This window comes from Azospirillum lipoferum 4B (assembly GCF_000283655.1).
Taxonomy (GTDB): domain Bacteria; phylum Pseudomonadota; class Alphaproteobacteria; order Azospirillales; family Azospirillaceae; genus Azospirillum; species Azospirillum lipoferum_C.
The window spans coordinates 241,609-469,776 of the sequence record NC_016586.1 but is presented as its reverse complement, the minus strand read 5'-3'; the positions used below and the strand labels follow the sequence as shown (position 1 = coordinate 469,776).

At 67.9% G+C, this 228,168-nt stretch carries 197 protein-coding genes and 2 pseudogenes (1 of these 199 only partly in view); 89 read left to right on the top strand and 110 right to left on the bottom strand.

Features of this window, described 5'->3' with window-relative positions; all coding sequences use genetic code 11:
* The 4 genes from AZOLI_RS20360 to AZOLI_RS20345 all read right to left on the bottom strand — a co-directional run.
* On the bottom strand, positions 1-90 hold the start of the coding sequence (locus AZOLI_RS20360; RefSeq protein WP_014189025.1) for a Fe2+-dependent dioxygenase. The gene continues 597 nt to the left of window position 1, outside the view; only the first 90 of its 687 coding nucleotides appear in the window; its start codon is at positions 88-90; its stop codon lies beyond the left edge, outside the window.
* A gap of 92 nt (positions 91-182) precedes the next feature.
* Positions 183-2,480, bottom strand: coding sequence for a TonB-dependent receptor (locus tag AZOLI_RS20355; protein ID WP_014189024.1), 2,298 nt, complete (start codon positions 2,478-2,480; stop codon positions 183-185).
* 359 nt (positions 2,481-2,839) lie between these two features.
* Positions 2,840-4,267 (bottom strand): glycosyl transferase family protein, encoded by a 1,428-nt coding sequence (locus AZOLI_RS20350; RefSeq protein ID WP_244442598.1) that lies wholly within the window; start codon positions 4,265-4,267, stop codon positions 2,840-2,842.
* A gap of 172 nt (positions 4,268-4,439) precedes the next feature.
* Entirely contained in the window at positions 4,440-4,877 is a 438-nt protein-coding gene (locus AZOLI_RS20345) for an EamA family transporter (protein ID WP_014189022.1), read from the bottom strand.
* 328 nt (positions 4,878-5,205) lie between these two features.
* Between AZOLI_RS20345 and AZOLI_RS20340 the strand changes: the two genes are divergently transcribed.
* The 5 genes from AZOLI_RS20340 to AZOLI_RS20320 all read left to right on the top strand — a co-directional run bounded on the left by AZOLI_RS20340 (position 5,206) and on the right by AZOLI_RS20320 (position 9,912).
* Positions 5,206-6,159 (top strand): siderophore ABC transporter substrate-binding protein, encoded by a 954-nt coding sequence (locus tag AZOLI_RS20340; RefSeq protein ID WP_014189021.1) that lies wholly within the window; start codon positions 5,206-5,208, stop codon positions 6,157-6,159.
* A 43-nt stretch (positions 6,160-6,202) separates the two neighbouring features.
* Entirely contained in the window at positions 6,203-7,162 is a 960-nt protein-coding gene (locus tag AZOLI_RS20335; protein WP_014189020.1) for an ABC transporter permease, read from the top strand.
* The gene (locus AZOLI_RS20330) at positions 7,152-8,120 is read left to right on the top strand and encodes an iron chelate uptake ABC transporter family permease subunit (protein ID WP_014189019.1); all 969 of its coding nucleotides are present in this window, start codon (positions 7,152-7,154) and stop codon (positions 8,118-8,120) included. Before AZOLI_RS20335 ends, AZOLI_RS20330 begins: the two co-directional genes overlap by 11 nt.
* Entirely contained in the window at positions 8,117-8,875 is a 759-nt protein-coding gene (locus tag AZOLI_RS20325; protein WP_014189018.1) for an iron ABC transporter ATP-binding protein, read from the top strand. Before AZOLI_RS20330 ends, AZOLI_RS20325 begins: the two co-directional genes overlap by 4 nt.
* Positions 8,876-8,976: 101 nt before the next feature.
* Positions 8,977-9,912 carry an alpha/beta hydrolase gene (locus tag AZOLI_RS20320; RefSeq protein WP_244442597.1) on the top strand — a complete coding sequence of 312 codons (936 nt, stop codon included), beginning with the start codon at positions 8,977-8,979 and terminating at the stop codon, positions 9,910-9,912.
* Between the two features lie 9 nt (positions 9,913-9,921).
* Here AZOLI_RS20320 and AZOLI_RS20315 read toward each other — a convergent pair whose 3' ends face one another.
* Both AZOLI_RS20315 and AZOLI_RS20310 read right to left on the bottom strand, forming a co-directional pair.
* Entirely contained in the window at positions 9,922-10,473 is a 552-nt protein-coding gene (locus AZOLI_RS20315; protein WP_014189016.1) for a histidine phosphatase family protein, read from the bottom strand.
* 138 nt (positions 10,474-10,611) lie between these two features.
* Entirely contained in the window at positions 10,612-11,664 is a 1,053-nt protein-coding gene (locus AZOLI_RS20310; protein WP_429725909.1) for a type II asparaginase, read from the bottom strand.
* A 363-nt stretch (positions 11,665-12,027) separates the two neighbouring features.
* On the opposite strand from AZOLI_RS20310, the gene AZOLI_RS20305 reads away from it, so the two are divergent.
* The 4 genes from AZOLI_RS20305 (at position 12,028) to AZOLI_RS20290 (ending at position 17,663) form a co-directional block, all read left to right on the top strand.
* Positions 12,028-13,572 carry a caspase family protein gene (locus AZOLI_RS20305; RefSeq protein WP_244442596.1) on the top strand — a complete coding sequence of 515 codons (1,545 nt, stop codon included), beginning with the start codon at positions 12,028-12,030 and terminating at the stop codon, positions 13,570-13,572.
* 252 nt (positions 13,573-13,824) lie between these two features.
* A complete protein-coding gene (locus AZOLI_RS20300) occupies positions 13,825-14,634 on the top strand; it encodes a gluconate 2-dehydrogenase subunit 3 family protein (RefSeq protein WP_014189013.1) in 810 nt (269 codons plus the stop codon).
* Between the two features lie 3 nt (positions 14,635-14,637).
* Positions 14,638-16,410, top strand: a complete 1,773-nt coding sequence (locus AZOLI_RS20295; protein ID WP_014189012.1) for a GMC family oxidoreductase — start codon at positions 14,638-14,640, stop codon at positions 16,408-16,410.
* Between the two features lie 11 nt (positions 16,411-16,421).
* Positions 16,422-17,663: a cytochrome c gene (locus tag AZOLI_RS20290; protein WP_044552244.1), complete on the top strand. Its 1,242-nt coding sequence runs from the start codon at positions 16,422-16,424 to the stop codon at positions 17,661-17,663.
* A gap of 78 nt (positions 17,664-17,741) precedes the next feature.
* Here AZOLI_RS20290 and AZOLI_RS20285 read toward each other — a convergent pair whose 3' ends face one another.
* The 8 genes from AZOLI_RS20285 to AZOLI_RS20250 all read right to left on the bottom strand — a co-directional run bounded on the left by AZOLI_RS20285 (position 17,742) and on the right by AZOLI_RS20250 (position 26,442).
* Positions 17,742-17,987: a hypothetical protein gene (locus tag AZOLI_RS20285; RefSeq protein WP_014189010.1), complete on the bottom strand. Its 246-nt coding sequence runs from the start codon at positions 17,985-17,987 to the stop codon at positions 17,742-17,744.
* A gap of 46 nt (positions 17,988-18,033) precedes the next feature.
* Positions 18,034-19,056 (bottom strand): type I glyceraldehyde-3-phosphate dehydrogenase, encoded by a 1,023-nt coding sequence (gene gap, locus AZOLI_RS20280; RefSeq protein WP_014189009.1) that lies wholly within the window; start codon positions 19,054-19,056, stop codon positions 18,034-18,036.
* Positions 19,057-19,173: 117 nt separating this feature from the next.
* On the bottom strand, positions 19,174-19,911 hold the full coding sequence (gene pgk, locus AZOLI_RS20275; protein ID WP_052315470.1) for a phosphoglycerate kinase: 738 nt from the start codon (positions 19,909-19,911) through the stop codon (positions 19,174-19,176).
* A 41-nt stretch (positions 19,912-19,952) separates the two neighbouring features.
* Positions 19,953-20,915, bottom strand: a complete 963-nt coding sequence (locus AZOLI_RS20270) for a DMT family transporter (RefSeq protein ID WP_014189008.1) — start codon at positions 20,913-20,915, stop codon at positions 19,953-19,955.
* A gap of 73 nt (positions 20,916-20,988) precedes the next feature.
* The gene (locus AZOLI_RS20265) at positions 20,989-22,215 is read right to left on the bottom strand and encodes an acetate/propionate family kinase (RefSeq protein WP_014189007.1); all 1,227 of its coding nucleotides are present in this window, start codon (positions 22,213-22,215) and stop codon (positions 20,989-20,991) included.
* A gap of 12 nt (positions 22,216-22,227) precedes the next feature.
* Complete coding sequence (locus AZOLI_RS20260) at positions 22,228-23,670, bottom strand: bifunctional enoyl-CoA hydratase/phosphate acetyltransferase (RefSeq protein ID WP_014189006.1); 1,443 nt, start codon at positions 23,668-23,670, stop codon at positions 22,228-22,230.
* 419 nt (positions 23,671-24,089) lie between these two features.
* Positions 24,090-25,367: a phosphopyruvate hydratase gene (gene eno / locus AZOLI_RS20255; protein WP_014189005.1), complete on the bottom strand. Its 1,278-nt coding sequence runs from the start codon at positions 25,365-25,367 to the stop codon at positions 24,090-24,092.
* Positions 25,368-25,560: 193 nt separating this feature from the next.
* Positions 25,561-26,442 (bottom strand): formate/nitrite transporter family protein, encoded by an 882-nt coding sequence (locus AZOLI_RS20250; RefSeq protein WP_014189004.1) that lies wholly within the window; start codon positions 26,440-26,442, stop codon positions 25,561-25,563.
* A 414-nt stretch (positions 26,443-26,856) separates the two neighbouring features.
* Here AZOLI_RS20250 and AZOLI_RS20245 point away from each other — a divergent pair, with 414 nt between their 5' ends.
* On the top strand, positions 26,857-27,783 hold the full coding sequence (locus AZOLI_RS20245; protein ID WP_014189003.1) for an ABC transporter ATP-binding protein: 927 nt from the start codon (positions 26,857-26,859) through the stop codon (positions 27,781-27,783).
* Positions 27,780-28,541, top strand: coding sequence for an ABC transporter permease (locus AZOLI_RS20240; RefSeq protein WP_014189002.1), 762 nt, complete (start codon positions 27,780-27,782; stop codon positions 28,539-28,541). The genes AZOLI_RS20245 and AZOLI_RS20240 overlap by 4 nt, the downstream gene beginning before the upstream one ends.
* 48 nt (positions 28,542-28,589) lie before the next feature.
* Here the strand turns inward: AZOLI_RS20240 and AZOLI_RS20235 are convergent, their stop codons facing one another.
* The 7 genes from AZOLI_RS20235 to AZOLI_RS20205 form a co-directional block, all read right to left on the bottom strand.
* The gene (locus AZOLI_RS20235; RefSeq protein ID WP_014189001.1) at positions 28,590-29,174 is read right to left on the bottom strand and encodes a gamma carbonic anhydrase family protein; all 585 of its coding nucleotides are present in this window, start codon (positions 29,172-29,174) and stop codon (positions 28,590-28,592) included.
* 24 nt (positions 29,175-29,198) lie between these two features.
* Positions 29,199-30,431, bottom strand: a complete 1,233-nt coding sequence (locus tag AZOLI_RS20230) for a CaiB/BaiF CoA transferase family protein (RefSeq protein ID WP_014189000.1) — start codon at positions 30,429-30,431, stop codon at positions 29,199-29,201.
* Positions 30,424-31,371, bottom strand: coding sequence for a hydroxymethylglutaryl-CoA lyase (locus AZOLI_RS20225; protein ID WP_014188999.1), 948 nt, complete (start codon positions 31,369-31,371; stop codon positions 30,424-30,426). Before AZOLI_RS20225 ends, AZOLI_RS20230 begins: the two co-directional genes overlap by 8 nt.
* Before the next feature lie 87 nt (positions 31,372-31,458).
* Entirely contained in the window at positions 31,459-32,742 is a 1,284-nt protein-coding gene (locus AZOLI_RS20220) for a TRAP transporter large permease (protein ID WP_014188998.1), read from the bottom strand.
* Positions 32,739-33,317, bottom strand: a complete 579-nt coding sequence (locus AZOLI_RS20215) for a TRAP transporter small permease (RefSeq protein WP_014188997.1) — start codon at positions 33,315-33,317, stop codon at positions 32,739-32,741. Before AZOLI_RS20215 ends, AZOLI_RS20220 begins: the two co-directional genes overlap by 4 nt.
* Before the next feature lie 14 nt (positions 33,318-33,331).
* On the bottom strand, positions 33,332-34,369 hold the full coding sequence (gene dctP / locus AZOLI_RS20210) for a TRAP transporter substrate-binding protein DctP (protein WP_014188996.1): 1,038 nt from the start codon (positions 34,367-34,369) through the stop codon (positions 33,332-33,334).
* Between the two features lie 159 nt (positions 34,370-34,528).
* A complete protein-coding gene (locus tag AZOLI_RS20205) occupies positions 34,529-35,482 on the bottom strand; it encodes a LysR family transcriptional regulator (protein ID WP_014188995.1) in 954 nt (317 codons plus the stop codon).
* A 202-nt stretch (positions 35,483-35,684) separates the two neighbouring features.
* Between AZOLI_RS20205 and AZOLI_RS20200 the strand changes: the two genes are divergently transcribed.
* Positions 35,685-36,227, top strand: a complete 543-nt coding sequence (locus AZOLI_RS20200; RefSeq protein ID WP_014188994.1) for a hypothetical protein — start codon at positions 35,685-35,687, stop codon at positions 36,225-36,227.
* 152 nt (positions 36,228-36,379) lie between these two features.
* Positions 36,380-37,074: pseudogene (locus tag AZOLI_RS20195) on the top strand (AMP-binding enzyme); the annotation flags it as partial.
* 269 nt (positions 37,075-37,343) lie between these two features.
* Here AZOLI_RS20195 and AZOLI_RS20190 read toward each other — a convergent pair.
* Complete coding sequence (locus AZOLI_RS20190; RefSeq protein WP_014188992.1) at positions 37,344-38,573, bottom strand: MFS transporter; 1,230 nt, start codon at positions 38,571-38,573, stop codon at positions 37,344-37,346.
* A gap of 98 nt (positions 38,574-38,671) precedes the next feature.
* Between AZOLI_RS20190 and AZOLI_RS20185 the strand changes: the two genes are divergently transcribed.
* Complete coding sequence (locus AZOLI_RS20185) at positions 38,672-39,610, top strand: LysR family transcriptional regulator (protein WP_044552236.1); 939 nt, start codon at positions 38,672-38,674, stop codon at positions 39,608-39,610.
* Between the two features lie 15 nt (positions 39,611-39,625).
* On the opposite strand, the gene AZOLI_RS20180 is transcribed toward AZOLI_RS20185, so the two are convergent.
* The 6 genes from AZOLI_RS20180 to AZOLI_RS20155 all read right to left on the bottom strand — a co-directional run bounded on the left by AZOLI_RS20180 (position 39,626) and on the right by AZOLI_RS20155 (position 46,551).
* On the bottom strand, positions 39,626-41,308 hold the full coding sequence (locus AZOLI_RS20180) for a methyl-accepting chemotaxis protein (RefSeq protein WP_014188990.1): 1,683 nt from the start codon (positions 41,306-41,308) through the stop codon (positions 39,626-39,628).
* A 175-nt stretch (positions 41,309-41,483) separates the two neighbouring features.
* Entirely contained in the window at positions 41,484-42,809 is a 1,326-nt protein-coding gene (locus tag AZOLI_RS20175; protein ID WP_014188989.1) for an MFS transporter, read from the bottom strand.
* Between the two features lie 342 nt (positions 42,810-43,151).
* Entirely contained in the window at positions 43,152-43,784 is a 633-nt protein-coding gene (locus AZOLI_RS20170) for an N-carbamoylsarcosine amidohydrolase (RefSeq protein ID WP_014188988.1), read from the bottom strand.
* A 12-nt stretch (positions 43,785-43,796) separates the two neighbouring features.
* The gene (locus tag AZOLI_RS20165; protein ID WP_014188987.1) at positions 43,797-44,549 is read right to left on the bottom strand and encodes a maleate cis-trans isomerase family protein; all 753 of its coding nucleotides are present in this window, start codon (positions 44,547-44,549) and stop codon (positions 43,797-43,799) included.
* A gap of 29 nt (positions 44,550-44,578) precedes the next feature.
* Positions 44,579-45,406 (bottom strand): alpha/beta fold hydrolase, encoded by an 828-nt coding sequence (locus AZOLI_RS20160; RefSeq protein ID WP_014188986.1) that lies wholly within the window; start codon positions 45,404-45,406, stop codon positions 44,579-44,581.
* Positions 45,403-46,551 (bottom strand): FAD-dependent monooxygenase, encoded by a 1,149-nt coding sequence (locus AZOLI_RS20155; protein ID WP_014188985.1) that lies wholly within the window; start codon positions 46,549-46,551, stop codon positions 45,403-45,405. Before AZOLI_RS20155 ends, AZOLI_RS20160 begins: the two co-directional genes overlap by 4 nt.
* A 467-nt stretch (positions 46,552-47,018) precedes the next feature.
* Between AZOLI_RS20155 and AZOLI_RS20150 the strand changes: the two genes are divergently transcribed.
* The 4 genes and pseudogenes from AZOLI_RS20150 (at position 47,019) to AZOLI_RS20135 (ending at position 52,972) form a co-directional block, all read left to right on the top strand.
* Positions 47,019-48,068 carry a 2,5-dihydroxypyridine 5,6-dioxygenase gene (locus AZOLI_RS20150; RefSeq protein ID WP_014188984.1) on the top strand — a complete coding sequence of 350 codons (1,050 nt, stop codon included), beginning with the start codon at positions 47,019-47,021 and terminating at the stop codon, positions 48,066-48,068.
* Between the two features lie 243 nt (positions 48,069-48,311).
* On the top strand, positions 48,312-48,794 hold the full coding sequence (locus tag AZOLI_RS20145; protein WP_162488334.1) for a MarR family winged helix-turn-helix transcriptional regulator: 483 nt from the start codon (positions 48,312-48,314) through the stop codon (positions 48,792-48,794).
* An 85-nt stretch (positions 48,795-48,879) separates the two neighbouring features.
* Positions 48,880-49,344, top strand: a pseudogene (locus AZOLI_RS20140) ((2Fe-2S)-binding protein); the annotation flags it as partial.
* A 16-nt stretch (positions 49,345-49,360) separates the two neighbouring features.
* Positions 49,361-52,972: a molybdopterin cofactor-binding domain-containing protein gene (locus AZOLI_RS20135; RefSeq protein ID WP_014188981.1), complete on the top strand. Its 3,612-nt coding sequence runs from the start codon at positions 49,361-49,363 to the stop codon at positions 52,970-52,972.
* 87 nt (positions 52,973-53,059) lie between these two features.
* On the opposite strand, the gene AZOLI_RS20130 is transcribed toward AZOLI_RS20135, so the two are convergent.
* Positions 53,060-54,454 (bottom strand): PLP-dependent aminotransferase family protein, encoded by a 1,395-nt coding sequence (locus tag AZOLI_RS20130; RefSeq protein ID WP_014188980.1) that lies wholly within the window; start codon positions 54,452-54,454, stop codon positions 53,060-53,062.
* Between the two features lie 144 nt (positions 54,455-54,598).
* Between AZOLI_RS20130 and AZOLI_RS20125 the strand changes: the two genes are divergently transcribed.
* Together AZOLI_RS20125 and AZOLI_RS32660 are read left to right on the top strand one after the other, a co-directional pair.
* Positions 54,599-55,459 carry a DMT family transporter gene (locus tag AZOLI_RS20125; RefSeq protein ID WP_044552232.1) on the top strand — a complete coding sequence of 287 codons (861 nt, stop codon included), beginning with the start codon at positions 54,599-54,601 and terminating at the stop codon, positions 55,457-55,459.
* A gap of 72 nt (positions 55,460-55,531) precedes the next feature.
* Positions 55,532-55,708 (top strand): hypothetical protein, encoded by a 177-nt coding sequence (locus tag AZOLI_RS32660; RefSeq protein ID WP_162488306.1) that lies wholly within the window; start codon positions 55,532-55,534, stop codon positions 55,706-55,708.
* A 4-nt stretch (positions 55,709-55,712) separates the two neighbouring features.
* On the opposite strand, the gene AZOLI_RS20120 is transcribed toward AZOLI_RS32660, so the two are convergent.
* Positions 55,713-56,687 (bottom strand): NAD(P)H-dependent flavin oxidoreductase, encoded by a 975-nt coding sequence (locus AZOLI_RS20120; RefSeq protein WP_014188977.1) that lies wholly within the window; start codon positions 56,685-56,687, stop codon positions 55,713-55,715.
* 444 nt (positions 56,688-57,131) lie between these two features.
* Here AZOLI_RS20120 and AZOLI_RS20115 point away from each other — a divergent pair, with 444 nt between their 5' ends.
* Genes AZOLI_RS20115 through AZOLI_RS20100 form a run of 4 tightly spaced genes read left to right on the top strand, consistent with a single transcriptional unit; the run spans position 57,132 to position 61,684 of the window.
* Positions 57,132-59,351 (top strand): ATP-binding protein, encoded by a 2,220-nt coding sequence (locus tag AZOLI_RS20115; protein WP_044552228.1) that lies wholly within the window; start codon positions 57,132-57,134, stop codon positions 59,349-59,351.
* A 4-nt stretch (positions 59,352-59,355) separates the two neighbouring features.
* On the top strand, positions 59,356-59,829 hold the full coding sequence (locus AZOLI_RS20110; protein ID WP_014188975.1) for a response regulator: 474 nt from the start codon (positions 59,356-59,358) through the stop codon (positions 59,827-59,829).
* Entirely contained in the window at positions 59,829-61,319 is a 1,491-nt protein-coding gene (locus AZOLI_RS20105; protein ID WP_014188974.1) for a sensor histidine kinase, read from the top strand. Before AZOLI_RS20110 ends, AZOLI_RS20105 begins: the two co-directional genes overlap by 1 nt.
* The gene (locus tag AZOLI_RS20100; RefSeq protein ID WP_014188973.1) at positions 61,316-61,684 is read left to right on the top strand and encodes a response regulator; all 369 of its coding nucleotides are present in this window, start codon (positions 61,316-61,318) and stop codon (positions 61,682-61,684) included. The genes AZOLI_RS20105 and AZOLI_RS20100 overlap by 4 nt, the downstream gene beginning before the upstream one ends.
* A gap of 74 nt (positions 61,685-61,758) precedes the next feature.
* Here the strand turns inward: AZOLI_RS20100 and AZOLI_RS20095 are convergent, their stop codons facing one another.
* The 12 genes from AZOLI_RS20095 to AZOLI_RS20040 all read right to left on the bottom strand — a co-directional run bounded on the left by AZOLI_RS20095 (position 61,759) and on the right by AZOLI_RS20040 (position 72,166).
* Complete coding sequence (locus AZOLI_RS20095) at positions 61,759-62,145, bottom strand: PAS domain-containing protein (RefSeq protein ID WP_014188972.1); 387 nt, start codon at positions 62,143-62,145, stop codon at positions 61,759-61,761.
* Between the two features lie 270 nt (positions 62,146-62,415).
* Entirely contained in the window at positions 62,416-62,946 is a 531-nt protein-coding gene (locus tag AZOLI_RS20090; protein WP_014188971.1) for a copper chaperone PCu(A)C, read from the bottom strand.
* 107 nt (positions 62,947-63,053) lie between these two features.
* Positions 63,054-63,461 (bottom strand): DUF2946 family protein, encoded by a 408-nt coding sequence (locus AZOLI_RS20085; RefSeq protein ID WP_244442619.1) that lies wholly within the window; start codon positions 63,459-63,461, stop codon positions 63,054-63,056.
* Positions 63,462-63,703: 242 nt separating this feature from the next.
* Positions 63,704-64,390, bottom strand: coding sequence for an ABC transporter ATP-binding protein (locus AZOLI_RS20080; protein ID WP_014188969.1), 687 nt, complete (start codon positions 64,388-64,390; stop codon positions 63,704-63,706).
* Positions 64,391-64,415: 25 nt separating this feature from the next.
* The gene (locus tag AZOLI_RS20075) at positions 64,416-65,156 is read right to left on the bottom strand and encodes an ABC transporter permease (RefSeq protein ID WP_044552562.1); all 741 of its coding nucleotides are present in this window, start codon (positions 65,154-65,156) and stop codon (positions 64,416-64,418) included.
* 18 nt (positions 65,157-65,174) lie between these two features.
* Positions 65,175-66,170: an ABC transporter substrate-binding protein gene (locus AZOLI_RS20070; RefSeq protein WP_014188967.1), complete on the bottom strand. Its 996-nt coding sequence runs from the start codon at positions 66,168-66,170 to the stop codon at positions 65,175-65,177.
* A gap of 136 nt (positions 66,171-66,306) precedes the next feature.
* Positions 66,307-66,771, bottom strand: a complete 465-nt coding sequence (locus tag AZOLI_RS20065; protein ID WP_014188966.1) for a cache domain-containing protein — start codon at positions 66,769-66,771, stop codon at positions 66,307-66,309.
* A 67-nt stretch (positions 66,772-66,838) separates the two neighbouring features.
* Positions 66,839-67,267 (bottom strand): cytochrome c-550 PedF, encoded by a 429-nt coding sequence (gene pedF, locus AZOLI_RS20060; RefSeq protein ID WP_014188965.1) that lies wholly within the window; start codon positions 67,265-67,267, stop codon positions 66,839-66,841.
* A gap of 217 nt (positions 67,268-67,484) precedes the next feature.
* On the bottom strand, positions 67,485-69,239 hold the full coding sequence (locus AZOLI_RS20055; protein WP_014188964.1) for a methanol/ethanol family PQQ-dependent dehydrogenase: 1,755 nt from the start codon (positions 69,237-69,239) through the stop codon (positions 67,485-67,487).
* Between the two features lie 208 nt (positions 69,240-69,447).
* A complete protein-coding gene (locus tag AZOLI_RS20050; protein WP_014188963.1) occupies positions 69,448-70,398 on the bottom strand; it encodes a quinoprotein relay system zinc metallohydrolase 1 in 951 nt (316 codons plus the stop codon).
* Positions 70,395-71,249, bottom strand: a complete 855-nt coding sequence (locus tag AZOLI_RS20045; RefSeq protein WP_014188962.1) for a quinoprotein dehydrogenase-associated SoxYZ-like carrier — start codon at positions 71,247-71,249, stop codon at positions 70,395-70,397. Before AZOLI_RS20045 ends, AZOLI_RS20050 begins: the two co-directional genes overlap by 4 nt.
* Before the next feature lie 62 nt (positions 71,250-71,311).
* Positions 71,312-72,166, bottom strand: a complete 855-nt coding sequence (locus AZOLI_RS20040) for a substrate-binding periplasmic protein (RefSeq protein ID WP_014188961.1) — start codon at positions 72,164-72,166, stop codon at positions 71,312-71,314.
* Positions 72,167-72,386: 220 nt separating this feature from the next.
* Between AZOLI_RS20040 and AZOLI_RS20035 the strand changes: the two genes are divergently transcribed.
* From AZOLI_RS20035 to AZOLI_RS20020, 4 genes are read left to right on the top strand one after another with little or no spacing between them, the layout of a single operon-like run.
* Positions 72,387-73,592, top strand: coding sequence for an ABC transporter substrate-binding protein (locus tag AZOLI_RS20035; RefSeq protein ID WP_014188960.1), 1,206 nt, complete (start codon positions 72,387-72,389; stop codon positions 73,590-73,592).
* The gene (locus tag AZOLI_RS20030) at positions 73,589-74,569 is read left to right on the top strand and encodes a YVTN family beta-propeller repeat protein (RefSeq protein WP_014188959.1); all 981 of its coding nucleotides are present in this window, start codon (positions 73,589-73,591) and stop codon (positions 74,567-74,569) included. The genes AZOLI_RS20035 and AZOLI_RS20030 overlap by 4 nt, the downstream gene beginning before the upstream one ends.
* 20 nt (positions 74,570-74,589) lie before the next feature.
* On the top strand, positions 74,590-75,366 hold the full coding sequence (locus AZOLI_RS20025) for an ABC transporter ATP-binding protein (RefSeq protein WP_014188958.1): 777 nt from the start codon (positions 74,590-74,592) through the stop codon (positions 75,364-75,366).
* Complete coding sequence (locus tag AZOLI_RS20020) at positions 75,363-76,166, top strand: ABC transporter permease (protein ID WP_014188957.1); 804 nt, start codon at positions 75,363-75,365, stop codon at positions 76,164-76,166. The genes AZOLI_RS20025 and AZOLI_RS20020 overlap by 4 nt, the downstream gene beginning before the upstream one ends.
* A gap of 4 nt (positions 76,167-76,170) precedes the next feature.
* Here AZOLI_RS20020 and AZOLI_RS20015 read toward each other — a convergent pair whose 3' ends face one another.
* The 13 genes from AZOLI_RS20015 to AZOLI_RS19955 all read right to left on the bottom strand — a co-directional run bounded on the left by AZOLI_RS20015 (position 76,171) and on the right by AZOLI_RS19955 (position 96,665).
* Positions 76,171-76,869, bottom strand: a complete 699-nt coding sequence (locus AZOLI_RS20015; protein WP_014188956.1) for a 2OG-Fe(II) oxygenase — start codon at positions 76,867-76,869, stop codon at positions 76,171-76,173.
* Positions 76,866-77,972, bottom strand: a complete 1,107-nt coding sequence (ada, locus tag AZOLI_RS20010) for a bifunctional DNA-binding transcriptional regulator/O6-methylguanine-DNA methyltransferase Ada (protein ID WP_014188955.1) — start codon at positions 77,970-77,972, stop codon at positions 76,866-76,868. Before ada ends, AZOLI_RS20015 begins: the two co-directional genes overlap by 4 nt.
* 92 nt (positions 77,973-78,064) lie before the next feature.
* Entirely contained in the window at positions 78,065-81,496 is a 3,432-nt protein-coding gene (locus AZOLI_RS20005; protein WP_014188954.1) for a DEAD/DEAH box helicase, read from the bottom strand.
* A gap of 122 nt (positions 81,497-81,618) precedes the next feature.
* Positions 81,619-82,404 carry a hypothetical protein gene (locus tag AZOLI_RS20000; RefSeq protein ID WP_014188953.1) on the bottom strand — a complete coding sequence of 262 codons (786 nt, stop codon included), beginning with the start codon at positions 82,402-82,404 and terminating at the stop codon, positions 81,619-81,621.
* 69 nt (positions 82,405-82,473) lie between these two features.
* Positions 82,474-83,661 carry a polysaccharide pyruvyl transferase family protein gene (locus tag AZOLI_RS19995; RefSeq protein ID WP_014188952.1) on the bottom strand — a complete coding sequence of 396 codons (1,188 nt, stop codon included), beginning with the start codon at positions 83,659-83,661 and terminating at the stop codon, positions 82,474-82,476.
* Positions 83,662-83,858: 197 nt separating this feature from the next.
* Positions 83,859-85,172, bottom strand: coding sequence for a glycosyltransferase family 4 protein (locus AZOLI_RS19990; protein ID WP_014188951.1), 1,314 nt, complete (start codon positions 85,170-85,172; stop codon positions 83,859-83,861).
* Between the two features lie 130 nt (positions 85,173-85,302).
* A complete protein-coding gene (locus tag AZOLI_RS19985) occupies positions 85,303-87,498 on the bottom strand; it encodes a hypothetical protein (protein WP_014188950.1) in 2,196 nt (731 codons plus the stop codon).
* Positions 87,495-88,886, bottom strand: coding sequence for a glycosyltransferase family 4 protein (locus tag AZOLI_RS19980; protein WP_014188949.1), 1,392 nt, complete (start codon positions 88,884-88,886; stop codon positions 87,495-87,497). The genes AZOLI_RS19985 and AZOLI_RS19980 overlap by 4 nt, the downstream gene beginning before the upstream one ends.
* Positions 88,883-89,710, bottom strand: a complete 828-nt coding sequence (locus AZOLI_RS19975) for a class I SAM-dependent methyltransferase (protein WP_014188948.1) — start codon at positions 89,708-89,710, stop codon at positions 88,883-88,885. Before AZOLI_RS19975 ends, AZOLI_RS19980 begins: the two co-directional genes overlap by 4 nt.
* Complete coding sequence (locus AZOLI_RS19970; RefSeq protein ID WP_014188947.1) at positions 89,707-91,986, bottom strand: glycosyltransferase; 2,280 nt, start codon at positions 91,984-91,986, stop codon at positions 89,707-89,709. The genes AZOLI_RS19975 and AZOLI_RS19970 overlap by 4 nt, the downstream gene beginning before the upstream one ends.
* 139 nt (positions 91,987-92,125) lie before the next feature.
* Positions 92,126-92,947 carry a calcium-binding protein gene (locus AZOLI_RS19965; protein ID WP_014188946.1) on the bottom strand — a complete coding sequence of 274 codons (822 nt, stop codon included), beginning with the start codon at positions 92,945-92,947 and terminating at the stop codon, positions 92,126-92,128.
* A 641-nt stretch (positions 92,948-93,588) separates the two neighbouring features.
* Entirely contained in the window at positions 93,589-94,944 is a 1,356-nt protein-coding gene (locus AZOLI_RS19960) for an HlyD family type I secretion periplasmic adaptor subunit (protein ID WP_014188945.1), read from the bottom strand.
* Positions 94,941-96,665, bottom strand: a complete 1,725-nt coding sequence (locus AZOLI_RS19955; protein ID WP_014188944.1) for a type I secretion system permease/ATPase — start codon at positions 96,663-96,665, stop codon at positions 94,941-94,943. Before AZOLI_RS19955 ends, AZOLI_RS19960 begins: the two co-directional genes overlap by 4 nt.
* A 533-nt stretch (positions 96,666-97,198) precedes the next feature.
* On the opposite strand from AZOLI_RS19955, the gene galE reads away from it, so the two are divergent.
* The 3 genes from galE to AZOLI_RS19940 are packed head-to-tail and all read left to right on the top strand — an operon-like array spanning position 97,199 to position 100,065.
* Positions 97,199-98,212, top strand: a complete 1,014-nt coding sequence (gene galE, locus AZOLI_RS19950) for a UDP-glucose 4-epimerase GalE (protein WP_014188943.1) — start codon at positions 97,199-97,201, stop codon at positions 98,210-98,212.
* A 51-nt stretch (positions 98,213-98,263) separates the two neighbouring features.
* Positions 98,264-98,824, top strand: coding sequence for a winged helix DNA-binding protein (locus AZOLI_RS19945; protein ID WP_244442614.1), 561 nt, complete (start codon positions 98,264-98,266; stop codon positions 98,822-98,824).
* A 35-nt stretch (positions 98,825-98,859) separates the two neighbouring features.
* Positions 98,860-100,065, top strand: a complete 1,206-nt coding sequence (locus AZOLI_RS19940) for a DUF2336 domain-containing protein (protein WP_044552553.1) — start codon at positions 98,860-98,862, stop codon at positions 100,063-100,065.
* A gap of 12 nt (positions 100,066-100,077) precedes the next feature.
* Here AZOLI_RS19940 and AZOLI_RS19935 read toward each other — a convergent pair whose 3' ends face one another.
* Positions 100,078-101,409 (bottom strand): nitrate regulatory protein, encoded by a 1,332-nt coding sequence (locus tag AZOLI_RS19935; protein WP_014188940.1) that lies wholly within the window; start codon positions 101,407-101,409, stop codon positions 100,078-100,080.
* 363 nt (positions 101,410-101,772) lie between these two features.
* Between AZOLI_RS19935 and AZOLI_RS32655 the strand changes: the two genes are divergently transcribed.
* The 6 genes from AZOLI_RS32655 to AZOLI_RS19915 all read left to right on the top strand — a co-directional run bounded on the left by AZOLI_RS32655 (position 101,773) and on the right by AZOLI_RS19915 (position 108,058).
* Positions 101,773-101,928 (top strand): hypothetical protein, encoded by a 156-nt coding sequence (locus AZOLI_RS32655; RefSeq protein ID WP_162488333.1) that lies wholly within the window; start codon positions 101,773-101,775, stop codon positions 101,926-101,928.
* 129 nt (positions 101,929-102,057) lie between these two features.
* Positions 102,058-103,257, top strand: a complete 1,200-nt coding sequence (locus tag AZOLI_RS19930) for an alpha-hydroxy acid oxidase (protein ID WP_044552551.1) — start codon at positions 102,058-102,060, stop codon at positions 103,255-103,257.
* Between the two features lie 645 nt (positions 103,258-103,902).
* Positions 103,903-104,796, top strand: coding sequence for a hypothetical protein (locus AZOLI_RS31485; protein WP_162488332.1), 894 nt, complete (start codon positions 103,903-103,905; stop codon positions 104,794-104,796).
* Between the two features lie 7 nt (positions 104,797-104,803).
* Positions 104,804-106,138, top strand: coding sequence for a DUF2272 domain-containing protein (locus tag AZOLI_RS31480; protein ID WP_162488331.1), 1,335 nt, complete (start codon positions 104,804-104,806; stop codon positions 106,136-106,138).
* A 422-nt stretch (positions 106,139-106,560) separates the two neighbouring features.
* The gene (locus tag AZOLI_RS19920) at positions 106,561-107,346 is read left to right on the top strand and encodes a nucleotidyltransferase (protein ID WP_014188935.1); all 786 of its coding nucleotides are present in this window, start codon (positions 106,561-106,563) and stop codon (positions 107,344-107,346) included.
* Entirely contained in the window at positions 107,339-108,058 is a 720-nt protein-coding gene (locus AZOLI_RS19915) for a metallophosphoesterase family protein (protein WP_014188934.1), read from the top strand. Before AZOLI_RS19920 ends, AZOLI_RS19915 begins: the two co-directional genes overlap by 8 nt.
* A 131-nt stretch (positions 108,059-108,189) precedes the next feature.
* Here the strand turns inward: AZOLI_RS19915 and AZOLI_RS32650 are convergent, their stop codons facing one another.
* Complete coding sequence (locus tag AZOLI_RS32650) at positions 108,190-108,336, bottom strand: hypothetical protein (RefSeq protein ID WP_014188933.1); 147 nt, start codon at positions 108,334-108,336, stop codon at positions 108,190-108,192.
* Between the two features lie 332 nt (positions 108,337-108,668).
* On the bottom strand, positions 108,669-109,121 hold the full coding sequence (locus AZOLI_RS19910; RefSeq protein ID WP_014188932.1) for a MaoC family dehydratase: 453 nt from the start codon (positions 109,119-109,121) through the stop codon (positions 108,669-108,671).
* A 343-nt stretch (positions 109,122-109,464) separates the two neighbouring features.
* Here AZOLI_RS19910 and AZOLI_RS30465 point away from each other — a divergent pair, with 343 nt between their 5' ends.
* From AZOLI_RS30465 to AZOLI_RS19870, 8 genes are all read left to right on the top strand, one after another.
* Positions 109,465-109,911, top strand: coding sequence for a chemotaxis protein CheW (locus tag AZOLI_RS30465; RefSeq protein WP_244442613.1), 447 nt, complete (start codon positions 109,465-109,467; stop codon positions 109,909-109,911).
* Positions 109,908-111,335: a CheR family methyltransferase gene (locus tag AZOLI_RS19900; RefSeq protein WP_014188930.1), complete on the top strand. Its 1,428-nt coding sequence runs from the start codon at positions 109,908-109,910 to the stop codon at positions 111,333-111,335. Before AZOLI_RS30465 ends, AZOLI_RS19900 begins: the two co-directional genes overlap by 4 nt.
* Positions 111,335-111,940, top strand: a complete 606-nt coding sequence (locus AZOLI_RS19895) for a chemotaxis protein CheW (RefSeq protein ID WP_014188929.1) — start codon at positions 111,335-111,337, stop codon at positions 111,938-111,940. Before AZOLI_RS19900 ends, AZOLI_RS19895 begins: the two co-directional genes overlap by 1 nt.
* 58 nt (positions 111,941-111,998) lie before the next feature.
* Positions 111,999-113,687, top strand: coding sequence for a methyl-accepting chemotaxis protein (locus AZOLI_RS19890; protein ID WP_014188928.1), 1,689 nt, complete (start codon positions 111,999-112,001; stop codon positions 113,685-113,687).
* Between the two features lie 268 nt (positions 113,688-113,955).
* On the top strand, positions 113,956-116,199 hold the full coding sequence (locus AZOLI_RS19885) for a hybrid sensor histidine kinase/response regulator (protein WP_014188926.1): 2,244 nt from the start codon (positions 113,956-113,958) through the stop codon (positions 116,197-116,199).
* Between the two features lie 35 nt (positions 116,200-116,234).
* Entirely contained in the window at positions 116,235-117,326 is a 1,092-nt protein-coding gene (locus AZOLI_RS19880; RefSeq protein WP_014188925.1) for a chemotaxis protein CheB, read from the top strand.
* Positions 117,323-118,090, top strand: coding sequence for a response regulator transcription factor (locus AZOLI_RS19875; RefSeq protein WP_014188924.1), 768 nt, complete (start codon positions 117,323-117,325; stop codon positions 118,088-118,090). Before AZOLI_RS19880 ends, AZOLI_RS19875 begins: the two co-directional genes overlap by 4 nt.
* Before the next feature lie 190 nt (positions 118,091-118,280).
* Positions 118,281-119,852: an ATP-binding response regulator gene (locus AZOLI_RS19870; RefSeq protein WP_244442612.1), complete on the top strand. Its 1,572-nt coding sequence runs from the start codon at positions 118,281-118,283 to the stop codon at positions 119,850-119,852.
* Here AZOLI_RS19870 and AZOLI_RS19865 read toward each other — a convergent pair.
* From AZOLI_RS19865 to AZOLI_RS19830, 8 genes are all read right to left on the bottom strand, one after another.
* Positions 119,849-120,907 (bottom strand): osmoprotectant NAGGN system M42 family peptidase, encoded by a 1,059-nt coding sequence (locus AZOLI_RS19865; RefSeq protein WP_014188922.1) that lies wholly within the window; start codon positions 120,905-120,907, stop codon positions 119,849-119,851. The two genes, AZOLI_RS19870 and AZOLI_RS19865, sit on opposite strands and share 4 nt — an antisense overlap.
* A gap of 192 nt (positions 120,908-121,099) precedes the next feature.
* Positions 121,100-122,890 carry an N-acetylglutaminylglutamine synthetase gene (ngg, locus tag AZOLI_RS19860; protein WP_014188921.1) on the bottom strand — a complete coding sequence of 597 codons (1,791 nt, stop codon included), beginning with the start codon at positions 122,888-122,890 and terminating at the stop codon, positions 121,100-121,102.
* Between the two features lie 120 nt (positions 122,891-123,010).
* Entirely contained in the window at positions 123,011-124,786 is a 1,776-nt protein-coding gene (locus AZOLI_RS19855; RefSeq protein ID WP_014188920.1) for an N-acetylglutaminylglutamine amidotransferase, read from the bottom strand.
* 313 nt (positions 124,787-125,099) lie between these two features.
* Positions 125,100-126,572: a mechanosensitive ion channel family protein gene (locus AZOLI_RS19850; protein WP_014188919.1), complete on the bottom strand. Its 1,473-nt coding sequence runs from the start codon at positions 126,570-126,572 to the stop codon at positions 125,100-125,102.
* A gap of 125 nt (positions 126,573-126,697) precedes the next feature.
* Positions 126,698-127,189 (bottom strand): BLUF domain-containing protein, encoded by a 492-nt coding sequence (locus AZOLI_RS30710; protein WP_014188918.1) that lies wholly within the window; start codon positions 127,187-127,189, stop codon positions 126,698-126,700.
* Positions 127,190-127,364: 175 nt separating this feature from the next.
* Positions 127,365-129,119, bottom strand: a complete 1,755-nt coding sequence (locus tag AZOLI_RS19840; protein ID WP_014188917.1) for a thiamine pyrophosphate-dependent enzyme — start codon at positions 129,117-129,119, stop codon at positions 127,365-127,367.
* An 85-nt stretch (positions 129,120-129,204) separates the two neighbouring features.
* Positions 129,205-129,918 carry an extensin-like domain-containing protein gene (locus AZOLI_RS19835; protein ID WP_014188916.1) on the bottom strand — a complete coding sequence of 238 codons (714 nt, stop codon included), beginning with the start codon at positions 129,916-129,918 and terminating at the stop codon, positions 129,205-129,207.
* Positions 129,919-129,925: 7 nt separating this feature from the next.
* Entirely contained in the window at positions 129,926-130,420 is a 495-nt protein-coding gene (locus tag AZOLI_RS19830; RefSeq protein ID WP_014188915.1) for a GFA family protein, read from the bottom strand.
* A gap of 259 nt (positions 130,421-130,679) precedes the next feature.
* Here AZOLI_RS19830 and AZOLI_RS19825 point away from each other — a divergent pair, with 259 nt between their 5' ends.
* From AZOLI_RS19825 to AZOLI_RS19815, 3 genes are read left to right on the top strand one after another with little or no spacing between them, the layout of a single operon-like run.
* Complete coding sequence (locus AZOLI_RS19825; RefSeq protein WP_044552201.1) at positions 130,680-131,174, top strand: (2Fe-2S)-binding protein; 495 nt, start codon at positions 130,680-130,682, stop codon at positions 131,172-131,174.
* A complete protein-coding gene (locus AZOLI_RS19820; protein WP_014188913.1) occupies positions 131,171-132,181 on the top strand; it encodes an FAD binding domain-containing protein in 1,011 nt (336 codons plus the stop codon). The genes AZOLI_RS19825 and AZOLI_RS19820 overlap by 4 nt, the downstream gene beginning before the upstream one ends.
* Positions 132,178-134,448, top strand: a complete 2,271-nt coding sequence (locus AZOLI_RS19815; protein ID WP_014188912.1) for a xanthine dehydrogenase family protein molybdopterin-binding subunit — start codon at positions 132,178-132,180, stop codon at positions 134,446-134,448. The genes AZOLI_RS19820 and AZOLI_RS19815 overlap by 4 nt, the downstream gene beginning before the upstream one ends.
* Before the next feature lie 81 nt (positions 134,449-134,529).
* Here AZOLI_RS19815 and AZOLI_RS19810 read toward each other — a convergent pair whose 3' ends face one another.
* The 4 genes from AZOLI_RS19810 to AZOLI_RS19795 form a co-directional block, all read right to left on the bottom strand.
* Complete coding sequence (locus AZOLI_RS19810; RefSeq protein WP_014188911.1) at positions 134,530-134,781, bottom strand: hypothetical protein; 252 nt, start codon at positions 134,779-134,781, stop codon at positions 134,530-134,532.
* Positions 134,778-135,251, bottom strand: a complete 474-nt coding sequence (locus AZOLI_RS19805; protein WP_014188910.1) for a putative toxin-antitoxin system toxin component, PIN family — start codon at positions 135,249-135,251, stop codon at positions 134,778-134,780. The genes AZOLI_RS19810 and AZOLI_RS19805 overlap by 4 nt, the downstream gene beginning before the upstream one ends.
* Positions 135,252-135,359: 108 nt before the next feature.
* Positions 135,360-136,304, bottom strand: a complete 945-nt coding sequence (locus AZOLI_RS19800) for a response regulator transcription factor (protein ID WP_014188909.1) — start codon at positions 136,302-136,304, stop codon at positions 135,360-135,362.
* On the bottom strand, positions 136,301-139,756 hold the full coding sequence (locus AZOLI_RS19795) for a hybrid sensor histidine kinase/response regulator (protein WP_044552199.1): 3,456 nt from the start codon (positions 139,754-139,756) through the stop codon (positions 136,301-136,303). Before AZOLI_RS19795 ends, AZOLI_RS19800 begins: the two co-directional genes overlap by 4 nt.
* Positions 139,757-139,959: 203 nt before the next feature.
* Here AZOLI_RS19795 and AZOLI_RS19790 point away from each other — a divergent pair, with 203 nt between their 5' ends.
* Both AZOLI_RS19790 and AZOLI_RS19785 read left to right on the top strand, forming a co-directional pair.
* Positions 139,960-140,334, top strand: coding sequence for a DUF1636 domain-containing protein (locus tag AZOLI_RS19790; RefSeq protein WP_014188907.1), 375 nt, complete (start codon positions 139,960-139,962; stop codon positions 140,332-140,334).
* Between the two features lie 128 nt (positions 140,335-140,462).
* A complete protein-coding gene (locus tag AZOLI_RS19785) occupies positions 140,463-140,720 on the top strand; it encodes a hypothetical protein (RefSeq protein WP_014188906.1) in 258 nt (85 codons plus the stop codon).
* Positions 140,721-140,895: 175 nt separating this feature from the next.
* Here AZOLI_RS19785 and AZOLI_RS19780 read toward each other — a convergent pair whose 3' ends face one another.
* The 3 genes from AZOLI_RS19780 to AZOLI_RS19770 all read right to left on the bottom strand — a co-directional run bounded on the left by AZOLI_RS19780 (position 140,896) and on the right by AZOLI_RS19770 (position 143,549).
* Positions 140,896-142,200 (bottom strand): hemolysin family protein, encoded by a 1,305-nt coding sequence (locus tag AZOLI_RS19780; protein ID WP_014188905.1) that lies wholly within the window; start codon positions 142,198-142,200, stop codon positions 140,896-140,898.
* A 25-nt stretch (positions 142,201-142,225) separates the two neighbouring features.
* Positions 142,226-142,852 (bottom strand): exopolysaccharide biosynthesis protein, encoded by a 627-nt coding sequence (locus AZOLI_RS19775; protein WP_014188904.1) that lies wholly within the window; start codon positions 142,850-142,852, stop codon positions 142,226-142,228.
* A 262-nt stretch (positions 142,853-143,114) separates the two neighbouring features.
* Positions 143,115-143,549, bottom strand: coding sequence for a response regulator (locus tag AZOLI_RS19770; protein ID WP_014188903.1), 435 nt, complete (start codon positions 143,547-143,549; stop codon positions 143,115-143,117).
* Between the two features lie 201 nt (positions 143,550-143,750).
* Between AZOLI_RS19770 and AZOLI_RS19765 the strand changes: the two genes are divergently transcribed.
* Positions 143,751-145,910: an ATP-binding protein gene (locus tag AZOLI_RS19765; protein WP_014188902.1), complete on the top strand. Its 2,160-nt coding sequence runs from the start codon at positions 143,751-143,753 to the stop codon at positions 145,908-145,910.
* 56 nt (positions 145,911-145,966) lie between these two features.
* Complete coding sequence (locus AZOLI_RS19760) at positions 145,967-146,575, top strand: transcriptional regulator (protein WP_014188901.1); 609 nt, start codon at positions 145,967-145,969, stop codon at positions 146,573-146,575.
* Positions 146,576-146,621: 46 nt separating this feature from the next.
* Here AZOLI_RS19760 and AZOLI_RS19755 read toward each other — a convergent pair whose 3' ends face one another.
* Positions 146,622-147,122 carry a helix-turn-helix domain-containing protein gene (locus AZOLI_RS19755; RefSeq protein ID WP_014188900.1) on the bottom strand — a complete coding sequence of 167 codons (501 nt, stop codon included), beginning with the start codon at positions 147,120-147,122 and terminating at the stop codon, positions 146,622-146,624.
* Between the two features lie 607 nt (positions 147,123-147,729).
* Here AZOLI_RS19755 and fliF point away from each other — a divergent pair.
* From fliF to AZOLI_RS19705, 10 genes are read left to right on the top strand one after another with little or no spacing between them, the layout of a single operon-like run.
* Entirely contained in the window at positions 147,730-149,391 is a 1,662-nt protein-coding gene (gene fliF / locus AZOLI_RS19750) for a flagellar basal-body MS-ring/collar protein FliF (protein ID WP_014188899.1), read from the top strand.
* A gap of 50 nt (positions 149,392-149,441) precedes the next feature.
* Complete coding sequence (locus AZOLI_RS19745) at positions 149,442-150,215, top strand: FliH/SctL family protein (protein ID WP_014188898.1); 774 nt, start codon at positions 149,442-149,444, stop codon at positions 150,213-150,215.
* A 34-nt stretch (positions 150,216-150,249) separates the two neighbouring features.
* Positions 150,250-150,567 carry a flagellar motor switch protein FliN gene (gene fliN / locus AZOLI_RS19740; RefSeq protein WP_014188897.1) on the top strand — a complete coding sequence of 106 codons (318 nt, stop codon included), beginning with the start codon at positions 150,250-150,252 and terminating at the stop codon, positions 150,565-150,567.
* Positions 150,567-151,463 carry a motility protein A gene (locus tag AZOLI_RS19735; RefSeq protein WP_014188896.1) on the top strand — a complete coding sequence of 299 codons (897 nt, stop codon included), beginning with the start codon at positions 150,567-150,569 and terminating at the stop codon, positions 151,461-151,463. Before fliN ends, AZOLI_RS19735 begins: the two co-directional genes overlap by 1 nt.
* A 4-nt stretch (positions 151,464-151,467) precedes the next feature.
* Positions 151,468-153,036 carry a sigma-54-dependent transcriptional regulator gene (locus tag AZOLI_RS19730; protein ID WP_014188895.1) on the top strand — a complete coding sequence of 523 codons (1,569 nt, stop codon included), beginning with the start codon at positions 151,468-151,470 and terminating at the stop codon, positions 153,034-153,036.
* Positions 153,037-153,076: 40 nt separating this feature from the next.
* On the top strand, positions 153,077-155,257 hold the full coding sequence (flhA, locus tag AZOLI_RS19725) for a flagellar biosynthesis protein FlhA (protein ID WP_014188894.1): 2,181 nt from the start codon (positions 153,077-153,079) through the stop codon (positions 155,255-155,257).
* Between the two features lie 46 nt (positions 155,258-155,303).
* Positions 155,304-156,569: a GTPase gene (locus AZOLI_RS19720; RefSeq protein ID WP_014188893.1), complete on the top strand. Its 1,266-nt coding sequence runs from the start codon at positions 155,304-155,306 to the stop codon at positions 156,567-156,569.
* Positions 156,566-157,363, top strand: coding sequence for a MinD/ParA family protein (locus AZOLI_RS19715; protein WP_014188892.1), 798 nt, complete (start codon positions 156,566-156,568; stop codon positions 157,361-157,363). The genes AZOLI_RS19720 and AZOLI_RS19715 overlap by 4 nt, the downstream gene beginning before the upstream one ends.
* 8 nt (positions 157,364-157,371) lie before the next feature.
* Entirely contained in the window at positions 157,372-159,219 is a 1,848-nt protein-coding gene (locus AZOLI_RS19710) for a hypothetical protein (RefSeq protein WP_014188891.1), read from the top strand.
* Entirely contained in the window at positions 159,216-159,569 is a 354-nt protein-coding gene (locus AZOLI_RS19705; protein WP_014188890.1) for a hypothetical protein, read from the top strand. The genes AZOLI_RS19710 and AZOLI_RS19705 overlap by 4 nt, the downstream gene beginning before the upstream one ends.
* Positions 159,570-159,578: 9 nt before the next feature.
* On the opposite strand, the gene mnhG is transcribed toward AZOLI_RS19705, so the two are convergent.
* The 8 genes from mnhG to AZOLI_RS19665 are packed head-to-tail and all read right to left on the bottom strand — an operon-like array spanning position 159,579 to position 167,052.
* A complete protein-coding gene (gene mnhG / locus AZOLI_RS19700; RefSeq protein ID WP_014188889.1) occupies positions 159,579-159,929 on the bottom strand; it encodes a monovalent cation/H(+) antiporter subunit G in 351 nt (116 codons plus the stop codon).
* On the bottom strand, positions 159,926-160,207 hold the full coding sequence (locus tag AZOLI_RS19695; RefSeq protein WP_014188888.1) for a K+/H+ antiporter subunit F: 282 nt from the start codon (positions 160,205-160,207) through the stop codon (positions 159,926-159,928). Before AZOLI_RS19695 ends, mnhG begins: the two co-directional genes overlap by 4 nt.
* On the bottom strand, positions 160,204-160,704 hold the full coding sequence (locus AZOLI_RS19690) for a Na+/H+ antiporter subunit E (protein ID WP_014188887.1): 501 nt from the start codon (positions 160,702-160,704) through the stop codon (positions 160,204-160,206). Before AZOLI_RS19690 ends, AZOLI_RS19695 begins: the two co-directional genes overlap by 4 nt.
* Positions 160,701-162,299 carry a monovalent cation/H+ antiporter subunit D gene (locus tag AZOLI_RS19685; protein ID WP_044552529.1) on the bottom strand — a complete coding sequence of 533 codons (1,599 nt, stop codon included), beginning with the start codon at positions 162,297-162,299 and terminating at the stop codon, positions 160,701-160,703. Before AZOLI_RS19685 ends, AZOLI_RS19690 begins: the two co-directional genes overlap by 4 nt.
* 8 nt (positions 162,300-162,307) lie before the next feature.
* Positions 162,308-162,652, bottom strand: a complete 345-nt coding sequence (locus tag AZOLI_RS19680; RefSeq protein ID WP_014188885.1) for a Na+/H+ antiporter subunit C — start codon at positions 162,650-162,652, stop codon at positions 162,308-162,310.
* A gap of 1 nt (position 162,653) precedes the next feature.
* Positions 162,654-165,605 (bottom strand): monovalent cation/H+ antiporter subunit A, encoded by a 2,952-nt coding sequence (locus AZOLI_RS19675; RefSeq protein ID WP_014188884.1) that lies wholly within the window; start codon positions 165,603-165,605, stop codon positions 162,654-162,656.
* Between the two features lie 39 nt (positions 165,606-165,644).
* Positions 165,645-166,154 (bottom strand): PTS sugar transporter subunit IIA, encoded by a 510-nt coding sequence (locus tag AZOLI_RS19670; RefSeq protein WP_044552528.1) that lies wholly within the window; start codon positions 166,152-166,154, stop codon positions 165,645-165,647.
* Positions 166,141-167,052 (bottom strand): universal stress protein, encoded by a 912-nt coding sequence (locus AZOLI_RS19665; protein WP_014188882.1) that lies wholly within the window; start codon positions 167,050-167,052, stop codon positions 166,141-166,143. The genes AZOLI_RS19670 and AZOLI_RS19665 overlap by 14 nt, the downstream gene beginning before the upstream one ends.
* A 178-nt stretch (positions 167,053-167,230) precedes the next feature.
* On the opposite strand from AZOLI_RS19665, the gene AZOLI_RS19660 reads away from it, so the two are divergent.
* Both AZOLI_RS19660 and AZOLI_RS19655 read left to right on the top strand, forming a co-directional pair.
* Positions 167,231-168,880, top strand: coding sequence for an ATP-binding protein (locus AZOLI_RS19660; RefSeq protein WP_162488330.1), 1,650 nt, complete (start codon positions 167,231-167,233; stop codon positions 168,878-168,880).
* On the top strand, positions 168,877-169,497 hold the full coding sequence (locus tag AZOLI_RS19655) for a response regulator transcription factor (protein WP_014188880.1): 621 nt from the start codon (positions 168,877-168,879) through the stop codon (positions 169,495-169,497). Before AZOLI_RS19660 ends, AZOLI_RS19655 begins: the two co-directional genes overlap by 4 nt.
* 212 nt (positions 169,498-169,709) lie before the next feature.
* Here AZOLI_RS19655 and AZOLI_RS19650 read toward each other — a convergent pair whose 3' ends face one another.
* The 4 genes from AZOLI_RS19650 to AZOLI_RS19640 all read right to left on the bottom strand — a co-directional run bounded on the left by AZOLI_RS19650 (position 169,710) and on the right by AZOLI_RS19640 (position 172,478).
* A complete protein-coding gene (locus AZOLI_RS19650) occupies positions 169,710-170,624 on the bottom strand; it encodes a cell wall hydrolase (protein WP_014188879.1) in 915 nt (304 codons plus the stop codon).
* Between the two features lie 253 nt (positions 170,625-170,877).
* A complete protein-coding gene (locus AZOLI_RS32645) occupies positions 170,878-171,054 on the bottom strand; it encodes a hypothetical protein (protein ID WP_162488329.1) in 177 nt (58 codons plus the stop codon).
* A gap of 102 nt (positions 171,055-171,156) precedes the next feature.
* Positions 171,157-171,375, bottom strand: coding sequence for a hypothetical protein (locus AZOLI_RS19645; protein WP_044552193.1), 219 nt, complete (start codon positions 171,373-171,375; stop codon positions 171,157-171,159).
* Between the two features lie 317 nt (positions 171,376-171,692).
* Complete coding sequence (locus tag AZOLI_RS19640) at positions 171,693-172,478, bottom strand: IclR family transcriptional regulator (RefSeq protein ID WP_014188878.1); 786 nt, start codon at positions 172,476-172,478, stop codon at positions 171,693-171,695.
* 143 nt (positions 172,479-172,621) lie between these two features.
* On the opposite strand from AZOLI_RS19640, the gene AZOLI_RS19635 reads away from it, so the two are divergent.
* The 8 genes from AZOLI_RS19635 (at position 172,622) to AZOLI_RS19600 (ending at position 181,449) form a co-directional block, all read left to right on the top strand.
* A complete protein-coding gene (locus AZOLI_RS19635; protein ID WP_014188877.1) occupies positions 172,622-174,196 on the top strand; it encodes an ABC transporter substrate-binding protein in 1,575 nt (524 codons plus the stop codon).
* A gap of 191 nt (positions 174,197-174,387) precedes the next feature.
* Entirely contained in the window at positions 174,388-175,329 is a 942-nt protein-coding gene (locus AZOLI_RS19630) for an ABC transporter permease (protein WP_014188876.1), read from the top strand.
* A gap of 113 nt (positions 175,330-175,442) precedes the next feature.
* Positions 175,443-176,264, top strand: coding sequence for an ABC transporter permease (locus tag AZOLI_RS19625; RefSeq protein WP_044552525.1), 822 nt, complete (start codon positions 175,443-175,445; stop codon positions 176,262-176,264).
* A gap of 1 nt (position 176,265) precedes the next feature.
* Positions 176,266-177,906, top strand: coding sequence for an N-acyl-D-amino-acid deacylase family protein (locus AZOLI_RS19620; protein ID WP_014188874.1), 1,641 nt, complete (start codon positions 176,266-176,268; stop codon positions 177,904-177,906).
* Positions 177,903-178,286 (top strand): RidA family protein, encoded by a 384-nt coding sequence (locus AZOLI_RS19615; protein WP_014188873.1) that lies wholly within the window; start codon positions 177,903-177,905, stop codon positions 178,284-178,286. Before AZOLI_RS19620 ends, AZOLI_RS19615 begins: the two co-directional genes overlap by 4 nt.
* A gap of 80 nt (positions 178,287-178,366) precedes the next feature.
* Positions 178,367-179,425 carry an alanine racemase gene (locus AZOLI_RS19610; protein WP_014188872.1) on the top strand — a complete coding sequence of 353 codons (1,059 nt, stop codon included), beginning with the start codon at positions 178,367-178,369 and terminating at the stop codon, positions 179,423-179,425.
* Between the two features lie 21 nt (positions 179,426-179,446).
* Positions 179,447-180,451 (top strand): ABC transporter ATP-binding protein, encoded by a 1,005-nt coding sequence (locus AZOLI_RS19605; protein ID WP_014188871.1) that lies wholly within the window; start codon positions 179,447-179,449, stop codon positions 180,449-180,451.
* The gene (locus AZOLI_RS19600; protein WP_014188870.1) at positions 180,448-181,449 is read left to right on the top strand and encodes an ABC transporter ATP-binding protein; all 1,002 of its coding nucleotides are present in this window, start codon (positions 180,448-180,450) and stop codon (positions 181,447-181,449) included. The genes AZOLI_RS19605 and AZOLI_RS19600 overlap by 4 nt, the downstream gene beginning before the upstream one ends.
* Before the next feature lie 33 nt (positions 181,450-181,482).
* Here AZOLI_RS19600 and AZOLI_RS32640 read toward each other — a convergent pair whose 3' ends face one another.
* The 13 genes from AZOLI_RS32640 to AZOLI_RS19535 all read right to left on the bottom strand — a co-directional run bounded on the left by AZOLI_RS32640 (position 181,483) and on the right by AZOLI_RS19535 (position 196,282).
* Positions 181,483-183,990 (bottom strand): hypothetical protein, encoded by a 2,508-nt coding sequence (locus AZOLI_RS32640; RefSeq protein ID WP_162488328.1) that lies wholly within the window; start codon positions 183,988-183,990, stop codon positions 181,483-181,485.
* A 119-nt stretch (positions 183,991-184,109) separates the two neighbouring features.
* The gene (locus tag AZOLI_RS19590; protein WP_044552522.1) at positions 184,110-184,628 is read right to left on the bottom strand and encodes a VOC family protein; all 519 of its coding nucleotides are present in this window, start codon (positions 184,626-184,628) and stop codon (positions 184,110-184,112) included.
* A gap of 49 nt (positions 184,629-184,677) precedes the next feature.
* Positions 184,678-185,115: a CopD family protein gene (locus tag AZOLI_RS19585; protein WP_014188868.1), complete on the bottom strand. Its 438-nt coding sequence runs from the start codon at positions 185,113-185,115 to the stop codon at positions 184,678-184,680.
* Between the two features lie 29 nt (positions 185,116-185,144).
* Entirely contained in the window at positions 185,145-186,095 is a 951-nt protein-coding gene (locus AZOLI_RS19580) for a zinc-binding dehydrogenase (protein WP_014188867.1), read from the bottom strand.
* A gap of 100 nt (positions 186,096-186,195) precedes the next feature.
* Entirely contained in the window at positions 186,196-187,155 is a 960-nt protein-coding gene (locus tag AZOLI_RS19575; protein WP_044552186.1) for an isoaspartyl peptidase/L-asparaginase family protein, read from the bottom strand.
* 11 nt (positions 187,156-187,166) lie between these two features.
* Positions 187,167-188,000: a M55 family metallopeptidase gene (locus tag AZOLI_RS19570; protein WP_014188865.1), complete on the bottom strand. Its 834-nt coding sequence runs from the start codon at positions 187,998-188,000 to the stop codon at positions 187,167-187,169.
* A complete protein-coding gene (locus AZOLI_RS19565; protein ID WP_014188864.1) occupies positions 187,997-189,076 on the bottom strand; it encodes a DmpA family aminopeptidase in 1,080 nt (359 codons plus the stop codon). The genes AZOLI_RS19570 and AZOLI_RS19565 overlap by 4 nt, the downstream gene beginning before the upstream one ends.
* A complete protein-coding gene (locus tag AZOLI_RS19560) occupies positions 189,051-189,938 on the bottom strand; it encodes an ABC transporter permease subunit (protein WP_014188863.1) in 888 nt (295 codons plus the stop codon). Before AZOLI_RS19560 ends, AZOLI_RS19565 begins: the two co-directional genes overlap by 26 nt.
* A complete protein-coding gene (gene gsiC, locus AZOLI_RS19555) occupies positions 189,935-190,855 on the bottom strand; it encodes a glutathione ABC transporter permease GsiC (RefSeq protein ID WP_014188862.1) in 921 nt (306 codons plus the stop codon). The genes AZOLI_RS19560 and gsiC overlap by 4 nt, the downstream gene beginning before the upstream one ends.
* Positions 190,856-191,036: 181 nt before the next feature.
* Positions 191,037-192,569: a glutathione ABC transporter substrate-binding protein gene (locus tag AZOLI_RS19550; protein WP_014188861.1), complete on the bottom strand. Its 1,533-nt coding sequence runs from the start codon at positions 192,567-192,569 to the stop codon at positions 191,037-191,039.
* A 22-nt stretch (positions 192,570-192,591) separates the two neighbouring features.
* Positions 192,592-194,505, bottom strand: a complete 1,914-nt coding sequence (locus AZOLI_RS19545; RefSeq protein ID WP_014188860.1) for an ABC transporter ATP-binding protein — start codon at positions 194,503-194,505, stop codon at positions 192,592-192,594.
* Positions 194,502-195,347: a D-amino acid aminotransferase gene (locus AZOLI_RS19540; protein ID WP_014188859.1), complete on the bottom strand. Its 846-nt coding sequence runs from the start codon at positions 195,345-195,347 to the stop codon at positions 194,502-194,504. Before AZOLI_RS19540 ends, AZOLI_RS19545 begins: the two co-directional genes overlap by 4 nt.
* 41 nt (positions 195,348-195,388) lie before the next feature.
* Entirely contained in the window at positions 195,389-196,282 is an 894-nt protein-coding gene (locus AZOLI_RS19535; protein WP_014188858.1) for a MurR/RpiR family transcriptional regulator, read from the bottom strand.
* 262 nt (positions 196,283-196,544) lie between these two features.
* Between AZOLI_RS19535 and fliG the strand changes: the two genes are divergently transcribed.
* The 8 genes from fliG to AZOLI_RS19495 all read left to right on the top strand — a co-directional run bounded on the left by fliG (position 196,545) and on the right by AZOLI_RS19495 (position 205,138).
* Positions 196,545-197,567, top strand: a complete 1,023-nt coding sequence (gene fliG / locus AZOLI_RS19530) for a flagellar motor switch protein FliG (protein ID WP_014188857.1) — start codon at positions 196,545-196,547, stop codon at positions 197,565-197,567.
* A 238-nt stretch (positions 197,568-197,805) separates the two neighbouring features.
* A complete protein-coding gene (locus tag AZOLI_RS31465; protein WP_162488327.1) occupies positions 197,806-198,762 on the top strand; it encodes a hypothetical protein in 957 nt (318 codons plus the stop codon).
* A 138-nt stretch (positions 198,763-198,900) separates the two neighbouring features.
* Entirely contained in the window at positions 198,901-199,629 is a 729-nt protein-coding gene (gene pxpB / locus AZOLI_RS19520) for a 5-oxoprolinase subunit PxpB (RefSeq protein WP_014188855.1), read from the top strand.
* A complete protein-coding gene (locus AZOLI_RS19515) occupies positions 199,626-200,708 on the top strand; it encodes a biotin-dependent carboxyltransferase family protein (RefSeq protein ID WP_014188854.1) in 1,083 nt (360 codons plus the stop codon). The genes pxpB and AZOLI_RS19515 overlap by 4 nt, the downstream gene beginning before the upstream one ends.
* A 329-nt stretch (positions 200,709-201,037) precedes the next feature.
* Positions 201,038-202,156, top strand: coding sequence for an ABC transporter ATP-binding protein (locus AZOLI_RS19510; RefSeq protein WP_014188853.1), 1,119 nt, complete (start codon positions 201,038-201,040; stop codon positions 202,154-202,156).
* Positions 202,157-202,206: 50 nt separating this feature from the next.
* On the top strand, positions 202,207-203,253 hold the full coding sequence (locus AZOLI_RS19505; protein WP_014188852.1) for an ABC transporter substrate-binding protein: 1,047 nt from the start codon (positions 202,207-202,209) through the stop codon (positions 203,251-203,253).
* Positions 203,254-203,451: 198 nt separating this feature from the next.
* Positions 203,452-204,309, top strand: a complete 858-nt coding sequence (locus tag AZOLI_RS19500; RefSeq protein ID WP_014188851.1) for an ABC transporter permease — start codon at positions 203,452-203,454, stop codon at positions 204,307-204,309.
* A 16-nt stretch (positions 204,310-204,325) separates the two neighbouring features.
* The gene (locus AZOLI_RS19495; RefSeq protein WP_014188850.1) at positions 204,326-205,138 is read left to right on the top strand and encodes an ABC transporter permease; all 813 of its coding nucleotides are present in this window, start codon (positions 204,326-204,328) and stop codon (positions 205,136-205,138) included.
* Between the two features lie 6 nt (positions 205,139-205,144).
* Here the strand turns inward: AZOLI_RS19495 and AZOLI_RS19490 are convergent, their stop codons facing one another.
* A complete protein-coding gene (locus AZOLI_RS19490) occupies positions 205,145-205,498 on the bottom strand; it encodes a hydroxyisourate hydrolase (protein WP_014188849.1) in 354 nt (117 codons plus the stop codon).
* A 26-nt stretch (positions 205,499-205,524) separates the two neighbouring features.
* Here AZOLI_RS19490 and AZOLI_RS19485 point away from each other — a divergent pair, with 26 nt between their 5' ends.
* From AZOLI_RS19485 to AZOLI_RS19475, 3 genes are read left to right on the top strand one after another with little or no spacing between them, the layout of a single operon-like run.
* Complete coding sequence (locus tag AZOLI_RS19485) at positions 205,525-206,715, top strand: MFS transporter (protein WP_014188848.1); 1,191 nt, start codon at positions 205,525-205,527, stop codon at positions 206,713-206,715.
* A complete protein-coding gene (locus tag AZOLI_RS19480) occupies positions 206,712-208,112 on the top strand; it encodes an amidase (RefSeq protein ID WP_014188847.1) in 1,401 nt (466 codons plus the stop codon). The genes AZOLI_RS19485 and AZOLI_RS19480 overlap by 4 nt, the downstream gene beginning before the upstream one ends.
* Positions 208,109-208,861, top strand: coding sequence for a GntR family transcriptional regulator (locus AZOLI_RS19475; protein ID WP_014188846.1), 753 nt, complete (start codon positions 208,109-208,111; stop codon positions 208,859-208,861). The genes AZOLI_RS19480 and AZOLI_RS19475 overlap by 4 nt, the downstream gene beginning before the upstream one ends.
* A 16-nt stretch (positions 208,862-208,877) precedes the next feature.
* On the opposite strand, the gene AZOLI_RS19470 is transcribed toward AZOLI_RS19475, so the two are convergent.
* A complete protein-coding gene (locus AZOLI_RS19470; RefSeq protein ID WP_014188845.1) occupies positions 208,878-209,996 on the bottom strand; it encodes a GGDEF domain-containing protein in 1,119 nt (372 codons plus the stop codon).
* A gap of 466 nt (positions 209,997-210,462) precedes the next feature.
* Here AZOLI_RS19470 and AZOLI_RS19465 point away from each other — a divergent pair, with 466 nt between their 5' ends.
* The 4 genes from AZOLI_RS19465 (at position 210,463) to AZOLI_RS19450 (ending at position 215,529) form a co-directional block, all read left to right on the top strand.
* Entirely contained in the window at positions 210,463-211,824 is a 1,362-nt protein-coding gene (locus tag AZOLI_RS19465) for an MFS transporter (RefSeq protein WP_014188844.1), read from the top strand.
* Positions 211,825-211,976: 152 nt separating this feature from the next.
* Positions 211,977-213,500 carry a mannitol dehydrogenase family protein gene (locus tag AZOLI_RS19460; protein WP_014188843.1) on the top strand — a complete coding sequence of 508 codons (1,524 nt, stop codon included), beginning with the start codon at positions 211,977-211,979 and terminating at the stop codon, positions 213,498-213,500.
* 54 nt (positions 213,501-213,554) lie between these two features.
* The gene (gene uxuA / locus AZOLI_RS19455) at positions 213,555-214,748 is read left to right on the top strand and encodes a mannonate dehydratase (protein WP_014188842.1); all 1,194 of its coding nucleotides are present in this window, start codon (positions 213,555-213,557) and stop codon (positions 214,746-214,748) included.
* 184 nt (positions 214,749-214,932) lie between these two features.
* Complete coding sequence (locus tag AZOLI_RS19450) at positions 214,933-215,529, top strand: hypothetical protein (protein ID WP_014188841.1); 597 nt, start codon at positions 214,933-214,935, stop codon at positions 215,527-215,529.
* A 50-nt stretch (positions 215,530-215,579) separates the two neighbouring features.
* Here the strand turns inward: AZOLI_RS19450 and hydA are convergent, their stop codons facing one another.
* The 5 genes from hydA to AZOLI_RS19425 all read right to left on the bottom strand — a co-directional run bounded on the left by hydA (position 215,580) and on the right by AZOLI_RS19425 (position 220,759).
* The gene (gene hydA / locus AZOLI_RS19445) at positions 215,580-217,016 is read right to left on the bottom strand and encodes a dihydropyrimidinase (protein ID WP_014188840.1); all 1,437 of its coding nucleotides are present in this window, start codon (positions 217,014-217,016) and stop codon (positions 215,580-215,582) included.
* Positions 217,017-217,039: 23 nt separating this feature from the next.
* The gene (locus tag AZOLI_RS19440; protein ID WP_044552510.1) at positions 217,040-217,771 is read right to left on the bottom strand and encodes a maleate cis-trans isomerase family protein; all 732 of its coding nucleotides are present in this window, start codon (positions 217,769-217,771) and stop codon (positions 217,040-217,042) included.
* A 182-nt stretch (positions 217,772-217,953) separates the two neighbouring features.
* Positions 217,954-218,736: an ABC transporter ATP-binding protein gene (locus AZOLI_RS19435; protein ID WP_014188838.1), complete on the bottom strand. Its 783-nt coding sequence runs from the start codon at positions 218,734-218,736 to the stop codon at positions 217,954-217,956.
* A 4-nt stretch (positions 218,737-218,740) separates the two neighbouring features.
* Complete coding sequence (locus tag AZOLI_RS19430) at positions 218,741-219,547, bottom strand: ABC transporter permease (RefSeq protein ID WP_014188837.1); 807 nt, start codon at positions 219,545-219,547, stop codon at positions 218,741-218,743.
* Positions 219,548-219,733: 186 nt separating this feature from the next.
* Positions 219,734-220,759 carry an ABC transporter substrate-binding protein gene (locus tag AZOLI_RS19425; RefSeq protein ID WP_014188836.1) on the bottom strand — a complete coding sequence of 342 codons (1,026 nt, stop codon included), beginning with the start codon at positions 220,757-220,759 and terminating at the stop codon, positions 219,734-219,736.
* A gap of 225 nt (positions 220,760-220,984) precedes the next feature.
* Here AZOLI_RS19425 and AZOLI_RS19420 point away from each other — a divergent pair, with 225 nt between their 5' ends.
* Entirely contained in the window at positions 220,985-221,692 is a 708-nt protein-coding gene (locus AZOLI_RS19420; RefSeq protein WP_014188835.1) for a GntR family transcriptional regulator, read from the top strand.
* Here AZOLI_RS19420 and AZOLI_RS19415 read toward each other — a convergent pair.
* From AZOLI_RS19415 to AZOLI_RS19400, 4 genes are all read right to left on the bottom strand, one after another.
* The gene (locus tag AZOLI_RS19415) at positions 221,676-222,950 is read right to left on the bottom strand and encodes a glycerate kinase type-2 family protein (protein WP_014188834.1); all 1,275 of its coding nucleotides are present in this window, start codon (positions 222,948-222,950) and stop codon (positions 221,676-221,678) included. The two genes, AZOLI_RS19420 and AZOLI_RS19415, sit on opposite strands and share 17 nt — an antisense overlap.
* A 79-nt stretch (positions 222,951-223,029) precedes the next feature.
* On the bottom strand, positions 223,030-223,995 hold the full coding sequence (locus AZOLI_RS19410; protein ID WP_044552508.1) for a D-2-hydroxyacid dehydrogenase: 966 nt from the start codon (positions 223,993-223,995) through the stop codon (positions 223,030-223,032).
* 38 nt (positions 223,996-224,033) lie between these two features.
* The gene (gene tkt / locus AZOLI_RS19405; protein WP_014188832.1) at positions 224,034-226,031 is read right to left on the bottom strand and encodes a transketolase; all 1,998 of its coding nucleotides are present in this window, start codon (positions 226,029-226,031) and stop codon (positions 224,034-224,036) included.
* 90 nt (positions 226,032-226,121) lie between these two features.
* Positions 226,122-226,886, bottom strand: coding sequence for an SDR family NAD(P)-dependent oxidoreductase (locus AZOLI_RS19400; protein WP_014188831.1), 765 nt, complete (start codon positions 226,884-226,886; stop codon positions 226,122-226,124).
* 310 nt (positions 226,887-227,196) lie between these two features.
* Here AZOLI_RS19400 and AZOLI_RS19395 point away from each other — a divergent pair, with 310 nt between their 5' ends.
* Positions 227,197-228,123, top strand: coding sequence for a LysR substrate-binding domain-containing protein (locus AZOLI_RS19395; RefSeq protein ID WP_014188830.1), 927 nt, complete (start codon positions 227,197-227,199; stop codon positions 228,121-228,123).
* Positions 228,124-228,168: the final 45 nt, after the last annotated feature.

Here is a 228,168-nt window from a genome sequence, read left to right as displayed (position 1 = left end):
GCGCCCGTCGACCCAGGGCGAGGCCTCCAGCACCGCCCGGCACTGCGCGACCTCGTCTGCGGTGAGGATGTCGGGGATCTGCAGGAGCAAGGCGTGTTTCCTCGTACAAAGGGCCTGACCGCCTCAGAAAGCCCTTCTCCCCTCCGCGGGAGAAGGGCTTTCCCAGAGGCGAACGCCGTGGATCAGAACGTCAGCCCCGTCGTCAGCATGACGGTGCGGCCGGAAGCGGGCACGGCACGGGTGGCGTTGAAGGCCGAGGTATAGTTGCGATGGTCGGTCAGGTTGTAGCCGTTGAGCGCCACGGAGATATTGCGGATCTCGTAGGACACCATCGCGTCGGCCGAGAAGGTGTCGGGCATGCGGGCCGTGTTGGCGCTGTCCGCCCAATATTCCGACGCGTACTGCATGCCGCCGCCGACGGTGAACTTGCCGGGGATGCCGGCCTCGAACTCGTAGGTCGTCCACAGGCTGGCATTGTGTTTGGGCACGTTGGCGGCGACCTTGCCGACCACTGCCGGATTGGTGCGGGACTCCGTTACCTTGCCGTCCAGGTAGGCGTAGTTGGTGTAGATGTTCCAGTGCTCCGTCACCTTGCCGCTGATGCTGGCCTCGAAGCCGCGGACACGGATGCCGAGACCGGCCTCGGAGAAGCCGTCGGTGACGGTGCCGGTGGTGGGGTCGATCGAGTAGGTGTTGGACTTCTCGGCCTGGAAGATGGCACCGCTGATACCCAGCCGGCCGTTCAGGAAGTCGGCCTTGCCGCCGATCTCGTAGAGGTCGGTCTGTTCCGGATCGAAGTTGCGGGCATTGTTCGGCGTTTCGGCCGTCCCGTTGGTCAGCGCCGAGGCAATATCGGTGCCGACCGGCTTGTAGGAGCGCGAGTAGGAGGCGTAGACCGACGAGTCCTTGGTCGGTTCATAGATCAGGCTGACCGACGGGCTCCAGGTGCGCTCGGTTCCCGTGCCGCTGGCGATTGTACGGTCGGCCGAACCGAAGCTGGTGCGGAAATAGTCCCAGCGCAGTCCCCCCTGGACCGACAGCTGGTCGAGCAGCCAGACGCGGTCGCTGGCGAACAGGCCGGCGTTGGTGACGCTGGCTTCGCGGCCGCCGGTCGCCGGGAAGGTGATGGCGGTGTTGGCGGCGTAGCTGTGCGACGGGTTGCGGACGGTCTGGTTGTTGACGCGGTTGGCCCAGGTGCCGTTCTCGCGCTTGTCGCGCTGGTAGCTGACGTCCACGCCGCCGTTGAAGGAATGGCGCAACCCGAAAAGCTCGCCGTTCACCTTGGCGCCGGTGACGTTCTGCACGCCCCAGCCCTGCTGCTTGTAGGCCAGCCCGCCGCCGGCGCCATAGCTCAGTGTCGGATTGCGGCCGGCCAGGAACTGGGTGGCGGCGGTGCCGCTGAGCGCCGCCGGGTTGGTGGCGGCGAAATTGCGCTCGTAATGACTGAAGCGGGAGTCGTTGTAGACCGACAGAGCCTTGTTCACCTCATGCGCGAAGGTCGAGGTGAGGATATGGTTCTCGGTGTCGTCGCGGTCGAGGTTGCGGACATAGGAGGTCGAGCGGTCGAGGCCGAACTCCCCCGCCGGACGGAAGATGCCGTCGCGGCCCTGCACCATCGGCTGGCCCATGTCGGGTGTCTTCTCGCCCTTCAGGAAGGCGTAGTTCAGGTGCCAGGTGGTCGGTGTGCCGAGGCCGAGGCCGAGGTCGGCGGCGATGCCGCGGCGGTCGGCCTCCACCTCGTCGCGGTCGGCGACGTTCTGGGTGTGGTAGAGGCCGTTCACCCGCAGCGCCGCGGTGTCGCTGAGCGGCTGGTTGATGTCCACCGTGGTGCGGTAGGTCGGGCCGGTGCCGACCGACTGGTCGATCTGGACCTTCGGCTGCAGCGACGCCTTCTTGGTGCCCTGGTTGATCACGCCACCGGAGTTGCCGACGCCGAAGCCGTTGCCCGACGGACCCTTGAAGACCTGAACCGTCTCGGTGTTGAAGACATCGTGGGTGTAGACGCCGAAATCCTTCAGGCCGTCGGTGTAGATGTCGCCGCGCGCGGTCAGGCCGCGGATGCGGAACTGGTCGCCGTTCTGGCCGCCGTTGCCCTCGCCGGTCGAAATGGTGATGCCCGGCACGTTGCGCAGTGTCTGTTCCAGCGAGGTGGCGCGCTGCTGCTCGATGATCTCCTGCGGCACGACGTTGACGACGCGGGGCGTGTCCTTGACCGTCTCCGGCAGGCGGGACACGCCGGTGGGGGCGGCGTTGACGTTGCCGGTTTGCGGTGCCGCGGCGTCGACCTTGATGGAATCGAGCTGGAGGGCGTCGCTGGAGGACCGCTGCGGCGTCGGACCGGTCCCCGGAGCGCCCGTTCCTGTGCCGGCCGTCTGCGCATCGGCCGTCGCCGGAATGGCGAAGGTCATGGCCAGGCTGGCCGTGGCGGCCGCGCCGGCCAGAAGGGGTCGCAGCCCAAGGGGGGACGTGGTCTGTCGCATCAAACTCTCCCGAAATGCGCCAAGGTGATTGGTCGATCGCTGAGGCGCCTTCTACCAACGGGATAGGCCTGTCCGACAACCGACGAAATTCAGAATGGTTCTAAATTGCAAAATTGATCACGTATCGATGCGGGTGGGGAGGGGCCGTTCTGCGCCGTTTGAGACGCAAAGGAATGGCCGGCGCCAATCAGCGGGCACCGATTGGCAGAAGCCGATATTATCAATTGCTAACAATGTGTTAGCTGGCGACTCCGCCCGCCGCTCCGCGGCTGCGGGGAGGGTGGGCGGCGGGCTGCGATGGTGGCTGTGTTGCAGAAAGAGCACGCAGTTAATAAGAATGATTTTCATCCGCATCCGGGTCAGCGAGACCGCCGATGCTTCCACAGGGCCTCGGCCTCGGCCATGGCGGCATCGAACCCGCCGTTGACCGCGCCGGGCAGGGAGAACAGGGCGAAAGCGGCGGTGCCGACGATGATCCGCTCGGCCCGGACATCCGGCATCGCCCCGGTCCAGACGCCCTGCCAATACTCCAGGCTGGTGCCACGGGGCCGGGGTGTGGCCGGCGGCTCCGCCATGCGGGAGGGGAGGGCGAGGTCGTTCGGCTCGCCGTCGATCAGGCGATGGATGGTGGCCGGGCGGAAGGGGGTGTATTGGGCGACATCGCGCACGCTGCCCAACACGGTGATGTTGGGCAAACCCAGCAGGCGCGCGGCATCGCGATGCAGTTCGCGGTGCGACGGCTTGGTCACGCCCAGCAGGCTGGTGCGTCCGCCGGCCGGCCGCAGCAGATGGACCGCTTCAAGGGCTGCATTGCGGAACTGGGTCAGCCGGTGCAGGGCGATCAGCCGGTGGATCTGGGGGGCGAGCGCCGTCAGCGGAACATAGGCGATACGCTGGGTTTCCAATGCCGCGCCGATCTGGTCGGCGGTCGAGCAGACGGGGATGCCGAGTGCGGCGGACACCACCTCGTACCGTCCGCCGGCGGCGCCGCTGCCGGTGTTGCCGTGCAGCAGGACCCGGTGCCCGGCCTGCGCCACCAGCCTGGCGGCGTGAAAGAACCAGGGCGGGTTGTGGTAGTTGGGCGAGGTGAAGCAGGGCCAGTCCAGGTCGGCTTGGACGGCAGGGGGTGGATCGTTCGGCTGCGACAGGCCCAAGCGTCCGTCGAACCGGGCGGCGACATGACCCTGCATCGCGCGCACGAAGCCGGCGAGTTCCGGCGCGGTGGCGCCGCGCACGCGCATCATGCCGAACAGCGCGCCGGTCTGGATCGGGTCGGCCTCGCCGGCCAGGACGATGCTCATCGCCTCTTCCGCTTCCTCCATGGTCAGCGGGCGGCCATGGCCGCCGCCGGCAATGCCGAGGACGCCGATGTTCCGGGCCAGCCGGTCATGGGGGGAGCTGCTTTCCCCGACCCGATCCAGATTGGCGGCCACCTCCGCCGCGGAGGGCTGGCCGTCGAGGAGGTTGGCCGGGCGCGTCGCCAGCGGCGGGACCGGAATGGCGGACGGGACGTTCCAGCCGGGGTCGAAGGGTTCCGCCCGGCGGCTGGCGATTGTCGGCTGGAACAGATCGTCGATGGCGGCCGCCAGCGCCTGCACCTTCGGCCGCAACGCCTCGGCAAAGGGAGTGGGGACGAGTCCGCTGCCGGACCGGACGAACAGCGGATCGCCGAACTCCTCCCGCATCTGGCCGAGCAGGCGGCTGAGCGCCGGGGGCTGCATGTCCAACTGTCGGGCGGCCAGCGTGACGTTCCGCATCGACAGAAGGGCATCCAGTGCCACGATCATGCGCCCGCGCGTCAATTTGTCGCTCGCTTGGCCGGCTCCCCGGCGGGATTCGAGCCGGTCCACAGGCACGGGGGGGCGATCGCTCATGCTGCCCATATGGTGCTTTCTCCGATCCCTTGAAGGATGGCGATAATGATACGCACTCGCGTTGTTGGGCAAGCCGTTGCGGTGCCTACTTGAAGGCCAGCAGGATCACGCCGGCGGCGATCAGGACGACGCCTAGCCAGTTCGGCGCCGACAGCTTCTCGCCGAGGAACAGCACGCCGAACAGGGCGACCAGCACGACGCTGAGCTTGTCGACGGGGGCGACCTGGGAGGCGGGGCCGAGCTTCAGCGCGCGGAAATAGCACAGCCAGGACGCACCGGTGGCAAGGCCCGACAGGACCAGGAACAGCCAGGTCTTTCCCGATAGGGCGGACGGCGCCAGCGACTGGCCCGACGAGACGACGATGCCGATCAGCAGCAGGAAGATGACGGCCGTCCGGATCAGCGTGGCCATGTCGGAGCCGACGCCCTCCACCCCGACCTTGGCGAAGATGGCGGTCAGCGCCGCGAAACAGGCCGACAACAGGGCCCACAGCATCCAGGACGGCAACAGTCCGTCAGTCATTCTGTTGATTTCCTTCATATTTTTCACCATGGCCGCAAAGGCGCCCACAGCACCCCAGGCAGGGAGCCTGCAATGGATGCGGAGATTCCCGGAAGCCCGCCCGTCGCCGCAAGGCCGGGCGGATGGAGCCAAGCGCGGGCATGGCCGCCATCCGTGCTGCGTCGCATCGTCCCAAGCGGAAGTTTTTGCAAGTGAGAATTAGAGTCGTTAGCATGCGCCCGCGGACCGTGCCCGGGGCGCGCACCGGCCCGATCTGCCCGCCCGGACCTGTCCGGCGCCCATCGGCGCCCGCAGGTTCGGCGTATTCCGGATAAATTTGGGAGTTGTGATGACAATCGTGACGCGCCGCAGGGATCTGTTGACGGCAGGTCTGGCGATTGGGGTTTCCGGCTTGGCGCCCGTCCTCTTGCCGCGCGCGGCCTTCGGCCAGAGCGCAGCCCCCGGCACCATCCGCCATTCCCAGGGCGAGACGAAGCTGCCCAAGGCGGTCGGCAAGGTCCTGTGCTTCGACATGGCGTCGCTCGACACGTTGGATGCGTTGGGCGTTCCGGTGGCGGGTGTGCCGACCCAGGCGAAGCCGGCGTATCTCGCCAAGTATGACGGTCCCGGCTATGCCCGGATCGGCACGCTGTTCGAGCCGGACTACGAGGCGGTGAACGCCGCCCAGCCCGACCTGATCATCGTCGGCGGCCGGTCCGCCCCGAAATATGCCGAGCTGTCGGCCATCGCCCCCACCATCGACCTGACGGTGAAACCGGAGCGCTTCTTCGACAGCGCGCTGGAGAATGCCGGCATTCTGGGCCGCATCTTCGGCAAGAGCGCCGAGGTGAAGGCCCGTGCCGACAAGCTGCGCGCGACGGTCGCCGAGGTGAAGTCGATTGCGGCCGGGGCGGGCAAGGGTCTGCTGATCCTGACCACCGGCGGCAAGATCAGCGCCTATGGTCCGGGCTCGCGCTTCGGCGTGCTGCACACCGAATATGGCGTGGTGCCGGCGGCGGAGAAGCTCGACACCTCCAACCACGGGCAGGCGGTCAATTTCGAGTTCATCCTGCAGACCAACCCGGACTGGCTGTTCGTGCTCGACCGCGATTCCGCCATCGGCCGGGAGGGCCAGTCGGCCAAGCAACTGCTGGACAACGACATCGTGCGCCGGACCACCGCATGGCAGAAGGGGCAGGTGGTCTATCTGAATGCGGCGAACTGGTATCTGATCGGCGGCGGGCTGCAAGCCATGCAGCAGGATGCCGACGACATCAAGGCGGCCCTGACGGGAAAGGCGTGACGATGCCCGCCTTCGCTATCGCCGCCGGCGGTGGATCGCCGGCATGAGGGGGCTTGTCCTGGCTGCAGCCGGCGTCATCGCGCTGGCGGCGGCCAGCCTGTTCGTCGGCGTCAGCGACGTGACGATCGGCACGCTCCTGAGCGGTGCCTCGGACGAGGCGACGCAGGTGCTGCTGGTCAGCCGCATTCCGCGCACGCTTGCCCTGGTGCTGGCCGGGGCCGGCATGGCGGTGTCGGGCCTGATCCTGCAGATGCTCGCCCGCAACAAGTTCGTCGAGCCGTCCACCGCCGGGACCGCGGAATCGGCGGTGTTCGGCATGCTGATGGTGACGCTGCTCGCGCCGGAAACGCCGATGCTGGGCCGGATGCTGGTGGCGGGCGTCTGCGCGCTGGCCGGAACCGCGCTGTTCCTGGCCATCCTGCGGCGGATGCCGCTGCGCTCGCCGCTGATCGTGCCGCTGGTCGGCATCATGCTGGGGGCGGTCATCACCGCTTCGACGGAATTCGTCGCCTACCGCTTCGACATGCTGCAGTCGGTGCGGGCGTGGGAGACCGGCGACTTCTCCGGCGTGCTGCGCGGGCGGTACGAACTGCTGTGGATCGGCGCCGTGCTGACCGCCGTCGCCTATGCCGCGGCGGACCGCTTCACCGTCGCCGGGCTGGGGGAGGATTTCACCACCAACCTGGGCCTCAACCACCGGCGCGTGGTGTCGCTGGGGCTGGTCATCGTCTCGCTGGTGACGGCGGCGGTGATCGCCACCTGCGGCATGATCCCGTTCCTGGGCCTGATCGTGCCCAATCTGATCAGCCTGATGCGGGGCGACAACATGCGCCTCTCGCTGCCCTGGGTGGCGCTGTTCGGCGCCGGGCTGGTGCTGGCCTGCGACATCGCCGGCCGGCTGGTGATCCGCCCCTACGAGATTCCCATCGGCACGACCATGGGCATCGTCGGCAGCGCGATCTTCCTTTACCTGCTGCTGCGGAAGAACCGCCATGCCGCCTGACCGCCGTTCGTTGCCTCCGGCCGTTCTGATCGCCGGGCTGGGCGGGCTGGCCGCCGCGTCCATCGTCCTGTTCATGACCGTCGGCGCCAAGGGAAGCTGGAGCTTCATCCTGACCTTCCGCGGCACCAAGGTCGCGGCGATGGTGCTGGTCGGCTGGGCCATCGCCATGTCCACCGTGCTGTTCCAGACCATCACCAACAACCGGATCCTGACCCCGTCGATCATGGGGTTCGACGCGCTCTACCGGTTGATCCAGACGGTGCTGGTGTTCCAGCTGGGATCCGCCGCGGTGGCGGCCTTCGATCCGCGCCTGCGCTTCGGGATCGAGGTCGCGGCGATGGTGGCCTTTTCCTGGCTGCTCTATCGCTGGCTGTTCTCGGGAAGCCTGCGCGGGCTGCACCTGCTGATGCTGGTCGGCATCGTCTTCGGCGTGCTGTTCCGCAGCCTCACCAGCTTCCTCTACCGGGTGATCGACCCCAACGAGTTCCTGGTGGTGCAGGACCGCATGTTCGCCAGCTTCAACCGGGTGGACGGCCAGCTTCTGGCGGTTTCGGCCCTGGTGGTGCTGGCGGTGTCGGTGGCGGTGTGGCGCAAGGCCGGCGTGCTGGACGTGCTGGCGCTGGGGCGCGACGCCGCCATCAACCTGGGCGTCGATCACCGGCGCGAGGTGATGCGGGTGCTGGTGATGGTGTCGGTGCTGGTCGCCGTCTCCACCGCGCTGGTCGGTCCGGTCACCTTCTTCGGCCTGCTGGTCGCCAACCTCGCCTATCTGCTGGTGGATACGCACCGGCACCGTCTGATCCTGCCGGTGGCGGCGCTGGTCGCCATTCTGGTGCTGATGGGCGGCCAACTCGTCCTGGAACGGCTGCTGGGCTTCAACGGAGCGCTCAGCATCGTCATCGAGTTCCTGGGCGGTATCGTCTTCCTGATCATCCTTGTGCGGAGAGCGGCCCGATGATCGAGGTCCGGAATGCCTGCAAGTCCTATGGCGAAACCCTGGTGGTCGACGACGTGTCGATCACGCTGCCGGCCGGCGGCGTCATCTCGCTGATCGGGGCGAACGGGGCGGGGAAATCGACCCTGCTGTCGATGATCAGCCGCCTGCTGCCGGTGCCGGCCGGCACGGTGACGGTGGAGGGCATGGACGTCACGACGACGCCCGGCGACGTGCTCGCCCGCCACCTGTCGATCCTGCGGCAGGACAACCAGATGACGGCGCGGCTGACCGTGCGCGACCTGATCGCCTTCGGCCGCTATCCCCACAGCAAGGGGCGGCTGACGGTGGAGGACCGGGGCCATATCGAGCGGGTCATCCGCTATCTGGAGCTGGAGGCGGTCGCCCACCGCTTCCTCGACGAACTGTCGGGCGGCCAGCGCCAGCGCGCCTTCATCGCCATGGTGCTGTGCCAGGACACCGAATATGTCCTGCTGGACGAACCGCTGAACAACCTGGACGTCAAGCATGCGGTGGCGATGATGAAGCTGTTCCGCCGCACCGCCGACGAGTTCCGCAAGACCATCATCCTGGTGCTGCACGACATCAACTTCGCCTCCTGCTATTCGGATCGGATCGTGGCGATGCGCAACGGCCGCATCGCGCACCAGGGTTCGCCGGAGGACATCATCACGCCCTGCGTCATCCGCGACGTCTATGGCGTGGAGGCCGACATCCACGAGATCGACGGCAAGCGCGTGGCGCTGTATTTCCGCTGATCGGACACCGAAGCGATTCGAACGGGTCGGTTGTCTCTGAGTTTCGGATCCAGGTCATGTCGTCACGATCGATGCCCGGTTCCGGTGGGAGTGCCCTTCAAATGATGAGCGATCCGACAATGACGCGGCGTGGCCTTCTGGGTGCGTCGATCGCGACGGTGGCCGGGGCGGCAGACCTGATGCCGTGCGGTCCCGCTGTCGCCGGCGAGCCGGTGGCGGTGACGCTGCCCCGTACGGTGCAATGGGACATGACAGCCGGCGGTGATCCGGACCGGCCCCATCGTATCTTCGCCGCCTGGCCGGAAACGCCGCCGCCGCCGGAGGGATGGCCGGTGCTGTATCTGCTGGACGGCAACAGCATCTTCGGCACGGCGACCGAGGCGATGCGGGTGATCGGCGGGCATGGCGCCGCGGTGGGCATTCCGCCGGCCTTGGTGATCGCCATCGGCTATCCGATTGAAACGGCGTTCGACCAGCCCCGGCGGGCACGGGACTATACGCCTCCCGCTGCCGGGGCGCCGTCCGGGACCGGCGGGGCCGACGCCTTCCTCGACTTCATCGAAACGGAGGTGAAGCCGGAGGTGGAGCGGCGCTTCCGGGTCGACCGCAGCCGCCAGACCCTGTTCGGCCATTCCTATGGCGGGCTGTTCGTTCTGCATGCGCTGTTCACGCGCTGCGTGGCGTTCCAGCGCTATGTCGCCGCCAGCCCGTCGATCTGGTGGCAGGACCGTGCCGTCCTTGCGGAAGAGCGCCGCTTCACCGAGGCTCCTCCGCCGGCCGCCGCCACACGCAGCCTGCTGGTGACGGTGGGCGAGAGCGAGTTGCAGGCCCCCCCCGGCGAGCCGCCCGACCCGGCACGCGAGGAACGGCGACGCAAGGCGCGGATGGAGGAGAATGCGCGCGAGTTGGCGGAGCGGCTGGCGGCGTTGGGGCGTCACGGGCCGGCGGTGAGCTTCGTGTCCTTTCCCGGAGAGAACCATGGCTCCGTCATTCCGGCGGCGATCAGCCGCGCGGTGGCCGTGGCGCTTCGGCGCTAGGCGGAAAACTCAGCGGGTCGGCAGACGGTCGAGGCGGTCGGGGTCGGGGGTGCCGTTCGCCCGCAGCAGGACCGCTTCGCCCGATGCCGGGAAGATGCCGGTCAGCGCGGTGACGGTGACCTGATGCGTCACCAGCACGACCGGCTTGCCGTCGCGCGGCAGGTCGGCCAGGAACTGGCGCAGTTCGGTCACCTTGTCCTTTTCCTCCTCCGGCCGGCCGATGAAGGAGTTGAGGGCGGGCATCTCCTTTACCGGACCGAGATCCAGCAGCCGCGCGGTCTCCAGGCAGCGGCACCATTGGCTGGACAGCACGCGGGCCTCGGCGATGCCGAACTCGTGCAGCCGCTCGCCGATCCGCTTGGCCTGGGCGCGGCCGTCGTCGCTGAGAGTGCGCTGGGTCGCGCAGTCGTCCAGCGTGAAGCCCGGAGGGTCGCCGGTGCCGGGAGCCTGCGCGTGGCGCATCAGCACGACGAGACCGGCGGTCTCCATCGCCGCGGCCGGAAACGCAAGCAATGCGGCGGCCGTGAGAGCCATAAGGGTGCGACGGTGCAGGATGGGCATCGGCATCTCCGGTGATGGCGCAAGCCCGCCAGCCCTTCCTGTCGGGGTTGACGGGCTCCCCTCAATGTACCTGAGAATGCCTGATGGAGAGACGGAGGTCACCTGGACTGCCGCCGCCCCCATGATGACCGGCAAGGATCAGTAGGTGTAGAACATCTTCTGGATGGCCTTGGCGTCGGTCGTCTTGGTGAGGGCCAGCATCAGCAGGATGCGCGCCTTCTGCGGATTGAGGCTGTCGCTGGCGACGAAATCCAGCTCGTCGTCGTTGGCTTCGCCGTTACGGGCGACGATGCCGTTGCCGACACGCGAGGAGCGGACGATCGCCACCCCCTGCTTACGGGCTTCGATCAGGCCGGGCTTCATCGCGTTGGACAGGCTGCCATTGCCGACGCCGGCATGGACGATGCCCTTGGCACCCGCCTTCACCAGAGCGTCGAGCGCCGTGCGGTTGTTGTTGGCATAGCCATACACGATGTCGACCTGCGGCAGGCTGTCGAGGCCCGAGATGTCGAATTCGGCCTCGGCTGTGTGCTTGCGCACGACCTGACGGTAGAAGTGGGGCCGGTTGTCCTGCATGTAGCCGAGGAAGCCGAGTTCCGGCGTGCGGAAGGTATCGGCGGTAGAGGTGTTGGTCTTGCTGACGTCGCGGCCGGCATTGATCTGGTCGTTCAAGGCGACCAGAACGCCCTTGCCGACGGCGTCCTTGGAGCCGGCCAGCGTCACCGCATTGTAGAGGTTGACGGGGCCGTCGGCGCTGATGGCCGTCGAGGGACGCATGGCGCCGACAATCACCACCGGCTTGGTGCTCTTGACCGTCAGGTTCAGGAAATAGGCTGTTTCCTCGATGGTATCGGTGCCATGGGTGATGACGATGCCGTCGACGTCCTTCTGTGCCAACAGTTCGTTCACCCGCTTGGCCAGCTTCAGCCAATGGTCGTTGGTCATGTTCTCGCTGGCGATCTGGAAGACCTGTTCGCCCTTGACGTTGGCGACCTTCTTCAGTTCCGGCACCGCTTCGATCAGCTTCTCGACGCCGACCTTGGCGGCGGTGTAGCCGACGGTGGTGGTGCTGGTGGCACCGGTGCCGGCGATGGTTCCGCCGGTCGCCAGGATGGTCACGTTGGGCAGCCCGTCGGCGGCAAAGGCCATGGTTCCGGACAGTGTCATGGCGGCGGCCATCCCGGCGGCCATCAGGGTGCGGGCGGTGGTCTTCAACACGGTGTTCCTCTCCCATTTCTATTTTCTTGGCCGGCACCTGCCAACCCTTGGGAATGGGCAGTCTGTACAACTCCATTGAATATCCTTGCTCAGAACCATGAACGGATTGCGCAATGAATGTGAACGGCCGTTCGCAACCCTGCAGCAGTGCCGCTCCGAAGCCGGTCCCGCAAGCGCAGGCCTTGCAAGCGCAGGCGTTGCCTGGGCAGAGTGGCCGCAACGATTCCGATCCGAAGGAAAACCGCTTTGAGGACCCTGGGACGCACCCTTGCCCTTGCCTTGGCACTGTTGGCTTTTGCGTCCGGGCCATGCTGGGCGGCGGGAAATGAGCGGCGCGTGGCTCTGATCCTGGGCAACAGCGCCTATCGGCATGCGCCGTCGCTGCCCAATCCGGTGAATGACGCCAGGGCGATGGCCGACTCCCTGCGTGCGGCCGGGTTCGAGCTGGTCGGCGGGGCGCCGCAGATCGATCTGGACCGGGCGGCGACCGAGCGTGCGATCCGCAGTTTCGGCGCCAAGCTGGCCGGGGCGGATGTCGGGCTGTTCTTCTATGCCGGGCACGGCATGCAGGCGCGCGGCACCAATTACCTGCTGCCGGTCTCCGCCAATCTGGAGAAGGAGTCGGACGTCCGCTATGAGCTGATCGACATCGCCATGGTGCTGGACGAGATGGCTCTGGCCGAAAGCCGGATGAACATCGTCATCCTCGACGCCTGCCGCAACAATCCCTTCGGAGGCCGCGGCCTGCGCGCGGCGTCGCCCGGGCTGGCGCAGATGCAGGCGCCGGCCGGCACGATCATCGCCTATGCGACGCAGCCGGGCGCGGTGGCGGCCGACGGCGCCGGGTCGAACAGCCCCTATACCGAAGCGCTGTCGAAAGCCCTGCTGAAGCCGGGGGAGACGGTGTTCGACGTCTTCAACGATGTCGGCATCACGGTCAAGCGCAACACCGGCGGCGTCCAGCAGCCCTGGGTGTCGGCCTCCCCCATCGAAGGGCGCTTCTATTTCCTGGGGCCGACGACGGTGGTAACCCAGCCGCCGGCCGAGGCGCCCCCCGCGGCGGGAGCCGACAAGGAGACGCTGTTCTGGGACAGCATCAAGGGCAGTTCCAACCGCGGGCTGTTCGAAGCCTATCTGAAGCAGTTCCCGCAGGGCACCTTCACGGCGATTGCCGAGGCGCGGATCGCCGAACTCGGCGGGACGGCGAATGCTGCCGCCACGGGGGAACGGGCGCCGGTGTCGGTTGCCGCCCTGGCCGCTCCGCCGGTTCCTGCGCCCACCCCAGCCACTCCGCCGACGCCGACCGCCCGGCCGGTCGATGTCGAGGCGATCCCCTATCTCAATGCCAAGGCGCGCGCCGCACTGGCCGTGTATCCCGGCCTGCCGTCGCCCAAGGCTCTGGCGATTTCGACCAAGGGGAACTACGCCTATTTCTCCAACAAGTCGAACAGCCGGACCGCGGACGACGTCAGGCGCAGCGCCCTGCAATATTGCCAGTACCGGGCGGAGGAACCCTGCACCCTCTATGCCGTCGATGACGGCGTGGTGATGGACGGCAAGCGCTTCGTGCCGATGCCGGTGGAAATCCTGGGTGCCGGCCCCTTCGATCCGGCGCGCGTCCCCTTCGTCAGCGAGCGCACGCGCAAGGTCGGCATGGTCAACTACCAGCGCAACCCCGGACACAAGGCTCTGGCCGTGACGCTGACCGGCCGCTGGGCGTCGGTGTGGGACCGCGACAGCGAAGAGGATGCCGGCACGGCGGCGGTTGAGAAATGCGAACAGGCCGGCGGCAAGGAGGAGTGCATGCTCTACGCCGTCAACGACGAGATCGTGCTGGACGAACCGCCGGAGGGCGAGACGGCCGAAGACGAGGAGGAGTGATCCGCCGCCGCCCGGCTCCATAGAGGGCGAGAACCGCCGAAGGGTTACCGCCGGGACGGCATACCACCGGCGAGGGTCGCGAACGCGTCCGCAGCATCGACCGTTTGAACCGGGTTTTCGCCCGATGATGGCGGCGCGTGCCCGTCAGGGCGGGTGTATGTCTTTCGATCATTGGAAGTTTTCGTTCCACCGCAGATTTGTTCTGCAATACGGCAGGGCAGCGGTCGCGACGAATCCCAGGATGATCCAGACATGATCCCAGGCAAGAATTCCGGCGGACACCAAGGCAGTCCCCCCGGCAGGCCCGACGGGGCAAGCCCGTTCCACACCAGCCGCCGCCGCTTCCTTGCGACCACCGCGATGGGGCTGGTGGCGCTGTCGGCGTCCGGTGCCAGTGCGAAAATCCTGTTCGGTACCGGGTTGCCTTGGGATTCGGGGGCCATAGAGCCGCCCCGGCAGGTCCTGCCCGGTCCCTGGACCTTCTTCACCCCGCGCGAGGGCGAGATGGTGGAGGCCATCGCCGAACGGCTGATCCCCGCCGACGAGCTCAGCGTCAGCGGCAAGGATGCCGGTTGCGCCGTGTTCATCGACCGGCAGTTGTCCGGCCATTACGGCAGTTCCGAACGTCTCTATATGAAGGGGCCATTCCAGCCCGGCCTGCCGACCCAGGGCGACCAGAGCGACCTGACCCCGGCGACGAAGTATCGCCAGGGGCTGAAGGCGCTGGACGCCCATTGCCGGCAAGCCATCGGTGGCAAGAGCTTCACCGACCTGTCGCCGGAACAGAAGGACCAGATTCTGACGGCGATGGAGAAGGATGAAGTCAAGTTCGATGGGCCGGTCGGTTCCGGCAGCTTCTTCAGCCTCGTCCTGCAGAACACCATGGAGGGGTTCTTCGCCGACCCGATCTATGGCGGCAACCGCGACATGGTCAGCTGGAAGATGATCGGCTTTCCCGGCACCCGCTACGATTTCCGCGACCATGTGCTGAAGCACAATCAGAAATACACGCTGCCGCCGGTGTCCATCGGCGGACGCGGCGACTGGGCCAGGAAGGGCTGAGAAATGGCGCGCAAACTTCCCCGCAAGGATGTGGTGGTCATCGGGCTCGGCTGGACCGGGTCGATCGTCGCGAACGAGCTGTGCGACGAAGGGCTGGACGTGGTGGCGCTGGAGCGCGGCCCCTGGCGCGACACCGCCACCGACTTCAACATCGGCTATGCCCCGGACGAGCTGCGCTACAACTCCCGGCAGGAGCTGATGCTGCGGCCGGCGCAGACCGCGGTCACCGCCCGCAACAACGCCGGCCAGACTGCGCTGCCGATGCGGCAGTACGGCTCCTTCCATCCCGGCAACGGCGTCGGCGGGGCCGGCGTACATTGGGCCGGCATCACATGGCGCTTCTCGCCCTATGATTTCCGGCTGCGGTCCCATTATACCGAGCGCTATGGCGAACGGAGCATACCGGAGGACATGACGATCCAGGACTGGGGCCTGACCTATGAGGATATGGAGCCCTATTACGACCGGTTCGAATATCTGGCGGGCGTGTCGGGCAAGGCCGGGAACCTTAATGGCCAGCTCCAGGAGGGCGGCAATCCGTTCGAGGGCGCGCGCCGGCGCGAGTTCCCCAATCCGCCGATGATGCAGACCTTCGGCCCCACCCTGTTCGCGGAGACGACGGCGGAGATGGGCTACAAGCCCTTCCCGATCCCGTCGGCGCTGCTGTCGCGCACCTACACCAACCCGCTTGGCGTGACGATGGGGCAATGCACCTTCTGCGGCTTCTGCACCAATTACGGCTGCGCCAACTATTCCAAGGCCAGCGCCCAGACTACTGTGCTTCCGGTGCTGATGCGCAAGTCCAACTTCGAACTTCGCACCCTGTGCGAGGTTCTGAAGGTCAATCTGGACTCCACCGGCAGGAAGGCGACCGGCGTTACCTATGTCGACACGTCGGGCGACGAGTTCGAGCAGCCGGCGGATCTGGTCATCCTCTGCGCCTTCATGCTGGACAATGTGCGGCTGATGCTGCTGTCCGGCATCGGTACGCCCTATGACCACCGGAGCGGCAAGGGCGTGGTGGGCCGGAATTTCTGCTACCAGATGGCCAATCAGGTCGTCGGCTTCTTCGATCCCGCCAAGTACAACTTCAACAACTTCATCGGCGGCGGCGCCACCGGCATGGCGATCGACGAGTTCAACAACGACAATTTCGACCATGGGCCGCTGGGCTTCCTCGGCGGCGGCAGCACGCGCTGCGCGCCCATCGGGGCGGAACCGATCTCCAAGCGGCCGACCCCGCCGGGCAGCCCGACCTGGGGTTCGGGCTGGAAGAAGGCGATGCGCGACAGCTATCTCAGCAATCTCAGCGTCGGCTGCGAGGCCAGCAGCTATGCCAGCCGCGGCAACTTCCTGGACCTCGACCCGACCTACACCGACCGGCTCGGCCGGCCGCTGATGCGCATCACCTTCGACTTCCCCGAGAATGACGTGAAGATGTCGGCCTATGTCACCGCCAAGGTGGCGGAGATCGTCCGCGCCATGGGGGCGCAGCAGATCGTCGAGAATCCGCGCACCGGGCCCTGGTCGGTGGTGCCCTACCAGTCCACCCATGTGGTCGGCGGCACGGCGATGGGGGCCGACCCGTCGACCAGCGCGGTCAACCCCTTCCTGCAGAGCTGGGACGTGCCCAATGTCTTCACGGTGGGGGCGAACGTCTTCCCGCAGAATTCCGGCTTCAACCCGACCGGGACGGTGGGGGCGCTGGCCTATCGCGCGGCGGATGCGATCCGCACCCGCTACCTGAAATCCCCCGGTCCCCTGGTGCAGGCATGATGGGTGCAGGCATGAGCAGGAAACGTCTCGCCATCGCCGCCACCGTCCTGGCGATGGCCGCGATGCCCACCCTGCGGTCGGCGCAAGCCGACGACCAGGATTTCGCTCTGATCGAGCGCGGCCGCTATGTCGCCGTCGCCGCCGACTGCGTCGCCTGCCACAGCCTGCCCGGCGGCAAGCCCTATGCCGGCGGTTCGCCCTTGTACACGCCCTTCGGCACGCTGGTGGCCCCCAACATCACGCCGGATCGCGAGACCGGCATCGGCAACTGGACGGAGGAGGACCTGCGCCGCACGCTGCGCGAAGGCATCGGGCGCGGCGGCAAGCGGCTTTACCCCGCCATGCCCTACCCGGCCTATACGCGGATGACCGATGACGACATCCGCGCGCTGTGGACCTATCTGCGCACGCGGGAGCCGGTGAGCAACGCGGTCGAGGCCAACCAGCTGCCCTTTCCCTTCAACATCCGGCTGCTGATGGCGGGCTGGAACCTGCTGAACTTCGAACCGGAGCGCTTCAAGCCCGATCCGGACAAGTCGCCGGAATGGAATCGCGGCGCCTATCTGGTGCAGTCGCTCGGCCATTGCGGCACCTGCCATACGCCCAAGACCATGCTGGGGGCCGACGATACGGACCGGGCGCTGCAGGGCGCCAACCTTCAGGGCTGGTACGCGCCGGCGATCACCGCCGATCCGCGCCAGGGCATCGGCGACTGGACGACGGACCAGCTGGTCGCCTACCTGAAGACCGGCGCCAACCACCAGACGCTGGCCTCCGGCCCGATGGCGGAGGCGATCCAGAACTCCACCTCGAAGATGACGGACGCGGACCTGAAGGCTATCGCCGCCTATCTGCTGGACCAGAAGCCGCCGGAAGCCGGCGCCCCGGCGCGGCTGGCGGCGGATGACGGGCGGATGAGGACGGGGGAGGCGGTCTATGCCGACACCTGCATGGCCTGCCATGGCGGCGACGGCAAAGGCCAGACCTTCCTGTTCCCGACGCTGGCCGACAGCGGGGTGGTGCAGGCCGACGATCCGGCGACGCTGATCAGGCTGGTGCTGGACGGCTCCCGCGCGGTGGCGACCGACGACCGGCCGACCGGCCCGGCGATGCCGCCGCTGGGCTGGCGGCTGGACGATGCGCAGGTGGCGGCGGTCGTCACCTACATCCGCAACAGCTGGAGCAACGCGGCCCCGCCGGTCAGCGCCGACGAGGTGGCCAGGATGCGCAAGACGCTGGCCCAGGCACACTGAGGACAATGCTGGAAAAGGAACGGGCCGGCACCTCTGGGATGCCGGCCCGCTTCGCTTGACCGTCTCGACGCCGATCCGTCAGCGGTCGCCCAGATCGTGCTCGATCTCGGTGACCAGCCGTTCGGCGCATTGCACGGCGCGCCGGCGGTCCTCGTCGGTCATGCCCTGCATGGGATCGGATTGCGCCGGGAAGGAGTCCGACCGGCAGAGCCGGCGGCCCGATGCGCAGACCATCACTTCGTACTGGCGGCTGTCCTCGTTGAACAGGCACTCGGACTCGAAGCCCTTGGCGTCGGTTTCGGCCCACATGATCGTCTTGCTCATCGTCCGGCTCCTTTGGTCTGGGTCGGCGCTCTTGGTTCGGCGCGGTTTACTTGGCGTTCGCCATCGCGACGGCGGTGTCGGCCATGCGGTTGGAGAAGCCCCACTCGTTATCATACCACGCCATGACACGCACGAAATTGCCGTCGATGACTTTCGTTTCCTTCAGTGCGAAGGTCGAGCTGTGCGGGTCATGGTTGAAATCCGAGGACACCAATTCCTCGTCATAGGCGCCCAGCACGCCCTTCAGCGGGCCGTTGGCGGCGTCGCTGATCGCCTTGGTGATCTCCTCGACCGAGGTGGCACGGCCGGCGGTGAACTTGAAGTCGACGACCGACACGTTCGGGGTCGGAACGCGCATGGCGGTGCCGTCCAGCTTGCCCTTCAGCTCCGGCAGCACCTTGCCGACGGCCTTGGCCGCACCGGTGGAGGTCGGGATCATGTTCAGGGCCGCCGCGCGGGCGCGGTGCAGGTCCTTGTGGTTGGTGTCGACGATCCGCTGGTCACCCGTGTAGGAGTGGATCGTGGTCATGAAGCCCTTCTCGATGCCCACCAGGTTGTGGAGGACATGCGCGACCGGCGCCAGGCAGTTGGTGGTGCAGGAGGCGTTGGAAACGATCTTGTGCTCGGCGGTCAGCTTGTCGTGGTTGACGCCGTAGACGACGGTGATGTCCTCGTCGGTGGCCGGAGCGGAGATCAGCACCTTCTCGGCGCCGGCTTCCAGATGCTTGGCGGCATCGGCGCGCTTGGTGAAGATGCCCGAGCATTCCATGGCGATCTGGACGCCCAGTTCCTTCCACGGCAGCTTGGCCGGGTCACGCTCCTGCACGACCTTGATGGAGTGGCCGTTGACGATCAGAACGCCGCCCCCGTCTTCAATTTGGGCGGTCTCGATGGTGCCGGGGAAGCGGCCGTGGACGCTGTCGTACTTCAGCAGGTGCGCGTTGGCCTTCAGATCGGCCAGGTCGTTGATCGCCACGACCTCGACGTCCTTGCGGCCGCTCTCGTAGATGGCGCGCAGAACCAGACGGCCGATGCGGCCAAAACCGTTGATCGCTACCCGTACAGCCATGATCGTGCTCCAGTCGTTGCGTTGCGGTCTCGTGCCGGTGGGGGCGGAGACTCGATTTAACCGGGAAAGGCGGGTTTCGGCCCGCCGGGGGTGCAGTTATAAGGTGCAGACCGGCTCCTAGGCAGGAACCGCGCGGTGCGAGGCGGCGTCCAGCCAAGCCGGCAGGGCGTCGTGGTTGGTCAGTTCGCTGAAACGGCCGTCCACCCCTGCCGCGGCCAGTGCCGCGATGGTGTCGTCACCCGCCGCCACCGAGCGCAAGCCGGCGTCGCGGGTGCGCCGGGCGATGAACCAGGCCAGCGCGTTGGTGCCGCCGTCGAAGGGGGCGATCTCGTAGACGCCGAGCGGGCCGGTCCAGACGACCGTTCCGGCGGTCTCGACGCAGCCGGTCAGCCGTGCGACCGTTGCCGGGCCGATGTCGAGAACCATGTCCTCCGGCCCGATGGCGGCACAGGAGACGACGCGATCCTCCGCCCCGTCCCGCGCCTCGGTCGCCACCACCACGTCCACCGGCAGCAGCAACTCGCAGCGGCAGGCCCTCGCCTTGTCCAGGAGCTTGCGCGCCTCGCCGATCAGCTCGTGGTCGCACAGCGAGGCGCCCATGTCGGTGCCGGCCGCGGCCAGGAAGCTGTTGGCGATTCCGCCGCCGAGCGCCAGCACGTCGACCCGCGTCACCAACCGGGCCAGCAGGTCCAGCTTGGTGGACAGGCCGGTGCCGCCGACGATGGCGCAGACCCGGCTGGAAGTGGCAAAGGGCGCCGGCCGCTGGGGGGTGCCGGTGCTCCGTCCACCCTGGATCAGTTGCATCCGGCCGGTCAGGCGGGGAGCCGGAGTTCCGTCGACATCGGTCGTAACCATGATGCCTGTCCTTTCCTTGAAACTTAGATCGGCAGACCCGCTCACACGGTCCGAACCGGATCGGCATTCGGGGCCTGCGTCTTCGGACATGAGTCCAACTGGGAAGCGGTAGCAGCGGCGCGGCGGGTCTCGCGGTACAGGATCAGCAGGCCGCTGGCGATGACGATGGCGGCGCCGATCATCACATGGGCGGCCGGCACGTCGCCCCAGACCAGCCAGCCGAGGATCGTCGCATAGATCAGGCTGGCATAGCTGAAGGGGCCGACCACCACGGCGCGCGCCAGCGAATAGGCCCGCGTGCTGCAATATTGGGCGCCGCCGCCGGCGATCCCCATGCCGGCCATCAGCGTCAGTGCATGCGCATCCGGCGTGACCCAGTCGAAGGGGAGGGCCAGCGCGCTCAGCACCGTGGAGATGACGGTGAAGTAGAACACCGTGGTCACCGGCTTTTCCGTCCGTCCCAGCTGGCGCATGGCGATCATCGCCAGGGCGTAGCAGACGGCCGCGGTCAAGGCGACGATGGCGCCGCGGTCGATCATGTCGGGACCGGGCTGCACCATGATCAGCACCCCGGCGAACCCGACCACCACCGCACCCCAGCGGAAGGCTCCGACCTTCTCACCCAGCAGCGGAACCGACAGGGCAGTCAGGAACAGCGGGGCGGAGTAGGAGATCGCCACCGCATTGGCGAGCGGCATCAGGTGATAGGCCCAGAACAGCAGCACCATGGAGGCGAGGCCGACGATGGCCCGCCACAGATGCCCCTGCCAATGGGTGGTGTGCAGGCAGCTCCGCCCGCCCGCCGCGACCACCATGGCGACCGCCGGCAGAAGGGCGAACAGGTTGCGGAAGAAGGTGACCTCGCCCAGCGGATAGCTTTCCGCCAGGATCTTGGCCAGCGCGTTCATGATCGTCATCAGGGCCATCGCCAGCAGCATCGACAGGATGCCGAGCCGGATGTTCTCCGGCGGTCTGGCGGTTGAGCTTGTGGGGATCTGTTCCATGATGACCGCTCCTGCCCGGAAGTCTCCCCTCTCCCCCCCGGGGAGAGGGGATCCTACGTGTGGGAGAGGGCCTTTACGCCGCCCGGCTCAGCGCCTCGGCGGCGATGACGCCGAGCGTGTGGCGGGCGATCATCCGTTCCTCGTCGGTCGGGATGATGAAGACCGGCACCCGGCTGTCCTGGGCGGAGATGCGCGTCGCCTTCGCCCGGTTGGCCGCCGCGTCGATCGACACGCCGAGCCAGCCCAGCTTCTCCGCCACCCGAGCCCGCACCAGCGTGGAGTTCTCGCCCACGCCCGCGGTGAACACCACTGCGTCCAGGCCGCCCATCGAGCCGGCCAGCGCCGCAACCTGCTTGGCGACGTTGTGGCAGAACAGCTCCACCGCCTCGGCAGCTGCCGGATGGTCGGAATTCTCCAGGTCGCGCATGTCGTTGGAGAGGCCCGAAACGCCGAGCATGCCCGACTTGTGGTAGAGCAGCTTCTCCAGCTCGTCGGCGCCGTAGCCCTTCTCGCGCATCAGGTAGATCAGCACGCCGGGATCGATGGCGCCCGGCCGGGTGCCCATCGGCACGCCGTCCAGCGCGGTGAAGCCCATGGTGGTGTCGACGCTGTGCCCGGCGCGCATGGCGCACAGGCTGGCGCCGCTGCCGAGATGGCAGACCACCACATGCGCATTCGCCAGCTCCGGCGCCATCTGCGGCAGGCGGTGCGCGATGTACTCGTAGCTCAACCCGTGGAAGCCGTAGCGGCGGATGCCCTCCGCCGTCAGTTCGCGCGGGATGGCGAAGGTCTGCGACTGCCAGGGCTGGGTCTGGTGGAAGGCGGTGTCGAAGCAGGCGACCTGCGGCAGCGACGGGTAGACCTGGGCCAGCGCCCGCATGGCGGCGATGTTGTGCGGCTCGTGCAGCGGGGCGAGCGGGATCAGCTCCTCCAACTGGTCGAGCACGGTCGCCGTCACCCGCACCGGAGCGGAAAAGCGGGTGCCGCCATGGACGACGCGATGGCCGGCGGCCACCAGCGTGGCGCCCTTCAGCGTGTCGCCGATCCAGTCGAGCAGATGGTGGAGAAGCTCCGGACGGCCCGGATTCTCACCGGCGGCCCAGCTATGGTCGGCGATCTTGTGGCGGGCGGCGTCCTTCGCCTCGAAGCGGGGCGCCGTGCCGATGCCGGAGATCTGGCCGGTGACGACCGGTTCCAACTCCGTGGCGCTGCCGCCCTGGAAGACGGAGAACTTCAGGCTGGAGGAGCCGGCGTTGATGACGAGGCAGGCGTCGCTGCCGGAATTGGAATGTGCAGCCATGACGAAAGCGTCCTATTCGGCGGCCAGCGCGAGCTTGGGCTGGCGTTTTGCGGCGGCGACCAGCGAGGCGACGGCGCAGGAGGCGAGGCGCGCCCGCACATTGTCGGCGCGGCTGGTGAGGATGACCGGAACCTTGGCGCCCAGCACGATGCCGGCGAGGTCGGCATTCGCCAGGAAGGACAGCTGCTTGACCAGCATGTTGCCGGCTTCCAGGTCGGGGGCGAGCAGGATGTCCGGCTGCCCGGCGACCGGGGAGACGATGCCCTTGGTGCGGGCGGCCTCGGCGGAGATGGCGTTGTCGAAGGCCAGCGGGCCGTCCAGGATGCCGCCGGTGATCTGGCCGCGGTCGGCCATCTTGCACAGGGCGGCGGCTTCCAGCGTGGTGTTGATCTTCGGGTTGATCGTCTCGACCGCCGACAGGATGGCGACGCGCGGGGTGGCGACGCCCAGCACCTTGGCAAGGTCGATGGCGTTCTGGACGATGTGGACCTTGTCCTCCAGCGTCGGGTAGATGTTGATCGCCGCATCGGTGATCAGCAGCGTCTTGGAATATGTGGGCACATTCATCAGGAAGACGTGGCTGATCCGGCTGGCGGTGCGCAGGCCGGTCTCCTTCTTCACCACCTCGCCCATCAGCTCGTCGGTGTGCAGGCTGCCCTTCATCACCGCTTCGGCCTCGCCGGTGCGGGCCAGCGCCACGGCGGCTGCCGCGGCGGCGCGGCTGTGGGCGGCGTCGACCATGCGGTAGCGGGCGATGTCGAGCCCGTTGGCCGCGGCGACCTTGCGGATGAGGGCTTCCGGCCCGACCAGGATCGGCTCGATCAGCCCGGCCTCGGCGGCCTCGACGGCACCCTGGAGGGAGCTGGCGTCGCAGGGATAGGCCACGGCGGTGACGACCGGAGGCAGCTCGTCGCATTTGGCGAGCAGGGCGTCGTGCTTGTCGTGGCGGATCATCTGGATCTGCGGCAGCTCATGCGCCGGGCGGATGACCTTCTGGGTGGGGGCGATGACCTCGGCGGTGCCCAGCAGCACGATCTCGCCATCCTGGTTGGTGCAGACGCAATCGAAGACGACGAGGTTTTTCTCCGGGCGTTTCTCGGTGACGGTGACGGTGGCAGTGATGATGTCGCCAAGCCCGACCGGGCGGCGGAACTGCAGGCTCTGTCCGGCATAGAGCGAGCCGGCGCCGGGCAGATAGGTGCCCAGCACGCCCGAGATCAGCGAGGCGGTCCACATACCGGGACCGATCACCTTCTGGAAGCGGCTGTCGGCCGCGAATTTCGGGTCGAGATGGGCCGGGTTGATGTTGCCCGATACGGTGGCGAACAGCTCCACATCCATCAGCGTCAGCTGACGGGAAAGGCTGGCCGTCTGGCCGATCCGAATCTCGTCGAAGGTCACATTCTCGACCACGGCGCCGATGCCGTTGCCGAACGCTTCACCACTGGCACGCATTTTTTGAACACTCCGGTTGACCGGGTCGATCGAGCGGCCCGTTTTGCGGTCCGACAGGGCAGCGCCTGGAAAATCGGAAACGTTCCGCTGCCGGCTTGGGCCGGCTTTCTGCGCCGCGCGGGAACCATAGATATATTAGTATATTAAATGTGCATTGCAACATAGAACCAACGGAAACCCCGGCCCTTGACACTATGCCGCAGGTCTGTGGTGCGGCTGGGCGGGGAACCCCCCTTCCCCCGGGGAGAGAGTCGGGGGAAGGGGGCAGAAGGGCGAGCAATCTCAGCGATCACGTTGCTCGCCGCCCGTCCTAGAAGCCCCTTTGGGCGCGGCCCTTCCGGTCCTTGTCGCTTCTCCGGGGGCGGGAGAGAGCGGGGGGGGGACGGCCGCGGGGCAGGGGGCCTCCGGATCTCTGGAAATCAAGCCTTCAGAATGCCGCGGCCGGCGAAGCGGGCGGCCACACCCAGCTGCTCCTCGATGCGGATCAGCTGGTTGTACTTGGCCAGACGATCCGAACGGCTCAGCGAGCCGGTCTTGATCTGGCCGCAGTTGGTGGCGACGGCGAGGTCGGCGATGGTGCTGTCCTCGGTCTCGCCCGAGCGGTGCGACAGCACGGCGGTGTAGCCGGCCTTGTGCGCCATATCGACCGCTTCCAGCGTCTCCGACAGCGTGCCGATCTGGTTGACCTTCACCAGGATCGAGTTCGCCACGCCTTGGCGGATGCCCTGGGCCAGACGCTTCGGGTTGGTGACGAACAGGTCGTCGCCGACCAGCTGCACCTTGTTGCCGATGGCGTCGGTCAGCGCCTTCCAGCCTTCCCAATCGTCCTCGGCCATGCCGTCCTCGATCGAGATGATCGGGAAGCGGCCGACCAGATCGGACCAGTAGGCGACCATCTGCTCCGGCGACAGCGACTTGCCTTCGCCGGCCAGTTCATACTTGCCGTTCTTGAAGAACTCGGTCGAGGCGGCGTCGAGCGCCAGCATCACGTCATCGCCCGGCTTGTAGCCGGCAGCCTCGATGGCCTTCATGACGAAGCCGAGCGCCTCGTCGGTGGAGCCGATGTTGGGGGCGAAGCCGCCCTCGTCGCCGACATTGGTGTTGTGGCCGGCGTCCTTCAGCTTCTTCTTCAGCGACTGGAAGATCTCGGACCCCATGCGGATGGCGTCGGCGCCGGTTTCGGCGCCCACCGGCATGATCATGAATTCCTGGATGTCGATGGGGTTGTCGGCATGGGCGCCGCCGTTGATGATGTTCATCATCGGCACCGGCAGCAGCGAGGCGAAGGCGCCGCCGACATAGCGGTAGAGCGGCAGGCCGGCATCCTCGGCGGCGGCGCGGGCGACCGCCAGCGACACGCCCAGGATGGCGTTGGCGCCGAGCCGGCTCTTGTTCTCGGTGCCGTCGATCTCGATCATGGTCATGTCGAGCACGCGCTGGTCGTCGGCATCCATGCCGATCAGGGCCTTGGCGAGTTCGCCGTTGACCGACTGCACGGCCTTCAGCACGCCCTTGCCGCCGAAGCGGTTCTTCTCGCCATCGCGCAGTTCGACGGCTTCATGGGCGCCGGTCGAGGCGCCCGACGGCACCGCGGCGCGGCCGAAGGCGCCGGTTTCGAGGGTGACATCGACCTCGACGGTGGGGTTGCCGCGGCTGTCCAGGATTTCGCGGGCGCGGATTTCGGTGATGGCGCTCATGGGAAGGGATGTCCCGTATCTTGAAGGGTTGTTCGGTAGGGCCGATAGCCGCGTTGATTTCGACCGTCATTCCCGCGGAAGGCGGGACTCCAGGGCACGCGGAGGGAAGCCGGCGAGGCGGCCTGGACCCCCGCTTTCACGGGGATGACGGATTGGAGAAAGGGGTGGATGGGGAGGGGAGGTGCGCCGCCGCTCAGCGCAGCTTGGGGCGGCGGTAGATGAACCAGTAGACGGCACCCACCATGACCGCTCCGCCGATCCAGTTGCCGATGGTGACGGCGGCGAGATTGACGAAGTAGTGGCCGATGGGGATCGAAGGGGCGGAGCGGCCGAGGTCGGCCCAGAAGCTGTCCGGCGCGCCCCATTCGATCAGCAGGCCGAGCGGGACGAAATACATGTTGGCGACGCAGTGCTCGAAACCGGCGGCGACGAAGGCGGCGACCGGGAAGGTGATCGCCAGGATCTTGTCGCCGACGCTGCGCGCACCCAGCGCCAGCCAGACGGCAAGGCAGACCAGCACGTTGCAGAGGATGCCGAGGAAGAAGGCCTGGCTTGTCGGCAGCGAGCTTTTGGCCACCGCGAAATACAGCGCCGATGCGCCGACCGCACCGTGCCCGAAGGTGTATTGCCCCGACAGGAAGACCAGCAGCGCCGTGCCGGCGGCGCCGACGAAGTTGCCGATCCACACCGTGGTCCACACCCGCATCATCTCGCGGGCATGCAACCGCCCGCTGGCCCAGGCCATCACCATCAGCGCGTCGCCGGTGAACAGCTGGGCGCCGCCGACGATCACCAGGATCAGCCCCATGGAGAAGACCAGACCGCCCAGCAGCCGGGTCAGGCCGTAGGGCAGCATGCCTTCCGCCCCCGACATGGTGACGGTGGCGAACAGGCCGCCCAGCGCGATGAAGGCGCCGGCCAGCACGGCCAGGGCGAACAGGGTGGGGGTGTCGTAATGTGCCTTCTTGACGCCGAGGTTTTCGGCGGCGAGCGCGATGGCGTCGGGCATCAGTGCGTCGAGAGTCTGCGGAGTCGGCTGGCTCCAGCCCCCCACGTCCTTGCTGTCCATGTTCATCGGTCGATGTCCTTGCTGCCGCGCATCGGTGCAGGCCCGTCGGCGGAAAGCGGTCCCGGACCCTGCCGGTCTCCGCGCCCGTCTTGTAGCTTTACTACATACTCCTGTCTGGGCAGCCCGTGCAAGCGCGCCCCCTGGGTAATTCCGTCGCAGGGCACGCGCAAACGGCAGGTTGAAAAACAAGTGTTTTCAATGGAAATACGGTCGATGCGTGCATCGGTTGCGCTTCTGTAGTGTTGCTACATCATGCCTGGGGACGGCATGGGGAGGAAGGCTTGGCCTGCGCGCGGAAGGAGACTCCGGGCGGTGAGGTGAGTTACCGGTAACGTGGGTGCGGCATTGCGCCACAGACGCTATGCTGACGCCCGCTCCAATGGCGCCCGCACCCGGCGCATCCGCAAGCCGAGGGGAGATATGCAGCCAATCATTCAGATCCGTGGGTTGGAAAAGACCTACGCATCCGGCTTCCAGGCCCTGAAGGGCGTCGATCTCGACATCCGCCGTGGCGAGATCTTCGCGCTGCTGGGGCCGAACGGCGCCGGCAAGACGACGCTGATCAGCATCGTCTGCGGCATCGTCCGGGCGACGGCCGGCAGCGTGACGGTGGACGGCCACGACATCATGCGCGACTGGCGCGCCGCGCGGTCCCTGATCGGCCTCGTTCCGCAGGAACTGACGACCGAATCGTTCGAAAGCGTCTGGGCGACCGTCAGCTTCAGCCGCGGCCTGTTCGGCAAGCCGCCCGACCCCGCGGTGATCGAGCGGATCCTGAAGGACCTGTCCCTGTGGGACAAGAAGGACACCAAGGTCATGGCGTTGTCCGGCGGCATGAAGCGGCGGGTGCTGATCGCCAAGGCGCTGTCGCACGAGCCGCGCGTCCTGTTCCTGGACGAGCCGACCGCCGGCGTGGATGTGGAGCTTCGCCGCGGCATGTGGGAGATGATCGGACGCCTGCGCGACAGCGGCGTCACCATCATCCTGACCACCCACTATATCGAAGAGGCCGAGGAGATGGCCGACAGCATCGGCGTGATCTCCGGCGGGCGGATCATCCTGGTGGAGGAAAAGGCCGCGCTGATGGAAAAGCTCGGCAAGCGGCTGCTGACCTTGCAGCTGCTGTCCCCGCTGGACTCCATCCCGCCCGAACTGGCGGGCTATCCCCTGACCCTGTCGGGCGATGGGCGGGAACTGGTCTACAGCTTCGACACGCAGGGCGAACGCACCGGCATCGCCGGGCTGCTGCGCAAGCTCGGCGACCACGGCATCACCTATACTAATCTGCGCACCGAGGAGAGCTCCCTGGAGGAGATCTTCGTCAGCCTCGTGAGGGAGCGGGCATGAACCTGCATGCGATCAAGGCCATCTACGTCTTCGAGCTGGCCCGCACCTGGCGCACGCTGTTCCAGAGCATCGCCGGGCCGGTGATCTCCACCTCGCTGTACTTCATCGTCTTCGGGGCGGCCATCGGCGGACGCTTCGCGGCGGTGGAGGGCGTCAGCTACGGCGCCTTCCTCGTCCCCGGCCTCGTCATGATGTCGGTGCTGACGGAAAGCGTCTCGAATGCGTCCTTCGGCATCTACATGCCGCGCTATTCCGGCACGATCTACGAACTGCTGTCGGCCCCCGTCTCCGCCTTCGAAACGGTGATCGGCTATGTCGGGGCGGCGGCGACCAAGTCCGTCATCCTCGGCACGCTGATCCTGCTGACCGCAAGGCTGTTCGTGGATTTCTCCATCGCCCACCCGGTCTGGATGGTGGCCTTCCTGGTGATGACGTCGGTGACCTTCAGCCTGCTGGGCTTCATCCTGGGCATCTGGGCCGATGGCTGGGAAAAGCTGCAGATCGTGCCGATGCTGATCGTCACGCCGCTGGCCTTCCTGGGCGGCAGCTTCTATTCGATCGGCATGCTGCCGCCCTTCTGGCAGAAGGTCACCCTGTTCAACCCGGTGGTCTATCTGGTCAGCGGCTTCCGCTGGAGCTTCTACGGCGCCGCCGACGTGCCGGTCGCGCTGAGCCTTGCCATGGTCGCGCTGATGATGGCGATCTGCCTCGCCATCGTCTGGTGGATCTTCCGCACCGGCTATAAGCTGAAGAACTGAGGGCCTGTTTCACAGGGTGAGGCGCTCGCCGCGTCGGGCGCAAGTGCCTCACCCGCGACCCGAAGCGGTCCGTGCAAGCCCGGCGTAATGCCGGACGTCGAAGGCGATGAACTCGACCTCCGCGTCGGTGACGTCGCGCAGAAGCCTGGCCGGGCTGCCGGCCCAGAGCTGGCGGGCGGGGATGCGCTTGCGCGGAGTCAGGACGGATCCCGCGGCCAGCATGGCGCCGCTTTCGACGACGGCCCCATCCAGCACGATGGAGCCAATGCCGATCAGGCAGCCGTCGGCCAGCGTGCAGCCATGCATCCGCACGCCATGGCCGATAACGACGTCGGCGCCGATGACGGTGGGATATTCGTTCAGCATGACATGGATGATGGTGCCGTCCTGGATGTTGGTGCGCGGCCCCACCGTGATGCTGTGGTCGTCGCCGCGCAGGACGCAGCCGTACCAGACGCTGGCCTCCGCCCCGATGGTCACGTCACCCACCACCACCGCGCCGGGGGCGATGAAGGCGTCGGCGGCGATGCGCGGCCACACGCCTTTGACGGGCTGGATGATGGCGCCGGGATGGCGGGCCGGCAGGGCCTCGCCGGTCTCAAAAGCCGTTTCTGTTGCGCTTTCGGAGGTCATTGCTTCGTTCCTTTTCCATGCCGGTCAGGAGGCGAGCCGCTCCTCCCTCGCCTTCGGTCCTTCGGCCGGATCGGCCACCACCCCGGCGGCAAGCAACCGCTCGATCTCCGCCTGAGTATAGCCCAATTCGGCCAGCAGCGCCGCGCTCTGCGCGCCGACCGGGGGCAGCGCCATGCGCGGACCCAGCCGCTGCCCGTCCAGCGTCAGCGGCAGCAGCGGAACGCGCGTCTCTCCGCCGGTCTCGGTGGTGATGGAGGCGAGGCCGCCGCTCTGGTTCAGGTGGGGATCGTCGAACAGTTCCTCCGGCCGGTTGATCGGGGCATAGGGCAGGCCGTTGCGCTCGAACAGCTCGGAGATCTCGGCCTTGCTGTAGGCGGCGAGGCGGCGGCGGATCTCCGGCAGCATCCAGTCGCGGGCGAGGCAGCGCTTGGTGTTGCCGTCCAACCTGGGGTCGGCCAGCAGATCGTCGAAGCCGAAGGCGGTGCAGAAGGTCCGCCATTGCACGTCGCTGACCGCGCCCAGGAAGATCTGCTCGCCGTCCTTCACCTCGAAGGTGTCGTAGATGCTGAAGGCGGCGATGCGCTCGGGGAAGGGGGGCGGGGCTTCGCCGGTCACGGCGAACTGCTGCATGTGCTGGGCCGACAGCAGGACGCAGGTCTCATACAGGCCGGATTGGATGTCCTGGCCGCGGCCGGTGGCCTCGCGGGTGCGCAGCGCCGCCATGATGCCGATGACGCCGAACATGCCGCCCATGATGTCGTTGACCGAACTGCCGGCGCGGAGCGGCCGGCCGGTGGGGCCGGTCATGTAGGCGAGCCCGGCCATCATCTGCACCACCTCGTCCAGCGCGGTGCGCTTCTCGTAGGGGCCGGGCAGGAAGCCCTTCAGCGACAGGTTGACGATGCGCGGGTTGCGCGCGGCAAGGCTGGCGTAGTCGAGGCCGTAGCGCGCCATCAGGCCGGGGCGGAAATTCTCCAGCACCACGTCGGCGGTGTCGACCAGCTTGTGGACGGCGGCCAGCCCGTCGGGGCTGTTCAGGTCGACGGCCAGCGACTTCTTGTTGCGGTTGAAGGTACGGAAGAAGCCGGCGGCGGCCCCCGGCAGGCTGCGGGTCTTGTCGCCGGTCACCGGTTCCACCTTGATCACGTCGGCACCGAGATCGCCGAGGATCATGCCGCAGGTCGGCCCCATCACCATGTGGGAGAATTCGACGACGCGGATGCCGGATAGCGGGAGGGTGGTATTGCTGTCAGGCATGGACGGGACTCCGGTGGAAATGGCTTCGGTCGAAATGCTTGGGCAGGCCGGCGGCGGCGATCTTGCCGTGCAGCGTCTGGCCGGGAAGAAGGGTGGCGAGCAGGCGTTGCGCCTCGATCAGGGCGTCCAGGTCGATGCCGGTGTCGAATCCCATCGACTCCAGCATGAAGACCAGATCCTCGGTCGCGACATTGCCGCTGGCGCCGGGGGCGTGCGGGCAGCCGCCGAGCCCGCCCAGCGAGGCGTCGAACTCGCGGATGCCGAGGTCCAGGACGGCAAGGCAGTTGGCGAGGCCGAGGCCGCGGGTGTCGTGGAAATGGGCGCCCTGCAGCCGGTCGCCGGCGATGTCCTTCACCCGGCTGTAAAGGCGGCGGACCTGCGCCGGATTTGCGTATCCAACAGTATCGGCCAGCGCCACGCGGTCGGCCCCGGCCTCCAGGCAGGATTCGCACAGGCGCACCACCTCGTCCTCCGGCACCGCGCCCTGGATGGTGCAGCCGAAGGCGGTGGAGATGCCGGCGTCGATGCGGGTCTTGTAGCCGCCCTCATCGCGGGCGCGGCAGACGCGGGCCAATTCCTCCACCGACTCCTCGCGGGTCTTGCGGATGTTGGCGCGGCTGTGCGCCTCGCTGGCAGACAGCGGCAGGACGATGACGTCGGAACCGGCGGCGAGTGCGGCCATGGCGCCCTTCAGGTTGGGGGCCAGCGTGTGGACGACGATGCCGGGCAACGCACGGGCGCCGGCCACCACCTCGGCCGCGTCGACCATCTGGGGCAGCAGCCTGGGCGGAACGAAGGAGGCGGCTTCGAAGCGGCGGACGCCGGCGCGGTGCTCCGCCTCCAGCCAGCGCAGCTTGTCGGCGGTGGGCACCACGCGGTCGAGGATCTGGAGCCCGTCGCGCAGGCCGACCTCGACGATGGTCACGGGATCTTTCGTCATGGCAAGGATCCTCCGTCCGGATGCGCCGGGAGGTTGCGCATCCGGTGGAAACGGGAAGGGAAAGGCCGGAACGGTTTTAAAGAGCGGTCAGATGCCGAAGCCCGCAGCCTGCGGCAGCCAGAGCGACAGCGACGGGACCAGCCAGGTCACGAACAGGCCCGCCATCATCAGCAGCACATAGGGCAGGGCGCCGCGCGTGACCTCGGCAAGGGACGACGTGGTTATGCCTTTGATGACGAACAGGTTCATGCCCACTGGCGGGGTGATCAGAGCCAGTTCCAGGTTGATCATCAGCATCACGCCGTACCAGATCGGGTCGATACCCAGCGCAGTCATCACCGGCAGGATGATGGGGGTGGTGATCAGGATGATGGCGATGGTCTCCAGGAACATGCCCAGGATGAAGATCGCGAACATCACCGCCAGGATGAAGCCGCCCTGCGACAGCCCCAGCGCCGTCACCGTTTCCATGATCTGGGCCGGCAGGCGGATGATGGTGATGGCGTGGCCGAACATGCCGGCGGCGGCGATGATCATGAACAACATGGCGCTGGTCCGCATCGTCTGCACGCCGCAATCCAGCAGGTCGGCGAAGGACACGTTGCGGTAGACCAGCAGCGCAACCGCCAGCGCATAGACCGCACCGACCGCCGCGGCCTCGCCCGGCGTGAAGACGCCGAGATAGATGCCGCCCAGGATCAGCGGCGGCATCAGAACTGCCCAGATCGACTTGCGGAAGGCCGCGGCGACGGCGCCGAAGCCGGGCCAGGGCTGCGACTGGACACTGTCCTGCCGCTTGGCCTGGAGCCAGCTGTAGCCGGCGAACAGAACCGCCATCAGCAGGCCCGGAACGATCCCGGCCAGGAACAGGGCGCCGATGGACGCGTCGGTGACGATGGCGTAGAGGATCATCGGCCCCGACGGCGGGATCAGGATGCCCAGCGTGCCGCCGGCGGCGATCAGCCCGTAGGTGTCGCGCTGGCGGTAGCCGTAACGCTTCATCTGCGGGATGGAGATCGAGCCGATGGTCAGCGCCGTCGCCACCGACGAACCGGAAATGGTCGAGAAGATGGTGCAGGACAGGATGGTGGCGAAGCTGAGCCCGCCCTTGATGTGCCCGACCAGCGTGTTCGACATCTCATAGAGGTCGTCGACCACCTTGGCCTTGATCATGATGTGCGCCATCAGGGCGAACATCGGGATGGTGGCGAGCAGCGGGTTGTTCAGGCTGGAGAACACCGCGTCGGCCATGCTGTCGATGCTGCCCTCGAACAGGACCAGCACGCCGAGCGAGGTGAGGGAGAGTGCCGCGAAGATCGGCATGCCGCTGAAAAGCAGGAGCAGCAGCAGGCCCAGGATCAGGAACGTCATCGGTGGCCTCCCCTCGTCTCATCCGTCCCGTCGCCCGCCAGAGCGGCGAGCAGCTTGGCGAAGGCGACGACTCCCAGCAGGGCGGCGCCGATGGGAAGCGTGGCCTGCGGGATCCACATCGGCAGCTCCAGTTGGCCCGGCGAGAAGGCGTCGAAGTCATAGGAGAACATGGCGGTGTGCCAGCCGGTGCGGGCCAGCAGCACGGCGACGACCAGCACAGCCAGATTGGACCAGGCATCCAGCCAGCGCCGGCCGCGCGGACCGACCAAGCCCATGATCAGATCGATGCGGATATGATGGCCGGTGCGCAGCGCCTCGGCCGCGCCGGCCATCACCATGGCGACGACCATGAAGCCGCAGGCCTCGTCCACACCCTCCAGGGGCCGACCCACGACATAGCGGGCGAAGACACCGGCCGCGGTCAGGGCCAGAACGACGACGATCAGCAGGATGCTGAGCGCGCCGCCGATGCGCGACAGGACCGACGCTGCGCCGGTCAGCAGGCGCAGGGCGCCGTGGGACGCGCCCTTGCCGCTTGCAGGCGTTGCGGTGTCGGGGGTGGACATGCTGCTCATGGCCGGTCCCCTCTTCACTGGAGTTTATTGACGAGTTCCAGAAGCTTGCGGCCGTCGGCGCCGGCTTCGTCGGCGAAGCCTTCGGCGAAGGCGGGAGCCATAGCGGCCTTGAAGGCGGCATTCTCCTCCGGCGTCGCGATGTGGACCTTGACGCCCTTCGATGCCAAATCCGCCGGGGCGCTGGCCGCGGCCTCCTGCGAGGCGTCGATCGCCCAGCCGGCGGCAAGCTCGCCGGCCTTCTTCAGGGCGGCCTTGTCCTTGTCCGTCAGCTTGTTGTACCAGCCGGGATTGACATAGCCGTGCAGATAGGCGGCCAGCACCGGCACCACGGTCATATGGTCCTGCACCTCGTAGTATTTGCGCGACCAGGCGGCGGCGACGTCGGTGATGGCGGAGTCGATGACGCCGGTCGCCAGCGCCTGATAGACCTCGCTGCCGGGAATCGCCACCGGGGTGGCGCCCATCGCCTTCAGCCCGCGGTCGAAGGCAGGGCCCAGGCCGCGCATCTTCTGTCCCTGGAAGTCGGCCGGCTTCAACAACGGCTTGCCCTTCGATGTGAAGACGCTGGTGTTGGTCTGGAACATCCAGGCGATGTTCTTCACGCCCTTCTTCAGCAGGCGTTCCTCAAGGAAGGCAGCCGCTTCGGAGTCCGGCCATTTCTTCCACGCCTCGATCGATGACATGGTGTAGGGGCCGACCGTGACGTTCATCAGCGGCAGCGTCTTGCCCCACTGGAAATTCAGCGAAAAGGCGCATTCGATGTCGCCCTTGGCGACGGCCAGGATGTTCTCGTTGGCCTTGATCAGGCTGTCGGAGCCGAAAACCTGGACGTCGAGATTGCCGTCCGACAGGGTCTTCACCTCCGCCGCCCAGCGGTCGACGACCTTCGCGATGTGGTGGGACGGCGGCAGCTGATGGCTGCAGCGCATCCGTGTCGCCGCCTCCGCATCCGTCGGCAGCACCGCCAGCGCCGTGGCCGAAGCGGCGGCGAGCAGCGCCAGCATCGGCTTCGCAAGGAAAAAATAGTGGCTGGACGTCTTGGTGGGCGTCATGTCCTGCACCTCCCTCTGGTGGTTCGTTGCGGCGTTCCGGCGGCGGAGAAGCAGGTGCCGGAAACCGGGCCCATTCAACTGCGGGCCTTCCGATTGTTTGTCTGCAAAACAGATCACCACGGGGAGGCAGGGTCGTAAAATATAAAGAAAAGAACCGAGCTATCTGGTTTCGAGATGGGTATCGTGCCACCGGCCGGGCCAACGGCCGCTCGCCTGCGCCTCGTGCACCACATCGATCATCAGCCGCCGCGCCTCCATCACCGCGCGGGACGCGGTCTTCATGCGCGAGGACACCAGATACAGGGTGCGTCCCATCGTCGGGTTCACCACCGGCCGCGCCACCAGTTCGCCGCGGGCGATCTCGTCGCCGGCCAGCGCCGCCGACTGGATGGTTACGCCCAGCCCGGCGCTGACCGCCCGTTTCAGCGGTATGGCCGATTCGATTTCCATATAGACCTTCGCGGCGATGGCGTTGCGCACCTCCACGTCGCTGGCCAGCGCCTGCAGCACGGCGGTGCGGCCGGGCATGATCAGCGGCAGGCGCAGCGCGTCGGCCAGATCGATCGGCCCCCCGTCGCCGAGCATCGCGCGGGTGCCGAGGCAGACCAGTTCCTCGTCCAGCAGCGGCACGCCTTCCAACCGGTCGTCGTTGGGAGCCACCAGGGTCAGGGCGAGGTCGGCCTGACCGGACAGCATCCACTGGTGCATGATCTCGCTGTGCGCCTCGATGACGCGGAGCTTCACCTCGGTCAGAGTGGATACCACCCGGCGGATGAAGGGCAGGCCGATGGCCTCCATCGCGGTGTAGTTGAAGCCGACCATCACCGGCCCCACCACCGCCCGCGCCAACGACAGCACGTCCAGTTCCGCCTGCTCCAGCGCGTGCAGCACGCCCCTGGCATGGGCGTGCAGCCGTTCTCCCGCCTCGGTCCGGCTGACGCCACGCGGCTGCCTCACCAGAAGCTGGACTCCCAGATCCTCCTCCAGCGTCGCCACATGCTGGCTGATCGCCGACTGGGCGACGTTCAGAAACTCGCTGGCTTTGGAAAAGCTGCCCAGTTCGCAGACGGCAACGAAATAGCGGAGGCGGCGAAAATCCAGTTTGGTCGACATTCCGGCTTGCCCCAGGGTTGCCCGGCAGAGATGCGCCGGATTGGAAGGCCAGGTCCGACACGGGGACCGCAATCCTATATAGAGCGGATGCTCGGCCTGCCAGCAATCGTGGGCCGTTCATGACTGAAGCGCCGCATTTCGGTTGACGCGGCTTGCAGCCGCCCACCACTGTGACTGGTCCGCACAGACGGAGAGCGCTTCGATGGTGATGCTGACCGAACAGTTTCTGATCGACTACCTGCTGATCGCAGCCGGTCTGCTCACTGTCGCCAGTTGTGTGCTGGGAGGCTTGTTTCTCGGTACGGTCTACCGGCAGCCGAACATGTGGATGCGCCTGCTGCTCTGGGGATTGCCGGCCACCTTGCTCACCACCGCTCCCTGGTCGCTCCTTCTGCCGATGCAGACGGCGCTGCCGGTCGGTGCGACCACCGCGGCCGCGATGATCGGCGGGCTGCTTCTGATGCCCTGCCGCACCGGCCGGCCGGCCCGGGGATGGCCCGGACTGATCGCCGACGGTCTGTCCGGCATCGGCCGGACGATGCTGATGCTGGCGCCGGCGGTCGTGATCGGGGGAGCCCCGGACTGGGTGCTGTGGCTATCGCTGACCGCCCTCGTTCCATCCCTCTATTGCGCAATCGTCCATATCCGCAAGGTCGGCGGCTTGCTGGCCGAGGAGAGCACGGTGTGGGGCGGCACCCAGGGCGCCGTGCTGGCCGGCGTCCCGGCCCTCCTGATGGTGCTGTGAAGCGGTGGCGATCCCCTGGTTGGACCATTCCGCCTACACCGTCGAAGAAGCCTCCGATTTGCGTCGATTGGTCTACAATCCGCCGGGCAAGCGGATCGACCGCAAAAAGGGCAGGGAACGGCTCCGGTTAATCTCTCCTCCCTTCTCGATCAGGCGGCGGCCCGATGTATGTGTAGAAGCTGGCCGGTCGCTGGCGACCTTCGGTCCGGTCTTCGCCCAGATCTACGGCCAGGGCGAGGCGCCGATGACCATCACGTCCTTGCGCCGCCGCGACCATGCCGCCGACGCCGACGCGCTGCTGGGCTCCGTCGGCTTCGCCCGCAGCGGCGTCGAGGTGGCGGTGGTGGACGCCGACGGCCGGCCGCTGCCCCCCGGCGAGGTGGGCGAGATCGTCTGCCGCGGCGACGTGGTTACGGCCGGATACTGGGACAACCCCAGGGCGACGGCCGAGGCGCTGCGCGACGGCTGGCTCTACACCTGCGACATGGGATCCTTCGACCGGCACGGCTACCTGACGCTGCGCGACCGGTCGAAGGACGTCATCATCAGCGGAGGCTCCAACATCTATCCGCGCGAGGTGGAGGAGGTACTGCTGCGCCATGCCGACGTCGCCGAGGTCTGCGTCACCGGCCAGCCCGACCCGGAATGAAGCGAGATCGTCGTCGCCTTCATCGTCGCCGAACCCGGCCGCGAGATATCCCCCGACAGCCTCGACGCCCATTGCAACGCCAGCATCGCCCGCTTCAAGCGGCCCAAGCGCTGCCTGTTCGTCGAAGGGCTGCCGAAGAACAACTATGGCAAAGTGGTCAAGCGCGAGTTGCGGGCACGCCTGACCGGCGGGTCTTAGGGTAGGTCCGTTTTTCAACCGGGGGGGGGGGGAAGTAACGACACATAAGTAGAATTATGGAAATTTTAGACCGCCTCATCCGGTTCAGAGATTCTGGCCGCCTGAGACCTCGATGCGTTGGGCGGTGACTCAACGGTTGTCAGGGCCGAGCAGACCCGCGACCGCCGGGCCGAGGACGTCGGACTCGATGATGCCCTGGGATCATGCGACGGCGCATAATCCCAGGGCTTGAGAACCGTCACGCCTGAACCTTGGTGACGGAGGCCGGTTTACCGCTCCGGCCGGGTGAAGAGCCGCAGGATCAGCGCGCCGATGGATGCAATGGTCGCCACCGCGATGACCCCGTTCCAGCCCCAGACCGCCAGAGCCTGACTGCCCAGCGTGGCGCCGGCCGCCATGCCGATGAACATGCCCACCATCAGCACCGCGTTCAGCCGGCTGCGGGCGGCCGGGTCGATGCCGTAGACGATGGTCTGATGGGCGATCAGCGACGCCTGGACGCCAAGGTCGAAGCCGACGGCGCTGGCCACCAGCAGCCACAGGCGGCCACCCTCCGGCACCAGCGGCGACAGGAACATGGCGGCGAAGGACAGCGCGGCGAGACCGGCGCCCAGCCGGGTCATCAGTTCCGGCCCGCGGCTGTCGGCGATCCGTCCGGCGACCGGCGCCACCAGCGCCCCGGCGGCACCGGCCAGACCGAAGGCACCCGCGGCGGCGGCGCCCAGATGGAACGGCGCGCCATGCAGCATGACCGCCAGCGTCGACCAGAAGGCGCTGAAGCCCAGCGACAGCAGCCCCTGCGCCATCGCGGCCCGGCGCAACGCCGGATGACGCCCCCACAGCACGGTCAGCGATGCCAACAGTTCCCCATAGCCGAGGCTGGTAGTCGGTGCGAAGCGCGGCAGGCCGCGCCACAGCGCCACGCCCAGCAGCGCGATGCTGCCCGCCGCCGCCACGAACACGGCGCGCCAGCCGAAATGCTCGGCGATGAGGCCGCTGACCACCCGCGACAGCAGGATGCCCAACAGAAGACCGGTCATCACCGTGCCGACCACCCGGCCGCGATGCTCCGCCGGAGCCAGGGTCGCGGCGGCTGGCACGATGTCCTGCGCCAGCGTCGCCGACAGGCCGAGGACCAGGCTCGCCGCCAGAAGCCCGGCGATGGACGGCGCGAATCCCGCCGCCAGCAGTGCGGCGACCAGCACCGCCGCCTTGGCCAGGATGATCCGGCGCCGGTCGAAACGGTCGCCCAGCGGCGCCAGCAACAGGATTCCGGCGGCATAGCCGAGCTGGGTCAGCGTCGGCACCCAGCCGACCGACCGGCCGTCGGCCTGGATGTCTGGACCGAGGATGCCAAGCATGGGCTGGCTGTAATAGAGCGATGCCGCCGCAAGACCGGCACCGGCGGCCAGCAGGAAAACCAGCGGCCGGCTCAGCCCGGCATCGGAGGACGCCGGCATCGCGGCTGCGGCGCTATGCGCGGTTTGAATGGTCGTCATCGTGAGACCCTCTCAAGAAACTGAACGTGAGGGACTATGACCGCGGGGTTCTTGGGACGGTAGCCGGATCAGGTGTAGATTTGCTATACGTAGTGCGTATGAGCGCAGACCTTCCATTGGCCGGCAGCGACCGCATCGCCCTGTTGGAAACCTTCGTCCGTATCGTGGAGGCCGGCAGCCTGTCGGCCGCGGCGGCACAGCTCGGCAGCACCCAGCCGACGGTCAGCCGCCGCCTGCAACAGCTGGAACGGATGCTGGGCGTCCGGCTGCTGCAGCGCTCCACCCACCGGATGGCGCTGACCGACGACGGGTCGCGCTGCTACGAGCGGGCCAAGGACCTGCTCGCCGGCTGGCAGATGCTGGAAAGCGACGTGCGCGGGGCGGACGACCTGCCCTCCGGCCATCTGCGGGTGGTGGCGCCGCATGCGTTCGGACAGCAGCAGCTGATCGGGCCGGTGGCCGACTATCTGCAACGCTACCCGCGGATGACCGTGGAGTGGCTGCTGCACGACCGCATGCCCGATTTCATCGGCGAGGGTATCGACTGCGCCATCCGCGTCGGCGAGATCGGCGATCCGTCTGTGATCGCCCTGCGGCTGGCGGAGGTGCCGCGGATCGCCGTCGCCTCCCCTGCCCTGCTCGATGGGCGCCCGGTCCCGGCGCATGCGTCGGAACTGGCGGATTTGCCCTGGCTGGCGCTACGCACCTTCTATCGCGATGAGGTGACGCTGACCCATGCCGAAACCGGCGAAGCGGTGACCTTCCCCATCCGCCCGCGGCTGTCCACCGACGGGTTGCAGGCGATCCGCAACGCGGCGCTGCACGGGCTGGGGGCCGCCATCGCGTCGGAATGGGCGCTGGTCGATGATCTGGCGACCGGACGGCTGGTGCATCTGGCGCCGGACTGGCAGGCGGCGCCGCTGCCGGTGCATCTGGTCTATCCGCCGGCCCGGCACCAGCCGGCGCGCCTGCGCCGCTTCATCGACGCGATGCGCGTCGCGGTGCCCATCGCGTTTCGCACAATCCGGGCACCGTGACGGCGAACCGCATCCTCAGGCGGCGCGGACGGTCGAGAGGAAATCCTCGACCTCGCTGCGCAGCTTGACGGTCTCGCGCACCAGACCGCTGGCGGCCTCCAGCACGCCCGAGGCGGCGGTGCCGGTCTGCCCGACGGTCTGGGCGACGCCGGCGATGTTGCTGTTGACCTCCGCCGTGTGGCGGGCGGCCTGCTGTATGTTGGCGCCGATGTCCTTGGTGGCGGCGCTCTGCTGTTCCACCGCGGAGGCGATGGCGGTGGCGATGTCGCTGACCGAGGTGATGGTGGCGCCTATGCCCTGCACCGCCGTCACCGTGCTGCCGGTGAACTGCTGGATTTCCAGCACCTTGGCCTGGATGTCGTCGGTGGCGCGGGCGGTCTGGTTGGCGAGAGCCTTCACCTCCGACGCCACAACGGCGAAGCCCTTGCCGTGTTCGCCGGCGCGGGCCGCTTCGATGGTGGCGTTCAGCGCCAGCAGGTTGGTCTGGCCGGCGATGGCGTTGATCAGCTCCACCACCTGCCCGATCTCCTGGGCGGCCGACGCAAGACTCTGGATCATGCCGTCGATCTTCGCAGCCTCGTCCACCGCGCGGCCGGCGACGGAGGTGGACATGCTGACCTGACGGCCGATCTCGGCGATGGAGGCGAACAGCTCTTCCGTCGCGGCGGCGACGGTGTTGACGTTGCTGCTGGCCTGCTCGGACGCCTGCGACACCGCATGCGCCTGGATGCCGGAGCGGTCGGCGGCGGCGGCCATGCCGGTGGCGGTGCTTTCCATCTGGTGGGACGCCGCGGCGACGGCACCCACCACCCCCATCACGCGCGCCTCGAACCGGGCGGCCATGTCGAGCAGGGCGGCGCGGCGTTCGGCCTCCGTGCGCTCCTTCTGCGCCTCGGCCTCAGCCTGCAGGCGGCGCACCTCCAGGCCGTTGCGCTTGAACTCCTCCAGCGCGCGGGCGAGCGTGCCGACCTCGTCCCCACGATCCTGGTGGCCGATGGCGACCGACAGGTCACCGGTGGAAATGCGGTTGGTGGCCTGGGTCAGCTGCAGGATGGGGGTGGTGATGCGCCGGCCGATCCAGACGGCGAGACCGAGGCTGATCGCTGCCAGCACCGCGATCACGGTGGCGATGTTCAGCATGGTCTGCAGGCGCGCGGCGGCCACGGTGTCGAGATAGACGCCGGAGCTGACGACCCAGCCCCAACCCTTGGTCAGCTTGGAATAGGCCGACTTCTCCACCGGGTCGCTGGAACCGGGCTTGGGAAAGAAGAAGGAGGAATAGCCGCCGCCGGATTCGGCCGCCGCGATCTCGTCGCGCACGAACAGCCGGCCGGTCTTGTCGGTGCTGTCCCACATCGCCTTGCCTTCGACCTGCGGGTTCAGGTGGGCCAGGATGTTGCCCTTGCGGTCGAGGATCAGCGCATATTCCGTCCCGTCGTAGCGGGCCGACCGCGCGATGTCGAGCGCCAGCTTCTGCGCCTCGGCGACCGGCAGCTCGCCGGACGCGGCGCGCTGTTCGAACCGCTCGATGATGGAAGCCACCGTCTCCACCGCGACGCGGGCGCGGGCTTGGCGTTCCTCCATCATCACGGTGCCGAGCGACCTAGCGGTCATGGCCCCGGCGCCGACCAGCGCCAGGACGGTGATCAGGGGCAGCAGCAGCAGGCGTCCCCGGATGCCACGCAATGCGGAAATCATGTCTCTATCGTCCCCGGCGACTGGCTTTTTGCGGCGTGCGTCCCGGCCGCGCCTTGGCCGGACCCGCCGGAACGGCCGACCGGCGCAGCACCTCTCTGGGCGGCGCCGGTCGAACCGCTTACACACTCATATCGCGTGATCTTTCACAGATGGTTTAAACGCTGCACAAAACCGGTCAGCGATTCACCACCTTGGGCGGGAGTGCATAGACCAGCAGGGCGCCGATCACGAGACAGCCGGAGAAGAACCACAAGGCGGCGCTGCTGCTGCCGGTCAGGTCGATGACGATGCCGATCAGCGAGTTGCTGACCAGACCGGCGATGCTGGCGAGCGAGATCGCCATGGCGAAGCCGGTGGCCGCCGCCGTGCCCTTCAGGAAGGTGGCCGGCAGGCTGAAATAGGCCGGAAGCGGACCCAGCACGCCGACCGACGCGACGGTGAACAGCGCCACGGTGGCAATGAGGTTCTCGGCGAAGAAGGTGCTGGCGGCCATGGCGGCCGAGGCGGCCAGGAAGGGGATGATGATGTGCCAGCGGCGCTCGCGCATCCGGTCGGAACTGGCGCCGATCAGCAGGATGCCGGCTACCGCGACGATGTTGGGGATCATCGTCAGCAGGCCGATGTGGAACGGATCCATCACGCCGGTCTTGCGGATGAAGGTCGGCAGCCAGAAGCCGATGGCATAGGCGGTCAGCAGGATGGCGAAGTCGATACCGCCCAGCATCCAGACCTTCAGGTTCAGCAGCCCTTCCTTGAAACTGTGGCCGGCATGCTTGGCATCGGCATCGTCGCCGTGCAGGTCGGCGGCAAGCCGGGCCTTCTCATCCTCCGACAGCCACTTGGCGTCCTTGTAGGAATTGGGCAGAGCTACGAAGGTCAGGAAGCCCAGGAGCACGCTGGGCAGCGCTTCCAGCAGGAACAGCCACTGCCAGCCGCGCAGGCCCTGGACATTGTCGAAATGGCTCATGATCCAGCCCGACAGCGGGCCGCCGATCACGCTGGACAGCGGCAGGCCGATGACGAACAGCGCCATGATGCGGCCGCGGCGGTAGGTCGGGAACCACAGCGTCAGGTAATAGAGCACGCCGGGCAGGAAGCCGGCCTCGGCGGCGCCGAGAAGGAAACGGACGATGTAGAATTGCGTCGGCGTGGTGACCAGCATGGTGGCGGCCGACAACAGGCCCCAGGTGATCATGATGCGGGCGATCCACAGCCGCGCGCCGACCTTGGTCAGCACGAGGTTGCTCGGCACCTCGAACAGGATATAGCCGACGAAGAACAGGCCGGCGCCCAGACCATAGGCGGCCTCGGTGAACTGCAGGTCACCCATCATCTGCAGCTTGGCGAAGCCGATGTTGATGCGGTCGAGATAGGCCGCCAGATAGCAGAAGCAGAGGAACGGAATGAGGCGCCAGGTGATCTTCTTGTAGAGCTGTTCCGCATCGACGGATTGCGCCGCGCCAATTGCGGCATTCGCTGTTGTCGTCTGGGCATAGGACATGTCGTCTGTCTCCTTACGCTGATCGCGTTGTGAACCCGTCCTGTTTTTTCATGCCGGCGCCACCTGTCTCGGGTGCGGCGCCGGTTGTTGGCCCCAGTTGGTTTTTTGTTGGTGCTGTAGTGCCCATCCCCCTCTCCCCCCCGCTCACGCGCAAACTTCGTTTGCGCTGACGCGACAGGCGGACCTTTGGTCCGCCGAAAGCGGGGAGAGGGTCGGGGTGAGGGGGCGGCACGGGGTGGATTCATCGGAATGCGAAGGTGTGCGACTTTTGAAGATCCTCGCCGCGCGTCCCCCTCACCCTAACCCTCTCCCCGGGGGGGAGAGGGGATTCTCCCCGGTGCCTCACCGGCCGAACCGGTCGATCACCTCCTGCTTGTTCACCACATCGCCGTATTTGCTGTCGATGTCGAACAGGTTGGCTTCGTGCGGGCCGTCGTGGCGGTCGCCGACGCAGTCGCGCACCACGATGGTGCGGAAGCCGTGCTGGATCGCATCGACGGCGGTGGCGCGGATGCAACCGCTGGTCGAGCAGCCGGTCAGCACCACCGTGTCCACCCCCATCGCATGCAGCATCGGGGCGAGGCTGGTGCCGAAGAAGGCGCTGGCATACTGCTTGGAGATCACAACCTCGTGCTCAAGCGGCATGACCTCCGGGCAGAAGGCGGCGAGCGGGTTGCCCTCCACCATGTCCTTCATCACCGGGGCCTTGCGCACCCACATGCCGCCATCGGCGAAATGGCCGGGATGATAGCGGATGTTGGTGTGGACGACCGGAATGCCGGCGCGGCGGGCGGCGTCCAGCAACTCCACCGTCTCCGCCACCGCGTTCACCACGCCGGGGGCGTAGAGCGGCGCGCCTTCGGTGGTGTAGCCCTGCATGAAGTCGATCACCAGCAGGGCCGGCCGCCCGCCGAAGCCGATCCGGTTGCCCCAGACGCCCTTGTAATTGTCGGATGCGCTCTGCCCGTCGGTCATGCGCCCTACTCCTCAGTAAGCGCCGGACAGCAGGGCGCCGGCGCCGGGAACGACCGGTTCCAGCTTCAGCGCCTTCAGCATGGCGTAGGTCGTGGCGATGGCGGCGGTCAGCACCGGCTTGCCGGTCTCCGCCTCCACCCGCGGCACCACCGGCAGCGACGGCATCTGCACGCAGGCGGACAGCACGACCACATCCACGCCGTCCAGGTTCATGCCGCGCACGATGTCCGGCAGGTTGTTCGGGTCGTGGCGGGCGACGTCGAGATTGTCGGGAATCTCCAGAGCGCGCCAATCCTGCACCTCGAAGCCCTCGGCGCGGATGTAGTCCACCACCAGTTCGGTCAGCGGGCGCATGTAGGGGGCGACGATGGCGATGCGCTTGGCGCCCATCACCTTCAGCCCGTCGACCAGGGCGCCGGCGCTGGTGACCACCGGGGCCGGCGCGTCGTTCTCCAGCGTCTTGCGGGCAAGCCGTGCCTCGGACTCGCGGTGGTAGCCGAGGCCCATCGACATGATGGCGACGAGGCAGGCATAGCCCAGCACATCGACGCGGGCGTCCGACAGTTCGACGGCGCAGCGGTCGGATTCGGCGTCCATCGCCGCCAGCTCGTCCTTCCTGACCGTCTTCATCCGCATGCGGGCGGAATGGAAGGTGAAGCGTTCCGGGCGGATCGCCTGACGCGCGGTCAGCATGGCCGGAATTTCCGTTTCCATGGTGACGTTGGAACTGGGGACGATCTGGCCGATGCGGTACAGCGAAGACATGGGCGAAGACATCGAGTGATTCCTATCGATCAGGCGAGAGGATGGCCGAGGCTGTCGCCGAAGGCGGCGAAGAAGCCGTCGAGGTCATCCCAGGGGATCATGTGCCCGGCATTGGGGACGCGGGCGATGCGGATGGCGGGCTGGAGGCGGACGATCTCCTCCTCGTCCTCCGGTTGGATGACGCCGCCGCGGCCGGCGACGATCAGCAGGGCCGGGACCGGCAGCTTCGGCATGTCGCCATGGATGTCGTCCTGGTGGAAGCCCTCATAGGTCCGGACGATGGCCGGCTCGTAGCAGGTGTGCAGCCATTCCGCGCGCAGCCGCAACTGCTCCTCCGTCCAGGTCGGGCAGAAGGCGCGCATGGCGTCGGCATCCATGCCCTTCAGCGACTGGCGGATGGAGTCGACGTACCAGGGCAGCCCGCTGGGATAGGGCCGGCGGCCGGGACCGGAAACCGGTGGATCGATCAGCACCAGCTGGCGCAGGCCCTTCCCGTCCCCGCGCACCGAAGCGCGAATGGCGAAGCGGGCGCCCATGGAATGGCCGACCAGGACGTAATCGGTCAGGCCCAGCGCCGCGACGAAGGCGTTGACGTCGTCGGCGCAGGCATCGATGCCGTAATCCAGATGCGGCCCGCTCTCCGACAGACCGCGCCCGCGCACGTCCAACACATAGGTGTCGAACTGCCGCCCGAAGCGCTCGGCGACGAAGCCCCAGGTGACGGCCGGGCTGGTGATGCCGGGGATCAGCAGGATGGCCGGGCGCCCGGCATGCCGCTCCCCGCCATAGCGCAGGTAATGCTGGCGGATGCCGTTGGCGTGAACGTTGGCGCCGTAGAGGAAGGTCGAGGCGGTCATGCCGCAATGCCTTCGCGCAGCGGCTGCTCATAGACGTCGTAGCCGAAGACCCAGGCCGGGTCCTCCTGCGTGCGCAGGAAAGTGTTGGCATTGGACACCGCCTGCACGCGGGTCGCACGGTCCTTGCGGTTGGCCTCGTAGAGCGCGAAGGCGGTGCGGTAGTCGGTCAGGCCGGTCTCACTCAGGCAGCGGGTCAGCATCGCCGCGTCCTCGATGGCCATGCCGGCGCCCTGCGCCATATGCGGCTTCATCGGATGGCAGGCGTCGCCGAGCAGGACCAGCCGGCCGCGGCTCCACAGCGGCAGCGGGTTGCGGTTGCGCAGCGGCCACTTGGTGACCTCCTCCGTGCACTCGATCAGCGCCTGGACGGTCGGGTGATAGCCCTGGAAGGCCTCGAACATCTCCTCGCGGCTGCTGTCGACGAAGGCCTCCTGGAAGTCCCAGGCCGGATGTGGCACGCCGGTGACGTAATAGTATTCGTCGCGCTTCCCGGTGGTGAAATAGACCATCATGTGACGGTCCTCGGTCCACCACTTGATGCAATCCTCGAAGGTCAGGTCGTACTTTGCCAGCTGGTCGCCGCGGATCAGCGCGCGGTGGGCGACCCAGCCGCTGTAGTTCGGCGCTTCCACCCCCAGCAGGGCCTCGCGGATGCGGGAATTGATGCCGTCGGCGCCGATGACGATGTCGGCGCGCGCCTCGGTCCCGTCGGCGAAGGTCAGATGCACGTCGTCGCCGCTGTCGGTGATCGTCTCCAGCCGCTTGTCGAACTGGACGGTGTCGGGGGCCAGCGTGTCCATCTGCAGCAGGTGCATGTCGCCGCGGTGGACGGTGACATAGGCGGCGCCGTATTCGCGCTTGGCGAAGTTGCCCAGCGGGATGCGCGACAGGTAATCGCCGGTGAAGCCGTCGCGGCTGAACCAGAAGTCCGGCTTGGAACCCATCGCCTCCAGCGGCTTTTCGATGCCCAGGCGGCGGAACACCTTCATCACGTTGGGACCGACGTGAATCCCCGCGCCCAGCCGGGAGAATTCGGGCGCCTGTTCATAGACATCCACCTGGAACCCGGCCTGCTGCAGAAGCCCGGCGGCGGCGGCTCCGCCCAGGCCAGCCCCGACGATAGCGATTCTCTGAGTCTTTCCCATGGATATTGCCCTTTGCTGACGTGGGGGTACTCGGTCGCCGCCGCAGAAGGGCTCGCGACCGGATGCAAGGGTGCGGAAAGGGTGTCCGGGGACATTCCGCCCCGGCTCCGGCCGTCGACCGTTGCGTTGAACTCGATAAAAAGCGTGTACGCTGTTTCAACTTGCCACGCAACACAATTCGTCATACAAGGCTACTCGGGCTTTGCGGGGTCGTTCGGGCCGGCTGCGGCATGAATTGACCGCGAAATGGCCTTGTCGCGCCTCATTTTAAATCACGAATGCCTATTTAGCGTTCAGATCGACGCAGCGGCAGCGAAGGGTTCACCCCCACACTGTTCGTGGTCGAATTAAGCTTATACGCTCTATGTATCCTGGCCATCGCGCCGTTTGATCGGCGGATGTCCACCCGGAAACACGGCCCGGATCGCGCATTCGGCGGCTGGGGCCACAAGGTTGGGAGAGATGAGATGCCGGTGAGCCACCGCGAACTGACGCAGATGTTCGAACGGGTTCTGACCCTGTCCAAGGTGGACAAGACCCAGAGCGTCGCTGTGTTGAAAAGCGACTATTCCAACCCGCGCATCGTGCGCGCCGCGATGGACGCGGCCCAGCGTCTGGGAGCGAACGTCTACGGGGTCGAACTGCCGGCCTTTAACCACCCGCGCGCGATGGGCATGGACATGACCGCCTATTGCGGCGACACGCCGCTGACCGGCAACATCGCCGCCCAGCGCGCGCTGGAGGCGGCCGACCTGATCGTCGACACCATGATGCTGCTGCATTCGCCGGAGCAGGAACAGATCCTGAAGACCGGCACCCGCATCCTGCTGGCGGTCGAGCCGCCGGAGGTGCTGGCCCGCATCATGCCGACGGAGGAGGACAAGATCCGCGTCAACGCCGCGGCGGAGCGGCTGAAGCGCGCCCGCTCCATCGCCGTGACCTCCAAGGCCGGCAGCGACTTCCGCGCCACGCTCGGCCAGTATCCGACGGTGACGGAATACGGCTTCGCCGACGAGCCCGGCCGCTGGGACCATTGGCCGAGCGGCTTCCTGTTCTCCTGGCCGGACGAAGGCAGCGCGGAAGGCACGCTGGTGCTCGACGTCGGCGACATCCTGCTGCCCTTCAAGACCTATGTGCGCGAGAAGGTGACGCTGGAGATCGAGGAGGGCTTCATCCGCCGCATCCATGGCGGGTTCGAGGCGGAATACCTGCGCGACTACATGGCCTACTTCAAGGATCCGGAGGTCTACGGCATTTCCCACATCGGCTGGGGCCTGCAGCCGCGGGCGCAATGGACGGCGATGGGCCTGCACGACAAGAACGACGGCATGTGCATGGATGCCCGCGCCTTCTACGGCAACTTCCTGTTCTCCACCGGCCCCAACACCGAGGTCGGCGGCAGCCGCAAGACCCCCTGCCACATGGACATCCCCTTGCGCGGCTGCGACATCCTGCTGGACGGCGAACCGGTGGTTCTGGCCGGCGACGTGGTGGCGCCGGAAGCGTCCAGGGCATGAAGTGGGGCGGAGGTCTGGCGAGAGCCCCTCTCCCCTCGCGGGAGAGGGGTTGGGGTGAGGGGGCGCGAATCTGGAGCTTGCTTCGGTCTTCGACCGGCCGCACCCCTCATCCCAACCCTTCTCCCGCAAGGGGAGAAGGGCTTCCCAAGCCATGACAAGGTAACGCCAGCCCGCCGCCCTTCCCTGCCCCCACCGCCGCTGCTATCGTTCGCCACACACCCGGTCCACCGCATGTTGTCCCCGATGTCCCAAGACCTGCTGCCCGAAGACGGCGCCGAGACCGGCCCCGGAAAAGCCGACTACGTCTTTTCCGACCAGATCGGCCATCTGCTGCGGCGGGCCTATCAGCGGCACCTCGCCATCTTCCAGCGCAACGCCTGCGACCCGCAGCTGACCTCGGTGCAGTTCGTCACGCTCTGCGCCATCCGCGACAACGGGCCGAGTTCGCTGATCGAGCTGGTGAAATCCACCGCCATCGATCAGGCGACGATCCGCGGCATCGTCGACCGGCTGAAGGCGCGCGGGCTGATCAGCCAGACCTCCGACGCGCAGGACCGGCGCAAGGTCATCAACTGCCTGACCGACGAAGGACGGCAGTTGCTGGAGGACATGGTCCCCTGCGCCAAGCGGATCAGCGAGCTGACCATGGGACAGCTGAACCCGGCGGAACGGCTGGCCGTCACCCATGTCCTGCAGAAGATGATCACGCAGGACGGGGAGGAGTAACCCACCGCAGGATGGCCCACAGGGGCCATTTCACCCCGCGGAGACCTGCGGGAATGCGGGACCTATCGCAGCGGACGGACGCTTTATGGAAAAGACCATCGCGCTGCGGGTGAATGGCCGCGCCGTCTCGGTGACGGCGATGGCCGACACGCCGCTGCTCTACATCCTGCGCAACGATCTGGCCCTGAACGGGCCGAAATACGGCTGCGGGCTCGGCGAATGCGGGGCCTGCACCGTCATCCTCGACGGCGTCGCCGCGCGGTCCTGCGTCATCCCGCTGGCGGGTGCGGAGGGGCGCGAGGTGGTGACGCTGGAGGGGCTGGGCAGCAGCAGCGCCCCGCACCCGGTCCAGCAGGCCTTCATCGACGAGCAGGCGGCCCAGTGCGGCTATTGCATGAACGGCATGATCATGACCGCCAAGGCGCTGCTCGACCGCAACCCGACCCCGACGATGGACGAGGTGCGCCGCGCCCTGTCCGGCAATCTGTGCCGCTGCGGCACCCATGTCGAAATCCTGCGCGCCGTCATGCGGGCTGCGCGGCTTCTCTCCTCCCCCGGAGCACATCATGACGACCGATCCGACGCTTGGCCCGACGCCCGATCCGCAGTCCCAGCCGACGCCGACCCGTGCGGAGCTGATGGCGGCGACCGGCGTCCTGCTGGTCGTTGACGAGATCCAGCCGCCCTCCGGCCCGGTCGCCAAGGGTGCCACCACAACGCCGAAGCCACCGGAAATGGCGCTGTTCCTGGCGGTGCGCGACGACGGGCAGGTCTATGCCTTCAACGGCCATGTCGATCTCGGCACCGGCATCCAGACGGCGCTGACCCAGATCGTCGCGGAGGAGCTGGACCTGCGGATGGACCAGCTGCGCATGGTGCTGGGCGACACCGGCCGGACGCCGAACCAGGGCGCCACCATCGCCAGCGCCACCATCCAGATCTCCGCCGTGCCCCTGCGCAATGCCGCCGCAGAGGCGCGCCGCTGGCTGCTGGACCGCGCCGCCACCCTGTTCGGCGTGCCGGTGGGCGAATTGCGCGTCGAAGAGGGCGTGGTGATCGCGCCGGAAAACGGTGAAATTGGCAACCGCCGCATCTCCTACGACGAGCTGGTTCGGGGAGAGCGGGTGGAGCTGCGCATCAGCGGCAAGGCCCCGCTGAAGGCGCGCGAACAGTACAAGCTGGTCGGCAAGGGCGCGCCGCGCGTCGACATCCCGGCCAAGGCGACCGGCGAATTCTCGTATGTGCATGACCTGCGGCTGCCGGGAATGCTGCATGGCCGGGTGATCCGCCCGCCCTATGCCGGCATCGACAGCGGCGAGTTCGTCGGCAACAGCCTGGAAAGCGTCGACGAATCCTCCATCGCCCACATCCCCGGAATCGTCAAGCTGGTGGTGCTGCGCGACTTCGTCGGCGTGGTGGCGGAACGCGAGGAACAGGCGATCAAGGCCGCGCGCGAGCTGAAGATCACCTGGAGGCCCTGGACCCGCAAGCTGCCCGACCTGTCGAACCTCGCCCAGGCCCTGCGCGAGAATCCCAGCACGCCGCGCAAGGTGCTGGACAAGGGCGATGTCGATGCAGCGCTTGCCGCCGCCGACCAGCGGATGACGCGCACCTATGTCTGGCCCTACCAGATGCACGGCTCCATCGGGCCGTCCTGTGCGGTGGCCGATTGCGGAGCGGACCGGGCGACCGTCTGGTCCGGCACCCAGAATCCGCATCTGCTGCGCGCCGATCTCGCTTGGCTGCTGGAATGGCCGGAGGAGCGGATCGACGTGGTGCGGATGGAGGCCGCCGGCTGCTATGGCCGCAACTGCGCCGACGACGTGGCGGCGGATGCGCTGCTGCTGTCGCAGGCGATCGGCCGTCCGGTGCGCGTCCAGCTGACCCGCGAGCAGGAACATCTGTGGGAGCCGAAGGGCACCGCCCAGTTGATGGAGGTCGATGGCGGGATCAGTGCCGACGGCGGCATCGTCGCCTACGACTTCGCCACCAGCTATCCGTCGAACGGCGCGCCGACGCTGGCGCTGCTGCTGACGGGGCGGGTCGATCCGGTGGCCGCGGTGTTCGAGATGGGCGACCGCACCTCCATCCCGCCCTACGATTACGAGAACATGCGGGTGGTCATCAACGACATGGCCCCCATCGTCCGCGCCTCGTGGATGCGCGGGGTGTCGGCGATGCCCAACAGCTTCGCCCATGACAGCTATATCGACGAGCTGGCCTTCGCCGCCGGGGTCGATCCGGTGGAATTCCGCCTGCGCCACCTGCGCGACGACGAACGCGCCGCCGACCTGATCCGCGCCGTCGCCGGCCGCGCCGGCTGGCAGCCGCGCACCGCCCCGCAGCAGACCCCGCCGGAGGGCGACGTGCTGCGTGGCCGCGGCTTCGCCTATGCCCGCTACATCCACAGCAAGTTCCCCGGATTCGGCGCCGCCTGGGCGGCGTGGGTGGCGGACGTGGCGGTGGACCGCAAGACCGGCGAGATCGCGGTGACCCGCGTGGTCGTCGGCCATGATGCCGGGCAGATGATCAATCCCGACGGTGTGCGCCACCAGATCCACGGCAACGTCATCCAATCGACCAGCCGGGTGCTGAAGGAACAGGTGGAGTTCGAGGACTCCGTGGTCGCCGCCAAGGAATGGGGCGGCTACCCGATCATGACCTTCCCCGAGGTGCCGGACATCGACGTGGTGATGATGCCGCGGGAGACCGAGCCGCCGCTGGGATCGGGCGAGTCCGCCTCCGTTCCCAGCGCGGCGGCCATCGCCAACGCCATCTTCGACGCCACCGGCATCCGCTTCCGCGAATTGCCGATCACCGCGGAGCGGGTACGCGAGGCGCTGAACGGCCCGTCCGAACCGGTCCCGCCATCCCCGCCGGAAGCGGCCAAGCCGCGCAAACGCGGCTGGAAGGCGTGGCTCGGCGCCTCGCTGACCGGCTTATGCGGGGTGATGATCGGCATGGCGAGCAGCGCCCTGCCCTTCCGCGCTGAAATCGCCCCGGTCTCGCCGCCGTCGGCCGGGCTGTGGTCGTCGGCCACCATCGAACGCGGGCGGCAGTTGGCGGCGCTCGGCGACTGCGCGGTCTGCCACACGGTTGAGAATGGTGCGACCAATGCCGGCGGCCGGCCCTTCGAGACGCCGTTCGGCACCGTCTTCAGCACCAACATCACGCCGGACCCGGACAGCGGGATCGGACGCTGGTCCTTCGCCGCCTTCGACCGGGCGATGCGCGAGGGGATCAGCCGCGACGGCCGGCATCTCTACCCGGCCTTCCCCTACACCGCCTTCCGCAACATGACCGACGACGACATGCAGGCGCTCTACGCCTACATGATGACGCAGCAGCCGGTGCGCGCAGAGACGCCGGCCAGCACCATGCGCTTCCCCTTCAACCTGCGCCCGATGATGGCGGGCTGGAACACGCTGTTCCTCAACCGCGAGACCTACAAGCCGGACCCGCAGAAGACTGCGGAATGGAACCGCGGCAACTATCTGGTCAACGGGCTCGGCCATTGCGCCGCCTGCCACAGCCCGCGCAACGCCCTGGGGGCGGAGAAGCTGGGGGATGCGTTCCTGGCCGGCGGCACCGTCGACGGCTGGGAGGCGCCGGCCCTGACCGGGCTGTCCAAGGCGCCGAAGCCCTGGACGGAGGACGACCTGTTCACCTACCTGCGCACCGGCTTCTCCCAGCGGCACGGCGTCGCCGCCGGCCCGATGGCGGCGGTGGTGCACGAGTTGTCCACCGTACCGGAAGCGGATGTTCGGGCGATGGCGGTCTATCTCGCCTCCCTGGGCGGAAACGCGGTGGAGACGGCGGCGCTCACCCCGGCCCCCGTCAGTTCCGCCAATGGCGAACGCATCTTCAACGGCGCTTGCCAGGCCTGCCACAGCGACGGCAATGGACCGACACTGTTCGGCGTCAGTCCGTCGATGGCGGTGAACAGCAACGTCCACAGCGACAGCCCCGACAATCTCGCCCGCGTCATCCTGCACGGCATCCAGAACCCGGCGACCCGCGATCTCGGCTATATGCCAGCTTTCCGCGACAGCCTGTCCGATAAACAGGTGGCGGACCTGATGGCCTATCTGCGCGGCCGTTTCGCGGCGGACAAGCCGGCCTGGACGAATCTTGCCGACGCGGTGGCGAAGGCGCGGGCCAATCCGGGAACGCACTGACACGGGCACATGCGATGTCGCATAGAGGACGGGATGGGTGCCCGGAATGGGAGGCCTGAGCGACAGAGCGGCGGAGCCTCCGCAGGTCTATCCTTCTGCCGCCATCGCGCGCGCCAGCACGTCGAACACGCGCGGATCCTCCATCTGGGCGACATTGAAGCGCAGGAATGCCGAAGCCGACCGCGACACGCTGAAGACGTCTCCGGGAGCGAGAACCACAGTCCCGCGCAGTGCCGCTCGGGCGACATCGGCGGCGTTCCGGCCGTCGGGCAGGCTGCACCAGAGATAGAAGCCGCCGCGCGGCAACAGCCATGGCCGCAAGCCGAGCGCGTCCAGTCTGGCCGCGACCTCGCGGCGGCTCCGCGCCAGCCGCCGGCGCAGCGCGTCGAGATGCTTGCGATAGCTGCCGTCGCTCAACGTCGCCAACACGAGTTCGGCGGCAACCGGACTGGGGCCGCCGAAGCTCGTCGCCACCTGCAGATCGACCAGCGCCTCCACCCAATCCGGCCGGGCCGCGATGTAGCCGCAGCGGATCGAGGCGGACAGCGTCTTGGAAAAGCTGCCGATGCGGATGACCTGGGCCAGCCCGTCGAGGACGGCCAGACGCGGCGACGGCTCGGATTCGAAGCCGGCGAAGATGTCGTCCTCGACGATGGTGACATCGTGGGCGGCGGCGGCGCTGAGCAGCCTGTGCGCCGTTTGCGGCGCCATCGTCGCACCGGTCGGGTTGTGGAGCGCCGAATTGGTGATGTAGAGCCTTGGCCGATGCACCGTCAGGGCTTCGGTGAACAGGGCCACATCGGGCCCGTTCCTCGTATAGGGGACACCGACGATCCGGGCCTGATGGGCGCGCAGCAGCGCCTGGAAATTGAAGTAGCAGGGATCGTCGACCAGCACCGCGTCGCCGGGGCGCAGCAGGAAGCGGCAGATAAGGTCGATGGCCTGGGTTCCGGAGCCGGTCAGCAGGATCTGGTCGGCGCCCGCCGTCAGTCCTTCATCCGCGAACTGGCGGCCGAGCAGCCGGCGCAGGGCCAGCGATCCACGCGTGCCGCCATAGTCCGCCAGTATTGCATCGTCGGCTGTCGCGAGACGCCGGATCGCCCGGCGGATCGCGGCGTTCGGCATCCAGTCGGCCGGCAGCCAGCCGCATCCGGGCTTCAGCGTCTCTGCCGCAGCATCGAGCGACTGGCGCGACACCCAGAACGGATCGATGGTCCGGTCGAGCCGGGGCTCGACCTCCGTCAGGGCGAGCGGCGGGAGGGCGCCGGACACGTAGAATCCCGAACCGGGGCGCGAGCGGATCACGCCTTCGGCAGCAAGCCGGTCATAGGCCTCCACCACCGTCGATGGGGACACGCCCATGATGGCGGCAAAGCTGCGGATCGAGGGCAGCTTTTCACCCGGCGACAGCGTGCGGCTCGCCATCCTCCGGCGGATCGCGTCCATCACCTCGCCGGTCCGCGTGCCGGTCCGGCTGTTCATCCTGCACCCGCTGCCATTCGCGCCGCCCCCATCCGTGTGGCTTCCGTAACCAATACAGTTTGGCGGAATTGTATGGGACTGTCGCTGTCTTCGCCAGGGGGCATAACGTTAGGATCGCCGCGAACGGAGTGGATCGGGGGCAGGATGCGGTGGGATTCGGCAGGATGGGGCAGCGGGATGCTCGGGGTGGTCATCTTCAGCGGTTCGCTGCCGGCAACGCGCGTCGCGGTCGCCGGCTTTCCGCCGCTGTTCCTGACCTCGGCGCGGGCGGTGATCGCCGCCGCACTTGCGGCCGTGCTGCTGTCGATCCTGCGGCAGACGCGGCCCGCCCGCAGCGACCTGCGCCCGCTGGCCGTCGTTGCGCTCGGGGTCGTCGTCGGCTTTCCCCTGCTGACTGCGCTGGCGCTTCAACGGATCACCTCGGCACAGTCCATCGTGTTCATCGGGCTGCTGCCGCTCGCCACCGCGTTGTTCGGCGTGCTGCGGTCGAGGGAACGGCCGAAACCCGCCTTCTGGCTGTTCTCGACCGTCGGCGGGGTTGCCGTCGCCGGTTTCGCCCTGGCCCAGGGGGGAGGCGCCTCGCTTGCCGGCGGCCTGCTGATGGTCGGAGCGATTCTGCTCTGCGGGCTCGGCTATGCCGAGGGCGCCGTGCTGTCCCGGCGGCTGGGCGGCTGGCAGGTCATTTCCTGGGCGCTCGTGCTGGCATCGCCGGTCATGGCGGTGGCCGCGCTCCTGACGATGCCGGAAAGCTGGGCCGGTGTCGCTGCGTCCGCCTGGATCGGGCTGGGTTACGTCTCGGTCTTCAGCATGCTGGTGGGATTCGTCTTCTGGTATCGCGGGCTGGCGCTCGGCGGCATCGCCGGCGTGGGGCAATTGCAGTTGCTTCAGCCCCTCCTGGGCCTCGCGCTGGCGGGGCTGCTGCTGCAGGAGCCGGTCGCCTGGACCATGGTCGCGGTGACCGGGCTGGTGGTGCTGTGCGTCGCGGGCGCCAGGAAATTCGCCTGAGCGGCAAGGAAGCCGGCCATCCATTGCGGCGGGCATCGGCACCCCTCACACACCAGCACCGGGAACCGAAGCGTGGCTGGTGGGTTGATCCGGGCATGGGCATGGCGTCACCGGACTGCGGAGAGGCCATGCCGTGAGCGAAGCCACACAGGGACCGACACCATGCTCAAGATCCTCGGTTGGGCCATCCTGATCATCTTCATCATCGGCTTGCTGGCCGTCACCGGCATCCTGAAGCTGATCTTCTGACCGCCTACTCCTCGGCCATCGCCAGCGCGCGGCGCAGGTGGGTCCGGCACTCCGCGACCATGCGGCGGATCAATTCGTCGCAGGTCGGAATGTCGTCGATCAGGCCGATGACCATTCCGGCGGACACCACCCCGGCCTGGGCGTCGCCGGATTCCAGGGCGGCCCGGCCGCGCTGGCCGGCCACGAGCGGACGCACCTCCTCGAATACGGTGCCGCCGGGACGGCGTTCCAGCGCCACCACCTCGTCCGACACGGCATTCTTGAAGACGCGGGCGGTGTTGCGCAGGCTGCGCAGGATCAGGTTGGTGTCGCGTTCGCCGGCCGCGACCAGCGCCTGCTTGATGGCATCATGCACCGGCGCCTCCCGCGTGCAGAGGAAGCGTGTGCCCATGTTGACGCCCTGTGCGCCCAGCGCCAGCGCCGCCGCCATGCCACGGCCGTCCGCGATGCCGCCGGAGGCGATGACCGGTATCTTCAGCGCCCGCACCGCCGCCGGGATCAGCACCAGGCCGGGAATGTCGTCCTCGCCCGGATGGCCGGCGCATTCGAAGCCGTCGATGCTGATGATGTCCACCCCCGCCCGTTCGGCGCTCAACGCGTGGCGGACGCTGGTGCATTTGTGCAGGATGCGGATGCCATGCGCCTTCATGCGCTCGACGAAGGCGCGCGGGCTGTTGCCGGCGGTCTCGACGATGGTGATGCCGCTGTCGATGATGACGTCCAGATAGCGCTCGTAAGGCGGCGGCGTCACCGCGGGCAGCATGGTCAGGTTCACGCCGAAGGGCCGGTCGGTCATGCCGCGGCAGCGTTGGATTTCCCGCGCCAGATCCTCCGGCGTCGGCTGGGTCAGCGCCGTCAGGATGCCGAGCCCGCCGGCGTTGGACACCGCTGATGCCAGTTCCGCCAGCCCGACCCACTGCATCCCACCCTGCACAATCGGGTAATCGATGCCCAGCAGGCGCGTCACCTCGGTCTTCATGCCGTCAACTCCTCCCCTGTCGCTGCACTTGCCGCCGTCCCCTGCCCGCCGTCCCCTGCCCGCCGCTTCCGGCCTGCCATGCGGCACAACGGGATTAGGCGTACTTATAAGCTGATCCATAAGACAAAACGGTATATGATCTTGGTTCTATGATTTAAGCGCAAGTCGGACAAAATTTTGGGAAGTGCCTGAAAACTTGCCCTATGATAATGAAAGTATAGTGTCTAATGAATATCCTGCCTTGCCGGTCGCCGCAACGCGACGCGTCGGACAGGAGCCGGATTCTGCATCGTGGACTGTTCGGACTGCCGTCGAACTCTCGGCGGAAATCCGGCAAACTCTGGTGGCGAGGGCCTGATTCGAGCGGGCCTGCCGGATTGTGACCGAGACGAGCGAAGGAAGATCGTGACGCCTGCAACCGGACCGGAACCGCGGCCCCAGACCATGGCGGGCAGCCTTGACCTCGACGCCTGTGCGCGCGAACCGATTCACATTCCCGGCAGCATCCAACCCCACGGCCATCTCCTGGCGCTGGAACCCGACGGCCTGCGGCTGGTCCGGGCGAGCGCGGAAGCCGGCGCGGTGCTCAACCGCCCCCTCGACGCGGCCTTCGGCCAGCCGATCGACCGGCTGATCGACGCCGACGGCATGGCATCGCTCGTCCGCCGGCTGCACACCGCCCCTGCCGAACCGGTACAGCTCGACATCCTCCACCTGCGCGGCGGCAGCGACCATCAGGCCATCGCCCACCGGTCCGGCGGGCTGGTGATCCTGGAGCTGGAAGACCTCGCCGCCACCGGCGTCGGCACGCTGGAGGCGCTCTACCCACAGATGCGCGAAGGCATCCGGCGGATGCAGGCGTCCCATGATTTCGAGACGCTGCTGGCCTGCACGGCGGAGGAGGTGCGGTCGCTGACCGGTTTCGACCGCGTCCTGATCTATCGCTTCGACGACCAGTGGAACGGCACCGTCATCGCCGAGGACGGCAACGGCCGCCTGCCCTCCTACCGCGGCCTGCGCTTTCCCGCTTCGGACATTCCGGAGCAGGCGCGGCGCCTCTACGCGCTGAACCGCCTGCGGCTGATCGCCGATGCCCGCTATCGGCCGGTCCCCATCCTGTCGGCAGAGGGGGCGGCGGAGCCGCTCGACCTCAGCTTTTCCGTACTTCGCAGCGTGTCGCCCGTGCATCTGGAATACATGCGCAACATGGGCACGCCGGCCTCGATGTCGATCTCCGTCATGGATGGCGAGAGGCTGTGGGGCCTGATCTCGTGCCATCATGCCGAACCGCGGCAGGTGTCCTTCGCCGTCCGCACCGCCTGCGACCTGCTGGGACAGGTGCTGTCCAGCCAGATGATCGCGCTGGAGCGGGCGGAGGATGCCGATCACCGCATCCGTTCCAAGAGCATCCAGGCCCGGCTGCTCGCCCATATGGCCGCGGCGGAACGCTTCGTCGACGGGCTGGCGGAGGATGGCGGGGATCTGCTGTCGCTGGTGAATGCCGACGGCGCCGCCATCCTGTTCGACGGCGATTGCCGCCTGATTGGCCATACCCCGCCGCAGGCGGTGGTGGAGGCCATCGGCGCGGAGCTGGCCAGTCAGGGCATCAAGGATCTGTTCGCCAGCCACCAGCTGCCGGCGGAGATGCAGGCCGCCACCGGGATGGAGGCCAGCGCCAGCGGGCTGCTGGCGATCTCCATCTCGCAGTTGCATCCCAGCTACCTCCTGTGGTTCCGGCCGGAGATCGTGCGCTCCATCGAATGGGCCGGCGATCCCACGAAGCCCGTCGACGACAGCGGCAGGCTGTCGCCGCGCAACTCCTTCGAGATTTGGAAGGAGACGGTGCGCGGCCAGGCCCTTCCCTGGCGCCATGGCGAGATCGAAGCCGCCGGAGACTTCCGCAACGCCATCGTCAGCATCGTGCTGCGCAAGGCCGAGGAGATGGCCGCGCTGAACGAGGAGCTTCGCCGCAGCAACGGCGAGCTCGCCGCCTTCTCCTACTCCGTCTCGCACGATCTGCGGGCCCCCTTCCGCCATGTCTCCAGCTATGCCGAGCTTCTGCGCTCCCGCGCCGCCGACAAGCTGAACGACCGGGAACGCCATTATCTGGACAGCATCATCGAGGCGGCGAGTTCGGCCGGCAGGCTGGTCGACGGGCTTCTGCACTTCTCCCAGCTCGGTCGCGCAACGCTGGCGCGGGTGGAGGTCGATGTCGGCCGGCTGGTGGAGGAGGTCCGCAACCTGCTGGAGCCCGACCTGAGGGGGCGCAACGTCCAGTGGACGGTGCATCCGCTGCCCACCGTCACCGGCGATCCGACCATGCTGCGGCTGGTGGTGCAGAACCTGCTGTCCAACGCCATCAAATATTCCCGCGACCGCGCCGAACCGGAAATCGAGGTCGGCTGCCGCAGCACGGCCGAGACGCATGAGTTCTATGTACGCGATAATGGCCGTGGATTCGATATGGCCTATGCCGGTAAACTCTTCGGCGTATTCCAGCGCCTGCACCGCGAGGAGGAGTTCGAAGGCATCGGCATCGGCCTCGCCAATGTCCGCCGCATCGTGGAGCGCCACGGTGGCCGGGTGTGGGCGGAAAGCAGGCTCGACCACGGTGCGACCTTCCATTTCTCCCTGCCGCGGTCCGCAACCGCCGAATCGAGGTAGCCCAATGGCCACGCTGAAACCGATCCTGCTGGTCGAGGACAACCCGAAGGACCTGGAGCTGACGCTGGAGGCTTTCGCCGAGGCGCAGCTCGCCAACGACATCGTCGTCGCCCGCGACGGGGCGGAAGCGCTGTCCTATCTGTTCCACGCCGATGGTCAGGCGGTGTCCAAGCCGACCGATCCGAAATATCCGGCCGTCATCATCCTCGACATCAAGCTGCCGAAGGTGGACGGGATCGAGGTGCTGCAGCGGATCAAGGCCAATGACAGCACCCGCGCCATCCCCGTGGTCATGCTGACCTCCTCCAAGGAGGAGCAGGATCTTGTCCGCAGCTACCGGCTGGGGGTGAACGCCTTCGTCGTCAAGCCGGTCGGCTTCAAGGAGTTCTTCGACGCCATCCGCGATATCGGCAGCTTCTGGGCGATCCTGAACGAACCGCCGCCCGGCTGCCATCCCCGACGTCCGCGCGGCACCTGATGACCAGGCTGCTCGACCCGCCCGCGGGGACCCACATACCGGACGGCACGCCCGCCGATCCGAGGCAGCCGGTTCCCTGCCGCGTCCTGCTGCTGGAGGACAACGGCATGGACGCCGATCTGGTGCGCGAGCACCTGCTGATGATCGACGACCATGATTTCGACATCCAGCGGATCGATACCCGGCAATCCTTCATCGATGAGGTCACGAATGGCGGCCCGTACGACCTGATCCTGTCGGACTTCGACCTGCCCGATTTCGACGGCATGTCGGCACTGGCAATCGCCCGCGAACGGCTGCCGCGGGTGCCCTTCATCTTCGTGTCCGGCATGCTCGGCGAAGAGAACGCCATCGAGGCGCTGAAGAAGGGCGCCACCGACTATGTGGTCAAGCTGCGGATGGAGCGCCTGCAGGTCGTGGTCCGCCGCGCCCTGGTGGAGGCGCGCGACCGCAACGAGCTGGCCGACAAGCGCCAGGCCCTGGCGGAGAGCGAGGCGCGGCTGCGCTTCGCGCTGGAGGCCGGGCGGCTCGGCTCGTGGGAATTGACGCTGGCGGACAACCGGCTGCGCGTGTCGTCGATCTGCGCCGCCAATCTCGGCCTGTCCGACCCGGAGGAACTCGCCAGCTATGACCGGCTGCTGACACATGTCCATCCCGAGGACCGCGAGTATCAGCAGGCGATGGTCCGGCAGGCGGTGACCAGCGGCTCCCCGCTGGACATGGAATACCGCACCGTCTGGCCCGACGGCAGCGTCCATTGGGTGCAGGTGCGCGGCCGCGCCGTTTACGACCGGGATGGCATGCCGACCGGGCTGGCCGGCGTCTCGCTGAACATCACCGACCGCAAGAAGGCGGAGGAGCGGCAGCTTCTGCTGCTGGAAGAGCTGAACCACCGGGTCAAGAACACCCTGGCGATGGTGCAGTCCATCGCCAAGCAGACCTTGCGCGCCGCCCCGTCGCTGGAAGCGTTTCCGGATGCCTTCCAATCCCGTCTGCGCGCGCTGGCCCAGGCCCATGACCTGCTGACCCGCCGCCAGTGGCAGGGCGCCTCGCTGAGCGAGATCGCCGCCTTGACGCTGGAACCCCATGTCCATGCCGGCCGCGTCAAGGTCGGCGGACCGCCGGTCAGCCTGACGACCGGGGTCGCGGTGTCCCTTCACCTCGCCTTCCACGAGCTTGCCACCAACGCCGCCAAATATGGCGCCCTGTCCGCGGAAAACGGGCGGGTGGAGCTGGATTGGGAGATCGCGAAGCCGGACCAGCCGCCGGTGAGCACCGGCAAGGACGGTCACGCCGGCGCGCTGGTGCTGCGCTGGCGCGAGTGCGGCGGGCCGCCGGTGGTGGCGCCGACCCGCCGCGGCTTCGGGTCGCGCCTGATCGAACGCGGCCTTGCGCATGAGTTGGAAGGCGATGTTGCCCTTGCTTTCGACCCCGCAGGCGTGCGATGCCGGCTGGTGATCCCCCTGTCGTCGCGAGTGAGCCCGCAGTGACCGACGCGAACATCTCCGACCTGACCGTTCTGATCGTCGAGGACGAACCGCTGATCGCCATGAGCCTGGAGGATGCCCTGCTCGACCGGGGGGTGACCTGCCTCGGCCCGGCGGGCTCGGTGGCGGTGGCTCTGGAGATGATCGAGGCGGGCGGCTTCGACATCGCCCTGCTCGACGTCAATCTGCGCGGCGAGCGGGTGGATGCGGTGGCCGACCGTCTGGCCGCTATCGGCATCCCCTTCATCTTCACCACCGGCCATGGGGCGGACGGTCTGCCCGACGCCCACCGTGCGCGTCCGGTGATCGGCAAGCCCTTCCGCGACCTCGACATCACCGACGCGCTGGCCCGTCATCGTCCGCGCTGACCGGCGCCACACCGGCGCCGTCGGATAGCCAGCCGGATGCGATGCTGCGGACTTCGCTATGCATCAAGGTGCCGTTACTTGTCGAGCGGCTCGGACACCACCAGCCAACGTGTCTCCTGGGCGTGTCGTTCGAAGAAGCGGATGGCCTTTACCGCAAAGGCGCGATAGTTGCCGTCATGCCGCCGGTATCGCAGTTGCAGATCATAAGCCTCGTCGTGGAAAACCGCCCGCAGCCAGGTGTCGGCGGCAAGCAGCTGGTCATCGGGGTGGATCGCAGAAATCCAACCGCTGCCCAGCATCCGGCTGGCGACCGGACCGAAATAGCGGCGCGTTGAGTCGCAGATCGCCAGATTGTCACCGTTCGGACCGCACAAGACCAGCAGAGCACCGTCGGCCAACGTCAAGGATCCGATGAGCTCCCGGAACGCATCGTGCTGAAAATGGTGGGCGAACTCGCTCAATGTCTGGCTCTTGGCATGAACGGTAGAGATGGCATCGAATTCGAAGCACTCTAGCCGACGCTTCCACCAATATCGAGATCGATTCCTTCAAGAATCCGATGATAAATTCCGTTTTTTATGAGGACGATCCCGCTAAAGAAATATCATTATCGCTTGCGGATACTTTTCGTTCTCGATAGGCCGTTGCATCGGCCGTCAACCTGTCGCCCGAATGCCGACAGCCATCGGATGCGGCTGTCGGCATCGCGGCCGATGAGGGGCGGACTTCCTTTACTGCTTGCCGGCTTGCCCGGCGTTGTGGCCTTGCGCGGCCCCGGGCGCCGCACCCATCTGGCCATGGCTGTGGTCGGAGCCGCTCTGGCCGGCAGCCTCGACGGCGAGTTCGACCTCGACGGTACCGGCCTTCTCGAAGCGCAGGGTCAAAGGCACGCGCTCGCCCTTCACCAGCGGCTTCTTGAGGCCGAGCAGCATGACATGCAGCCCGCCCGGCGCCAGCTTCACCGATTCACCGGGCGCGACGGCGATGAAGGGAACCTCCCGCATCTTCATCACGCCATTCTCGTTCAGGTGGGTGTGCAGCTCCGCCTTTTCGGCGGCGGGGGTGGAGGCGGCGACCAGCCGGTCCTCCGCCGTGCCGGTGTTGGTCAGCGACAGATAGGCGCCGCCGTTGGGCGCCGACGGCGCGGTGGCACGGGCCCAGGGATGACCGATGTCGATCGGGCCGGCCTTGTAGCCGTGGGCCAGCGCGGCACCGGCGCCGAACAGAGCAAGAGCGGTGGCGATGCCGAGAATGCGCTTCATTGACTTCTTCTCCTGAAGACAGACAGGGGCATGGCATGCGGCCGGCACGGATCCGGATTGGATCGGGCTCGCGATGCGCAGCGATGATGAATGGATAAAGAGGAAGGTCAGGCGAAAGACGGCGGCCCGCGGGCCTGGAGCGTCGACAGGAACCAGCCCGCGGCGATGCGCTCGCCCGGCAGCAGGCTGGTGTCGCTGGCGGCCACCACCACCGGCCCGACCGTCAGGGGCGGCGGCGGCAAGGCAAGCCCGGCAATCAGCGGGCAGAGTGGGCAATGGCCGCTGCCGAAGGGCGTCGGGTCGGAGGTGCCGCCGGGACTGTCGCCGGCATCCCGGTCCACGCCGATCAAGGCGATGCCGTATTCGGCCGGCCCGTATTCCGCAGGATCGACGTCGATCGTCGTGAAGCCGCCGGCCGAACAGATCAGCAGGGACGTCGTCCCTCCGGTTCCGGCGACGGCGGTCGCAACGGGCATCCAGCTCCAGGCGATGACCTGCAGCAACAGCGCGGCCATCCCGGCCAACAGGCCAAGCCTCCGCACCTGTTGCACTGTCCACCGACCGAACGCCATCCGGCTCCGCCGCCTTTCGACACCGCCGGACCGAACCGGCACCGGAGGCACCATAGCGCACCCGCTCCGACCGGACGAGGGACAAATGTGCCGGCAATCGCTTCCGGCTCCCTCTCCCGGGACGGGAGAGGGCGTTTATCGCCGATGCGACAGCCCTGGGCCAATGCACCGGCGACCGGCAGGTCTCACGCCAGCAGGCGGAAGGCCGGTTCCGGGCGGGACAGCAGGTCGCGGCGCAACGCCTCGATGGTCGCATCGTCGCGGGCGGCGCGGGGGATGGGCACCGGCACCTCGGCCACCACCCGCCCCGGCGACGGCGCCAGCAGCAGCAGCCGGTCGGCGAGCGCCAGCGCCTCGCGCAGATTGTGGGTCACCAGCAGGACGGTGGTCGGCCGCCGGTCCAGCAATTCCGCCAGCAGCGCGCGCAGCCGGAGCGCCGTCGGTTCGTCCAGCGAAACGAAGGGCTCGTCCATCAGCAGCAGGTCCGGTTCCACCACGAAGGCGCGGGCCAGCGCCACCCGCCGCGCCATGCCCAGCGACAGCTGGGTCGGGAAGCGGTCGGCGAAGGGCGTCAGTTCCAGCGCGTCCAGCATGGCGCCGACCGCCGGCCCCTTGCGCTGCGCCCTGGGCAGGACCAGCGCCAGATTCTGCCGCACGGTGCGCCAGGGCAGCAGCCGCGGTTCCTGGAACACATAGCCCATCCGCGCCGGTCCGCCATCGGCGCGCGTGCCGATGCCGACCTCCCCCTCGAAGGCGCGGTCCAGCCCGGCGACGATGCCGAGCGCCGTCGTCTTGCCGCAGCCGCTGGGGCCGACCAGGGCCACGACCTCCCCCGCCGCGGCGGACAGCGACAGGCCGCGCACGGCCTCCACCGCGCCGAAGCGCTTGGAGCGGATGTCAAGCGTCAGCGGGCAAGCGCCGCCAGCGCTGGCTGCGCCGCTCGACCGGTTGGAGGACGCCGTATTCCAAAAGCTGGACCACGGCCACGAACGCGACGGTGTAAGCCAGGATTCCTGCGACATCGAACGTCTGGAAAAGGAGGTTGATCTGGAATCCGACACCGTCGCTGCGGCCCAGAAGTTCGACCACCAGCACGATCTTCCAGATCAGCGCCAGGCCGGACCGCGCGGCAGCGGCGATGGTCGGGGTGAGTTGCGGCAGCAGCACATGACGCAGCCGGTCGGCCGGCGACATGCGATAGACGCGGGCCATGTCGATCAGCCCCTCGTCGATGGCGCGCGCGCCGGCGCGCACCAGGACGACCGTGTTGGGGATCTTGTTGACGGCCACCGCACCGATGGCCGCGGCCTCGGTCAGGCCGAACCAGACATAGGCCAGCACGATCACCACCAGCGCCGGCAAATTCAAAAAGAAGACCAGCCACGCCCCGAACAGCCGGTCGATGAAGAGGGAACGGCCCATCGCCACCCCCAGCCCGGTGCCGATGGACATGGCGAGCGCGAAGGCGCCCAGCACCCGCAGCAGCGTTACGCCGAGATGGTGGAACAGCGCCCCGCTCTCCGCCTCATGCAGCAGGGATTGGGCGACCGGCAGCGGCCCCGGCAGCAGGCGACCGCCGACCAGCATCGCCGCCGCCTGCCAGCAGGCCAGCAGCAGCAGGATCGACAGCAGCGGCATCAGGGCGCGGCGCACCGGCTATGCCCCGCCGGTCCAGAAGGTGCCGGGCGCGATGGTCGCCGCGTCGCCGACGAGATCCCGCCCGCCGAGCCGGGCCAGCAGCGCATAGAGCTGTGCGGCGCCGGCCTGCTCCTCCGCGGTCCAGCGGCGGGGGATGCCCTCGCGGTAGCGGTCGCGCAGGGTGCGGAAGGTGGCGTCGTCCTCCGCCTGCATTAGCGGGGCCAGCCGTTCCCAGGCGGCATCCGATTGCGCCAGCAGCGCTTTCGCCTTGCCGGTGGCCGTCTGGAAGCCGGCGAGCGCGGCCGGGTTGGCGCGCGCCCACTCCTCGCGGAAGACATAGCCGATGGACGGGATGTCGGCCGGCTGGCCCAGTGCGGTGAGCATGTCCGACACCGTGACCAGCACGCGCATGCCCCGCGCCTCCAGCCGGGCGGCGAAGGGCCAATAGGTCAGCACGGCGTCCAGGTCGCCGTCGGCAAGCTTGTTGTTCAGCAGCGGCGGCGCGCCGAAGAAGGGATGGGCGTCGCGGTCGAGCGCAAGGCCGTGCCGGTCGCCGGCCAGCGCCTTCAGCAGGAGCCAGCTCTTGTCCAGCGGGCTGCCGGCGACGCCGATGCGCTTGCCGCGCAGGTCGGCGATTCCGGAGATTTCGGAACCGGCCGGCACCACCAGGGCGCCGACGGCGGTCGAATAGGGGATGAAGGACAGCGCCTCCCCCTTCGTGCGCATCCGCGACACCCACAGCCAATCGGAGACGATGACCTCCACCCCGCCCGCCTGCAGGGCGACCTGCGTGGCCGGATTGCCGGCCAACTCCACCAGCCGCAGGTCGATCCCGGCCTGCTCGTCGAAGCGGTTGGCGCGAACGGTGTCGAGTTCCCAACTGACCGTTCCGAACTTCAGCACCCCGGCGCGGACCACCGGCCGTTCGGCGGCGAAGCCGGGCCGGATCGCGGCCGATATGGCCAGCGCGCCAGCGGCCAGCAGCGTCGCCCGTCTCGTACAGCCTGCCGACATGGTCCGATCCCCGGCGTCTGGTTGAACCCTCAGTCTAGGGGCAATACGGATGGTTCGTATATTCAACGATAGGAGGATAGGGCGGAGTATGCGGAGGTGCCGGTCCCCGACACCCCCCTTCCCGTTCCCCGTACCGTCACTGATCGTAGGTGCCCGCCCCGACGATGTAGTTGCCGTCGCGGGTGACGTAGGAATGCTTGTGCTCGACCTTGTTGCTCTGGCGGTTCAGCCAGACATAGTCGATGACTGCGCTCGGCTTGTCCTTGGTCTCGGTGATCATCGCCTGGACGATGGGCTTGCCTTCGGCGTCCTTCAGATCGGCGGCCTCGGAGCCGGCAAGGCGCGGGTTGGCACCGGAGGCCACGTAACGGCCGTTGGTGTCGAAGACGAAGACATACAGCTCGCCACGGCGGAAACTGCCCTTCGGGTCCTGGAACGCCTTGGTGGCTTCCTCCGGCCCCTTGGCCTTCAGATAGGCGACGGCGTCGGCGACCAGCGACTTGGCCTGTTCGGGGGTGGCGCGGTCGGCGGCGAAGGAAACGGCGGCCGGCGTGGCCAGCAGGGCGGCGGCGACGACCAGGGAAGCGGTTCTGCGGATCATGGATGACCACCTTCAATGGGAAAGAACGGAACTGGCAGGCAGGCGCTTGGCGACCGGCGGCGGCGGGTCACTCCTCGTGCACGGTTTCCAGCCAGGAGCGGATCGACCACAGCGCCTCCTGCCCCAGCGCCTCGCCGAAGGCCGGCATGTAGGTGACGCCGTTGCGGATCGAGCCGTTGATCACGCGCTCCTTGAACCACTCGTCGCCGGCGTCGCCCTTTTCCAGGTAACGCAGGTCGGGGGCGATGCCGCCGGACACCGCACCCAGCCCGTGGCAGCGCGCGCAATTCTGGTTGAAGGCCGAGGAGCCGATCTCGATGGCGCGCTGATTGCTGCGGTAGGGGTTGCTGTCGCGCCACTTGTCGCCCAGCTTCTCCAGCCCGGTGGTATCGACCGCCTGCGGGACGACATCGCCATGGGCGTAGACAATGCCCGGAAGCGCTACGGCACCGACCAGACCAAACACGGCTGCAATCCGAAGAATCCGTGCATTCATGAGTAAGACGTTCCCTCTGTTTCTCGCCGCCCAGCGGCTTCTGCTTCGCATGGCCGGACGTTATCAGCAGTGGGGCAGGCAAATAATTGGACTATGGTAGGACATAACCGGATGGTGTCGATATTCGACTGCCCGATATCTACAGACAGAAGTGAGCGGACCGGATCGCTCCGGTCCACCCCTTTCCTATCGGCCATTCCAGCCGGTCGAGGATCGATCAGGCTTTGGGCAGCTTGAAGACCCAGAGCGAGCCGCCCTGGTTGATGTCCTTCACCAGCTTGGCGACGTCGCCGCCCCACAGCGGCACCGCACCGCCCCAGCCGGAGACGACGGCGACATACTGCTCACCATCCATCTTCCAGGTGACCGGGCTGCCGACCACGCCGGAGCCGGTCTGGAACTTCCAGACCTCCTGGCCGGACTTGGCGTCGAAGGCCTTCAGGAAGCCTTCCGGCGTGCCGGTGAAGACGAGGTTGCCGGCGGTGGTCAGGACGCCGCCCCACAGCGGGGCCGGGTTCTTGTATTCCCAGACGATCTTGCCGGTCTTGGGATCGACCGCGCGCAGCGCGCCGATGTAATCGTCGTACAGCGGCTTGATGGTGAAGCCGGCGCCGAGATAGGCCGCACCCTTCTTGTAGGTGATCGGTTCGTTCCAGATGTCCATGCCCCACTCGTTGGCCGGGACATAGAACAGATCGGTCTGCGGGTTGTAGGCCATCGGCATCCAGTTCTTGGCGCCGAGGAAGGCGGGAGCCGCGAAGACCGACTTGCCCTTGGCGTCGCCGCTGCCCTGGGTCGGGGCGCCCGGACGGTTGTCGTCGATGTAGATCGGACGGCCGGTCTCGATGTCGATGCTCTTGGCCCAGGTGATCTTGGTAACGAAGGGCGTGGCGTTGATCAGTTTGCCGGTGTTGCGGTCGATGACATAGAAGAAGCCGTTGCGGTCGGCCTTACCGCCGGCCTTGATGACCTTGCCGTCCTTCTTCAGGTCGAAGGACACGAACTCGTTCACGCCGTCGAAGTCCCAGCCGTCATGCGGCGTGGTCTGGTAGTGCCACTTGATCTCGCCGTTGTCCGGATTGATGGCGAGCGTGGAGGAGGTGTAGAGGTTGTCGCCGGGGCGCAGGTGCGAATTCCACGGCGCCGGGTTGCCGGTGCCGAAGAACAGGCTCTTGGTCTCCGGATCGTAGGTGCCGCCCAGCCAGGTGGCACCGCCGCCGGTCTTGTACATGTCGCCCGGCCAGCTGGCGTTGGTCTTGCCGGTGACGGTCGACTCCTTGCCGTTCAGCGTGCCCATGTTGCCTTCGATGGTCGGGCGCTGCCAGACCAGCTCGCCCGTCTCGGCATCGCGGGCCTCGACCATGCCGATGACGCCGAACTCGCCGCCGGAGTTGCCGGTGATGATCTTGCCGTCGACGATCATCGGGGCGGCGGTGTTGGAATAGCCTTCCTTGTAGTCCTGCAGCTTCTTGTTCCAGACGACCTTGCCGGTCTGGCGGTTCAGCGCGACGAGGCGGGCGTCCAGCGTGGCGAAATAGATCTTGTCCTTGTAGATCGCCGCGCCGCGGTTCACCACGTCGCAGCAGGGCATGATGCCGTCGGGCAGGCGGTGGTTGTATTCCCACTTCTTCTGGCCGGTGCGGGCGTCGACCGCATAGAGGCGGGAGTAGGAGCCGGTGACGTAGATGGTGCCGTCATAGACGATGGGCTGGGCTTCCTGCCCACGCTGCTTTTCGCCGCCGAAGGAGAAGGACCAGACCGGGACCAGCTTCTTGACGGTGTCGGCGTTCAGGTCGGTCAGCGGGCTGAAGCGCTGGGCCTGCGGACCCATGCCATAGGTCAGGACCGCTTCGGTGTTGGTGGCGCTCTTCAGCAGATCCTCGTTGGACGGGCCTTCAGCGGCGAGAACGCCGGTGGCGCTGAATGCGGCCAGCGAGGCTGCCAGGGCCAGACTTGTAACCAGACGCTTCATGTGCGGTTGCCTCCCAATACTGGTGATGACGGCACCGCCCGGGCAAGGCCCGGCCGTTGCCGCAGGACGGGCGGGTCCGGCGGTTCTGGGCGGGATCGGGGCGGCTATCAGGATGTTGGCGGCCGCAAGGGCCGCGTCGCTTCACGATATCGGCAGTGTAGACGGATGATCGGTCGGGTAAATTGTCGGATAGTAGCAGGCGCAAGCGTCAATTGACTTTGGGAAGGCTCTCCCGCTCGATCTTCGGCCAGAGATGGGCGACGGAGCGGCGATACTCTTCGTGCAGCACGTCGAGAACTGCGAAGCGTTCGGGGATCGGCAGTTCCAGCGCTTCCGCCATGTCCATGCCCGACTCCATCGCATGGCGCAGCGTGCCGTCCAGCCAGGTCAACCAATCGCGGGTCTGGGCGACGCAGGCCTTGTCGGGGCGGATGTTGCCGTGATTGGGCAGCAGCAGCCGGATGTCCAGAGCATCCACCGCGTCGAGCTCCTTCAGCCAGTCGGCGATGGAGGCATGGGGCGTGGTGGGGGTGCGGTTGCAGAAGACGACGCCGCCGGCGAACAGCACGCCCGTCGTCTCGTCCAGGATCATCAGGTCGGCGGCGGTGTGGCCGGCGAGCGGGATCAGCCGCAGCCGGTGGTCGCCGAACTTGACGGTGGAGCCATAGACCGGCTCGGTCGGCACCGTCACCTCGGTCCCGCGCATCCAGTCGCCGACCAGCCGATACATGTTGTCGGCGATGCCGCTCCCCTCCTCCTGGATGCCGGCGATGGTGCCGGGCAGTGCCGCGACCGGCACGTCGGCGAAGGCCTGGGAGCCCAGCCAGTAATCGGGATGCAGATTGCTGACGAAGACCTTGCGGATCGGCTTGTCGGTGACCTTGCGGATGGCGGCGCGCATCTCCTCGCCATAGCGGCGGGACGGTCCGGTCTGGATGACGATCACCCCGTCGGCGGTGACGATGAAGCCGGAATTCAGGATGTTGCCGCCGTTGGCGCGGGTGAAATGCTTGGTCGATCCCTCGAACACATAGGTGTCCGGGGCGATGCGCATCGGCTTCAGGTCGTAGCTCAGCGGGCCGGCGGCCTGGGCAGCGGCCACAAGACCGGCGGCGAAAGCGGCGGCGAGCGCCAGCCGGCGCAGAAGCTTCGTCGTCATTGCCCGACACTCCGCAGCGGGTCGGTCGGGCGCAGCGTCATCGCCGGCCGGGCGCCGGGCGGCGGCATCGGGATGACCGCGTCGATCTCGCCGCCCTGGTTGTCGCGGCCGCGCAGCACCAGCGCCTTGGCATCCGGCGGAGGGCGGACATCCAGCGAGTAGACCGGATTTTCCGACACCGGCTCCAGGCTGTCGATCCGCGCCAGCTCGGACGGGCCGCCGGGGGTCTGTGCCTGGACCGTCAGGGTCTCGACGAAGAAGGCGGGGATGCCGTCGACGAGGCCGGTGTCGTTGGGATGACGGATGCGCAGCCGCAGCCGTGCTACCCCGTCCGCATCCGCCGGCCACAGCCGGGCCTGCACCTCGCCGACATGATCGGCCCAATCCTTCTGCGCATAGGACACCGGCGGGGCGCTGCAGCCGCCACCCGCCGCATCGACCACGACGCCCGACACATGCCAGACGCCGTCGGCGGTCCGCGCCGCGCCGCGCACGGCGGTCGCCTGCTGGATCTTGATGCGGGTGGCGATATAGGGCGCGGCGGTGCCGGGGTGATAGCGCAGGATCAGCGGAAAGGGGTTGAGGTCGGCAATCGCCAGCATCTCCACCACCTGCCCCAGGGCGGTGGCGTCGACAGACAGCGGCACGGCGCGGGTGTCTTCCGCCGAGGTCGGGGCCGTGACTTTCACCTTGTCATCGAACACCACAGTCGCGTCGGCGAAATACTGATCGCGCAGGGCCTCCCACATCACGGAGCCGAGCGGGTCGGACGGAGAAGGCGCGGCGAATGCCGGGGTGGCTGCGATCAGCAGCGCTGCGGTCAGGTGGCTTCCGAGCAAGGCGTGTCGCATGAACGTCTCCCGAACCGGGGGCTGCTCCCTCTCCCCGGGGGGGAGAGGGGATCCTGAGAGCTTCACTCCACCAGTGGCGGGGGGGTGTGGGTGACGCCGTAGCCGGCGAAGATCTTCGCCATCGTCCCGTCCTCGGTCAGGGCGGCCACCGCGTCGCCGACAGCATAGACGAGATCGCGGGAGTTCTCCTTGGTCGCCATACCGACATTCCAGCTCGACGTCATCATCCCCGGCAAGGTCACCGTGGTGATGGGGAACTGCTCCGCCCGCGCCCCCAATGCCGCCTGCACCTGGCTGAGCGGCGCCAGCACCGCGGCGGCCTCGCCGGAGGTCAGCTTCTCGACGGCGGCCTCGGGCGTCGGGCAATGGATGATGTGGCTGCGCAGCCGGCCGCCCTGCAGGCCCAGCAGGAAGAAGTCGGGGATGCTGTCGATCTCCACCGCGATGGGCTCCTCCGGCAGGGTCGCCAGCATGGCAGAGCGCACCCGCTGCGGATTGCGGGCCAGCGCGAACACCTCGTGATGATAGGGGCCGAACAGCACCGCCTCCGGGTTCATCAGGCCGAACTGCTTGTCATAGGGGATGTGCATCATGATGTCGGCCAGTTCGCCGCCGAACAGGCTGCCGCGCCAAACCGCGACGCGCAGGTCGTCGGACACGGTCTCCCCGGCGATCTGCTCCACGATGTCGGCCTTCACGCCCAGCTTTCCCGCGATGGCACGGGCAAGGTCCACGTCGATGCCGACCAGTGTCCCGTCCTGCTGGAAGGAGAAGGGCCGGAAATCGCGGTAGACGGCCACGCGCAGCCGGCCGCGCTCCATCACCTCGTCGAGCGGACGGGCGGAGGCACCGCGCGGAAGCGCCGCCACGGTTGCAGCAAGTCCGGAGAGAAAGCGGCGACGGGTGACGGGCGCCATCGGAGATTCCGGCAGTGGTTTCCTGATCGAACGACAGCCAGGATAGCGATTGGTCAGCAACGCCAATAATTGGACTTTCGTACAAGGCGGGGCGTGGCCCTGATCGCCTGGCGGGCGCCTCCGCCCGCCGGACGGCTGTCCATCCTCCCATAGTCGCATTCCGGAGACCGGATTCGCCGGATAGGCTGCATACCGAACTGTTTGCGTTCCGACGGATACGATGACGAAGACACGCCTGCTCCACAGCCTGACGTTGGCCGCACTCGGCGCCGTTCTGCTCGCCGGAATGCCCGCCGCCGCCCAGCAGAATGTCGGCGAGATCCGCATCGGCTTCCTGTCGCAGACGCCGGAACCGCCGCCCTACGTCGCCAACCCGGACGAGCCGGCGGCCGACGACGGGCTGGCCGGCGCCATGCTCGCCATCGCCGACAACAACACGACCGGCAAGTTCCTCAAGCAGTCCTTCGTACTGGACAGCGTGGAGGTTCCGCCGGACGGCGATGCGGCGGCGGCCCTGCGCGAGTTGGCGGGACGCGGCGACCGCTTCGTCGTCGTCGATGCGCCGGGTGCCACCGTGGAAGCGCTGTCGAAGCTGCCGGAGGCGCGCAACCTGCTGATCCTGAACGCGAATGCGCCGGACGATGGGCTGCGCGGCGCGGCCTGTGCGCCCAACCTGCTGCATGTGGCGCCCAGCCGGGCAATGCTGGCCGATGCGCTGGGGCAGTATCTGGTGAAGAAGCGCTGGCCGCGCTGGTTCCTCGTCACCGGACGCCGGCCGGAGGACAAGCTCTATGCCGACGCCGTCCGCCGCACCGCCAAGCGTGTCGGCGCCCAGATCGTGGCGGAGAAGGCGTGGACCGCCGACAGCGACGTGAACCGCACGGCGGAGGCGGAGATCCCCGTCTTCACCCAGGCCAAATCCTATGACGTGCTGATCGTCGCCGACGAGGTCGGGGAGTTCGGCGATTACCTGTCCTACCGCACCGCCGATCCGCGCCCGGTGGCCGGCACCCAGGGGCTGGTCCCCACTGTCTGGCACCGCACCCACGAACAATGGGGGGCGGCACAGCTGCAATCCCGCTTCAAGGCGGCGGCCAAGCGGCCGATGACCGCCCGCGACCACAATGGCTGGACCGCCGTCCGCGTGGTGGGGGAGGCCGCCGCCCGTGCCCGCACCGCCGACCCGGACCGGCTGATCGCTTTCATCCAATCGCCCGACTTCACCATGTCGGCCTTCCGCGGCGCACCGCTGACCCTGCGTCCGTGGGACGGGCAGCTGCGCCAGCCGGTGCTGCTGGCGGCCGACCGCTCGGTCGTGTCGGTGTCGCCGCAGGAGGGATTCCTGCACCCGCGGACCGAACTGGACAGCCTGGGCTACGACCAACCCGAAACACTCTGCAAGACGCGAGGGAAGAAGACGCCATGACATCCGCCCGCCTGCCCTGGCTACCCCTGACCGCTTCCCTGCTGACCGCCTTCCTGGCGTCCGCCGCATCGGCACAGACGATCTATGTGTCGAACGAGAAGGACAACAGCCTGTCGGTGATCGACGGCAAGACGCTGGCGGTGGTCGACACCATCAAGGTCGGCAAGCGCCCGCGCGGCATCACCCTGTCGAAGGACGGCAGCCAGCTGTTCATCTGCGCCAGCGACGACCATGCGGTGCAGGTTCTCGACCTCGCCAGCAAGAAGGTCGTCCACAACCTGCCCTCCGGCGAGGATCCGGAACAGTTCGCGCTCAGCCCCGACGGCAAGAGCTTGTTCATCGCCAACGAGGACAGCAACGTCGTCACCGTGGTCGACGTGCCCTCGCGCAAGGTCGCCTTCCAGGTCGATGTCGGGGTGGAACCGGAAGGCATGGACGTCAGCCCCGATGGGCGATGGGCCGTCAACACGTCGGAGACCACCAGCATGGTCCACTGGATCGACGTGGAAAAGCGGCAGGTCGTCGACAACACCCTGGTCGGTCCGCGCCCGCGCCATGCGGAGTTCACCAGGGACGGCACGCAGCTGTGGGTGTCGTCGGAGATCGGCGGCACCGTCAGTGTCATCGACACCGCCACGCGCCAGGTCACGAAGACCATCGATTTCCACATCAAGGGCGTCGCCAAGGACCGCATCCAGCCGGTGGGCGTCAAGCTGACCGACGACGGCCGCTATGCCTTCGTGGCGCTCGGCCCGGCCAACCATGTCGCGGTGGTGGACGCCAGGACCTTCGCGGTGAAGGATTACCTGCTGGTCGGCCGCCGCGTCTGGCATCTGGCGCTGACGCCCGACCAGAAGACCCTCTACAGCACCAACGGGGTCAGCAGCGATGTGTCGGTGATCGACGTCGACAGCCTGAAGGTGACGAAGTCGATCAAGGTCGGCCGCTATCCCTGGGGCGTCGTCGTCAAGGGGTGATGGAAAACGGGAGCAGCAGGATGACGGTGCCGGCATTGGAGGTGGAGGGGCTGCGCCACAGCTATGGCGGGGAGCGCCATGCGCTGGAGGATGTCGGGTTCCGCGTGATGCCGGGTGCCTTCACCTGCCTGCTCGGCCCCAACGGGGCGGGCAAGAGCACGCTGTTCGCGCTGGCCACCGGGCTGCTTCGCCCGACCGCGGGCCGGGTGCGCATCCACGGCCACGACATGGCGCAGACACCCGGCGATGCGCTGGCCCGGTTGGGGGTGGTGTTCCAGCAGCCGACGCTCGACCTCGACCTGACGGTGGTGCAGAATCTGCGCTATTTCGCGGCCTTGCACGGCATCGGACGGCGCGAGGCCGACCGCCGGATCGAGACGGAACTCACCCGCCTGTCGCTGTTCGAACGGCGGGGCGAGAAGGTCCGCGCGCTCAACGGCGGGCATCGCCGGCGGGTGGAAATCGCCCGCGCCCTGCTGCACCGCCCCACCCTGCTGCTGCTCGACGAACCGACGGTCGGGCTGGACATCCCCGCCCGCCGCACCCTGATCCGCCATGTCCATGCGCTGTGCGCCGAGGACGGGATCGCCGTGTTGTGGGCCACCCACCTGATCGACGAGATCGACCCGGCCACCGACCATGTCGTGGTCCTGCACCGCGGCCGGGTGCGGGCCAGCGGCCCGGTCGCCGCGGTGAATGCCGAGACCGGCTGCGCCACCGTGGCCGAGAGCTTCGACCGGCTGACCGCCGCCAGACCGGCTGCCAATATTGGCGCGAATGCGGAGGCCGCGGCATGAGCGGATGGTGGATCGCCTTCCAGGGAATCGTCGCGCGCGAGGTTCTGCGCTTCGTTCACCAGCGCGAACGTTTCCTGGGCGCGCTGGTCCGGCCGCTGGTCTGGCTCTTCGTCTTCGCCGCGGGCTTCCGGGCGGCGCTCGGCATCGCCATCATCCCGCCTTACGAGACCTACATCCCCTACGAGACCTACATCGTGCCGGGGCTGATCGGCATGATCCAGCTGTTCAACGGCATGCAGGGCTCGCTGTCGATGGTTTACGACCGCGAGATGGGCAGCATGCGCATCCTGCTGACCAGCCCGCTGCCGCGCGGCTTCCTGCTGCTGGCGCGGCTGTTGGGCGGGGTGGTGGTGTCGGTGCTGCAGGTGGCGGCCTTCCTGCTGATCGTCCGGCTCTACGGCATCGATCTGCCGGCCTGGGCGCCGCTGGCCGTGCTGCCGGCCCTGCTGCTGAACGGGCTGATGCTGGGCGCGCTCGGCATGGTGCTGGCCTCCACCATCCGGCAGCTGGAGAATTTCGCCGGGGTGATGAATTTCGTCGTCTTCCCCTTGTTCTTCCTGTCCTCCGCCCTCTATCCGCTCTACCGCATGGAGGAGGCTGGGCCGCTGCTGTGGTGGCTGTGCAGCCTGAACCCCTTCACCCATGGGGTGGAGCTGATCCGCTTTGCGCTGTATGGGCAGGTGGATGAGCTGGCGCTGGCCGTGGTCACCGGTGCGACCCTGCTGTTCGCGGCGCTGGCGGTACGCGGCTACTCCCCCGCCCGCGGCATGGGATCGCGGGCGCCGTCGGCGGCAGGGTGACGCTTCACGCCGCGTCATGGAAGATGATGCCCAGCGTGTAGCGTTCGCCCGACCTGACCGGGCTGACGCCATGGCGGTGGCGGACCCGGTAGGGGCCGCGGCTGCCCTGGACCGGGCGCTGGTCCACGGCGAAAATCACCCCCTCGCCCAGCCCCAGCGGCACGACGGTGGCGCGCGACTGCATGCGCGGGCGCTGTTCGGTCAGCACGAACTCGCCGCCGGTGAAGCCGCTGCCGGGCTCCGACAGCAGGATGGCGACCTGCAACGGGAACACCGTCTCGCCATAGAGGTCCTGATGCAGGCAGTTGTAGTCGCCGGGGCCGTATTTCAGCAGAAGCGGTGTCGGGCGCGTCTGCCCCGCGGCGTGGCAGCGCTCCAGAAACTCCGCATGCTCCGCCGGATAGCGGGTGTCGAGACCCATCGCCTCGGCCCAGCGGTTGGCGATGGGTGCCAGCCGACGGTAGAGCGGAGCCCGCAGGGCAGCGACCGGGTCCGGCAGCGGGTGGGTGAAGTATTTGTACTCCCCCTTGCCGAAGCCGTGCCGCTCCATCACCACCCGGCTGCGGAAGGGGGTGTTCCGCCCATAGAGGCCGGCCAGCGCCGCACAGGTCCCGGCATCCAGAAGCGGCCCGGTCAGAGCATGGCCGCCGGCATCGAGCTCCGCCCCGATGCGGGCCCAGTCCAGATCGTCCACCGCCGTCACCGCGCCAACTCCTTGCGGTCGTGCACCCGTTCCCTTTCCAGCAGGTCGCGCTTGCGTTCCACGCCCCAGCGGTAGCCGGACAGGCCGCCGTCGGATCGCACCACCCGGTGGCAGGGAATCGCGACCGCCAGCGGGTTGGCGCCACAGGCCCGCGCCACCGCCCGCACCGCCGCCGGCTCGCCGATGGCCCGGGCGATCTCGGCGTAACTGGCGGTCCGCCCGGCGGGAATCGCGCGCAGGGCCTGCCAGACCCGCTGCTGGAAGGCGGTGCCGCCGATGTCCAGCGGCAGGGCCAGCCCGGTTCCCGGCGCCTCGACCAACCCTACCACCTGCGCCACGGTCGCCTCGAAGCCGGTGTCGCCACCGATCAGCTCGGCCTTGGGGAAGCGGTCCTGCAGGTCGCGCAGCAGGTCCTCCGGATCGTCGCCCAGCAGGATGGCGCAGACCCCGCGCTCCGTCGCCGCCACCAGGATGGAGCCCAGCGAGCAGGCCCCGACCGCGAAGCGGATCGCCTCCCCCGCCCCGCCGCGGCGGTAGGCGGTGGGCGTCATGCCCAGCCGAGCCCCCGCCGTCTCGTAGAAGCGACCGGACGAGCCATAGCCGGCCTCGTAGATCGCCTCCGTCACGCTGCCGGCCTCCTGCAGGCTGCCGGCGACGCGGGCGGCGCGGCGGGCCTCGGCATAGGCTCGCGGGGTGACGCCGGTCGTCTGTTTGAAGATGCGGTGAAAGTGGTGCGGGCTCAGTCCGGCGGCGGCGGCAAGCCGGTCCAGCGGCGGGACCTCCTCCGCCTCGTCGATCAGGCGGCAGGCGCGGGCGATGGCATCGGCCCGCCGCTCGGCCTGGCTCTGGCCGTCCGGGCGGCAGCGCTTGCACGGGCGGAAACCCGCCCGTTCCGCCTCGGCATTGGTGTCGTAGAACACGACATTCTCCGGCCGGGCCGGGCGCGCGGCACAGCTGGGACGGCAATAGACGCCGGTGCTGCGGACCGCATAGACGAACCGCCCGTCGGCGGCGGGATCGCGGCGGCGCAAGGCGTCCCAACGGTCGGCGTCGGTATCGGTAGCGGCGATGGCGGGTGCGGCGGTATCGAGTGCAACGGTCATCTGTCCCTCTCCCTCCTCGAACCATACAGGCATCGAGACGTGTTGAGGGGGCAAACTGGGCCGGCGGACGGCACCGCGCACTCCGCCGCTTGCTATCGAATTGCGCTTTCCTTCTTCCTCCTTTGTGCCTTGCGGACAATCGCCTCGATGCAGTCCAGCACCCGTTCGGCATTGGCGAGCCGCCCATCGGCGTCGGGGGCCTCCAGCGCGGCGGTCAGGCGGTCGTCCTGGGCGCGCAGCAGGCCCTTGGAGCGCTTGGCCAGAGTCGCCGCCCGCTTGTCGGCGCGGTCGCCACGCAGGGTCGCCGCCACCCCCGCCGGTCCGCAGCCGAGCGAAGCGATCCCCAGCGCCCGGCAGCGGCAGCGCAGCGACGCCACGGCCAGCAGGCGCTCCACCGGGTCGGGCAGCGGACCGAAGCGGTCCTCCATCTCCTCGCGCAGGGCGTCCAGCTCGCCGGCATCGCGGGTGCGGGCGATGCGGCGGTGCAGGCCGATGCGCAGCTCTTCCTCCGGGATGTAGGCGGCGGGGATGCAGTGGGGAACAGCGACCGTCACCTCCGGGTCCCAGCGCTCGTCCGGCTGGCGGCGCAGCGACCGCAGGGCGTCGGCCAGGATGCGCTGGTACAGCTCCGTCCCCACCGCGCGCAGATGGCCGGTCTGGTCCTCGCCCAGCAGGTCGCCCGCCCCGCGTTGGTCGAGGTCGAGCATGCTCAGCACGAAGCCGCCGCCCAGGCTTTCGATCACCTCCAGGGAGCCGAGCCGGCGGGCCGCCCGCTCCTCCAGCGGGTGGTCGGGATCGGTCAACAGATAGGCGTAGCCCTGCACCGCCCCGCGCCCCACCCGGCCGCGCAGCTGGTGCAGCTGGCCCAGCCCGAACAGGTCGGGGCGGAACAGCAGCAGCGTGTTGGCGCGCGGGATGTCGATGCCGGATTCGATGATCGGCGTCGACAGCAGGATGTCGCTCTCGCCGTCGACGAAGCCCATCACCGCGTCGTCCAGCGCCGCCGCACCCAGCCGGCCATGCGCCACGGCGATGCGGGCGGCCGGCACAAGCTCCCGGATCCAATCCTCCAGTTCGCTAAGGTCGGCGATGCGCGGGGTGACGCAGAAGGCCTGCCCACCGCGGCCAAGCTCGCGCAGAAGGGCGGCACGGGCGGTGGTGGGATCGCGCGGGGTCACGGCGGTGCGCACCGGCCGGCGGCGGGCCGGCGGCGTGTCGATGATGCTGAGCCCGCGCAAGCCGGCCAGTGCGCCCTGCAGCGTGCGCGGGATCGGCGTGGCGCTCAGCGCCAGGCTGTGCACGCCCTTGGTCCGCCGCTTCAGCGCCTGCTTCTGCGCGGCGCCGAAACGCTGCTCCTCGTCCACCACCATCAGGCCCAGGCGGAGGAAGCGGACATCCTTGGACAGCAGTGCATGGGTGCCGATGACGATGTCCACCGATCCGTCGGCCAGCCCGGCGCGCACCCGCTCGCCCTCCGCCTTGGTCATGGCACCGGTCAAGGGTTCCACCGTCAGGCCGAAGCCGGCGAAGCGGCGGCGGAATACGTCCAGATGCTGGCGGGCGAGGACAGAGGTCGGGGCCATCACCGCCACCTGATGGCCGGCGAAGGCGACGGCCGCCGCCGCACGCAAGGCCACCTCCGTCTTGCCGTATCCGACGTCGGCGCAGGCCAGATGGTCCATCGGGTGGCCCCGGCGCATGGCGTCGAGCACCGACCGGATGGCGTGATGCTGCCCCTCCGTCAGGTCGAAGCCGAACCGGGCGCCGAAGCGGCGCATGCGGTCGGCCGGCGGGTCGATGACCGGTGCCGTCTCCCGCGCGCGGCGGCGGGCCTCGCGCAGGATGCCCTTGGCGGTCTCGCCGATCTCCGCCTCCAGCACCGCGCGGCGATCCAGCCAGCTGGCGTTCTTCAGGCTGTCGAGACGGGCGCCGGTGTCGGCCGAGCCATGGCGCCACAGCCGGTCGAAGTCGGAGGTGGGGACCAGCAGCCGGTCGTCATGGGCATAGTCCAGCACCAGGAAATCGGCGGTGGTCTCCCCACCCGCACCGTCATCGGAGGCGATGGCCTCCAGCCCGACCAGCTGGCCGATGCCGTAATCCAGATGGACGACGAAGTCGCCGGGCGCCAGCTCGGACGGCGCCAGCGGCGGCCGGGCCGGCGCCCCCCTGCCCGCGTCCCCGGCATGGCGCGGCGCCACCAGCACGGTCATGCCGTCACAGACGAAGCCCCCACCGGTCCGCAGCGCCAGCACGGCGCAGCCGCCCGGCGCGAGCGGCGGGTCCGGCCAGCGGTCCAGGCGTGGCACCGGCCGCCCCAACGCCGCCTCCGCCCGCTCCGCCAGCCGGTCCGCCTCGTCGGGTCCGCCACCGGGGTGGGCGGCGAGCAGCACGGCGCCGCCTTCCCCGACCAGAGCCGCCGCCCGGCGCAGCAGCGTGCGTTCGGTCCGCGCTGCCTCCACAGCCGGCCCGGTCGTCAGCTCGACCGGCAGCACGTCGCGGGCGGCGAACCTCTCGTCGAGGGATTCGGCATCGATCAGGCGCCGCTCCAGCGCCGGCACCGGCAGGATGCAGGCGTCGTCGCGGCGGATGCGGCGGTCGGGACCGGACTCGGCCAGATCGTCGGCCCGCGCCTCGATGCGGTCGCGCGCGCCGGCATCCAGCACCACCAGCGCGTCCGGCAGCAGGTCGAGCAGCAGCGGGCAATCGTCGAAGACATTGGGAAGCTGAAGGTCGAAGGCATAGGGCCGCCGCCCCTTCTCCAACTCCCGCCGCAGATCCGCCGGCAGGACATAGCCCAGCTTCGCGAGGTTGGCCGTCAGCCAGTCGAGCATCTCCGGCCCGACGATCAGGTCGCTGACCGGGCCGAGCGTGACCTCGTCGATGGAGGCGATGGAGCGCTGGGAAACCGGGTCGTACAGCCGCAATTCGCGCACCACACCATCGGCGATGTCGCAGCGGACCGGCCGGTCGCCGTCGCCGGGGAACATCTCCACCACCGCGCCGCGGATCGCCGCCTCTCCGGGTTCGTCGACCCGTTCGTCCAGCACATAGCCGGCTCTGGCGAACCAACCGCGCCATGCCGCCTCGTCATAGGCCATGCCGCGGGTCACACGGAACCGGGCGCCCGTCCACGCTTCCCGCGGCGGCAGCCGTTGCAGGGCGAGGTCGGCCGAGGCCACCACCAGCCGGCCGGCGGCTGGTGCCGCCACGTCGGCCAGCCGCATCAGCCCGGCGGCGCGGCGCCCCAGCACGGCGCGCGACGGCGCGGCACGGTCCCCGGCAGCCGTCTCGTCGATGGGCAGCAGCACGACGTCGAGGTCGGGTGCTATGTCGCCGGCCAGATGGGCCAGCCGGGCCGCACGACCGTCGCTGCGGGCAAGCAGCAGGACACCACCGGGACGGCGGGCGAGCGCCGCCAGCCGGACGGCCAGTTCGCCTTCGCTCTGGACGGTCAGGGCTGCCGGAGACTGCGGGGAAGGCGGCGCCTCGGGAGACGGATCGGCGACGGGAACTCCGTCAAGCATGATGGACAGGCATGGTTGGGAAGGCTCCGGTCGGTGACACGGTGCGGCAGGAGGGCCGCAGCGTGTCAACACCGCCAAGCCGCTCCGGTTGCCTACCCTTCAGTCTAGCGGAACCTTCCCGGTCAATGCAGCGTCAACCAGCCGACCAGCACGGCGATGAAGGCGCCGGCCGTCGATCCCAGCACGGTCAGCAGCGGCGACCAGCCTGCCCCGCTGGTTTTTTCGGCTGAGGCGCCATCCAGCCCGCGCAGGGTCTGGTCCATCCGCATCAGGAACACCTCCAGGCCGCCGACGCGCTCGGTCAACTCCTGCAGGGTGGCTGCCAATGCCTCGGTCCGCTCCGCCTGCGCAGCTTCCAGACGGGTCGCGTCGCTGCGGAGTGCCGTCACTCCTTCGCCGGCGTCGCGCAGAAGCCGGCCGATGGTCTGCTGGGCGGCGGCAAGCTGACGCTGGTCGCGGCGAAGCGCGTCGATCCGCTCGCCGATGCGCTGCAGATGCGGCCCCAGCAGGCGGTCGAGCCGCTGGTCCTCCGGGTTGGGCTGCGCGAAGGTCACGGTCTCGCCGGTGGACGGCGACCGGACGACGGCCACCACCCGCGACGGATCGGCCCCCTCGGGCAGGGTCAGTTCGGCTTCGAAGGCATGCGCGCCGTCGCCGATGCCGCCGCCCGCCAGATCGGGCCGCAGCCGGTCGGCCAGCACCCGCGCCAGCGTCACCGGCGGACCGCCGTCCCGCTCCAGCCGCAGTTCCACCTCCAGCCGGTCGCCGGGATGATTGCCGTCCCAGCCCCAGCCGAACACGCGCCCCCCCTGCAGGGCGTCGATATGGCCGACGATGGCCGCCCCCTGCGGTGCCTCGGCCGCGGCGGCGGGGTCGTGAAGCTCGACGATCTTGGCGGTGGCGGACATCGGACCCGTTCCGGTTGGTTGGAGTGAGATCCCCCTCTCCCCCCCGGGGAGAGGGGACGATCAGCCCACTCACGCCGCCTTGCGGTCGGTGGTGCGGCGCAGGGTGTGGCTCGGCATGCGGTGGGGAACGTAATTCTCGTCCAGGAACTCCCGCATGTCGCGATAGCGCTGGTAGTAGGTGCGGTTGAACTTCTCGAACAGGTTCTGGTCCCAATATTCCTCGAGGACGAAGGGCTTGTCCGAATAGACGTTGTAGCAGGGGATCGCGAAGGTCTCCGCGAACTCCGCCGTGCGGCTGTCATAGCTGAAATAGACCGACGGCGTGGCGTTCGACAGGGCCATCAGGTTGCCGTGCAGACGGTATCCCAGCACGAGATCCTTCGACCGCACGAGGGTCTCGTAGTCGGCGACGACGTCCGAATACCACAGGCGCTCGCGGTACAGCGCGTCCATCCCGTCGTCGAAATACCACTGCTTCAGCCAGGCATTCTCGTGCAGCTGCGTCCAGGCCTCCGCCTTCTGCTCCCCGGTGCCCCACAGCAGCTTCTTTTCCTCCACCTCGCCTTGCATCATCAGGACGGTGTCGAAGCGGCGGGAGATGTCCTTCACGAAATCGCGGTGGCGTTCCAGATACTTGCGGACGTCCGGCGAATAGTGCTTGGACACCTCGCGGCGCATGGTGATGCCGACCTTGCGCACGCTGTCCAGAGCCGGCAGGTCGATGCGCAGTTCCGGGTCGCGGTTGCGGAAGGCGGTCGGGCAGCCGACGATGCGGGTGTTCTTGATGCCCAGATCCCACAGCACTTCGGCGGTATAGGTGCCGCGCACGCCCAGCGTCGTCGACTTGTCGGCGATGGTCCGCCAGATGCGCTTACTTTCCTCGGACAGCGTCAGCTTGCCGGTGGCCGGCGCCTGGGCACCGACGCCGAAGGCGATGACGGGGATGCGCAGCTTGGTAAGCACCTGCAGGGTCGCCGCCGGCCAGTCCATCGAATCGTGGATGTAGTTGCTGCCGCGCAGGAAGACGTAATCATACTCGGCGTTGATGCGGTCGACGGCCTCCTGCCGGAACTCGCGGATCTCCAGCACGTCGAGCTTGTCATAGGTCAACAGCTTCAGCGAGGAGTCGAAGACGAAGGCGTCGCCGATGTTGTGATAATGACCGATGCTGCGCTGAATGTCCTGGTAGGCGTACCAGCGCACGCAGTCATGATCATAGACTTCGCCCGACGGAATCATGACGAGGATGTTGGCCACGGCGGCTCTCCCTGGGTTGAGCGGCAATAAGGGCGGATGGCACCCGGATCATTGCCGGGCGAATTCGAATCGGCGCACAGGACATGAATGGAAGATCCTGCGACTTTCATTCCAACTTTACCAATTTACTCTGTGAAAAATGGAATTAATTATTCCACGACTTCGAAAAGTATCACAGGCTGTCCCATTCTTTCCTATCAGGACCGCTGCGCCACCGCCCGTTCGGGAATGGAGGGTGCCGCCCCGCCGGCGGCCAGCAGCGCGTCGAAGACCTCGGCATGCTGGCGGGCGCATTCGGCACGGTCGATGGGACGGCGGATGCGCAGGCGCAGGCGGTCCCACAGGTCGGGCGAGGTCAGCGCCTCCGTCATGCGGTCCACCAGATCCTCGACGCTGCCGTTGCGGAAATGCAGGCCGTCGACGCCATGGGTCACCTTCTCCGCCATGCCGCCGATGTTGCTGGCGATGATCGGACGGCCATGCAAGAAGGCCTCCTGGATGACGACGGGGGAGTTCTCCCACCAGATCGACGGGATGACCATCCAATCGACGTCCTTCATCAGGCCCGGCAGCTCGGCGGAGCGGTAGCTGCCATAGAAGCGAACCCGGTCGCCGGCCTTCTCAACCGCGTCGTTGAAGCGCTTCTGATAGGCCTCCGGCTGGCGTTCCAGGTTGCCGCCGAAGATCATCAGCGCACCGTCCTCGCCCCAGGCCTTGTCGGAGAGGCGCGACACCGCCTCCACCAGCAGATGGGCGCCCTTGAACTCGGTCAGCTGGCCGAAGAAGGCGAAGCGGTTGCGCTTGCCGCCGCGGGTGACCGGGCGCGGCGGGGCGATCCCTTCGATGGTCAGGCCGTTCTCGATCATGCGGAACTTCTCGCGCGGCAGCCCCCAGTCGACATAGCGGTCGATCAGGAAGTTCGACGGGCTGACATAGAAGTCCGCCTGCTCCAGGAAGGTCTTCAGGAACAGCTCGCGCTTGAAGAACTCCGCCTCGCCGATGTGCGGGAAGCAGCCGGCGCAGTCGGCCGGGCTGGCGCGGTAGCACAGCGTGTTGCGGCTGGTCTTCACCATCTGGCCGTGGTGATGGCAGATCGACAGATATTCATGCAGCGTCACCACGATGGGCACGCGCGGCAGCGCCTGCCGCACCGCCTGGATGGTCTCGATCCCCAGCCCCAGGAAATGGTGGAAGTTCACCACGTCCGGCTGAAGGTCGCGGACATAGCGGACGAAGTCCTTCTCCAGCCCCGGCAGGTTGCGGTTGGACAGACGGAAATGGTCGTAGTCGTTGGCGTAATACAGCACCTCCCGCTCCTTCTGGCGCAGCGCCATCAGGGCGGAGCCGCGATGCTGCGCGATGGGCGGAGCCACGCGGGCGAGATAATGGCTCTCCCAGCCCGGCAGGTCGTGCAGGCCGTTGTGCAGGTTGTAGGAGGCGACCTCACCCCCGCCCAGCGAGAAGGAGGGGTGGCCATGGCTGATGATCAGTGCGCGCTTGGTCTTGCTCATCGGGTGACCGTCTGTCCTAAGCGGGGGGTGAAGTGGTTGTGTCGCTTGCCCCCACCCCGACCCTCCCCCGCTGGGCGAGGGAGGGAGCAAGTGCTGAGGCGGGAGGGTTAGGGTGGGGGCAAGAGTTGAATCAGGCCGCAATCGACGCCTTCCAGCGCTCCGCGAAGCTCCATTCGTCGACCAGCGCGCTCATGCGCTCCAGCCGGGGGTCGCGGGCGTGGCGGGCCTGTTCGTCGACCGCCACCAGCCGGACCTTCGGCAGCCACAGGCAGGAGCCGCCGGCCGCCCGCACCCGCAAGCACAGGTCCAGCCCCTTCGGCTCCTGCGCCAGATAGCGTCCGCCGTCGGCCATCGCCCGCGCCAGCAGCTCGCGCGGCAGAAGGGCGCAGTCGGCCGAGGCGGCATCGACCGCCGACGCCTCCTGCTCCTTCAGCCAGTCGCGCGGATAGCCGGCATAGCGGCGCTCGTAGGTGACCGTGCCGCCCGGCCCTTCGACCGCGACGATGCCGGCGAAGCGGACCGAATGGTCCTCGTACAGCAGGGTCGGGCTAACCATCACCGGTGCGAGCGCGGCGGAGCCGACGGCGTTCGGCTTGCGGATCGCCCGCTCCAGCGCCGACAGCCAGCCGCGCTCGGTCGGCAGCACCGACGGCGACAGCAGCAGGACGCGGTCGGCCCGCGCATGCGGCAGGGATGCCGCCACCGCCTCGAACGGGTCGGATGCGGTGGGTGCGGCGACGAAGCCGACCGCCAGACGGTAGAAGCCGGCGGCCTGCCGGACCATGCCGGCCAGCCGCTCATGGGTGCCAGCGCCGGCCACCACGAGGATCTCCGCCTCGGCGAAGTCCGGGTCGTTCGCCATGCGGGCGAGGTTCAGGTCGACATCCTCGCGCCCGTCGCAGACCGGCAGGATCACCGACACGCGCGGGCTCTTCTGCGTACGGCCCATCGGGTGCAGGACGGAGGACGGAACGGCCTGGAAGGACGTGGCAGTGCGCAGCATCGGCCCGAGATGGGTGGCGACGACGCGGTCGATGGACGGGCTGTCGGGATTGACCGCCCCCAGCATGCGGCGCAGCGCATCGCCGGTCGGCGGCTGGCAGGGCAGCGGCAGGAAAGCGATGCCGTCGGCGAGCGCCAGCTCCAGATGGAATTCGGCGTCGGCGGAGATTCCGGCCGGCTCGCGTGCGAAGGCGGTGAAGCCGTGGGCGTCGCTGCCCGGGGCCAGGCGGCCGGCGAACAGCGGGTCATGGGCGAAGGCGTCCGACACGTCCTTGCGGCCCAGCCGCGACCAGTCCTGATCCAGCCGCGCCGACATGCCGCCGCCCTTCACCGTCACCGCCCGCACCGAGCCGGTGGGGTCGAGCAGCCAGCCGCAGACGAACAGACCGGCGCCCGGCACGCGCACCGCCATGTCCAGCCCCATGCGGACCGGGGCCTGCAACTGCGACACCGTCTCCACCCCGTTGTAGCGGGCGGCGATGGCGGCGGCGACACCGCGGCGGGCGGCATCGCCCTGCAGATGGCCCAGCATGTCGCGGGCATGGGCGGAGGCGACGCCGTCGGCCAGCAACTGCCGATGCTCGAAGATCGCCAGATGGCGCCAACCGTCGGCGGCGCGGAAATGGATGCGGCGGATGGTGTCGGGGGATGCCACCGGCCCTTCCAGCACCGTCAGCAGCCCGGCGGCATCGTCGGGCAGGTCCGGACGGTGAAAGGACCCCGCGGCGCTGGCATGGGTGCGCAGATCGTCGGCCTCGACCAGCACATGGGCGGCACCGGCCGGAAAGCCGTGCGACCAGCCCTGCACCATCAGCGCGCCGTCGTGGAAGCGGCCCAGCACCTCGGCGAAGCCATCCGGGCGGGAAGCCTCATGGGCCAAGCCGGACAGCAGACGGGTGCGGCGGTGGCCCTCCCCCGCTTCGCCCTCTCCCATCGCCGGGCCGGACAGCAGGGTCACGGCGACATCCAATGCGGTGTCGAGCGACTGCGGCTGCACCTCGCGCAAGGCGGCGACCAGATGAGCCGGGTTGGTGCGGACGTTCGACAGGCGGGGCAGCAGCAAATGCTTGCCCTGCGCGTCCTCGATCTCGATGCGGGACGGGCGCATATGGGCCAGACCGGTGACGCGGATGGCGCCGAGGAACCAGCGCTCCCCCGCCGCGTCGGTCCAGCAGCCGCCGCGGAAACGCCCGTCGATCATGCCGTCCAGCATCACCACGCTGTCGGCCGGCAGGGGCTGGTCGATGGCGCCGAACAGCATCAGAGTGTCCTCGTCCAGCAGGACGGCGGCGGTGACGTCGGCCTTGGTGCTGCGGTCCTTCATCGGGTGCGGTTCCCCTGGATAAGAGCGGCGGGCGTTGTTGAGAGCAGTTCGCCGTAGAGCGCGAGGTGGAGCGATGCGGCCTCCTCCGTCGGGCGGACGGCGGGGATGTTGGCCGACAACCGCTCCCACAGGCCGGGTTCGGTCATGGCGCGGGTCATGACGCGGGCGAGGTCGGCGGGGTCGTTGGGACGGACATGCAGTCCGTCGACGCCGTCGCGCACCGCCTCCGCCATGCCGCCGATGCCGCTGACGATGACCGGGCGGCGGTGCTGGAAGGCCTCCTGGATCACCAGGGGCGCGTTCTCCCACCAGATCGACGGCATCACCACCCAGTCGGCGGCGGCCATCAGCGCCGGCATCTCCTGCGGTCTATAGGGGCCATGGGCGGTGGCGAGACCGCGCGTCGCCTCGAAGCCGTCGGCCACCCGCTGGCGGAATTCCGGCGCCTGATACAGGCTGCCGCCATGCACCGCCAGCGAGGGGGCAAGCCCCTGGCGCGCCATGCGGGCGATGGCGTCGAGCGCCACGGTGATGCCCTTGAACGGGTTCAGGTTGCCGAAATAAGCGAAGGCGTCGCGTCCCGCACCGGGGGCGAGGTCGCGCGCCGGGGCAGGATCCACGGTGGGGCGGCTGTTCGCCATCACCTCGATCCGGGCGGGGTCGAGGCCCCAGGCGACATAGCGGTCGCGCAGAAAGCGGCTGGGCGCCAGGAAGCGGTCGACCAACCCGAACATCGCCTTGATGTGCTTCTCGCGCAGCAGGAACTGGTCGGCCGGCCGGTCGGGGAAGCAGCGGCGGCAGGCGTCCGGCGACGCCTTGGTGCAGAGCGTGCGCGTCCCGTCCTCGCCGCGCGGCGGCGTGACCATCTGTCCGTCATTGGCGCAGATCGGGTAATAGTCGTGCAGGGTGTAGACGATCTTGGCATCCGGGCAGACACGGCGGATCAGGAACAGCATCTCCACGCCCAGCAGCAGCGTGTGATGCACATGCACGATGTCGGGCCGGAAGGCGCGCAGCAGGTTCGACAGGTCGGGGACCAGCCCGTGCAGGTCGATCTGGCTCTGGTGGAAATGGTCGAAATGACCGGCCCACAGCAGCACCTCGTCGGCGCTGCGGCCCAGCGTCTGGAAGCCGGTGCCGGGGCGCGGCGCGCGGTGGATGTCGTTGGTGCAGGCCAGGAACAGGCACTCGGCGCCGGCAGCCTTCAGGCCGCCGAACAGCTCGTGCGCGAAGATCTCGGTGCCGCCGGGATGCAGGCTCGGGTGGTTGTGCGCGATCAGCAGCACCCGCGGCGGCCGGGCAGCCATCAGCGGACGCGCGGGCTGGCGCGGAGCTGGACGGGCCGCGGCGAGGCCGGCTGGAACGAGCGGCAGGCGGCGCCGGCTCATGGCACAGCCCCCTTCTCCAGAACCAGCAGATCCTGGAAATTCTCGGCCTCGCGCTGGCCGCTCCAGTGACCGCGCATCACGGGACGCGCCGTCCGCAGCCCATGGGCGGCGAAGCGGCCGAGCAGGAATTCCTCGTCATAGGCGACGGCGGCGTTGGGATGCTCGGGATCGGCCAGGAGTTCCACGCCGGGCGCATCACGGAAGGCCGGGCGCGCGGTGCCCTTGGCAATGCCGGCGCGCGCGGCGGCATCGGCCAGGAACAGGCTGAGGAAGCAGCGCCCGCCCGGCTTCAGCACCCGCCCGATCTCCGCCGCGTAACGCTCGGTATCTGCCGTGCGCAGGTGGGTGATGACCGAGGTCAGGATGACGAAGTCATAAGCGCTCGCCTTGAAGGGCAGCGTCGCCGTCTCCCCCTCGATCCGGCCGTCGGGATTGTAAAGGCCGTTGGCGACGTCGAGATGGTGGAAGCGGAATTCCGGATAGGCCGGCGTGATGGTCGAGGCGCACCAGCGGATGCCGTCCAGCACGATGTCGATGCCGTCGTAGGACCCGTCCAGATACTGCGTCAGCGGCAGCGCCATGCGGCCGACGCCGCAGCCGATCTCCAGCACCGTGTGGTCGGGGCGCAGGCCGCCGAGACGAACGAAATGGCGCAGGAACTCCGCCCCGATTGCGCGGAAATCGCCGTCGCCGATGAAATGCAGTTCGGGCGGCGGCACCGGCAGGAAGCGGTTGCGCGCGATCTGGGCGCAGAGCCATTCCAGCCGCGGATCGGTCTGGCGGCGCAGGACGGCAAGCTGCGGGGTCGGCAGAATCGCGTTCATCGGGTCACCTGTGCTGTCTTGCGGCTGCTGCCGGTCCTGGAGGGCCGCAACTCGTCGTCGGCGTCCCAGTCGCGCGCCATCAGCCCGGCCATACGGTCGGCCCAGCGGCGGCCATGGAGCCAGCGGTTGTATTCGGAGGCGACCCCGCGGGTGTAGCCCTGGTGCCGGCCGATGGAGCGGCGTTCCAGATGGTACAGCTCGACCGACGGGGCATAGCGGATGTCGAGACCCTGGCCGCGGATGCGCAGGCACAGGTCCGAATCCTCGAAGTCGCCGATGATGTAGTCCTCGCAGAAGCCGCCGGCGGCGGTGTAGGCGGCCCGCGTGGTCAGCAGGCAGGCGCCGGTGACGCCCGGCACCGAGCGCGGGCGGCAGGCCGCGGCAAAGTCGCGCGGCAGGCCCTTGAAGTAATGGTGATTGTACCAGGCGCCCTGCAGGTCGCGGTCGAAATAGAGCCCGGCATGCTGAAGGCTGTCGTCGTCGAACAGCAGCTTCGGACCCACCGCGCCGATGCCCGGACGCTCCTCCAGCGCCGCCACCAACTGCGGTAGCCAGCCGGCGCGGTCGGGCACCACGTCGGAATTGAGAAGCAGCAGGCGGTTGGCGCGGGCAACGGCGACGCCGGCATTGTTGGCGGCGGAATAGCCGTAATTGGCGCTCTGCACCAGCAGCAGCATCGGCAGGCCGTAGAGGCCATGGAAGCCGCGCAGCAGATGCACCACCTCGTCGCGCTGTTCCGGGCTGTCCAGCACGAAGACCAGTTCGGCATCGGCCATATCCTGGTCGGTGGCGAAGCAGGCAATCTGGAAGCGCAGGAACTCCAGCGTGCGGTAGAGCGGGATGATCACCGACACCGCGGGCTTGGCCTTGCGCTCGCCATAGACGACCAGTTCCGGCTCGCCACGGGTGGCGAGATGGGCGGCGTGCAGCGGGGCGACGGCCGGGCCGATGACGGTTTCCAGCAGCTCCGGCGTGGCGAAGCGCGGCGGCAGGCTGCCCAGCACGGCGGCGCGGGCATCGGCATCGGCACGCGGACGCGGCGGCGGGACGAGGCGCAGCGCACCGCCGGACGCCAGCCGAAGCTCCGCCGTCACCTGCAGCGCCGCCGCCGGTTCGGGAGTGCCCGGCAGATGCAGGACGAAGCCGCTGCGGTCGAGGCCGGTGTTGCCGTAGAGCTTCGCCACATCCTCGCGCGGGAAGCGGTTGGTGAAGCGCTCCACCCGCCGTTCACCGCCGAATGGGGTGCGCACCACCAGCTCCGCCGCCAGACCATGCGGATCGTGCAGCCAGCCGGCCAGGAACAGCCCGCCGTCGGAGGTCGGAACAGCAAGGTCGAGCGAGGCGCCGATCGGCCGCTTGGCGTCGGCGGCCTGCCGGCGCGGCAGCGGGGCCAGCGCCTGCAACTCGCTGACCGCCGACGCGGCGGACGCATCGTTGCGGCCACGCTTGGCGAGGCAGGACAGCAGGTAGTGACGCAGCGCGGCCGGCGTGTCGGGGCGGGCGTTCAGCCGCTCGGTCAGGGTCGGCAGGCCGACGGGTTCCTCGGGGAAGCGGCGGCAGGCGACGCCGTTGGCGCCCAGCACCACCAGCAGGTTGCCCGGCGCGCACAGCCCGCGGTCGATCAGCAGGTCGAAGGCGATGCGCCCCTTTCCCGCCGGATCGGGACCGATGCAGGCATCGAAGGGTGCCCGCGCCAGCGCGGAGGGCGCAAGAACCACCAGACCGGTGATGGCGCCGAAGCGGCCGGACAGAGCCCCGGCACACAGCAGAAGGTCGCCGCCCGCCGTCGCGCGGACCGCCAGCATCGCCGGCTCCGCCGCACGGTCGAGCACCAGGCGTCGGCACAGCGCGGCGAAAGTGGCATCGCGGCGAAGCGCCGGGGTGGAGCAGGCGAAGTCGAACAGAAAGCGCAGAACCCGCAGGCGGCCGGCACCATCCAGGCTGCCCAGCAGCCCGGCGGGGTCGAGATCGGCGCCGCCGGATTCGGTGCGCAGTTCCGCGATCACGCGGTTGTTGGCGATGAAATGGATGGGCATCCGCGGGTCGCGCGGTGCCGGCAGGATCGACAGGACGCGGCGGGCGCCCCAGCCGCTGTCGATGGTCAGCGTGGTGAAGGGCGGACGCACCGGCTCGCCATCGACGCTCGGCGTGATCGAACCGACGGCATCGGCCGCACCATCCATCATCCAGGAGACGAGGAGGAAGCGGCGGCCCAGCGCCAGACGTTGCGCGGGGGCAATCGACACCGAATTCGGCAGGACGGCGATGACGGTCATGGATTGGATTCCGGCAGCGTCGGGGGTTTAAAATTCGGAAGCGCTGATTTCGGGCAAAGGGGGACCGGCGGCGGCCTTGACACCACCGGTCCGTCCTTCTCAGGCGTCGCTTAGAAAGCGTCGCTCGATCGGTGCCCGCTTAGTGGATGACGAAGAAGTCGTTCGGGTGGTTGTGGATGTCCGCAGCCGAGACACCCTTCAGCGTGATGCTGTCGCCATGGCCGAGGTCGATCACCGCGTCGCCATGCTGGTCGGTGACGCGGGCGGCCAGATCGGCGGCGTCGTTCACCTTCAGACCGTTGATGTTGCGGGAGATCTGCAGGACGTCCTCGCCGGCCTTGAAATCCAGGACCACGTCCTGGCCGCCGCCGCCGGAGAAGATGAAGACGTCCTGGCCGGCGCCGCCGGACAGAAGGTCGTCGCCCTTGCCGCCTTCCAGACGGTCGTTGCCGTCGTCGCCGAACAGCATGTCGTCGCCGTCGCCGCCGATCAGCATGTCGTTGCCGGTGCCGCCATGCAGGATGTCGTCGCCCTTGCCGCCATCGAGGATGTCGTCGTGGCCGCCGCCGGTCAGGATGTCGTCACCCTTGCCGCCGGTCAGCACGTCGTTGCCGTCCCCCCCGGACAGAACGTCGTCGCCGGTGCCGCCATCCAGAACGTCACGACCGGCACCGCCGATCAGAACGTCGTCACCACTCCCCCCCAGGATGATGTCGTCGCCCAAACCGCCGTCGATGATGTCGCTGCCGTTGCCCCCCAGCAGCATATCCGCCGAAGTGCCGCCATGGATCACGTCCTGCCCGTTCCCCCCGAACAGAGCATCGTTGCCATCGCCGCCGAGCAGGGTGTCCGCGCCGTTGCCCCCCAGCAACAGATCGTTACCCTGCCCGCCGTCGAGAAGATCGGCGTGATCGCCGCCGACCTTCACATCGTCATAGTTGCCCCCAGGAACCGTAGCCATCGTAGGTATCTCCTTGCGATGTGATTGGGATTTTTGGGCCGCTTCCGGCCTCGCTCGAAAGACTGAGCACGCCTTTCGGTGTAACCAAAACTATCGGGCGGATAGTGTGATAAAAGATGGGCCATGGGAAGAAAAAGTTGAGTCATAGCAGAAGAATCTCACAGAAAAACGCATTGTCTATATTTTCAAAAAGAGAGTTAGTCTGAATTGTTTCGAATTTCTAAGCAGTTCCCATTTCAAAACTGTTGGTCAGACCCACTTCCAAACTCTGGATTGCTGCTAACTCGCGGGATTGCCAGGGAAAGTTCTCTTGGTTAAGAGATGGTTTTTAAAAATCAGTTCACCCACATAATGCCACGGGGCCGGTGCGCCGATGAATTCCCTGGCCAGCCGCCGGTTCGATTCGGCAAGGGCGAGATGCCCTTTCACTCGGAAGAGGCCTCCACGCAATACTCAAGTATGCAAGTAACGGCGGAGTCCGGCATAGTAAAACCATCACGGAACCGAGCCGGAATTGCAAAAGGGCCGGCGCGGGGGACGCCGGCCCTTTCACGGGACCGCTTGCGGGGGATGGACACCCTTGCCGGCGGCCCCAGCCCGCGCCGGCCCAGCGGGGGAGGGCCGGGGGACGGGCGTGCCGTCTATTTCTCCCGGAAGGCCCGCTGCATCCCATCCGTCAGCGGCGTCAGGAAATAGTCGATGGCGCGGCGGGCATGGCCCTGGATCATGACCTCCGCCGGCATGCCGGGATGCAGTTCAACGTCCGGCAGCGCCTTCAATTCCGCCGCATCCATCCTGATCCGGGCAGCGAAATAGAAGGCGCCGGTGCGCTCGTCTTCCAGCTGGTCGGCCGACAGGGACACCACCTGCCCCGCCACCGGCGGCACCGAACGCTGGCGATAGCCGGTCAGCTTCACCATCGCCTTGCTGCCGACCTCCACATTCTGCACGTCGTGGGGGGAGACGCGGGCCTCCACGATCATGGCGTCGTCCTGCGGCACGATGTCGAGAATGCCGGCGCCGGCCGGAATGACGCCGCCGGGCGTGAAGAAGCGCAGGCCCGTCACCCGCCCCGCCTGCGGCGCGGTGACCGCCTGGCGCAACAGGATGTCGTCGGCACTGCGCAGCCGTTCCGACAGGTCGGAAACGCTGGCCTGGGCCGTCTGCAGATCGACCGCCACCTCTGACCGGCGGGTGTTGCCGAGGTTGATCATGGTCAGTTCGGCGGCGGCAATGGCCTGTTCGGCCTTGGATTTGTTCGCCATCAGTTCACCCAGCCGCCCTTCGGAATCGGCGACGTTGCGCTGAAGCTCCAACATGCGCGGCTTGCGCTCATAGCCCTTCGCCAGCAGTCCCTGCACCACCTGCAACTCGTCCCGGGTGTAGCGCAGCCGGTCGGCGGTGGCGACGCGCTGCGATTCCAGCGCCGCGATCTCGTCCCGAAGCTGCGAGATCTGGCGGCGCTGGATGCCCATCTGCGCCTCGTGGCTGTCCAGCCGGGAGCGGAACAGCCGCTCTTCGACCGACATCGCCTCGGCCGCCACCGGGTTGTCGCGCGCCGCCTTGACCAGATCCTCGCTGAACAGCGGCTTCGGGCCGTCAGACTGCTCCGCCCGCAGCCGGCCGAGCCGGGCCAGCGCCGTCCAATATTGGCCCTGCAGCTGCGACACCACCGCCTGGCTCTGCGTCGAATCCATCCGCAATAGCACCTGGCCCGCCTGCACGAGGTCGCCGTCCTTGACCAGCAGGTCGCGCAGGATGCCGCCTTCCAGGTGGGAGACGGTCTTGCGGTGGCTCTCCACCATCACGGTGCCGGCGGCGAGTGCCGCGCTGTCCAGGCTGGCGGTGAAGCCCCAGGTCAGGAAGCCGCCGAAACCGACCAGCACGGCCAATGCCCCGGCCAACGCTGTGTTGCGCAGCGACGGTTCGGCCGGATCGACGTCGATGGTCGCCGTCCAGACCGTCGGGGTCGTCAAAGCTGTCGTTTCGCTGGTCATCGTTGCTCTCCGCTGCGGACGAGGCGGGTCACACCGGCGGGGACCCCGCCCGGCTGCACCAGTTTCAGGACGTCGGCGCGGGCGCCGAAATGCTCGACGACGCCCTCCTTCATCACCACCAGCTTGTCGGCGACCGCGACGATGGAGGGGCGGTGGGCGATCATCACCACGGTGGTGCCCTCGGACTTCACCTTGTGAACGGCGTTCAGCAGGGCCTGCTCGCCCTCATGGTCGAGGTTGGAATTGGGCTCGTCCAGCACCAGCAGCCGCGGCCGGCCGAACAGGGCGCGGGCCAGCGCGATGCGCTGCCGCTGGCCGCCGGACAGGGAAAAGGCGCTCTCGCCCACCGGCGTGTCATAGCCGAAGGGCAGGCGCCCGATCATCTCATGCACCCCGGCCAGCCGGGCGGCGCGGACGATCTCCGCCGGATCGGCGCTGGCCATGCGGGCGATGTTCTCGCCGATGGTGCCGTCGAGCAGCGCCACCGACTGCGGCACATAGCCGACATATCTGCCGAAGCTCTCGCGCTCCCACAGATAGGTGCTGGTGCCGTCCAGATAGATGCCGCCTGCGGTCGGTTGCCAGACGCCGACGAGCAGGCGGGCCAGCGTCGATTTGCCGGCGCCGGACGGGCCGATGATGCCCAGCACCTCCCCCGCCTCGGCGGAGAAGGAGACGTTGCGCAGCACCGGGCGGTTCAGGCCGGCCGGCACATGGCTGACGCGGTCGACCGCCAGCGTCCCCTGCGGCGCCGGCAGCGGCATGGTGGAGCGGGCGGAAGCGCCGTTGTTCAGCAGGTCGCGGATGCGGCGATGCGCCTCCAGCGCCCTGACCCACTGGCGCCAGCCGTCGACCAGCTGTTCGAAGGGATGCAGCAGCCGCCCGGTGATCAGGCCGGCCGCCATCATGCTGCCGGGGGTCGCCAGATTGTCGATCACCAGCGTGGCGCCGGCGGCGATCACGCCCACCTGCAGCATCAGCCGCAGCGAGCGCGACGCCGCAGCCAGCCCGCGCGACATGGTGGCGCCGCGGTCGATCATGCCGGCCGATCCGCTCTGCGCCGCCTGCCATCGCCGCGCCAGCGCCGGCAGCATGCCCATCGCCTCGATGGCTTCGGCATGGCGGACGGTGCCGGCGATGTCGGCGAAGACGCGGGCCGATGCCTCGTTCGCTTCCGCCATCGGCCGCCGGGTCAGCGCGTCGGTCAGCACCCCCATCGCCAGCAGGACCAATGCAGCGCCGATGGCGAGGAAGCCGTAGACCGGGTGAAGCAGGAACAGGATCAGCAGGAAGATCGGCGCCCAGATCAGTTCCAAGGGCGCGGTGACGGCGCTGCTGGTCATGAAGGCGCGCAGGTCGTTCAGGTCGCGCATGGTCTGCGCCGCATTGCGCGGCCCGCCGGACAGCGCATCGACGATGGACGCCTCCAGCGCCGGCACGTTGAAGCGGTGGGCGATCACGGCGCTCGTCACCAGGAAGGCGCGGGCGCGGATGAAGTCCAGCACGCCGTACAGCGCCAGCGCCCCCACCGCGATGATCGCCAGCATCGTCAGCGTTTCCAGGCTGCGGCTGCTCATCACGCGGTCGTAGACCTGCATGGTGAAGAGCGGAACCACCAGCATCAGGACATTCACGAACAGGCTGAGGATGCCGGCCAGCAGCAGGCCATGCCCGATCTTCCGGTAGGCTTGGGTCAGCAGGGGCCGATCCACGGAACTCATCTTCGATCCTTCCTGGTGGAGGATTGGCCGATCAAGGCGGCGCTGGAACTCGGGGGAGGGAAAACGCAAAAAGCTGCCGGCGGATGATGCGCTGGACAGGAAGCCGGCCGGGGGGGCGCCGGGTGCGACCGGCCCGGAAGGGAACGGTCGCCTATTGATGGCGGATCCGGACGCGGGGGGAAGCGTCGGCGGATCTGGCACGCTCAAGCTTTACACCGGGGACATTTTAGAGACGTGTGACAAGTTTCGGCCCCTACCCCTTTCAAGTCTACGCAAAAGGGATAGCGAACCGTCGCCAAACCATTGATTTGCCTAGAAATTGCTGCGCTTCACCTAAGGTCTTAGGCCGTTTTGGGTGCATGTTCCAGCCATCTGGTCAGAGCGCTCGGTTCTCGTGCATGCTGCGTCGCGATGAATTGCGCAGGGCGCCGGCCTCCCCCACCCGACCTCTGCCCCGCCCCCCTTTTCCTTCCACCATGCAGGCCGCCCGCAATCGGTTGCGGCCCGAAAACCGGTTTAAGGAAACCCGATCCATGACGACCCCGAAGACCATCCTCGTCACAGGCGGCGCCGGCTATGTCGGCAGCCATTGCGTGGCGGAGCTTCTCGACCATGGCCATCGCGTCGTGGTGTTCGACAATCTGCGTCAGGGTCATGTCGCCGCCGTTCCGCCCGAGGCCGCCTTCGTCCAGGCCGACCTCGCCGACGAGGCGGCGTTGGCCCGCGTCTTCGCGGAGTGGCGCTTCGATGCAGTGTTCCATTTCGCAGCATTGTCGGTGGTCGGCGAATCGATGCGCGACCCGCACGCCTACCTGCATGGCAACACCGTCACCTCGCTGAACCTGATCCGCGCCGCGGTGAAGGCGGGGGTGATGAAGCTGGTCTTCTCCTCCACCGCCAACCTGTTCGGCTCGCCCAAGCGGATCCCCATCGACGAGGACGAGGCGATCGATCCCGGCAGCCCCTATGGCGAATCGAAGTTCATGATCGAGCGCGCCCTGCATTGGGCTGACCGCTGCCATGGCCTGCGCTCCGCCTGCCTGCGCTACTTCAATGCCGCCGGGGCGCATCCCAACGGCAAGCTGGGCGAGGACCACAGCCCGGAGACGCACCTGATCCCGCTGGTGATGGATGCCGCCACCGGCAAGCGTCCGCACATCGAGATCTTCGGCGACGATTACGACACGCACGACGGCACCTGCATCCGCGACTACATCCATGTCTGCGATCTGGCCGACGCCCATCTGCGGGTGCTGGACGCGCTGGAGGAACGGTCGGTCCGCTACAACCTCGGCAACGGCACCGGCTACAGCGTGCGCGAGGTGATCTCGTCGGTGGAGCGCATCACCGGACGGAGTGTGCCGGTGAAGATCGGCCCGCGGCGCCCCGGCGACCTGCCGGTACTGATCGCCTCGTCGGAGCGGATCCGCCGCGATCTCGGCTGGCAGCCGCGCTTCCCCGACCTGGACAGCATCATCGCCGGCGCCTGGGCCTGGCGCAGCGCGCACCCGCATGGTTTCCGCGGCCTCGCCGCCGCGGCGGAGTAAGGCAGAAGCGAGAAGGATGGCGGCAATGGCAGAGCCGGGATCATGGACGCGATGAGCAACCTGAACTGGGACGATGACGACGCGCCCGAACCGGGACCGGACGGAAAGCCGGGCGGCGATACCGCCCGGAAGCCCGGCGAGGACCTCGACCTCGCCGACTTCCACGGCATGGCGCGCCTGATCGAGCGGATGCACCGGCGTTATCTCGACGTCGTGCGCGTCGGTCTGTCCAAGCAGGGCATCGAGGACATCGGCCCGGTCCAGGCGCTGATGGTGATGCTGATCGGCGAGGACGAACTGTCGGTCCGCGACCTGATGGAGCGAGGCTATTACCTGGGCTCCAACGCGTCCTACAGCCTGAAGATCCTGGTCGATGCCGGCTACATCAACCGCGCCGCCAACCAGCGCGACCGCCGCACCGCGCGGCTCCAGCTGACCGACAAGGGGCGGGAGCTGTGGGAAGGACTGCGGCGAATGGAGCAGGCTCAGGCCGAGGCGCTGGTGCGCAACGAGACCGAGGCCCGCGACCTGAAGGCCAGCTACCGCACGCTCCGCCGGCTCGACCGGCTGTGGGGCGACATGGTCCGTTATTCCTGCCTCGATTTCGATTGATGGGTTTTCGACCGATGCCGCAGCCGGGTGCCCCGATGCCACATGTCGCCCCCCAACCAGACGCGCCCAACCCGAACGCCCTGTCGTCACGGGACGTGGAGCGGCTGCTGACCTCGCCCACCGCGGAGACGCGGATCGAGACGATGAACAAGCTGTTCCACGACCTGGAGGCCGGCGCGCTCAGCCCGGCGGAACGGTCGCTGGCGATCGAGGTGGTGCACTGCTTCGCCGGGGACGCCCAGGTCGCGGTGCGCGAGGCGGTGGCCTGGCAACTGCGCAACAGCCCCCTGCTGACCGGGGAACTGGCCGAGCGGCTGGTCCGCGATGTCGGCCGGGTGGCATTCCCGATCCTGCGCGACGCGGCGGGACTGACCGACGACCTGCTGCTGGACGTGCTGTCCGATCCGGATTCCGGCAAGCATGTGGCGGTGGCCAGCCGGTCCAAGGTCTCGGCCCGCGTATCGGGAGCCATCGCGGAGCGCGGCAACGTCGTCGCCGTCACCGCCCTGTTGCGCAACGACGGGGCCGAGCTGCCGGACAGCGCGATGCACCGCGCGCTCGACCGCTTCGGCCGCGTCCGCATGGTCAGCGAGGCGGCGGCGACCCGCCCCGGCCTGTCGCTGGCGATGGTGGAGCGTGTCGTTGCCTTCGTGTCGGACAGCATGCGCACCACGCTGATGCAGGCGCACGGACTGTCGCGCGAGCTGGTCGAACGGCTGGTGGAGCGCGGGCGGGAGGCGGCGACCATGCGGCTGCTGCGCCCGGTGCTGCGCGGGGCGGAGGACATCGACGCGGTGATCCAGTGGCTGCACACCAACCGCCGCCTGACGCCGGTGTTGCTGTTCCAGGCGCTGTGCGCCGGCGACCTGTCGCTGTTCGTCTCCGGCATGGCGCTGCGCGCCGGCATCCCGGCGGAGAATGCCCGCCGGCTGGCCTGGGACGATGGCGAGCTGGGCATGGCGGCGCTGATGAAGAAGGCGGCCGTCGCCCCCGGCCTGACCCATCCCTTCCAGGTCGCGGTCGGCGTCGCCAAGCGGATGGAGTATGAGGGCGAGGAGAGCCGGCGCGAGGATTTCCAGTCGGAGGTCATCAGCGAGCTGTTCACCGCCTGCACCCCCACCAACGACTGGATGGTCGACGACCTGCTTCTGCAGCTGTTCGACCAGAAGTCGGAGGAGGTCATCGACCGGGCACTGGATCAGGCCGGCCTGCCCTTCTCGCCGGTGCGCACGATGCAGTGAGGCGAGGCAGCCTCAGCCGCCCGCCACCCCTCCGCCGGCCGTCACGCCGCGCAGGATGTCGGACATGCTGAGGATCGCCTCGGCGACCTCGATGATGCGCTTGTTCTGGTTCATCGCCGTCTTGCGGATCAGCTTGTAGGCCTCCTCCTCCGACAGGTTGCGGGTGGACATCAGCAGGCCCTTGGCGCGGTCGATCACCTTGCGCTCGTTCAGCGCCGCCTTGGCGGTCTCCAGCTCCAGGCTGACGTCGCGCAGACGCTGCGACTGCGCCTGCACGACATCGAGCACCGAGCGCATCAGCTTCGGCCGCAGCCCGTCCGGCGCGTAGAGTCCGGTGCCGTCCTGTCCGGGCAGGGCTGGATCGGCGTCGACCAGCACCATCGCCACCGGCATCACCGCATCATGTCCGCGCAGGTCGGCCTGCTCCAGATCGGCACGCGCCTGCGCCAGCTTCGTCTCGCACAGCAGGCGCAGATCCTCGGTCAGCCGGTCTTCCACCGTCTTCAGCAGATCCATCCGCCGCGTGGCCTGTTCGAACCAGGATTCCGGCGTGATGCCCGCCAGTTCGCCATGGCGGGCGCCGTCGCCGAGCGCCACCGCCCGCATCCGTTCCACCTCCGCCACCGCCGGGTCCGACAGGGCGGCGCGGAAAGCGGCGGTGTGGGCGGGATCGGCGAACTCCGCGACGATGCGGAAGGCGCGGTTCTGCGCATCGATCAACCGGGCGAGCCGGCCATGCTCCGCCCCGTCGAACCGCCCGCGCGAGAAGCCGGCGCTGGCCGTCGCCCGCTCCTGCCCGGCGAATTCCTTGCCCTGCACGATGTTGAACAGCGCCACCAGCGCGCGGGAGATCGCCGGATCGGCGGCGATGTCCGCCGCCTCGAACACCACGGCCAGCAGATGGCCGACGATGTCGGTGAAGGACTTCACGGCGTCCTGGGGCACCAGTGCCAGCGACGCCACCTGCTCCCGCAGCGCCGGCAGCCCGTCCAGCGCATGCAGGGCGATGGCGACGCGGTTGTAGAACTGCGCACCCGAACCGAGGCGGCCGAGCTGCTCGTCGACATGGTCGAGCCGGTCGCGCAGGACCGCCTCCAGCGCCTTGGCGTCGGCCTGCCAGCGGGCGCGATCCTCGGCGAAGCGCTTTCCGCTGGAGCCGAGATAGATGGAGGAGGCGCCGCGTTCCTTCTGCAGCGCGTGGATCAGCCCGCTCATGTCGCGGACCAGGGCGCTGACGGCCAGAAGCTGTTCGACATCGCGGATGCGGCACAGCTTGGCGGCGCGCAGGAACCGCGCGGCCGCGGTGCCCGCCCCGCCGTCCTTGGTTTCCTGCTGCGTGACCATCCCGCCTGTTCCCCCTGCGCTGCACCCTTCACCGGATAAGCAACGCATATGCCAGCAAAAACAGGCCCCTCTCCCCTTGCGGGAGAGGGGTTGGGGTGAGGGGTAGCGAACTTATGATTTCCGCCGGCCTTGCAGCCGGCTGCCCCCTCATCCCAACCCTTCTCCCGCAAGGGGAGAAGGGCTTCTAGACTGCAAGCTGGCCGCTCCAAGATCATGCGATTGCCCAAGAATGCGGCGACTTTGCCGAAAATTTGGGCGTGCGGTCGACGCAATGATGTGCAGTGCAACATCCACCCCGAAGCCGCTGTTGAGTCGGCATCCCAACCGTCCCGGAGCCGTCCTGCCATGGCCAGGAATCCCTTCATGAGTGCCTGGTTGTCCTGGGCCAACCGTGCCACCGGCATGTGGACCGCCGCCGCCATGTCGGCGGCCAGGCGCAACCGGTCGGCGGCGCTGAAATCCATGATGACGCCGCCCAAACCCGCCAAGCCGAAGCGCAAGGCCAAGCCGGCGCGCTGACCGGCGCGGGGCCGGTATCGGCAGCGACCGGGCGAGGGCGTGCTTGACGGTGCGCGATGGGGGTGGCCAAATCCTACCCCCTTCGTTTCACGCGCAACCGTTGAGACACGCCCCATGACCTCCGTTCGCATGCCCTCGTCGCGGCCGCCGTCGCGCTGGGCGAACCTGTTCACCGACCGGCCCGTCACCTGCATCGAGGATCTGCGGCAACTGGCGGAATGGCGCGTGCCGCGGATGTTCTACGATTATGCGGATTCCGGCTCCTACACGGAGCAGACCTACCGCGCCAACGAATCGGACTTCGGCCGGATCAAGCTGCGCCAGCGCGTGGCGGTGGACATGACCAACCGGACGCTGGCCAGCAGCATGGTCGGCCTGCCGGTGGCGATGCCGGTGGCGCTGGCCCCGACCGGCCTGACCGGCATGCAGCATGCCGACGGCGAGATCCTGGCCGCCCGCGCAGCATCCAAGGCCGGCGTTCCCTTCACGCTGTCGACCATGAGCATCTGTTCCATCGAGGACGTGGCGGAGAATACCGACAAGCCCTTCTGGTTCCAGCTGTACGTCATGCGCGACCGCGCCTTCATCGACAAGCTGATCGACCGCGCCAAGGCCGCCGGCTGTTCGGCGCTGGTGCTGACGCTGGACCTGCAGATCCTCGGCCAGCGCCACAAGGACATCAAGAACGGCCTGTCCACCCCGCCGAAGCTGACCGTCGGCAACATCCTGGACATGGCGACCAAGCCGCGCTGGTCGATCAACATGCTGCGCACCCACCGCCGCACCTTCCGCAACATCGTCGGGCACGCCACCGGTGTCAGCAACCTGTCGTCGCTGTCGTCCTGGACGGCGGAGCAGTTCGACCCGACGCTGAACTGGGACGACGTGCGCCGCATCCGCGACCGCTGGGGCGGCAAGCTGATCCTGAAGGGCATCCTCGACGCGGAAGACGCGGTGATGGCGGCCGACACCGGGGCCGACGCGCTGATCGTTTCCAACCATGGCGGCCGGCAGCTGGACGGCGCCATCTCCTCCATCGCAGCGCTGCCGGCCATCGTCGAGGCGGTGGGCGACCGGATCGAGGTGCTGATGGACGGCGGCATCCGCTCCGGCCAGGACGTGGTGAAGGCATTGGCGCTGGGCGCCAAGGGCACCTTCATCGGCCGCGCCTTCCTCTACGGCCTGGGGGCCGGCGGCGAGGCCGGCGTGTCCCAGTGCCTGGAGATCATCCGCAAGGAGATGGACGTCACCATGGCGATGTGCGGCCTGCGCGACATCCGGCATGTGACCTCCAACATCCTGACCGGGAAGCCGAACTTCGGGGTCTGACCGGGAAGGGTGGTCATTTCGCAGGGGGATGGAACATCAGGGAACAGAGTATCGGATGATGTTCCATCCGGCGACCGAGGCCGGCGCAAGCTCGCCGGAATACTTCCGCAGCACAAATTCGAGCATATCGAACAGCCGACGTATGACGGCGCGACCGGTCCATAAAGCGACGGCAACGGTATCGGCCACCAAGTAAGGCAAGAAACAGTTTAGAGGCGTTGAACAGGTCAGGAACGACGGTGACTGCAGAAAGTAGTCGCCACCAGTTTTTGCTGTTGCAGCACCTCCCTCACGGAGATATCTTTTTATCGTTTTCAACTAATAGGATTTCTGTCCGACATCACTCACCTATGAGATGAGTTGGACCTTTCGGACTACCCGACATATTCCAGAACACACCACATTGGAGTGTCATAGGGTGTTTGCACCATCACTCAAGACTCCCAGCGGCGCTACACAGGTAAGGCTTGCATTTCCCCCTATAAGCATGCACGCTCACATCCAGGATAGGTGCCATCAGTATCAAAAAAGCATCCACTTTCAATAGATACTCTCGTCCATCTCCTCCGCCCTGAACCGACTGCGGCGCAGCGTTATCTGTCGCTACGTCGCTGACGGCGGAGAATAGCCATGGGGAATGGACCTATGATCAACCATATATGGGCCTACATAGCGATATCGACTGTTGCTTTGGCCGGGTGTCAGAGCACATTGACCGGGGCTCCAGAAGAAAAATACCTATCAAACAAGGGAGGGGAACAACGTCCTCTTCTTGACGCCGTGGTGTTCGAAAAGCGACTGAGCGAAGCCTATATTGAAAAGGCATTAGATTCACCCACAAAAGAGTCACGAGACTACATCGTCTTCTCACGACTGGCAGAAATAGACGCTCTTTACGGCGCATATGAAAATGCCGTTTTGGCAGAATCTCGCAAAACAGGATTCGCGCTTTCGTTCGGCAGCCTGGCAGCCGGATTGCTCGGTGGCTATACAACCGGCACCGCCTCACGGGTCTATTCTTTGATCGGCGGCGGAATTTCTGCAGTACATACTTCCTATGACAAAGAGGTTCTTGCTGAAAGTACGATTCAAGCCTTTATGGCACAAATGCGCGCCGGTCGGTCCGCAGTCCGTACGGAAATTTATAACAATCTCCGGGCCGATCACACCAAGTATCCGATCGAAGCTGCCCTCAGCGACCTGCGGCGTTACTGGCAAGCCGGCACTCTGGCCGCCGCCATCGGGGGTATAGCCGAACAGGCATCCCAGGCCGAAATTCAGAAAGGCGAACAATCAAAAGGTGCTGGAGCATTGCTTTTTGATATCCTCCTCCCGGATGATCAAACAGTTCATGACGCTTTGTTCAAATACATTAAAAATAAATCTAACGTAGCAAAATACCTTGCTTCTGCCGAAAAAAATGGGGCCACGATCAATGGAAATATTTCCGATCCGTCTTTCAGAGCACTAGAGGCAATCTCGAACGAGCGAAATTCCGCGGCGAATGCAGCCGTTGCCAAACAACTTAATTTGCTGTGAGGGTAAGATGACAAACTCCTGGACACTCAGAAACGTCAAACCTGATACAGCCGAGAGCCTCAGAGTTATCTGCGGGAATAGCAACGGCGTTTTTTCAAAGATCCTCGAGCCGGGTGGGAAGACGTATCAAGTTACCTGCACGGTTTCCTCGCCGCAATCGACAGTGTCGTTCGCATCACCGATTCCTGCGCCTTTAATCGCGGGACGCATGATTGAAGTGAGTGATCGCGCCCTTGATGCCCTTGCACGCGTGGCGCAGAGCGAAGTCGGCCATTTCGGCAAATATGGCAAGGCACAGCTGGCGGGGGGATTGGCGGCCGTTGTGGATACGGTCATCAACCGCGTCGCACATAAGAACTACCCTGACTCAATAGAAGCGGTCATTGACCAACCGAAGCAATTCTCCGCCGTTAACGGCCCCGGAACATGGGTTGGTCTTGACCCTGCTCAACCGACAGTCATGGAAATCGTGCGAACACACGTCGCTGGCCGCGCCTCGGGTGTAGCAAGCATGATCAAAGGAGCCACGCATTTCTTGAACCCCCATATATCGAGCGCAGTGGCTATGGCTTCTTGGGGGCGGTATGTGGTGGAAAATGCTGTTGCCGTTTACGGCGACGACGCCGAAAGGGACGTCCACTACCACGGCTTTCCCCCGGGAGGAACGCTGCCCGACACGTACAGCTTGAGGTTCAACGGTGTGTCGGCCGCGTTCGAGGGAGACGGCTCATCGCCCGGTGGGCTTCCGGTTGGCAGCGAGCTTCGAGACGCCATCGTTAGGATTTGCTGGAAGGAGTATGCCTTCTTTGACAACGGCGCAGCAAAAGAAACGGATGATCCGCAATTCAAGCGGGTCGGTGAATACTGGAAGGTCATCGGCCGGCCTTTCACGGGTAAAGACACAAATCAATTCTGGTCGGCGGCTTTCGTCTCGTTCGTTTTGGATCAGGCGGGGGCCGGAGCACGGTTTCCTGGCGCGGCGGCACATTGTCTTTATTTTCAGCACTTTGTAAACGCACTCGACCACTATGCGCTGTACGAGGCTTTACCCCAATCCGACGCAGTGCCCGAAGTGGGTGATATCCTGCACTATGGGCGAGACACAGCAAAGACCTACGATTTCGCCAAGGCGGCCACCGCGTTTGCTGCAGATGGCTGGTACCCGTCGCATGGCGACATCGTCGTGGAAAAACGCGCCGATACGCTGATCACCATTGGCGGAAACGTGCTCAGCAGTGTCGGCAGGAAGACTGTCATGACCGACGACCAAGGGCGTCTTATCGATCGGCAGGAGGACGGACAGAATTTTCCGTGGATTGGCATCCTCAAGCTTAGAGCTTAAAGGGTACTGGTAGCGAGACGCTGTCATTGAGATGTTCCCCCCGAATCTTTGTGATTTCAATGAAGGTATTTTTCGGCAAGCGCCTAAACATTGAAAGGTGCTGCCATCCAGGTCTCGTGTAAAGCCATGGCCCAAGCGAAGCTCGGCCGCATTTGCCCGTACCATTGCTCGGTCCGAGTTGGTGGATATAGCTCGCCACCAGAATATCCCGCCCGATGACCGGTTGGCTGCCGGGCGGCATCGCGGAATAATGCTGAATTGAGAGCGGATCGCGCCGAACCGGCAGTCACAACAGGGAAGCGGCAGCAAGACGATCCAGGAGACAGAGCGCGCGCACCCCGCAACGCTTGCCCCCCTGCCCTGTTGTATCGGGGCAACATGCCATGCCGGCGCGTAAGGCCGGTGCATTGGGGGAGTGGTTCATGAGCGAACTCCGTGAGGGCAGCGCCACCGTCTCCGCGGAGGCCGAAGCCTTCTATACCGAAAGCCTCAAGCTGCTGACCCAATCGGGAATACCGTTCCTCTTGGGCGGGACCTATGCGGTCAGCGCCTATACCGGGATCAACCGGCCGACCAAGGACATCGACGTCTTCTGCTGCGGCGGCGACTTCCCGCGCATCCTGGGTCACTTCCAGGACCATGGCTTCGGGACGGAGATCGAAGACGAACGCTGGATCGGCAAGGTCAAGCATGGCGACCTGTTCTTCGACGTCATCTTCAATTCGGCGGTCGCCATCAACCCGGTCAACGACCGCTGGTTCAAGGAGGAACATCGCGCGGTGATCTGCGGCGCCGACGTGCGGCTGGTGGCGCCGACCGAGATGATCTTCTCCAAGTCCTTCGTCCAGATGCGCCACAAATACGACGGGCCGGACGTGGCGCACCTGATCCTGAAGCAGCACGACAAGGTCGACTGGAAAAGGCTGCTCGCCCATATGGAGCAATATTGGGAGGTGCTGCTGATCCACCTCCTGAACTTCCGGTTCATCTACCCGACCGAACGCGATTGCGTGCCCGACTGGCTGTTGGGGGAACTGCTGGAACGGATGCAGGACCGCGCCAAGCTGCCGGTCGCCCAGACCCGCATCTGCCGGGGCCGGCTGTTCTCGCGCGAGGATTACCTGATCGACGTCACCCAATGGGGCTTCGCCGACGTCGTCGGGGAGGAGGGCACGAAGGAGATCCCAAGGGAGACGAAGAATGGATGAGCGCAGGCTGACCGTCGCCGCCATCGGCGACATCCATGTCGGGGAGACCACCCAATACCCCTATCGCGAGCTGTTCCAGGAGATCGCCGGCAAGGCCGACGTGTTGGCGCTGTGCGGCGACCTGACCAACCACGGCAAGCCGCGCGAGGCGGAAATCCTGGCCGACGCCCTGCGCGCCATCGGCATCCCGATCGTCGCGGTCTTCGGCAACCATGACTACGAATGCGGCCATCTGGAGGAGATCCAGCATATCCTGACCCAGGCCGGCGTCCGTTTCCTCGACGGCGCCCCGCAGGAGATCGGCGGGGTGGGCTTCGCCGGGGTGAAGGGCTTCGGAGGCGGGTTCGGTAACCGGATGCTGGACAGCTTCGGCGAACCGGCGATCAAGCAGTTCGTCCACGAGGCGGTGAACGAGGCGATGCGGCTGGAAAGCGCACTGCGCCAGCTGGACACCGACCGGTTGTTCGTGGTGCTGCATTATGCCCCCATCGCCGCGACGGTGGAGGGGGAGCCGACGGAGATCTTCCCGTTCCTGGGATCTTCGCGGCTGGCCGAGACCATCGACCGCTTCGACAACGTCCGCGCCATCGCCCACGGCCATGCCCATCACGGGACCTATTCGGGAACGACGCTGCGCGGCACGCCGGTGTACAATGTGGCCCAGACCATCCCGAAGGAAACCGGCCGTCCTTATGCGCTGATCGAGATTTGAGTTTGTTTTGGTCCTTCGCTCCCCTTCAGGGAAGGAAGGCCAGGATCGGGGGGCCGGCGCCGCTGAACTGGTGATGCGGCGCTTCCCCCCTTCCCGTCTTTCCCCTCCGCCCGAGGCGGAGGGGGCGGGCATCAGCCCATGATGTTCTCGCCCAGCGAGCGGCGCGGCACATCGACACGCTGTTCGCGGTCCTGCTTGGGCGGCTTGGTGACGCCGAAGCCGATGCCCGACAGCAGGAGGACGCCAATCGAAGCGACGGCGACGAAGTTGCAAAGCATGGTGACCAACCCTTTCCCTAACCTCTTGCGGCCACCCGACCGGGGTGGCCAGACCCTTATTCTCCAGTCTCCTGCGCAATGGACGCGGGAGCCCCGTCTTTTCTTCCGTCAGTCTCGCGGAGATGAAGGAAAATTAATCGTCAGCGTTACGAACTGCCTTTGCTTCCAACATCTTGCCAGCGTGGACTGTGCGGAGCGGTCAGATAGTCTCGCACCCGCGAACTGGCAATGGACCGGCCGCGGAAATCGGCGCAGCTCTGGTTAACAAAATTGTCATGACAGAGCGCGAGGGTGGGTTTTTGACAGGTGGCGACGGCCGTCGGACAGAGTGGTCAGACGGCGACCGTCCGGCCGGCGACGATGTGGTTCATGATGCAGGTCATCACCGGCTCGCCCCGCTGGTTCAGCGTGGTGTAGGCCAGCCGCACGGTTCCGCGGTCGCCGCGGCGCGACGGGATCGTCTCCACCACCTCCACCCGGGCGCGGATGGTGTCGCCGGGGCGCACCGGGCGCAGCCAGCGCAGCTCGTCCATGCCGGAGCCGCCCAGGCTGGTGCCGGTGATGATGCCGGTGTCGCGGATCAGGCGGAAGGTCAGCGACAGGGTGTGGAAGCCGCTGGCGATCAGCCCCTGGAATGGCCCGTCGGCCGCAGCGACCGCATCCATATGGAAGGGCTGCGGGTCGAAGCGCAGGGCGAAATCCATGATCTGGCTGTCGGTGAGGGTCGCCCCTTCCGATTCGATCACGTCGCCGATGCAGAAATCCTCGAAATGGCGGCCGGGCATCGTCTCGTCTCTCCCTTTGTCGTTGGTCTGGCTGGTCGTTGCCAGTTTCCGGGCATGGCCGAAGACAGTAGACCGGCAAAGCAATCCGGCAAAGGTCCCGATTTCGGCGGGCAGGGCATAGGCCGTCCGACGTAAACCTTTGGCGTAATTCGCATTCCAATCGCGATCGGGCATGGTCCCGGTCGGATTCCAGACCATCGACGGACGGATGTCACCGCACCCCACGCAAAGCCCCACGCAAAGCACCTCCCCAGGCACCTCCCATGGCCCTTCCGCGCCATCGCCCTTCCGTTGCGTCGTTTTCTCGGTTGCCGGCCAAGCGCTGGCGCTGCCGGTGGAAGCCGTGCGGCGCTTTCTGCCGTTGCCGCGGCTCGACCGTCTGCCGACCGCGCCCCAGCCCGTCGAGGGGGTGTTCCGTTATCATGGGGAAATCGTGCCGGTCCTGCGCCTGGGCGTTCTGCTGGACCTGGCGGAGGGCGGCGGCGGCGGGGAGAGCGGGCTTTACGCGCCGCTGATCCTGATCACCTGGCAGGGGCGTCCGACCGCCCTGCTGGTCGATCAGGTCCATGGCGACGTGGCGCTGCCGGCGGAGGATCGCGTGGCCTCCGACCCGTCGCTGTCCTTCAACGGCTGTGCGGCCGGCGCCTTCCCGGACCGGGTGACCGGCCGTGCCGGCACCGTGACGCTGCTCGACCCCGACCGGCTGCTGAGCGAGGCGGAGGGCCGCCTGCTCGACGCCTTCCGCGCGGCGGAGGAACGGCGGCTGGCCCGTTGGGACGGTGCGGCATGACACCGGCCAATCCCGCCGCCGCCGCGGCCGCCATCGAGGCGATCCGCCGCGACCCGCATTTCCCGCGCCTGAAGGCGATGGTGATCGACGCCACCGGGCTCGCCTATTACGCCGACAAGGAGTCCGCCTTCGCCGAGCGGATCAACCGCCGCCTGCCCTTCGGCCGGGTCACGACGGTCGCCGGCTATCTGGCGGCGCTGGAGGCGCAGGGACCGGGCGGGCCGGAGTATCAGGGGCTGATCAACGAGCTGGCGGTGGGGGAGACCTTCTTCTTCCGCTACATCGAGCAGTTCGACGCGCTGCGCGCCGTCGCCATTCCGGAATGCATCCGCCGCAACCAGACGACGCGGCTGCTGCGGATCTGGAGTGCGGGCTGTTCCATCGGGCCGGAAGCCTACACGATGGAAATCCTGCTGAAGCAGCATTTCGCCGACCAGTTGGAAGGCTGGCAGGTCCACATCGTCGGCACCGACATCAACGGCGCCTTCCTGGAGCAGGCCCGCCGCGGCACCTATGGCGACTGGGCGGTGCGCGGCCTGTCGCCGGAGACGCTGGAGGCCTGCTTCGACCGCCGGGACAAGCTGTGGTCGGTGAAGCCGAAATACCGGCAATGGACCAGCTTCATGCCGTTCAATCTGGTGGAAGGAGCCATCCCGTCCTATCCCCACGGCATCGGGCATTTCGACATCATCCTCTGCCGCAACGTCATGATCTATTTCGACGAGGTGACGCGGCACCGGCTGCTGGGAAACCTGCACGGCGCGCTGGCCGACGGCGGATGGCTGGTGGTCGGCCATGCCGAGGCCGGGCCGCAGATGAACGAGCTTTTCATCCCGGTTTCGGTCCCCGGCGCCACCCTCTACCGCAAGCAGGGCGACCGGGCCGCCCCGGCGCCGGCCGCCACGCCGAGCCCGTCCCCGGCCGCAGCGGCGCCGATGCCGGCCGCCAAGCCGCGGCGCACGGCGGCGGCCAAGCCCGCGGCGAAGGCACAGTCCAGGGCAGCATCCGGGGCGCCATCCGGGGCGGCAACCCCGCCCGCAGCCCCCACCCCGCCCGATCAGGTGGAGACCAACGAGCGCTCCTCCCTGCTGGAAGCCTGTCTGGCGCGGGTGGAGGCCAACCGGATGGACCCCGCCGCCCATTACCAGCTGGGGCTGGTGGAGGAGGAGCTGGGCGTCGGCGATCCGGTCGCGGCCTTCAAGCGGGCGCTGTATCTCGACCCGCACTTCGTGCTGGCCGACTATCATCTGGCGCTGGCCTATTGGCGCCGCGGCAGGCTGGTCCCGGCGCAGCGCCATTTCCGCAACGCCCGCGAAGCGCTGGAGAGCCTTGCCGACGACGGGGCGGTGATGGAGGGCGGCGGACTGACCGTGCAGGAGCTGCGCGGGATGCTCGACCTGTGGCTAACCGGCGAGGAGGGCTGATGGACCGGAATCCTTCCCAAGGACGGGCTAAAGACAGCCCCATCGACTGGCAGGAGGTGCACGAAAGGCTGGCGCACCGCAATGCCGTCCTGGCGCAGAGCTTCGCCGGCCGCGGTCCCTGGGCCGACGCCCTGCTGGACCGCCGCGCCGAGGAACTCGCCGAACCGCCGCCCGCCTTCGACCGGGAGAGCGCCGGCATCCCCATGCTCGTCGCGCGCGGGGCCGAGACGCTGTATGGGCTGGAGCTGCGCCATCTCGGCCAGATCGTCCCGATGCCGCGGCTGGCCCGCGTGCCGGGAGCGCCGCACGCCGTGCTGGGGGTGATCGCCGTCGCCGGCCGGGTGATGCGGCTGTTCGACGTCGACCGGCTGTGCGGGAGCGGTCCGGGCGCCGGGACCGAGGCGGAACAGCCCGGCTATGCCGTGGTCCTGCGCACCGGCGGCCGCCCGGCGGCGCTGCGGCTGAGGGAGGTGGAGCGGGTCGCCGACATCGTCCCGCCGCGCACCCCCGCCCCGGCGGAGGCCGGGCCGCTGGTCAGGGCAATCGCCGGGGACCGCATGGCGATCCTCGACATGGCGGCCCTGCTCGACGCCGTGAAGACCTGAAGCCTGCCGTCAAGACCGATCCACCTGCATTTGAGCCGTCCGGGGCTGGAGTCCGAGAATGAACATCAAAGTCGCGCACAAGCTGGTCCTGGGGTTCGGCGTGGTCTGCGTCCTGACCGCGCTGCTGGCGCTGTACCAGATGGCGCGTTTCTCCGACGCGCTGACCGTCATCATGGCGGTGTCCAGCTACGACACCGAGGCCGCCAATCTGGTGACCGACGTCGGCAACCTGCAGGCGGAGCTGCGCAGCACGCGCGAGACCGCGCTGAACGCCGTCACCGTCGCCAATGCCGAAGGGAGGGTCGTGGACATCCCGGCCATCATGATACCGCTGCACCGGCATTACGACGAGGTCGGGGCGAAGCTGCGCGACACGCTGGGCCGGCTGCGCGCGATGGTGGCGGAGCGCTCCTCCTACAGCGTGACCGACAGCCGCCGCAAGGGCTGGGTCGAGCTGGACACCGCGGTCAACGAGATGAGCCGCGCCATCGCCATGGTGGGTGAGGAGGCGCGGACGATCTACACCATGCTGGAGCGCAACCAGGTGCCCGAGGCGCTGCTACGCCGCCAACGGGTGGACGAGCTGCGCAAGAACATGGAGGCGCGCATCGCCGCCGCCCAGACCGCCATCGACAACCTGACGGAGACCGGCCGCGGCGACATCCGGGCGATCTACAACTCGGCGATCCAGTCGTCCATCGTCGCGCTGGTCATCGTCTTCCTGATCGCGGTGGGGGTGGCCTATCTGATCGGCAGCTCCATCACCCGCCGGCTCGGCCGCGCCATCGATTTCGTCACCAGGATCGGCCACGGCGACCTGACGCAGGAGGTCGCCATCCCCGGCAAGGACGAGCTGGCCATCCTGGGCCAGCATCTGAACGAGATGGCCGGCCGGCTGAAGTCGATGGCCCGCACCACCCGCGAGACCGCCGAGAGCGTCCACGCCGCCACCGCGCAGATCCGCGCCTCGACCCAGCAGCAGTCGGCCAGCGTCGCCGAACAGCTGGCGGCGGTGGAGCAGACCACGGCCACCCTGTCGGAGATCACCGAATCCGGCGCCCAGATCAACCGCCGCGCCCAGGACGTCGCCCATGGCGCCCAGACGGTGGCGACCTCCAGCCATTCCGGCATGAAGGCGGTCGACGACACCATCCAGGCGATGGACGCCATCCGTGAACAGGCCGAGGCGGTGGCCGAGAACATCGTCATGCTGTCGGAGCGCACCCAGGCCATCGGCGAGATCATCGTGACGGTGAACGACATCGCCGAGCGCTGCCACCTGCTGGCGCTGAACGCCGCCATCGAGGCGGCGGCGGCCGGCGAGCATGGCCGCACCTTCTCCATCGTGGCGGGCGAGATCAAGAGCCTGGCCGACCAGTCGAAGGAGGCGACCGCGCAGGTCCGCTCCAACCTGTCGGAGATCCAACACGGCATCAACGCCTCGGTCATGCTGACGGAGGAAGCGGTGAAGCGCGTCGCCGCCGGCAAGCGCCAGACCGACGCCACCCAATCCACCATCCGCACCATGGCGGAGAACATCCAGGAGAGCGTGCTGGCCTTCCAGCAGATCGTCGCCGGCACCAACCAGCAGCAGATCGGCCTGGAGCAGGTGATCCAGGCACTGCAGAACATCCGCGAGGCCAGCAGCCAGACCGCCGCCGGCACCCGCCAGCTGGAAGGCGCCGCCGCGAACCTGAACAACCTCGGCCAGGGACTGGTCGAGGCGGTGCGGAACTACCGGGTGTGACGCGGATGATGTGCCCTTCCCTCTCTCCCACGTCCCACTCCCCCTCTCCCCCCCGGGGAGAGGGTCGGGGTGAGGGGGATGCGTTGCGTGATGCCGCTGGAAATGCCGGCACTATACGATCTTCGGGGATCCACGCCTCGCTCCCCCCTCACCCTAACCCTCTCCCCGCTCTCAGCGGACCTTCGGTCCGCCTGCCGCGACAGCGCAAACTTCGTTTGCGCGAAAGCCGGGGGGAGAGGGGACAAGTGACGAGCCGGGAAGTTCCCTGATGGACATCCGCCAGCGCCTGCTCGCCGCGTTCGAGCTTGAGCACAAGGATCATCTCGCGGTGATCCGCGCCGGGCTGCGCGAGGCCGAGGCCACCGGGGAGGCGCCGGACCTCGTCGACATCCACCGGCGCGCCCACAGCCTGAAGGGCGCCGCCCGCGCCGTCGACCTGCCGGAGGTGGAGGCGATCTCCCACCGGCTGGAGGCCGCCTTCATCGCGGTGCAGAAAGGCGAAGCGGTGCTGGATGCCGCCGCCATCGCCGTGGTGCGCCGGGCGCTCGACGCCATCGAGGATCTGGTCGCCTGGTCGCTGCAGGGCGGCGAGGAGGTGGAGATCGCCGGCGTGCTTGCAGATCTCGACGGGCTGGCCGGCGGCCGGAACGGCGACACCCAGCCGCCCGCCCGAAGCATGGCGACCCCGGCACCCCCGGCACGGGCGGAGCGCCGGGCGCCGCGGCCGCGCGCCGAGGCGGTCGATGCCGACTCCGCGGCGCTGGTCCGCATCGCGGCGCAAGGGCTGGAGCGGCTGTCGGAGACCGCGTCGGCCCTGCTGCCGGAGGTGGAGGCCCAGGCCGGGCTCGGCGAGGAATTGCGGGCGATGCGCCGGGAATGGCGGGCGCTGGACCGGGCGTGGCGCCATCTGCGGGTGCAGATCGGGCGCGGCGCCCAGTTGGACGAGGGGGCGGACGCGCTGGACGGGCGCGGCGCCCTGCCGGCGCTGATGGCGTTCGAGCGGCGCTTCCGCGCGCTGGGCGGGGCGCTGGATTCCGCGCATCGCAGCCATGACCGGCTGCTGTGGTCGATGCGGCGCTGGGGCGGCGGCTTCCAGCAGGACATGCGGCGGCTGCGCATGCTGCCGGCGGAGAACCAGCTGGGCGGGCTGGGCCGCATGGTGCGCGACATCAGCCGGGCCGAAGGCAAGGAGGTCGAGGTCGATGTCCGCGGGCTGGAGGTGGAGGCCGACCGCGCCGTCCTGCAGCGGCTGAAGGACCCGATCCTGCACATCGCGCGGAACGCCATCAGCCACGGCATCGAGACGCCGGCTGAGCGGCTGGCGCTGGGCAAGCGGCCGGCGGCGCGCGTCACCATCGCCGCGTCGGTGGAGGGCTCGCGCCTGCGCCTGCGCATCGAGGATGACGGGCGCGGGCTGGACCGCGGCGCGATCCTGCGCAAGGCGGCGGAGCGTGGGCTGATCGATGCCGACGAGCTGTCGTCGGGCGAGGAGATGCCGCTCGAACGGTTGACCGAATTCCTGTTCCATGCCGGCTTCTCCACCGCCGCCCGCACCACCGAACTGGCCGGGCGCGGCATGGGGCTGGCCATCGCCCGGCGGGAGGTGGAGCGGCTGCAGGGCAACCTGACCATCGCCGACCGGCCGGAGGGCGGCACCGCCGTCACCATCGAGGTGCCGCTGAGCCTGTTGAGCCAGCGGTTGGTTTTCGTCGCCGTGCAGGACCAGATCCTGGCGATCCCGTCGGCCGACGTGGTCCGGCTGCGCACCACCAGCGCGGAATCGCTGTTCTCCGGCGTCGGCACCCCGATGATCCGCATCGGCGAGGAGGAAATCCCCGTCACCTCGCTGGCGGCGCTGCTGGGCATGGAGGCGCCGGTTGTGCCGAGCGCCGAACGGTCGCTGTCGCTCGCGGTGGTGCGGGCGGCGGACCGGCGGCTGGCGCTGGCGGTCGACCGCTTCGTCGCCACGCGCGAGACGGTGGTGACCGCGGCGGATGAGATCGGGCTCGATTCCGGACGCTATCTCGGCACCGCGCTGATGGACGATGGCGGGCCGGCGCTGGTGCTGAACATTCCCGGCCTGATGCCGCTGCCCGGAAGCATCCTGCCCGCCCCGGCCCGCCCTGCGGAGGAAGCCACCCCTGCCCGCGCGCATATCCTGGTTGTCGATGACAGCATCACCACCCGCACGCTGGAAAAGAGCATCCTCGAAGCCCATGGTTATCGGGTGACGCTATGCGTGGATGGGCGCGAGGCCCTGGAGCGCCTGTCGGAAGGGATGGAGGTTGGCCTGATCATCAGCGACGTCGAGATGCCGCGCATGGACGGTTTCGCCCTGTTGCAGGCGGTGAAGGCGGACAAGCATCTGGCGGAGATCCCGGTGATCCTCGTCACCTCGCGCGCCAGCGACGAGGACCGCGAACGCGGCCTGCGGCTGGGCGCCGACGCCTACATCGTCAAGACGCGCTTCGACCAGAACGAGCTTCTGGCCGGCATCCGGCGGCTGCTGTGAGCGGGCCGGAGAAAGCGGGCTCCCGACGCATCCGTGTGCTGGTGGTCGAGGACAGCCCCGTCATCCAGCAGCTGCTCAGCCACGTCATCGGCGCCGACCCGCGGCTGGAGGTGGCAGGCATCGCATCCAGCGGCGAGCAGGCGCTGCGGATGATCGAGCGGGCGGTGCCCGACGTGGTGTCGCTCGACATCCGCCTGCCGGGCATCGACGGGTTCGAGGTGACCAGCCGCATCATGCGCCAGAACCCGCTGCCGATCGTGGTGGTAGCGTCGGACGTGCGCGACCTCGATATCCCCATGCGGGCGCTGCAGGCCGGCGCGCTGGCGGTGGTGGAGAAGCCGGGCAGCGTGGCGCGCGCCGATTACCAGACGGTGGCGCATCATCTCTGCACCCAGCTGGTCATCATGAGCCAGGTGAAGGTGATCCGCCACCGCATCACCGCCCGGCCGCCGCGTCCGGCCAACAGCGCCGCCCCGCCCGACGGCGCCCCCAACGACGCCCCCGATGGCGGTCTGCCCGATGCGGCGGTGACGGCCGACGGTCGCCTGCGGCGTTTCCGGGCGGTCGGGCTGGTCGCCTCCACCGGCGGGCCGGCGGCGCTGGCGCGGGTGCTGAAGGACCTGTCGCCGGGCTATCCCCTGCCGGTCTTCGTGGTCCAGCATATGGGCGCCCCCTTCATGGCCGGCTTCGCCAATTGGCTGGGAACCGTTTCCCCCCTGCCGGTCAAGCTGGGCGAGGCGGGGCTGGTCCCGCGGCCGGGCATCGTCTATGTCGCGCCCGGCGACCGGCATATGCGGGTGGAGAACGGCATCATCCGCCTGTCCGACGACCCGCTGGTCTGCGGCCAGCGCCCGTCCGGCGAGGAGCTGTTCCGGTCGATGGCGCGCGCCTATGGCGCGTCCGGAATCGGCGTGCTGCTGACCGGCATGGGCGAGGACGGCGCGCGGGGATTGGTGGACATGCATAAGGTTGGGGCCTACACCATTGCCGAACACGCCTCCACGGCGGTGATCCACAGCATGCCGGGCACCGCGGTGCGGTTGGGCGGTGCGGTGGAGGAACTGCCTCTCGACCGGGTGGCCGGACGGCTGCTGCAACTGACCTCCGACGATAAGATGGCGTCATGAACGGACTCCGCACCTTGGTTGTCATGGGCTCCCAGACGCAGGGGCTTCTGCTGAAGCTGCTGCTGGAGGAGCGCGGCCTGGAGACCGTCTGCGTCGAAGGCATCGAGCCGGCCCTGGCCGAGATCGCCGGCACTGCCCAGGATCTGCTGATCGTCGAGGGCGAGCTTGCCGGCCCGACCGGTCTGGCGGAACTGCGGGCGCGCAGCGATGCCGCCGTTCTGGTGCTCGGCCGCGGCGCCGGCGAGCACGACCCGTCCGATCCCAAGGCGGTGGTGGACGAAGCCTGCGCCGTGCTGGAGCGGCGCAGCGCGCCGCCGACGGTGCCGGAGATCTTCCGCCGCGCCCGCATCCTGATCGTCGACGACAGCGCGACCTACCGCGAATTCCTGCGCGCCGAGCTGGAGCAGGAAGGCTGCACCGTCACCGCCGCCCGCAATGCCGACGAGGCGGTGACGGCGCTCTCCGGCGGCGGGCTGGACTGCGTCATCCTGGATCTGGTGATGCCGGGAACCAGCGGCACGCAGCTCTGCGAAAGATTCGACAGGTTCCGGCGTCAGCGCGGCTTGTTCTTCCAGATCGTCATACTGACCAGCCAGGACGACGAAGAGCAATTAATGATCAGCCTGAATGCCGGCGCCGATGATTTCGTTGGAAAAGCGCAGGAAATGGATGTCCTGAAGGTGCGTCTCATGGCGCTTCTGCGCCGGAAATATTTCGTGGAGGACCATCTTATGCGGTTGCCGCGGCCTTCACCATCCGCATAGGAGGGAGTAGAGCCATCGTGTGATTTCACAAGTCCGATCGTCCGTTTATTCTCTGCGGGCTTTTCGAAACTGTCCGACGGTCGAGCCGGTGCCCATGGCAATCAGCCTCAAGCCCATCCACGGGACCTCGATCCCCAAAGATACCGACGCGAAAGACACCGACCCGATGCCCCGATCCTCGGCCAACCCCATGTCACCGACCGATCAGCGTTACCGGGAGTGTCTGGACAACGCACGGCGCGTCTGCGCCGCCGGAACGGTCCCGACCATGCTGGTGATCGGCGGGCCGGAGATGGCCGCCGTCCGCTGCAACGAGCCGCTGGCCGCCCTGCTGAACCGCCCGCGCGCAGCATCCCGCGACGAAAGCGGCCCCAGCCTGCTGCCCGGCGGCTGGACGGCGGTGGCCGAGGCGCTGCGCCCGCTCTATGTGGACGAAGGGGATGCGGCGGCGGCAGACCGGCCGCAGTCGTCGCTGCTGAGCCTGCCGACCGACCCGCCGCTGAGCCTGCGCGCCGCGCCGCTTCTGGTCGACGGGCATGTGGTGGGGGTGCTGGCCTCGGCGACGCTGGACGGCGCCATCGCGCAGATGGCCGAGACCATGCGGGCGGAGGTGGCGCGCACCACCGCGGCGCGCTCCCGCTTCCTCGCCTCGGCCAGCCATGACCTGCGCCAGCCCTTCCAGGCGATGCGCCTGTTCCTCGACGCCTTGACCAGCCAGGTGGACGGCAATGCGCGGGCAACCCGCACCGCCGGGATGCTGGCCAACGCCATGACGGCGGGCGAGCAGCTGCTGAATGCGCTGCTGGACATCTCCACGCTCGACGCCGGGACGGTGGAGCCGGACCTCCAGCCGGTTTCGGTGGATGCGCTGTTGCGGTCGCTGGCGGAGGAATTCCGTCCCCAGGCGGAGGAGAAGGGCCTGCGCCTGCGCGTCCATGTGCCGGACGTGGCGGGCGGAGCGGTCACCCGCAGCGACCCGATCCTGCTGGGCCGCATCGTCCGCAACCTGCTGGCCAACGCCATCCGCTACACCCAGCGCGGCGGCATCCTGCTTGGCCTGCGCAAGCGTGACGGGCAGTGGCGGATCGAGGTGTGGGACACCGGCTTCGGCATCCCGCAGGACAAGCTGGATGTCATCTTCGACGAGTTCCACCAGCTGACCAACCCCAGCCGGGATCCCACGCGCGGACTCGGCCTCGGCCTCGCCATCGTGCGGCGGCTGTCGGTGCTGCTGCAGGCGCCCATCGCGGTGCAGTCGCGGTCGGGGCGCGGGTCGGTCTTCGCCGTCACCGTGAACCGGCTGGAGGGCGAGGCGCCGGCCGACACCCCGACGGTCGGCGTTCACGCCGATGGCGGCCCGTCCGGGGTGCCGCTGGACGGCATGCGCATCCTGGTGGTGGACGACGACAGCATGGTGCTGTCCGGGCTGCTGCTGACGCTGGAAAGCTGGGGATGCGCCTTCGTGTCCGCATCGAACATGCGCGAGGTGTTCGCCGCGGTCGACGGGCTGGAGGGACCGCCCGACGCCATCCTGACCGACCTGCGCCTGCCGGGGAAGGTGTCCGGCTTCGACGTGATCGACCGCGTGCGCAAGCTGTTCAAGGCCGACATCCCGGCCGTGGTGCTGACCGGCGAGACGGCGCCGGAATCCCTGCTGGAGGGCCAGCGCCGCGGCTGCGCCTTCCTGCACAAGCCGCTGCACCCCGGCGAGCTGCGCCGGGTTCTGGAGGAGGTGCGGGGGGATAGGAAGGCGGGCAGTTAATCCCGCGGCGGGCTCTGCATGTACAGCACCAGCAGCCGCACGAGGCTTTCCAGCGCGTTCGCATGGATGCGCTCATAGCCGTGCGAGGCGTCGATGCCGAAACAGACCAGCGCCGTGCGGATGTCGTTGCCGGCCTCGATTGCGGAGGCGCTGTCGCAGCGGTAATAGCGGAAGACGTCGCGCTGGTGCGGGATGTTCTGCGCCTGGCACAGGGTCAGCAGCGAGTGGGTCAGCGCCATGTCGAAGGGGCCGGTGCTGTCGGCCATGGCGATGGTGACGCCGAATTCGCTGCTGTTCTGGCCGGGGGCGGTGGTGCCGTTGTCGATGGTCACCATTTCCGCCACGTCCTGGTGCAGGATCGACGATGCGCCGGACCCGACCTCTTCGGAAATGGTGAACAGCAGGTGGCAATCCACCGGCAGGGTGGCTCCGGCCTCCACCACCGCCTTGGCCGCGCCCAGCATCACCGCCACCCCGGCCTTGTCGTCGAGATGGCGGGAGACGATGTAGCCGTTTTCCAGGAATTCCGGTTGCGGGTCGATGGCGACGAAGTCGCCGATGTTGAAGCCGCGTTCCTCCAGGTCCCGACGATTGGCGACGGGGGCGTCGACGCGCAACTCCACCTGCTGCCAGTTGACCGGCTGGCTATCGACCTCCTTGTTGAAGGTGTGGCCCGATGCCTTCAGCGGCAGGATGGTGCCGCGCCAGGGGCCGCGGTCGGTCAGCACGGTGCAGCGCGCGCCCTCGGCGAAGCGGGACGACCAGTGGCCGATGGGCACCAGCTCCATCCGGCCATTGTCCTTCAGCATCTTCACCTGGGTGCCCAGCGTGTCGACATGGGCCACCAGCGCCCGGTCCGGGCTGCCCCGCACGCCCTTCAGGTCGGCGCGGATGGCGCCGCGACGGGTCAGCTCGTAGGAGATGCCCATCCGCTCCAGCTCCGCGCAGCACAGCCGGACCACGTCGGTGGTGTAGCCGGTCGGGCTGGGCGTGGTCAGCAACCGGTAGAGGATGTCGGTGACATAGCCCATGTCGATGGGCAGCGGCACGGCCATGGTTGGATTTTCCTCCTGCTGGCGATGGGAGAAGATGCGACGGTGCTGTGCCCCCTCCCTAACCCTCCCCCGCTCCGCGGGAGAGGGGACTGCCGCCGCTTCCCAATTCAGTTCACACCGACAAGCGTCCTGCCCCCTCCACCGCAAAGCGGGGGAGGGATGGGGAGGGGGCATCCGTTGCGACACTCCCCCTCAGAACACCCCCCGCGTCTGCGGGAACAGCAGGTCGACGAAGCGTTCCGCCGTGGGCTGGGGTTCGTGGTTGGCAAGTCCCGGCCGCTCGTTCGCCTCGATGAAGACGTAGCCCGGCCGGTCCGGCGCCTCCACCAGCAGGTCGAAGCCCACCACCGGGATATCCAGCGCGCGGGCGGCGACCGTCGCCACCTCCACCAGTTCGGGGTGCAGGCTGTCGGTCACGTCGTGGATGGTGCCGCCGGTGTGCAGGTTGGCCGTCTTGCGCACCGGCAGAACCTCCCCCGCCGGCAGCACGTCGTCCAGCGTCCGGCCGGCGGCGGCGAGGCAGCGCTCGGTCTCGCCGTCCAGCGGGATGTGGCTCTCCCCGCCGGTGGCGGCGGCGCGGCGGCGGCTCTGCGCCTCGATCAGTTCGCGGACGCTGTGGGTGCCGTCGCCCATCACCTCGGCCGGGCGGCGCACCGCGGCGGCGACCACCTTCTTGTCGATGACGACGATGCGCAGATCCTGCCCTTCGCAGAACTGCTCCAGCAGCACGGTGTCGCAATGCTGGCGGGCCGACGCGATGGCGCGCTCCATGGTCTCGGCGTCGCGGACATCCACGGTGATGCCGCGGCCCTGTTCGCCACGGGCCGGCTTCACCACGATGCGGCCATGCGTTTGCAGGAAGGCGGCATTCTCCGCCGGCTCGCCCGCCACCGCCTGGGCGGGGACGTTCAGGCAGGCGCGCTCCAGCACGCGGCGGGTCACCGCCTTGTCGTCGCAGCGGCTCATGGCGACCGCGGTGGTCAGTTCGCTGAGGGATTCGCGGCAGACCACGCTGCGCCCGCCCCAGGTCAGGCAGAAATAGCCGGCCTCCGCGTCCAGCACGTCGACGCCGATGCCGCGCCGCCGCGCCTCGTTGACGATGATGGTGGCGTAGGGGTTCAGCCGCTCGCCCGGCTGCGGGCCGGTGAACAGCCGCTCGTTGATCGGGTTCTTCGTCTTCAGCGCGAAGGCGGGGATGCGGCGGAAATTCAGCTTCTCATACAGCGCGATGGCGTTCTCGTTGTCGTGCAGCACCGACAGGTCGAGGAAGGCGCGGCCGCGTGCCTGGACATGCTCCGCCACCGTGCGGACCAGCGTCTCGCCGATGCCCGGAAATGACGCCTGCGGATCGACCGCCAGGCACCAGAGCGAGCTGCCATTCTCCGGATCGCCGAAGGCATGGCCATGGTCGACCGCCGTCACCGAGCCGATCACCTCGCCGGTCGCGTCGTCGCAGGCGACGAAATGGGTCAGCACCCGGCTGTTGCGCGTCGCCACCAGGAAGGAGGAGGAGACCGGGACCATCCGCCGCCGGGCATAGATGCGCTGCACCCCCTCCGCATCCTCGCGCGTGCGCAGGCGGCGGACGCTGTAGCCCTTGGGCCGGCGCCGCGACGGGCGGTAGTCGGTCAGCCAGAGCCGGAAGGTGTGGGAGGGGTCGAGAAACAGCTCCTGCGGCGCGCGGGACAGGGCGACATGCGGGTCCTGCAGGTAGAAGACGATGTCGCGGGTCCCCGGCGCCTCCTGCCGCAGCGTGTCGATCATGCGGTCAAGATGGTCGAAGGTGTGGGCGAAGATCAGCCGGCCCCATCCGCAATCGACCACCACGTCGGCCCGCGGCGCCTCAGCCTCCGCGTCCTGCCCGGCCCCTTGCCCAGCCCCCTGTCCGGACGTGGGCGGGCGGCCGGTGTAGCGCCGGGTGTGGCGCAGGCTGGCGCTGGCGGCGCGCTCCAGCCGGTGCGGTTTCACGCGGGCGTAGCTCATGGGGTCCCCCTGATCGTCGGATGCGGCTCCATAGTCGGGAAACGCCCCGGGGCGCGGATCGGTCCTGCGCCCGGACGCCCCGGCGAAGCATTCGTTGCGATGGAATGGCCGGATGGGCCGTCAGAAGCCCTGTTCCTGGAACCAGAACTCCAGCAGCGCGACCTGCCACAGCTTCGATCCGCGCAGCGGCGTGATGTGGCGTTCCGGGTCGGCCAGCAGCCGGTCCAGATAGTCGCGCCGGAACAGGCCGCGTTCGCGCGCCGCAGGAGCGCTCAGCACGTCGCGCACCAGCTCCAGGAAGGGACCGCGCAGGTATTTCAGCGCCGGTACCGGGAAATAGCCCTTCGGCCGGTCGATCACCTCGGCCGGAACGACGCGGCGCGCCGCCTCCTTCAGGACGTATTTGCCGCCTTCGGCCAGCTTCATTTCGGCCGGGATGCGGGCGGCAAGCTCGACCAGCTCGTGATCGAGGAAGGGCACGCGCGCTTCCAGCCCGGCGGCCATCGTCATGTTGTCGACCCGCTTCACCGGATCGTCGACCAGCATCACCGTGGTGTCGAGCCGCAGAGCCTTGTCCACCGGCCGCTCGGCTCCGGGCATGGCGAACTGCCGCTCCAGCCAGCGGCGGGAATGGTCCTCGCCGAGGAAGCGGGGGTCGAGCGCCTCGGCCATCTCGGCATGGTCGCGGTCGAAGAAGACGCGGGCATAGTCGCCGACGGCGTCCTTGCTCTCCAGCAGCGGCGGATACCAGTGATAGCCGCCGAACACCTCGTCGGCGCCCTGGCCGGACTGCACCACCTTCACCTGCTTCGCCACCTCCTGCGACAGCAGGAAGAAGCCGATGTTGTCGTGGCTGACCATGGGTTCCGACATCGCTCGCACGCAGTCGCGCAATTCGGGCAAAGCGCGGGCGGAATCGACGAAGATGCGGTTGTGGTCGGTGCCGAAATGCTTGGCGACGATGTCGGAATACTGGAATTCGTCGCCGCGCTCATCCCCCACCGTCTCGAAGCCGATGGAGAAGGTCTTCAGTCCGCTCTGCCCGTTCTCGGCCAGCAGCGCCGTGATGAGGGAGCTGTCCAGCCCGCCCGACAGCAGCACGCCAACCGGAACGTCAGCGACCAGCCGGCGGCGCACGGCGCGGGTCAGCGTCTCAAGCACCAGTTCGCGCCAGTCGGCGAAGTCGCGGCCCTCGTCGCCGGCCTGCGGCCCGAAATTCAGCGACCAGTAATTGGTCTCGCGCCGGGTACCGTCCGGCTCCACCACCAGCACCGTGGCGGGGGGAAGCTTGCGCACGCCCTTCAGGATGGTGTGCGGCGCCGGGACGACGGCGTGGAAGCTCATGTAATGGTGCAGCGCCACCGGGTCGATGTCGGTGTCGATACCGCCTGACGCCACCAGGGCCGGCAGGGAGGAGGCGAAGCGCAGACCTCCCGGAATGTCGGCGAGATAGAGCGGCTTGATGCCCAGCCGGTCGCGGCCCAGCACGACGCGTCCGCTGTCGCGCTCGTGGATGGCGAAGGCGAACATGCCGTTCAGGCGCTTGACGAAATCCGGTCCCCAGGCGTGATAGGCCTTGATCAGGACCTCGGTATCGCCGCCGGAGAAGAAGCTGTAGCCGAGCCCGGCCAGTTCCTCGCGCAGTTCGCGGTGGTTGTAGATGCAGCCGTTGAAGACGATGGCGAGGCCGAGGGCGGAATCCACCATCGGCTGTTGCGATGCCTCGCTGAGGTCGATGATCTTCAGCCGGCGATGGCCGAAGGCGACGCGGCCATGGGCGAACACACCGTGGCCGTCCGGCCCGCGCGCCGCCAGCCGGTCGCACATGGCCTGGACCGCTGCCGTGCTGGCCGCCTCGCCGGATTTGAAACGAATCTCACCACTCAGTCCGCACATCGGCTGTCGAGCCTCCTCGTTGGTTCAGGACGAAGGGGCGCTCGACCCGCAAGAAGGGCCAAACACCGGGGGCGCCGGCTGCGGAATGCGGCCGCCACCCGTTGGGAGCGATCATGGATGCCGGCCCTTCACCCGCTCGATGCACCACCGGCACCCGCGCGGCATAACGGCTGGCTGCGCCGGAGGTTCCATGATGATGAACGTCCGGCGCGATCGCTCACGACCGGCCGCCGAACGGCCGGTACTGCTCAGATAGGGATTGCGGCCCGGCTTTGCCACCGGAAGGGAGCTGCCAGAGGGGGCAGCCTCCCCCTCAGAGCTTGAAGAAGTTGCGCAGCCGGGCCAGCAGGGCTTGCGATTCCACCGGCTGGGGCGGGGCGATACCCTGCTGGCGGGTGCGCTCGGCGGTGTTGCGGGTCTGGCGGTCGGCCATCAGGTCGGCCAGCCGCTCCGCCAGCTGCGGACGCTGGCGCAGCACCGGGTCGAGATGGCCGCGCGCCAGCTCGTACACCACCGCGTCGGTGCAGGCGACGACCGAAGCGCTGCGCGGCTGGCCGGTCAGCAGCGACATCTCGCCGAACAGGTCGCCCGGCCGCAGGCGGGTCAGGTGGATCACGCCGGGACGCTGGCCGTCATTCGGAATGATGGAGGCCGCGTCGGTGGAGCCGGGGGCAGTGACCTGGACGTCGAACACGCCCTCCGCGATGACGAACAGCGATTCGCCGGCCTCGCCCTGGCGGACGGCGGCGGTGCCGGCGGGAAGGTGAAGCTCGCGCATGGCCTGGGCCAGCGCCGCGATCTCCTCGTCGTCGAAGGCGTCGAACAGCTCCAGCTGGCGCAGCAGGCTGCGCCGCAGCGTGTCGGTGTCGGGCTGGGCGGGCTGGCGCCGGCGGACCTCCTGCTTGGGGCGGGCGGGCTCGATCCCGGCGCGGGCAAGGTTGGCCAGCGCAGCGGTCAGCACGGCGTCGCGCACCAGCGACACGCGACCGCCATCGTCGGTCCAGAAGCGGGCCTGATAGGTGATGCCGTTGGGCGTCACCGCCTCCACGATCACGTCGGGCCGCGGAATCGGCAGCACGCCGTCGGCGCAGAGCGTGGCGGACAGCAGGATGCGCTTGGCCCGCGCCACCGGCACCTCATGGTCCAGCAGGATCGGCACGCTGGCGCGGAAGGACGGGTTGGGACGGCTGTAATTGACGAAGCGGCTGCCGGCGACCATGCCGTTCGGCACGATGACGGCGGTGCCGTCATTGGTAATCAGGCGGGTGGCGCGCCAGTTGATCTCGTCCACCCGCCCGGCCACGCCGGGCGACAGCTCCAACCAGTCGCCGATGCGATAGGGATGTTCGATGTTCAGCGCGATGCCGGCGAAGATGTCGGCGATCATGTTGCGCAGTGCGAAACCCAGCACGGCGATGGCGACGCCGGAGGTCGCCAGCAGGCCGGTCACCGGCTGCTCCAGCACGAAGGCCAGAATCGCCAGCACCGCGACGCCATAAACGAAGAAGCGCAGCAGGTCGGCCAGCAGCCGCGGGATGCGCGGCGGCCGGGGCAGGCCGTCCGGGCCGGTGCCGCCATTGCCGGCCGCCAGCAGGTCGATCAGGCGCGCCCCGCCCCAGGCGGCGACCAGCCACGCGGCCGATGCGACCGCGATGTCGAATCCGGTGCTGAGCGAGCGGCCGACGACGGGCTCCAGATGGCCGTGCAGCCAGGGTTTGGCGGCGACCAGGGCGGTAAGCAGGGCAAGCAGCAGAGCGGGGATGGAAAGACGCCGTAAGGCGTTCATCGGACGGGGTTCTCCTCGGCGACCGGCCACCCTTGGCCGGGCGAGGAGCGACGATGGCACAGACAGGCGCCATCCCGTCAAGCAGTCAATTGTTTCAGCAGCTTGTGATCCGGCGGCTTGGCCGTTCAGACACTGACCGGCTGCCGGACCGGCCGGCCCAGTCCCATCACGAAGTCGGCGATCACCGGGTCGGAGCCCGCGACCTTGCCGGCGAAGGCATAGGCCCGGCACAGGACCGCCAGAGCGGTTTCGGGATCGCAGCTCTTGCGCCGGAACGCCTCCCCCTGGCGCAGGGACGCGAACTCGCCGTCCCAGACGTCCGGGTTGGCCAGCGGCCCGAAATTCATCGCCCAGAAGCCGAAGGAACGCTCCGGCCATTCCCAGCGGCCGAGCACGGCAACGTTGCGGTGCCGCGTGTCGCACGAGATGCGGGCGAACAGGGTGCCGACGGCGTCCGCCTCCCCCTCCAGCACCTGAAGGAAAATGCCTTCATGCTCGATCAGGAAACCGGTGACGCCCAGGCGACGGTTGTTTGAAGAGCTTCGTACACAAATGTCCGCCAATGCCGAAAACGGCAGCAAAGCGACGGCATCGCTGCGATAGAGAAGAGTGAGCATCGGTTCCCTCCACCTCTTGCCCCACCTTCGGGGAATAATGATGAGGAAACTGACAATCAGTAACCCTTTCTTTCGTCGATGCGGTGTTGCAGCCGGCGGATATATCCGGGATGGCGGTGAGGCGGATTGTCGCCCACCGCCAAGCCGGGGTTGACAGAGACCAGGGATTCTCCCCTCAGATAATCTCGCGCGCACGGTCCTTGAACACCGTGGCGGCGATCTTCAGCGCATCGGGGGTGCCGCGGGCCAGCGCCTCGGCGAAATGGGCGGCCTGCTTGGCCTTCACCTTGGCCGGCATCGGCGGCTCGTTGCCGTCCACAAGGCAATCGACCACCACCGGGCCGGGATGGGCGAGCGCGGCGTCCAGGATCGCGCCGCAGTCCTTGGGGTCGCGGATGGTGAAGCCCTTGCCGCCGCAGGCCTCCGCCACCTTGGCGAAGTCGATGGGGTGCAGGTCGCAGACATATTCCGGATTGCCCAGCATCACCATCTGCTCCCACTTGATCTGGCCCAGCGAGCTGTTGTTGTTGATGATGACCTTGACCGGCAGATTGTACTTCACCGCCGTCACGAAATCGGCCATCAGCATCGAGAATCCGCCGTCGCCGACATAGGCGATCACCTGCCGGTCCGGGTAGGCGATCTGCGCGGCGATGGCATAGGGCAGGCCGGGGGCCATGGTGGCGAGGTTGCCGGACAGCGAATGCATCTGGCCGCGCTTCACCGGGATCTGACGCGCCCACCATGTGGCGATGGTGCCGCTGTCGCAGGCGACGATGGCGGTGTCGGTCAGCCGCTTCCCCAGTTCCCACGCAGCCACCTGCGGCTTCATCGGGATGTCCTGGCGGGTGCCGCGTTCCTCCATCAGGCGCATCCACTCCACCTTGCCGGCCTGCGCCTTCTCCAGGAAGCTGCGGTCGTCGTGCGGCTGCACCCGCTCGGTCAGGATGTCCAGCGCCAGCCGGCAGTCGCCGACCAGCCCGGCCTCCACCGGGTAACGCAGGCCGATGCGGGCGGCGTCGATGTCGATCTGGATGCCGCGGGCCTGATCCGGCTTCGGGTAATATTCGATGTAGGGGAAGGTGGAGCCGGCGATCAGCAGCGTATCGCAGGTCTCCAGCGCGGTCTGCGACGGTTCGGTGCCCAGCAGCCCGACCGACCCGGTTGTATAGGGGCTGTCGTCCGGCACCGCCGCCTTGCCGAGCAGCGCCTTGACGATCACCGCCCCGGTCTTTTCCGCCAGCCGTTCCAGCTGGTCCGTGGCCTTGAGCGCACCCTGGCCGGCAAGGATGACGATGCGCTTGCCGGCGTCCATGATCTCCACCGCGCGGCGCATCTCCGCCTCAGACGGGACCGGCAGTTCGGGGGCGAACAGGGCGGTGTTGTGGCCCTTGACGTTGCGCGGCGCCCGCATGTCGTCACCCGCCGCCTGATCCTGCAGATCGACCGGGATGGTGATGTGGGCGACGCCGCGGTGGGCCAGCGCGGTGCGGCAGGCCAATGTCGCGATGTTGCGGATATGGGCGGCGCCCATGATGCGCTGGTTGAAGACCGAGACGTCCTGGAACACCTTGTCCAGCTCCACGTCCTGCTGGGTGTGGGTGCCGACGAGGTCGTGATATTGCAGCCCGGTGATCGCCAGCACCGGCTGGTGGTCCAGCTTGGCGTCGTAGAGGCCGTTCAGCAGATGCAGCCCGCCAGGGCCGGAGGTGGCGAGGCAGACGCCCAGCCTGCCGGTGAACTTGGCATAGCCGCAGGCGGCGAAGGCGGCGGCCTCCTCGTGCCGGACCTGGATGAAGCGGATCTCGTCCTTGCGCTGGCGCAGCGCCTCCACCACGCCGTTGATGCCGTCGCCGGGGATGCCGAAGATGGTGTCCACCCCCCAATCCACCAGGACGTCCACCAGGATGTCGGCTGCCGTGCGTGCCATGGGTCTTCTCCCTTGCCGGGTCGTGTCGCGTCGTCTTGAGCCCAGCAACAGAAGGCCCATGGGGCGGTTCCCTCGGACTCTCCCCTCAACGGCAGGTGCTGAAGGCGCCCATGTCCAGGTGGAAGTGGTTGCGGTGCGCCTCGTTGTAGTCGGGACCCAGAACCACGTCGAAGAAGCGGCAGGCGCCGTCGCGCACGTCGCGCAGGAAGGCGGCCTTGCGGCCGTCGCCGGTGTTCTTCCAGTCGTTCAGAACGCCGACCCGCGTGCCGTCGGCCAGCACGAAGCCACCGAGGTCGATGGCGTTGGCGCTGGCATGCTCGCTACGCCGGCCCGAAGCCCGGCCATAGACGTTGCGGCAGGCATAGGTGCCGAGATGCTCCACCCGCGCCACCGTCTGGCCGAAATGCTTCCTCGCCGCCGGCTGCAGGGCGTGCGCCTCGAACAGGGTCCAGGCGGCGGCCAGACCGCAGGTGGCGAGAAAGCCGCTGCTGAACGCTACGTCAGAGTGCGACACCCGCACCACGCCGCGCAGCGTGCAGTTCTCGTCGGATGGACGGTCGGGCATGGGAGTGAAGCGCAGGTCCGTGTCGCCCAGCGCCGCCCGGCACTGCTCGGGATCGCGCTCCAGCCGCGACAGCTTGAAGCCGGTCAGCCAGTCCGGCTCCGCCCGCAGGTCGAGCGGCGCCCAGGGGTCGTAGCACGGCGGCACGGCGATCAGCCCGCCCCACACGCCGGCCGCCGCGCCGGCCAGCGCCAGCAGGACCAGCAGCGCCAGCCATCGCAGCAGCCTTGCCATCATGGATCGTCTAGCGGTCCAGCAGCCCGTGGCGCCGGTGCCAATCCTCCAGCGATTCCTCCGGGTACCGGGCGAAATGCACGTCGTTCGGGCCGCTGGGCACCTCCACCCACGGCGCCTTGAAGTCCAGCATGATGTGCACCCGCTCCGGCGGGGTCGGCAGCGGCGTGTCGATGGCCGAGGCGAAGGGGTGGACCAGCTCCGGCCAGGCCGGGTCCTCCGCCCACAGCGCCGTGCCGCAATGCTTGCAGAAATGGCGGTGCGACGGGCCGAGGTGGGTATGGTCCGGATGGTCGGGGTCGTCGATGGGCGCGCGCCACATCTCCACGGCCTCGCGCCCCTCCACCTCCAGCGTGTCGGCATCGCCGCCCAGGTTGATGGCGTAACCGCCGCCGCCGGCGCTCTTGCGGCAGATCGTGCAGTAGCAGTGCATGTAGGGCACCGGCGTCGGCGAGTTCAGCGTGAAGCGGACGGCGCCGCAGCGGCAGGAACCGGAGAGTTTCATGGCAGGGGTCTCCGCAATGGAATGGCGCCGGCAGGGGACGCCGCACTCCGCACCAGATGGGACCGCGATCGCCCTTTGCCACCATCCCAGCCGAGGGAACACTGCGGAAGAACGGCTGTTACCCCGACGAGCCAAGACGCGCCGCCGCACTCCCGTAGCCGGAGGCGCCCCCCCCCTGCCAGCAGTCGGAGCGGTCATGTCCCAGCCAACAGGTCCAGCGTCCCAGGGCCATGCGCAGCCGGCGTCTCCGCCGGAAGCGATGCCCCCCGAAGAGATGGAAGTCACCCTGACCCTCAACGGCAGCCGCAGGACTCTGCATGTCGCCCCCTGGACCAGCCTGCTCGACGCGCTGCGCCTGCATCTCGACCTGACCGGCACCAAGAAGGGCTGCGACCATGGGCAGTGCGGCGCCTGCACCGTGCTGGTCGACGGGCGGCGCATCAACTCCTGCCTGACGCTGGCGGTGATGATGGAGGGGCGGACCGTCACCACCATCGAAGGGCTGGCCAGAGGCGACACGCTCCACCCGCTACAGGAGGCCTTCGTCGAACATGACGCCTTCCAGTGCGGCTATTGCACGCCGGGCCAGATTTGCTCGGCCGCCGGCATGCTGGAGGAGGGCCACGCCAGGACCGACGACGACATCCGCGAACTGATGAGCGGCAATCTGTGCCGCTGCGGCGCCTATCCCAACATCGTCGCGGCGATCCGGCAGGTGATGGATGGGCAATCGAAGGATGGAGGCAAGCCATGAGGGCCTTCTCCTACGACCGCCCCGACAGCGTCGATGCGGCGCTGCGCGGCGTGGCGGGACAGCCGGGCACGACGACCGAGGCGGCGGTGAAGTTCGTCGCCGGCGGCACCAACCTGCTGGATTTGATGAAGGCCGACGTGATGCGGCCGGAGCGGTTGGTCGACATCTCGCGCCTCGGCCTCGACCGGATCGAGGAGCTGGACGGCGGGGCCTTGCGGCTCGGCGCGCTCGCCCGCAATGCCGACACCGCCTATGACGAGCGGGTGCAGACGCGCTATCCGATGCTGTCCAAGGCGATCCTGGCCGGGGCGTCGGCGCAGCTGCGCAACATGGCGACCAACGGCGGCAACCTGCTGCAGCGGACGCGCTGCTATTACTTCTACGACACCGGCACCCCCTGCAACAAACGGGAGCCGGGGACCGGCTGCGGCGCGCGGACCGGCGTCAACCGCATCCACGCGATCCTGGGCGCCAGCGACCATTGCATCGCCGTCCACCCGTCCGACATGTGCGTCGCGCTGGCCGCTCTTGATGCCACTGTGCGCGTCAGCGGGCCGAAGGGCGAGCGGACCATCCCCTTCGCCGACTTCCACCGCCTGCCCGGCGACACCCCGCAGATCGACAGCAGCCTGGCCGCCGACGAGCTGATCACCGCCATCGACCTGCCGGCGCACGGCTTCGCCGAACACTCCACCTACCTGAAGGTGCGCGACCGCGCCTCCTACGCCTTCGCGCTGGTGTCGGTGGCGGCGGCGCTGGAGATGGACGGACAGACGATCCGCTCCGCCCGGCTGGCGCTGGGCGGCGTCGCCCACAAGCCCTGGCGCGACCCGGCGGCCGAAGCCGAACTGGCGGGCAAGCCGGCCTCGCTGGAGACCTTCGCCGAGGCGGCGCGCGTGCTGCTGCGCGACGCCAAGGGCCATTCCCACAACGCCTTCAAGATCGGACTTGCCGGGCGCGCCATCGTCCGGGCGCTGGCCGAAGCCGCCGGAGTGGAGCACCCATGATCGCCAAACCGAGCATCCCCGATCCGCTGGACAATCCCGGTGCGCAGATCGGCAAGCCCGTCAGCCGCGTCGACGGCCGGCTGAAGGTGACCGGCGGCGCCAAATACGCCGCGGAGTTCAACACGCCCGGCCTCGCCCACGGCTACATCCTGTCGAGCGCCATCGCCCGCGGCCGGATCCTGAGCATGGATACGTCCAAGGCGCTGGCCCTGCCCGGCGTGTTCCAGGTCTTCACCCATGAGAACCGGCCGAGCCTTCCCTGGTTCGACCGAAAGTGGAAGGACGACGACGCGCCCAAGGGCTCCCCCTTCCGCCCGCTGTACGACGCGACGATCCACCATGCGCTCCAGCCCATCGCCCTGGTGGTGGCGGAGAGCTTCGAGCTGGCGCGCTACGCCGCCCGCCTGATCCATGTCGTCTATGAGGCAGAGGAGCACCAGACCGACCTGCATGCGGCGCAGGCCCAGGCCTTCACCCCCGGCAAGGACAAGGGCGGATTCCAGCCGCCGCCGAAGCCGCGCGGCGACGCCGACCGGGCGCTGGCCGAGGCGGAGGTCAGCATCGACCTGCACTTCACCCAGGCGGCCGAGCATCACAACCCGATGGAGATGCACGCCTCCACCGTCATTTACCACAATGACGGCACCCTGACCGTCCATGACAAGACCCAGGGGCCGCTGAACACCCAGACCTATGTCTGCAACGTCTTCAACCTGTCGAAGGACGCGGTGCGGGTGATCTCTCCCTTCGTCGGCGGCGCCTTCGGCTCGGGCCTGCGGCCGCAGCACCAGCTGTTCATGGCGGTGCTGGCGGCGACGACGCTGAAGCGTTCGGTGCGGGTGGAGCTGTCGCGGCCGCAGATGTTCAGCTTCGGCCACCGGCCCGAAACGCTGCAGCGCGTGGCGCTGGGCGCCCGCAAGGACGGTACGCTGACCGCCATGATCCACGAGGCGGTGCAGGAGACCTCGCAGAGCGAGAACTACGTCGAGATCGTCGTCAACTGGTCGGGCCAGCAGTACAAATGCGACAATGTCCGGCTCGACTACAAGCTGGCCCGGATGGACACCCACACCCCGCTCGACCAGCGCGCCCCCGGTGCGGCGACCGGCGTCCCGGCGCTGGAAATCGCCATGGACGAGCTGGCGGCCAAGCTGGGCATGGACCCACTGGAGTTGCGGCTGAAGAACTACACCGAGGTCGATCCCAACACGGACAAGCCCTTCTCCAGCAAGGAACTGCGCGCCTGCTTCCAGCAGGGGGCGGAGCGTTTCGGCTGGCACAAGCGCAACCATACACCGCGGTCGATGCGGGAGGGGCGGCAGCTGATCGGCTGGGGCATGGCGTCCGGCGTGTGGGATGCGATGCAGGGGCAGGCGGCGGCTTCCGCCCGGCTCGGCATCGACGGTACGCTGGTCGTGGGCAGCGCCACCGCCGACATCGGCCCCGGCACCTACACGGCGATGACCCAGATCGCCGCCGACATCCTGGGCCTGCCCATCGACAGGGTGTCGTTCCAGCTGGGCGACAGCAACCTGCCGATGGCGCCGCTGCAGGGCGGCTCCTGGACGGTATCGTCGGTCGGCTCGGCGGTGAAGGCGGTCTGCGACCGGCTGCGCGACAAGCTGGCCGGCTTGGCGGTGGGGCTGAACGACGGGCCGCTGAAGGGGCTGAAGGCCGACGATCTGGTCTTCGCCGACGGCCACCTGATCGCCAAGGCCGACCCGTCCTGGCGGATGTCGATCACCGAGGTGATGCGCGCCAACGATCTGCTTGTGCTGGAGGACGAGGCGCGCTCCATCCCCTATTACAAGTCGCAGATGCAGCACACGCTCGGCACCCACTCCGCCATCTTCGCGGAGGTGCGGGTGGACGAGGATCTCGGCACCGTGCAGGTGACGCGGGTGGTCAGCGCGGTCGCCGCCGGCCGCATCATCAACCCCAAGATGGCGCGCAGCCAGGTGCTGGGGGCGGTGGTGTGGGGCATCGGCATGGCGCTGGAGGAGGAGTCGATGACCGACCAGCGGCTCGGCCGCTTCATGAACCACGACTTCGCCGAGTATCACATCCCGGTGAACGCCGACGTCCACGACATCGACGTCATCTTCGTCGAGGAGCATGACGACATCGTCAACCCGCTGGGCGCCAAGGGCGTCGGCGAGATCGGCATCGTCGGCGTCCCCGCCGCCATCGCCAACGCGATTTACCACGCCACCGGCAAGCGCCTCTGCGACCTGCCGATCACGGTGGACAAGATATTGGGGGTGTAGGTTTAGGGAGGAGGCGTCATACAGAAGTGCCTCCTCCCCGAACCAGCACCGGGCACGGTCGCTCCTCTTATGGACCTGTAATCACCGCTCCAGTTCGTCGCCGGTCTGTGGCGGCCTGTCCGGTACCCTGTCCAGAAAGGAGCGCAAGCCTGCACCGGTTGCGGTGCCGGCACGAGCCTTCAGGAAGGCGGCTGCCGTTTCGACGGCGCCGACCTTCTCGGCTACGGCAGCGGCGATCCACTGGTTCAGAGACACGCCATCCTCGCGGGCCAGCCGGGCAGCGGCATCCTTGACGGACGCGGGCAGCTTCAGGGGGTATGTCGCCTTGCTCATGTCGCCACTCCTCGCAGGAACTCGGCCGGTCGGAGAACCGGAATGCCAAACCGCGGCGCGGCCGCGGCAAAATCCCGGACATTGTGGGTCACCAGCACATCCGCTCTGCCATTGACCGCAGCCTCCAGCACCATCTCGTCGGCCGGATCGGAAAGCTGGGGCCGCCAAGTGAAACGCACGTCCACAGGCTCCAGGACCGCGGCCAATTCGGCCAGCAAACGATCTACATCGGCCTCGCCAAGCCCGTGAACCTCGCGTTGCTCGGGCCGCTTCAACACAGCCTCATACTCCAGGAACAGGGCAGTGGTCACCAACGCCCTGAACTGGCCATCGGCAAGAAGACTCAACACTGCAAATGAGGCGCCCCGTCGGCTACGCAAACCTGCGGTTAGAATGTTGGTGTCGAGAACAGCTCTCTTCATCCGGTCGATCATAAGGAAGTTCTGCAAGCACAGCAACACATGTGACATCCTATGGGATGTCCTTCGGCTGCTGTTCTCCGCATATGGGCACCGGTGCGGAGAAGCAGTGGATCGACATGAAGGCTATCACCTGCGGAGCAGAGGGCCTGCCTCCGCTCACCCCCGTGCCGCCAGGGTGCGGATCGCCAGCGCCGCGGCGGAGGCTCGGTTCTCCACGCCCAGCTTGGCGAAAACCTGTTCCAGATGCTTGTTAACCGTGCGCGGGCTGATGCCCAGGATCTCGCCGATATCCCGGTTGGGCTTGCCGTTGGCGATCCACAGCAGGACCTCCGCCTCGCGCACGGTCAGGCCCAGCGCGTCGCGCAGGATCGCCTCCTGCCGGCCGGCGGCCGGTTCGCTGAGGCGGAACAGGTATTCGTCAGGGTTGGCCGGGCTGAGATAGGTGAATTCCAGCCGGCGCACCCCCTCGCCGTCCGGCAGGTCGAGCGTGAAGCTCTCCGCCGCGGCGCCGGGGCTGGTGGCCTGCCGCAGACGGACCAGACCGGCCGCCAGCGTGGCCGCCAAATTGGGGGCCAATTCCGGCCGCACGCCGTCCGCCCCCGGCAGCAGCCCGCCCAGCAGCCGTTCCGCCTGGGGGGTGCACCACAGCAGCCTTCCCTCCCCGTCCGTCGCCAGCAGGAAACGGCCGGTGGCGTCCAGCGCCGCGCGGGCGCCGTAGGCGACGCGGGCGTTGGTCAGGTGGACGCGGATGCGGGCGATCAGCTCGTCCACCACGATGGGCTTGGTGACGTAATCGACGCCGCCGGCCTCCAGTCCCTTCACCACATGCTCGGTGTCGCTGAGGCCGGTCATGAAGATCACGGGCAGGTGCGACAAATGGGGAATCTGCTTCAGCCGCCGGCAGGTCTCGAAACCGTCCAGCCCCGGCATGACGGCATCCATCAGGATCAGGTCCGGCGTGATCTGGCCGACCAGATCCAACGCGCTTTCGCCGTCGACAGCAACCAGCACGGTCAGGTCGGCCTGTTCGATGGCCTCCGTCAGGAATCCCAGCGTGTCGGGGGTGTCGTCCACCACCAGGATCATGTCGCGGCGCTTCATCCTGTCACGGCCCCGTCCACTGCCTCTCCCTTCGGTCCCTTGCCGTCGCCTTCCGCGGCCTCTTCCACCGCACGCATATAGCCCTTCAGGTCGAAGGCGCGCACCAGTGTCCGCAGCCGTTCGACGAAGGGCGCGGCGGCCGCGTCCTCCGCCTCGATCTCGCGCAGCTTGGCCTCGATCCCGCGAATGTACCCGATCCGGCCCAGCTGGCGCAGGTCGTCGAGATGACGCAGCGCCGAGTCCGGCGGCCGGGCGGGGGTCGCGGCGACCACCGGGACCGCAGCGGGAGCCTTGACCGCCACCGGCACAGGCGCAAGCGGTTCCGGCGGCTTTTCCGCGGCATGGATCCATTCCAGCCCGGTCAGCGCCTGGACCCGATCCAGCAGGGCGTGGATCTCGATGGGCTTGGCGACGAAGGCGTCGTGCGGGGCGCGGCCATCGCCCGGACCCTGCACCTCGTAGGCGTTGGCGGACACCATGACGATGCGGATGCGGTCGCCGAACTGCCGGCGCAGTTCCTCCGCCACGTCCCAACCGCTCTCCCCCGGCATGGAGATGTCGAGCATGGCGAGGTCCGGCTTGCACTGCGCCGCCAGCTCCAGGCAGGACGCGGCGTCCGACGCGGTGAACAGCACGAAGCCGAGAGGGCGCAGGATGTCGGTCATCAGCGCCAGATGGTCGCGGTCGTCGTCGGCCAACAGGATGGTGATCTGCGGCCCGGCATAGCCGGTGATTGAGCGCCGCTCCGCCTGCTCGCCCGGCCGGTGCATCGCCTCCGACAGCAACAGGCGGACGGTGAAGACGCTGCCCTGCCCCAGGGTGCTGCGCACGGCGATGTCGCCGCCCATGATCCGGGTCAGCACCCGCGTGATGGTGAGGCCGAGGCCGGTGCCGGCCACCGCCCGCACCGCTGCCCCCCGCCCGCGCTCGAAGGGCTCGAACACGCGGTCGAGGTCCTCCTCCCGAATGCCGATGCCGCTGTCGGCGATCTCGAATTCGGCGATCTGGCTGCGGTAGCGCACGCTGAGGGCGACATGGCCGCTCTCGGTGTATTTCACCGCATTCGACAGCAGGTTGATCAGGATCTGGCGCAGAATCTTGCTGTCGGTGTGGACCCAGGCCGGCAGGTGCGGCACGCAGGCGTAGCGAAACTCCAGCCCCTTGGCGGTTGCCTGGATGCGGAACATGTCGGCCAACTGGTCGAGGAAGTCGATCAGCTGCACCTTGTCGCGGCTGAGCCGGCGCAGGCCCGATTCGATCTTGGAGATGTCCAGCAGACCGTCGATCAGGTTCGACAGATGCTCCGCACTGCGGCGGATGACGCGGACGGCGTCCTGCGGACGCTGGGTGCTGTTGCTTTCCAGAAGCTGGGCATAGCCGGAGATGGCGTTGAGCGGTGCGCGGATTTCGTGGCTGACGCCGATGATGTAGCGGCTCTTGGCGGCATTGGCGGCCTCCGCCACCTCCTTGGCCTTCTGCAGGGCGGCGTCGGTGCGTTCGTGGGCGGCGATCTCGTCCATCAGCATGGCGGTCTGGCGGGCGGTCTCCTCCTCCGCCTTGCGGCGGCTTTCATGGGCCAGCACCAGCAGCCAGGCGGCGACGCCGGACAGGATGAACAGGCAGACGAAGACAGCGGACAGCGCGGTGTGGATCGCCGCCCGCTCCGCCGCGTCGGCATTGGCATACTGGAAATCGATGACGATCAGCACCCCGCCCAGCACCAGCGAGAACAGCGTCATCACCCCGATGAAATGGCCGGTGCGGGTGTGGACCCCGGCGGCCATGCGCTTGGGCAGGACCCGTTGCAGGCTGTGGGCGATCTGGTCGGCGAAGCGGCTGTCGGTCTTGCACAAATCGTGGCAGCGCGCCTCCAGCGTGCAGCAGAGCGAGCAGATCGGCGCGTCGTAGGCCGGGCAGAAGGCCATGTCCGGCCGTTCGAAATGATTCTCGCAGATCGAACAGCGGATGGTCGCGGCATCGCCGGGCAGCTTGTCCGACTTGCGGGCGATGTAGTAGCGGCCCTTGGTTTTCCAGGCGATCAGCGGCGCGGCGGCGAAGGCGACCACCAGCCCGATGAAGGGGGCCAGCGCCTGGGCAACCGGCCCCAGCAGCCCGAAGAAGGCGGTGGTGGAGCACAGCACCGACAGGCCCATCGCCCCGGTGCCGACCGGGTTGATGTCGTAGAGATGGGCGCGCTTGAACTCGATCCCCGGCGGGCTGAACCGGAGAGGCTTGTTGATGGCGAGATCGGCGGCGACCGCCCCCAGCCAGCCCACCGCGACGTTGGCGTAGAGGCCGAGGATACTCTCGATCACGCCGAGGATGCCGATCTCCATCAGCAGCAGCGCCAGCAGCACGTTGAACACCAGCCAGACGACGCGGCCGGGGTGGCTGCGGGTCAGGCGGGAGAAGAAGTTCGACCAGGCGATGGAGCCGGCATAGGCGTTGGTGACGTTGATCTTCATCTGGCAGACCACGACGAAGATGCCGGTCAGCGCCAGCGCCACGGCGGGCGAGCCGAACACGTCGAGGAAGGCCATGTGATACATGCTGTTGGGCTGCACCGCGTCCGCCGCCGGCATGCCGTGCTTCAGCGCCAGGAAGGCCAGCAGCGAGCCCGCCGCCAGCTTCAGGCTGCCGATCAGCACCCAGCCCGGCCCGCCGGCCAGCATCGCCGCCCACCAGCGCAATTTGCCGATGCGGGCCTGGGAGGGCAGGAAGCGCAGATAGTCCACCTGCTCGCCGATCTGCGGCAACAGCGACAGCAGCACCGACGCCGCCATGCCGAAGGGCAGCAGCGACAGCCCGCCGTCGGGCGCATAGACACCCGGCAGCGAGGTCCATTGCGCCAGGGTTTCGCGGTCGAGCAGGAAGAAATAGGCCAGCGGCACGCATTGCAGCAGGATCCACACCGGCTGCGTCGCCCATTGCATGCGGCTGATGAAGCGGATGCCGTAGATGGCGATGGGGATCACCGCCAGCGAACTGATGACATGGGCGAGCGAGGCCGGAATGCCCAGCACCATGGTCAGCCCGGCCGACATGATGCTGGCCTCGATGGAGAACAGGATGAAGGTGAAGGAGGCGTAGACCAGCGAGGTGATGGTGGAGCCGAGATAGCCGAAGCCGGCACCGCGGGCCAGCAGGTCGATGTCCACCCCGGCCTTGGCGGCATGGTAGGTGATGGGCAGCCCGACCAGGATGCTGAGCACCGCCACCGCCAGGATGGCGGCCATGGCGTTCTCGAAGCCGTAGGTCAGCGTCACCGCCGCGCCGATCGCCTCGCAGGCCAGGAAGGAGATGGCGCCGAGCGCGGTGTTGGCGACGCGCCAGGCGGTCCAGCGCCGCGCCCGCTCCGCCGTGTAGCGGAGCGCATAGTCCTCCATGGTCTGATCGGCGGCGAGCTGGTTGTACTGCCGGCGTTCACGGACAATCCGTTGCCTCGCGCTCATGCCCGTCCGCCGTTTCCGTCCCTGAAGTCCGCCCGACCGCATCGTCGAGAGTTTGGCGGTGGTTGGCAAGCGTCTCCCTCTCCTGCCCGCGAACGGGGCATCAGCGGAGCGCCCGGACATTGACGGGGCGGAGGTTGGAATCTAGCTCTGCGGGTGCGCGATCCCCCCTCCCAATGCCCTGCCATTGTTTCGAAAGCGGAATCATGACCGTCGAGCTTGTCGTCTGCGAAACCTGCCGCCGTCCGGAAGACCCGCCGGAGGCCGTCCGTCCGGGGGCGGAGCTGGTGGCGCTGATGGAGCGGATGCTGGCCGACGCCCCCGATCTGGCGGCGCAGGTGCGGCTGCGGCCGATGCGCTGCCTGATGAGCTGCAAGCGCCCTTGCGCCGTCGCGGTGCGCTCGGCCCGGCGGATGAGCTATGTGCTGGGCGACTTCGCGCCGGACGAGGCGACGGCGGAAACGCTGACCGCCTATCTGCGCGCCTATGCGGCGACCACGGACGGAATCGTTCCGTTCAAGCAATGGCCCCAGGGGATCAAAGGTCGTTTCGTTTCCCGCCTGCCGCCGCTGGAGGAGTGACGGCGAGCGGACGGCACTTAGGTGCTTTCCACTACTTCCGAAGGACGTGTTTGACAGACAAAGGCCGCGCCCCAATTATTGTTAGTCATACAAACCGATCTCCCCCCGCGAGCAAGGAGGAGCGCCCGATGAAGGTCGACCCCGAGGTCCTGAGCTGCGCCACCGGCCTGCTGCACATGGCGCGCGAGGCGGAACGTTCAAACGGCTGGGAGGCCGGCGACCTGCTGCGGACCACGCTCCGTCTGCTGGTGGTGGCCGGCGCCGACGGGCATGGCTGGAGCGCGGACGACCTGACCGAAGAGGTCCGCGATCTGGTGCAGGCGGTGCGGATGACGAACGGGGACGAGGGAGTGCGGGTCTGCGGCGGGGGGATGGTGGTGCATTGAGGGGGTTTGGGCCTTTGCCCTTTCAAGGCTTATCGCCCCCTCCCTAACCCTCCCCCTCTTCGAGGGAGAGGGGACTGCCGCCGCTCCTTTGCGAAACTTCACCAAGCGTCCTACCCCCTCTCCCGCGAAGCGGGGGAGGGATGGGGAGGGGGCAATAGCATTACAGGGCCCCACCTCACCCCTCTGAAATCTCCGGGTTCAGCTGGATCAGCACCTTGTCGATGCGGCGGCCATCCATGTCGACGACCTCGAAACGGATGCCGTTCCAGAACAGATGCTCCGCCGCGGTCGGAATGTGGCCGAAATGATCGAGGAGGAAACCGGCGATGGTGTGGAAATCGCCCTCCCCCTTCATGTTCTTGACGCCGACCAGCGCCTCGACCTCCTCCACCGGGGTCATGCCGTCGACCAGCCAGCTGCCGTCCTCGCGCTGGATGGCGGCGGCCTCGCCCTCGTGGGTGCTGTCGGGCAGTTCGCCGGCGATGGCCTCCAGGATGTCGGTCATGGTGACCAGACCCTCGACGCTGCCATATTCGTCCACCACGATCGCCATATGGACGCTGGCCTGCTTGAACAGGTCGAGAAGGCGGAAGACCGGCGTGCCGTCATGGACCACCAGCGGCTGGACCATCGCCGCCTTGAGGTCGAAGGCGATGCCGTTCAGCGACTGGTCGAGCAGGGCCTTGGCGGCCACCACGCCCTGCAACTCGTCCACGTCGCCGCGGCAGACCGGGAAGCGGGAATAGCCGCTATCGCAGATCTCACGGCCGACCGTTTCCGGCGTGTCGTCGATGTCCAGCCAGATCAGGTCGGGGCGCGGGGTCATGATCGACCGCACCGTCCGGTCGGACAGGTGCATCACGCCCTCGATCATCTGGCGTTCGGCCGGCTCGAAGACGCCGCTCTGGGTGCCTTCGGCGATCAGGGTCTTGACCTCCTCCTCCGTCACCGTCTGCTCGCGCGAGGTCGGCAGGCGCAGAAGCTTCAGCACCGCGTCGCTCGACACGCCCAGCAGCCAGACCACCGGGGCGGACAGGCGCGCGATCGTCCGCATCGGCGCGGCCACCAGGGCGGCGATCCGCTCCGCCGAGATCAGCGCCACGCGCTTGGGCACCAGTTCGCCGATGATCAGCGAGAAATAGGTGATGGCGGCGACCACCAGCGCGAAGGCGACGGTGTGGCCGTAGGGGGCGATCCATTCGACCTGCTCGTCGAGGACGCCGCCCAGCCGCTCCGCCAGGGTGGAGCCGCCATAGGCACCGGCGATGATGCCGGTCAGGCTGATGCCGACCTGCACGGTCGACAGGAAGCGGCTCGGATCCTCCGACAGATCCAGCGCCGCGCGGGCGCCGGCGCCGCCTTTTTCCTCGGCCATCTGCTGAAGCCGGCCGCGGCGCGCCGACACCAGCGCCATCTCCGACATCGCGAAGAAGGCGTTGATGAGGATCAGCAGGACGATGACCAACAATTCCCAAATCATGGCGGTATGCCCAAAGGGCGCTCCCTCAACCGATCAATTGTTGCGCCACGGCGACCGCCGCCTGCCCGAGACCGAGCAGGACGGCGACGATGATGGCGATGGACAGAAGGCCGGCGATGAGGCCGGCCGACACGAAAGCACCGTCGGATTCCATCAGCCCCAGCGCGATCAGCGCGATGGCGAAGGCGGGGGGCTGGTTTCCGAAGACGATGGGAAGGGACAGGATGCCGGCCAGCACCATCACCGCCAGCCCCAGGAAGCGCTCGGCGGTGGGGCCGGCCAGCACCGGCAGGCGGGGGCGCAGGCGCCGCTCCAGCCGGTCGGCCCAGGGTTTGGCCCGGCGGATCACGCCCAGGAAGGCCTTGCGGTCGAAGGTGGCCGCCAGCATGCGGCGCGGCAGCCAGGGGCCGTGCCGGCCCACTGCCATCTGGGCGCCGATCAGGATCATCGGCACGCCGGTGGCGGTCGACAGGCCGGGCACCGGCAGGACATTGGGGATGGACAGGATCAGCAGCAGCGCGCCGAAGGCGCGGTCGCCCAGCGCATCCATCACCTCGCCCAGCGATATGCGGTCGACGGAGGCGGAGCCGGAAGAGGAGTGGGAGGCGCGACCGGAGGGAGCCTCGTCACCACGGACCAGGAAGTCGTCCAACAGGTCGGAAACGCGCGCACAAGCCCTGTCCGCACCGGGGGGACGGGCGTCGTTCGACCTGGGGGACGACCCGGGAGGTCGGTCTTTGCTCACGGCTCTCCCCGATGCCGGAAACGGGATCGGAGCGGACCGGGCGAAGGATGGCAGGAACCCATGGACCTTTCGCGTCACGGCGGCATCGATCTTCCTTCTACAGGAAGGGCGGCCAAAGCGCCAGCACGGGGTGACCCGCACAAAGGATCGGTCCGGCCCGACGAACGGCCTATTGCTTCTTCTGGATGGCAAAGCTCAGCCGCTTGGTCAGGTCGGCCTTCGACACCGGCTTCACCAGATAGCCGGAGATGCCGTAGGCGATGGCGCGCTTCACCATCTCCGCCTCGCGATGGCCGGTGAGGACCAGGACCGGCAGGTCGGCAAGCGGGTTGCCGGTGGCCGTGCGCAGCGCGTGCAGAAGATCCAGCCCGCCCATGCGCGGCATCTCCAGGTCGCAGATCACCGCATCAACGTCCCCGCCGTTCTTGCGCAGGATGTCGAGCGCCTGGATGCCGTCCGCCGCCTCGAACACCGCACGCACCTTGATGTCGTGCAGCAGGCGCGAGATCAGCTTTCGGGTAAAATCGTCGTCCTCAACCAGCAGCACCCCCAGATCGTGGATCGTCCGGATCCGACGCGTGCCGCTGCCTGCCTCCACCACCATGACGTTCTCCGCTTGGCCTGTTTGCCTCCGGCGCTCGGCCGGCCACCATTCCTCACAGTTTTTGTAATGCACCGTTGCGCAGTCGTTAACAAAATTGCGTTAAACGGCCCCGGCGAAGCAAATCCTGCCGGTGAGGAATGGCAATCGGCTGCGCGACACCTTATCCTTGCAACCCGCCCCCGGAGAAGGACCGCCCACCCCGTGACCGCACCGCCCGCCGTCCCCACCCCGCCCTTCGGCGCCTCGCCCGATGCGGCGATGCTCGCCGCCGTGGTCGAGGCCAGCGGCGCCGGGATCGTGGTGCACGACGCGACGCGCCCAGGCCAGCCGATCGTCTATTGCAACCGCGCCTTCCTGGAGATCGTCGGCTACCGGGCGGAAGAGGCGATCGGCCGGGACGCCTCGTTCCTGCAGGGGCCGGACACCGATCCGGAGACCGCCGCGACGATCCGCTCCGCCATGGCGGAGGCGCGCCCGCTGTCGGTGGAGGTCCTGAACTACCGCAAGGACGGCAGCGCCTTCTGGAATGCACTGACCCTGCGCCCGGTGCCGGAGCCGAAGGACGGGGAAGGGAAAGGGGAAGGGTCCGGCGGCCGGCCGCGCTGGATCACCGCGTCCTGCGTCGACGTCACCCGCAGCCGCCGGTCGGAACAGGAGCTGCGCGCCGCCGAGGAGCAGCTGACCCAGCTGGCGGCGGAGACCTTCGCCCTGGCCGAGAAGCTGGACGGCGCGCGGGAGGAGGCGGAAGCCGCCCAGATGGCGGCGGAAAATGCCAGCCGCGCCAAGTCGCGCTTCCTGGCGATGATGAGCCACGAACTGCGCACGCCGATGACCGCGGTGATCGGCATGGGCGACCTTCTGATGGGAACCGGCCTGTCGGACCAGCAGAAATCCTTCGTGCGGACCCTGCGGTCTTCGGCGGACACGCTGATGACCATCCTGAACGACGTGCTCGACTTCTCCAAGATCGAGGCCGGACAGCTGATGCTGGAGGAGATCGACTTCTCCCTGCCCCGGCTGGTCGACGACGTGGTGCAGCTGTTCCTGGTGCGCGCGGCGGCGAAGGGGCTGGCCCTGTCCGCCTCCATCGCCGACGACACGCCGCGCCACATCCGCGGCGACCCGACACGGCTGCGGCAGGTGCTGTTCAACCTGGTGTCCAACGCCATCAAGTTCACCGAACGCGGCGCCATCGAGATCGCGGTATGGTCGCCCGATCCGCCCGTGACGCCCTCCGCCGGCCGGGCCGGGGAGGGCGGCGCAACCGCGCCGGTCACGCTGCGGTTCGAGGTGCAGGACAGCGGGATCGGCATGACGGCGGAGCAGCGCGGGCGGCTGTTCGACGCCTTCGTCCAGGCCGACGCCTCGACCAGCCGCAAATATGGCGGCACCGGGCTGGGTCTGGCGATCTGCAAACGGCTGGTGGAGGCGATGGGCGGCGAGATCACCGTCGCCAGCGCGCCCGGACGCGGTTCCACCTTCCGCTTCTCGATCAGGACGCGCATGGCGGAAGCCCAGCCGGTCGGCGATCTCGGCACCCGCGGCCTGCTGCCCACGCAGGCGGAGGAGCCGCAGCAGAGCCCCGTCGCCCTCAGGCTTCTGCTGGCCGAGGACAACGACATCAACCGTATGCTGATCATCGCCATGATGACCCGGATCGGCCACCGCATCGACGCGGTCAATGACGGGCGGGCGGTTCTGGACGCGATCAAGGCGACCGATTACGACGTGCTGATTCTCGACATGGAGATGCCGGTGCTGGACGGGCGGTCGACGGCACGGGCGATCCGGCGGATGGATGGCGCGGTGGCGCGCATCCCCATCGTCGGCCTGTCCGCCGATGCCCTGCCGGAACATCGCGACGGCCACATGGCCGCCGGCCTCGACGCCTACCTGACCAAACCAATCGACTGGGAGCAGTTGAACGCCGTGCTGGTGGATCTGGCGACCCGGCCGGAGGATGGGCGCGTGGTGCCGATCCCCAGCCGTCCGGCTCTGGAGGGCGGCCACTTCATGGCCTTTCCGCTGCTCGACCGGGTGAAGCTGGCGGAGCTGCGGCTGGCGCTGGGCGGCGAGGCGCTGGACGGCATGCTCCAGCTCCTGCCGGAAACGGCGCTGCGCGAACTGACGGCCATCCGCTCCGCACTGCAGGACGGACGCCCGAAGGAGCTGAGGCAGGCCGCCCACACCCTGGCCGGGCTGGCTGCCAATTTCGGCGCGCCGCGCATGGCCGCCATCGCCCGCGCCATCAACGACAACCCGGGCGACACCGACAAGGTCGCCGCCCTGCTTCCCCTGCTGGAGACCACCGTCAGCGCCACCAGCACCCTGGTCCGCGAGCCCGCGGGCAGTAACGATTGAGGGGCGTACGGACGCGCGGTTGAGCGGCCGGCGGCCGATCTGCTAGAGATCCGGACATGAAGAAAGCCACGCCGAAACGGCGCAGCGGGTCGCCCCGCATCACCCATCCGGACCAGTTCGATCTGCTGGACGTGCCCGAGCCGACCGCGGTCATGATCACCTATTCGGGCCGCACGGTGGACCTGGAGCGGCCGGACTTCGGTCCGTTCGACATCGAGGACATCGCCCGCCCGCTGGCCTACCAGTGCCGCTTCGTCGGCAACACGCAAGCCTTCTTCAGCGTGGCCCAGCACTGTGTCCTGGCCAGCCGGCTGGCGCCGGAGGGCTATGCCTACGACGCGCTGATGCATGATTGCGAGGAGGCCTTCACCGGAGACTGGCCGACGCCGTGGAAGGTGCGGATCGGCCGCGACGCCATCCGGCAGGCGGTGGAGCCGATCAAGAGCGCGCTCGCCCTGCGCTTCGGCTTCCGCCATCCGGAGCCCAAGGCGGTAAAGCTGGCCGACCAGCGGGCGCTGGCGACGGAACTGCGCGACCTCTGCGCGCCGCACCGCGTCAACTGGCGCGACCTGCCGGCGCCGGACGAAACCCCCATCGTACCGCTCGGCCCGGAAGAGGCGCTGGCCGACTTCCTCGCGCATTACCGGCGCCTGCGGCCGGCCTGAAGCCACAGACCCCGGAATCCTGTGGCCCCGAGGCCGGCAAGCGGGTTCAGGCGTGGCCGCCCTGCTCCGCCCGGCGGGTACGGCCGCGCTTGGCGGCCGGCTCCGCGCCCGCCTCGCCCCCCTCTGTCCGCTGCTCGGCACAGCGCTCCGCCAGTTCGCGGATGGCGGCGCGGATCTGCGGGTCACGGATGCTCTGGAAATAGCGGGCCAGCATCAGCGCCTCGCGCGACTGCAGGGTGTTCTCCTGCTCCTCCCCGCCGGCCGCCGGCATCTCGCCGCCTTCGCCCGCCGGCTGGCGGTTCTCCAGCCCTTCGAAGAAGACGGAGACGGGGACGCGGAAGAACTGGCCCAGCTTGAACAGGCGGCTGGAGGACACGCGGTTGAAGCCACGCTCGTACTTCTGCAACTGCTGGAAGGTCAGCCCGAGGGCCGAGGCGACGTCGCTCTGGCTGAGGCCGGCCAGCATGCGCAGCTCCCGAAGGCGCTGGCCAACGAACACATCGACCTCGTTCAGGCCTTCCTTCTTTTCGCGGCCACGCCGTTTCATGGCTCTTCCCCTTCGATCCTGTACAGGTCCCGACCGCCGACCATGTCGACACTCAACCGGGACACCGGTTGGCCCTTCGAACCGGAAGACGTCGCAGGCGGCGTCGATGCTGGAAAGACGTCGGCAGGCAGGACGAATCGGCCGGTTGCGGGCATGGAATGCAACTCAACTATGACCGGCACTTGCCGATGTCAACCGCCGCTCGGCCGAATACCTCTTTTGGACAGTCAGCCATTCGCGGGAATCGTATGGCACAACATGTCAGCACACTCTTTTCGTGCAGGGAATGGTATCGCCCTACCCATGGTCGCAGCGGCCGTCCGGCAACGCTTGGGCCGGTGATTCCATGCGGCGCAATTCCAATGCGGCATCGTGACCCAGGGTTGCCGAACGATACCGTCGCAGGGCTGCAACATTTGCGGGGCACTAGGCATATTTTGCCGGGCGCCCGGCAAAAACTGCCGCCGATTAACCCTCTCTTCATCAAGACGCCGCAGCATGCCTCAACGTAGGCAAGCCCGGCGCGGAACTTGCAAAAACCGTTTTGCATCAGCGAAGCGGCCGATGCCAAGAGAGTGCCGGGGAGACTTCCGATCGGGGACCGCGCGTGAACAACCTGCTGCAGACCTTGCGCAATCTCGGGCCCGCCCGCCTCGCGGCGATCGGCGGCGTCGGGCTGTTGCTGATCGGATTCTTCGTCTACCTGACGACCCGCCTGTCCACGCCGGAGATGGAGCTGCTCTACGCCGAACTCCAGCAGACGGAAGCCGCGGCGATCGCCAAGAAGCTGGAGGAGGCGAAGGTCCCCTTCACCGTCGACAAGACGGGCACCAAGATCATGGTCCCGGCCGATCAGGTCGGGCCGATGCGCATGCGCATGGCGGCGCAGGGGCTGCCGTCCGGCGGCTCGGTGGGTTACGAGCTGTTCGACAAGGGCGAAGGCTTCGGCGCCACCAGCTTCATGCAGAACATCAACCACCTGCGCGCGCTGGAAGGCGAGATGGCGCGCACGGTGCAGACGCTGAACGGCGTCCAGCAGGCCCGCGTCCATCTGGTGCTGCCCAAGCGCGAGCTGTTCGCCCGCCAGCAGAACCCGGCCACCGCCAGCGTCTTCCTGAAGCTGCGCCCGGGCGCCCAACTGAGCCGCGAGAACATCCAGGCGATCCAGCAGCTGATCGCCGCCTCGGTCCCCAACCTCGACCCCAACCGCATCTCCATCGTCGACGACAAGGGCAAGCTGCTCGCCCGCGGCACCGGCAGCGACACCGCCGAGGCGATGATGGCGAGCGCCGAGGAGAAGAAGCAGGCCTATGAGGGCCGGCTGGCCCGCACCATCGAGGATCTGCTGGGCCGCACGCTCGGCTACGGCAAGGTCCGGGCGGAGGTGTCGGCCGACCTCGACTTCGACCGCATCACGACGCAGTCGGAAATCTTCGATCCGGAAAGCCAGGTCGTCCGCTCCACCCAGACGGTGACCGAATCGAACGAGAGCAGCGACCGCGACCCTCTGGCCCCGGTCACGGTGGACCAGAATCTGCCCACATCCCAGGCCAGCAGCAGCGCCAGCCCGCTGTCGTCGAACAAGTCGAACCGCAACGAAGAAACGATCAACTACGAGATCACCAAGACCACCAAGTCGCATGTGCGCGAGGCCGGCACCGTCCGCCGCCTGTCGGTCGCCGTGCTGGTGGACGGCACCTACCAGAACTCCAAGGACGCTCCGCCGGCCTACCAGCCCCGCAGCGAGCAGGAGATCGAGAGCATCAAGGCGCTGGTGCGGTCCGCCGTGGGGCTGGACGCCGTGCGCGGCGACTCGCTGGAGGTGATCAACATGCGCTTCTGGTCGCCCGAGGACGACATCCAGAAGCCGGAAGAGCTGTTCTTGGGCATGACCAAGGACGACCTGTTCCGCATCGCGGAGATGGTGGTCCTGGGCATCGTCGCCGTCCTGATCATCCTGCTGGTCATCCGCCCCCTGATTTCCCGCGCCTTCGAGAAGGCCGAGATGCAGGAGGAGGACGAGATGGACCGCCTGCTGACCGATCAGGCCGGCATGCCGGCCGCGCTCGCCGCCCCCACCGGCGCGCTGGCCCAGGATCTGGCGCTGGAAGCGGCGCAGGCCGACGAGGAGCTGGAACAGATGATCGACATCAACCGGGTGGAAGGCCGCGTCCGCGCGTCGTCCCTGCGCAAGGTCGGCGAGATCGTCGACAAGCATCCGGAAGAAGCGGTCTCCATCCTGCGCAACTGGCTGTACCAGGAGAGCTGAGCCATGCCGGCCTCCGTTGACATACCGTCTTTCGAGGGAGGGCCGCGGCGATGAGCGTGCGCAAATTCCTCTTCGACGAATCCTTCGACGTGGATGCCGTGCCCCGCATGACCCATGTGGAGGACGACGACCTGCTGCCGGAGGACGAGTTTGCCCCGCCACCGGAGCCGGAGGAGCCGCCGCCACCGCCCGCGCCGACCTTCGGCGAGGAGGAACTGGCCGCCGCCCGCGCCCAGGGCTACGCGGAGGGTCTGGCCGCCGGCAAGTCGGAAGGCACGGCCGCCGGATACGGCAAGGGCTTCACCGACGGCATGGCCTCCGGGCAGAACACCGGCTACGAGCGCGGCAAGGCCGAGGTCGAGGCGACGGTGAACAACCGCATCGCCAACGCGCTCGCCCAGATCGCCGACGGGGTGTCCCGCCTGCTGGCGGAGCGCGAGGCGGGCAACGCCGCCCGCACGGAACAGCCGGTCCATCTGGCGCTGGCCATCGTCCGCAAGCTGTTGCCCGAATGGGCACGGCGCGGCGGGATGGCCGAGGTGGAGGCGATGGTCCGCACCTGCCTGACCGACCTGATCGACGAGCCGCGGCTGGTCATCCGGGTGGCGGAGGACACGATGGGACTGGTGCGCGACCATCTGGACGAGGCGGTCGGGTCGCGCGGCTTCGGCGCCAAGCTGATGGTGGTCGGCGATCCGTCGATCGCGCCCGGCGGCTGCCGCATCGAATGGGCCGAAGGCGGCATGGAGCGGGACACCGCCCAGCTGCTTGCCGAGATCGAGCGCCGTGCCGCGCACATGCTGGAGGCTCCGGCCCCCGTCTAAGGGGTGACCGGATTGAAGGAGGTCCGAGACCGACATGCCGAGCGACAATTTCTCGCTGAACGACCTGCACGGTGGCGATGGCGACGATTATGCCAGCCCCGGAATCGCCAAGGATCTGGAGGCGGTATACGACATCCCCGTCCAGATCTCCGCGGTGCTGGGCAAGTCGACCATGCAGGTGGCGCAGCTGCTGAAGCTGGGCCGCGGCGCCGTGGTGGAGCTGGACCGCAAGGTCGGCGAAGCCATCGACATCTACGTCAACAACCGCCTGGTCGCCCGCGGCGAGGTGGTGGCGGTGGAGGACCGGCTGGGCGTGACCATGACGGAAATCATCAAGTCGGACCGGGGCTGATGGCGATTTCGTCCGAAAACGCCGCATCCCGCGCCAAGGCGGCCCAGCCGCAGCCGGCGGCGCCCGCCGCCGCGCCGGGTCGGGGCGTGCGGCTGCGCGGCGGGCTGGACGTGGCGACCCTGGTCGGGCTTGCCGCAGCCGGCGCGGTGATCCTGCTGGCGATCACCACCGGCGGCTCGGCGCGCGCCTTCCTCGACCCGCCGTCGCTGCTGATCGTGCTGGGAGGGACGCTGGCGGTCACCACCGCCTCCTTCTCGCTGGGCGACGTGGCGGTGGCGTGGCGGAGCGCCGCTGCGGTTCTGGTCCACCAGACGCTGGACCCCAAGGGCGTGGCCCGGCAGGTGATCCTGCTGGCCGAAGCCGCCCGGCGGGCCGGACCGGAGACTCTGCGCAACGTCCTGCCGGAACTGCGCGGCGAGCCCTTCCTGCACCGCAGCGTCACCCTGATCACCGAAGGCCATCCGCCCGACACCATCGAGCAGATGCTGACCGGCGAGGTCGAGGCGACCGCGGGCGCCCTGGGCAAGAGCGCCGGTGTCCTGCGCCGCGCGTCGGAAGTGGCGCCGGCCATGGGGCTGATCGGCACGCTGGTCGGCCTCGTGCAGATGCTGGGCAGCCTGAGCGACCCGTCGGCCATCGGGCCGGCGATGGCGCTGGCCTTGCTGACGACCTTCTACGGGGCCGTGCTCGGCAACGTCGTCCTCTCCCCGCTCGCCGCCAAGGTGGAGCGGTCGGCGGAGGAGGACGCGCTGGTCAAGACCCTCTTTACCATCGGCGCCGTATCCATCGCGCGCCAGGAGAATCCGCGGCGTCTGGAGATGCTCCTGAACGCCGTCCTGCCGCCTGGAAAGCGGATCCAGTATTTCGACCGGGAAGCCCCGAGAGTGGGAGCGTAAGGCTATGCGTCTGCTGATCGTTGGAACGTTGGAAGGCTACATCACCGCCGCCGGCAAGATCGCCATGAAGCGGGGGGCCAAGGTGTCGCACACCGACAGCATCGAAGGGGCGCTGACCGCCTTGCGTGCCGCCGCCGGTGCCGATCTGGTGATGATCGACGTCAAGCTGGACATCGCGACCTTCATCGACAGCCTGAAGTCGGAGCGGATCACCATCCCGGTGGTCGCCTGCGGCATCGGCACCGATGCGGCCGCCGCCGTGCGGGCCATCCGCGCCGGCGCCAAGGAATATCTGCCGCTGCCGCCGAATGCCGAGCTGATCGCCGCGGTGCTGGAGGCGGTGGCTGAGGAAAGCCATTCCATCGTCTGCAGCGACCCGGCCATGCTGGCGACCCTGCGGCTGGCCGAGCAGGTGGCGCCCAGCGACGCCTCGGTGATGATCACCGGCGAGAGCGGCACCGGCAAGGAGCTGATGGCCCGCTTCATCCACCGCAAGAGCCGGCGGGCCAACGAGCCCTTCGTCGCGGTGAACTGCGCCGCCATCCCGGAAAACCTGCTGGAATCGGAGCTGTTCGGACACGAGAAGGGCGCCTTCACCGGCGCGGTGGCCCGGCGTCTCGGCAAGTTCGAGGAGGCCAACAACGGCACCCTTCTGCTGGACGAGCTGTCGGAGATGCATCCGCGCCTGCAGGCCAAGCTGCTGCGCGCCATCCAGGAGAAGGAGATCGACCGCATCGGCTCCAGCCAGCCGGTGAAGGTCAATGTCCGCCTGATCGCCACCTCCAACCGCAATCTGGAGGCGGAGGTCCGCTCCGGCAATTTCCGCGAGGATCTGTATTTCCGCCTGAACGTGTTCAGCGTGGCGATCCCGTCTCTGCGCGAACGCCCGGCCGACATCCCAATGATCGCCGAGCATTTCCTGAAGAAATACGCGGAGGCCAACGGGCTGGGCGACAAGCGCCTGACCGAGGACGCCCTCCTGATGCTGAAGACCCATCACTGGCGCGGCAACGTGCGCGAGCTGGAAAACACCATGCATCGCGCCGTCCTGCTGTCGCGCGGTGAGGAGGTGGGGCCGGAAGCCATCATGCTGACCAGCAAGATGCTGGCGCCGGAAGGCAGCGCCCAGGCCTCCATCCCCGCCGACTCGCCGGTCGCCAACCCGTTCGCCGGCCCCGGCGGCACGGTGCCCGTTGCGCAGCCGCATGCGCCCCAGCCGCCGCAGCCGGCCGTCCCGCTGGTCGTGCCGCCGCCGGGCGCCCTGCCGACCAGCTACGGCCCGCCCAAGGGCGGCAAGGCCGGTCCCTACGGCATGGCCGCCAACAGCGGTGCCGCCGCCGCGGCCAATGCCGGTGGGACCGGTGCCGGTCTGGCGGCGCTGATCGGCCGCACGGTGGCCGACGTGGAGCGCGACCTGATCCTGGAGACGCTGACCCACTGCCTGGGCAACCGCACCCATGCCGCCAACATCCTGGGCATCTCGATCCGCACGCTGCGAAACAAGCTGAAGCAGTACGGCGACGAGGGCCGCAGCGTGCCCGCTCCGGGCAACGAAGAACGGGCGACGGCCTGACGGCCGGTCCGGGACCGGGCCCTGAGCGGCGGGAGCATCCATGGCGCTGACGGAACAGAATGGCGGGGGTGGGGGCGGCGGCGGGGGCGGCGGTCCCGGCAACATGGCCGCCTTCGGCGAGATGTGGGCGGTCGCCAAATCGTCGCTGAAGCGCGGCGACGTGGCGATGGCCATCGGCATCCTGATCGTCGTGGTCGGGCTGATCATGCCGCTGCCCAGCGTCATGCTCGACATGATGCTGGGGCTGAACATCACCGTCTCCATCCTGATCCTGATGGTGGTGCTGTTCATCGAGAAGCCGCTGGAGCTGTCCTCCTACCCGACGATCCTGCTGATCACCACGCTGCTGCGCCTGTCCTTGAACATGGCCTCCACGCGCCTGATCCTGACGCAGGGGCATGAGGGCACCTCGGCCGCCGGCCATGTCATCGAGGCCTTCGCCAACCTCGTCATGGGCGGCGATTTCGTCATCGGCGTGATCATCTACGCCATCCTGACCATCGTGAACTTCAAGGTCATCACCGCCGGCTCGGGCCGCATCGCCGAGGTGGCGGCGCGCTTCACCCTCGACGCCATGCCCGGCAAGCAGATGGCCATCGACGCCGACCTGTCAGCCGGCATGATCGACGAAACCACCGCGCGGGCGCGGCGCAAGGAGCTTGAGGACGAAAGCGCCTTCTTCGGCTCGATGGACGGTGCGTCGAAGTTCGTGAAGGGCGACGCGGTCGCCGGCCTGATGATCATGTTCATCAACATCATCGGCGGCGTGACCATCGCGGTCCTGCGCCACGACATGCCGGTGATGCAGGCGCTGGACACCTTCACCAAGCTGACCATCGGCGACGGCCTCGTCTCCCAGATCCCGGCACTGGTCATCTCGATCTCCGCCGGCTTCCTGGTGTCGAAGGCCGGCATGGGCGGCTCCACCGACAAGGCCGTGGTGGGGCAGCTGACCGGCCACAGCCAGGCGCTGGCCCTGTCGGCCGGCGCCATCGGCGTGCTGGCCCTGCTGCCGGGCATGCCGATCCTGACGCTGGCCCCGGTCATCGGGATCGTGGGTGCCGCCGCCTGGTACATGCCGCGCCTGCGCGCGAAGAAGGAGGCGGAGGAGGCCGCCGCGGCGGAGGAGGCCGCGGCGGGCGCCGGGCCGGGCGGCATGCCCGGAGCCGGACCGGCACCGGACGAGCCGATCTCCACCGCGCTCGCCATCGACCTGATCCGGCTGGAGCTGGGCTATGGCCTGCTGTCGCTGATCAACCAGCCGCAGGCGGGGAGCCACCGGCTGACCGACCAGATCAAGGGCCTGCGCCGGCAGATCGCCGGCGAAGTCGGCTTCGTCATGCCCGCCGTGCGCATCCAGGACAACCTGCAGCTTCCGCCCAACACCTACATCATCCGCGTGAAGGAGATCGAGGCCGGACGCGGCGACATCCGGCCCAACATGCTGCTGGTGATGGACCCGCGCGGCGACGCCATGAGCCTGCCCGGCGAACAGACGGTGGAGCCGACCTTCGGCCTGCCCGCCATCTGGATCGAGCCCGGCTATCGCGAGGAGGCGCTGTTCAAGGGCTACACCGTGGTCGACCCGTCGACCGTCGTCACCACCCATCTGACCGAGCTGATCAAGGACAACATGCAGGAGCTGCTGTCCTTCACCGAGACGCAGAAGCTGCTGGACGAGACCGACAAGGAACACCAGAAGCTGATCGCCGATGTGGTGCCGAATCAGATCACTGTGGGCGGATTGCAACGGGTGTTGCAGAATCTCCTTGCCGAACGCGTCTCGATCCGGGATCTTCCCACGATATTGGAAGGGGTATCCGAAGCGACCAGCCAGACCCGCAGCATCACCCAGATCACCGAGCATGTGCGGTCCCGCCTTGCCCGGCAGATCTGCGACGCGAACACGAACGAGATGGGCTTCATCCCGCTCGTCACCCTGTCGCCCGAATGGGAGCAGGCGTTCGCCGAGTCCCTGGTGGGCGACGGCGACGACCGGCAGCTGACGATGGCCCCGTCCCGCCTGCAGCAGTTCATCACCTCCGTCCGCCAAACCTTCGAGCGACATGCCATGATGGGCGAGAGCCCCGTTCTGTTGACCAGCCCGCTGATCCGGCCGTTCGTCCGCTCCATCGTGGAGCGGTTCCGGCCGGCGACCGTGGTCATGTCCCAGAACGAGATCCACCCGAAGGCCCGCATCAAGACCCTGGGGCAGATCTGATGATGCGCGCCGTTCTCCCCCCCTTGCCTGACGGAAGGCACCGCCGATGCGGCTGAAGTCCTTCCACGCCAAGACCATGTCCGACGCCATGCGGATGGTGCGCCAGTCGCTGGGCGACGACGCCATCATCGTCGCGACGCGCGAGGAGGAAGGCGGCGGCGTGCGCGTCACGGCGGCGGTGGAAGAGGACGACCTGCCGGCCACCCCCGTTTCCGGCACTGCGCGCGGCGGCCGGGCCAAGGCCCCGCCGAAGCCGGTCGAACCCGAGATCGACGTGGGCGAGGTGGTGGCCGACGCCCTGCAGCGCCACGGCGTTCCCGCCACCCTGGCCGAACAGCTGATCGATGCCGCGTCGGGCCTCGACACCGAGGATCCGCGGCTGGCGCTGGGCTCGGCGCTCGATTCCTATTTCACCTTCAATCCGCTGCCGGACGGGCGCAACCCGGTGAAACCGCTGGCGCTGGTCGGCCCGCCGGGATCGGGCAAGACGCTGGTCGCGGCCAAGCTGGCGGCCCGCGCCGTCTTCAGGCAATGCTCGGTCGGCGTCATCACCACCGACACGGTGCGGGCCGGCGGCGTCGACCAGCTGGCCGCCTTCACCCGGCTGATGAAGCTGAAGCTGGCGACGGTGGAGGATCCCGACGCGCTGGCCGGCGCTTTCGAGGTGCACCGCCGCACCGACCTCGTGCTGGTGGACACCGCCGGGCGCAACCCTTTCGACGCCGAGGACATGCAGGATCTCCGCTCCCTGCTCGGCGCCGGGGAGGTGGAGCCGGTGCTGGTGCTGCCCGCCGGGCTGGACGCGCTGGAGGCCGCCGACATGGCGCTGGCCTTCAAGGCGGTGGGCGTGCGGCGGATGCTGGTCACCCGGCTGGACATGACCCGCCGGCTGGGCAGCCTGCTGGCGATCGCCGCCCGCGCCCGGCTGTCCTTCTGCGACGCCAGCGTATCGTCCAAGGTGGCGGAGGGGTTGACCGCCCTGAACCCGCTGGCGCTCGCCCGCCTGATGATCCCGGCCGAGGAGAAGGCGCCCGCCGCCAAGGAGTCGGCACCGCGCCGCACCGCCCGCACCGCGGACTGGGACGAGGAAGACGACGGGCAGCCGGATCATGAGCCGGACCATACGCCCATGCGCAAGCCGACCTTCGGGCGGGGCTATGAGCCGGAGGACGACGAGCCGGAGATCGAGCCGGCGCCGCCACCCCCGCCGCCACGCAGGTCCACCGCCGCAAAGCCAACGAAACCCGCAACCGCAAAATCCGCAACCAAGGCAAAAGCCTCCAGTTCCCCCTCGTCGAGGACCCTGCCATGACCGATCCGGTGTTCCCGGCCGCCCTCAAGAACGTTCGCCCGCTGCGCGGCGCCAACGTCATCGCCGTGGCCAGCGGGAAGGGCGGCGTCGGCAAGACGTGGTTCTCCATCACGCTCAGCCACGCCCTGACCAAGGCGGGAATGAACACCCTGCTGTTCGACGGCGACCTCGGCCTCGCCAACGTCGATATCCAGCTGGGCTTTTCGCCCAAGAACGATCTGGGCGCCGTCATCAACGGCGAAGTGACGCTGGCCAAGGCGGCGCAGCACTTCCCCGACACCGGGTTCGACATCATCGCCGGCCGGTCGGGCTCGGGCACGCTGGCGCAGTTGCCCAGCCAGCGCCTGTCGGGCCTGCGCAACGACCTGCTGGAACTGGCCAGGAGCTATGACCGGGTGGTGATGGACATGGGCGCCGGCGTCGACCGCACGGTGCGCACCCTGTCGGGGCCGGCCGGCACCACGCTGGTGGTGACGACGGACGAGCCGACCTCGCTGACCGACGCCTATGCCTTCATCAAGCTGACCCATGCCACCAACCCGTCGGCCGACCTGCGGATCGTGGTGAACATGGCGCAGAGCGTGAAGGACGGCGAACGCACCTACGGCACCATCCTGAAGGCCTGCCAGAACTTCCTGAAATACAAGCCGGCGCTGGCGGGCATCATCCGCCGCGACCTGAAGGTGCGCGACGCCATCCGCAACCAGACCCCGCTGCTGACCCGCTCGCCCGCCTGCGACGCGGCGCGCGACGTCGAGGCGATCGTGCAGCGGCTGCTGGCCGGCTCCAAGTAGCGGAACCGATGGGCGGGGCGCTCCCACCATCGGTCACGCCCGCTGCCGCCACCGCCGTGGCGGCCCCCGCCACGCCCGCCCCCGTCACGGCCGAGGCCACGGTCGTCCGGCTGCCCGAGCGGCTGCCGGAGGTGACCCGCCCGGTGGTGCTGACCGGCACCGTCGCCGGCCAGACGCCGGAAGGTCTGACCCGCGTGCGCACGGCGGCGGGCGAACTGCTGCTCGACAGCAAGGCGGAACTGCCGCCCGACAAGCCGGTCACCGTCCAGATCACGCCCGGCGCCGGCACATCGACGCCCAGCACAGCGGCGACGGTCCCGGCCAAGCCCACCGCGCTGATCCTGCTGCAGGCGCTGGGCACCCCGGCCGGAACGGCGGCGGGCGGGACGGCCGCAGCCACGCCGTCGGGCAGCCCGGCACCCGGAAATGCCGCGACCCCCGCCGTCCTGCTGCCCACCCCCGCCCCGACAACGACGCCCGCGCTGCCACCGCTGCTGCCCGGCACGGTGGTGCCGGCGCTGGTGATCGCCGGCGGATCGGGCGCCAAGCCAACTCCGGCCGCACCGTCCGGCGGCGCCGCGCCCCAACCGCCAGCCCCCTCCCCAGCCGGCACCAACCCGGCCGGGCCTGCCAAGCCCGAGGCCGGGGCACCCGCCACGTCGGCACCCGCCGGGCCGTCAATGCCGGCGCCGCCGATGGCCGGTGGCAGCGCAACCTTCGGCACACCGGTCCAGCTGGGCGGCGATGCGGCACATCCCGGCGCGGGATCTCCGGCGACACCGGAACAGCCGTCCGGCACAACCGCCGGCACCCCCGCCGAGCCGCCCGACCTGCCGCGCGGCGCCACGGTGGCGTTGAAGATCCTGACCGTCACCCCGCCTCCGCAACAGCCGCGCCCGCCCGGCGACCCCGAAGCCGGCGGACGGGGCGGCCAGGGCGGAAGCCAGACCGGCAGCCAGCCGCCGCTCCCGGAAGGCACGGACCCCGCAGTCCCGCCTGACACCCCCGTCCTGCGCGGCACGGTCGCCGGCAGCACGCCGCAGGGTCAGCCGATCCTGGCGACCAGGCAGGGCATGCTGGCCCTCAACGTGTCGGCCAGCCTGCCGCCGGGGGCCAAGGTCACCGCGGCGCTCACCGACCTCGCCCTGGCGACCCAGGCGGCGGCCCCCACCCTGCCCGGCCCGCCGGGTCCGCTCGGCGAGCGCGACTGGCCGGCGATGCGGCAGCTGATGGCAACGCTGGCGGCGTCGGACCCGGCGCTGGCGAAGTCGATGCTGGCGACCATGCCGCAGCCGAACCGCAAGCTGACCGCGGCGCTGGGCTTCTTCCTGGCGGCGATGCGCGGCGGCGATGCCCGCGGCTGGCTCGGCGACGATGCCTCATCCGCGCTCGACAAGGCCGGGCGGCGCGACCTGCTGGACCGGCTGGAGAAGGATTTCGAAGGGCTGCGCCGCGAGGCCGCGGAACCGCTGCCGGGCGACTGGCGCAGCTACACCATCCCGCTGATGGATTCGAGCGGCCCGAAGCCGATCAAGCTGCATGTCCATCCCCTGAAGGAGGACGAGGAGGGCGAGGGCAAACCGCGCGGCAAGCCCGGAAGCCGGTTCCTCATCGACTTGGACCTCAGCCGCTTCGGGCCGATGCAGCTGGACGGGCTGGTGCGGCCGAACCATTTCGACCTGATCCTGCGCAGCCACGCCGCCCTGCCGCCGGAGCTGCGGGTGGAATTGATCCAGGTCTTCGCCGACAGCGTGCGGGCGGTGGGCTACAGCGGCGGGCTGTCCTTCCAGTCGGGCGCCCGCAGTTGGGTGAAGCTGACCCGCGCCGGGCAGGCCGGGCTCGGAGTTTCGGCATGAGGCGAGAGCGCCTGACCACCCGCCCCTCCCCCGACGCCCGCCACGATTATCTGGTGGAGCTGCACGGCGAGCCGATGGCCGGCACGCGCCTGACCCTGCGTCTGGTGCCCGACCGGCTGGTGGCGGACCCGGCCTCCGTCGCCGCCTATCTGGCGGAGTTCGCCGGCTTCGCGGACGGGCTGGAGGCGCTGGCGCTCGCCATTTTGGACGACCTCAACAACGAGCTGGTGCCGCGCTGGGTCGAGGTGGTGCTGGAACGCGACACCCCCCTGCCCCACCGCGTGGCGATCGAGGACCGGCAGCCGAATTGGGACAATCCGCAGCTGATGGGGCGGCTGCAACGGATTTGAGGGGAACTCTCATTCCGAAGGCGGCGGCGGCACCTCGTCGCTTCCCTCGATGCGGTCGCGGTAGAGGGCGGCGCGGGCCAGCAGCATCAGGGTGATCGGGGTGGTGACCACCATCAGGGCGGTGATCAGCAGCTCGTGGATGATCGCCCGCGATTCGAGCACTGAGAAGAACAGCATCGAGGCCAGCAGGATGCAGCCGATGCCAAGTGTCGCGCCCAGCGTCGGGGCGTGGACCCGCTGGTAGAAGCTGTCGAAGCGCAGCAGGCCGACCGTTCCGATCAGCGTCAGGACGGCGCCGGTCAGCAGCAGCAGGGCGGTCAGGACCGCCGCCCAGGCGGGAATTTCGGCCAGATGGGTCATTCGATCACCTCCCCGCGCATCAGGAACTTCGCCAGCGCCGCCGTCGACACGAATCCCAGCAGGGCGATGATCAGCGCCGCCTCGAAATACAGGATGCTGCCGGTGCGGATGCCGAAGGTCAGCAGCAGCATGGTCGCCGTGACATAGAGGGCGTCCATTCCCAGCACGCGGTCCTGCGCCCGCGGTCCGCGCAGCACCCGGAAGGCCGCGAAGGCCATGGCGGCGACCAGCAGAATCTGGGTCAGGAAGATCGTTCCAATCAGCAATTTGACGATCATTCGAACAGCTCCATCAACCGCGTCTCGTACCGCCCCTTGATGAGGTCGATCCACTCCTGCTCGTCCACAAGGTCGAGGATGTGCAGCAGGATGGTGTTGCGCGACCGGTCATAGGCGACCCACACCGTGCCGGGGGTGGCGGTCAGGATGCAGGCCAGCGTCGCCAGCCCGTAGGGCGCCTTGAGTTCGAGCGGGATGCGCAGGAAACCCGACACCCGCTCTCCCTTGCCCGGCCGCAGGATGATCTTCGCGACGGCGATGTTGGAGCGGACGATATCCACCAGCACCAGCAGCAGCAGCGACAGCGCGGCCCGCGGCCGGCGGAACCGCCCGGCCGGCAGGTCCAGCGTGCTCAGCGTCGCCCCCGTCGCCAGCGACAGCACACCGCCCAGGATGACCGTGCCCGGCGCCACGCTTTCGTTCAGCAGCAGCCAGACCCCCAGCAGGGTCGCCGCCATCATGGGGTAGGGAAGCCATCTCTTGACCGTCGCTCTCATTCCTTGCCTCCCATCCCCGGAGCGCGGGTCACGGACATCACCGCACCGGTGTAGTCGCGCGGCGCATGCAGCGACCTTGCGGTGTCCTCCATGTAGCGCATCGCCGGCCCGGCCTGGACCGTCAGCGCCACATTGAGGGCGAGCAGAAGCAGGACCGGCGCGAGCTCCGCCACCCGCACGCGCGGCGCCTCATCGGAGGAGGAGGCCCAAAAGGCGTCGATACCGGCGCGTGTCATCGCCACCACCGTCGCCAGCCCGGACAGGACCAGCGCCGCCATCAGCACCCAGGTGGTGACCGGCACGTCCGGGCCGGCGGCCAGCAGCGGCGACAGGATGGCGAATTTGGCGAGAAAGCCCGACAGCGGCGGCAGGCCGGCGAGCAGCAACGCGCTGGACATGAAGCCGATGCCGAGGATCGCCATCGTCGCCGGAATGGCGACGCCGGCCCCGCCATCGTCGGAGTCCTCGTCATCGCCCTCTCCGTACGCCTCGCGGGTCACCGCCAGCACGTCGGCACCGACGGCGCGTCCGCGCTCCACCAGCTCCACCACCAGGAAGAAGCCGGCGACCGCCAGAACCGAACTGGCGAGATAGAACAGGGCGCCGCCGGTCACCGACAGCTGCCCGGCGCCGATGGCGGCAAGCAGCGTGCCGGACGACACCAGCACGCTGGCCCCGGCCAGCCGCGCCATGTTCTGCGTCGCCAGCACGGCGATGGACCCGAAGCCGATGGTCAGCAGCCCGCCGACCAGCAGGACAGTGCCGCCGAAGCCGGAGGAGGCGCCGGCCCCGTCGCCGAACACCAGCAGCCACAGCCGCAGCACGGCATAGACGCCGACCTTGCTGAGGATGGAGACGATGGCGGCAGAGGCAGCACCCAGGGTGGAATAGGTGTTGGGCAGCCAGAAGCCCAGCGGCCACATCCCTGCCTTGATCAGGAAGGCGACGCCCAGAATGGCCGCCCCGGCCTCCAGCAGTCCGCGGTCCTCCGCCGCCAGCCCGGCGACGCGTCCGGCCAGATCGGCCATGTTGAGGGTGCCGGAGATGCCGTAGATCATGCTGACCCCGATCAGGAACAGCAGCGAGGCCGACAGGTTGATGGCGATGTAGTGCAGCCCCGCCCGCACCCGCGCAATGCCCGAGCCGTGCAGGGCCAGCCCGTAGGAGGCGGCCAGCATGATCTCGAAGAAGACGAACAGGTTGAACAGGTCGCCGGTCAGGAAGGCGCCGTTCAGCCCCATCAGCTGGAACTGGAACAGCGAATGGAAATGCGCGCCCGCCTTCTGCCAGCGCGGCAGCGCGAACAGCAGGGCCGCCACCCCCAGGATGCCGGTCAGCACCAGCATCAGCGCGGCGAAGCGGTCCAGAACCAGCACGATGCCGAAATTGGCCGGCCAGTCGCCCAGCCGGTAGACGCGGACGCCGGCCGCGCCCTGGTCCGCGACCGTCATCGCCAGGATGGCCAGCCCCAGCAATGCCAGCGCCGACGCCATGCCGATCACGGCCTTCAGCGTGCGCCGCCGCTCGTCGATCGGCATCATCAGCGCACCGGCCAGCATGGGCAGAACGATGGGCGCGATGGTCAGGTGATCCATCCAGCCGGTCACCGGCTCTTCTCCTTTCCGTCGACATGGTCGGTCCCGGTCAGGCCGCGGGTCGCGAGCAGCAGGACGAGGAACAGGGCGGTGGTGGCGAAGCCGATGACGATGGCGGTCAGCACCAGCGCCTGCGGCACCGGGTCGGCATGCATGGCGAGGTTGCCGGCCCGGCCGCCCTCCAGGATCGGTTCGGCGCCGGTGCGCAGGCCGCCGGTGGAGAAGATGAACAGGTTGACGGCATAGGACAGCAGCGACAGGCCGACGATCACCTGGAAGGTGCGGGGCCGCAGCAGCAGCCACACGCCGGAGCCGGTCAGCACGCCGATGCCGAGCGAAAGGATCAGTTCCATGTCAGTCGTCTCCCACGGCGGACGGCACGCGATCGGGAATGGCCGGCATCTCTGCCGGGCGCGGGGCCGCGGCACGGTGGCCGCGCAGCGACTGGCGGGCCAGCGCGATCAGGATCAGGATGGTGGCGCCCACCACCAGGGCGAAGACGCCGATGTCGAACAGCAGGGCGCTCGCCACCGGAATCTTCCCCAGGACCGGCAGCTCGGCGTAGGCGAAATAGCTGGTCAGGAAGGCCCGGCCGAAGATCCAGGCGCCGAGCCCGGTGCCGCCGGCCAGCAGAATGCCGATCCCCATCCAGCGCATCGGCAGGATGCGCAGCCGCGCCTCCACCCACTGGGTACCGCCGAACATGTATTGCAGGATCATGGCGATGGCCACGGTCAGCCCGGCCGCGAAGCCGCCGCCCGGCAGGTCGTGGCCGCGCAGCAGCAGGAACAACGCCACCAGCAGGATCACCGGGAACAGCAGCCGCGCGATCAGCGACGGGATGAACAGCCACTCCGCCGCCGTGTCGCCGTCCTTGCGGTCGGGCCGGGAGGCGTCGAAGGCGCTCTGGTCGCGCTGCTGTTCGGGCACGTCGACGCTGTCCGGCGCCGGGCGGAAACGGCGCAGCAGGGCATAGGCGGTCAGCGCCACCGCCCCCAGCACGGTGATCTCCCCCATGGTGTCGAAGCCGCGGAAATCGACCAGGATGACGTTGACTACGTTGGTGCCGCCGCCCTCGCTGTAGGCGAGTTCCAGGAAATGCTGGGCCAGAAGCTCCGGCGGCAGGCGGGTCATCACGCCGAAGGACAGCCCCGCCATGCCCGCCCCGGCGGCGATGGCGATGCCGAGGTCGCGCAGGCGGCGGCCCAGGGTGACCGCCTCCGACCCGCGGGTGCCGGGAACGTCCAGCCGCTTGGGCAGCCAGCGCAGCCCCAGCAGCAGCAGGATGGTGGTGACGACCTCCACCAGCAGCTGGGTGAGCGCGAGGTCGGGGGCGGAGAACCAGACGAAGGTGACGCAGACGACCAGCCCGGCGCCGCCCAGCAGGATCAGCGCCGCCAGCCGGTGGAACTTCGCCTGCCAGGCGGCCCCCAGCGCGAAGGCGGCGCCCAGCCCCCAGATCAGCGCCAGCACCGGGTCGATGCCCGCCGGCAGCAGGTTGCCCGGAGCCAGACCGCGCAGCCAGACCGCCGCGCCGGCGGCCAGCACCGCCGCGCACACCACCAGCCTCAGCTGCGGCTGCAAGCGGCGGGTGCCGACCAGCCCCTCGGCCGTGCGGGCGAGGCGCCAGGACAGGAACACCATCGTCCGTTCGAACATGCGCCGGCCTTCGAACGCGCGGATCAGCGGCGGCCCCTCGATCCCCTTGGCGAGATGACCTTGGAGCAGACGGTAGAGGCCGAGCCCGGCGGCGAAGGCGATCATGCTCATCAGCAGCGGGCGGTTGAAGCCGTGCCAGACCGCGAGGCTGTATTCGGGCGTCGCCGCCCCCAGCGCCGCGCGGGCGGCCATGTCGAGGTAGGGTCCCACGGTGGCGGCCGGCAGGATGCCGATGACGATGCAGGCCAGCACCAGGATTTCCACCGGGAAGCGCATCCAGGCCGGCGGCTCGTGCGGCTTCTTCGGCAAATCCACCGGATCCGGCCCGAAGAAGGCGCCATGGATGAAGCGCAGCGAATAGGCGACGCTGAAGGCGCTCGCCACCATCGCGGCGACCGGCAGCACGTCGAAGAAGATCGGCAGCGGCTCCTTGGCCGACAGCGCCTCGGCGAAGAACATCTCCTTGGACAGGAAACCGTTCAGCAGCGGCACGCCCGCCATGGCGCCCGCGGCGATCAGGGCGAGGCGGGCGGTGAAGGGCATGAAGCGGTTCAGGCCGGACAGGCGCCGGATGTCGCGCGTCCCCGTCTCGTGGTCGATGATGCCGGCGGCCATGAACAGCGAGGCCTTGAAGGTCGCGTGGTTGATGACGTGGAAGATCGCCGCCACCATCGCCAGCTCGCTGTTCAGCCCCAGCAGCAGGGTGATCAGGCCGAGATGGCTAATGGTCGAATAGGCGAGCAGCCCCTTCAGGTCATGCTGGAAGATGGCGATGTAGGCGCCGAGCAGCAGGGTGGCGAGCCCCGCCGTGCCGACGATCCAGAACCACGCCTCCGTCCCCGCCAGCACCGGCCACAGCCGCGCCATCAGGAAGACGCCGGCCTTCACCAGCGTCGCCGAATGCAGATAGGCCGACACCGGGGTCGGCGCCGCCATGGCGTGCGGCAGCCAGAAATGGAAGGGGAACTGCGCGCTCTTGGTCAGGGCACCGAGCAGGATCAGCACCAGCGCCGGCAGATAGAGCGGATGCGCGCGGATGCGGTCGCCCGCCGCCAGCACGGCGTCCAGATCGTAGCTGCCGACGATGTGGCCGAGGATCAGCACGCCCGCGAACAGGCAGAGGCCGCCGGTCGCCGTGACGGTCAGCGCCATGCGCGCGCCGTCGCGCGCGGCGGCGGTGTGGTGCCAATAGCCGATCAGCAGGAAGGAGAAGAGGCTGGTCAGCTCCCAGAAGAAGGCGAGCTGGATCAGGTTGCCCGACAGCACCACCCCCGTCATCGACCCCATGAAGGCGAGAAGGAAGGCGAAGAAGCGCGGCACCGGATCCTCGGCCGCCATGTAATAGCGGGCATAGACCACCACCAGCGCACCGACGCAGAACACCAGCCCGGCGAACAGCCAGGCGAAGCCGTCCATGCGCAAGGAGAAGTCCAGCCCCAGCATCGGCATCCAGTCTGCCGAATGGCGGACCACGCCGCCCGCCGACACCGTCGGATAGGCCGACCACACCATCGCCAGCCCGACCAGCGCCACGCCGCCGGCCAGCCACGCCGCCGCGTTGCGCGCGTGCGTCGGCAACATCCCGGCGACGAGCGCGCCGGCGAACGGGAAGCCAACGGCGATCAGGAGCAGCAGTGCGTCGGGCATGAAGTCCTACGGTCGAAGAGGCGGCGGGAACAGGCGGGGTCAGAGGCCGGGCAGCAGGCCGTCCGGGTCCTTGACGAGGTCGGAATCCTCCGCATCGCGGGCGACGGCCTGGAGGAGGAGCCGGGCGGCGTCTTCGGGCGTCTGCGCACCGCGCAGCCGGCGAACCGATTGCGGATCGCGCAACGCCCCGCAGATCTCCGACATGGCGGTCAGCAGCCCCTTGCGGTTCGATGCAGGCCACAGAGCCAGGAAGACGAGGTCGACCGGTTCGTCGTCGCGCGCGTCGAAGTCGACCGCGCGCTGGAGCCGGGCGAACAGGACGACCGGCTCCGCGAGATCGGCCAGTTCCGTATGCGGAAAGGCCACGCCCTTGCCCAGCGCGGTGGAGCCGATCTTCTCCCGCGCCAGCAGGGCGCCCAGGATTTCCGGCGCAGGCCGGCCGCTGCGGGTCGCCGCCTCCGCCGCCAGCCGGTCGAGCAGGGCCGGCTTGTCGGCGGGAGCGGCGTCGAGGATGACGTCGGCCGCGGAAAAAAGCTCAGTGATGGCCATCTGGTTCTCCGCCATCTGATTCTCCATTAAGGCCAAAGGTCGGGACGGTCGCCGGGGACCGGATGCCGGCCGTACCGCCGATCAGCACGTCACAGGGCAGCGCCTCGATCACGTCGGAGGCCGTGCTGCCCAGCAGGGCACGGGAAACGCCGCTGCGCCGGGCGGAGCCCAGGGCGACCAGATCGTACCGTCCGTCCCGCGCGAGATCGACGATCCGCCGCCCCGGAGAGCCGGTGAGCAGGATCGTCTCGACCGCCGGTTCCTGATCCGATTCTGCGGACGGGCTGCCCAGCACTTTCCGGAAATCGTGCGCGGCCTGCCCCGTGTCCAGGGGAGAACTGGATCGGCCCGCCATCCCCGGCAGATCGACGACATGCAGCAGGTGGATGCTTCCCTCCCGCATCAGCATCCGCACACAGTCCACCGACGGGCGCGAGCGTTCGGAGAAGTCGACCGGCACCAGCGCCCGCAGATAGGGCTGGAGCGGCTTGTCGCGCACGATCAGCATCGGCGTCCCATCGGCGATGGCGATGCGCTCGACGGTGGAGGCCAGGAACAGGTCCGCCACCCGGTCGCGCTGGTGCAGCCCCACCACGATGAGGTCGGGAAGCCACAGCCCGGCATAGCCGGCGACCCGGTGTTCGACGGCCTCGCCGCGCACCGCGACCGCCTGGGATCGGATGTCCGCCCCGCCCGGCACGGCCAGGATATGGCGCTGGAGTTCCGCTTCCACATGGTGCAGCGGCAGGCAGCCATAGGGACCGCCGGTGCCGTCGACGACATGCAGCGCCGTCAGCTCCGCATCGAACCGGCGGGCGAGCTGGACGGCGCGCTCCAGGGCGCGATCCGATTTCGGTTCCAGGTCGGTTGCCAGCAGAATGCGCCGAAGGCTCGCCATCGTGACTTTCGAATCATATGCAGGGACCCCTTGATGATCGGAAATCGGCCGCAGTCTGTCCATGCCGGGAAATACGGACCGGAAAGGGTCGCGTGACACCCTACCGAATGTCCGTAGTAATACGGGGTGGATCATTTCACCTGATGCAGTGGACGCCGGTTGGCGTTACCATCGGTCCATGCCACAGACTGTCCGCCGCCGATGGATGTTCATTCCGGCCTATCTGGCCGCCCAACTGTTCCTGGATTGGATCAGCTTCATCCATGCGGTGTCGTCGATCAACATCACGCCGTGGAATCCGCCGGCCGGCCTGATGATGGGGCTGTCGGTGCTGCTGGGCCTGCGCGCGGTGCCGCTGGTCTGGCTGGGGCTGACCGCCGCCGACATCGTGGTCCGCGACCTCCCGGTCGGTCTGGGAACGGCGCTGCTGGCCAACGGAATCGTCGCCCTGGGCTATGGGGCGGCGGGTGGGATGCTGCGCAAGATGATCGATCCGGGGCTGTCCAGCCTGCGGGACATCGTCCTGCTGCTCGGCGGCAGCGCGGCAGCGGTTCTGGTCATCGGGCTGGGCTTCATCGCCGTCCACACGGCGGCCGGGCTGTTCGATTGGGCGCGCTTTCCAGAGGTGCTGCTGCGCTTCTGGACCGGCGAGATCATCGGCATCGCCGTCCTGACCCCGATGGTGCTGATGGCACGGCGCATGCCGGCGCTGCGCTGGTCCTGGAGTGGAGCGGCGGAGAGTCTGGCCCACGGCGCGCTGATCGGCTTCACCCTGTGGCTGGATTTCGGTCCGCTGGGCTCGTCGCAGTACGAGCATTTCTACCTGCTGTTCCTGCCGGCCATCGCGGTCGCGGTGCGGCACGGGCGGGGCGGGGCGGTGCTGGCCTCGGCCGCCACCCAGGCCGGCCTGATCGCCGCCATCCAGGCGACCGGCGTCGACACCGCGCGCATGGCGCATTTCCAGCTTCTGATGCTGACGCTCGCCATCACCATCCTGCTGCTGGGCGCCGTGGTCAGCGAACGCCGCCGGGTGGAGGACAGACTGCGGGTGCGGCAATCCGACCTCGCCCACGCCTCCCGCCTGATCGAGGCGGGGGAAATGGCGGCGGCGCTGGCCCATGAACTGAACCAGCCGCTGGCGGCGACCATGGGCTACGCCCGCGCCGCCCGCAAGATCGCTCGGATGGAGGAGGCGTCCCCCCGCCTGGCCGAAATCCTCGACAAGACGGTCACCCAGGCGGAACGCGCCGACCGCGTGATCCGCAGCCTGCGCGACTTCGTGCGCAAGGGTGCGCGCGACCGGACGCCGCTGCCGGTCGCCACGCTGATCGCCGACTGCCTGACCCTGGCCGGCCCGCTCGCCAGCCGCCATGCGGTGGAGATCGCCGCGGAGGTCGCACCAGCCCTGCCGGCCATCGCAGGCGATGCGGTCCAATTGCAGCAGGCGATCCTGAACCTCGTCCGCAATGCGGCGGAGGCGATGACGCCCGACGCCACCCGGCCGGAAGAAGCACTGGGCCGGCGCCGCATCGTGATCTTCGCCTGCCCCGCCGCCGAGCCCGGCTTCGTCGCCATCGGCGTGCGCGACACCGGACCCGGCCTTGCCGAGGTGGTGGAGCGCAACCTGTTCGCGCCCTTCGTCACCACCAAGCCGACCGGCATGGGGTTGGGGCTGTCCATCGTACGCACCATCGTCGAGTCCCATGGCGGCACTCTGACCGCGCGCAGCGGGAGTGGCGGTGGCGCCGCGACTGGCGCAGAAGGGGGAACCGTGTTCCAGTTCACCATTCCCGTGCACGCGAAGGACAGGGAAGGAGAGCCAGCATGACGACCGAGAAGCCCGTCGCCTTCGTGGTGGACGACGACGAGGCGGTGCGCGACGCCCTGGCACTTCACCTGGATCTGGCCGGGCTGTCGGTGCGCTGCTGCGCCTCGGCAGCGGAATTCCTGGATGCCGCGTCGCCCGACCAGCCCGGCTGCGCGATCCTCGACATCCGCATGCCGGGGATGGATGGGCTGGATTTGCAGCAGGAGATGGTCCGCCGCGGGCTGACCCTTCCCGTCATCATCATCACCGGCCATGGCGACGTGACCGCCGCGGTCCGCGCCTTCCGAGCGGGAGCCGTGGATTTCCTGCAGAAACCCTTCGACGAGGATCTGCTGATCGAACGGGTGCAGGAAGCCTTCGAGCGCGACCTCGCCGCCCGCCGCGCCGATGTGGAGGCCGGGGAGATCCGCCGCCGGCTCGCCCTGCTCAGCCCGCGCGAGCTGGAGGTGATGCAGCTGGTGGCCGAGGGGTTGCCGAACAAGACGATTGCCCAGCGGCTTTCCATCGGCATCCGCACGGTGGAGACCCACCGCGCCCGCGTGCTGGAGAAGATGGAGGCGCGCAACGCCCCGGAACTGGCACGGATGCAGATGCTGCTGGGCGGGCGGCGGGAGTAGCCGGACGCCATAGTCCTACGCTGCCAAGCCCGGAGAGTTTTGGTGCAAAGCCCTTCTCCCCTTGTGGGAGAAGGGTTGGGATGAGGGGTATTCGCCGCAGGCGAACACGCAATGCAGGCCTCTTTTCCGGCCGTCCGGCCGTGATTCCCCCCTCACCCCAACCCCTCTCCCGCGAGGGGAGAGGGGCTACCTGCAACCAGATTGGCAGAGTGTTACTCGCCGACTTCGGCCACTTGGGTCTCAGCCACTTGGGTCTCGGCCGGGCTGGTCCGCTCGGCCGGAGTGGGATAGCGGTAGAAGGAATGGTCGCCGATGGAGGCGGTACGCAGCCGCGCCTCCGCCCAGTTGGGCTTCTGGCGCCCGAGCGCCGCCTGGGTCGGCGGGCTGTAGAACAGCAAGGCGCGCGCGGTGGGATCGGGCATCTCGTCGTCGTTCAGACTCCAGGCGAGGCCGCGGGCAATGCGCAACGCCTCCTGGTCGGGCGCCGTGCGTGGCTTCGGCCAGGACGGCATGCCGCCCGCCCGGATCACCTGCGCCTGACGGCCAATCTCCGCCAGGATGCGCCGGGCCTCGGCCCGGTTGGCGGCGCGGGGGTCCGCCGCCACCTGTTGGGACTCCGCCTGCTTCCCGCGGGATTTCGCCGACTTGGCCGGCTTGCGGCGCTTCTGCGGCTCAACCTGCGTCGGCGGGGAGAAGGGTTCGAACTGGCCGGCGGCGACGACGACGCGGCAGGGCAGCGACGGATGCAACGCCGATGCGGCCCGGTTGGCGACCACCCACATGACGGCGGCCATGGCGTCGGCACCCTCGCCCCGCGCTTCCGCCCAGCCGGCCAGCGCGAGGCAGCGGCGCTCGCGCTCCGCCTGCCAGGGGGTCAGCATGTAGACCGAGGAGCCGATGACCACCGGCTGCTTCGCCCCGCCCCGCTTCGGCACGACCGCCTTGGAATCGCCGACGAAGCGGGCGCAGCCGTTGTCGCCGGGCCGGCAGACCGGCCGGTCGGCCTGAAATCCTCCATCGATGAGAGCACCGATGTCGGCACCGGTTTCCTGACCGGCTGCCTGGGCGCCTGCACCGACGGGAGCCAGGACGGTCGCAAACAGCAGGGCGAGGAGGGAGTGGCGCATCCCGGTCTCTCCGGTCTGGGGAAGGGGACTTCCTTCGACAGGAGGGGCGGATCGTAAGTTCCGTGATTCGTCCACCTCTCCGATGGCTTAAGCCTGAGGGCGGCCGGTGTAATCCAGCGGCTTCCCGAATGGGTCATCCGGCGGCTTCCGGTATCGGGTTCGGGCACACGGATGCGGGCCGGCAAGCCTTCGGATCCCTCCGGCTTCCAGCCCGATCGGCACAATGGGTCTTGTAGGGAAAATGCCGGCGGCGTCAGCCGGGCTGGCGGTTCTCGTCCGGTTTGCCGCCCTCGCCGGTCCAGTCGTCGGTCAGATAGTCCTGGGAGCGGCTGATCTCCTCGACCTCCGCGCGGGAGGGAGGTTTCGGCACCTGGTCCTGACCGGACTTGCGGTCGTCACTGTCGTCGGAGCCTTCGGGCTTGCGGGGCATCGGTTCCTCCTGGATCGCCGGGGATTTCCCAGGAAACAGGAGTTGGCCTGCAAGATCACGAAACGGAGGAGCGGTCGAAGGAAACCCGCTCCTCCGCGCACATCAGTTGGCGGCGTCGGCCACGGTCACCGGCATGGTCCGCACCATTTCCAGGGCGACAGCGGCGCGGACTTCGTCGGCGGCCAGGACGGCGGGCGTGTTCACGTTGGCGATGGCGGCGACGGCGGCGAACAGCAGGGCGCCGATGACGAAGCGGACGACGGCGAACTTGGCGGCATATTCGGCGTTGGCGGCGGCGAATTCGGCTTCATACGAGATCATGACGATCTTCCTTCAATGTCGGTTTGGAGTTCCGGGGCCGATGCAGCGGCCTGTTGAGGAAGATATTGGCACAATCACGCCGCCGCAAAAGCGGAGACATGACATCCCTGTACTCGTCATTTTGCATCGCAGCATAGCGCTGTGAAAGACGTCATACGGAGTTTTTCTTGGGGTCTCCGCGCCGTTCGCAGCGCTCTACAGGGCTTTATCGGGGATTTCGCAGCGCTATTACTGGCTGCTGTCTGTCCAGATTAAAGACATGTGGGTCGGGTTGTGTCAATGGCAACGGCCGATGCGCCGAATTGGCGCAGCCGCCGTCAGCGTCCCGGCGACAGCCGTTCGGCACTCGCCTTCAGCGTATCGATCATCGCCTGCTGCGCCTCTTCCGTCGTGTCGGCCGGGACGACGAAGCAGATGGTGGCGATGCAGCGGCCGGCCGGATCGCGGACCGGTGCGGCAAGGCAGGTGGTGAAGCGGTCGACCAGCGCGGTGGTGCGGACATAGCCCTGGGTGCGGGCGCGGCGGATGTCCTCCAGAAACTCGTCCTCGGCGATGCGACGGCCGTCGGGCAGGACGAAATCCGCCGAAGGGATGAAACGCAGGATTTCGTCGGCGGCCAAATGATCGACCAGCAGCCGGCCGGACGCCGTCCAGGGGATCGGCACCTTGATGCCGATCTCGGAGCTGATGCGGAACATGCGCCGGCCGGGTTCATTCAGCACGACCAGATACTTGTCGCCTTCCAGCGTGCAGAACTGCGCCGTCTCCCCCACCGTCTCGGCGATGTGGGCGACCTCCACCCGCGCCTTGCGGATCAGGTCGACGCTGTCGAGGTAATCGCTGCCGTAATAATGCATTGCCGGCCCGAAATAGACCGTGCCCTCGCCGTCGCGCAGTTCCAGCCAGCGCGCCTCCACCAGCGTATTGACCAGCTCGTACATGGTGGAGCGCGGGGTGCCGGTGTCGCGCGCGATGTCGGCGATGCGCGTGGGCGCGCGCCGGCTGTGCAGATGCTCCATCAGAGCGATGACGCGGTCGATGCCGCGGGCACGGCCCGTCGACTTCTCTTCCACCTGCTTCTCCGCCACGCCGTTGCTCTTCATCTGATCCGCGCTCCCGCTCTTTCCACCACCGATTAGCACGCGGATTTTCGGCTTGCCAGCGATGTTTGTCCGATATACCGTTCGCTTGTCTGGAATACAAGACCGATGTCCGATATTTCGGACAAACGGTCGGGGAGGCAGAAATGACTGGGATCACGCGACGTCTGTTCAACACCGCCCTCGGTTCGGCAGTCGCTGTCGGGGGACTTTCCACCGGTATTCTGGGGACCTGGACCACCCCTGCGCAGGCCCAGCAGGGCGGCGCCTCGGTCGTCACCGTCGCCACCATCGGCGAGCCGCCGACGCTGGACCCGGTCGGCACCACATCCGACCTCGTCAGCATCATCACCCAGCACATGTTCGAGACGCTGTTCACCTTCGACGGCGACTGGAAGCTGGCCCCGCTGGTGGCGTCGGCCCTGCCGCAGGTGTCGGCGGACGGCAAAACCTACACCATCCCGCTGCGCAGCGGCGTCACCTTCCATGACGGCAGCACCGTCACGGTGGACGACGTGGTCGCCTCGCTCGACCATTGGACCAAGGCCTCGCCGCGCGGCAAGACCGTCGCCCCGCTGGTGGAGAGCATCGCCGCCAAGGGCACCGATGCCGTCGTCATCGCGCTGAAGGAGCCCTTCGCGCCGCTGACCGCGCTCTTGGCGATGAACAACGGGGCCGCCGCCATCGTGCCGAAATCGGTCATCGACGGGCCGGGCGCCTTGAAGTCGCTGATCGGCACCGGCCCCTACAAGCTGCTGGAACACAAGCCCGACCAGTATATCCGGCTGGTCCGCCACGACGGCTACGCCTCCCCCGCCGGCACGCCCAGCGGCTATGCCGGCAGCCGCAAGGCGGTCATCGGCGAGGTGCGCTTCGTCCCGGTGCCGAACGCCGCCACCCGCGTTTCGGGCGTGCTGGCCGGCCAGTACCAGTTCGCCGACAGCCTGCCGGCGGAAACCCTGCCGCGCATCAAGGACGCCGCCGGCGTCAAGCCGGTGATCGTCAAGCCCTTCGGCTTCCCGCTGATGATCATGAACACCAGGACCGGCGTGATGGCGAACCAGAAGGTGCGTCAGGCGGTTCTGGCGGCGCTGGAGCCGAACGACATGCTGCTGGCCGGGCTCGGCGATCCCGCCTTCGTCCAGGCGGAGGGGTCGATCTACGCCCAGGGCACGCCCTATTACGACGCGGCCAGCGCCAAGGCTTATGCCGACCATGCCGCCGGCAAGGCGGCGGACCTGCTGAAGGCGGCCGGCTACAAGGGCGAGCCGATCCGCATCATGACCTCGGTGCAGTACGAGTTCCTCTATAAGATGAGCATGGTGGCGCAGGCCCAGCTCGAAATGGCCGGCTTCAAGGTCGACCTGCAGGTGCTGGACTGGGCGACCCTGCTGCAGCGCCGCGGCGACGACAAGGGGTGGGACGCCTTCTTCACCTATCACACCTTCGTGCCGGAGCCGTCGCTGATCACGGTACTGAACCCCAGCTATCCCGGCTGGTGGGACAGCCAGGCCAAGCGGGAGGCGCTCGCCGCCTTCAACCGCGAGATGGACCCGGCGGCCCGCAAGGCGAAATGGGTGACGCTGCAGACGCTGTTCTACAGCGAGGTGCCCAGCGTGAAGGTCGGCGAGTTCTACAACCTCGCCGCCAGCAGCGACAAGCTGACCGGCTACACGCCGACGCCCTGGCCCTTCTTCTGGAACACCGACCTGAAGGGCTGAGGGGGGTTGGACTCGCAAAGCCCTTCTCCCCATTGCGGGAGAAGGGTTGGGATGAGGGGGCGGCCGAAGGCCGGGATGGCAACCGGTTCGCAACCCCTCACCCCAACCCCTCTCCCACAAGGGGAGAGGGGCTACCTGTTTCCTGACGCAAAAAAGACCCGCCCCATCCTCCTCGGTCCAGGACCGCAACCATGCTCGTTTACATCGTCCGCCGGTTCGCCGGCATGATGGTCGTCATGCTGCTCGTCGCCATGGTGGTCTTCGTGATCGCCCGCGTGGTGCCGGGCGATCCCGCCGCCGTCATGCTGGGATCCTCCGCCACGCCGGAGGACATCGCGGCGCTGCGCGGCCGGCTGGGGCTCGACGAGCCGCTGCTGACGCAGTTCCTGCTCTATCTCGGGCAGATCATCCGCTTCGACCTTGGCGAGTCCATCTTCCTCAACCGCCCGGTGGCGCAGGCGCTGGCCGAACGGTCGGAGCTGACGGCTCTCCTGACGATGATGTCGGTGGGGATCGCCATGCTGATCGGCTTGCCCATCGGCATCCTGTCGGCGGCCAAGCGCGGCGGGCTGATTGACCAGACCGCGGTCGGGCTGGCCATGCTGGCGGCGAGCATTCCCAGCTTCTGGATCGGGCTGACGCTGATCAAGTATCTGGCGGTCGACCATGCCTGGTTCCCGGTCGCCGGCTATGGCCCGCCCGAAGCCGATCTGATGGAACGCATGCGCCATCTGGTGCTGCCGGCCATCGCGCTGGGCATTCCGAACTCAGCGCTGATCCTGCGCTTCACCCGCACCAGCATGCTGGACGTGATGAGCAACGATTACGTCCGCACGGCGCGGGCCAAGGGGTTGCCGCCGCTGGTCGTCGTGCTGAAGCATGCGCTGCGCAACGCGATGATCCCGATCCTGACGGTGATCGGCCTGACCACCGCGGTGATGATCGCCGGCGCCATCGTGACGGAGACCGTGTTCGGCCTGCCCGGAGTCGGCAACCTGATCGTCTCGGCCGTGCTGCGCCGCGACTATCCGGTGATCCAGGGCGCCCTGCTGGTGGTGTCCGCCATCTATGTGCTGATCAACCTGACGGTCGACCTGCTCTATGCCGTGGTCGATCCGCGGGTCCGTTATTGAGAGGGAGGGTTTCCATGGCAAGCGTCCCCGCCGGTCACGGCGCCGTTCCCCGTCCCTCCCCGGCCCCCTCCTCCAATGGGCCGCAGCGCAGCCGCTCGCCGGCCGCCCTGCTGATGCGCCAGCTGTTCCGGCGCCGGCTGGTGGTGCTGTCCTTCCTGATCATGGCAGCGATTTTGGCGGTGGCGCTGCTGGCGCCGTGGATCACGCCCTTCAATCCGATGAAGATGGACATCCTCGGCCGGCTGAAGGCGCCATCCGCCGCCCACTGGTTCGGCACCGACGAGTATGGCCGCGACGTGCTGTCCCGCGTGATGCTGGGCGCCCGGCTGTCGCTGCTGGTCGGCCTGCTGGTGGTGGTGGTGGCGACGCTGATGGGCACGCTGCTGGGGCTGGCCGCCGGCTATATCCGGCCGCTGGACGGCGTGCTGATGCGGCTGACCGACGCGCTGATGGCCTTCCCCGACATCCTGCTCGCCATCGCCTTCATGGCGGCGCTGGGGCCGTCGCTCTACAATGTCGTGCTGGCGCTCGGCATCGTCTACACGCCGCGCGTCGCCCGCGTGGTGCGCGCCGCCTGCCTCGTGGTGCGCGAGATGCCCTTCATCGAGGCGGCGACGGCGCTCGGCGCTTCCACCCCGCGCATCGTCTTCCTGCACATCCTGCCCAACCTGATCTCGCCGATCCTGGTGCAGGCCACCTTCATCTTCGCTTACGCCATCCTGACGGAGGCGGCGCTGTCCTTCCTCGGCGTCGGGGTGCCGCCGACCACCCCGACCTGGGGCAACATGATCGCCGGCGCCCAGCAGTATTTCCAGCAGGCCGACTGGCTGATCCTGTTCCCCGGCTGCGCCATCGTCCTGACCGTGCTGTCGCTGCAGATCGTCGGCGACGGGCTGCGCGACGCGCTCGACCCCCGGCTGCAGAAGGCGAAGTGAGATGAGCGCATCCCTCCTCATCAAGGGCGCCCGCGTCATCGACGGCACCGGCGCCCCCTGGTTCCCGGCGGATGTGCTGGTGGAGCGCGGACGCATCGCCGCAATCGGCCCGATGCTGGACGCGCCGGACGCCGAACCTGTGGAGGCGCAGGGCCGTTTCCTGGCTCCCGGCTTCATCGACGCCCATTGCCACGACGATTTGATCCAGCTGCGCCAGCCCGGCCGGCCGGAGAAGGTGGCGCAGGGCGTCACCACCGTGGTGGTCGGCAACTGCTCCTTCGGCCTCTACCCACAGAATGCCGAGAGCAGTGCGCCCTTGCGCGAGCATTTCGGCAACCTGCTGGGCAATGTTTCGGATCAGGAGACCTTCGCCGATTTCGACGGCTACCGCGCGGCGCTCGACGGGCGCGGCACCGCCATCAACCTCGTCTCGCTGGTCGGGCACGCGGCGCTGCGGCTCGCCGTCATGGGATGGCAGAACCGCGCCGCCACGGCCGAGGAGCGCGAGGCGATGGCGACCCTGCTGGCCGAACAGCTTCGCCAGGGCGCGCACGGCCTGTCGCTCGGCCTCGTCTACCCGCCCAGCGCCTGGGCCGACCGCGCCGAGCTGGTGCGGCTGGCCGAGGTGGTGGCTGACCATGGCGCCCTGCTAACCGCCCATGTGCGTTCCTATGAGGGCGGGCTGATCGCCTCGGTGGACGAGTTCCTCGACCTGCTGAAGGCCGGTGGGGCGAGCGGCCTGCTGTCCCACCTGCAAGCCGCCGGAAAGCCCTATTGGGGCAGCCTGCCGCGGGCGGTGGAACGGCTGGAGATCGCGCGCAAGGGGGGCACCGACGTCAGTTTCGACATGTATCCCTACCCGGCCGGCTCCAGCACCATCCTGCAATTGCTGCCGCCCTCGGCGCTGGCGGGCGGGGTGGACGCACTGCTGGCGCGCATGGCCGATGCCGACGGGCTGGCGGCTCTGCGCCGCGCGGTGGAGGACGGCGAGGCGCCCGACGATGCAGGCTGGGAATCCAAGATCCGCCTGATCGGCTGGGAGAATGTCCGCATCGGCGGCGTCTCGGCGGACGATCTGCGCGCGTTGGAGGGGATGTCGCTGGCGGAAATCGCAGAGACGCGGTGGGAGCAACCCTTCGACACGCTGGTCCGGCTGATCGCCATCGACCGAGGCCGCACCAACATCGTCATGTTCCAGCTGGCCGAAGCCGATCTGGAAACCGCGCTGTCGCACCCGCTGCACATGCTGGGATCGGACGGGCTGCCGCGCGAGACCGGCAAGCCGCACCCCCGCGCCTTCGGCAGCTTCCCGCGCTATCTCGCCCGCGCCATCACGGGCGAGGGGAAGCTGGGGCTGGAGGATGCCGTGCGCCATATGACCGCCGTGCCGGCGCAGCGTTTCGGCCTGACCGACCGCGGGCTGATCCGGCCGGGCATGGTGGCCGACCTGACCCTGTTCACCGCCGACGTGGCGGACCGCGCGACCTTCCAGGACCCGACGCGCCCGCCCCACGGCATCACCGACGTGCTCGTCGCCGGACAGTTCGTCCTGCGACGGCGGGCACACCGGCGCGCGTCCGGGCAAGGCCCTGGCCCGCGTCTGACCCATTTCAAAGTTTCCATACCAGTGAGGACCGAATGACCAACCGCAAGCCGATCTTCGCCGAAAAGGCGGTGCCGCCCGCCGGCCAGTACAGCCACGCCATCGTCGCGAACGGCTTCGTCTATGTGTCGGGCCAGGGGCCGCACCATCCGGAGACCGGCGCTCTGCCCGAGGATTTCGCCGGCGAGGTGCGCCAGACCCTGCGCAACCTGGAAATCATCCTGAAGGCCGCCGGTACCGACCTTGCCCATGTGGTGAAGGTCAACAGCTACCTCAGCGACCTCGGCCGCTTCCAGGAATACAACGCGCTCTATTCGGAGTTCTTCCCGACCGAGCCGCCGGCCCGCACCACCATCGGCTGCCAGCTGAACAACATCCAGGTCGAAATCGACTGCATCGCGGTCCTGCCGACGGCGTAACATCTCGTGCCTATGGCCGATCCCATGGCATTGCCGCCGGGATCGGCCCCTTCCCTGAATCTGCGTTCCGGAGCGGTCCCATGCGCGTCGACGATCTCGACACCCCCGTCCCCGTCATCGACCTCGACCGGGTCGAGCATAACCTGACCAAGATGCAGGAATACTGCGACCGGCACGGGTTGGCGCTGCGCCCGCACATCAAGACCCACAAGCTTCCACAATTCGCGCTGCGCCAGATCGAGCTGGGCGCTGTCGGCATCACCTGCCAGAAAATCGGCGAGGCGATGGTGATGGCCGAGGCCGGCTGCGCCGACATCCTGCTGACCTACCCCATCGTCGGCGTTGCCAAGGTGTCGCCGCTGGCCGAGCTGGCCGGCAAGACCAAGCTGACGGTGGCGCTGGACAACGCCGTCGCCCTTGATACGGTTGCCGCCGCCGCGGCCGAAGCCGGCGTCGAGATCGGCATCCTGGTGGAGTTCGACAGCGGCGACGGCCGCTGCGGCGTGCAGACCCCGGACGAGGTGCTGGCGCTGGCCCGCCGCGCCGCCGGCAATGGCTTGACCCGCTTCCGCGGCCTGATGACCTACCCGCGCGGCCCCCGCACCGTGCCCTTCGTCACCGAGACCCGCGCCCTTCTGGACGGCGCCGGCATCGCGGTGGAAACCGTGTCGGTCGGCGGCACCCCCGGCTGCTGGGACACCCATGAGCTTCCCGGCGTGACCGAGCTGCGCGTCGGCACCTACATCTATCACGACCGCGCCACCGTGGGCGCCGGGGTGGCGACGCTGGACGAGTGCGCCGTGCAAGTACAGGCCACCGTGGTCAGCCGCCCCACCCCCGACCGCGCCGTTCTGGATTGCGGCAGCAAGACCCTGTCGAGCGACCGCGTCGCCCCGTCGGTGGGCGAGGGTTACGGCCTGATCCTCGATTACCCCGACGCGGTGATCGTCCGCGTCAACGAGGAACATGCGGTGGTCGACCTCAGCAAGAGCGGGGCGAAGCCGGAGATCGGCGACCGCGTGCGCATCCTGCCCAACCATGTCTGCGTGGTGACCAACCTGCACGACCGCATGGCGGTCAGCCGCAACGGCGAGGTCGTCGGCGACTGGCCGGTGCCGGCGCGCGGCTGCACCCGCTGACTCCAAATCCGGGATCCCGTCATGGACGCTGACCTCACGCTCGACATCCGCAACCTGCAAACCCACTTCACCGCCGATCCCGGCGTGTCGAAGGCGGTGGACGGCGTGTCCTTCGCCGTGCGCCGCAACGAGACGCTGGCCGTCGTCGGCGAATCCGGCAGCGGCAAGTCGGTGACCAGCCTGTCGGCGATGCGGCTGATCCCGTCGCCGCCGGGCATCATCGCCGGCGGCGAGATCCTGTTCCGCGGCCGCGACGGGCATGTGCGCGACCTCGCCCGCCTCAGCGAGCGCGCCATGCGCAGCGTCCGCGGCAACGAGATCGGCATGATCTTCCAGGAGCCGATGACCTCGCTGAACCCGGTCTACACCGTCGGCGACCAGATCGGCGAGGCGCTACGCTATCACCAGGGCCTCGACCGCCGGGCGGCGCGGGCGGAGGCGCTGGCCATGCTGAAGAAGGTCGGCATCCCGGCGGCGGAGCGGCGGCTGGACGAGTATCCGCACCAGATGTCGGGCGGCATGCGCCAGCGCGTGATGATCGCCATGGCGCTGGCCTGCCGCCCCACCCTGCTGATCGCCGACGAGCCGACCACCGCGCTGGACGTGACCATCCAGGCGCAGATCCTCGACCTGATGCGGCGGCTGCAGGAGGAGACCGGCACCTCGATCCTGTTCATCACCCACAATCTGGGCGTGGTGGCGGAGGTGGCGCACCGGGTGGTGGTGATGTATGCCGGCCGCATCGTCGAGGAGGGCAATGTGCGCTCCCTGCTGAAATCGCCCAGGCACCCCTACACCCGCGGGCTTCTGGCCTGCATGCCGCATCTGGGCCAGCGCCGCGGCGACGGCGGCCGGCTGCATGCCATCCCCGGCAGCGTGCCGAGCCCGGTGAACCGCCCGCAAGGCTGCACCTTCGCTCCGCGCTGCCCGCTGGCCGAGCCGGCCTGCACCGCCGCCGAACCCGTGCTGGAGCCGGTCGGCCCCGACCATTCCGCCCGCTGCCGCCGCTGGAGAGACGTGCAATGAGCATCGATACCGTTACCGAACAGCCCCTGCTGAGCGTTCGCAATCTGGAGAAGCGCTTTGCCGTGCGCGGCGGGCTGCTGCAACGGCCGGTCGGCTGGGTGAAGGCGGTGGACGACCTGTCCTTCGACCTGAACCGCGGCGAGGTGCTGGGGCTGGTCGGCGAATCGGGATCGGGCAAGACCACCGCCGGGCGCAGCATCCTGCGGCTGATCGAGCCGACCGCCGGCTCCATCCGCTTCAACGGGCAGGAGATCACCGGCTTGGGCACCGCCGAGATGCGGGCGCAGCGCCGCCGCATGCAGATCGTCTTCCAGGACCCCTATGCCAGCCTCGACCCGCGCCAGCGCGTGCGCGACGTGATCGGCGAGGCCCTGACGATCCACAACATCGGCACCCGCCCCGACCGCCGCGACCGGGTGGCGGCATTGCTGGAGAAGGTGGGCCTGAGCGCCGACGCCATGGACCGCTTCCCGCACGAATTCTCCGGCGGCCAGCGCCAGCGCATCGGCATCGCCCGCGCCCTGGCGGTGGAACCCGACTTCATCGTCGCGGACGAGCCGGTGTCGGCGCTCGACGTCTCGGTGCAGGCGCAGGTGGTGAATTTGCTGGGCGATTTGCAGCGCGAGCTGGGGCTGGCGGTGCTGTTCATCGCCCATGATCTGGCGGTGGTGCGCTACATCAGCGACCGGGTTGCGGTGATGTATCTCGGCCGCCTGATGGAGATCGCGCCGAGCGATTCCCTCTACGAGCGCCCGCACCACCCCTACACCATGGCCCTGCTGTCCGCCGCCCCCGACCCGGACCCCGACGCGCCGAAGACCCGCATGCTGCTGGACGGCGACGTGCCGAGCCCGATGAACCCGCCATCCGGCTGCGTCTTCCGGACGCGGTGCCCGTTCGCGCTGCCGGCTTGTGCGGAGCCGGAGGCCCGGGCGCTGCGCGAGGTGGCGCCGGGGCATTCGGTGGCTTGCATTCGGGATGATGTGGGGGTGGGGTGAGGGGAATTGGATCGGTGGCATCGGGCGCGGCCATCATAAAACGCCACCTAGAGGGAATGGCTCGCCGTGAGTAACGTAATTAAGCAATTTTAATACGTGATTCCATTCAGTTCCTGGCCTAGTTTTGATTTCCTGTTCCAAACTGGCGCCTCCCATATGGTTCCAGATGTCTGGAAAATCCTTAGCAAGCTGTACATCGATTTGATCGAGAAAAGACAGCCAGCATTGACAATCGTACGATTTTCTTAAGCGACGAAGAAATTCTTCATCGAATAACAAACCATGCTTTTTCAGCTTCGGTATTATTTTATACAGATCTGACCGATTAACGTTTGTATCCCATGCGAGTTCGAACGCTTGAATAATTGACTTATTATTTTGCTCGCTAATCGCTGCCGCAAGCACAAAAAAGCCATTCCAGCAAATTTCTGGATTCTTGTCTGCCATTCCTAGTTTGATTGCTCGCACTTCTTCTGACTTTAGGCCATTTCCCCTACCCAATTCCAATCTTTTCTGCAGAAGAAATGCATCCATGTATTTTGACGAATTGGCAAGAGCCATAGATACTTTCTTCAAAAGCCTTTCGTCGCTGGAACATATTGATTTAAGGTAGTCGAATACCACGTATGGCGAAGCAAATTTCGTCGCACTAACTATCGTATATATCTCTCCGATACTGTTACCAAGTCCAGAATGATTATAATTTGCGTTATCATATTTTTTGATTAAGTTTTTATACATAATATTGGTGTTATTTGCGCCAGAAATACTGTATTCAGGCAAATACGCATATTTGGTAATTGAGGAGCTGCCCTCGCTTGGCCTTATCCTATCGGATTTGAATAATTCTTTAATCTCGATAGCAAGTAGATACTCTAGAAATCGACTATGGCGAAAACGTATATATTCACCCTCAGAGCTTTCTGGAGAAAATATCTGTTCAGACTTTAGAATTCTGATAATAGCGCTGGAACGAGCTTTGAGAGTTATATCGGATTTAGATATTACTCTTTTGGCGTCTTCCTCTGACATTTCATTAGATCGCAAGCAAACCATTTCGACAGCCACTGCCGTGCAGATTTTAAGCATTGTTTCACCGTCAAATCCCTGAACCGGTCTTTTCAGAATATCTTCTTTTTTTCTTTCGAAGAATAAATGAAGAACACTTGAGCCAAAATGCTCTCTCGCATCCACTGGCCCCGCATATTCATTAGCTTCAGAATAGACTTGCAATGTAAAAGGATGAGATAGCGCATCTAATAGATCAGCATTTCTGTTTTCAATGCTATACTTGTAAGAATCTTCGTACTTCTTAATTGCAATCGAAAGCTCGTTTTCAGAAAATCTGCTAAATCTTTTGGTGAATATGCGAGATTTTCTGCCTTCAAGCTGACTTTCCCAATCACGCCAATATTCGTGGCGGATCGTAAGTAATATTAGAATTGGATAGCATATCAAACCCCGACTCTCTGCTAAATCGTTAAGGTCTTTAAGGGCATTGAATAGACCTCTCAGTTCCGTGTTTTTTTGAGGGTATATTGAAGCTTCATCTAATGAGTCAAGCACATACAACATGGGCTTATTTATAACATTCAATGTTGTAAGCCCATCATCACGACTAAGTCTCTGCAAAACCTCTCTGATTCCATCAATATCCGGCTCCAGTGCAGCTTTCACAACCCCAAGGTGAGTTGAACTTTCTGCCAGGTTGGCAGAAAGCGTTGTTTTCCCTGCCCCAGAGTTATCTCGTATAATTGCCAATTGTATTGGCCGCGCACGCCCATGAGAAACACCGCGCTGCGTAGTCCGAGAATGAGTCCCCAATTTTGAAGGTGTAAGCGGAGTAAGAAGATCACGTATTTCCCGGTCAAGAGCACGCTCAACATATAATTGATCGTGTCTTGGAGAACGATGCCGTCTTAAAAACACTGTAGAGGCAGAGCGAAGTACCGAGCGAGCATGCTTCTCGTTCTCGGAGGCATTAGCAAGTTGTTTCTGAATTTCAACAATTGGAGGCGAGACAGTACGGCTTCGTGCGCGCGCTTCACTAACGAGAAATCGCAAAAGATCGCTATATGTCAAACCTGAAAATTCCATCTCATCCCATTGTTGACCAGCAATAATAATCACTGTATGATTTGCTCTATTCAAGTTGTCTGCGGCAGAATATACCCCCTCAGACAACGGCCACAATGAACAAAATAAGCCTATGCATTGGCCGCCCCGCCTCCGGATTTTAAGTTCAAAATCTTCCCAATCATGAGATCCCGGGGTGATATTTTCAGATTTTGCTTTGCATTCAACAAGAAAATGCCATCCATTAAACTCAAAGAAAGCATCAATTTGCTCTGAATCAGTGCCAACAGACAATGGAGGCCGGAATCCCCAAGGGAGGTCTTCGCGAATATATTGTTCAAACACGTATCCACGGCGCTGCTTATCCTGAACAGCGCGCAATTGAGCAAAACGGCCGTTAGTTTTATTCAACTTTGTCACCGTCTCTTTAGGGTTGCTTAATATAGGCACGGTACCCGAAATCACGCCGCGCCGCTACTGTAATGCGCTTTATGGCTGCAACTGCATGCGAAGACGGCTTGAAGACCGAGCAGGTCAACAGCTAGAGCGATAGGAAAAAGCTCGCACTAAATCATCATTTTTTGCTAATTTTGTTTTGATCGCCCAAAGTCAGAGAGAATAACAGTCCCCCTACGCGCCGCCTCAATCGCCGCCACGTCGATCTTCGTCATCCCCATCATCGCCTCGAACGCCCGCTTGGCCTCCTCGCCACCCGCCGCCAGCGCGTCCGTCAGCACGCGCGGCGTGATCTGCCAGGAGATCCCCCAGCGGTCCTTGCACCAGCCGCAGGCGCTCTCCTGGCCGCCGTTGCCGGTGATGGCGGTCCAATAGCGGTCGGTCTCCTCCTGGTCGTCGGTGGCGATCTGGAACGAGAAGGCCTCGCTGTGGGGGAAGGCCGGGCCGCCGTTCAGGCCGAGGCAGGGGATGCCAGCGACGGTGAACTCGACCGTCAGAACGTCGCCCGCCTTGCCGGACGGATAGTCGGCGGGGGCGCGGTGGACGGCGTGCACGGCGCTGTCGGGGAAGGTCTCGGCGTAGAAGCGGGCGGCGGACTCGGCGTCCTTGTCGAACCAGAGGCAGATCGTGGTCTTGGCGACGGCCATGGCGTGTCCTTTCGCGCGGTAACCGGACCGGTCCAACACCATACCGTGTTCAATAGGGCTTCACCACCACCAGCGTCACGATGGCGATGGCCCCGGCGATCACCGCCAGGGGGGAGAGGCGCAGCAGCGGCGAGACCGGGCGGACACCCGACGCGGGAGCCGGCTCGGCCAGCCGGCGCAGCCCGGCGGCGAGCGTGCCGTGCAGGGCGGACAGGGCGGTAACGATGACGACCTTCGCCACCAGCCACGGCTCCAGGCCCCAGCCGCCCCACAGCACCAGCGTCAGGCCGAGAATCCAGGCCAGCCCCATCGCCGGGGAGGTCACGCGGCGGTCCCAGCGCGATGCCGCGCGCAGGATGCGGGCCGGTCCCTCCTCGGCGGCGGTCGTGGAGTCCAGGGCGCTGAGCAGAATGGCGGCGACGGACATCCCCGCGATCCACACCGTCACCGCGGCAACGTGCAGCCCGATGAGCCAGATATACTCCACGACCGTCCCTCAAGAGCCTTGTTCGGGCGTCAGGCACCCACTTGGAGGATGATCTTACCGCGGCCGTGGCCGGAATCGAGCCGTTCATGCGCCTTGCCGACCTGTTCCAGCGGCAGGACGGCATCGACGATCACCCTGGCCTGCCCGCGTTCGAACAGCGGCGCCATCTCGCGCAGGCGGGCGCCCTCGCGGGTCAGGAAGGTGCCGTAGAGGGTCTGGTTCTTCACATAGAGCGCATTCAGGTCGCCGGTCGGCGGCAGGATGGTGGCGATGCGGCCGAAGGGGCGGGTCACCTGGGTGCTCATCGGCACATTGCCGCCGGCGGTGTCGAAGGCGGCGTCCACCCCTGCCCCGCCCGCCGCGCGCAGAATCCGGTCCACCACGTCGGTATCGCGGTAATCGAGCGTCACGTCGGCGCCGAGATCGCGCATCGCCTCGTGGTTGGCCTTGCTGGCGGTGGCGAGCACGCGGGCGCCGGCCGCCTTGGCGAACTGGATGGCGAAGCTGCCGACGCCGCCGGCCCCGCCATGGATCAGCACCGTCTCGCCCGGCCGCACCGCCAGACGCCGCACGATGGCCTCCCACGCCGTGCCGCCGGCCAGCGGGATGCCCGCCGCCTCGACATGGCTGAGGCCGGCCGGCTTGTGCGCGACGATGGACGCGGCGGCGACGGTGTATTCGGCATAGCTGCCGTTGGGATTGCCGAAGATCTCCGGGGTGTAGAACACCTCGTCGCCGGGCTTGAAGCCGGCCACGCCGGGGCCGACCTCCACCACCACGCCCGACACGTCATAGCCGAGGACCGCCGGGAAGGGGATGCCGGCCCAGCTGCCGGAATGGCGGATCTTGGCGTCCACCGGGTTGGTCCCCGACGCGACCACCCGCACCAGCAGCTCGCCCGGCCCCGCCACCGGACGCGGCCGGTCCTGAAGTTCGAACACGTCGGGACCGCCGAACCGCGAAATCACCATCGCACGCATGCTGCCATCCTCCCTCTCGGGTCTTGCACTGAAGAAGCAGCAACGTGGGAAGCCTGCCGCCGTCTTTCCAGCGGGAGAGAGGGGACTTCCAGTCGGAGGGTCAGCCGATGCGGAACTCCTCGCGGTGGATCGCCGTCATCGGCAACCCCTCCGGCCCGATGGCGCCGCGGTACATGCCGGAGCAGTTGAAGGGCAGCGCCACCCGGCCGTCGCGGTCGATGGCGATCAAGCCGCCGGAGCCGCCGATCACGCCCAACTCGTCCACCACGTCGCCCGCGGCGCGCTCCAGGGTCTGGCCGGCCCAGCGCATGCGGGCGTCGATCTCATGGGCGGCGCAGCGGCGGATGAAATGCTCGCCATGGCCGGTGGCGGAGACGGCGCAGGTGAGGTTGTCGGCGAAGGTGCCGGCGCCGATCACCGGGCTGTCGCCGACGCGGCCCTTGGCCTTGGCGGTCATGCCGCCGGTCGAGGTGGCGGCGGCGAGGTTGCCGTCGCGGTCGCGGGCGACGGCGCCCACCGTGCCGTGGCGGCGCTGCTCGTCGCCGTCGTCGGGGGTGCCGGAGCGGCGGCGCTCAAGCTCGGCCTGGAGGGCGTCCCAGCGCGGCTGGGTGAAGAAATAGGCGGCCTCCTCCATCGCCAGACCCTGGCGGCGGCAGAGATCCAGCGCGCCCTCGCCGATCAGCAACACATGCTCGGTCTGCTCCATCACCGCGCGGGCGGCCAGGATGGGGTTGCGCGGGCCGAACAACCCGGCCACCGCACCGGCGGCGCGGTCGCGGCCGTCCATGATGGCGGCGTCCATCTCCTGCACGCCCTCTGCGGTGAAGACGGCGCCGCGGCCGGCGTTGAACAGCGGCTCGTCCTCCAGCGCCATCACGGCGGCGGTGACGGCGTCGAGCGCGCTGCCGCCGTCGGCCAGCACCTCATGCCCGGCGGCGAGCGCCCGGCGCAGGCCGGCGTGGTAGCCCTCGGTCAGCGCCGGGGTCAGGGCGCTGCGCTTGATGGTGCCGGCGCCGCCATGGATGGCAAGGGCGAAGGGCTGCGGGTGCGAAAGGGTCATGGGGGTGGGTCTCAACGCAGGGTGGCCGACATGGCGGACAGGGTGTTGATCCAGCCGAGCACTGCGGCCATGCTGTCGGCGGGGAGGCTGATTGTCACGGGATCGGATCGTTCGGCAACCGGAATCAGTGACGCCAGATCGGCCAGCGCCGGGCTGTTCATCTCGATCTCCAGCCGGTAGGGCGCACCGTCGGCTTGGGGCGGAACGCGGAAAGGCGGAATGGTTCCGGCGCGGCGGACGGCGCGGGTCGCGGCCTCGCGGATGCGGCCACGGGCGACCGACGGGGCGACGGAGCGGGCGGCGCGCTGGCCCAGCGCCTGCTTGACAACCACCTGCTCGGCGTCCGGGAACAGCGGGGCCATCTCGGCGGCGAAGCGGTCGTCGCCGCTCAGCAGGATCACCGGCACGCCGATCTCGCCGGCATAGGCACCGTAATTGCCGGCCTCGCCCAGTTCCAGCCCGTTCACCCGCACCCGGCCGAAGGCGAAGCTGTTGGTGGTGTGGGCGAGGATGCCGTACTGGCGCGCCGAGGTGTGGAAGCCGACGCACATCACCCCGGCGGCGTCCGGCTCCAGCCCGGCGAACATGCCGATGGGCTTGGGGCGGCCGAGGATCAGTTCGGCGGCCGGGTGAAGCTCATCCGGCAGCAGGTTGACCATCGGGCCATGGCTGTCGTTGACCAGGATTTCGGTCGCACCGGCTTCCAGCGCGCCTTCGATGGCGGCATTGACCTCGGCGGTCATCAGGCGGCGGGCGCGCTCGTATTCAGCGTTGCCCGGCGTCACCTGCTGCTGGGAGACGACGCCGGCCACCCCTTCGATATCGGCGGAGATGTAGATCTTCACGGAGTGCTCCCGGAATTCAGCAAGTCTGACAGGCATGGCCGGCTGGCGCCGTTGCGGCCGACCACCGGTGTGGCAGCGGCCAGCGCGTCGAGAACGGCTTCCTGTGTCGCGTCGGCCATCGCCTCGAACAAGGCGTCGATGCGGCGCTCGTTCAGCATGCGCAGGGAAACGATGTCTGCCCGCTCGTCATGGTCGATGCGGTTGGCGGTGGTGAAGCCCAGCGCGATGTCGCCGCTGCCATGGCCCCAGAAGGATCCCACCCGTGCCAGCCCGACCCCGGCGCGGCGGATCACCCGGCGCAGCTGGCGATGGTCGAGCGGAACGTCGGTGGCGGCGATGACGATGACGGAGCCCTTTTCCGGCGCGTCGTCCTTGGCCGGCGGGGCGATGCGGCGGCCATCGGGCAGACGCAGCTCCCCCGGCCGGCCGAAATTCGCCAACACCAGCACGCCCAGATGATGGCGTTTGCCGTCGAGCTTCAGCCGGCGCGAGGAGGTGCCGATGCCGCCCTTGAAGCCGAAGCAGGACATGCCGCGCCCGGCCCCGACCGATCCGACCGCGACCTCCGCCCCATCCGCGTCGGACAGCGCGGCGGCGAGCGCAGCGGCGGCATGGGCCTCGGTCACAGCCAGCGCCTGGATGTCGTTCAGCGGGCCGTCGTTGCACTCCATCACCACCGGATTGACGGTGGCGGTGGTGCGGCCGATGTCGGGATTGCCGGCGATGGCGTGGCGGACCAGGGCGGTGGACGCGGTGCCGACCGACAGGGTGTTGGTCAGCAGGATCGGTGTTTCCAGCGCCCCCAGTTCCTCCACCTGCATCAGGCCGACGCTCTTGCCGAAACCGTTCAGCACCTCTGCCGCGGCGACCGGCTTGTCGCGGTAGAGGTTGCCGGCATGGGGCAGGATGGCGGTGACTCCAGTCTGGATGGCGCCCTCATCCAGCGTGACATGGCCGACGCGCACGCCCGGAACGTCCGTGATGGCGTTGCGCGGCCCCGGCGTCAGCCGGCCGCAGGCGAGCCCGAAGGCCCGCGCACGCTGGCCGTGCTCAACGGAGTTTCGGGTCGAGGGCATCGCGCAGTCCGTCGCCGAGCAGGTTGAAGGCCAGCACCGTCAGGAAGATGGCGAGGCCGGGATAGAAGGTGACGTGGCTGGCGACGCCGATATAGCTGCGGCCGTCGGCCAGCATGGCGCCCCATTCCGGGCTGGGCGGCTGGGCGCCGAGACCGATGAAGCTGAGGCTCGCCGCCGTCAGGATCGAGGTGCCGATGCGCATGGAGACATAGACGATCACGCTGGGCAGCGTGCCCGGCAGGATGTGGCGGACCATCAGCAACCGGTCGCGCACGCCGATGGCGCGGGCGGCGTCGACATAGACCGCGCGCTTCAGCGACAGCGTGCTGCCGCGCACCAGACGGGCGAAGACCGGTATGCTGAAGATCGCCACCGCATAGATGACGTTCTCGATGCCCGGCCCCAGGATGGCGACGATGCCGATGGCCAGCAGGATGCCGGGGAAGGCCAGCAGCACGTCGCAGATGCGCATGATCAGGCTGTCGATCCAGCCGCCGCGGAAGCCGGCGATCAGCCCCAGCGCCACGCCGGCCACCCCGCCGAGCATGACCGACAGCAGCCCGACCGACAGCGAGATGCGCGCACCCCACAGGATGCGGCTGAAGATGTCGCGGCCATAGGCGTCGGTGCCGGCCCAATGGTCGGCCGACGGGCCTTCCAGGATGCGGTCGTAATCGAAGGCCGCCGGATCGAAGGGCGCGATCCAGGGAGCGGCCGCCGCCGCCAAAGCCAGCGCCAGCAGACAGATGCCGGCGGCCATGGCGGTGCGGTTGCGCCGGAACTTGCGCCAGAACTCGCGCAGCGGCGAACGGACGGCTTCGTGGGTTGCGGCGGCCACGCCGGTTGCGTCTGTCGTGGTCATGAGTAGCGAATCTCGGGGTTGGCGAAGGCGTACAGCACATCGACCAGCAGGTTGATGATGATGAACTCCAGCGAGAACAGCAGGATCTCCGCCTGGATGACGGTGTAGTCGCGGTAATTGACGCTATCCACCAGCAGCCGGCCCAGCCCCGGCCAGGAGAACACCGTCTCCACCACGATGGACCCGCCCAGCAGGAAACCGAACTGCAGGCCGACCATGGTGATGATCGGGATCAGCGCGTTGCGCAGCGTGTGCTTCCACACCACCAGCCGCGCCGGCACGCCCTTGGCCCGCGCGGTGCGGACGTAATCCTCGCGCGCGATCTCGATGAAGGCGGATCGGGTGAAGCGAGCCATCACCGCGGCGACGCCGAGGCCGAGAGTCAGCGACGGCATGACGAAATGCTGCCAGGTGCCGTAACCGCTGGTCGGCAGCCAGCCGAGCTTGACCGAGAACAGGTCGATCATCAGCAGGCCGAGCCAGAAGGAGGGGAAGGCGATGCCCGACACCGCGACGATCATGCCGGCATGGTCCTGCCAGCGCCCGCGCTTGGTGGCCGACGCCACGCCGATCAGCAATCCTGCCAGCGTCGCCCACGCCATGGCGGCGACGGTGAGGTAGAGGGTCGGCATGAAGCGTTCGCCGATCTCCTGCGACACCGGCCGCTTGGTCTTCATCGAGCGCCCGAACTCGCCCTGCACCGCATTGCCGAGGAAGCGTCCGTATTGCACCCACAGCGGCTGGTCGAGGCCCAGATCCTGGCGCACCAGTTCGACGTCGCGCTGGGTCGCATCCGGGCCGGCGACCAGCCGCGCCGGATCGCCCGGCAGCAGATGGACGAAGCCGAAGACGAAGACGGAAATCACCAGCAGAACCGGCAGGATGCCGGCGACACGGCCGACGAGATATTTCAGCATGGGGCAGAGGTCCTGGTGGAAATGTCGGCTTCGAATGCCCCCTCCCTAACCCTCCCCCGCCTTCGGCAGGAGAGGGAACTCCGCCGCTCTCGCGCTAAGTTCCCTCTCCCTCGAAGAGGGGGAGGGTTAGGGAGGGGGCAACGCGGCGCCAGCCGCGATAACGACCGGCGCCACACTCAAATCACTGCAGATCGGCCTCTTCCATCTGCAGGCCGCCGTCGGCGACATAGTAGAAGCCGGTCAGCTTCTTCGACTTGCCGGCCAGCAGGTTCTCGACACCGAGGAAGATCCACGGCGCGTCCTTCCAGATCTGTTCCTGGGCGACGCGGTAGGCTTCGGCACGCTTGGCGTTGTCGGCGGTGCCGATGCCGGTCTCGATGGCGGCGTCCACCGTGTCGTTCTTATAATACGCCACGTTGAAGAACTTCGGCGGGAAGCCCTTGCCCCACAGCAGCGGACGCAGGCCCCAGTCGGCATCGCCGGTCGAGGCCGACCAGCCGCTGTACTGCATCTGCACGGTCGCATCCTCCGGCTTCTCGACACCCCAGACGCGGGCGGTCTCGACACCGGCCTCCAGCGGGGTGACGGTCAGCTTGACGCCGACCTGGGCCAGCTGCTGCTGCACGAACTGCATGCCGCGGATGAAGTTGGTGCTGTTGCGGCCGAACATCTCGGCTTCGAAGCCGTTCGGGTAGCCGGCCTCGGCCAGCAGAGCCTTCGCCTTGGCTAGGTCGTAGGTGTACTGGTTCGGCTGCGAGACGTGGAAGCCCAGCTTGGACGGGATGGCCGAATCCAGCGGGCCGGCATGGCCGCGATAGACCACCTTGGCGTAGGCGCTCTTGTCGACGGCGTAGTTCAACGCCTGACGGACGCGCGGATCGTTGAACGGCTTCTTCATGGTGTTCATCGCCACATAGCGGGCGATGATCGACGGGGCGTCGATGATCTCCAGCGCCTGGTTGGCTTCCACCATCTTCACCATTTCCGGCGGCAGCGGATAGATGAACTGCGCCTCGTTGGTCTGCAGCATGGCGATGCGGCTGCCGTTCTCCGGCACGCTCTTCAGCGTCACGCTGTCGACCTTCGGCAGGCCCGGCTTCCAGTAGTTGGCGTTCTTCTCGACCTTGAGGGTGTCCGCTTCCCAGCTGACGAACTTGTAGGGGCCGGTGCCGACCGGGTGGCGGCCGATCTCCTTGCCGAAGGTCTCCAGCGCCTTCGGGCTGTGGATCATCGCGCCGGGATGGGCGAGGTTGTTGTTCAGCGCGCCGAAGGGCTGCGACAGCTTCAGCGTGATGGTGTAATCGTCGACCACCACAGTCTCGGCCAGCATCGCCAGCAGGCTCTGGCGCTTCAGCCGGTTGGCCGGGTTCGACAGGCGGTCGAAGTTGGTCTTCACCGCCTGGGCGTTGAAGGGCGTGCCGTCATGGAAGGTGACGCCCTTGCGCAGGCGATAGGTGTATTCGGTGGCCGTGTCGTTGACCGTGAAGCTTTCCGCCAGCAGCGGGACCAGCTTCATCTCCTTGTCGAAGCCGAACAGGCCCTGCATCATCGTGCGGCTGGCCGACTGCGACAGGGTGTCGTTGATGTCGGCCGGGTCCAGCGTGGTGATGTTGTCGGGGATGCCGACCACCAGATTCTTGGCGGCGAAGGCCGGACCGGCCAGCGCGGTGCCGGCGAGCAGGCCGGCCAGCAGGGGAAGAGCGAAACGCGTCACGTGATGTCTCCCTTTTCTTGATTCAGAAATCGCCGCCAACGGGGTGGCGGGCGACGAAATGGTCATCGCCGACCGGCACCAGCGGCTGCACCGCGGGCTCGTCGCCGATGTTGCGGATCGGGCTCGGGATCTCGCCGGTCAGCAGCCGCAGGTCGCGGGTGCGGCGGCTGGGATCGGCGATGGGCACCGCCGCCATCAGGCGGCGGGTGTAGGGGTGCTGCGGGTTCTCGAACACCGCGCGGCGGGGACCGAGCTCGACGATCTGGCCGAGATACATCACCGCGACGCGGTGGCTGACCCGCTCCACCACCGCCATGTCGTGGCTGATGAACAGGTAGGACAGGCCGCGCTTGGCCTGCAGCTCCATCAGCAGGTTGACGATCTGCGCCTGGATCGACACGTCGAGCGCCGCCACCGCCTCGTCGGCGATGATCAGCTTGGGATCGCAGGCGAGCGCGCGGGCGATGCAGATGCGCTGGCGCTGGCCGCCGGAGAATTCATGCGGATAGCGGCGCGCATGCTCCGGCTTCAGCCCGACCTGGGTCAGCAGCTCCGCCACCCGCTCCTCGATGGCGCGGCGGCGCGACACGCCCGGCTTGGAGGTGGGGACATAATCATGGACCAGCATCGGCTCGGCGACGCTGAAGCCGACGGTCATGCGCGGGTTCAGCGAGGCGAAGGGATCCTGGAAGATATACTGGATCTTCTCCTTCAGCTTCGCCTGACCGTTGGAATCCAGCGTCGCGGTCTCGACTCCGTCGAAGCGGATGCTGCCGGAGGTGGCGGATTGCAGCCCCATGATGGTGCGGCCGGTGGTCGACTTGCCGCAGCCGGATTCGCCGACCAGCGCCAATGTCTCGCCCGGACGGACGGCGAAGCTGACCTTCTCCACCGCATGGACGCGGGCCTTCAGCGATCCGAAGATGCCCTTGCGCACGTCGAAGCGGGTGGTGAGGTCGCGCACCTCCAGAAGCGGAGCGTCGACGGCGCGCACGGTGTCCTGTACCGGCGGCGGGGCCGGCGGCGCGGCATCCAGCTTTTCGTCATCGACCACCAGCAGCGGGAAACGCATCGGCAGGTCCTGGCCGCGCAGCGCGCCCAGCTTCGGCACCGCGGACAGCAGCGCCTTGGTGTAGGGGTGCTGCGGCGCCTGGAAGATGCGCTCGACCGTGCCCTCCTCCACCTTGCGGCCGCGCCACATCACGACGACGCGGTCGGCCACCTCCGCCACCACGCCCATGTCGTGGGTGATGAAGATGACGCCCATCCCCATCTCTTCCTGCAACAGACGGATCAGCCGCAGGATCTGGGCCTGGATGGTGACGTCCAGCGCCGTGGTCGGCTCGTCGGCGATCAACAGCGACGGCTTGCAGGACAGCGCCATGGCGATCATCACGCGCTGGCGCATGCCGCCCGACAGCTGGTGCGGATGGCGGTCGAGCAGCCGGGCCGGTTCGGGAATCCGCACCTTCTCCAGCATGCGCAGGGCCTCATCCCGCGCCGCCTTGCGGTCGAGACCCTGGTGCAGCATCACCGCCTCGGCGATCTGGTCGCCGATGGTGAAGACCGGGTTCAGCGACGTCATCGGCTCCTGGAAGACCATGGCGATGTCGTTGCCGCGCATGTCGGTCAGCGCCTCGGCCGGCGGAGAAGCCAGATCGCGTTCGCGCCCGTCGCGCCCCTTGAAGCGGATGCGCCCGCCGACGATGCGGCCGCCGGCATAATCGACCAGCCGCATCAGCGACAGCGAGGTCACCGACTTGCCGGAGCCGGACTCGCCGACGATGGCGACCGTCTCGCCCGGCGCCACGGTGAAGCTGACGTCGTCGACCACGCGCACGGGACCATGCTCGCCGTCGAAGGCGACGCTCAGCCCCTCCACGGAAAGCAGGGCCGGTGCTGCGTCGACCGCCCGCATCGCGGCGGCGCCGCTCATCGTCCCAGCCTCTCGGCGAACAGCGCGAACATGCGGCGCCACACCATGCCGGGGGCGCCGGTGCCGACCGGCTTGCCGTTCAGGCTGGTGACCGGGGTGATCTCTTTGGTGGTGCTGGCGATCCAGATCTCGTCGGCGGTTTCCAGTTCCGCCGCCGGGATGTCGCGCTCCTCCAGCCGCAGGCCGGCCTCGGCGGCCAACCGCAGGATGACGGTGCGGGTGATGCCTTCCAGGATGCGGTTGTCGTTGAGCGGGGTGGCGATGACGCCGTTCTTCACCACGAAGATGTTGGTGGCGGCCCCCTCGGTTACCAGACCGTCGCGCAGCTGCAACGCATCGACCACCCCGGCGTCGGTCGCCGCCTGCTGCGCCAGCACGCTGCCGAGCAGCGCCACCGTCTTCAGGTCGCAGCGGCCCCAGCGGATGTCGGGGATGGTGATGGCGGCGACGCCCTGGTCGCGCCAGGAGGCCGGCGGGCGCTTCAGCGGGCTCGCCATGCCGAACACCGACGGGGTGACCCCGGCCGGGAAGGCGTGGCCACGGCTGGATGCTGCGCCGCGGGTGACCTGGAGATAGACGGTCAGGTCGCCGTCGATGCCGGACTCCGCCGCCAGCCGCTCCATGATGGCCATCCAGTCGCCGGCCGACAGGGCGCAGTCGATGCGCAGTTCGGCCATGCCGCGCTGCAGGCGGGCGATGTGCGCCTCCGGCTCGAACAGGCGGCCGTTGTAGGCGGCGGTCACCTCATAGAGGCCGTCGGCGAACAGGAAACCGCGGTCCAGCGGCGACACATGGACCTCGTCCAGCGGCAGGTAACGCCCGTTCCAATAGGAGATCGTCATCGCTTTTCAGCTTCTTTGGCGCGTGGAAAGGAAAGCCCGGCTCACTCGGTCGGCCTCTTGGTCTTCGGCACGACGTGGAGGTAGGGCAGGATGCGTTCGGCGACGTCGGCCGCCTGTCCGACGCTGTCGGGACCGGAGCGGGACAGCGCGGTGCCCAGCGCCACGATCAGCGCCATCAGCCCGGTGGGAGAGCTGTGGCGCACGCCATGGTCGGCCCCGGCCAGCAGGGTGACGTCGGCCAGCGGGACGATCGGGCTGTCCGGCGCGTCGGTCAGCGCGATGGCCTTCGCCCCGCGTTCCCGGCACAGCTGCAGATGCTCGATGGTCCGGCGCGAATAGCGTGGCGAGGTGATGGCGATCACCAGATCGCCGGGCTTCACCGTCATCAGCCGGCGGATGGTGCGCTCGGTGCCCGCGAACTCGATGGCCTCGCGGACATGGTCGACATAGGGCTCCAGCACGTCGGCCAGGAACAGGGCGAGATAGGCGCTGTCGCCGAGGCCGAGCGCCACGATGCGATTGGAGTCGCGGATCAGGCGGATCGCCGCCTCGCACTGCTCGGGCTGCAGCAGTTCCATGGTGCGGGTGATGTTGCCGGCGTCGCTGGCCAGCGATTCCCGCATGATCTCGGCATTCGAGGTGTCGCGCTGGACGGCGACGCGCAGCTTCTCCACCGGCGCGAAGGTGGATTCGAAGGCGCGCAGCAGATCCTCGCGGAACTCCGGATAACCCTCATAGCCGAGGAAGCGGGCATAGCGATTGACGGATGCCACTGACACCTCGGCCGCCGCCGCCAGTTCGCCGATCTTCAACGTGGCGGTGCGGAAGGGATAGGCCAGGGCCCATTCCCCCACCTTGGCGAGGGCGGCCGGAAGCTGCTGCTGGCAGTTCTGCATCCGGATCAGCAGCGATCCCGTCTGAATGGGTGGCTCCATCCCCTCGATGCTCCTCCGGAAAGCCCAGGCGCGGCTTGCGTGAGCACAGAGTTACAGCTTTTCCACAATCCTGTAAATTCATTTTCACATAGTGGCGTATGTCCGAACATATGCCAGGGCATGGACGGCGTATCGAGCCAACGCGCTGCTGCGGCAAAACCGTCCTTCTCGAAACTCCCTAAGGGCTTCCTTATCGTTTGTTAACGATGTTTGCCGCAATGATCGGGCAGTTTCGGATTCAGCGCAGGCATGAAGGGCAGCAATGGCTCAAAAGGTTCGTGAGGACTACCGGACCCTCACCGGCCCGGAAAAGGCCGCCATCATGATGCTCGCGCTGGGTGAGGAGCACTCGTCCAAGCTGTTCTCGCTGATGGACGACGAGGAGATCAAGGAGCTGTCCCAGGTGATGGCCAACCTGGGCACCGTCTCGGCCAACCTGATCGAGCGACTGTTCGTCGAGTTCGCCGAGCAGATGTCGTCGAGCGGCACCGTCGTCGGCTCCTTCGATTCGACCGAGCGCCTGCTGCTGAAGACCCTGCCGAAGGACAAGGTCGACCAGATCATGGAGGACATCCGTGGTCCGGCCGGCCGCACGATGTGGGACAAGCTGACCAACGTCAACGAGTCGGTGCTGTCCAACTACCTGAAGAACGAGTATCCGCAGACCGTCGCCGTCGTCCTGTCCAAGATCCGCTCCGACCATGCCGGCCGTGTCCTGGCTCAGTTGCCGGAAAGCTTCGCGATGGAAGTCATCATGCGCATGCTGCGCATGGAGGCGGTGCAGAAGGAGGTTCTGGACGACGTCGAGCGCACGCTGCGCACGGAGTTCATGACCAATCTCGCCCGCACCAGCCGCCGCGACAGCCACGAGATGCTGGCGGAGATCTTCAACGGTCTGGACCGTACCACCGAGCACCGCTTCATGGCGGCCCTGGAGGAGCGCAACCGCGACAGCGCCGAGCGCATCAAGTCGCTGATGTTCACCTTCGAGGATCTGTCGAAGCTCGACCCCGGCGGCGTCCAGACCGTCCTGCGCACGGTGGACAAGCAGAAGCTGGGCACCGCGCTGAAGGGCGCGTCGGAGTCGCTGAAGGACCTGTTCTTCTCCAACATGTCCGAGCGCGCCGCCAAGATCCTGCGCGAGGACATGGCCGCCATGGGTCCGGTGCGCGTCCGCGACGTGGACGAGGCGCAGATGTACATGGTCCAGCTGGCCAAGGACCTCGCCGCCCGCGGCGAACTGGTCCTGGCAGAGGGCAGCGGCGAGAACGAGCTGATCTACTGATCGCGCCCGCTGGCCGCGAGTGCCATTCGAGACACCAGACGTTCCACTTGGCTTTTGCGATCTGGCGTGTCGGTCGCGATTGGCGCTAACCACATGGGCCTGCCCGTCATTCTCGCCGATAAGCCTGTGCACCTCATTCCCATTTGAGCTGTAAAAACGATCAGTTTAAGCACGCGTGGCTAGTCACCTTCAGCTTGCCTACAGCCAGCGATATGATAGCCTATCGGCGCCCACTCTGATGTTTTTCACAAGCGGAGAGAGAGAATTGAAAGGCTCCAATAATTCTGAGGGAAATCCTGAGGAATTGCCCGGAAACATCAAAGGTAATATTAACAGCGATTTTATTGATGCGATCAAATCAGCAATATCAAGTGTCAAAAGTGATATCGCGGTTGTTACGATAATCGTCGCAACAATTTTTCTGGCAATCACGATAACGATCACATTCAAAAGAGATATAAGTATATATGAGATTATTTCTATATATTTGTCTTACATCGCGGTAGTTGCGATTTTGTCGTTCTCGATGTTTGCGACACATCGGCATAGAGGCCTGGATTTGCTTGAAGATCTCCGGAGGTCGATAGCGGAGAACACTCAGCAGGTAAATTGTCTTCAGCATGCCTTGTCCGGCGATCTGAAATACGCTGACATGAAAGCGCTAGGAAAGATCGATGTGCAAGACCAGGGAACATTAAAGTCCATATGGTCATCCATTATTGGAAGGTCAACAAAAAGCCTCCTATTCGTAAACTATATTGGACCTGATTTTATCGAATCCGGTACGTTCTCTGGTGTCCATGAACTCACCAACCTGAGGCGGGCTGACGGGGGCGTCCATGTCAGCCGCATCTTTCTTGTCGACGACATCAAGGAAGCAGAACGCATCTGGCCGACTGTATTGACACATAAGGAGAAAAACATCTCCCCCGGATATGTTGTGAAATCCGATTTGTCAACCATAATGCGAAACAATGGCTTCAGCTTGACTGATTGGAATTATGGCTTCATCATTGCAGATGACATTGAGGTCATTGTTTTCGAGATGGCCGAGAGAAAGCCCCGCTGGGTCTATTTCGTAAGGAATGGATCGGACACCAAGAGATACAAGGATCTGTACGCGCAAATGACGGCTATCGCCCGGCTCGATGCGCCAGCCACCAAAAAAGCCTGCGCGCCCGCGCCGACAACCTAAGAATACGCCTCGTTCGTATCAACATCTGGAACTGAACAACTGCGGCTATTTCCTGCTGATGGTGCTGATGGTGGCCCTGCTGTGGCTGTTCCCCGGCATGGTGACGTGGCTGCCGTCGTTGATGATCGGGTAAGGAGCGTGGGCGTGGAGATCCGCTTCACCACCGCAGGCGACACCGCCTTCAATGTCGAGTTCGGCGAGGCCATCGACCGGGCGACCAACGCCCGCGTCATGGCCCTGCACGCCCGGCTGAAAGCCGAACCGCCGGCTGGGCTCGTGGAGACGGTCCCGACCTTCCGCTCGCTGCTGGTGGTCTACGACCCCGTCGCCACCGGGCGGCGGGAGATGCAGGCGGCGGTGGAGGCGGCGCTGGCCGGCTGCGACGCCGCCGCGTCCGAAGGGCGGCTGTGGCGCCTGCCGGTCTGCTACGACCCGGACCTCGGCCCCGATCTGGCGGAACTGGCCGTCGGGCTGGGACTTACCGTGGAGCGGGTGGCGGAGTTGCACGGATCGACCGAGTATTTCGTCTACATGCTGGGCTTCATGCCGGGCTTCGGCTACATGGGCGACCTCCCGGCGGAGCTGGAGCGGCCGCGCCGGGCGGAGCCGCGAGTGCGGGTGCCGGCCGGCTCCGTCGCCGTCGCCGGGCGGCTGACCACCGTCTATCCGTGGGAAAGCCCCGGCGGCTGGCACCTGATCGGCCGCTGTCCGATTCCGCTCTACGACGCCGGCCGGGCCGATCCCGTCCTGCTGGCGGCCGGTGACCGGGTGCGCTTCGAGGCGGTGGACCGCGCCGCTTTCGACGGCATCGCGCAGGCGGTGACCGCCGGCCGCTTCGACCCCGCCAGCCTGAGGGCCGCATCATGAGCGCCAATCTGACGGCCGCTTTGACGGTGGTGCGACCGGGCCTGTTCGCGACGATCCAGGATCTGGGACGCTTCGGTTTCCAGGAGCTGGGCATGCCGGTGGCCGGCGCGCTCGACCCGGTGGCGCTGCGGCTCGCCAATGCGCTGGTCGGCAATCCGCAGGGCATGGCGGGGCTGGAGATTGCCCTGCTCGGCCCCGTCCTGCGGGTGGACGCCGCCTCCGTCCGCATCGCCGCGGTCGGCCCGCTGGCGATGACGCTGGAGCGCGAGGGGGAGGCCACCCGGCCGCTGGAACCCCACCGCAGCCATAGCCTGCGCCAGGGCGACCTGCTGCGGCTGGGGGCGGTGGATGGTGCGTCGGTGGCCTATCTGGCGGTGGCCGGCGGCTTTGCGCTGGCACCGGTGATGGGCAGCCTTTCCGCCTATGTCCGGGCCGGCATCGGTCCGCTCGGCGGGCGTCCTCTGGGACAGGACGACCGGCTGCCGCTTGTCCGCGATGGCGCGCCAGATGGACCGCCCGATGAACAGGAATTGGAACTGCCGCAGCCGCCGGACTATGGCAGCGGGCCGTTGCGCGTCGTGCTGGGGCCGCAGGACGACCGCTTCACCGAGCAGGCTTTGGCGACCTTTCTGTCGGCCACCTACCATGTCGGCAAGCAGGCCGACCGCATGGGCCTGCGGCTGGAAGGGCCGGCGCTGAAGCATCGCGGGTCGGCCGACATTCCGTCGGACGGGCTGGTCACCGGCTCCATCCAGGTGCCGGGCAACGGGCAGCCGATCCTGCTGCTGAACGACCATCAGACCGCCGGCGGCTATGCCAAGATCGCCACCGTGATCTCGGCCGACTTGCCCCGCACCGGCCGCCTGCGCCCCGGCGACTGCCTGTCCTTCCAGGCGGTGACGGTGGACGAGGCGGAAGCGATCCGCCGTCGGCAGGAACAGGCGATCGCGGGCTGGATCCGCGCCATCCGCCCGGTGCGTCCGGCCGGCGGCATAGATTTGGAGGCGCTGTATGCGGAGAACCTGATCTCCGGCACGGTGGACATCGTCAATGGCGGCAGCGACCTGCCGCTGGTGTGAGGGGCTCCCCACTCCATTGCCCCCACCCCAACCCTCCCCCGCTCTCGCAGGGGAGGGAGCAAGTGCTTGTGCAGGAGGGTGGCGGCAGTCCCCTCCCCCGCCCAGCGGGGGAGGGTTAGGGTGGGAGCAAATGCTTAGCATCGTTGGCGCCAAATGCGGCAACTGCCTGCGCCTGCCGCTTAAATCGGCATCACTCTGAAACGACAGCCGCTCCTCACATAAAGCCGGAATTACCTTAAACATCTGATATAACAGCATAAGTCCGAAAACGGCATGCGCTTTGCTATCTAGCGATCTGCAAAGTACAACGCGAAACGGACGGTGCAGCCATGGTCGGAGCCTCGCAAAGCAGCCAGTCGGCCCAGCGTGGGCAGACGCTTCTTCTCGACGGGATCACCCAGCGCTACGGCAACACGCTGGCCGTCGATGACGTGACACTCGACATCAAGGGCGGCGAACTGGTGGCCCTGCTCGGACCGTCGGGCTGCGGCAAGACGACCCTGCTGCGGATCATCGCCGGCTTCATGGCCCAGACGAAGGGCCACGTCATCGTCGGCGGCGAGGCCATCGACGGGCTGCCGCCCAACCGCCGCTCCGTCGGCATCGTCTTCCAGAACTATGCGCTGTTCCCGCACATGACGGTGGCGGAGAATGTCGCCTATGGGCTGGACGCCCGTGGCGTCGACCGCGCCACCCAGCGCAGCGAGGCCCAGCGCATGCTGGATCTGGTGAAGCTGGGCCATCTCGGCGACCGCATGCCGCGCCAGCTGTCCGGCGGGCAGCAGCAGCGCGTCGCGCTGGCCCGCGCGCTGGCGGTGAACCCGTCGATCCTGCTGCTCGACGAACCCTTCGCCGCACTCGACAAGAACCTGCGCCTCGACATGCAGATCGAGGTGAAGCGCATCCAGCGCCTGTCCGGCATCACCACCATCCTCGTCACCCACGACCAGGAGGAGGCGCTGTCGATGGCCGACCGCGTCGCGGTGCTGAGCCAGGGCCGGCTGGAGCAGTTCTCCCCGCCGACCGAGATCTATGACGCGCCGGACAGCCTGTTCGTCAACACCTTCGTCGGCTCCGCCAACCTGCTGAGCGGCGTTCTGCTCGATGCCGACCGCAGCGGCGGCACGGTGCGGCTGGATGCCGGCGGCACCATCGAGACGCGCGCGCCCAAGGGCGAGGTCCGCCCCGGCGGCCGCGTCACCGTCTGCCTGCGGCCGGAGCATCTGCGCGTCGATCAGGCGGCGGCCGGCGCCGACACGCTGAACGGCGTGGTGGAGATGGGGCTGCCGCTGGGCGCCACAATCGTCCATGAGGTGCGCATCGCCGACGGTTCCGCCGTGAAGGTGTCGGAACCGCGCATCGACCGCGCCGCGCTGTTCGCCCCCGGCACGCCGGTGCGCCTCGCCCCGGTCGCCCCCCGCCTCGCCTCGGTCTTCGCCGCGGCCTGATCCGTCTTTCCCTGCCCCCTATCGCCTCCCCCACCCGACAGGAGTGATCCATGCTGCTGACCCGCCGCACCCTGATGCAGACGGCCCTGACGCTGGGTGCCATGCACGCCTTCCCCGGCCTGACCTGGGCGCAGGCGCGCCCGCTGGTCTTCGCGACCTTCACCGGCAGCTGGGAGGAGGCGCACAAGGCCGTGCTCGTCCCCGCCTTCCGCAAGGCGACCGGCAACGCCGACATGGTGCTCGACCCCATGCTGTCGGTCGACCAGATCGCCAAGGTGAACGCGGCGAAGAACAACCCGCCGATCGACGTCATGCTGCACGATCCGGGGCCCGCGCTGCAGGCCATCGCGCAGGATCTGGTCGAACCCTATCCAGTGGAAAAGAGCGCCCATTACAAGGACCTGATCCCGGCCGCACAGATGCCGACAGGACCGGCGCCCTTCTTCCAGGTGGTGGGCATCACCTACAACCCGGAAACGGTGAAGACGCCGCCGACCTCCTGGGCCGATCTGTGGAAGCCGGAATTCAAGGGCCGCGTCGGCATCACCAACCTGAACTCCACGCTCGGCACCGGGTTCATGGTGGAGCTGGCCAAGATGCATGGCGGGTCGGAATCCAACATCGACCCCGCCTTCAAGGCGCTGGAGGCGCTGCGCCCCAGCCTCGCCGCCGTCGCCGCCAACCCCGGCCAGCTCGCCACCCTGTTCCAGCAGGGCCAGATCGACATCTCCCCCGGCAACTTCAACGCCATCCAGATCCTGAAGGCGCGCGGCGTCCCGGTGGAGTTCGTCATCCCCAAGGAAGGCGCCATCGCCTTCAAGACGACCATCCACATCGTCAAGAACTCTCCCAACAAGGAACTGGCCTTCAAGCTGATCGAGGCCGCCCTGTCGCCGGAGGTGCAGGCCAAGCTGATGGAGGAGCCGTTCCTGATCGTGCCGACCAACACCAAGGTCGCGATCAAGGGCGAACTCGCCAAGACGCTGGCCAAGGACCATGCCGAGATCGCGAAGAAGTTCGTCTTCCAGGACTGGGCCAAGATCAACGAGCAGCGCGGCGCCTGGATCGAACGCTTCAACCGCGAGATCAGGGTTTGATGACGCGAACGACCCGCTGAAGCTCTCCCTCTCCCGCCCCGGGAGAGGGAAGGGGCCCAAGTGAAGCTTGGGAAGGGTGAGGGATGATCCAAGGATCGAGTGAGAATCCATGTTCGGATCGCCCCTCACCCTCCCCGCCTTCGGCGGGTCTCCTCCCTCTCCCGGGGCGGGAGAGGGCATCTCAAGAGGAGCCCCCCAATGGCCGCGACGCTGCGCAACGTCACCACATACGACCTGAAACTGGCGGCGCCGCTGGCGGCGGGGTTCGTCGTCTTCTTCGTCACGCCGCTGGTCATCCTGCTGGCGCTGAGCTTCCAGACCGATCCGCAGGGCGGACATTTCGGGCTGACCCAGTACGTCACCTTCCTCGGCGACAGTTTCAGCCTCGGGGTGCTGGGATCGACGCTGTGGCTGGGGGTGAAGGTCACGGCGCTGACGCTGCTGCTGGGCTATCCGGTGGCGTGGCTGCACCAGCGCTCCCCCGGCTGGGCAAAGGGCGTCATCATGCTGCTGGTGCTGCTGCCGCTGCTGACCAGCGTGGTGGTGCGCACCTTCGCCTGGGTGGTCATCCTTGGGCGGCAGGGGATCGTCAACGCCTCTCTGCTCGGGCTGGGGCTGATCGATACGCCGCTGAAGCTGCTCTACACCGAGGGCGGCGTGGTGATGGCGCTGGCGCAGGTGCAGATGCCGCTGATGGTGCTGCCGCTGATCACGGCGCTGAGCCGGATCGATCCGAACCTCGCCGACGCCTCGTCGGTGCTGGGGGCCGGGCATTGGCGGACCTTCCGCAAGGTGATCCTGCCGCTGTCGCTGCCGGGCATCATCGCCGGCTGCCTGCTGACCTATGCCGCCGCCATCACCGCCTTCATCACCCAGAGCCTGATCGGCGGCGGACAGATGCTGTTCATGCCGATGTACATCTACCAGCAGGCCTCGACCCTGCAGAACTGGCCCTTCGCCGCCGCGATCTCCGTCATCTTCCTGGTCGCGGTGCTGGTGGTGGTGTCGATCTTCAACGTGCTGGGCCGCCTGTCGCGCGGCTACACCAACGCCTGACCTTGAGGAGGCCGCCATGGGCAACCGCCGTATCGACTTCGACGCGCTCAGCTTCCGCATCGTCATGACGGGGGTGGCGCTGCTGGCCCTGCTGCTGCTGGCGGCGCCGACGGTCGTGGTGATCTGGGTGTCCTTCACCAGCGGCTATTCGCTGAAATTCCCACCACCCGGCTATTCGCTGCGCTGGTATGTCGAGCTGTGGAACGCGTGGCAGCTGCAGTTCGCGCTGATGAACAGCCTGAAGGTGGCGGCCTGGGCGACCGGGCTGTCGGTCCTGCTGGGCGTCGCCGCCTCGCTCGGCATCGCACGCTCGGCCAGCCTGACGGCGCGGGTGCTGGACAGCCTGTTCCTGTCGCCGCTGGTGCTGCCGGCGCTGGCCTTCGGGCTGTCGTCGCTGATGTTCTTCTCGCTGGTCGGCGTGCCGGTGTCGCCGCTGACCCTCATCATCGGCCACACCGTGGTGTCGGTGCCCTTCGTGGTGCGCAACACCGTGGCCTCGCTGGCGCAGATGAACCCGACCCTGCTGGAGGCCTCGGCCAGCCTGGGCGCCACCCGCTGGTTCACCTTCCGCCGCATCACCCTGCCGCTGATCCGGCCGGGCATCATGGCCGGCGGATTCATCGCCTTCATGGCGTCCTTCGACAATGTGCCGGTGTCGCTGTTCCTGCGCGACGCCGCGACCGACATGCTGCCGATCCGCATGTGGCAGGATCTGGAAGGCAAGCTGGACGTGACGGTCGCGGCGCTGTCGGGCGTGCTGATCGTCGCCACCATCGCGCTGATGATGGTGATGGAGCGCGTCGCCGGCCTGTCGAAGCGGTTGACCTGATCCCCCCTACACACCCAGAAAGAGAGAAACCCCGAAGGGGGTGAATTTGAAGGGCAGATGCAGATGGCGGTCCAGGTCGGTCACCTTGAAGCGGAATGGCATGACGTCGAGGAAGCGGGTCTGCTCCTCCGGATATCCCGCCGCGCGCAGCCAGTCGCCGACATGGAACAGCACCTCGTGCGGGCCGGGGGCAATGCCCTCGCCACGCACCGTGGGGTGGTCGAGCTGCCCGTTGGCGCCGAGACGGCCGTCGGCCAGCAGACGGCGGTCGGGCGTCAGGGCGTAAAGCTCCACCCGCAGCCCTTCGGCGGCGACGCCGCGCGCCACGTCCACGCCGTGAATCGAAATACCGCCGGCCATGCCGCCTCCAGGTCAGAGTTTCCGCAATGGTAGCCGAATCCGCGGCGGACGCGCCAGCGCAGCCGCCGCTTCTGCCGGCACTGCTGGGAATGACCGGCCTGCAGGCCCTGGTGGCTCTCGCCCTGTTCGCGCCGGGCGTGCTGGCGCCGCGCATGGGCATCGACCCGGCGGGGCTCGGCCTGTTCACCACCACCGGCTTCGCCGTGGGAATGGTGGCATCGCTGGGCGGCGGCGTGCTGGCCGGGCGGCTGGGCTCCTTCCGGGTGGCGAGCTTCTGCGCGGTGGCGGTGGCCGCTGCCATGCTGTGCGCGATGACGGGGGGCGGCTCCCTGGCGCTGCTGGCGGCGGGGATCGCCATCGGGCTGGCCTGCGGGCCGGAGACGCCGGCCAGCGCCGCCATCCTCGGGCAGCTGGTGCGCGAAGCCGACCGGCCGATGGTATTCTCCGTCCGGCAGACCGGCAACCAGATCGGCGCCATGGCCGGTTCGCTGGCCCTGCCGCTGCTGGCCACCGTCGCCGATCCGCGCGCCGGCTATGCCGCCATCGCCGCGCTGGCGCTGGTCTGCGTCCTGCCCTTCGAACGGCTGCGGACGGCCTACGATCCGCTGACGCGGTCCGCCACCTCCGCCTTCGGGCTGGTGACGGCGATCCGGCTGCTGCGCAGCGATCCGGCGTTGCGGCGGCTGTCTCTCGTCTCCGCCCCCTATGCGGCGAGCCAGCTGACGCTCAATGGCTTCTTCGTGGTCTTCGCCGTGGCGGAACTCGGGCTGGAGCATGTCGCCGCCGGCGTTGCGCTGGCGGCCGGACAGGCCGGCGGGCTGGCCGGGCGGCTCGGCTGGGGCGTGGTCGCGTCGCGCTGGGTCTCGCCGCGCCTGCTGGTCGGTCTGCTCGGGCTGGGCATGGCCGCCGCGTCGGTGCTGGTCGCGCTGGCCGGCGCCTCCCTGCCCTTCCCGGTGCTGGTGGCGCTGACCTTCCTGTTCGGGCTGACCGCCAGCGGCTGGAACGGTGTGTTCCTGGCCGAGGTGGCGCGGCTGGCGCCGGCGGGCCGCATCGGCGAGGCGACGGGGGCGGTGATGGTCGGCGGCTTCGCCGGGTTGATCGCCGGCCCGGTCCTGCTGGTCGCCGCCGCCGCGGTCAGCAGCCTCGCCGCCGGCTATCTCGTGGTGGGGCTGTTGGCGGCACTGGCGGGATTGAGCCTTCTCGGAGACAAGCGATGACCCTTCCCCTTCGCGCCATGGCTCAGGCCGAAGCCGTGCGGAGCGGACGCAGCAATGCCCGCGCCGTGACCGAAGCTGCACTTGCCCGCATCGCCGCCGGCAATCCTGCCCTGAACGCCCTGGTCGCCGTCCATGCCGAGCAGGCGCTGGACGAGGCCGACGCGGTGGACCGCCGCCTTGCCGCAGGAGAGAATTTGCCGCTGGCGGGCGTGCCGGTGGCGGTCAAGGACACCATCTGGGTCGCCGGCCGGCGCGTCACCCAGGGATCGCGCCTGTTCGCCGACTTCCGCGCCCCCGCCGACGCCATCGCGGTGGAGCGGCTGCGCCGTGCCGGTGCGGTCGTCGTCGGCATGGCCAACAGCTCGGAATTCGCCTGCAAGGGCGTCACGACCAACCCGCTGTTCGGCCCGACCCGCCACCCGATGGACCTGAATCTGACCCCCGGCGGCTCCAGCGGCGGGCCGGCTGCGGCGGTGGCGGGCGGGCTGGTACCGCTGGCGCTCGGCACCGATGCCGGCGGATCGAGCCGCCGCCCGCCTGCCCATGTCGGCGCGGTCGGCTTCAAGCCCAGCTTCGGCGCCATCCCCTACGGCCCCGGCTTCGCCGAGCCCTTCGTCGGCATCGCGGTGATGGCGCCCATCGCCGCCGACATCGCCGACACCGCCCTGATGTTCGAGGCACTGGCCGGCCCCGACCCGCGCGATCCCGACAGCGCCGCCATCGCCCCGGCGGAGGAGCGGCCGATTGCGTCCCTGACCGTCGCCTACAGCCCGGCATTCGGCCTGGACGCGCCGGTTGACGACGATGTCCGCGACGCGGTGGAGCGGGCGGTGGAGGTACTGGCCGGCGCCGGTGCCCGCGTCGTCCGTCCAGAAGGCCGGTTCCCACACTGGCCGGCCGGCGTCACCGAAACCGCGCTGATGCCGCTGCAGCATGCCGGGCTCGCCGCACTTTATGGCGAGGCCTTCCGCCGTGATCCCGGCCTGTTCGATCCCGACATCGCCGTGCAGATCGAGCGCGGACTGTCCTTGAGCGGGGCGGAGGTCGCGGCGGCGCAGTTGCTCGGCGTCGATGTCGGCCGCGCGCTGGCTGCGCAGTTTTCTTCGGTGGACCTGATCGTCGGGCCGACCACGCCCTGCGCCGCCTGGCCGCTGGACCGGCTGGGACCGGAAACCATCGGCGGACAGCCGGTGCCGCCGCGGGCGCATGCCGTCTTCACCCCGCTGTTCAACCACGCCAAGGTTCCGGCGCTCAGCCTGCCCTGCGGGACGGGGCGTGGCGGGCTGCCGGTGGGCTTGCAGATCGTGGCGCCGCGCGGGATGGACCGCCGGGTGCTGCGCTTCGCCGCTTTCGCAGAGGAAACGCTCGCCGGATGCGGGCCGGAGTCCCAGCCATGAGCCCGACCATGACCTTCGACGATGACAGGCCGGACGACACGCCGGACACCTCGCTGGACACCGCTCCGCCGCGCCGACGCCGCGCGGTGCCGACGCCGCCATTGGCGGACATGGCGGTGGACCGGCTGCGCGACATGATCATCTATGGCGAGCTGGCGCCGTCCGCCCGCCTGATCGAACCGGAGCTGAGCGAGAAGCTCGGCATTTCCCGCACGCCGCTGCGCGAGGCGCTGAAGCTGCTGGCCGCGGACGGGCTGGTCATGCTGCGCCCCAACCGCAACGCCATCGTCGCCCCGCTCGATGCCGCCGAGCTGACCCACCTGTTCGAGGCGGAAGGCTGCATCGAGAGCTTCGCCGCCCGACTCGCCGCCGAACGGATGACCGCCGCCGACCTGCGCCGCCTGCGCGGCTTCCAGGAGAAGATCGAGGCGCTGCAGGGGGCCGGCGCGCTGGAGGAGTATTTCGCGATCAACCAGAAGATCCACCGGCTGATCGTGTCGAGCGCCAAGAACCCGGCGCTGGTCGAGGCGCATGACCGGCTGCTCGGCCGGCTGGCGCGGGCGCGCTACTTCGCGTTGGGCGCCCAGGGGCGATGGAAGGAATCGGTGCTGGAGCACCGCGAGATCCTGGCGGCGCTGGAGGCCCGCGACGGCAAGACCGCGGAGCATCTGTTCGTCCACCATGTCGGCCGGACCGGCGAGGTGGTCGCCGCCGCCTGCGCCTCCCCCCGCGCCCGGCAGACAGGGTGACGGCCGCGAACAGCGTTTAAGCCACCGGCACCGGTTCCGGCGGACAGAGCGCGCGGTCCCGGCACACCCGGTCCCGGCCGTCCGACTTGGCGCGATAAAGCGCAATGTCCGCCGCCTTGATCAGCGTGTCGGGACGGTCCGAATTCGGGGCGAGGGTGGAGACGCCGATGCTGACGGTCACACGCAGCAGCGCGCCGTCATGCTCGACGCCGCAATCGCGCACGGCACAGCGCAGGCGCTCGGCGAGCAGGAAGGCGCCCTCGAGCGCCGTGCAGGGAAGCAGGATGGCGAATTCCTCGCCACCGAAACGGGCGACGAGGTCGCTCTGCCGCACGCCGCGCTGCAACACGCGGCTCAAGGCCACCAGCACGGCATCGCCGGCGTCGTGGCCGCGGGCGTCGTTGACCTCCTTGAAATGATCGATGTCCAGCAGCAGGAGCGACACCGGCGTATGTTGGCGCAGCGCGCCGGCGACCTCGCGGTCGATGGCGCCGAAGAAGGCCCGGCGGTTGGCAAGGCCGGTCAGCGGATCGCTGAGTGCGGCGTCGCGGAGCACCCGCTCGGTATCGACGCGGCGGCGCTCGCGGGCCAGCATCGTTCCCAGCATCAGGATGCCGACCACCGTGAAGAGGGCGACCGGAAGCCCGCCATGGATGAAGGTCGGCAGGGCCACGCCCCAGGGCAGCACGAAGATGCTGAGCGTGTGAAGCGATGCAATGGGAGCCAGCAGGAACAACGGCCTCGCTCCCCGCCATTCCGCGGCGGGCGTCAGCCAGGCGATCAGGAATCCGATCCCCCCGGCCAGCAGGATCCCGGTCACGCCGGGAAGCATGCCCGCACCGCCGACGGCGATCCGGCCCGTCGCCACGATGGCGGCGGCCAGGAGGGCGGTCAGCATGCCGCCGAAAGGAGCGGCCAGCGCGACCGGAACCGCCTTCACGTCCAGATAGACGCCGGGCACGACCGGAACCGACTGAAGCATCGCCGCAACCCCGCCGGCGCCGAACATCAGGCCAAGGCATATCTGCCGCAGCCACGGCCGGTCACTCAGCCGGTAGAGGACGGTCCCATAAGCGAGGGTCATGAGGGCAAGCAGCCCCACGCCGCCGGCCAACGCCGTCATGATCGTCGCCATGGCACTCGGTTCCCCCACCCTGCCGTCTCCTGCACCTTGACCAGCCTTAGTCTGCGATCTTCATGCGGATCCCCTGATTTTGTACATCGGGGTTGCTCCTAGGCTTTCGAGTTATCTCGGTTTGATATGTGACGGCTCAACCTCTCGGCCAGCGGCAACCTGACGAAATGCCGCAGATGGTTCGATTGACCGCCGGCCGGGGGCGCAACTAATATACCAGCAACTGGAATGGTAGTATGCAACGCCACGAACGGTACCGAAGCGGCACCGCTCCCGACGATGGCCGGACTGCTCCAGGAGACAGTGCTGAAACGCGAGAAACCGCCGCCCGACGCAGCGTGGGAGCCCGGAATACCGGCTTCCGCGCATGCCCTTCGGCGCGCCCATGACCGGTGCAGGATCGGCCATGGGTGCCGGATCGAAGACCGGCGGCGGTGACACGCGTCCTGGCTGGAGATGCCAAATCATGAGCGAACAGATCATTGCCGGCGCCGCCCCCGCGCAGTCGGCGGAGCCGGCCGGCAGGGCCGGCGGCATCGGCAAGGCGGCGGTCACGGTGAGCAAGGCCATCGGCCGCTACCGCTGGACCATCTGCGCCCTGCTCTTCTTCTCGACGACCATCAATTACATGGACCGTCAGGTCCTGGGCCTGCTGAAGTCCACGCTGATGGGCGACATGGGCTGGACCGAGTCCGACTATGGCGACATCGTCGCCGCCTTCTCGCTGGCCTACGCCTTCGGCTACATCGGCTGCGGCCGCCTGATGGACAAGGTCGGCATCCGCATCGGCCTGCCGGCCGCCGTCGCCGGCTGGAGCTTCTTCGCCTGCATCCACGCCTTCATGGGCAGCGTCTTCGGCTTCAAGGTGGCGCGTGCCGGCCTGGGCCTGACCGAAGGCGGCAACTTCCCGGCCTCGATCAAGGCGGTGTCGGAGTGGTTCCCGGCCAAGGAACGGGCGCTCGCCACCGGCATCTTCAACGCAGGCTCCAACGTCGGCGCGGTCGTGGCGCCGATCCTGGTGCCGATCCTGCTGGTCGCCTTCGGCTGGCAGGCGGCGTTCCTGGTCACCGGCGGCATCGGCTTCTTCTGGGTCATCGCCTGGCTGCTGATCTACCGCAAGCCGGAAGAGCATCCGAAGCTGACGGCCGAGGAGCTCGCCTATATCCGCAGCGACCCGGTGCTGCCGCAGGAAAACATCCCCTGGATCAAGCTGCTGAGCTACCGCGGCACCTGGGCGAACATCGTCGGCACCTGCTTCTCCGCTCCGGTCTGGTGGTTCTACCTGAACTGGGTCCCGGGCTTCCTGAACACGCAGTATGGCGTCAACCTGTTCGGGGCGATGCTGCCGCTGATCATCATCTACACCATGGCCGATTTCGGCAGCGTCGGCGGCGGCTGGTTCTCCTCCCACCTGATCAAGCGCGGGATGAAGCCGCTGCGCGCCCGCAAGCTGACCTTCCTGGTCTGCGGCCTGTGCGTGCTGCCGGTCTTCTTCGCCTCCACCGTGTCCAACATGTGGGTGGCCGTGCTGCTGATCGGCATTGCCGCCTCCGCCCACCAGGGCTATTCGGCCAACGTCTACACCATCGTGTCCGACACCATGCCGCGCAACGCGGTGGGTTCGGTGGTCGGCATCGGCGGCTTCTGCGCCTATTTCGTCGGCATGTTCGTGTCGATGGGCGTCGGCCGCCTGCTGGACGCCACCAACGGCAACTATCAGGTGCTGTTCGGCATCGCCTCCGTCCTCTACCTCGTCGGTCTGGCGATCATGCACTTCATCCTGCCGAAGACCGGGTCGGGCCGCACCCCGGCCGGCATCGAGGTCTGACACGCCCACTCCAAGGCTCCGGGGCACCCCGCCCCGGAGTTTTCCCGAACAATCCAAGCCTGACCGAATGACGGTGCACCGGCCCCCCGCGACACTCCGCGACAGCGGAAAAACCGGGTGACCGCAGCGACCGCCGCGAACCGGAGCCCATCATGCCCGACGCGAACACCGCCCTGCTGGCGGCCCGTCCTTCACAAACCCGCCTTTCCACCGATACCCTCCGCCGCCTGCCGCCGGCGGTCGAACGCCCCGCCTACGACCGCGCCGCGGTGACGCCCGGCATCGTCCATATCGGCCTCGGCGCCTTCTGCCGCGCCCATCTCGCCACCTATACCGACGACGTGCTGGCCGCCGGTGAGAAGGATTGGGGCATCGTCGGCGTCGATCCGCTGTCGCCGGCCATCCGCGACGCGCTGAAGCCGCAGGACTGCCTCTACACGCTGCTGGTGCGCGAGGGAACCCGCGACCGCCTGCGCGTGGTCGGCTCCTTCCTCGACGCCATGGCGACCGGCGACCAGCTGGAGGAGGTGCTGGCCCTGACGGCGAAGCCGGAGATCCGCATCGTCACCCTGACGGTCACCGAGAAGGGCTATTGCCAGGATGCCGCCACCGGCTCGCTGGACGAGGCGCATCCGCTGATCCGCGCCGACCTTGCCGCTCCCACGGCACCGCGCAGCGTGCCAGGCCTGCTGTGCGAGGCCATCCGCCGCCGCCGCGCCGCCGGACAGCCGCCCTTCACCGTGCTGGTCTGCGACAACCTCGCCCAGAACGGCATCAAGGTTAAGGGGATCGTCGTCCGCTATGCCGAGCTGCGCGACCCGGAGCTTGCCGCCTACATCGCGGAGAATGTCAGCTTCCCCTGCACCATGGTCGACCGCATCACGCCGGCCACCCAGGACGCCGACCGCGCCACGGTGGACGCGGCGCTGGACTGCGCCGACGCCTGGCCGGTGGTGACCGAGCCGTTCAAACAGTGGGTGATCGAGGACCGCTTCCCGCTCGGCCGGCCGGCCTGGGAAAAGGCCGGCGCCATCCTGGTCGACGATGTCCATCCGTTTGAGTTGATGAAGCTGCGCTGCCTGAACGGCGCCCATTCGCTGTTGGCCTACCTGTCGGTGATCTCCGGGATCGAGACCATCGCCGACGCCATGACCGACCCGCAGCTGCCCGCCATCATGCACCGGCTGTGGGCGTCGGACCTGATCCCCACCCTGCCGCCGGTGCCGGGGACCGACATTCCGGCCTACACCGCGGCGCTGGAGGCGCGCTTCCGCAATCCGGGCATCCGCCACCGCACCATCCAGATTTCGTCCGACGGATCGCAGAAGCTGCCGCCACGCCTGCTGGAGCCGGCCCGCGAGCTGTTCGCCGCCGGCAAGGCACCGGCGGTGATCCCGCTGGCCGTCGCGGCCTGGATGCGCTTCCTGCTGGAAAAGGACGAGGCCGGCAACGCCTATGTGGTCGCCGATCCGATGGCGGCGGGGCTGACCCGCATCGCCCGCGTCCATGCCGGTGATCCCGGTGCGCTGGCGGCGGCCCTGTTCGCCATCGAGGACATCTTCGCGCCCGAACTGGTCGCCGAGGCCGGCTTCCGCGACGCGGTGGTCCGCCATCTCGACAGGCTGATGACCGTCGGCGTCGCCGGGACGCTGACCGCCTTCCTCGCCAACCCGTGAAATCGCGGCGGCCACGACCGTCGCATGCAGACCCGTTTTTGAAAGGACCATATCATGCAGGAAACCTGGCGCTGGTTCGGCCCGGACGATCCCGTCTCCCTGGAGAAGGCCCGTCAGGCCGGTGCAACCGGCATCGTCACGGCGCTGCACCATATGAACCAGGGCAGCGTCTGGACGCCTGAGGAAATCCAGAAGCGCCGCGCCATGGTCGAGGCCGCCGGCCTGACATGGGCCGTGGTGGAGAGCATCGGCGTCGGCGAAGAGATCAAGACCCGCACCGGCGACTTCCGCACCAAGATCGACAATTACAAGCAGTCGATCCGCAATGTGGCCCGCGCCGGCATCCCGGTGGTCTGCTACAACTTCATGGTCATCACCGACTGGAGCCGCACCAACCTGATGCACCGGCTGCCGAACGGCGGCTATGCCCTGCGTTACGACAGCGTCGATTTCGCCGCCTACGACCTGTTCGTGCTGAAACGCCGCAATGCCGAGGCCAGCTACGATCCCGCCCACATCACCGCCGCCAAGGCGCGGTTCGAGGCGATGAGCGTGGAGCAGGTGGCGGAGCTGGAACGCAACCTGATCGACTGGCTGCCGGCGCGCGACTTCGCCTATGACCGCGACAGCTTCCGCGGCATGCTGGAGCTGTACCAGGAGATCGGCGTCGAGGATCTGCGCGCCAATCTGGTCGAGTTCCTGCGCGAGATCACGCCGGTGGCGGAAGAGGAAGGGGTGCGGCTGTGCATCCACCCCGACGATCCGTCCTTCCCCATTTTCGGCCTGCCGCGCGTGATGTCCACCGCCGACGATGTGCGGGCGATGTTCAAGTCCGTACCACAGGAAGCCTGCGGACTGACGCTGTGCACGGGGTCTTTCGGGTCCAACCCGAAGAACGATCTGGTGGCGATGGCGAAGGAATTCGCGCCGCGCATCCACTTCGTCCATCTGCGCAACACCACGCACGAGCCGGACGGCTCCTTCTACGAGGCCGACCATCTCGGCGGCGACACCGACCTGATCGGCGTGGCCGCGGCGCTGATCGAGGAGGAGGCCCGCCGCAAGCAGTCCGGCCGCGCCGACGCCCAGATCCCGATGCGTCCCGACCACGGCCATCTGCTGGGCGACGACATCGGCCAGACGATGAACCCCGGCTATTCCTTCGTCGGCCGGCTGAAGGGTCTCGCCGAGCTGCGCGGCGTGATGCGGACCATCGAGGCCGTGCGCGAGAAGCGGGTGGCTGTCTGATCGACCGCTGCGGCGGCACGGGAACGATATCCGGTGCTTCAACCGCCATTATCGGCGGATGAGGGTTTCAGACGGAATAAGGTCCGACGGCGGGTGTTTCTCCAATGCCGGGTGGCGCTGTCCCCTCCAGGGACGACCAAGGCGCAATCCGGCGCCCCGAAGCATCCGCCGGAAAGGCCAATCCATGCTCCGCGCCGTCCTTCTTGCCGCCGCAGTCCTCGGCCTGTTCCCGGCCGCGGCGTCCGCCAACGAATACAATTGTCACTACATAGCGGACGGCAAGGACGCCGGCCATCCGCCGAGCATGAAGGACGCCATCCATCTGGAGGAGACGAACCCCCTCATCGACTGCGACCGCAAAGGTAGCGAAATCATCAGCGACCGCGACCGCGCCCGCAAGGCGAAGGAGGAGGAGAACAAGCGCATCCTCGAAATCCATGAACAGAACGAACGCGACCGCTGGCAACGCCAGCAGGAGCAGGCCCGGCTGGAGGAGGCCCGCCGTCAGTTGGCCTTCGAGCGCGAGCGTTACCGGCCGCGCTTCGCCATGACCACCGAGACCGCCCTGTTCGAGCAGGCCGCCCAACAGATCGAGAATGCACTGTCCGCCTGCAAGAGCGCGGTCCCGAAGAAATCGCGTGTTCTCGATCAGCTCCGCGAGGATGACAGCGTCGTGGCCTTCCGCATGAGCAATCCAAAGGGCGGGGAGTTCCTATGCCGGGCCACCATCGCCGGACAGGTGGTGACGCTGGTGGGAGCGCAGGGCTTCAAACGGATCTGACGGCAACGGACGGACGCGCCATGCACCGTGCGGGCGCGTCCGTCCTCCCGTCAGAAGGGCAAGGCCGGGGCCGGTGCTCCCTTCGGCCGGGCCGGGGCCGGCAGGCCGCAGGGCAGGAAGGCGCCTCGGCCCGGCGACGCCAGCAGCGCGCCATCGCGGCACACGACCTCGCCACGCGACAGCGTGACCACCGGCCAGCCGGTGACCTCGATCCCCTCATAGGGGGTGTAGTCGACCGCGTGGTGCAGGATGCCGTTGGTGATCGTCACCTTGCGCGCGGGATCCCAGATCGCGATGTCGGCGTCCGACCCGACGGCGATGGTCCCCTTGCGCGGGTGCAGGCCATACATGCGGGCCGGATTCGTGGAGGTCAGCTCGACGAACTTCGTCAGATCCATCCGACCCGCCATCACGCCTTCGGAGAACAGCAGGGGCAGCCGGGTCTCCACCCCCGGAATGCCGTTGGGCACGCAACGGAAGGGGGCCTTCTCTCCGTTCACCTTCTTGCCGCCCGGCCCGTCGAAACGGAACGGCGCATGGTCGGAGGAGAAGACCTGGAAGGTGCCGCCGGTCAGCCCGTCCCAGATCACCTGCTGGTTGGCGGCATCGCGCGGCGGCGGGGAGCAGATGCATTTCGCGCCCTCAAATCCTTCCCCGCCCAGATCGTCGGCGGTCAGGAACAGGTATTGCGGGCAGGTCTCCGCATAGATGCGCAGGCCCCGGCCCTGCGCCCAGCGGATCTGCTCCACCGCGTCGGCGCCGGAGACATGGACGATCAGGATCGGCACGTCCACCAGCTCCGCCAGCGAGATGGCGCGGTGGGTCGCCTCGCGCTCCGCCACGCGGGGACGGGAGACGCCGTGGAAGAAGGGCGCGGTCTGGCCGGCGCGCTCCAACTTCTCGGTCAGCCAGGCGATGCAGTCGGCATTCTCCGCATGCATCATCACCATGGCGCCCTCTGACCGCGCGATGTCCAGCACCTCCAGGATCTGGCGGTCGTTCAGCTTCAGCGCGTCATAGGTCATATAGATCTTGAAGGAGGTGTAGCCGTCGCGGATCAGCGCCGGCAGTTCCTGCCCCAGGACCTGCTCCGTCGGGTCGGTGACGATCAGGTGGAAGGCGTAATCGATCACCGGCTTGCCGGCGGCGCGGCGGTGATAGTCCTCCACCGCGGCGCGCAGCGACTGGCCCTTCTGCTGGCAGGCGAAGGGCAGCACCGTGGTGGTGCCGCCGAAGGCCGCCGAGCGGGTGCCCGACAGGAAATCGTCGGCCATGACGGACTCGTCGCCGGTCGGCTGGTCGAAATGGACATGGCCGTCGACCCCGCCCGGCAGAACCAGCAGCCCGCCGGCGTCGATCTCCTCCCGCCCGGCGGCAAGGCCGGTGCCGAGCGCCGCCACCGTGCCGTCCTTCACGCCGACATCGGCCTTGAACATGTCCGACGCGGTGGCGACCGTGCCGTTGCGGATGACCAGATCGAAATCCATGCTCCCCTCCCCTTCCTGTCGCGTCAGCCGTGCAGTTCCCGGAACAGGCTGCCCCAGCCCTGGACCCGGCGGGTGTCGACGCCGGTCATGCGCAGCGCCTTCCACAGCACGGTGGACACCGTGTCGTAGACGGGGATGCCCAGCGCCTTTTCCACCCGCTCCGCCACCGGGGCGCCGCGCATGTTGGTGCAGATGATGGCGATGGCCTCCGGCTTGGCTTCCGCCACCTCCAGGCACATGCGCTCGATCCGCTCCTCGCTGATTTCGGAGAAGGAGAAGTTGCCGCGGTCGTTCAGGTGCCGTTCGGCCACCACCTCGAAGCCGGCGGCGTTGTAGTTGGCGACCATCTTGTCCTGAATCTCGTCCAGATAGGGGCTGACGATGGCGAAGCGCTTGCGCCCCGTCGTCTCCAGGATCTCGTTCAGCGCCAGCATGGAGGTGCAGGCGGGGATCCCGGTCTCATCCTCGATCGCCTTGCACAGCTTCACGTCGGCGTCGAAGCCGAGCCAGCCGGCCGAGGTGCCGTTCCAGCCGATCACATTCAGCTGCGCATCGGCCAAGAGCCGGGCGGCGTCCAGGAAGGGCGCGTCGGTGAACTGGTCGAGCGCCGCGGCGCGCAGCGAGATCTCCTTGACGGTGAAACGGCCGAAATGGGCGCTCACCTCCGGCAGGCCGCTCAGCATGGCGGCGGTCACCGGTTCCAGCACCGTGTTGGAGGACGGGGTCAGCATGCCCAGAAGAACGCGCTTGGTCATCTCGGGGAACTCGTCTTTCTTTGACTGATTGGGTGACAGGTACGCGCCCACAGGGCGCGGGCGACCGCCGTGGATGCCGAGCGCCACATCCTCGATCACCCCGGCTCCATCGCCGATGAAGGCTTCGCCGGCGATAGCGGTGGCACCGGTCGGCAAAAGGTCCTGCGGTTGAAAGGCGCCCGTCATGCCGCGGCGACCTGCCGCTGTTGCAGGCCCTCTTCCCGGATCAGGTTCAGGATGTGGCGCTTGTGGTCGTTGAAGCGCGGGCTGGTGATGTCGCGCGGGCGCGGCAGATCCAGTTCGATGCGTTCGCGCAGGCGGCCCGGCCGGCTGGTCAGCACCGCCACCTGTGTGCCGAGCACCAGGGCCTCGTCAACGCTGTGGGTGACGAAGACGATGGTGCAGCGCTGCTTCTGCCAGATGGCGACCAGCTCCTCCTGCATGTCCATCTTGGTCTGGGCGTCCAGCGCGGCGAAGGGCTCGTCCATCAGGATGACCTGCGGGTTCAGCAGCAGGGCGCGGGCGATGCCGACGCGCTGGCTCATGCCGCCCGACAGTTCGGCCGGGTAATGGTTCTCGAAGCCCTTCAGCCCGACGAGGTCGATGTATTCCTGGGCGGCGGCGCGGCGGTCGGCCTTGCGCCAGCCCTTCAGGCGCAGGTGGAAGGCGATGTTCTCCCACACCGGAAGCCAGGGCATCAGGGTGGCCTGCTGGAACACCATGCCGCGGTCGGCACCGGGGCCGTCCACCGGCTTGCCGCCGACGGTGACGGTGCCCTTGGTCGGCTTCTCGAACCCTGCGATCATGTTCAGCAGGGTGGATTTGCCGCAGCCGGACGAGCCGAGCAGGCAAAGGAACTCGTTGCGTTCCACCGTCAGGCTGACGTCGTCGATGGCCAGAAGGTCGCGCTTGCGCTTGGTGTCGCTGTAGATCTTGGTGATGTTCTGCAGTTCGATGGAGGCCATGGGCTCAGCCCTCCCGGCTCTGGAGCGTGGAGGCGTGCTGCCAGTGCAGCGCCGCGGACATCAGCAGCTTGATCAGCGCGTCGGTGGCGTAGCCCAGCAACCCGATGCTGGCCATCGCGGCAAGGACGAGGTCGTAGCGCAGGAAGTAGTAGCTGTCCCACAGCACGTAGCCGAGCCCGCTCTTGACCGCGACCATCTCCGCCGTGACGGTCAGCATCCAGGCGGCGCCGATGCCGATGCGCAGGCCGGCGAAGATGCTGGGCAGCGCCGCCGGGAACACCACATGGCGCAGAAGCTGCTGTTCGGTGGCGCCCATCATCGAGGCGGCGCGGATCAGGTTGCGGTCGGCGGTCTTCACGCCATGGATGGTGTTCATCAGGATCGGGAAGAAGGCGCCGAGGAAGACCAGGAAGATCGCCGGCTTGTTGGCGATGCCGAACCAGATGATCGCCACCGGGATCCAGGACACCGGCGGCACCGGGCGCAGCATCTGGATGGTCGGTTCGATGGCGCGCTCCACCCAGCTCCACCAGCCGATGGCGATGCCCAGCAGCACGCCGCTCGCCACCGCGATGCCGTAGCCGGCGGCGACCCGAAGAGCGCTGGACAGCGCGTCGGCCAGCCAGCGCCCGCTGTTGGCCTGCGTCGTCTCGTCGAAGCCGAGCACCCAGTCGGCCCAGCTGTGCAGCACGATGGAGGGTGCCGGCAGCAGGGCCGCCGGCAGCAGGCCGGACCGCGACACGATCTCCCAGGCCGCGAGGATCAGGACGGGAACGACCGCGCGCTCCCAGGATTTCGACAATGCGGTCATGGACCGGCCTTTCGATGGTCGTCAGATGATGTCGAGGAAGGGCAGGACCGCTTGCCCCCACCCTAACCCTCCCCCGCTGGGCGGGGGAGGGGACTGCCGCCACTTCCGCGATAAACCCCCTCCTCCGCCCAGCGGGGGAGGGTCGGGGTGGGGGCAATACGTCGGGGTGGGGGCAATGCTTAACCCTCAGCCCCCCAGCTCGCTCTTCGGCTTCTTCGTCACCGCCTCGAGGAACCGGTAGTCGATGTTCTTCACCACAGCGTCCGACACGTCTTTGCTGATATACTTCAGCTCCCGCATCATCGCGGCGATGGCGACGGTGCTGTCCTTGTGGATGGCGTAGTCGGGGAAGGCGTTCTCCAGCGACGCGGCGGCGATGTCCTTGTTGAGGCCTGTGTATTTGTTGATGGTGTCGACCCACACCGTGCGGTCGGTCTTCAGCTTGTCGACCAGCGCCACCACCGAGGCGACGGTGGCCTCGACCGCCTTGGGATGCTCCTTGATCACGTCGGAGCGGGTGACGATCAGGTTGGTCAGGTTGCCGGCCGCCTGATCGTAGGGCAGCGCGAAATGCACGCCGACGCCTGTGCTGCGGATCTGCGAGGCGAAGGGCTCCACCGTGCAGATCACGTCGACCTCGCCGCGCTGCAGGGCAGCGGCATGGTCGGACGGGTTGGGGATGTTGATGAACTGGACATCCTTGTTGACGTCGATGCCGTGCTTCTGCAAGGCGCCGCGCATGTGGATGTCCTGCGCGTTCCCGCGCGAGGCAGCGACGCGCAGCGGCTCGCCCTTCGCCTTGCGGGAGGCGGCCAGCGCCTTCAGCCCGGCCCAGTCGCCGGCCTTCAGGTCGATGCCCTTGGCGGTGACGATCTCCGACCCGCCATTGACCTGACCGGAGATGGCGACGACGTCGAAGCCCTTGTCCAGCGCGGTGACGTAGTGAAGGTAGGTAACCTGCGCCACGTCGATGCTCTTGGACACCAGGGCGGTCAGCACGTCGTTGCCGGAATTGAAGTTGATGGCCTCGATCGAAACGCCCTTCGCCAGATCGGGCGTCAGCGCCATCGGCAGGCAATGGGCGCATTTGGCGAAGCCGAGCTTCACGGCTTCCGCATCGGCGGCCTGCGCCGTCGGGGCGGCGGCGGCCAGCCCGGACAGGGCCAGCGTCATGGCGGCGACGGCGTTCAGGGTGAGGGACCGGATCGACATGAGGCTTCGGCTCCAGATGCGGTTGCGTTTCCACCTCTGTCGCAAGCACCGTGCCAGATTGTATACAAAATCTCTATTCTGTAATTATCGTTTTATTACAGTTATTTACAGCAGTTTTAATGCGAAGGATCATCAACGAGGTTGCTTGCCTTATTTTTGAGCGCATGGCATCGTTTGCGCATGAATGCCCAAGTATGCAGCAGAACAGACCTCGCCGGATCGACCATGGACAGCCCCGCAAAACCCGCCGCCGGCCCCCTGCGCCGCGAAACGCTGCATCACTCCGCAGTGGCGGAACTGCGGGCGATGATCCTGGAGGGGGAATTGCCGCCCGGCCGCCGCGTGCCGGAAATGGAGCTGTGCGAACAGCTCGGCGTTTCCCGCACGCCGTTACGCGAGGCGCTGCGCGTGCTGGCGGCCGAAGGGCTGGTGGAATTGCGCCCGCACCGCGGCGCGGTGGTGACGCCCATCGATCCCACGGAGATCGCCGCGATCTTCGAGGTGATGGAGGCGTTGGAGAGCCTCGCCGGCCGGCTCGCCTGCACGAACGGCTCGGTCGAGGCGTTCGCGGAGCTGGACCGGCTGCACGGCGAACTCGTCGCCCAGTTCCAGGCGGGGGAGCGCGCCGCCTATTCCGCCACCAACCGCCGCATCCATGGCTGGATCGTCGCCATGGCCGGCAATCCGGTGCTGGAGGCGACCTACAAGGGCTTCGCCGCCCAGCTCAACCGGGCGCGCTCGCTGGCCAATTACGATGCCGACCGTTGGCAACATTCGCTGGCGGAGCATGAGGCGGTCATGGATGCCCTGCGCCGCCGCGATGCCGCCGCCACCGCCGCCCTGCTGGCCGACCACAGCCGCCGCACCGCCGATGCGGTCCTTCGCACCCTGCGGCAAGGCGGAAACGAGGGCGGTCTCAGCGCGAACCGGTGATCAGGATCGCACGGAAATCATTGACGTTGGTCAGGGTCGGGCCGGTGACGATGCTGTCGCCCAGCGCCTCGAAGAAACCGTGCCCGTCATTGCTGGCAAGGCTCTCCTTCGGCCGGAGTCCGAGGCCCCAGGCCCGCGCCAGACTGTCGGGGCCGAGAGTGGCACCGGCGATCTCCTCCACGCCATCGACGCCGTCGGTGTCGCCGGCCAGGGCATGCACGCCGGGACAGCCGTCCAGCGCCACGCCCAGCGACAGCAGGAACTCCACATTGCGCCCGCCGCGGCCCGCACCGCGCAGCGTCACCGTGGTCTCGCCGCCGGAAAGCAGCACGCATGGCGCGGTGAAGGGTTGTCCCCGTCTTGCCACCTGCAAGGCAATGCCGGCCATTACCTTGCCGACGTCCCGGGCCTCGCCCTCGATGGCGTCGCCCAGGATGTGAACGGGATAGCCGGCCTCGCGCGCCACCGCCGCGGCGGCCTCCAGCGCCATCTGCGGCGTGGCGACGATGCGCGTCTCCGCACCGGCCAGCCGCAGGTCGCCGGGCTCGATGCTCTCGCCGCGGCCGCTCTCCAGCACGTCCAGCACCGCCGCCGGAACCGTGATGCCATAGCGCCGGATGATCGCCAGCGCGTCGGCGCAAGTTGTGGGATCGACCACCGTCGGACCGGAGGCGATGTCCATCGGGTTGTCGCCCGGCACGTCGGAGATCAGCAGCGTAACCACCCGCGCCGGGGCGCAGGCGGCGGCCAGCCGGCCGCCCTTCACCGCCGACAGGTGACGGCGCACGCAGTTCATCTCGGAAATCGTCGCGCCGGAGGCGAGCAAGGCGCGGTTGATCGCCTGCTTGTCCGCCAGCGTCAGCCCGTCGAGCGGCCGCGTCAGCAGCGCCGATCCGCCGCCGGAGATCAGGCAGAGCACCAGATCGTCCGCCGTAAGACCGCGCAAGAGGTGCAGGATCTCGCCCGTCGCAGCGAGACCGGCGGCGTCGGGCACCGGGTGCGCCGCCTCGACGATGCGGATGCGCTCGCAGGGCACGGCATAGCCGTAGCGGGTGATGACGAGCCCCGTCAGCGGTCCCAGCCAGTTATCCTCCACCGCCCGCGCCATGGCGGCGGAGGCCTTGCCGGCGCCGATCACGATCAGCCGCCCCTTCGGCGGCTCCGGCAAATGGGCCGGCAGGCACAGCGCAGGCTGCGCCGCGGCGATGGCGGCGTCGAACATCCGCCGCAGGAGGTCGCGCGGATCGGCGGCCATCATGCTGGTCCTCGCTCGGGTCGGTGATGGGAAAGGGAGATGGCCGGTCGGTTTCCGACCACCCCGCCGGCATCGGCGTTCGTCAGTAAGCACCCATCACGAGGTTGCTGGGGGTTCCGGCAACGAAGTTCTCGATGTTGTCGATCAGCTGGTCGGCCAGCGCCTGCTGCGCCTCGTCCGACGCCCAGCCCAGATGCGGCGTGACGATGACGTTGGGCCGCCCGGCGATGCGCATCAGCGGGCTGTCGGCCGGCGGCGGCTCGGGCAGCGTCACGTCGAAGCCGGCGCCGCCGATCAGCCCCTCGTCCAGGGCGGTCACCAGATCCTCCTCGACCACCAGACCGCCGCGCGCGGTGTTGATGATCAGCGGCCGGCGCTTCATTTGGCGGAACTCCGGCATGGCGATCATGCCGCGCGTCTCCGGCGTGAGCGGGCTGTGCAGGGTGATGATGTCGCTGGTCTCCAGCACCACGTCCCACGGCGTGTAGAGCGGGCCGAGGCCGGACTTGCCCTTGTGCGCGGCGAACAGCGGAACCATGCCGAAGGCACGGGCGATGTCGGCGACCCGCTGGCCCAGCACGCCCTCGCCGATGATGCCGAGCCGGGCGCCCTGCAGATCGTGGATGGGGTGGTTGAAGAAGCAGAACTGGCCGGATTTCTGCCATTCGCCGTCCAGCACATCCTGCCGGAAGGGCACGATGTTGCGGCGGAGCGCCAGCATCAGGGCAAAGGTGTGTTCCGGCACCGTGTTGATGGCATAACCGCGGATGTTGCTCACCGCGATGCCATGCGTCCGGCAATATTCCTTGTCGACGCAATCGGTGCCGGTGGCGGCGACGGCGATCAGCTTCAGCTGCGGCAGCCGCTCCAGCAGGTCGGCCGTCAGCTGCACCTTGTTGACGATGGCGATCTCGGCACCGGCCAGATGGTCCAGCACCTGATCCGGCGTCGTTTGGGCATGTTCGACCAGCTCATGCGGGAAGCCCGGCTTGCGCAGGCGGATCTGCGGGGCGAGGGTGGCGCGGTCGAGGAAGACGATCTTGCGCATCACGATGTCCTTGGTCACGAAAGAGGGGGGCGGCGCGGTCAGAGCCGGCGCTTGACCTCGGCCACGATTTGGGCCGCGGTGATGCCGAAGCGTTCGAACAGGGCGTCGACCGGGCCGGAGGCGCCGAAGCCCGTCATGCCGATGAAGCCGCCGGTTTCGCCGACATATTTGTCCCAGCCCAGCCGGACCGCCGCCTCGATGCCGACGCGCACCGTGCCGGTGCCGATCACCTCCGCGCGGTAGGCGTCGTCCTGCCGGTCGAACAGTTCCCAGCAGGGCATCGACACCACGGCGGTGGGAATGCCCTCGGCCTGCAGGGTGCTGCGCGCCTCCAGGGCCAGCGCCACCTCCGAACCGGTCGCCATCAGCGTGACCAGACGTTTGCCGCCTTCGGCCTCGGCCAGCACATAGGCGCCGCGCCGCGTCAGATTCTCTGCACCGTAGGGGCGGCCGGTCGGGGGCAGCGCCTGCTTGGAGCAGACCAGCATGCTGGGGCCGGTCCGGTGTTCCAGCGCGATCTCCCAGCATTCGGCCGCTTCGACCGCATCGGCCGGGCGCATCACCAGGATGTTCGGCATGGCCCGGAAGGAGGCGAGGATCTCCACCGGCTGGTGCGTCGGCCCGTTCTTGCCGACCGCCAGGGAATCGTGGCTGAAGACGTAAAGCGCCGGCAGGCCCATCAGCGCCGCCATGCGCAAGGTCGGCCGCTGATAGTCGGAGAAGGCGAGATAGGTGACGCTGACCGGGATGATCCCGCCATGCGCGGCCATGCCGTTGACCATCGCCCCCATCGCATGCTCGCGCACACCGCAATGGACATAGGTGCCGGCGGGTTCATCGGGGGTGAAGGAGGTGCGGCTGCGCTTGTGGTTGGTCGGCGCCTCCAGGTCGGCGCAGCCGATCATCATCTCCGGCAGCACCTCGGCCAGCAGCGTGGTGATGTCGCCGGACGCCTGGATGGAAGGCTGGGCGATCCGCTCGTCGGCCATGCGCTTCTTGTAGGCGAGCAGCATGTCGCGCCAGCCATCGGGAAGCCGGCCCTCGATCACGCGGGTGAACTCGGCTCGTTCCTTGTCCGGCAGGGCGGCGATGCGGCGGTGCCACGCCTCATACTCCCCGCCATGGCGCGCAGCGGCGTTGCGCCAAGCCGACAGCACCTCGTCGGGCACGGTGAAGGACGGGTGCGGCCAGCCCAGATTGGCGCGCGTCGCCGCCAGATCCTCCTTGAACAGGCGGGCGCTGTGGCCGCCGCGCTGGCCCTCCAGGCGCGGGATGCCGCGGGCGATCACCGTGCGGCAGGCGATCATCGACGGGCGCGGGTCCTTCTTGGCCAGCGCGATGGCCGCCGACACCGCCTCGCCATCATGGCCGTCGACCTCCTGCACATGCCAACCGGCGACGCGGAAGCGGGCGGCGACATCCTCGCTGATCGACAGCACCGTGCTGCCGTCGTCGGTGATGCTGTTGTCGTCCCAGAAGAAGACCAGCTTGCCCAGCCGCAGATGGCCGGCGAGCTGGATGACCTCCTGCCCGACACCCTCCTGCAGGCAGCCGTCGCCGACGAAGGCGTAGGTGTGATGGTCCACCAGGGCGGAGCCGTATTTGGCGTTCAGATAGGCTTCGGCGACCGCCATGCCGAAGGCGTTGGCGATGCCCTGGCCGAGCGGTCCGGTGGTGACCTCGATGCCGGCATCGGGATCGTATTCGGGATGGCCGGCGCAATGCGATCCGAGCTCGCGGAAATTCCTGATCTGGTCGAGGGAGATGCGCTCGTAGCCCAGCAGATGCAGCAGGGAATAGAGCAGCATCGACCCATGGCCGTTCGACAGGACGAAGCGGTCGCGGTCCGGCCAGCGCGGATCGGCCGGGTTGCATTTGAAATGCCGCGTGAACAGGGCCGTCGCGATTTCCGCCATGCCCAGCGGCACGCCCTGGTGCCCTTCGGTGGCGCGCTCGATGGCGTCGATGGACAGGAAGCGGATCGCGTTCGCCATCAGGCGGGGATCGGCGGCCGCAGAGGGGGCAGCGGGGATCATGGGCGCAAGTCTCCTCGTCGCAGTCCTTTGGCGGACGGCGGTCGATGAAGGATGGGATGGTCGGAAATCGGCAAGGACGGGGCAGCGCGGTCAGCCGTGGATCAGCATGCCGCCGTTGACGTCGATGACGGCACCGGTGATGTAGCCGGACAGGTCGGAGGCCAGGAACAGGAAGGCGCCGGCCACGTCCTGGACGTTGCCCAGGCGGTTCAGCGGGATGCCGGCCAGGATCTCCACCTTCTTGTCGTCGCTGATCTTGCCGGCGTTGATGTCGGTCTGGATCAGGCCGGGCGTCACGCAGTTGACGCGGATGCCGTCCTTGCCCAGTTCGCGCGCCATCGCCTTGGCGAGGCCGAGCACGCCGGCCTTGGCCGCCGAGTAATGCGGACCGCCGAGGATGCCGCCGCCGCGCTGCGCCGACACCGACGACATGCAGGCGATGGAGCCCTGGCCGCGCTGCTGCATGTGCGGGATCACCGCCTGCGACAGGTACAGCACGCCGCGCAGGTTGACGTCGAGGATGCGGTCCCAGCTTTCCGGGTCGATGTCGACGGTCTTGGCCGGCTGGGTGATGCCGGCGTTGTTGACCAGGATGTCGATTTGCCCGAAATCGGCGAGGACGCGCTCCACCGCGCCCTGGCAGGCGGCCCGGTCGGTGACGTTGCAGGCATAGCCGCGATGCGCCGGCCCGATCAGCGCAGCCGCGTCGGCGGCGGCCGTGCCGTCGAGATCGAGGATCGCGATTTTGGCGCCCTGCTCGGCGAACATCCTTGCGGTGGCCATGCCGATGCCGCGGAGGGAGGCGGCGCCGGAAATCACGGCAACCTTGCCGTCGAGGAGCGAACTCTGCTGCATTGTTATGGGGCCTTTTCTGTTCGAGGGGCCGCTCCCCGGCGCGGCGGGGAGCGAAGAAGTTCGTGAGGAAGGCTCATCTCCCGTGCCGTGCGGGAGCGCGCCGGAACGTGGATGCTGTCGCCGTGCATTCCGTTCAGGCAGTGCAGGATTTACTGCCCGATCCGTCAGTTTGATCTCAGTGCTGTACCGAACCTATGGGTCTTGCCTTGGCGGGTTCTTTCGAACGGCGGCGGCGCAAGGAAAGACTTGCACCACTGCGGACCATCTGGCAAACGCATCGTTTGCAACAGGTCATGAATTGGATTCACCTATGGCCGGCCGTCTCCCGCTGACCCAGCTTCGCGCCTTCGAGGCGGCCTGCCGCCTGGGCAGCTTCGCCGCCGCGGCGCAGGAGCTGGCGGTCACGCCGTCTGCCGTCAGCCATGCGATCCGCGAGCTGGAGCGCATGCTGGGAACGGTCCTTTTCCAGCGCTCGCCACGGAAGATCGAGCCGACGCCGGAAGGGCGGACGCTGTATCGGCACGTCATGAACGGTTTCGACCAGTTGCAACGCGGCCTGCAGGAGATCACGACCGCCGGCCCGGCGCGCATCAGGGTCCACTGCGCGCCTTCCTTCGCCGCGCAATGGCTGTCGCCGCGGCTCGGCCGCTTCCTGGGGCTTTTCCCGGCGGTGGAGCTGAAGCTGTCGGCCAGCCCGGACTACCCGCTGTTCCCGTCGGAGGAATACGACCTCTCCATCGTCTACGGCGAGCCGCGCCAGACCGACGTGGTGGCGATCCCGCTGGGGCAGGAGACGGTCTGCCCGCTGTGCGCGCCGGCCATCGCGTCGCGGGTCACCGCCATCGACGATCTGCTGTCGGTCCCGCTCGTCCGCAGCGACCACAACCGGGTCACCTGGCCGATGTGGTTCGACGCGAACTCCGCCATCGCCGCCACCCCGGCGGGACCGCGCTTCGACCGCAGCTTCATGGCGATTGCCGCGGCGGTGAACGGGGTCGGCGTCGTGCTGGAATCCACGCGTCTGGCAGAGCGCGAACTGCAGTCCGGCCAGCTTGTGGCACCGCTGGAGGGACAATCGCAAAGCCTGCGGCATGTCGCGCACTGGATGGTCTGGCCGAAGGGGGCCGAACGCAAACACGCCTTCCGCTGCTTCGTGACGTGGCTTGTCGAAGAGCTCGGCATTCCACGGATCGATTTCGACAAAACAGCCCCGGGCCATCGGACGCCGCCCGGTTGACGCATACGGATGCGGTGGTATGTCGCTGGTATGACCACTTCATCG

Coding starts and splice junctions, on each gene's coding strand:
- AZOLI_RS19685 (WP_044552529.1), bottom strand. CDS start 162,299: ATGGATCACCTGACCATCGCGCCCATCGTTCTGCCCATGCTGGCCGGT.
- AZOLI_RS20325 (WP_014189018.1), top strand. CDS start 8,117: ATGATCGAGGTCCGGAATGCCTGCAAGTCCTATGGCGAAACCCTGGTG.
- AZOLI_RS19415 (WP_014188834.1), bottom strand. CDS start 222,950: ATGATGGCCGCCGATCCGCGCGACCTCCTGCGGCGGATGTTCGACGCC.
- AZOLI_RS20250 (WP_014189004.1), bottom strand. CDS start 26,442: ATGAACATGGACAGCAAGGACGTGGGGGGCTGGAGCCAGCCGACTCCG.
- AZOLI_RS19655 (WP_014188880.1), top strand. CDS start 168,877: ATGACGACCGAGAAGCCCGTCGCCTTCGTGGTGGACGACGACGAGGCG.
- AZOLI_RS20165 (WP_014188987.1), bottom strand. CDS start 44,549: ATGTCTTCGCTGTACCGCATCGGCCAGATCGTCCCCAGTTCCAACGTC.
- AZOLI_RS19475 (WP_014188846.1), top strand. CDS start 208,109: ATGAGCCCGACCATGACCTTCGACGATGACAGGCCGGACGACACGCCG.
- AZOLI_RS20055 (WP_014188964.1), bottom strand. CDS start 69,239: ATGAAGCGTCTGGTTACAAGTCTGGCCCTGGCAGCCTCGCTGGCCGCA.
- AZOLI_RS19535 (WP_014188858.1), bottom strand. CDS start 196,282: ATGGAGCCACCCATTCAGACGGGATCGCTGCTGATCCGGATGCAGAAC.
- AZOLI_RS19565 (WP_014188864.1), bottom strand. CDS start 189,076: ATGCCCTCGACCCGAAACTCCGTTGAGCACGGCCAGCGTGCGCGGGCC.
- AZOLI_RS19605 (WP_014188871.1), top strand. CDS start 179,447: ATGGACGCTGACCTCACGCTCGACATCCGCAACCTGCAAACCCACTTC.
- AZOLI_RS19830 (WP_014188915.1), bottom strand. CDS start 130,420: ATGAAACTCTCCGGTTCCTGCCGCTGCGGCGCCGTCCGCTTCACGCTG.
- AZOLI_RS19540 (WP_014188859.1), bottom strand. CDS start 195,347: ATGACGATCTCCTATTGGAACGGGCGTTACCTGCCGCTGGACGAGGTC.
- AZOLI_RS32645 (WP_162488329.1), bottom strand. CDS start 171,054: ATGCCCCGCAAGCCCGAAGGCTCCGACGACAGTGACGACCGCAAGTCC.
- AZOLI_RS19630 (WP_014188876.1), top strand. CDS start 174,388: ATGCTCGTTTACATCGTCCGCCGGTTCGCCGGCATGATGGTCGTCATG.
- pedF (WP_014188965.1), bottom strand. CDS start 67,267: ATGAATGCACGGATTCTTCGGATTGCAGCCGTGTTTGGTCTGGTCGGT.
- AZOLI_RS20340 (WP_014189021.1), top strand. CDS start 5,206: ATGACAATCGTGACGCGCCGCAGGGATCTGTTGACGGCAGGTCTGGCG.
- AZOLI_RS19970 (WP_014188947.1), bottom strand. CDS start 91,986: ATGACCGTCATCGCCGTCCTGCCGAATTCGGTGTCGATTGCCCCCGCG.
- AZOLI_RS19780 (WP_014188905.1), bottom strand. CDS start 142,200: ATGATTTGGGAATTGTTGGTCATCGTCCTGCTGATCCTCATCAACGCC.
- AZOLI_RS20020 (WP_014188957.1), top strand. CDS start 75,363: ATGAGCGGATGGTGGATCGCCTTCCAGGGAATCGTCGCGCGCGAGGTT.
- AZOLI_RS20135 (WP_014188981.1), top strand. CDS start 49,361: ATGACGACCGATCCGACGCTTGGCCCGACGCCCGATCCGCAGTCCCAG.
- pgk (WP_052315470.1), bottom strand. CDS start 19,911: ATGGTTACGACCGATGTCGACGGAACTCCGGCTCCCCGCCTGACCGGC.
- AZOLI_RS19840 (WP_014188917.1), bottom strand. CDS start 129,119: ATGGCACGCACGGCAGCCGACATCCTGGTGGACGTCCTGGTGGATTGG.
- AZOLI_RS20145 (WP_162488334.1), top strand. CDS start 48,312: ATGTCCCAAGACCTGCTGCCCGAAGACGGCGCCGAGACCGGCCCCGGA.
- AZOLI_RS19695 (WP_014188888.1), bottom strand. CDS start 160,207: ATGATCGTCAAATTGCTGATTGGAACGATCTTCCTGACCCAGATTCTG.
- fliN (WP_014188897.1), top strand. CDS start 150,250: ATGCCGAGCGACAATTTCTCGCTGAACGACCTGCACGGTGGCGATGGC.
- AZOLI_RS19510 (WP_014188853.1), top strand. CDS start 201,038: ATGGTCGGAGCCTCGCAAAGCAGCCAGTCGGCCCAGCGTGGGCAGACG.
- dctP (WP_014188996.1), bottom strand. CDS start 34,369: ATGACGCCCACCAAGACGTCCAGCCACTATTTTTTCCTTGCGAAGCCG.
- AZOLI_RS32655 (WP_162488333.1), top strand. CDS start 101,773: ATGAGTGCCTGGTTGTCCTGGGCCAACCGTGCCACCGGCATGTGGACC.
- AZOLI_RS20290 (WP_044552244.1), top strand. CDS start 16,422: ATGAGCAGGAAACGTCTCGCCATCGCCGCCACCGTCCTGGCGATGGCC.
- AZOLI_RS20235 (WP_014189001.1), bottom strand. CDS start 29,174: ATGACCTCCGAAAGCGCAACAGAAACGGCTTTTGAGACCGGCGAGGCC.
- AZOLI_RS19920 (WP_014188935.1), top strand. CDS start 106,561: ATGAGCGAACTCCGTGAGGGCAGCGCCACCGTCTCCGCGGAGGCCGAA.
- AZOLI_RS19670 (WP_044552528.1), bottom strand. CDS start 166,154: ATGGCCATCACTGAGCTTTTTTCCGCGGCCGACGTCATCCTCGACGCC.
- AZOLI_RS30710 (WP_014188918.1), bottom strand. CDS start 127,189: ATGCTCACTCTTCTCTATCGCAGCGATGCCGTCGCTTTGCTGCCGTTT.
- AZOLI_RS19825 (WP_044552201.1), top strand. CDS start 130,680: ATGCCCCCCGAAGAGATGGAAGTCACCCTGACCCTCAACGGCAGCCGC.
- AZOLI_RS20295 (WP_014189012.1), top strand. CDS start 14,638: ATGGCGCGCAAACTTCCCCGCAAGGATGTGGTGGTCATCGGGCTCGGC.
- AZOLI_RS19935 (WP_014188940.1), bottom strand. CDS start 101,409: ATGGTCACGCAGCAGGAAACCAAGGACGGCGGGGCGGGCACCGCGGCC.
- AZOLI_RS20115 (WP_044552228.1), top strand. CDS start 57,132: ATGGCGGGCAGCCTTGACCTCGACGCCTGTGCGCGCGAACCGATTCAC.
- AZOLI_RS19875 (WP_014188924.1), top strand. CDS start 117,323: ATGAACGGACTCCGCACCTTGGTTGTCATGGGCTCCCAGACGCAGGGG.
- AZOLI_RS19465 (WP_014188844.1), top strand. CDS start 210,463: ATGAGCGAACAGATCATTGCCGGCGCCGCCCCCGCGCAGTCGGCGGAG.
- AZOLI_RS20105 (WP_014188974.1), top strand. CDS start 59,829: ATGACCAGGCTGCTCGACCCGCCCGCGGGGACCCACATACCGGACGGC.
- AZOLI_RS19490 (WP_014188849.1), bottom strand. CDS start 205,498: ATGGCCGGCGGTATTTCGATTCACGGCGTGGACGTGGCGCGCGGCGTC.
- AZOLI_RS20120 (WP_014188977.1), bottom strand. CDS start 56,687: ATGAAGACCGAGGTGACGCGCCTGCTGGGCATCGATTACCCGATTGTG.
- hydA (WP_014188840.1), bottom strand. CDS start 217,016: ATGGATTTCGATCTGGTCATCCGCAACGGCACGGTCGCCACCGCGTCG.
- AZOLI_RS19890 (WP_014188928.1), top strand. CDS start 111,999: ATGAACATCAAAGTCGCGCACAAGCTGGTCCTGGGGTTCGGCGTGGTC.
- AZOLI_RS20005 (WP_014188954.1), bottom strand. CDS start 81,496: ATGCTTGACGGAGTTCCCGTCGCCGATCCGTCTCCCGAGGCGCCGCCT.
- flhA (WP_014188894.1), top strand. CDS start 153,077: ATGGCGCTGACGGAACAGAATGGCGGGGGTGGGGGCGGCGGCGGGGGC.
- uxuA (WP_014188842.1), top strand. CDS start 213,555: ATGCAGGAAACCTGGCGCTGGTTCGGCCCGGACGATCCCGTCTCCCTG.
- AZOLI_RS19435 (WP_014188838.1), bottom strand. CDS start 218,736: ATGGCCTCCATCGAACTGCAGAACATCACCAAGATCTACAGCGACACC.
- AZOLI_RS20190 (WP_014188992.1), bottom strand. CDS start 38,573: ATGACGACCATTCAAACCGCGCATAGCGCCGCAGCCGCGATGCCGGCG.
- AZOLI_RS19580 (WP_014188867.1), bottom strand. CDS start 186,095: ATGCGTGCGATGGTGATTTCGCGGTTCGGCGGTCCCGACGTGTTCGAA.
- fliG (WP_014188857.1), top strand. CDS start 196,545: ATGGCTCAAAAGGTTCGTGAGGACTACCGGACCCTCACCGGCCCGGAA.
- AZOLI_RS32650 (WP_014188933.1), bottom strand. CDS start 108,336: ATGCTTTGCAACTTCGTCGCCGTCGCTTCGATTGGCGTCCTCCTGCTG.
- AZOLI_RS19505 (WP_014188852.1), top strand. CDS start 202,207: ATGCTGCTGACCCGCCGCACCCTGATGCAGACGGCCCTGACGCTGGGT.
- AZOLI_RS20150 (WP_014188984.1), top strand. CDS start 47,019: ATGCCGGTGAGCCACCGCGAACTGACGCAGATGTTCGAACGGGTTCTG.
- AZOLI_RS19645 (WP_044552193.1), bottom strand. CDS start 171,375: ATGATCTCGTATGAAGCCGAATTCGCCGCCGCCAACGCCGAATATGCC.
- AZOLI_RS19615 (WP_014188873.1), top strand. CDS start 177,903: ATGACCAACCGCAAGCCGATCTTCGCCGAAAAGGCGGTGCCGCCCGCC.
- mnhG (WP_014188889.1), bottom strand. CDS start 159,929: ATGACCCATCTGGCCGAAATTCCCGCCTGGGCGGCGGTCCTGACCGCC.
- AZOLI_RS19755 (WP_014188900.1), bottom strand. CDS start 147,122: ATGAAACGGCGTGGCCGCGAAAAGAAGGAAGGCCTGAACGAGGTCGAT.
- AZOLI_RS20245 (WP_014189003.1), top strand. CDS start 26,857: ATGCAGCCAATCATTCAGATCCGTGGGTTGGAAAAGACCTACGCATCC.
- AZOLI_RS20300 (WP_014189013.1), top strand. CDS start 13,825: ATGATCCCAGGCAAGAATTCCGGCGGACACCAAGGCAGTCCCCCCGGC.
- AZOLI_RS20160 (WP_014188986.1), bottom strand. CDS start 45,406: ATGACCGCCTCGACCTTCCTCTACGGCGCCAACGTTCACGCCAACGGC.
- AZOLI_RS19625 (WP_044552525.1), top strand. CDS start 175,443: ATGCGCCAGCTGTTCCGGCGCCGGCTGGTGGTGCTGTCCTTCCTGATC.
- AZOLI_RS19660 (WP_162488330.1), top strand. CDS start 167,231: ATGCCACAGACTGTCCGCCGCCGATGGATGTTCATTCCGGCCTATCTG.
- AZOLI_RS19640 (WP_014188878.1), bottom strand. CDS start 172,478: ATGAAGAGCAACGGCGTGGCGGAGAAGCAGGTGGAAGAGAAGTCGACG.
- AZOLI_RS20320 (WP_244442597.1), top strand. CDS start 8,977: ATGATGAGCGATCCGACAATGACGCGGCGTGGCCTTCTGGGTGCGTCG.
- AZOLI_RS19885 (WP_014188926.1), top strand. CDS start 113,956: ATGGACATCCGCCAGCGCCTGCTCGCCGCGTTCGAGCTTGAGCACAAG.
- AZOLI_RS19400 (WP_014188831.1), bottom strand. CDS start 226,886: ATGCAGCAGAGTTCGCTCCTCGACGGCAAGGTTGCCGTGATTTCCGGC.
- AZOLI_RS31480 (WP_162488331.1), top strand. CDS start 104,804: ATGACAAACTCCTGGACACTCAGAAACGTCAAACCTGATACAGCCGAG.
- AZOLI_RS19870 (WP_244442612.1), top strand. CDS start 118,281: ATGTCACCGACCGATCAGCGTTACCGGGAGTGTCTGGACAACGCACGG.
- AZOLI_RS19835 (WP_014188916.1), bottom strand. CDS start 129,918: ATGATGGCAAGGCTGCTGCGATGGCTGGCGCTGCTGGTCCTGCTGGCG.
- AZOLI_RS19800 (WP_014188909.1), bottom strand. CDS start 136,304: ATGAAGCGCCGCGACATGATCCTGGTGGTGGACGACACCCCCGACACG.
- AZOLI_RS20220 (WP_014188998.1), bottom strand. CDS start 32,742: ATGACGTTCCTGATCCTGGGCCTGCTGCTGCTCCTGCTTTTCAGCGGC.
- AZOLI_RS19575 (WP_044552186.1), bottom strand. CDS start 187,155: ATGACCCTTTCGCACCCGCAGCCCTTCGCCCTTGCCATCCATGGCGGC.
- AZOLI_RS19470 (WP_014188845.1), bottom strand. CDS start 209,996: ATGGCGACGATCATGACGGCGTTGGCCGGCGGCGTGGGGCTGCTTGCC.
- AZOLI_RS20035 (WP_014188960.1), top strand. CDS start 72,387: ATGACGAAGACACGCCTGCTCCACAGCCTGACGTTGGCCGCACTCGGC.
- AZOLI_RS20040 (WP_014188961.1), bottom strand. CDS start 72,166: ATGGCGCCCGTCACCCGTCGCCGCTTTCTCTCCGGACTTGCTGCAACC.
- AZOLI_RS20185 (WP_044552236.1), top strand. CDS start 38,672: ATGAGCGCAGACCTTCCATTGGCCGGCAGCGACCGCATCGCCCTGTTG.
- eno (WP_014189005.1), bottom strand. CDS start 25,367: ATGAGCGCCATCACCGAAATCCGCGCCCGCGAAATCCTGGACAGCCGC.
- AZOLI_RS20050 (WP_014188963.1), bottom strand. CDS start 70,398: ATGACGACGAAGCTTCTGCGCCGGCTGGCGCTCGCCGCCGCTTTCGCC.
- AZOLI_RS20175 (WP_014188989.1), bottom strand. CDS start 42,809: ATGTCCTATGCCCAGACGACAACAGCGAATGCCGCAATTGGCGCGGCG.
- AZOLI_RS20215 (WP_014188997.1), bottom strand. CDS start 33,317: ATGAGCAGCATGTCCACCCCCGACACCGCAACGCCTGCAAGCGGCAAG.
- gsiC (WP_014188862.1), bottom strand. CDS start 190,855: ATGCTGAAATATCTCGTCGGCCGTGTCGCCGGCATCCTGCCGGTTCTG.
- AZOLI_RS20310 (WP_429725909.1), bottom strand. CDS start 11,664: ATGGCCGCCGGGATGGCCGCCGCCATGACACTGTCCGGAACCATGGCC.
- AZOLI_RS20070 (WP_014188967.1), bottom strand. CDS start 66,170: ATGTCGGCAGGCTGTACGAGACGGGCGACGCTGCTGGCCGCTGGCGCG.
- AZOLI_RS20345 (WP_014189022.1), bottom strand. CDS start 4,877: ATGACTGACGGACTGTTGCCGTCCTGGATGCTGTGGGCCCTGTTGTCG.
- AZOLI_RS19665 (WP_014188882.1), bottom strand. CDS start 167,052: ATGGCGAGCCTTCGGCGCATTCTGCTGGCAACCGACCTGGAACCGAAA.
- AZOLI_RS20230 (WP_014189000.1), bottom strand. CDS start 30,431: ATGCCTGACAGCAATACCACCCTCCCGCTATCCGGCATCCGCGTCGTC.
- AZOLI_RS19635 (WP_014188877.1), top strand. CDS start 172,622: ATGACTGGGATCACGCGACGTCTGTTCAACACCGCCCTCGGTTCGGCA.
- AZOLI_RS20205 (WP_014188995.1), bottom strand. CDS start 35,482: ATGTCGACCAAACTGGATTTTCGCCGCCTCCGCTATTTCGTTGCCGTC.
- AZOLI_RS19895 (WP_014188929.1), top strand. CDS start 111,335: ATGGACCGGAATCCTTCCCAAGGACGGGCTAAAGACAGCCCCATCGAC.
- tkt (WP_014188832.1), bottom strand. CDS start 226,031: ATGATCCCCGCTGCCCCCTCTGCGGCCGCCGATCCCCGCCTGATGGCG.
- AZOLI_RS19795 (WP_044552199.1), bottom strand. CDS start 139,756: ATGAGCGCGAGGCAACGGATTGTCCGTGAACGCCGGCAGTACAACCAG.
- AZOLI_RS19745 (WP_014188898.1), top strand. CDS start 149,442: ATGAGCGTGCGCAAATTCCTCTTCGACGAATCCTTCGACGTGGATGCC.
- AZOLI_RS20200 (WP_014188994.1), top strand. CDS start 35,685: ATGGTGATGCTGACCGAACAGTTTCTGATCGACTACCTGCTGATCGCA.
- AZOLI_RS20315 (WP_014189016.1), bottom strand. CDS start 10,473: ATGCCCATCCTGCACCGTCGCACCCTTATGGCTCTCACGGCCGCCGCA.
- AZOLI_RS19705 (WP_014188890.1), top strand. CDS start 159,216: ATGAGGCGAGAGCGCCTGACCACCCGCCCCTCCCCCGACGCCCGCCAC.
- AZOLI_RS20085 (WP_244442619.1), bottom strand. CDS start 63,461: ATGGCCGCGCTGTTGCTGCAGGTCATCGCCTGGAGCTGGATGCCCGTT.
- AZOLI_RS19965 (WP_014188946.1), bottom strand. CDS start 92,947: ATGGCTACGGTTCCTGGGGGCAACTATGACGATGTGAAGGTCGGCGGC.
- AZOLI_RS20240 (WP_014189002.1), top strand. CDS start 27,780: ATGAACCTGCATGCGATCAAGGCCATCTACGTCTTCGAGCTGGCCCGC.
- AZOLI_RS19990 (WP_014188951.1), bottom strand. CDS start 85,172: ATGAGCAAGACCAAGCGCGCACTGATCATCAGCCATGGCCACCCCTCC.
- AZOLI_RS20025 (WP_014188958.1), top strand. CDS start 74,590: ATGACGGTGCCGGCATTGGAGGTGGAGGGGCTGCGCCACAGCTATGGC.
- galE (WP_014188943.1), top strand. CDS start 97,199: ATGACGACCCCGAAGACCATCCTCGTCACAGGCGGCGCCGGCTATGTC.
- AZOLI_RS19810 (WP_014188911.1), bottom strand. CDS start 134,781: ATGAGCAAGGCGACATACCCCCTGAAGCTGCCCGCGTCCGTCAAGGAT.
- AZOLI_RS20350 (WP_244442598.1), bottom strand. CDS start 4,267: ATGATCGTGGCACTGGATGCCCTTCTGTCGATGCGGAACGTCACGCTG.
- AZOLI_RS31465 (WP_162488327.1), top strand. CDS start 197,806: ATGTTTTTCACAAGCGGAGAGAGAGAATTGAAAGGCTCCAATAATTCT.
- AZOLI_RS19680 (WP_014188885.1), bottom strand. CDS start 162,652: ATGGAACTGATCCTTTCGCTCGGCATCGGCGTGCTGACCGGCTCCGGC.
- AZOLI_RS19460 (WP_014188843.1), top strand. CDS start 211,977: ATGCCCGACGCGAACACCGCCCTGCTGGCGGCCCGTCCTTCACAAACC.
- AZOLI_RS19500 (WP_014188851.1), top strand. CDS start 203,452: ATGGCCGCGACGCTGCGCAACGTCACCACATACGACCTGAAACTGGCG.
- AZOLI_RS20285 (WP_014189010.1), bottom strand. CDS start 17,987: ATGAGCAAGACGATCATGTGGGCCGAAACCGACGCCAAGGGCTTCGAG.
- AZOLI_RS19785 (WP_014188906.1), top strand. CDS start 140,463: ATGAAGGTCGACCCCGAGGTCCTGAGCTGCGCCACCGGCCTGCTGCAC.
- AZOLI_RS19420 (WP_014188835.1), top strand. CDS start 220,985: ATGGACAGCCCCGCAAAACCCGCCGCCGGCCCCCTGCGCCGCGAAACG.
- AZOLI_RS19930 (WP_044552551.1), top strand. CDS start 102,058: ATGCCCTCGTCGCGGCCGCCGTCGCGCTGGGCGAACCTGTTCACCGAC.
- AZOLI_RS19975 (WP_014188948.1), bottom strand. CDS start 89,710: ATGAACGCGATTCTGCCGACCCCGCAGCTTGCCGTCCTGCGCCGCCAG.
- AZOLI_RS19980 (WP_014188949.1), bottom strand. CDS start 88,886: ATGAGCCGGCGCCGCCTGCCGCTCGTTCCAGCCGGCCTCGCCGCGGCC.
- AZOLI_RS19815 (WP_014188912.1), top strand. CDS start 132,178: ATGATCGCCAAACCGAGCATCCCCGATCCGCTGGACAATCCCGGTGCG.
- AZOLI_RS19945 (WP_244442614.1), top strand. CDS start 98,264: ATGAGCAACCTGAACTGGGACGATGACGACGCGCCCGAACCGGGACCG.
- AZOLI_RS20125 (WP_044552232.1), top strand. CDS start 54,599: ATGCGGTGGGATTCGGCAGGATGGGGCAGCGGGATGCTCGGGGTGGTC.
- AZOLI_RS20225 (WP_014188999.1), bottom strand. CDS start 31,371: ATGACGAAAGATCCCGTGACCATCGTCGAGGTCGGCCTGCGCGACGGG.
- AZOLI_RS20045 (WP_014188962.1), bottom strand. CDS start 71,249: ATGCGACACGCCTTGCTCGGAAGCCACCTGACCGCAGCGCTGCTGATC.
- AZOLI_RS19610 (WP_014188872.1), top strand. CDS start 178,367: ATGCGCGTCGACGATCTCGACACCCCCGTCCCCGTCATCGACCTCGAC.
- AZOLI_RS19690 (WP_014188887.1), bottom strand. CDS start 160,704: ATGAGAGCGACGGTCAAGAGATGGCTTCCCTACCCCATGATGGCGGCG.
- AZOLI_RS20030 (WP_014188959.1), top strand. CDS start 73,589: ATGACATCCGCCCGCCTGCCCTGGCTACCCCTGACCGCTTCCCTGCTG.
- ada (WP_014188955.1), bottom strand. CDS start 77,972: ATGACCGTTGCACTCGATACCGCCGCACCCGCCATCGCCGCTACCGAT.
- AZOLI_RS19850 (WP_014188919.1), bottom strand. CDS start 126,572: ATGAACGCCTTACGGCGTCTTTCCATCCCCGCTCTGCTGCTTGCCCTG.
- AZOLI_RS20065 (WP_014188966.1), bottom strand. CDS start 66,771: ATGATCCGCAGAACCGCTTCCCTGGTCGTCGCCGCCGCCCTGCTGGCC.
- ngg (WP_014188921.1), bottom strand. CDS start 122,890: ATGAGCTACGCCCGCGTGAAACCGCACCGGCTGGAGCGCGCCGCCAGC.
- AZOLI_RS19620 (WP_014188874.1), top strand. CDS start 176,266: ATGAGCGCATCCCTCCTCATCAAGGGCGCCCGCGTCATCGACGGCACC.
- AZOLI_RS19440 (WP_044552510.1), bottom strand. CDS start 217,771: ATGACCAAGCGCGTTCTTCTGGGCATGCTGACCCCGTCCTCCAACACG.
- AZOLI_RS19900 (WP_014188930.1), top strand. CDS start 109,908: ATGACACCGGCCAATCCCGCCGCCGCCGCGGCCGCCATCGAGGCGATC.
- AZOLI_RS31485 (WP_162488332.1), top strand. CDS start 103,903: ATGATCAACCATATATGGGCCTACATAGCGATATCGACTGTTGCTTTG.
- AZOLI_RS20090 (WP_014188971.1), bottom strand. CDS start 62,946: ATGAAGCGCATTCTCGGCATCGCCACCGCTCTTGCTCTGTTCGGCGCC.
- AZOLI_RS19425 (WP_014188836.1), bottom strand. CDS start 220,759: ATGTCGATCCGGTCCCTCACCCTGAACGCCGTCGCCGCCATGACGCTG.
- AZOLI_RS19715 (WP_014188892.1), top strand. CDS start 156,566: ATGACCGATCCGGTGTTCCCGGCCGCCCTCAAGAACGTTCGCCCGCTG.
- AZOLI_RS19730 (WP_014188895.1), top strand. CDS start 151,468: ATGCGTCTGCTGATCGTTGGAACGTTGGAAGGCTACATCACCGCCGCC.
- AZOLI_RS19720 (WP_014188893.1), top strand. CDS start 155,304: ATGCGGCTGAAGTCCTTCCACGCCAAGACCATGTCCGACGCCATGCGG.
- AZOLI_RS20260 (WP_014189006.1), bottom strand. CDS start 23,670: ATGCGTGCCAGTGGTGAAGCGTTCGGCAACGGCATCGGCGCCGTGGTC.
- AZOLI_RS19545 (WP_014188860.1), bottom strand. CDS start 194,505: ATGAGCGGCGCCGCCGCGATGCGGGCGGTCGACGCAGCACCGGCCCTG.
- AZOLI_RS19865 (WP_014188922.1), bottom strand. CDS start 120,907: ATGGCCGTGCCGCTGCCCATCGACATGGGCTATGTCACCGACATCCTC.
- AZOLI_RS20180 (WP_014188990.1), bottom strand. CDS start 41,308: ATGATTTCCGCATTGCGTGGCATCCGGGGACGCCTGCTGCTGCTGCCC.
- AZOLI_RS19790 (WP_014188907.1), top strand. CDS start 139,960: ATGACCGTCGAGCTTGTCGTCTGCGAAACCTGCCGCCGTCCGGAAGAC.
- AZOLI_RS20170 (WP_014188988.1), bottom strand. CDS start 43,784: ATGACCGACGGGCAGAGCGCATCCGACAATTACAAGGGCGTCTGGGGC.
- AZOLI_RS20075 (WP_044552562.1), bottom strand. CDS start 65,156: ATGCCGCTGCTGTCGATCCTGCTGCTGCTGGCCTGCTGGCAGGCGGCG.
- AZOLI_RS19480 (WP_014188847.1), top strand. CDS start 206,712: ATGACCCTTCCCCTTCGCGCCATGGCTCAGGCCGAAGCCGTGCGGAGC.
- AZOLI_RS19450 (WP_014188841.1), top strand. CDS start 214,933: ATGCTCCGCGCCGTCCTTCTTGCCGCCGCAGTCCTCGGCCTGTTCCCG.
- gap (WP_014189009.1), bottom strand. CDS start 19,056: ATGGCTGTACGGGTAGCGATCAACGGTTTTGGCCGCATCGGCCGTCTG.
- AZOLI_RS19985 (WP_014188950.1), bottom strand. CDS start 87,498: ATGAAGGACCGCAGCACCAAGGCCGACGTCACCGCCGCCGTCCTGCTG.
- AZOLI_RS19590 (WP_044552522.1), bottom strand. CDS start 184,628: ATGGCCGTCGCCAAGACCACGATCTGCCTCTGGTTCGACAAGGACGCC.
- AZOLI_RS19675 (WP_014188884.1), bottom strand. CDS start 165,605: ATGCCCGACGCACTGCTGCTCCTGATCGCCGTTGGCTTCCCGTTCGCC.
- AZOLI_RS19650 (WP_014188879.1), bottom strand. CDS start 170,624: ATGCGCCACTCCCTCCTCGCCCTGCTGTTTGCGACCGTCCTGGCTCCC.
- AZOLI_RS19855 (WP_014188920.1), bottom strand. CDS start 124,786: ATGTGCGGACTGAGTGGTGAGATTCGTTTCAAATCCGGCGAGGCGGCC.
- AZOLI_RS19600 (WP_014188870.1), top strand. CDS start 180,448: ATGAGCATCGATACCGTTACCGAACAGCCCCTGCTGAGCGTTCGCAAT.
- AZOLI_RS20000 (WP_014188953.1), bottom strand. CDS start 82,404: ATGTCCGCCACCGCCAAGATCGTCGAGCTTCACGACCCCGCCGCCGCG.
- AZOLI_RS20330 (WP_014189019.1), top strand. CDS start 7,152: ATGCCGCCTGACCGCCGTTCGTTGCCTCCGGCCGTTCTGATCGCCGGG.
- AZOLI_RS19915 (WP_014188934.1), top strand. CDS start 107,339: ATGGATGAGCGCAGGCTGACCGTCGCCGCCATCGGCGACATCCATGTC.
- AZOLI_RS19485 (WP_014188848.1), top strand. CDS start 205,525: ATGGTAGCCGAATCCGCGGCGGACGCGCCAGCGCAGCCGCCGCTTCTG.
- AZOLI_RS20130 (WP_014188980.1), bottom strand. CDS start 54,454: ATGAACAGCCGGACCGGCACGCGGACCGGCGAGGTGATGGACGCGATC.
- AZOLI_RS20265 (WP_014189007.1), bottom strand. CDS start 22,215: ATGGCTGCACATTCCAATTCCGGCAGCGACGCCTGCCTCGTCATCAAC.
- AZOLI_RS19955 (WP_014188944.1), bottom strand. CDS start 96,665: ATGAGTTCCGTGGATCGGCCCCTGCTGACCCAAGCCTACCGGAAGATC.
- AZOLI_RS20270 (WP_014189008.1), bottom strand. CDS start 20,915: ATGGAACAGATCCCCACAAGCTCAACCGCCAGACCGCCGGAGAACATC.
- AZOLI_RS19710 (WP_014188891.1), top strand. CDS start 157,372: ATGGGCGGGGCGCTCCCACCATCGGTCACGCCCGCTGCCGCCACCGCC.
- AZOLI_RS19940 (WP_044552553.1), top strand. CDS start 98,860: ATGCCACATGTCGCCCCCCAACCAGACGCGCCCAACCCGAACGCCCTG.
- AZOLI_RS20355 (WP_014189024.1), bottom strand. CDS start 2,480: ATGCGACAGACCACGTCCCCCCTTGGGCTGCGACCCCTTCTGGCCGGC.
- AZOLI_RS19495 (WP_014188850.1), top strand. CDS start 204,326: ATGGGCAACCGCCGTATCGACTTCGACGCGCTCAGCTTCCGCATCGTC.
- AZOLI_RS19560 (WP_014188863.1), bottom strand. CDS start 189,938: ATGACCACGACAGACGCAACCGGCGTGGCCGCCGCAACCCACGAAGCC.
- AZOLI_RS19395 (WP_014188830.1), top strand. CDS start 227,197: ATGGCCGGCCGTCTCCCGCTGACCCAGCTTCGCGCCTTCGAGGCGGCC.
- AZOLI_RS19410 (WP_044552508.1), bottom strand. CDS start 223,995: ATGCGCAAGATCGTCTTCCTCGACCGCGCCACCCTCGCCCCGCAGATC.
- AZOLI_RS20335 (WP_014189020.1), top strand. CDS start 6,203: ATGAGGGGGCTTGTCCTGGCTGCAGCCGGCGTCATCGCGCTGGCGGCG.
- AZOLI_RS19960 (WP_014188945.1), bottom strand. CDS start 94,944: ATGACCAGCGAAACGACAGCTTTGACGACCCCGACGGTCTGGACGGCG.
- AZOLI_RS19805 (WP_014188910.1), bottom strand. CDS start 135,251: ATGTCACATGTGTTGCTGTGCTTGCAGAACTTCCTTATGATCGACCGG.
- AZOLI_RS20155 (WP_014188985.1), bottom strand. CDS start 46,551: ATGGGAAAGACTCAGAGAATCGCTATCGTCGGGGCTGGCCTGGGCGGA.
- AZOLI_RS19760 (WP_014188901.1), top strand. CDS start 145,967: ATGAAGAAAGCCACGCCGAAACGGCGCAGCGGGTCGCCCCGCATCACC.
- AZOLI_RS19910 (WP_014188932.1), bottom strand. CDS start 109,121: ATGCCCGGCCGCCATTTCGAGGATTTCTGCATCGGCGACGTGATCGAA.
- AZOLI_RS19430 (WP_014188837.1), bottom strand. CDS start 219,547: ATGACCGCATTGTCGAAATCCTGGGAGCGCGCGGTCGTTCCCGTCCTG.
- AZOLI_RS20110 (WP_014188975.1), top strand. CDS start 59,356: ATGGCCACGCTGAAACCGATCCTGCTGGTCGAGGACAACCCGAAGGAC.
- AZOLI_RS19735 (WP_014188896.1), top strand. CDS start 150,567: ATGGCGATTTCGTCCGAAAACGCCGCATCCCGCGCCAAGGCGGCCCAG.
- AZOLI_RS19770 (WP_014188903.1), bottom strand. CDS start 143,549: ATGGTGGTGGAGGCAGGCAGCGGCACGCGTCGGATCCGGACGATCCAC.
- AZOLI_RS19515 (WP_014188854.1), top strand. CDS start 199,626: ATGAGCGCCAATCTGACGGCCGCTTTGACGGTGGTGCGACCGGGCCTG.
- AZOLI_RS19820 (WP_014188913.1), top strand. CDS start 131,171: ATGAGGGCCTTCTCCTACGACCGCCCCGACAGCGTCGATGCGGCGCTG.